The sequence below is a fragment of the Croceibacterium xixiisoli genome, from assembly GCF_009827305.1.
Classification (GTDB): Bacteria; Pseudomonadota; Alphaproteobacteria; order Sphingomonadales; family Sphingomonadaceae; genus Croceibacterium_C; species Croceibacterium_C xixiisoli.
Window position 1 is genome coordinate 1,076,877 of sequence record NZ_WTYJ01000001.1, and the last position, 225,895, is coordinate 1,302,771.

The following is a 225,895-nucleotide window of genomic DNA, read 5'->3' on the forward strand; positions in this document are numbered from 1 at the left end:
CGGCCGCCAGCGGCCCGCCGGGATTGCGGAAGCCTGTCTTGTCGGTGATCGGCACGTCCCACACCTGGCGCCCGGTGCGCGCGTCCAGCGCGATCAGATGCAGATCCGACGTGGCGGCGAAAATCTTGTCGCCATAGAGCGCCAGCGTCTTCTTGGAGGTCAGCGAGGTGCCTTCCGGCACGGCGCGCTTGTAATTCCACAACATGGTGCCGCTGGCAGCATCGAAGGCGAACACCTGATCGCCATAGCCGAAGACATAGAGCACCCCGTCGCGCACCAGCGGTTCATTGGTGGTTTCGCCCATGGGCAGCGCTTGGGCCCAGGCCAGTCGCAGCTGGCCGACATTGCCGGTGTCGATCTGGGCCAGCGGCGAATAACCCTGACCATTATGGCCGCGCCGCCAGCTCATCCAGTTTTCCGGTGCCGGATCGCTGAGCATGGCCTGAGTCACGGGTTGGTAGTTGGCGAAACGGTCGGGCGGGGTGGGGCCGGCGGGCATGGGGTAGCGGGTGGAAATGCCGCCTATGCCCAGTTCGCTGACCCTGGCGCCTTCTTCTGGCTTGGCGGGCAGGGTAAACCCGGCCAGCTGTTCCGGCACATGGGCCAGCGCCGCGCTGGCCGTTCCGCCATTGCGATTTAGGATCAGCGCGGTCAGCGCGGCATAGGTTTCATCGGGCAGGGTGCCGGCATTGCCCGGCGGCATGGATGTGCGCAGATAGCGGAACAGATCGCCGGCCGGGGCCTCGCCCCATTTGGCCAGAAATGTCGGCCCCTTCAACGTAGTGGCGAACTGGCCGCCGGCCAGATCGGGCCCGTGGCAGGCGGCGCAATTGGTGGTGTAGGCCTGTTCACCCAGTTGGACCTGGGCTGAAAAACTGCCGCCGCCCGATTGGGCACCGGCGGTAGTGGCGCCGGCAAGGCTGAACCCGGCCCATGACAGACTGCCGAGCGCCAGCACGACGCCCATGGCGGAAAGGGGCGGCGAAGACCGCCCCCTGACGAAACTCCGCATGCCCCTCTCCTTGTTGTTATTTTTGTATTTTTATTGTCCCGGTTTGATCCCCAGCGGCTGCGCCACCCGTTCTTCATACATCGCGCGGAACAGCGCCGACTGGGCCGGGGTGATCCACTTGCCCTTGCCGGAACCATTGCCATTCAGCAGCATGGCTTCATCGGCACCCAGCTGACGCAGCGTCGGCCATTGCGGCAGGCCTTCGCCATTGGGATTGCCGGTGCGGGCGAAGTTCACCCAATATTGCGACAATTGATCGGCAAAGGCCAACTCGGCCGGATTGTTGGCCATCAGCGTGACGGAACTGCCCGCCGGGAAGGTGCGCGGTGCCGCCAGATTGTTGAAGGCATAGGGGATTTCCGCCGTGTGACCGGCGCCCAGATTGGGGCGGTCGGCATCATAGGGCGGGGTATGGGTGAACCAGTACAGCCACGCGTTCTTGCCGATCTTGGCCTGCGATTCCGCAAACAGCCGCATGTGCCAGGCCATGGTGTCGGAAAATGGCATGGTCGATGCCTTGATCGCTTCGGTCTCGGTGCTGACCGGGTAAGCCGCGCGGCCCAGCGCCACCTGATTGCCCCAGCGGCGCGCTTCGCCTTCGTTCCAGCTGGCGAGGGTCGCCGGCGGCCCGCCCATGGCTGCGGTGAACGAACCTTCATCCGAATTGGAGCCGACGAGGACGTCGACCGGGTTCTGACGGCCATTGGCGAAGGTGATCGACAGATCTTCCGGAATGATCCAGCCATCGACGACCATGCCCTGGCCGCGGAAGTTCTTGATCACCTCTTCCGCGGGCAATGCGCGCATGGCGGCGAGCGAGGTGGCGCCGATCTTCTCGGCAGCTTCCACCGTGCGGCGTTCGGAATCGGCCATGGTCGGCATCAGGGCGATGCCCAGGCCCATCCAGGCGCCGCTTTGCGAAATCGCCCGCTCGAACGTGCCGCGTGCCACCGGCGATCCGGTCAGCCCTGCGTCCAGCGCGGCGCCGGCGCTTTCGCCGAAGATGGTGATATTGTCTGGATCGCCACCAAAGGCTGCGACATTTTCCTTCAGCCATTTGAAGGCGGCGATGGCATCGCCCATCGCCTGATTGCCGGAGGCATTGTGGGGGCTTTCCGCCGTCAGTTCAGGGTGGGAAAGAAATCCGAGCGATCCGACGCGATAGTTGAAGGTGACCAGCACCACGCCCTTTTCGGCCAGCTTGTCGCCTTCGCTGAAGGGGGCATTGCCACCGCCTTCATTATACGCCCCGCCATAGAGCCACACCATTACCGGGCGCTTCTCGCCGGCGGCCTTGGCTCCGGTCCAGATGTTCAGGAACAGGCAGTCTTCGCTCATCGCCGGGGAATCCGGCATGTCGGTGGCAGAATTGACCGGGAAACGCTGCGGCGCGGGTGGCTGCACGCAGACATTGCCCCATTTGGTGGCATCGCGCACGCCGGTCCAGGCGACCGGTGCGGCGGGCTGGGCCCAGCGCAAATCGCCCACCGGCGGTGCGGCGAAAGGAATGCCCTTGAAGACGGTGATGCCTTCGCTTTTGCCCGGTGCGCCCTGTACCAGCCCCTGCTGGGTCTGAACGGGGCCGCTCAGGCCACCGGCAGCGGTGGAATTGACCGGCGCATTGGTCTGCGCACAGGCTGTCGTGGCGGACATCAGCATCACGCCTGCGACCACGCCCTGCAATCTGTTGTAGGGCAATTTCTTGTAAGCCATCAGATCCACTCCTGTTTCTTGTTTCCGCCACAGGCGCCACCGGGGTGCCGGGCGGGGGATAATGCGCTGCCCAATCTGCCTGCTGGTCCCTCTATTGAAGGTACGAGGTTGCGCCTGTTCCGCACAGAGCAGAACGACGGGGCATCGAAAGGCGGGTTTTCAGGAAAATCATGCCCGACCGCGAAGGCGCTGGTACGGGGTGCATGCTGTGGAAGCCGCTGCGCAGCGCGATCTCACACCATGTGATGCAGCGGAGCCACGCCCCGTGAACTTGGCCATATCGGCCGGTCCGAAGACCATTGCGTTCACAGGGCGCAGCCCGCCGTCATTCAGGCATCAATGCCCGCTGTTGGCTTCACCGGCGACATCTTCGGCGCTGGCTGCCTGCAGGCTGCCGGCGCGCGATGCGGTGATGTAGTTGCGAACCTGCACATTGCCTTCGTGGCAGGCGTATTCGAAGAATTCGTAATCGTCCTTGCGCGTCCATTCCAGACGGGCAGTCCAGGGCGCGGTGAAGACCTTGGGATCGTTATAGGTCAGTTCGTAGATGATGTGATCCTTGTTGGTCATCGTCAGCCGTTCGGTGGTTACCGCTTCTGCGCTGGTCGGAATGGTGTTGAACGGCGGCACGCCCATGGTCGCCATGTTCAGCGGCGAACCGTTGCGTGCGTATTGATCCGTCGTGGCGCTGTCGCCGGTCTTCACATGCTTGGTTTCGATGACCAGCGTGTTGCCTTCCCAGCGGCCACGGCTGCTGCCCAGCCATGCTTCAACACCCTGCGGCCATTCGGCGGCGGTGGTGGTGGGGATAACGCGGGTGCCCAGCATTTCCAGCGCGATCACGACATAGCCGGGCGACTGGAAGATGCGGATGCCGTTGTTGTACCGGAACGGCAGCATGGAGGCCGGGAAACCGCGCGAGATGCAGCGATCCCATCCGTCGAAATCGGTTACCCAGTTGAAGTCTGTGTTCGGGGTCCAGCTGGAACGGCCGGCCTTGTACAGCGCTTCGGCTTCGGGGGTGAAGGCGGGCAGTTTGCCATTGGTCGGCGACACCAGCAGGGATGTGCGGCGGCCCGATGCGTCGGATTCGACCCAGTGGCCCATGCCCATCTTGCCGGATTCTTCCTCGGCCTGATAGGCTTCGGTGGAACGGTTGGCCTGTTCCGCACGCTGATTGAATTCTTCCTCGCTCAGCCAGAAGCGGTCACCATACTGATCCGGGCGCGACAGCGGCAGGCTGGCGATGTTGTCGATCGGCCAGCCGCCACGGAAATCGGGCTCACCCCAGGGGGTCTTGGGCGGATCGAAATCGGTCGGCACAGGCGGCATGGTGGTCAGATCGGCCGGCACCTGCTGTGCGGCTACGGGCACCGCCAGCGAAGTCAGGCTTACGGCGGCAAGCAGCGCGCCTGCTGCCATGCTGCGGATAAAGTTCGACGTGTTCATTTTCTGGGCCCCTCCGGCTCTCATAACTCTGCAAGGTTCAGTGTATTCGATCTTCGCCGGGTCAGTCACCGGTCTTCTGCTCCTGCGCGCGCTCGGCACGGGACGCAGTGATATAGTTTCGGACCTGCACATTGCCTTCATGGCAGGCATACTCGAAAATACCGAAATCGTCATCGCGTTGCCAGTCCAGCCGCGCCGTCCATGGCGCGGTGAATACCACCGGATCGTTCAGCGTGACTTCGTAGACAATCGTGTCCTGGCTGGTCATGGTGAAGCGTTCGGTGATCTTGGCCTGCGCGCTGATCGGGGTGTCGTTTTCGCGCGGCGAACCCGTTGTGCCGATGTTCGTGGCAGATGGGCCCGGCTTCAGATTGGTGGTTTCCACTACCAGCGTGTTGCCGTTTTCCCAATGGCCCCGGCTTTCGCCCAGCCAGTTTTCGATCTGGGTCGGGATGCCCGCGCGGCCGTCGGTCGGGATCAGGCGGGTTTCATGCACCATTTCCATCTGCAGGGCGACCAGGCCCGGCGACTGGAAGATGCGCATGCCGTTATTGTACATGAACGGGAACATCGATGCCGGCAGGCCGCGCGTGATGCAGCGGTCCCAGCTATCGAAATCATCCGTCCATTCGAAGCTCTGCCCGGCGGCCCAGGTAGACCGCATTTCGTCGGACAGCTTTTGCCCTTCTGGGGTAAAAGCGGGCAGGCGGCCATTGGGTGGATCGATGATCCAGCTGGTGCGGCGATTGGCGTTGGCCACCTCGGCCCAGTGGCCGATGCCCATGGTGCCGGTCTTGTCTTCATTCTCGTAACGCTGGGCCAGCTGCTGCACGGCCTCGTCGCGCTGGGCGAACTCTTCCTCCGTCAGGAAGGCGCGATTGCCCTGCGCCGGATCGCGTTCCAGCGGGGTGCGACCATTGAGATGGTCGATCGGCCAGCCACCCCGCAGGTCGGGTTCGCCCCAGGGGGTGGTCTTGGCCTTAAAATCGGTCGGCACGGGCGGAACGACCGTCAGGTCGACCGCCTGCGCCAGCACGCCGGTCACCGGCGCCAGGGCGCAGGTGGCGGCGAGCAGAACGGCCAGGGCGCGCATCATTTAGCTCCGGCGGGCAGGGCGAAGGTCATGTACTGGCTCGGGCCCGGTTCAGGCAGGCCCAGGCCGCCGGCAAAGTGGCCGACACCGCCCACCGGAATGGTGATGTACTGGCGGCCATCCACTTCGAACACGGCGGGCACGCCCTCGGTCGCCGCCGGCAGCTCATATTCCCACAGCACGCGGCCGGTATCGGCATCGCGGGCGCGGAACTTGCGGTCCGTGGCCGTGCCGACGAACAGCAGGCCACCGGCGGTGGCGACCGGGCCGCCGCGCGGTGCCTGGGCGCCGACACCGGTAATGCCCTGACGTTCCAGCGTCATGACTTCACCATTGGGAATGGCGTAAAGCTTGTTCCCGGTGTTCATGTCATAGGCGGTCAGATAGGAGAACGGCGGCTTGATCGCGACCATCCCATTGCTCTGCAACAGGAAGTTCGTCGGCCAGCGATAGGGCATGATGTCATCGCCTTCGCCGTTCGGCATCGCGGCCTTCGCCTCTGCCCGGCGATCCGGGTTGAGGTTCAGCAGCAGCGGCAATTCACGCGAGACGACATAGATGCGCTGGCGCACCGGATCGGCTGCGACGCCGCCCCAGTTGGTGCCGCCATTGTGGCCCGGCATGGAGATCGACCCGCGCAGGCTGGGCGGGGTGAAGATGCCTTCGTTGCGGGACTTGGCCAGCAGTTCGCGCAGCTTGGCCTGGTCGGCTTCCGGAATATGCGGATTGATGTCTTCAGCCGTGAAGCGATCGCGGCCGAACCGTTCCGGCCAGCTCGGGATCGGCTGGGTCGGCGATGCCTTTTCACCCGGAACGTCCGATGCCGGCACCGGGGTTTCGTTGATCGGCCACACGGGCGTGCCATCGCGGCGATCGAACACGAACAGGAAGCCTTGCTTGCTGGGCTGGATCACCACGGGGATCTGCTGGCCATCCTTGGTGATGGTCATCAGTTTCGGCGCGGCGGGAAGATCGAAATCCCACAGATCGTGATGCACGGTCTGGAAATGCCAGACGCGTTCACCGGTTTCCGCATTCAGCGCGACCAGCGAATTGGCGAACAGGTTGTTGCCTTCGCGGTTGCCGCCGTAGAAATCATAACGGGCGGTACCGGTGGGGATGAACACCAGGCCCAGTTCGGTATCAATCGTCGATTCCGACCAGTTGTGAATTCCGCCGAACTTTTCGCGGTCCTTTTCCGGCCAGGTTTCCGAACCGAATTCGCCCACGCGCGGCACCACATGGAACGCCCACTTCAGTGCGCCGGTGCGTATGTCATAGGCCTGGATGTCGCCGGGGGAGGATGCATAATCATAATGCCCCGCCGGCAGGGAGATGATGATCGTGTCCTTGTAGATCCGGCCCGGATTGTCGCTCTGCAGCGGGCGGGCTTCGACACCGTCGCTGCGCAGCGCGCCGCGCAAATCAACCTTGCCGGCCTGGCCGAAGCCGTCGATGAAGCGGCCGGTGCGGGCGTCGATCGCGCGCAGCATGCCGTCGTTCACGACCATCAGCCGTTCTTCCGAACCGTCCGCGCTCTTCCAGTAATTGATCCCGCGCGCGCCGATGCGGCCTTCGATGCTGCTGCGCCAGATTTCCGTGCCGGTCGCCGGGTTCAGCGCCACCAGATTGCCGTCACCGGCCAGCACATACATGCGGCCACCGGCCACGACCGGGTTGAAACGCGGGGGCTGGCCTTCGCCTGTGGGATAGCTCCATGCCAGCTGCAGCTGCTGGACATTGCCGGTATTGACCTGGTTCAGCGCGGAATATTGCGAGCTTTCGCCGCCGCCCAGATAGCTGTCCCAGGTGGTATAATCGAAATTGCCTGCGGGAAGCGCGCTGGCCGATGCCGCGCGATTGCCGGTTGTTGCGCCAGGCGCGGTGCAGGCCGATGCCATCATGGCGAGCGCCACAGTCATCAGCGGCAAAGTAAGGCGACGGGCCTTTGCACCCCGGATCGAGCGCGCGCGCGGCGATGATGTCACTTCAGGCTCCCTGCTTTATCGTTGCCGCCTCCCCAGCGGCTTCGGCGCCTGCCTAGCCGAGATTGCGCAACAACAACAAGAGCCCGGGCGCGCCTATTTGACAAAATCCGAAAAAAGCGCGCCCCGGCCTATCCATTTATTGCGCCGGCGCGGCGGCTTCCGGCGTGGGTGACGGGGCACCGCCGGCTGCCGGGGCCGCCGTTTCTGCACCGATCGGGTTCAGATCCCGCGGGTGCTTGCCGGTCTTGTCGAAAGTGAAGGATGCGTTGATCGGACCTGCCACATCGACTGTCACAGTCACCGGATCGATGGTCCGATTCTGCCAGTACCAGCCATGAATCCCGGCAAACTGCGCGACATAGACCCCGCTCTGCTGCGCCGCATCGCCCACGGAATAGCCTTCGGTCATCTCCTCACCGCCGACATGGGGATGCGAATGCATGTCGTAATGGACCGGCACCGGCGCCTTCCAGCTGAAGATCAGCGGCGCCTTCTCGGCCAGGTCGTATTTCATCTCGATGGCCTCGAACGGCAGCAGTTCGATGGTGTAGCGGTCCGTCTTGATCGTGTCCGCCGCCGGCGCGGCAACGCCCGCTTCGGCCGCGACTCGGGTCAGCTCTGCTGCCAGTCCTTCTGGCGCGATGCCGGCCGCGATTGGCCAGATCACCTGTCCGCGCGCCTTGCCCCGGATCACTTCTTCGCTTTCCACCTCTTCGGAAAGCTTCAGCACGCCGGTGGCCTTGCCGATGCCGAGCGGATCCTTGCCATATTCGGCGGGCAGCACGAAGCCGAGCACGCCCACGGCGGCCACGACCACGGCGCCACCCAGGAGGAGCAGCTTCTTCGAGCCTGATTTCTGTTCGGTCATGCGATATATCCTGTGAAATGATGAAGGTTCAGGGGCGGGCGCGAAGGTGCGGGTGCCCCATCGGCAGTTCGGGCGCTGGCGGCACGATCAGCCATGCCGCGCCATCTTGTTGAGCAGGATCAGAATCCATGCCGGGGTCGGGCCGAACAGCGGAACGGCCGGTTGCGGATCAGGCGAAAGCGCCCTGATCGCGGCGGTGGGTGAAGCTTTCAGGCCGGCCCCCGCCGGCACTTCGCCCATCGGTGTCATGAATGGACCGACAGGGGGGACGCGCTGTGCCGCGCCGTTGTGTGGCGACTGGATCATCGGCCCCCCTGTGGCGGAGTTACTGGTGTTCTTCGACGGCGGCCTTCACCGCTTCGATGTCGTTGATGACCGGAACATCGGCTTCCTTGGGCGGATAGACCTGATGGCAGGCGGAGCAGACGGAATAGACGGTGCCGCCCACTTCGAAGGTCTTTTCCACGTCCTTGTCGATGGCGGCCTGTTCGGCGCGCTTGGACACTTCGGTCAGCGAGTTGGCGAACAGCACCCAGTCTTCACCACGCCCGGCGGCATAGGAAGGGCTGGCCAGCTGCTTGCCCAGTTCACCGATCTTGACGGCGGCCAGACGGGTTTTTTCCCAGTCTTCATCGGTCTCCGGCACAATGTCGTGGTTGCCGGTTTCGTCGCTGATGTACTGGACTGCGCCCCAATATATTTCTGCCGTCGGCTGCACGGTTTTTGCCATCAGCTGCTGCACGGTGACATCAGGCTGGGCGACAGCGCTGGAATTGTCGCCACATGCAGTCAGCAGGGACACAGCGGCCAGGACACCCAGATAACTTCTGACCATGTTCTGGTCTCTCCTTAACGTGTTTGACGGAACCCTAGATCATCGGTTTCGTTGCGTCACCTCCACTGTTGTCCCGTCATGCCGTCCGGATGCGGCGTTTGTATCACGAAATTGACAAAGTCCAGAAATCCGGCCGTGTAAATCTGCGGTAAAGCTTGACTCGGTTACGACAGTCCTCGACAGGGTCGCCAAACCGGGCAACCCGGCGAAAAAGATAGAGATACTGGGGAAAAAAATGGTTCGATTCGCAGCATTTGCAGATACGCGCGGCAAGATTGGCGCCGCTGCTCTCGCCCTGGCGATCGTAGCAGTTCCTGCCGCCAGCGCTTTCGCCGTGGCTCCTGAACTGGAAGGCGCTGAAGGCGGCGCAGCCGCTGCCACGCTGAGCGCCGAACAGGTCGAACAGGGCCGGCAGATCTTCAACGACTGGTCCTGCGGCGCCTGCCACGTGCTCGGCGATGCCGGCGGCACGGGCCACATCGGTCCGTCCTTCGACGGCAACAGCAAGCTGGACTATGCCTTCGTGCTCGGCCGGGTCACCGATGGGCAGGGCGCAATGCCCGGTTTCGGCGGTCAGTTGACCGACGAGGAAATTGATATTGTCTCGAAGTACATCATGCAGGCCAAGAAGTAATCTGGCCTGCTACCGGATATGAAAAAGGGGGCCATCCGGCCCCCTTTTTTGTGTCTGCAATGCCGGATCAGCGGCGCCCGGTGCCCCCATTCGACGCCGGCTGCGCGCTGGCATTGACCTGGGCGAAGTAATTGGTGACGCCGTCCGGATCGTTCAGCCACACCGTGATCAGTTCGAACCCGCGCAGCTTGTTCAGCGGCGTTTCCACGGCGATGTTGCGCGCCTTGGCCTTGGCATCGACCATCGGCGTGTCGCTGACGACATATTGGATGCCCGCGCTGCCATTGTCCGCCGGCTCATTGGTCCCGGTGTGATAAAGCGAAATGGTCGTTTCGCCATGGCGGAACGGGTAGCGTGTGATCCCCAGCAATTTGTCCTCGACCGGGGGCAATTCATCCAGGCCGACGAATTCGCGATAGAAGGCGCGGCTGCGTTCCAGGTCTGACGTGTTGATGTTCACTCCCACGCCGTCATTCGATCCCGGCTTGGCGCCGGCACGAATCACCAGTTCCAGCGGAAATCCCGAAGGATCGTTGACCATGGCCGCACGGGTGCCGTCGCCGCGATCGCCGAAGCTGGGGGCGGGGAAGCCGGCCGCGGTGAAGCTGGCAATGACGTCCTGCTCACTGGGATAGGTCAGCGTCAGGAAGCGGATGCCCGTTCCGGCCTTGTAACCACCGGACATATCGTATTTGCGATTGCCCTGCTGCCCGGCCGCCAGCTTGATCTGTGCCGATCCCACGCCGGTCAGCAGCATCTGCTGCGACGATGTCAGCTGGATCGGATTGAGCGAGCGCAGCTTCAGTGCCTCGGTATAGAACTTCACGATCTCTGCGGTGTTTTCACGCGGGAAGCGGCGGAACACATTCATCCCGTTCAGCACGAACAGGCTGCGCGTCGGGCTCATCAGCTGTTCCTGCGTCAGCGTGCCCGGCTTGTATGGCAGATCTTCATCGATCTGCATCAGCGCGCCTTCCGGCGTGGTGGTGGTCCGCGTTCCGCCGGCGGCGGGTGCGGCATTGTCCTGGGCATGGGCGGCGCAACCGGCAATCGCCAGTGCCGCGCAGCCCAGCGCCAGCAAAGTGTTCCTCTTCATTGACAGCTCTCCCATGATCTTCACCCCTTGTTTTGTCTGTTCCCGCATCATTCGGGCAGGGCGAAGGCAATCAGCGATTCATTGTTCATCGGCCGCCCGTCGGGTCCGCGCGGCGGCGGTCCGGCCAGGTTGGAACCCGATGCCAGGATGGCGACATATTGCTTGCCGTCCTTCCCGCGATAGGAAACCGGCACGGTCAGGGCGCCGTAATCGAGCTGCTTGCTCCACAGCATCTTGCCGTTTTCGGCATCGAAGGCGCGGAAATAGCGGTCAGACGTGGCGCCGATGAAAACCAGCCCGCCGGCGGTCACGATCGGCCCGCCGAAGGTGTTGTTGGATCCGGTTTCCTGCTTGCCTTCGGGCAGGACTTCGGTGGTGCCCAGCGGCGTTGCCCACAGCACTTCGCCGCTGTTGCCGTCCACTGCCAGCAACCGGCCCCAGGGCGGGCGGATGCAGGGCAGATTGGTCTTGGTGCCATCGGCCGCCGTGAAGGGCGCGATGAAGGATGAATAGGCGCCCGGGCCCGCCAGGCTGCCACGGTCGTAGATCTGGGTGGAGGCATCGGTGCCGCGCCCGTAATCCCCTTCGGGGTTGCGCTTCTCGATCCAGCCGATGCTGCCGCTTTCGGTGGTGTTGAGATAGATGATGCCGCGATGCGGATCCGAAGCGCTGCCGCCCCAGTTGGACCCGCCATTGTGCGGCATGTTGATAGATGCACGCGGCGCCATGCCTTCTTCATGCAGGAAGAAGGGCGTGAAGGGGCCGGAATTGAAGAAGGTGCCGCCATAGGAATCGAGCAGCGCGCGGCAGGCGGCGGCATGATCGGCAGAGGTATCCTCGGCCGTGACCACATCGTCGGGCGTCCAGTGCATGCGCGACAGCAGTTCCGGCTTCACCGGGATCGGCTGGGTCGGCGAATACCATTCGCCCGGCACATCGCCGCGCGCGACGATCATTTCATTGACGCCGTGGATCGGTTCGCCGGTTTCACGGTTGAGGATATACATCAGCCCCGGCTTGCCGGTCTCGGCCAGGGCAGGGATGGTCTTGCCATCAATGGTGACGTCGAACAGCACGGGCGGGGCGGGAAGATCCCAATCCCACAAATCATGGTGAATGGTCTGGAAATGCCAGCGATAGGCACCGGTCTGCGCATCGAGCGCCACCACCGAATTGCCGAACAGATTGGCGCCCGGGCGATCGCCGCCGTAATAATTGGGCGATGGGCTGCCCAGCGTCATGTAGATCAGCCCGGTCTTCGGGTCGCCGGTCGCATACCAGATCCACATATTGGTGCCGGACCGTTCTTTCCAGCCATCGTCCAGCCAGGTTTCATGGCCCACTTCGCCCGGTTGGGGGATGCTGTTGAATTCCCACAGCTTCTTGCCGGTGCGCGCGTCATAGGCGCGGCTGTTGCCGCTCGGGCCGCGCGGCATTTCGGCGGTGTTGGCGCCGATCAGCATCACATTGCCGAAGATCGATGGGGGATAGCCATAGGGCGTGCCTTCGATGGCGGCGACGCCGTTTTCGCCGAATCCCGGGTCCGGCTGCCCGGTCGCGGCGGACAGCGCGACCAGCGTGGGGCCAGTGGAAAAGATGATGCGCGGGCCGATATCGCCTTCGCCCGGCCAGTAGGACACGCCGCGGCGGACGAGGCCACCCGCGACATCATGCCGCCACAATTCGCGCCCGGTGTGCGCTTCCAGCGCGACGACGGCATTGCCGACCGGCAGATACATGATGCCGTCGATCACGATCGGCACGGTGCCGCCCAGCAAGGCCGCGCCGCCGGTGGGGCGCAGGCGGAAACGCCAGGCTTCGTCGAGCTTCTCGACATTGTCCTTGTTGATTTCGTTCAGCGGGGAAAAGCGGGTGCCGCCCATGTCGCGGGCCCAGCTGACCCAGTCCCCTTCGGCCACTTCCGATCCCGGATAGGTGCCCTGCGGCTGCTGTTGTGCCTGCAGCGCCGGCGCCGACAGCGCGATCATCGCCGCACCCAATGCCAGGACCATGGATTTGCGCATTCGTCTCTCCCCAATCAACGACGGGCGCGCTGGTGTTCCATTCTGCGCGCCCGTCGCTGGTTAGCGAGGTATCATCCGTTATGCAAATAGTTCATCAACAGAACTATTGTCCGGCCGGAGGCCCATTGTCGGTTGCCTGCTGGCCCGATGCCTCGACCGCACGCATGCGCTTGGCTTCGGTCAGCACATGGCCGCGAATGGCCTCTGCCTGTTCGGGCGTGATCCACTTGGAAAAGCTGATCATGCCATTGTCGGCCAGCGCCCCGTCGATCACCACGCTGCGCCATGCATCGCGGTTGGTGGCGATGGCAGACCGCATCAGATTGGGGTTCACCGGGCCACGGTGGCAGATGGTGCAGAAGGTGAAGTACCATTTTTCACCCTCGGCCAGCTGCGCCGGGGTGAAGGTCTCAGTGCTTTCGACATAGGGTTCGGGGGTGAAGGGCGGCAGCTGTTCCAGCTTGGCTGTCCCGCCAACCTTGAAGGCCAGCAGCATGCCATTGGGGGCCGGGCGACGCATCCATGGCGATTCCGTCGCCATGCCCATCGATCCACCGTAACCGGCCAGGACTACGATATATTGTTCGCCATTGGCGCGATAGCTGATCGGCCCGGCCACCATTCCGCGCTGGGCATCGAACTTCCATAATTCCTTGCCGGTTTCGGCGTTATAGGCATGGAAGAAGCCATAAGGATCGCCCTGGAACACCAGATTGCCCGCCGTCGCCAGCGTGCCGCCGTTCCACGGGAAGGGCTGTTCCACCTTCCAGCGGGCTTCCTGCTTGACCGGATCCCACGCCAGCAGCGTGCCCCGGTTCATCGCGGCGAGCGCTGCCCGCCGTTCAGCGGGCGTGGCGCCCTCGATCGCGCCTTCCGGCGGCGCCTGGAAGGCAACCCCGGTGTTCCAGCGGCCGATGTGGCGTTCGTAATTCACGTCGTCCCCATAGGCGAGCGGCACATGCATGCTGGGGATGTAGACCAGCCCGGTGATCGGCGAATAGCTCATCGGATGCCAGGCATGGGCGCCGATCCCGGCCGGGAACAGCAGTGCCGGCTTGTCGGCAAAGCGGGCTTCCGGCTTTTCGACCGGACGGCCGGTGGCCAGATCGATCCGTTCGGCCCAGTTCTGCGGTGCATAGGGTTCGGCGCTGATCAGCTTCCCGTTGCTGCGATCCAGCACATAGAAGAACCCGTTCTTGGGCGCCTGCATCAACACCTTGCGCGGTTCGCCGTCGATGTTGAGATCGGCCAGGGTGATCTGCTGGGTGGCGGTGAAATCCCAGGTTTCGCCCGGGTTCACCTGATAATGCCATTTGTAGGCGCCGGTATCGGGATCGAGCGCCAGAATGGAACTGAGGAACAGATTGTCCCCCTTGCCATTGCTGCGCGCGCGATGGTTCCAGGGCGATCCATTGCCCACGCCCACGATCAGCTGATCGAAATCGGCATCATAGACGAAGGAATCCCACACGGTTCCGCCGCCGCCCATTTCCCAATATTTGCCATCCCAGGTCTTGCCCGCGAATTTGGCGAAGGCTTCGTCCGATGCGGCATTGTCCGGGCCGTCGGCAGGGTTGCCGGGCACGGTGTAGAACCGCCACACCAAGTCGCCGTCATTGGCGTCATAGGCGCTCAGGTAACCGCGCACGCCCAGCTCGGCGCCGCTGTTGCCGATGATCACCTTGCCCCGGATCACGCGCGGTGCCCCGGTGATGGTGTAGGGCTTGCTCTGGTCGACCGTGACCTTGTCCCACAGCGGCTTGCCCGTGGCGGCATCGATGGCGATCAGCCGGCCATCGATCGTCCCGACGAACACCTTGCCTTCCCAAACGGCGACGCCGCGATTGACGACATCGCAGCAGGCATCGGCACCCTTGGCGCCAATTACTTCGGGGTCATACTGCCACAGCGTCTTGCCGGTGGCGGCATCGACGGCCATCACCTTGGACCAGGCGGTGGAGATATACATGACCCCGTCCACGACGATCGGGGTCGCTTCCTGCCCGCGATTGGTATCCAGTTCGACGGCCCAGGCGAGCTTCAGATCGCCGATGTTCTCGGCATTGATGTCGGTCAGCGGGCTGAAGCGCTGTTCGGCATAGGTGCGCCCATGCGTCATCCAGTTGTCGGGATCATCCTCGGCAGCCAGCAGGCGCTTTTCATCCACATCGGCCGGGCCGTCGGGCCCCGATCCACAGGCGCTGATGATCAGGCACAACGGCAGGGCCGCCGCACGCAGGACACGGGCCAGTGTCATCTCGAAATTCCTCCCCAAACTCTTCTGTTCTGTAGATCGATGGCGTTCATCGGTTGATGAAATCGGTCAGCACCGGCGGCAGGCCGATGGGCCGTTGGTCATCGCCCAGCCGCAGCACCACATCGGCACGCGCGGGCATTTCCTGCGCGATATGCCGGGTCAGCCGCTCGTAATGCATGATGAAGCGTTCCACCGCCGCCTCATCCATCAACCCGGCGGCATCGGGACGGGCGGCGGCCAGCTTGCGTTCCTGCAGCAGGCGGTTGGCCTTCACCGATTCGAACCCCGGCACGGCCAGCATCACCAGGATGTCCATGCGCGCGAACAGCGCGGCATAATCGGTCTGCAGATACCGATTGACGGTTCCGCGCCAGATTCCCAGCGGATCTTCCTCCCGCTCCAGGCTGTTCACCGGTTCGGCCAGAGCCACTTCATCCTGCGGCCGGGCGCCCACGCACCAGCCTTCGAACAGCACGATATCCACCGGCGGGGTGGAAGAATGCGCGTCCGGGCTGCGATCATCCACCGCCTTGTCGAACCGGGGTACATCGGCCGGCTGCCCGCCCAGCAGATCGTCGAACACCTTGTGCGCCAGCGCCGTATCATGCGTCCCGGGCACGCCGCGCGTGGCGAACAGCGGGTGGACCGCATCGGCCAGTTCCGCCCGTTCCGCCTTTCGGAGATAGAGGTCGTCCAGCGACACGGTGATCGCCTGCAGGCCACGCTGATGCAGCAGCAGTTCCAGAAAATGGCACAGCGTCGATTTGCCCGAACCCTGCGCGCCATTGATGCCCACCAGCAGCGGCTGATCGGGCAGCTTGCAGGCCGCCACGAAATTGGCCAGCGGCGCCCAATAATCGGTAACGACGGTGGCGTAATCCCGCGGGAGCTTTTCCCGCGTGATCAGCGCATCGACGGCGGCGCGCAGGTCAGCCTGGCTCATGCGATCCGGTCGGGCAGTTCATCGCCATTGGCCCAAGCTTGCGCATTGGCCAGCGCCCGCATGCCCATGGCAACGCGGGTTTCGCGGTTGGCGCTGCCCAGATGCGGCAGCAGCACGGCGCTTTCCAGCTCCAGCAGCGCCGCCGGCACCGCCGGCTCCTGCGGATAGACGTCCAGCCCGGCACCGGCCAGATGCCCGCTGCGCAATGCATCGGCCAGCGCATCATGATCGACCACGCCGCCGCGCGCAGTGTTGATCAGGTAAGATCCGGCCTTCATCTTCGCCAGCGACTGGGCATTGATCAGATTGGCGGTGTCCCCGCCGCCCGGCACATGCAGCGAGACGAAATCGGACAGGCCGAGCAGATCGTCGAGCACCGGGTGGAATTCCGCCTGCAGTTCCGCCGCAATATCCGCTTCGGCCGGACGCCGGGCGTAATAGGCGATCTTCATGCCGAATCCATGATGCGCGCGGCGGGCGGTGGCGATGCCGATCCGGCCGAAACCGACCAGCCCCAGCACCTTGCCGCGCAGTTCCGAACCGATCAGATGGGTCGGGCGCCAGCCGCTCCACCGGCCATCGCGCAGTTCCCGTTCCCCTTCGCCCGCGCGTCGTGCGGCCATCAGCAGCAGGGTCAGCGCAATATCGGCGGTGGCATCGGTCAACACGCCGGGCGTGTTGGTCACGGCAATGCCCTTGGCCTTGGCGGCGTCCAGCGCAATATGGTCGAAACCGACGCCGTAATTGGCGATCAGCTTCACCCGATCGCCCCCGGCGATCACATCGGCGTCGATCCGGTCTGACACGGTGGGGCAGAGCACATCATAGGCGCCCATCGCATCGGCCAGCGCCTGCTGGCTCATCGGTTCGTCACTCTCGTTCAGCGTCACATCGAATTGCGCGCGCAGCGCCTCTTCGACGGTGTCGGGCCAGCGGCGGGTTACAAGCAGTTTGGGACGTGTCACGTGATCAAGCCTTTGCCATGCCGTCGGTAATCCGCTGGGTTTCGGCGCGGGTCGATTCCAGGCCGGTGTTGCGCTTGTGGATCCCGCCCTGGCCGGCAGCAGCAAACAGCGGGGCGTCGCCTTCACGCTGTTCCAGGCCATAGAGCGGAAACAGGCCGGGGTGACGGCCCAGTCCGCCGAACAGATCGCGACACCTTTCGATCCAGTCGCGCAGCGGATCGTCTTCGGCCAGCGCCGGGATCTTGCATACCGATGCGGTGAACAGGATGGATCCCAGAATGCGGTAATCGGCATAGTTCGGCGTCTCGCCGCCCAGCCATTTTTCCTCCCGCAGCACGATACGCAGCGGTTCCAGATCGGCGGAGATCAGCGGCAGGCGATCCTCGCGCCCGGCCTGGCGATCTTCCAGTTTCATGCCGATCATGATTTCGCGCGAATGGGTGATGTATTCATGATCTTCGGGGTTCGAAAGATCGCGGTAATCCGCGCAGTAGCAGCGCATCCATGGCCCGGTCGCCACGCGCCAGAACCACGCATCCAGTGCCCGCACCATCGGCGCCACGCTCGGGTGGGGGATCAGAGCCGGGCGATCGGGATAGGTCGTGTCGAGATATTCGACGATGCCCCAGCTATCGAGCACCCATTTGCCATCGTCCACGATCGCCGGCAGCCGTTCGGTCTTGCCGCCTGTCCGTTCTGAAATGCCGGTAAAACCACCCGGCACCAGATCGATATCGAAGCCCTTGTGCGCCAGCGCATATTTGGTCGACCAGACGAAGGGGCTGATCGTGGCGCCGGTGGAAATCGCAATATCGTAACAGGTGATCGTGTTGTTTTGCGCCATGCGGCCTCTCCGTTGATCTTGTCCTTTCCCGCAGTGCTATTGGGTCGGGGGACAAAAGGGAAGGGCGCTTGCGGCGCAATTAGGTAGAAATCTTCGCATCCTGCAGCCGCAGCATGCGGTAAAGCGTTTCCGTGACGGGTACGGACAGGCCCGCCGCATGCGCCGCGTCCAGGATCGCGCCATTGATCGCATCGATTTCGGTGCGCCGGCCGGCCTTCACATCCTGCAGCATCGATGCTTCGTGATTGGCGTGGTCGGTCATCGACACATGGGTCAGATCATGGATCGGCTGGGCCTCGATCATCACCCCGCTCGCGCGGGCGACGCCCACGCCTTCATCCACAACCGTGCGGATCATGTCGCGGCTTTCGTCATGCAGGAACAGGAAACCCGGCGTGCGCAGCGTCAGCGCGCAGAGCGGGTTCATCGCCGCGTTGAAGATCGCCTTGGACCAGATCACCTGATGAATGGCCGGATCGGCCGTGGTCGGGATGCCGCCGGCCGTCAGCAGATCGGCCACGCGCACGGCGAAATCGGCCTCGCCCTCGAACGCCGGGAACAGCCTGGAACCGCCTTCGCCATGGCTGCGCACCTTGCCCAGCCCGATCAGGTCGGACGGCATGGTGCTCGCCCCCACCATCACCCGCTCGGGCGCGGCGTGTTCGGCCAGCCGGCGATCATTGCCCAATCCGTTCTGCAGGCTCAGCAATTGCGTATCCGGCCCGATGGCTGCGGCGATGCCACCCAGCGCGCGGTCGGTCTGGAACGTCTTGGTGAACACCACCACCAGATCGACCGGCGCATCCAGCTGATCGGGCCGCAGCGCCGGGATCGGCAGCATTTCGGTGCCGGCGCGGGTTTCCAGTTCCAGCCCGCCAGCATTGATCGCATCGATATGCGCCTGGTCGACATCGATCAGCAGCACCTCGGCACCGGCCCGATGGAACGCCGCGCCATAGAGGCAGCCCATGGCGCCAGCGCCGAGAATGGCGATTTTCATTTGCTCTCTCCCACGATGCCGGCGCCGAGCAGCAGCAACAGCTTGACGTCGATCGCCACGCCGCGAGCCCGGAAATCGCCGATCACTTCGGCAATGTCGGCCAGCGCCACCTCATGCACGGTGATGTTCTCGCCCTCCACCCCGCCGCCGGGGCCCACCCGGGTCAGCCCGCTGGCCTTCAGCAAGGTGAAGCTTTCGGTGACCATTCCGGGGGAGGAGAAGAATTCGCCCAGGTCTTCCCAATGCTCTGCGCGGAAGCCAGTTTCTTCCTCCAGCTCGCGCGCGGCGGCGCTGTCCGCGCCTTCGCCCTCTGCGCCCACTTCATCGCCGATCAGCCCGGCGGGCAGTTCCAGGCAATTGCGCCCCAGCGGCACGCGAAACTGTTCGACCAGGATAACGCGCCCCTGATCCACCGGCAGGATCACGGCGGCGCGAATGCCCCGCGCGCGGCTGACATATTCCCAACGCCCACGGCGTTTGGCGGTGATGAACTTGCCCGACCATTCGATCTGTTCGGGCTGTTGGGCGTCAGGGGGCAGGGTGTTTTCAGTCACCCCGCAAGCTATAGTTCGATCAGCCGATCAGGCAACTCGTTCACATCGCCCTCTTCACGCGGCAGATATTCGGCCAGGATCACGCCGATCTGTTCCACCGCCGCAATCATGCCCGCGGCCGGCCCGCGCTCTTTCAGCCCGGCCAGCAGCGCCACCATCGCATCGCCCCAGGCCTCTGGCGGCACCAGCCGGGTGATCTCCTTGTCGGCGACGATCTCGGCGCGGTGTTCGTGCATCGAAAGATAGATCATGATGCCCGTGCGGCTGCGCGTGCGCCGTTCGGCGCCGACCTTGAACAGATCGATCGCCCGGGCATGCACCCGCCGCGTGCGGATCGTGCCCGGCACCAGGAAGATCCGCACCGCCGGGATCAGCGCCAGCAATACCACGCCGATGAATGTCGTGATCCCGATCGCCGCCGCAATCGCGAAGATCAGCGTCGGCGAATGGTCGGCATTCCAATGGCCGAAGATCCGGTCATAGATGCCCAGGAAGAAATCGGGAAAGAACGCCAGCGCGGTCATGGCGGTAAAGGCGATCACCGCCGCCCAGGCCAGCGCCACATCGGTATAGCCGTCGGACTGATCGGCAATCACGGTCACGATCTCGCCCGCCGTGCCCGCCTCTGCCGCTGCGACGGCATCGCTCACCTGCTGGTGATCGGCGGGGGTCATATAGATGCCCATTTACCAGCTTCCCCCTGAACCGCCGCCGTTGAAGCCGCCACCGCCGCCGCCAAAGCCCCCGAAACCGCCGCCGCCGCTGCTTCCGCCGCCGCCGCCCCAGCCGTCTCCATCGCTGTTGCTCAGCGCGTTGAGGGCGCCCCACAGGATGACATCGCCCACCACACCGCCGGCACCATGGCGCCGCCCGCGCGCCCCGCCACGCCCGAACAGGAAGACCAGGAACACGATCAGCACGATCCAGAAGATGACGCCGCCAATGCTGACGTCATCGGAGCGCCCGTTTTTCGCCGCTGCGGCCTCCGCCTCGGCAAGGGCTTGCGCCTCTGCCGGGTCCATGTTCAGCCGTTCGAGAACGGCATCGACGCCGGCGATCACGCCGCCGGCCATATCGTCATTCTTGAAGGCCGGGATAATCACGTTCCGAACGATCCGTGCGGTCGAAATATCGGTCAGCGTGGTCTGAACCCCGCGTGCTGTACTGATGAAAACTTTGCGATCATTGGGTGCGACCATCATCAGCACGCCCTGCCGCGATTCTTCCCCGCCGATGCCCCAGGCTCTGGCCAGATTTCGGGTGTAGAACTGCGGATCTTCGCCGTTCAGGCTGTTGACCGTTGCAACGACGACGGAGCGGCCGGTCTGCTGATTGTAGGCGCGCAGCTTCGCATCGAGCGCGGCTTCCTCTGCCGGGGGCAGGATATCTGCCTGATCCAGCACCGGCCCGTCCGGGCGCGGGGGAAAGTTCTGCGCTGCCGCCGGCAGGCTCGCCAGCGCGGCCAGCAGCGCAAGTATCAGGGCAAGAAAGCGCGTCACCGGCGTGGGCTGGCCGGTCAGTTGCCGAAATCAACCGTGGGCGCGACATTGGAGCCGGGCTGGGCCTTGAAGCTTTCCATTGGCTTGGCGCCATGGATGATTTTCGCGCCGATGATGTCGGGGAAGGTCCGGATCGTCGTATTATACTCCTGCACAGCGGCGTTATAATCACTGCGCGCAGAATCGATGCGGTTTTCCGTGGCTTCCAGAGAGCTGGTCAGGTCGTCATACCCGTCCGAGCTTTTTATATTCGGGTAATTCTCAACCACGGTGCGCAACTGGCCCATGGCCTGGGTCAACTGGTTCTGCGCATCCTGGAATTTCTGGAATTCTTCCGGATTAGACAGATCATCGGTGGTGATGTTGATCGATGTGGCGCGCGCACGGGCGTTGACCACCTTTTCGAGAATCTGCGATTCCGCCTGGGTCGCGGCCTTCACGGTCGCCACTAGGTTCGGAATGAGATCTGCCCGCCGCTGATAGGCGCTTTCCACATCGCCCCATTTTGCCTTGGCGTTTTCTTCGGCTGTGGGCACGGAATTGATCCCGCAGGCGCTGAGCGAGACGGCGGCTGCAATGATCACGGCGCCGCGAAGCGGTGAAAAGGCGGACATGAAACTCCCCTCGAAAATCGACTGTGTTAGGTAGATAGCACGGCCGATCGCGCTTTCAAGCAATGCCGGCAAGCAACGGTGGAGCCCGTCTGCCCCGGGGCTTGTGACGCAATGGCACCAATGGCAAAGACACGCGAAGGAGAATTGCAAATCACGGCAAGTGGAGGAACGGGGTCATGCTGCAGGATTTCAAGGCCTTTATCGCAAGGGGCAATGTACTGGATCTCGCCGTCGCGGTGATCATTGGCGGCGCTTTCGGCACAATTGTAACATCTTTGACGACAGATGTTATCATGCCGGTCGTCGGGGTGATTTTTGGCGGGATGGATTTTTCCAGCTACTTCCTGCTGCTCAAGGTTCCCGAAGGATATACCGGATCGGTCACCGATTATGCCGCCCTGAAGGAAGCCGGCGCGGCGATGTTCGGCTATGGCGCCTTCATCACGGCAGTGATCAATTTCCTGATCCTGGCCTTCATCATTTTCCTGCTCGTGCGTTCGGTGAACAAGCTGATGCCGAAGCCCGAAGTGGTCGAAGCGCCCAAGGGCCCGACCGAGGTGGAACTGCTGGCGGAAATCCGCGACGAATTGAAAAAGCGTCCCTGATCCACGGTCTTGTGGGCCGCCGCCTCTTCACATTTGCAAGCGGCGGCCTATATGGAGATTGCCGGTTTCGGCCGGCTATGGCGATAAATTGCGGTGTGCAATAGGCACAGCGGACCCGGGGGCAGTACCCGGCGGCTCCACCAAAATCCCCGGGCAACCGGGGGCTCTGACGGGGCCGAACCAGGATCGACGTGTGTTGAAAAGCACTGTTTTCGCCCGGGCTGAGTAACCCGTACTAAGGCTCAAAACTCACAAGTGCCAACGATAACGAAGCACTCGCAATCGCTGCGTAATGTGACGGCCTAACGGCCTGAATTTACAAAGCTAAAGCGCGGTTGGACCCACCGGGCAACAGAAGGGATTCCAGGGGCCCGGGGCGTGCCTTGCAACAGAAACGCCCCACCTCCTTATTTGCAGACAGGGACAAGGTTTCCCCAGGATGCGACGGTCCTCGCCCCGTTAGGGCTGACAGGCGCGTGCCTTACAACAGAAACGCCCCACTCATACAGCGGTGGACGGGAACGAGATTTCCTTCAGTGCAAAGGTCCTCACCCTGCGAAGACTGGCAGGCGCGTGCTTTGCAACAGAAACGCCCCGCCTTCCATAAATAGACGAGAACGAAGTTTCCAAGATGCGTGGACAAATTAGCTGCCAATACAAAATGGCAGATAAGGGTGGAAAGCGGTCGTTGGCGCTTGGATCATTCGTAGTATGATTCGAATGTCCGAACTTCGCCCGATGCACCATTCACAATCAGAATTTGAGGGCCATCAACCAGTCCCCCTTCTGGCGAAGAACGGTCTACGATAACCGTCCAATTGTCGGGGTCGCTCCCCGCGCGATGTGCTTCGACAATCTCAAAGCGCCAGCCCCTCAGATCCTGTGCAGCAATATATTCGTCCGCCAGCAGCTTAGCCTGCTCAAGCGAAACTTTTGGCTTCCGGCGCTTTATCATCCGATCATTTTAAACACCTACGCCAATGCCCGCAATTGGGCGATAGCCGCCGGTCCGAATCTGTCCACGCGGCCTTGTCAAAATGGTCCTCGCCGCGTTGGGCGTATACCTTGAGTTAGAGGCGCTGACTTTTTCTTTTCAGATCAGCCCTGATCCGATCCCGCCTGCTCCGCCGCTTCCCGTTCCGCCTGCTCATACTTCAGGCAGTCCAGGATCTTCGCCCCGGCCATGAACACCGCGCCGGTGCAGGCTAGGAACAGCAGCTTGCCGCCGAAACCGGGGTAATCCTGCAGATAATGCGTGCCGCGTGCCGTTGCGCCCAGGGCCAGGGCATAGATGATCAGCAAGGCCTCGAACCGGGTCTTGATCACGAACAGCCTGAATATCTTGCGCAGCATGCTGGACCCTTCACCCTTTCCGCAGTGTCAGTGCTTGCTGAACAATGGTTGGCCGCCCCGGAGTTGTAAAGCGGGCCAGCGGGGGATCAATCCAACTGTCCCAAACCGAGAATGTCCAGCAATTCAGCCCGCGCCGCCAATACGTTGCTGGCCAGCGACGAATTGCCCAGATCGGTCGGATCGATCTGTTCGGGCCAGTGCTGGCTGATCACGCGCTCGATCGCTTCGGCCCTGGATTGGCTCAAAAAGAATTGCGGATTGATGGCGGATGGATCGGCCACCACGCGCAGCCGCAGGCAGGCGGGGCCGCCGCCATTGGCCATGGATTGCCGCACATCGACGGGCAGGACGGCGCGGATCGGGCCATTGCCGGCCACCAGCGCGTTCAGCCACCCGCGCACCGGGGCGCTGTCCCACGCTTCATCCGGAATGATCAGCGCCATGGTGCCATCGGGCTGTGTCACCAGTTGCCCGTTGAACAGATAGCTGCGGATCGCCTCGGCCAGGCTCACCACATTGTCGGGCACCACGATGATCTCCGCTTCGGGCAGGCGCTTGCGGATCGCGGCATAGGTCGCCTCGGGCTCGGCAAAGGCCTTTTCATGGGTGAACAACACCCTTTCATTGGCCACGGCCACCACATCATTGTGGAACGCGCCCGCCGCAATGGCTTCCGCCGATTGTTCGATGAACAGGGTGCGGGCTGGGTCCAGCCCGTGGCGCCGGGCGATCAGCCGCCCGGCCTGCTCATGCTGCCGCGCCGGGAAACGCCCGCCGGGCCGGCCATAGACGAATATTTCCAGTCCCGGCTGATTGTGGCTGCGCGCCATCCGCATGTGATTGGCCGCGCCCTCATCGCCGAAACAGGGTGGCACCGGGCCATGCACGGCAAAATGCGCGCCCGAAAACGCCAGCCGCAACTGCCCCAGCGTGTCGGGCCATTCATGCGCACGATGCGGCATGGTGACGAGATTGGCCACGGTCAGATGGCAACGGCCATCGGCGGTGTCGGGCGCGGGGGAAACCGTCGCCGCATTGGCGGTCCACATGGCGGAGGCTGACCAAGCCCCGGCGATCAGCGCCGGATCGGTGTCCCCATCGGCAGACAGGGCATCCAGCCACACCGGATTGGGGCGGGGCGGGGGAACGAAGAACCCCTGCGCCAGCCCCAGCGCCAGATTGGCCCGCATCTTGGCCAGCCCCTGCAGCGCGGCCGCGCGGGGGTATGATGGCTGCCCGGCATTGTTCGTCGCGGCCAGATTGCCCAGGCTCAGCCCGGCATAATTGTGGCTCGGGCCGACAATGCCGTCGAAATTGATCTCGATCAGCCGCTTCATCGCGCCACCCACCAGATGTCGTCACCCGGCTCTGCACACAACAGTGCGGCGGTTTCCTCGGTCACCTGCACACCGTTCTCGCCGGGGGTGACTTCCCCGAAACAGCAGCGGAACCGGCTGAGCCGGCCGGTCGCGGCCAGCACCGGCTCACCGCTGGTGCACAGGCCCATCAGCGGCGCATGGCGGGCTTGGCGGATGCTCACCACCTGATCGGTCTGGGCCGTCATCGTCGGCCCGCCGTCGAAAATGTCGATATAGCCCTGCGCGGCATAGCCTTCGTTCTCCAGCATCCGCATCGCGGCACGGCCACTGGGGTGGGGCAGGCCGATCACGCGGCGGGCGCTGTCATCCAGCATGGCGATATAGACGGGGTGCTTGGGCATCAGATCGGCGATGAACTGATTGCCATGAATGGCGTTGAAATAATCGGCCTCCTGAAATGTCATGCCGAAGAATTTGCCGCCGATCGCATCCCAGAACGGTGATCCGCCACGCTCGTCGATAATCCCGCGCAGCTCCGCCAGAATACGGTCGCCGAACCGCGCGCGATGCATGGCGATGAACAGATAACGGCTGCGCGCCAGCAGCAGCCCCAGCCCGCCCGCCCGTTCGGAAGGGTGGAGGAACAACCCGCCGACCTCGCTCGATCCTTCCAGATCGGTCGTCAGGCTCAGCAGTTCGGCACGCACGCTGCGCTGCAATTCCTGGCTGTGCTGGGTCAGCGTGGTCAGACGATAGGAATAGAACGGCCAGCTCTGCCCCACCTGGGTGAACATCTGTGCGGTGCCCCGCACATCGCCGGTTGCGGCATTTTCCAGCACGATCACGAACAATTCGTCGGCAAGGCTGTCCTCGTCCCGCGCCAGCGCCGTGGCGGATCGTTCCAGCTTGGACTTCAGCGCCGGGCGATCGGGCGGCAGATTGGTAAAACCGCCACCGGTCAGCTTGGCCATTTCATACAGCGGCTGCAAATCCTTGCGCGCGGCAGACCGGATGACGAAGCTCATAGAATATCCCCCGTGGCCAACCGATGGAGCAACAGCGCAGACAGGGCAGCCCGTTCAGCCAGAGATGAAGGGATCAGATATTCCTCCGCCGAATGGATCCTGCCGCCACGCACGCCCAGCGTGTCCACCACAGGAACGCCGCAGGCGGCAATATTGTTTCCGTCGCACACCCCGCCACTCGGCTGCCAGGCGATGGCCTGCCCCAGATCGGCCCCGGTGCGCTGCACCAGATCGAACAGGGCCTGCGCGCGCGCATCCACCGGCTTGGGCGGGCGGGTGATCCCCCCATGCACCTGCGTGGTCACCTCATGCCCGCGCTCGACATCCTCCAGCATCGCGGCAAAGGCGGCGCGGAACTCCGCCGCCGCCTCCAGCGTGCGCGGGCGGATGTTGAACCGCAGCACGGCCAGATCGGGCACGACATTGTTGCCCGATCCGCCATCGATCCGCGCCGGATTGATGCTCAGGTTCTCGTTCCGCCATCCGGCCAGCATCATCGTCAGCGCGGCGGCCGCGACAATGGCATTGCGCCCATCCTGCGGATTGCGCCCGGCATGGGCAGACCGGCCGGTGATCGCCACGCTGAAATTGCCGCTGCCGCCCCGCGCATGGGCCAGCGTGCCATCGGGCAGCGCGGCGGGCTCATAGGTCAGCGCGGCATATTTGTGCTGCGCCAGTTCCGCGATCAGCGCGGATGATGACAGCGATCCGGTTTCTTCATCCGAATTGATCAGCACGTCGTAACCCACCGATGCTGCCGCCGGGCTGTGCTCGAATGCCTGCAGCGCCGCCAGCATCACGGCGATGCCGCCCTTCATATCGGCCGCGCCGGGCGCGTTGTAGTGATCGGAATCGATCCAGCGCCCCTGCTGAAACGGATGATCGGCGGGATAGACGGTGTCCATATGCCCGGTCAGCAGCAGGCGGCGCGGGGCATCCGGGCGCACGCGGACCAGCAGATGCTGGCCATGCACGCGCGGGATTTCCCGCCCGGCGGCATTCATCACCGTCACCGGCGCCGGATCGCGCAGGGCGATTGTGCCCGGCAGTACGGCAAACGCATCGGCAAGGTCTGCGGCCTGCGCGGCCAGACCGGGCAGATTGTCGGTCCCGCTGTTGATCGCCACCCAGCGTTCGGTCTGCGCCAGCATCACCGATTGCGCGATCGTGTCGATCAATCTGTTTTCATTGGCCGCGAGATGCTTCATTCCCCAATGGTGTAGCGGCTCATGGGCCGCTTTCAAGGATAGCGCATCCGGTGAAGAGGCCGGTCGAGGAGAGGTGATTTGAACAATCGGGTCGAACGTGCGGGTTTGCAGATTGATGCGGCGCTGACGGATTTCATCGAAACGCAGGTACTGGCGCCCCGCGAACGCGACATTGCGGCGTTCTGGGATGGCTTCGCGAAGCTTTGCGGCACCTTCGCGCCACGCAACCGTGAACTGCTGGCGCGGCGCGATGCGCTGCAGGTGCAGATCGATGGCTGGCATCGTGAACGGCGCGGCCAGCCCCATGATTCGGCCGCCTATCGTGCATTCCTCGAATCCATTGGCTATCTGGTCCCCGAACCGGCCGCGTTCAGCATCGCCACCACCAATGTGGATGCGGAAATCGCCCGGCTGGCCGGGCCGCAACTGGTGGTGCCGGTGCTCAACGCCCGCTTCCTGCTCAATGCCGCCAATGCCCGCTGGGGCAGCCTCTATGATGCCTGGTACGGCACCGATGCGCTCGGCTCGCTGCCGGCGGGCGGCGGCTATGATGCCGCGCGCGGGGCGCAGGTCATCGCGGCCGGTCGGGCCTTCCTGGATCAGGCGCTGCCATTGGCGGAAGGCAGCTGGACGGATCTCGCCGATCTCGGGGCTGATGTGCCGTTGCAGGATGGCGCACAATATGCCGGCCGTACGGCGCAGGGTTATCTGTTCCGCAACAATGGCCTGCACATCAAACTGGTGGTCGATCCCGCCCATCCGATCGGCCAGACCGACCGGGCCGGCATCGCCGATATCCGGCTCGAAGCCGCACTGACCGCTATCGTCGATCTGGAAGATTCCACCGCCGCGGTCGATGCGCAGGACAAGCTGGCCGCCTATGCCAATTGGCTCGGCGTCATTCGCGGCGATCTGGAGGCGCGGTTTGACAAGGGCGGGCGCGAACTGGTCCGCCAGCTCGATCCCGATGTCACCTATACCGCGCATGACGGGGTGGAAATCACGCTGCCCGGCCGCAGCCTGCTGTTCGTCCGCAATGTCGGCCATCTGATGACCAATCCGGCCATCCTGCTGGCCGATGGCCATGAAATTCCCGAAGGCATCATGGACGCGGTCGTTACCTCGGCCATCGGCGCGCTGGACGTGGAAGGGCGCACCCGTTTCGGCAACAGCCGCACCGGCAGCATCTATATCGTCAAGCCCAAGATGCACGGGCCGGATGAATGCCGCTTCACCAATGATCTGTTCGACGCGGTGGAAGATCTGGTCGGCCTGCCGCGCCATACGGTCAAGGTCGGGGTGATGGATGAAGAACGCCGCACCAGCGTCAATCTGGCCGCCTGCATCCATGCGGTGAAAAACCGCATCGTCTTTATCAACACCGGCTTCCTCGATCGCACGGGCGATGAAATCCACACGTCGATGCAGGCCGGGCCGATGGTTCGCAAGGGGGCGATGAAATCCTCCGCCTGGCTCGATGCCTATGAAAAGCGCAATGTCGCCATCGGCCTTGCCTGCGGCCTGTCGGGCCGGGCGCAGATCGGCAAGGGGATGTGGGCCGCGCCCGACCGGATGCAGGCCATGCTCGCAGAAAAGGGCGCCCATCTGGCCGCCGGCGCCAACACCGCCTGGGTGCCGTCCCCCACCGCCGCCGTGCTGCACGCGCTGCATTACCATGGCAGCGATGTCTTCGCCTTGCAGCCCACCTTGGGCGAAGCGCCGGGGCTGGACGCGCTGCTGACCATTCCGCTGGCCGACGGCGTGAACTGGAGCGAGGCCGAGGTGGCCGAAGAGTTGGACAACAATTGCCAGGGCCTGCTCGGCTATGTCGTGCGCTGGATCGATCAGGGCATCGGCTGTTCCAAGGTGCCCGATATCAACGATGTCGGCCTGATGGAAGATCGCGCCACGCTACGCATTTCCAGCCAGCATCTGGCCAACTGGCTGCTGCATGGCGTCTGCACCCATGAACAGGTGATGGACGCGCTGCATCGCATGGCAGCCAAGGTCGATGCCCAGAATGCCGGCGATCCGCTCTACCGCCCGATGGCCGGCAATTGGGACAGCCACCCCGCCTTCCTCGCCGCCTGCGATCTGGTGTTCAAGGGCGTGGAACAGCCCAGCGGCTACACCGAACCCCTGCTGCATGCTTGGCGGTTGAAGGTAAAGGCAGGCGTTGCCGGCTGACGGCTAGCCGCGAGTTGCCCCTGGATTCCCGCCTGCGCGGGAATGACGATGTTATGCAATTGTTCAAATTCGTCATTCCCGCGAAGGCGGGAATCCAGTCGCGACCTGACAGACAGGCACGACTTCGTATCTCACGGCAAAATGCTGGCGTCGGGAACCCCGGCGCTGGCCTCAGCTTCGGCTCAGGCCCCGGGCAATATCCGTAAACTCCGCCACGCTCAGCGTTTCCGCCCGCCGCGTCGGATCGATCCCCAACTGGACCAGCACCTCCAGCGCACCCGGCACGCCTTTCAGGCTCTGCCGCAGCATCTTGCGCCGCTGGCCGAATGCCGCCTCGGTCACGCGGGACAGCATCTTGGCCGAAACACCCTCGGGCGTGGTCGTCGGTTCCAGCTGGATGATCGCGCTCATCACCTTGGGCGGCGGGGTGAAGGCGCTGCGGTGGACCTTCATCGCCAGCTTCGGCTGCGCGCGCCACTGCGCCAGAACAGCCAGCCGGCCATAGGCGCTGGTGTCGGGCTCGGCGACCACGCGCTGGGCCACTTCCTGCTGGAACATCAGCGTCAGACTGGTCCACAGCGGCGGCCAGGCTTCGCCACCCAGCCAGCCGACGAACAGCGCGGTGCCGACATTATAGGGCAGATTGCTGGCGATGGCATAGGGTTCGTCCATCAGCTCATCATGATTGATCGCCATGGCATCGCCCTCGATCACGCGCAGCCTGCCGGGGAAGGCTTCGCCCAATTCTGCCAGTGCGGGCAGGCAGCGGCGGTCCATTTCGATCGCGGTCACGCGGGCGCCGGCGCGCAGCAGGGCGCGGGTCAGCCCGCCCGGGCCGGGGCCAATCTCCAGCACCGCGCGATCCTCCAACGATCCGGGAATGGCGGCAATCCGGTCGAGCAATTGTTCGTCGAGCAGGAAATTCTGCCCCAGTGACTTGGACGCGCTGAGCCCGAATTTGGCGATCACGTCGCGCAAGGGGGGCAGCGGAGAAAGCGGGGCCGTCGTCATGCGGCGGCCTTTGCACGCCAGACGGCGGTTTCGCCAGCCATGCGGATGGCGGCAAGGGTTGCACCGGCATGGGCCAGCCGCTGCCCGGCGATGGCGAAGGCCGTGCCGTGATCAGGCGATGTGCGGATGATCGGCAGGCCCAGAGTCATATTGACCCCGGAATCGAAATCCAGCGCCTTGATCGGGACCAGCGCCTGATCATGATACATGGCAATCGCCACATCATAGCCATCGCGCGCATGCGGCGCGAACAGCGAATCCGCCGGATGCGGCCCGGTCGCGCCGATTCCTTCGGACTGCAGCCGCGCGATGGCCGGGGCGATGGTCTCGATCTCTTCACGCCCCATACGTCCGCTTTCCCCGGCATGCGGGTTCAGCCCGCAGATCGCGATGCGCGGCGTCGCCAGCCCAAAATCGCGTTGCATGGCGGCATGGACGATCCGCGCCCGGCGGCAGATCAAATCGATGGTGATCCGCCCCGGCACTTCGGCCAGCGCGCAATGCACGGTTAGCGGCACGGTGCGCAATTGCGGCCCGGCCAGCATCATCACCGCGTCTTCGGCCGCAATGCCGCAGGCATCGGCCACGAATTCGGTCTGGCCGGGAAAAATGAAGCCCACCTTGGCCAGCTCGGATTTGGCAATCGGCCCGGTCACCAGTGCGCTGCACTGTCCCTCAACCGTCAGCCGGGTGGCAATCTGCAGCGATGCCATCGCCAGCCGGGCGCCCGCCTCGGTCGGGGTGCCAGGCGCATAGTCGGCCTCTTCATCTCCATGCAGAACAGGCAGGGCATCACCAAATGCGCTGGCGGCATCGCCCGGATTGTCGATTGCGACCACCTGCACGGCCAGCCCGCGCGCCTCTGCCGCCTGGCGCAGTAGCCGCGCACTGCCCACCGCCAGAAACGGCGGCAGCGCCTCGGTATTGCGGCGGGCCCAGGCCTCGACAATCAGTTCGGGGCCGATGCCCGCCGGATCGCCGAGCGACAGCGCCAGCGGGGCCGATTGTGCAGCGCTCACGCGATCAATTGTATTCGATGACCGCGTCACGACGCAGATCGCGCAGATAGCGCTGCGCACGCTTGTTCACGCGGTCTTCTTCCAGATTGTTCATCAGCTGGTCGCGGCTGGGGCCCGAAACGGATTCGGGATCATCGCGGCCGCACAGCATCAGCACGCGCACGCCATCCTGTAGCGATCCGAAGGGCGGCGTGGACTGGCCGATGTTGAGTTCCAGCAGCGCGGATTGCAGCGCTTCGGGCAGCGCCCGCACCTGCACCTGGTCGTTTGTCACCACTTCGGCGCCCAGCTTGGTGGCCACGGCATCGGCTTCGCCGCAACCACGGATGGTCTGGATCCCTTGCGCGAAGGCATCGGCCTTCGTGCGGGCCTGCGCTTCGGTCGTGCCGGCGGGGAATTCCAGCGAAATCTGTTTCAGGCTCAGCAGCGCGTCACGCGGATCGGCCATGCCGATCTGACGCTTGTCGATCAGATAGAGGATCGAAAAACCGCCGGGGATTTCGATCGGCCCGGCCAGCTGGCCGGGCTGCAGATCGGCGGTCACGGCTTCCAGCTGCGGGTTCTGCAACTGCGCCAGCTGGATCCAGCCCAGATCTCCGCCAACCACGCCGGTGGTCGCCTGCGAATATTGCCTTGCATAGGCCACGAAGCTGCCGCCCTGCTGCAATTGCTGCACGATCTGGCGCATGTTCTGTTCCACCTGCGCGCGATTGGCAGGGGTGGCCGCCATGTAGATTTCGCCGATCCGGTATTCGGTCGTTCCGCGCGATGCCTGCAGCCGTTCATACAGCTCGTTCACTTCGCCCGCCGACACGCTGACGAAGGGCTGGATGTTCCGGCGCAGCAGCCGATCCCACGACAATTCGCCCTCGATCTGGCGCTTGAGCGAACCGGCCGATGATCCGATCTGGCGCAGATAGGCATCCTGCGCCTCGGGCGAACGGTTGAAACGCTCGCCGGCCAGTCGCTGATAGGTCTGATCCACCTCTTCGGCCGAAACGGCCATTTCCAGCGCCTTGGCTTCCTGGATCTGCAGCGTTTCGTCGATCAGATTGCGCAGCACCTGCAGCTTCAGCCGCTTGAGCTCTTCCGCATCCGGCTTGGCGTCATTGTTGGCATTCAGCAGCAGGGCCACGCGCTGTTCGACATCGGTGCCGGTGATGATCTGGCCGTTGACGATCGCCGTCGCCTTGCGCGCGTTCGGGTTGGCCGGCCCCAGGATGGTGATATCGTCCGGGATGTTGAACAGGTCTTCACCCGTCTGCTGACCGACCGCCGCAGAGCCGATACCCACGGCGAACGCAGCGGCACTCAGAAAACCAAACGTCTTTGCCAATCGCTTCACAAATATCGTCCTGTAAGGGGCAGGTCCGACCGCCCATCAACGCCGGGCCATGGCCCCGGCCAGCTTAACCAATGCTGATGCGTTTCGCCGATAGCCTGTTTGCACCGCACTGCCAACGCGGCGATGCACCGTCTCAGCGGAAGCCCAGATTGCGCAGGTTGAAATAGACCCGGAAACTGTTGCCGCTCCGCGAATCTGCCAGTTCGATATAATCGCGCCGCCAGACCACGCCGAATTCCAGGCAATCGTCGGCATAGGCAAAGCCTAGCCGCGTGCGCAGCGGATCGAACCCGTCGGCGATCAGATTGGGATCTTCCTGCCGGTCGGTAAGATTGACCACCGCCGATCCGAACACGGACCAGTTGCCGGCAAAGGCCACCCGCCCGGCCACCCGCAGCTCCTCACGATCCTGCAGATCCTCGAAATTCAGGTCCACATCACGGTTGAGCCGCAGATAGCCGAGCTCGAAATAGGTCGCATCGCTGCCGATCGACGCATCCAGCTCGTTGCGGCGGACGGCCAGATTGTCCTTGTCCAGCCGATAGCGGTGGGTGAACTTCACGAAATCGCGGAACCGCACTTCGGTGCGGCCGACGAAATCGGAAAGCCTGCGGCTCAGCCCCGTGCCATCGGGGAACAGCGGCGCCTGATCGGTCAGGCGATAGGATTGGCCGAACACGGTCTTGATTCGCAGGCCCGGCAGATCGGCCTGCCAGTCGAAGCCATAGGTCACCCGCGAACCATCCTCGACCCGGTCGTATCCGGGGAAGCGGTTGAGCGCGAACAGATTGCTGTCTTCCAGATCGATCGCGCGCGAATCCTCATTCGGGATCGCCAGGTTGCGGATCGTCGGGCTGACCACCACCTGCACGCGCGGCGTCAGGATCTGCGTGCCGCCCAGGAAGCTGCCGACGAAGGGCCATTTTACATCAACCGCGGCCAGCGCCACGCCGCGCCCCTGCCAGCCTTCTTCCCCGCGATAAAGATCGGTCACCGACGCGCTGTTGCCGTCGGAATGATAGACATCGCCGCGCACCAGCCCGGTCAGCGATATTTCCTGGCCCAGCGGGGTATAGCGGCGCATGTTCCACTGCGCGCTGGTGAAGGCGCGCTGGGTGTCCTGCCCTTCCCAGCGGGTGATCGCCATGGTGTTGGCCTGCAGCTCGATCGTGCCGCCCAGCAGCGGATCGGCCACGCGGCGGCGGTAATCGATCACGGGCAGGGCGATGGGTACCAGCCCCTGATCATCCTGCACCAGCAGCAGTTGCGTCGCCCAGCCGGCAATCGACAGATAGCTGTCGTCATCGATCCGTTCGACATTGATGGTCGAACGAATCCGATCGTCGCGGCTGATGTCGTACCGGCGCAGGAACGTGCGGTCGGACGCATAGCGCAGCGATCCCGAAACGCTCCAGTTCCTGTCGATCTGCCACCGGCCGTTGGCCGCGAAATAGCCACGGATATCCCGGCTGCTCGGATTGTTCGGATCGTCCGAATTCAGCTGCAGCCGCGATCCTTGCGTCAGATAGCCGGTGATCTGGTAGGCGCCCTTGTCCCCCAGATTGCGGAACGTCCCCGAAATCATCGGCACGGCGTCGGTATAGATATAGCTGTCGACCACCAGATCGCGGTTGGGCGCCAGCCGCCAGTAATAACTTCCGCGAACCTCGACCCCGTTGGATTGGGTCAGCCCCACGTCGGGCATCAGGAAACCGGAATCGGCCCCGCCGTCGGCGCGGATCGAAAGGCCCGGCAGCGGGATGATCCGCCGCCCGAACAGTTCGAAATAGCCGCCCTCGAAACGGATCCGCTTTTCCGTGTCGTCATATTTCACTCGCCGGGCGGTGATCCGCCAGCTGGGCGTCCTGTCGCAATTCTGTTCCGCCGCAACGGCGCAGCCGGAATAGACGGCGCGCTCCAGCACGACATCGCCATTCTCTTCCCGCCGTCCTTCGACAGCGGCCAGCCGGCCCCCTTCGCGGAAGGCGAGCAGCAGATTGCTCATCGCCCCGGCCTTCAGCTCGTCGGTCAGCTCCAGCCGGTCAGTATAGAGCTGGTTGCCGTCATCATCGACGAAGCGGATCGATCCGGTGGCCACGATCTGCCCGGTCGTGCGGTCCCAGGTGACATTGTCGGCCCGCACCGACTGATCGCCTGACCGCATCAGCACATCACCCGATGCGGTGACGGTCTGAACGTTGTCGTCATAGGTCAGCGCATTGGCTTCGAATTCGACCTGCCGATTCTCTCCGGCCGCCGGCGCAACCTGCACGGGCACCGGTGTGGGGGCGGGCGCAGGTGTGGGCGCGGTGTCCCCGGGCGGGGGCAGGGCGTCGCTGCGCGCAGGCTGGGCGTCGGAATGGGCAACCTGCGCCCACAGGGGGGCAGGCGAAACGAGCGACAGCACAAGACATGCCGCTGCGCCCGGTTGAAGGGGCTGCAAGCGGCGCGAAAAGGCTTGCAACATGAACTGCGGGCCGGGGCGCATGGGTTGCCTATCGCACCGGTGCGCCTTAACTGCAACGCCAGCAATTTCGATGCGTCGCATAACCCGCCGTGCATCCGAAACAATCCATCGGAGAGATCATGCAGTTCAGCTTCCACTCTGGCCCCGTCCCCTCCTCGCAGCTTGTCGCCCATGTCGTCGGGCAGGACGCGTTACCGGCGGGATTGGAACAGGCGGTTGTGGCAGGTGCGCGTGCGGCCCGGTTCTCGGGCAAGGCGGGCCAGCTGTTCGAAGCTTTCGTGGAACGCGACGGCCGCGTCATCCGGCTCGCGCTTGCGGGCTCGGGGAAGGGGGAGGGCGCCAATCCGCTGGCCGGATTCGAAAGCGCCGGCGCCGCGCTCGCCGCGAAATATCTGACCAGCGGCGAAACCGCGCTCACGCTCGATCTGTCGGGCACCGGCTGGAATGCGGACCAGGCTTCGGCCGTGCTGCTGGGCCTGCGGTTGCGGTCCTGGCGGCATGACGCCTATCGCACCCGGCTGAAGGACGAACAGAAGATCTCCCTCAAGACGGTGGATGTCGTCGGCGCCCCCGAAGGGACGGAAGCGGCCTGGCAGGCGGGCAGCGCGCTCGCCGCCGGGGTGGAATTCACCCGTGAACTCGTCGCCGAACCGGCCAACATCATCTATCCCGCCAGCTTCGTCGAACGCTGCCAGGAACGCTTCGCCGGCACCGGCGTGGAACTCTCCTATCTCGATGACGCTGAAATGCAGGCGCTCGGCATGGGCGCGCTGCTGGGCGTGGGCCTGGGTTCGGAACGCGAATCGCGCCTGCTGGTCATCAAATGGCTCGGCGGCCCGGAAGGCGGCAAGCCGACCGTCTTTGTCGGCAAGGGTGTCACCTTCGACACCGGCGGGATCTCGATCAAGCCGGCCGCCGGCATGGAAGACATGAAGTGGGACATGGGCGGCGCGGGTGCCGTTGCCGGCGCCATGCTCGCACTGGCCGGTCGCAAGGCGAAGGCCAATGTCATCGGTGTCTGCGGGCTGGTGGAAAACATGCCCGACGGCAAGGCGCAGCGCCCCGGCGATGTCGTCACCACCATGTCCGGCCAGACGGTGGAGGTGATCAACACCGACGCCGAAGGGCGGCTGGTGCTGTGCGACGCGCTGACCTGGGCGCAGCGCGAATTCGCCCCCGAGGCGATCGTCGATCTGGCAACGCTCACCGGCGCGATCCTGATCTCGCTGGGTCAGGAATATGCCGGTATCTTCAGCAATAATGATGATCTGGCCAACCGCCTGACCGAAGCGGGCCAGGCCTCGGGTGACCGGCTGTGGCGTTTCCCGCTGCTGCCCGCCTATGACAAGCTGATCGATTCCCCGATCGCGGACATGAAGAATGTCGGCCCGCGTTACGGCGGCTCGATCACGGCGGCGCAGTTCCTGCAGCGCTTCATCGAAAACGGCACGCCCTGGGCGCATCTCGACATCGCCGGCATGGTCTGGGCCGACAAGCCCGGCGCCACCTGGGACAAGGGCGCAACCGGTTACGGCGTGCGCCTGATCGACCGCTACGTGCGCGACACGCTGGGCGGCTGATCTGCGGCTCGGCTTCTATCTTTCCGGCAGCCACCCGATCGAACGGGTGCTGCCGCTGATTGCGCGCGCGGCGCGGCGGCAGGATCAGCGCATGCTGGTCGTGGCGGATGATGATGCCCTGCTGGCCCGGATCGATCGGACCTTGTGGGAGATGTTTCCCGAAGATTTCCTCGCCCATGGTCGCGCCGGCCAGCCGCATGAGGAACGCCAGCCGATCCTGCTGTCGGCCGATTGCCGCGCCGCCAATGGCGCGGAGCTGCTGGCGCTGGCCGATGGCCGCTGGCGGGAAGAGGCAGAGGGCTTCGCCCGCGTGCTGGTGTTCTTCGACGATGTGGGCAAGGCGGAAGCGCGCCGCATCTGGCGCCAGTTCGACGGGCGCGAGGATGTCGAGCGGGAATTTTTCGAGCTGACGGACGGGAAGTGGCTCAAGCGGGCGTAAGCCAGGGACCGTAGCCCATCCAAGGAAGGAACCGGATCATGTTGCGCATCACCACCCTGTCGCTGGCCATGTCATGCCTGCTGTTGGCGGGGTGCGGGTCCGAAAACACGCAGACCATTCGCACCGAAGACGGCGACGTGACCCAGACGGTCAGCCAGAATGGCGGAACCACCACCATCAAGACCACCGGTCCGGATGGGGAGGTGATGGAACTGCAGACGAACACCGGATCAGCGGTGAAGCTGCCGAACGGCTATACGCTTTATCCCGGTGCCAGCGTGATCAGCAATTCCACCATGGATCACGGCGTGGAAGAAGGCACGATGGTGGTGATGCAAAGCCGCGATACGCCGGAAAAGATCAGCGCCTTCTATCGCAAGCAGGCTGAAGCCATCGGCATTCGCATCGTCAGTGAAGCCCGGGCGAACGAAACCGTGATGCTGGCGGGGGAGGGGAATGACGGGGCGATATTCTCCGTCAACGCCACCCCCGATGCGCAGGGCGGCACGGTGGCCTATCTGATGGTCGGCAAGCAGGGCTGATCGCGCACCTCGGCCCCGGTTCCCGACTTGGGTTGCGGCTCGGGTCCAGCCTTGGCCTGCGGCTCGGGCCATAGCGCTTGCTCACCGGGCGTCGCAGCGCTAGTGGCGCGCGCAATCAAACCGATAATCTAGCCCAAAGGAAATTCCCATGGCGGTTACCCGCACCTTCTCGATCATCAAGCCCGATGCGACCCGCCGCAACCTGACCGGCGCCGTCACCAAGATGCTGGAAGAAGCCGGCCTGCGCGTCGTCGCTTCGAAGCGTCTGCAGCTGTCGCAGGAGCAGGCCGAAGGCTTCTACGCGGTCCACAAGGAACGCCCCTTCTTCGGTGAACTCGTCTCCTTCATGACCAGCGGCCCGGTCGTGGTGCAGGTGCTCGAAGGCGAAGACGCCGTGAAGCGCAACCGCGACATCATGGGCGCCACCAATCCGAAGGATGCCGCTGAAGGCACCATCCGCAAGGAACTGGCCGAAAGCATCGAAGCCAACACTGTGCATGGTTCGGACAGCGAAGAAAACGCAGCGATCGAAATCGACTTCTTCTTCAAGGCTGACGAAATCGTCGGCTGAACCCAGCCAGATTGATCAGGCAGAGGCCGCCGGAGCGATCCGGCGGCCTTTTTTGTTGGCCCCGACGCGCTGTTGCGCCACGCCGATGGCAGCGGACCAGCCCGCGCGCCCGGTTTGCAGGGCAGGCAGTGGGTCGGTGAAGAGATTTTCCAACCATTTGATATAAGTCAATTTTATACCCGTTATAACGGTTGCATAACGTTACTCCGGGCCTGAATTACAGTAATTAACCTGCACAGACCGCATCATGCAGCTCTAGCTCAGGTCCAGCCCGCTACGCAGAGTCCACGGGCAAAAGCCCACCAGGGTATGGCCATGGGCAAAGCCCACCAGGGTATGGAGAGAGTTCGGCATGCTTACACTCTACAGTTTCGGTCCCGGCGCAAATTCGCTCAAGCCTCTGCTGACGCTGTATGAGAAGCAGCTGGATTTCACCCCGCGCTTCCTCGATCCGCGCCAGTTCGAACAGCATGCGGACTGGTACAAGGCGATCAATCCGCGCGGCCAGGTGCCGGCGCTCGATCACGATAGCAACATCGTCACCGAATCCACCGTGATCTGCGAATATCTGGAAGATGTGTTCCCGGATGCGCTGACTTCCGATGGCGCCCCGCTGCGCCCGGCCGATCCCTATCAGGTGGCGCAGATGCGGGTGTGGACCAAATGGGTCGATGAATATTTCTGCTGGTGCGTCTCCACAATCGGCTGGGCCTTCGGCATTCGCGATATCGCCCGGCAGATGAGCGATCAGGAATTCGAAGACCATCTCAAGAATGTCCCGATCCCCGAACAGCAGGTCAAATGGCGCCGCGCCCGCGACGGTTTCCCGCAGGACATTCTGGACGAGGAATTCCGCAAGGTGCGCGTCTCGGTCGAACGGCTGGAACAAACGCTCAGCCGGCAGGATTACCTGCTCGAAGGCGGCTACAGCCTGGCCGACATCTGCAATTTCGCCATCGCCAATGGCATGAACCGCGAAGGCGGATATTTCGCCGATTTCGTCAACCCCACCGATACGCCGGGCCTGATCGCCTGGCTGCAACGGATCAACGAGCGACCCGCCGTCCAACGCATGTTTGCGCAAAGCCGGTCGGAGTTCAGCCGTCCGCAGGCCGCAACCCAGTCGGCCTGACGGGCGCACGACCCCGGGCGGGCGACAGTGCTCCGTTTGTCCGCCCGGGATCGTCAATTCGGCTGACCCCTCCAGCAGAGAGGGATGCAGCCAAGGGATTAGGATGACCCACCACCCGCGACCGGCGCAGTATGGCGCCGGCGCAGAGGAAAGGCATTGCCATGGCCCCGTCGCCTCCAGCCACTGCTGACCAGCCGCAGTTCGAATCGGATTTCTCCTTCCGCAAGATCCGGCTGGCCACGATCATTTCGATCACCAATCTGTTCGCCAGCAGCCTGCTCGCCTTTGGCGCGATCACGCTGGTGAACATCCCGATGACAAGCGAATTCGGCTGGAGCCAGGCGCAATTCAGCTGGGCGACCAGCGCCATGCTCTGGTCCGGGGCGGTCTTCATGCCGCTGTTCGGCTTTCTCATAGACCGGATCGGGGTGCGGCCCATTGTGATCCTGGGCACGGCGGCGGTCGGGCTGACCACGCTGGCCATGGGTTTCCAGACCGGGGAGTTGTGGCAATTCTATCTGCTGTTCGGCGTGCTCGGTCTCTTCGGCAGCACGGCGATGGGCTATACCAAGGTGCTGGGCGCGCTGTTCACCCAGCATCGCGACAAGGCGCTGGCGCTGCTAGGGGTGGAATCGACGCTGGCCATGGCCACGCTGCCGCCGCTGCTCAACTGGCTGATCAGCGATTATGGCTGGCGCACCATGTTCATCACCTGCGGCTGCCTGGTGCTGTTGTTGCTGCCGCTGATCTGGTTCACGCTGGATGAACCCGGCGAAATCGGCAGCGAACGCCGCCTGTTCCGCCGCCGTGACCGATCCGCTTCGCCCGATCAACCGCCCGCCGCTGCTGCCGCTTCCGCCGCCTTGCCCGGCCTGACCGTGCCGGAGGTGCTGCGCTGTCGCATCTATTGGGTGGTGGTCGCCGCCACCGTGCTGGGTGTGGCCCCGCGCAACGGGCTGATGCCCTTCCTTGTGCCCATGCTGCAGGAAAAGGGCTTCACCCAGTCCGATGCTGCCACTTACATGAGCCTTTCGGCGCTGATCGCCCCGCTTGGCACGCTGGCGGTGGGCTGGGCGCTGGATCGGTCGCGGCGCGGTCGGGTGGCGGCCCCTTTCACGATGATATCCTTCGCCGGCACGCTGGCCTTTCTGTTCGCGTCGATGAGTGTGGGCGCCTGGCCGCTGCTGATGGTGGCGGTTGCCTGCAGCGGCTTTGCCTTCGGCACGGTCCGCCCGATCGGCAGCTATCTGCACATCCGTTATTTCGGGCTCAAATCCTTCGGCTTCTACACTGGGCTGGAAAACTGCCTGCTGGCGCTGGGCATGGGTGCGGCTCCGCCGATCGTTGCCGCCATGCGCGACAGCAGCGGCGATTACACCAGCGGTTATGTCATGATGCTGGTGGCGCTGGCGATGGCCACTGGATTGTACTGGCTGCTCGGCAGCTATCGCTATCCGGCCGATATCGGCGCGGTTCCGATCGTTCCGGTGGAAAGCGCGGCAGAAAGCCAGCCGCCGCATGGTGCGCGGCTGCCGGCCTGAGGAAGGGACATCGCTGCCCGCACAGGGCAGGCGGCGATGTCCGGCCAGCGATCAGGAACGGTTCTTCCGGCTGCGGCGAAGCAGGGCAACGCTTACCAGGCCGGCGCCGAACAGGGCCAGCATGCCGGGCTCTGGCACGCGGACGGGCAGCGGCGGCTTCGTATTGGCGACTTGCGCCTGCGCCGGGCCCGAAACGGCCACAGTGGCGGCAGTGGCAAGAGACAGAGCGATCAAACAATTGCGGATCATGATATGTTACACCTCCTGTTGATGTAATCTCCGTTATTCAAAACCTGTGCCAATTGCGAATTTTGGCGATTTTAATTGGATACAATTGTAAATCATCTCTGTGTTTGTAAGTTGTTCCGACATGGCTGGCCGGAAATGCCGAAGGTGTTTTTTACAAATTGATCGCCAAAGCTTCATGGGTACCGGCTGGCTGCAGCTGGAAGCATGTCGCGATTCAATCTTCCGCCGTTGCGGCCATGCCCGGCATCCGTTCGTCATGTGCCTCCACGCTGCAACAAAACTGGCGCAGCTTGGCTGCTCATCAGGAACGAAATGCCTGTAAAAGCTTTGTTAACCGCAGCTGCATCGGTCGCAGCGCACGAGGAAATTCATGAGTTTGCATCACCACGGTGCCAGTATGCGCCACAAGATCTCGCCACAGTCGGACACGCGAATCTCTGACGCATCGACTGCGCAAGACAGTCATACCCACCTTTCGGGGCAGGAATTGCGCCGCCTGGTCGCGGCGATGGTGGATTGAAACAATTCCTCTGGCAATCAGCGCCAGACAGACATGAAAAAGCCCGCCGGAATCTCCAGCGGGCCAACCCATTCAACTGATATGGCGATCAGACGGCGGGCGTCAGCAGGGCGATCGGCCGTTGCTGTTCCGCTTGTCGTGCGCGAAATTCCTGCAGATCGCGCACCCGCAATCCGCGCAGACCGGATCGCTCGACATGGCGCTGCCAACTGTTGAATTCTTCCCGCGTCAGGCTGTAGCGCATCATCGCTTCCTCGACGGTGAGCAGGCCGCCGGTCACGGCGTAGACCACCTCCGCCTTCCGGCGCACGACCCAACGTATGGTGTCGGCCGGCGGCAAATCGTCCAGTCCCATCGCCTCTCCGCAAGGGCCCATCACTTGCAGCGGCTGGGTCTCCTCAATCTGTGACATATTGTAAAACTTCCCTCAGCGACCCGGGTATTTTGTGCGACCTTTATGCCATCTGGCTGACGCGTAATGGTTAGTTTTCGGTAAAGTTCCACCGTTAACGCGGCAAAACGCGTTACAAATACGGTTAACGTGTAAAAACCTACGCATTGCGCCTTGTCATATGCTGCTCCGATGGGGGGCAGCGCCGGCCAGGGGAAAACCGGCGCTGCCCGCGGTCATGCCATTACCAGGTTGACCGCAGTCGGTACGGCGACCGGCAGACCATTGGCCTTGGCCTCCGCCATCAGTTCCTGCTTGCGGGCCAGCATCTGGTCCCCCAGCTGTTTCAGATCGACATCGGCCTTGCGGCATTGGGCAAACATGCCTTCGCCGCGGGCTTCTTCTTCATGAACATGGTGCTTGATCTCTTCGGACAGCACCTTGACCTTGGCGTCATAGAAATCGTCGGCGGGCGATCCGGCTTCGATATCGTTGATCAGCACCTTGGCGCCATCATGTTCGACATAGGCTTCGTCCAGCAGATCATCTTCGATCTTGCCACGAAACGCCGGATAGAAAATCTCTTCCTCGATCGCGGTATGAATTTTCAGTTCGGTGCAGATCTGCTGGGCCAGGCGCTGCTTGGCCGTGTCGGATTTGCTGTTTTCGAACTTCTCGAACAGGTCTTCCACTGTCCGATGATCAGCCTTCAGCAGGGCGATCGCATCGGAATAGGTTTCCTTCGTCATGATCCTGATCCTCAATTCATGGGGTTTGAAATCGGGAGTGTTGGATGGGCAGTCGCTTCATGGCGGCATGGCAGCCTCCGAAGAACGCTGGCGCTGGCGGCTGGCGGCCCATTCCGCCAATGTCAGGGCGGGGGTCGCCCGGGTTTCGGCGCTCATGCCGCGGCGGACAATGCCGAGTGCGGATCTTTCCCGGGCGGGGTTGATCGCTGCGGTCGCGTCCTGCGGCACCCACAGTCCATAATCGCGCATATAGGCGTCGGCCGCGGTGAAGAGGATGCACATGTCCGTCGCGATGCCGGTCAACACCAGATCGCGCACGCCCAGCTTGGGCAGCAGCACGGGCAGATTGGTGGCGTAGAAGCCGGAATACTGCGGTTTGATGACGAAATAATCGCCATCGCGCGGGGCGATGCGGTCCACCACAGGGTTGCCCGTCTTGCGCGCGCGCTTCACCAGTTGCGAGGCTTCGGAATGCCATTCGCCGAAATTGTCGTTCACATAGATCACGGGGTGGCCGGCGGCATCGGCCTGATCGCGCAGATGCAGTATGGGGCCGCATGCATCTTCAGCCCGTGCCTTCAACTTCTCGCCTTCGTCGAAATCGAAACAGTTGATCATGTCGATGATGATCAGCGCCGCCCCATCGGCCGGGGCATCGCGGCTGGGGGCGGTGGGCGCATCATGGTCGTTTGCTGCGGGCATGATAAATCCGACAAAGGCCTGCCGGGGGAATGGTTCCACTGCGTGTGATTGCCAAATGTTAACCCGTATTGCCCGGGGCGTGCTGCCGCCCTCCATCGGCTCTGCTGGCCCTCTCATCCGGCTGCGGTCGGCCGGGCGGCAGCTCTGCCTGCACCGGCACCAGCACCACCAGCTTGTAGTCGCGCCGCTCGGCCGGGTTCAGCGTGTGCTGGCGATAGGTCAGCCGACCATCGGCCGGGTGATCGAACAGCCGCTCCCCGCCTTCACGCGCCAGCACGCTTTGTGCCTCCCACTCTTCGTCGAACAAGGGAGATTGCGTGCGCAGATCATCCACCAGCGCGGTGAAGCGCGGATCGTCCCTCAGCCGGGCGGCATCGGCACGGAATTCGGCCAGCAGGCGGCGGGCGCGATTGTCCCAGTCGGGTATCAGGGCTCGTGCCGATGCTGCGGTGAAGGTGTAGCGCAGCAGATTGGCCTGCGGGCAGCCCTCTCCTCCCAGCCAGTCGCCGAACAGATGCGCCGCCGCCGCGTTCCAGCAGCAGGCGTTCCACAGGGGATCCAGCCCATAGGCCGGGTGGGGCAGGGCCTGCACTAACGCGCTGATCGCTTCCGGTGCCTGGTGGGCAAGGGGGCTGGGCGGGGCCTGCGGATCGCGGCGTCCGGCCAGTTCGAACAGATAGGCCCGCTCGGCCGCCGTCAGCACCAGCGCATCGGCCAGCCTGCCCAGCGTGGCCGGCGCGATGGCGATCGGCCGGCCCTGTTCGATCCAGGCGCACCAGGTGACCCCGATCCCGGCGCGCTGCGCCAGCTCTTCCCGCCGCAGGCCGGGCGTGCGGCGACGGCGCAACGGGCCCTCGGGCGCAATGCGTTCGCGGTGGGATCGGATGAACCGGCCCAGCAGGCGGCGCTGATCGTCTGTTTCCATGGTGGCATTTATAACAGGATAAGATAGTCCATTGTAACAGGTTATGGACTGCGCTCTGTCCTTGGCGAAAGGAACAGTCTGATGAACCAAACGCCATCCCGCCCCCCGTCCCATGATCAGAAGGTCGACAGCCAGTTCGGTGCGCAGGCGCAGGCCTATATCGACAGCGCCGTCCACGCCGGTGGCGATGATCTCGACGCGGTGGAGGCACTGGCTGCGGATCGGCAGCCCGCCCATGCGGTGGATCTGGGCACCGGCGGCGGCCATGTCGCCTGGCGGCTGGCGCGCCATGCCCGGCGGGTCAGTGCGATCGATCTGTCCCCGGCGATGGTGGCGGCGGTGGAGTCAGCGGCGGCGCAGCGCGGGCTGGGCAATATCACCGGCGTGGTGGCCCCGGCCGAGCGCATTCCGCTGGATGATGGCAGCACCGATCTGCTGGCCTGCCGCTTCTCAACCCATCACTGGCGCGATGTCGATGCCGGCTTGCGGGAAGCGCGGCGCATCCTGCAGCCCGGTGCCACGGCGATCTTCATCGATGTAGTCTCCCCCGGCTACGCGCCGTTCGACACCCATCTGCAGGCACTGGAACTGCTGCGCGATCCTTCCCACGTGCGCAATTACACACCAGCCGAATGGGCCTCGGCCCTGGCGCGCGCCGGTTTCCGCCTGCGCGCCACGCAGACGCGGCGGTTGCGGATGGATTATGCCAGCTGGGTGGACCGCATGCGCACGCCGGAGGTTCATCGTGCGGCGATCCTGTCGCTGCAACAACATGCCGCTGCCGAAACCGCCCGCTATTTTGCGATCGAGGCCAATGGATCCTTCACGCTGGACACGCTGCAACTGGAAGTGACCGCCTGTCGCGCGCGGTCGGCATGAAGGGGAAAACGCAGTTTGCGGCGGACAAGCATTGAAAAACGTCAGGCACTCGATTATATCGCGCGTGCCTGACGTCGCTAGCGACGGAATTTGATACGGGTCCCCTGACGGGCCTTCCCGATTTCGCCTTCCAATCCATGATGCCTGGCTCCGCTGCGCGCGAGAATGCGCTGCTGCTTTTCCGGTCGTGTGAGAAAGGACCAAACTTGGCGAAAGAAGAACTGCTGACCATGGAAGGCCACATCGACGAAATCTACCCTGACGGGCGATTTGGTGTGATGCTGGACAATGACCATCGGATCATCGCCTATACTGCCGGCAAGATGCGCAAATTCCGCATTCGTTCGGTGGTTGGTGACCGGGTGCATGTCGAAATGACACCCTATGATCTGAGCAAGGGACGCATCATCTTCCGCGAACGGACCCCGGGCACAGGCCCCGCACCCAGGAAGGGTGGCAGCGGCTTCAGGCGCTGATCAATCGATAAACTCGGCCGCGCACAGGGCGCGGCCGCCAAAGGAATACATGAACTTTCACAATACCGGTGCCATCGCGCACCCTTCAGTACCGCATATCATTCATCATATCGGCATGGCGCTGCGCAACAGCACGCCCATGGCGCCCCGGGCCGCAAAGACCGCCCCCTGCGCCGTTCTGTCCAGACAGGAACTGCAGCGTCTCGTCGCTGCCATGATCGACTAACATCGATTGTCCCGGGTTGCGGACCCGGGAACTTCCCCCCAAAACATTCCTGCCGAAAATCCGGGAACATCGTTCCAGGAATTCAGGCAAAAAAATACCGGGGGCGGCAAGCCACCCCCGGCATCGGAATCATCGGATCACAGTGCGACCAGATTGACAGCCGATTCCTTGCCATTGCGGCCGGTTTCGACTTCATAGGAAAGGCGCTGTTCCTTCTGCAGGGTGCGCAGGCCGGCGGCCTGGACTGCAGTGATGTGAACGAAGCTGTCCGCGCCGCCATCTTCGGGCGCGATAAAGCCATAACCTTTGTCTTCATTGAAAAATTTAACGGTACCTACGGGCATGACTGGCTTCCTTTCAGGAAACGGAGACTCCCGGTCGCGACATTGCGATCCGGGCTGCGTCGTGTCTTGAATGGGAAGGAAGTCGTCGCGATCGGGTTGTGGAAACCAGTGTTCCAGCCGTCTCGCACTGGCGAAGTCCGTAGCAAATTCAACGTGCGCGGGATCGTGTCTATCACGCTTGGGCCGGACTGCCTAAGCAATCCGGCGATCCATAGTGGGTTACACCCAGTTCTTCCCGCAACAGGCGAATGCGATCGGCATAATGATGCGCGCGATCCATGCTGGCGGCCCTGCCGATGGCGCAGGGATCGTGCTGGGCATCGATCAGGGCCAACTGATGATGGGCAAGAAGCTGATTCAGATCCATCGGCGTCCTCCATCGGCGCTGGATTGGCTGTTCTTCCGCATCCACCATACCGCGATGGCGAGGCGCGCATCCTTGGCAGCAAAGATGCGATCATATCCGCGCAGCCCCAGCTTGCACGATAAAATTCACAAACAAATGATCTGATTGTGAACGATTATCATACATGGTTAAACCGGGTGCAAAAACGCCGTCCCGAAACTGCAACACTTTGCGCCTAGCGGGCGGGGCACAGTCTGCCGGCAACTTTCGACGCGCGGCCCGGAATGCTTCCCTGCCCATAGCTGGCGGTGGCGGGCAAAGCGGCGCGAACCAGGGCTCAGAGGCTGCCATCCAACACACTGCGGTTCTGCCGCACAGCCGCTCTGACGCTCGCGTCGGGGTCAGGGGGAAAATCATGCCGGCGTCTTCCAACACTGTTTTTCGTTTCACCGTCCGTCTCATGCTCGGTGTGGCGCTGCCCGTGATCGGGGTGGCTGCTGCGCCTGCTGCCGTGATGGCGCAAACCGGTTCAGCCGTACTGACCGGGCAGGTCGCGCTGGCCGATGGCGGCGCGCTGCTGACCGGCGCCACGGTCACCATCATCGAAACCGGCGACACCGCCGTCACCAATGATCAGGGCCTCTATCGTTTCGGCAATGTCGTGCCGGGCGAATACACGCTGCGGATCGATTACATTGGTCTGCCGGTCAACACGGTGCCCGTCACCCTGACGGCCGGTGCCGAACTGCGCCGCGACATCGCCATGAACCCGCAGACTGCCCAGGCATCGGGCGGGAATGTCATCCTCGTCAGCGGTCAGCGCGGCGCGCAGGCCAAGGCGCTGAATGAACAGCGTGCAGCCGACAACACCCGCAATGTCGTCTCCGCCGATCAGGCCGGTCGCTTCCCCGATTTCAACGCGGCAGAGGCGCTGCGCCGCGTGCCGGGCGTTTCCGTCCAGCGTGAAGTGGATGCGGGCGAAGGGCGCTACATCTCGATCCGTGGTCTCGATAGCGGGCTCAACAGCACGCAGATCAACGGCATGAACGCCGCGCAGCCGGAAAAGGAAAACCGCCGCGTTCCGCTCGACATGATCCAGACGAGCGCGCTGTCCTCCATCACCGTGCACAAGACCCTCTCGCCCGAACAGGATGCAGACGGGATCGGCGGCGCGGTGGTGCTCGAAACCGCAACCGCCTTCGATTACCGCAAGCCGGTGATGGATTTCACTGCCGCCGGTTTCTACCACGATCTGGCCGGTGAAGTGGCGCCGCAGGTGCAGGGCACGCTGGCCACGCGCTTCGGCCCGGATCAGCAGTTCGGTGTGCTGGTGTCGGGCGCCTGGTCGAAACGCAAGACGCGCGGCTTCGTCTTCTATCAGGATGAAGACTATCTGCGCCTGGATGAAGAGGATGCAAGCGCGGGCGTGACCCCGCTGCAGTATCACCTGACCCGCTATGACAATGAACGCGAAAACATCTCCGCCAATCTGGCGCTCAACTGGGCGGTCAGCGGCAGCACCGAACTCACCTTCAAGGGCAGCTTCAACCGTCTGTTCGATCAGGAACTGTCCAACGCGCTCTATTTCGAAGGCGGCACGGAAGATTACGACGATGCCGGCCAACTGATCCTGACCGAACCGGGCAGCGCCAACATCTTCAACCAGTATGAAGAAACCATCCTGACGCAGCAGAGCTATGTGCTGAGCGGCGTCACCCGCAGCGGCGCGGTCACGCTGGATTACGGCCTCGGCTATTCGACCGGCAAGCGCGAAGAACCCTTCGACAATGAAGTGGCCTTCACCAAATCGCTCGACAGCAATCTGTTCGACTATGATTTCTCCGGCGCCTTCCCGGTGCCCAATCTCAGCGCGGCGGATCTCGCGGCGATCGCCGATCCCGATGGCTATGTGCTGGGTTACAACGACATCGATATCGACGATTCCAAGAACACCCGTTACGCCGGCCACCTCAACATCGCCTATGAACCGGCCGGTTCCTGGCTGCGGATGGTCAAGGGCGGCATCAAGGTTGAGCGGTCACGCCGCGTGCTGTTCGAAGGCAATGTAATGGAACTCACCGGCCCGCTGACGCTGGGCCAGTTCGGCACCGGGCCGCTGGTGGATACCAGCGTGGTCGGCGCACCCTATGCTCCTTATCTGTCGCTCAACATCGCCAATCTGATGAATTGGCGCAATTATTCGCAGGGGCTGATCGACGCCAATCCCGAAGATTATGTGAACGAATATCTCGACGGCGGCTCGATCCCGCTCGATGAAGACAGCTACACCAGCGATGAGGATATCTACGCTGGCTACATCATGGCCAAGGGCGTGTGGGGCGGCCTGGAAGTGATCGGCGGCCTGCGTGTGGATCACACCCGCGTCTCGTCCGACAATTACGAGCTGCTTGAATTGGAAGGCGAAGATCCGGTCTACAACAAGGTCAAGGGCACGGCCAATTACACCAATGTCCTGCCGCGCCTGCAGCTGAACTATCGCGCAACCCCGGACTTCGTGGTGCGCGGCGCCTTCTACACCTCGATCGCCCGGCCCGAACCGCTCTACATCTCGGGCGCGACCGAGATTTCCGAAGACAATGGCATGGTCGATATCACCGTCGGCAATCCGGGGCTCAAGCCCGCCTTCGCCTACAATTTCGATCTCAGCGTCGAACGCTATTTCGGTTCGGTCGGGCTGATCTCGGGCGGGCTGTTCTTCAAGAAGATCGACAAGTTCATCTTCTCCGGCATCTCCCCGGAAACCGAGGGCGATCGCGAACGCTTCGAAAACGATCCGCGCCTCGCCGGCCGCGAAATCGATGATGTCATCACCTACACCAATGGCAAGAGCGCGGAAATCTACGGCCTGGAACTCAATGTCGTGCGCCAGTTCCCCGAACTGCCGGGCGCCTTGGGCGGGCTGGGCGTCTATGCCAATGCCACCTTCCAGCGCAGCAATGCCGACGCCGGTATCGAAGGATTGGAAGACGGCGATTTCTTCAACGCCCCGGAAACCATCGTCACCGCCGCGCTGACCTATCAGAAATACGGCATCGAAGGCACGCTGGCCTATGGTTGGCGGGACAGTCAGGCGGTCCGCTATTCCAGCTATGACGTGCGCATCGTCGAAGAACCCTATGGCTCGCTCGACGCGCAGCTGCGCTATGCCATCACGCCCCAGCTGAAGCTGTTTGTCAATGCGGTGGACCTGCTCAACAATGGCCGCGATCCCATCGTCGATGAACGCTATGGCGCCCGCAGCCAATATCTGGAAGGCGCGACCTACACCGGCCGCACCGTCACCTTCGGGATCAATGCGTCGCTCTGATGTCGGACAAGGACGACAGCATCGGTTACTGGCCCGCCTTTGTCGGCAATGACAAGGGCGGGCAAACCCCCGCTCGCCCGCGCGGAAACAGCCCGCCGATGTCGGCGCTGCTGTCCCGCCGCGCGCTGCTGATGCGCACTGCATGCGCAGGTGGCGCGTTGCTGTGCGCGGGCAGCGCGTACTCCGGCGTGGCCCACGCGGCCTCCGAAACCGCCGGCCAGCCGTTCGAATTCGACGAAATTGCCTTGGAACCCCGCGCCGGCGATCGCCTCCCCATCGGCTACACCAGGCAGGTCGTCATCCGCTGGGGCGACCCGCTGTTTGCCGATGCCCCGGCCTTCGATGTCGCCCGACTAAGCCCGGCCACTGCCCGGCGGCAGTTCGGCATCAACAATGATTACACCGCCTTCCTTCCGCTGCCGCTGGGTTCGGGCAGCAGCGACCATGGCCTGCTGGTGGTCAACCACGAATATCCCAATCCGCAGCTGATGTTCCCCGGCCTTGATGTGGCCGGTCTGGCGGAAAATATCACGCGCGATCAGGTGGATATCTGCATCGCCGCCTGCGGTGTCTCCGTGGTGGAGGTGCAGCGCGACGCCGCCGGGCAATGGGGCGTGGTGCAGGGCGGGGCCTACAACCGTCGCATCACCGCCGACACCCCGATCCGCATTTCCGGCCCCGCCGCCGGCCATCCCAGGCTGCGCACCGCTGCCGATCCCGCCGGGCTTTGGGCGCTGGGCACGCATGACAATTGCAACGGCGGCCGCACCCCCTGGGGCACGGTGCTCACCTGTGAGGAAGGATCGGCCGATTTCTTCGCCGGCCACGTCGACCGCCATCCCGACCGCGCGCTGATGGAACGCAGCCATTACGAAGACTCGGCCCATGGCCGCTATGGCTGGGCGCGGTTCCACGAACACTTTGATTTTGATCGACATCCCAATGAACCCAACCGGTTCGAATGGGTGGTGGAAATCGATCCGTTCGATCCGGAGGCACCCCCGGTCAAGCGCACCGCGCTGGGCCGTTTTGCCCACGAGGGCGCCCATTGCGCCTTGGCCGCCGATGGCCGGGTGGTCGTCTATCTGGGCGATGATTACGAATTCGAATATTGCTACCGCTTCACCAGCCAACGCCCGGTCGACATGCAGAACCGGGCGGCCAATCGCGATTTGCTGGACGATGGCGTGCTGGCCGTGGCGCGCTTCGATGGCGATGGCACGGTCCACTGGCTGCCGCTGATCTGGGGGCAGGGCCCGCTGACCCCGGAAAATGGCTTTGCAAATCAGGGTGATGTGCTGATCGAAACCCGCCGCGCGGCCGATCTACTCGGCGCCACGCCGATGGATTCGCCCGAAGGCTTCGAACCCAATCCCGTCACCGGCCATGTCTATATCGCACTGACCGGCAATGGCGACCGCACCGAACCCAATCCCGCCAATCCGCGTGCCGCCAACAATCACGGGCACATCCTGGAAATGATCCCGCCCAACGGCGCCAATGGTCAGCCCGATCATGGCGCGGACAGCTTCGCCTGGGATGTGTTCATCCTCTGCGGCGATCCGAAAAATCCGCAGGATCAGGCGCAATTTCATGCCGATACCAGCCGCCAGGGCTGGTTTGTGGAGCCCGACAATATCGGCTTCGATCCCGCCGGGCGGCTGTGGGTCTGCAGCGACGGGCCCGGCATTCGCGGGCATGACGGGCTGTGGGTGATGGACACCACTGGGCCGAAACGCGGCCTGCCCCGGCTGTTCTACAACCCGCCGATCCAGTCCGAATGCTGCAGCCCGGCCTTCACCCCCGATGGACAGACGCTGTTCCTGTCGATCCAGCACCCTTCCGAACGCGCCGCCAATCTGGCCGAAGTTCTGACCGGCTGGCCCGATTTCGCCCCCGGCCAGCCGCCGAGGCCGGCGGTGATTGCGATCGTGCGCGGATAGGCGCGCCTGCGATCAAACCTTGCGTCCGGTACAATCTCCCGCATGGAGCAAGGCATGAGTGAAAAGAACGATGCCACCAGCGCGTGGAACGGCGAACAGGTTCGCCAGTGGCTGCAGAGCCGGTTCGAAGCCGCGCGGCTGGATCAGGCGGCGGCGGATCGGCGCGGCTATACGGCGCAGGATGATTACGACCTTGCGGCGGCCGAGGAATGGGTGTGCCGCACGTTGAAGTCTGCCCCATGCACCAATGATCAGGCCGCCCTTGCGGCGCGGATCAAGGAACTGATTTCGCAGGACGATTACCGCCTGTCCGGCGTCAATGATGATCGCCGCTGCGAACGATACATCCGCGCCAATCTGCGCAAACTGGCCAAGATGACCAAGGCGAATGAAGGCTTCGGAAACCTGCTGCGCTATCAATAAAAAGCCAGGGTTCAGCGCAGCTTGGCGATCGACAGCCCGTCCGCCTTGGCCCGATCCTTCACCGATTCTTCGCTGCGCGTCAGCGCCTTTGCGATGGCTTTCAGCGCCATGCCCTTCTTCGCCAGAGTGTGCAGCTTCTGCACTTCATCCTGGCGCCAGGGCTGGCGATGCCGTTCGAATTTTTCAGCCATCGTCGTACCTTAAGCAGAGGTCCCGATCAGCGGAACCTTGATGGGGGCGGGCTCGACAGTCTGTGTCAGCCGCCCCCGCCCATTTCAATCGATCAGTTCCAGCCCCAGCCAGTCGGCCAGCGTGTCTTCTTCCTCGGGCGTGACCGGGCTGCCCAGGGCTGCCGTCCGGTCCAGCAGGGCATTGAAGAAAGCGATGCTGAGCTGGTCTGCGGTCGGCGCAGTCTTGCCATCCAGGCGCACCCCGCCAAACTGGCAGCCGCGCACGACATAGCTGACCGTTCCGCGCGGCACGTCGATGCCATGGTCCTGCGCCAGCTTCTCGCTGACCCAGCGCGTTACCTCTTCATCGTCGGCATGGTCCTGTTCGGCATAGAGCGCCAGCGTGTCGAACAGCGGCGACCAGTCATCCTTCGCCAGCCGCGGAAAATCGAGCGCCCGCATTAGCAGGGCGATGGTCTCGGGCACATCGGCGGCCGGCGGGCTGGCGGTCGGGGCGGGGGGCTGATGCTTTGCATCGTTCCACAGATGGTGCTGCGACAGCTTGATATCGGGCAATTCCAGCACCGCCACGGCAGCGGAAAAGCTCTTGTGCCCAAACCATTCGGAACGCTTGGCATTGGGGCACACCCGCGCCGCTTCGAAGGCGAGGGAGGCGAGGTTGAGCGGCCCGGTCGCTTCGTCATAACGCTGCCGGATCAATTCGGCGAAACGCTGCTGTTCTTCCTCCGAGACCGTGGCCGCCGAACCGTTCGCGCCGTCGAAATCATCGACCGCATCGGTGCCCGCATCGCTGTGCAGGATCGCAGTCATGGCATCGAAATCGACGATCTGATCGGCAATGGCTGTATAGGCGGAGGCAAGATAGCTGGGCGAAACCACCGCGATCCGCCGGTCGGCCGCGCGTATCCGCTGCAGCAGCGGGGTGAAGTCCGCGTCCCCCGATCCCAGCACGAATTCATCGAACTGGGTCTTGTGGTTCAGCAGATCCATCACATCCAGCACGATGCGGATATCGGCCGCATTCTTGCCCTGCCGCGTCACCACCGGGCAATCGATCACCTCAAACCCCGCGCGCACCAGCCCGGGCCGGAAGCGGGAGAAATAGAGCCGCTCGGTACGATCGGCGGTGGCATGCACATAGCCGGCGGGATTGAGATAGCAGCGGGTCACCAGCCAGCGGCGCGGTTCGCCGGTCAGATGGCTGTTCGCCAGCGCCTGCAACCATTCACCCGGTTCGGAGGCGAAGCGCATCGCCGCCTCCCGATCAACCTCCCACAAGGCGATGAAGAGATTGTCGAAATCGATCAGCAGGGCGGTTCTGGTGGGCAAATGCAGGCTCCGGCAAAAGGCCAAAGGCCTGTTTTAAGGGGTGATTGGCCGGTGTCATAGCGAAAGCTGGCGACGCTGGGAATGCAGGCTGGACGGCCGTGATTTCTGGCGGCCAATTTGTTTGCCTAGACCCCCGGCGTTTGTTCGATGGCGCCGTTTTCCGCGATCCAGCGGCGGGTCTCGCTCAGCAATTCCTGGGACAGCGCCGGATCATCGACCGAACGGGCCAGGATCAGCGCGCCAACCATGGCGGACCAGCTGCCAATGGCGGCGCGACGGCGTTCCGCTGCATCGCCGCCAAGGGTGACCGCCGCCAGCCGTTCGATCTGGGCGGAGAGTTGCTGGGCCATGGCTGCGCGCGCTTCAGGCGATTGGTCGCGCATCAACCCGGCCAGGGCGGCGGTGGCGCAGCCGAGTTCGGGATGGTCGCGATGGGTCTCGCACAGATAGGTGTCGATCCAGGAACCAAGGCATTCGGCGGCCGATTTCTCCTTGTCCGCATGGCAAATCGCCTGCGCGATCAGATCGTCCTTGGACCGGAAATAGCCGTAGAAGCCACCATGGGTCAGGCCGGCGGCCTTCATCACCTCGGCCACGCTGACCGCGCCAAAGCCCTTTTCGCGGAACAGCCGCCCGGCTTCCGAAAGGATGCGGTCGCGGTTCTGGGCCACCTGTTCGCGGCTCACTTTCATGGCAATTTTTCCCTGCCGGTACACATTGACTTATTCATGATGGCCATCATATTCCGGCCATTGATGATGGTTGTCATGAATATAGTGACCCCCAGGGAAAGAGCAATCCATGAGCGAAAACACCAATTTGTCCGCCACTCCGGCCGTTCTTGTCACAGGCGCTTCCACTGGCATCGGTGCCGTCTATGCCCAGCGTTTTGCCCGTCGCGGGCATGATCTGGTGCTGGTCGCCCGCAATGTGGAACGCATGGAGGCGCTGGCCGCCACGCTGCGCGCCGAACATGGCGTCGCGGTCGATATCCTGCCGGCCGATCTCTCCAATCCGGTGCAGCGGGCGGCGGTGGAAACGCGGCTGCGTGAAGATACGCAGATCGGCATTCTGGTGAACAATGCCGGTGCCAGCCTGCCGGGTACCTTCCTCGATCAGCCGGCGGATGACATCGAGCGGCTGATCGCGCTCAATGTCACCGCACCCACCCGGCTGGCGCATGCGATCGCCCCGCGCCTGGCCGCGCAGGGCAGCGGCGCGATCATCAATGTCGGTTCGGTCGTCGGCCTCGCCCCCGAATTCGGCATGGCCGCCTATGGCGCGACGAAATCCTTCATCCTCCATCTCTCGCAGGCGCTGAACCTCCAACTGGGCGCGCAAGGCGTGCATGTGCAGGCCGTGCTGCCAGCGGCAACCCGCACCGAAATCTGGGGCCATTCGGGAATCGATGTCGAAACCGTGCAGGGCGTGATGGAGGTGGAAGACCTCGTCGATGCGGCGCTGGCCGGGTTCGATCAGGGCGAGCCTGTGACCATTCCGCCGCTGCATGATGGCGCCCAGTGGGATGGTTTCGAAGCGGCACGCCAGACGATGGCGCCCGGTTTCGCCCAGTCCCAGCCGGCCCCGCGTTATCGCCAAACGGCCTGATCCATTCCCCCATTTTGAAGGACGATTCTCATGACCGACAACACCATTCTCTTTTCCGCTTACGAACTCGGCGCCACGCCGCTGGCCAATCGCGTGGTGATGGCCCCGCTGACCCGCAACCGCGCCGGCCCCGGCCTGGTGCCCAGCGAACATGCTGCCGAATATTACGCCCAGCGTGCCGGCGCCGGGCTGATCATCGCCGAGGCAACGCAGGTGTCCAAGCAGGGGCAGGGCTATCAGGACACGCCCGGTCTCTACACCGATGAACAGGTGGCCGGCTGGCGCAAGGTGACCGATGCCGTGCATGCGAAGGGCGGGCGGATCTTCGTGCAGCTGTGGCATGTCGGCCGGATCAGCCATGTCGATCTGCTCGACGGGCAGGCACCGGTGGCCCCCTCGGCCATCCGGGCCGAAACCAAGACCTTCGTGAACAATGGTTTCCACGATGTTTCCGAACCCCGCGCGCTGGAACTGGACGAGATCCCCGGCATCATCGAGGATTTCCGCCGCGCCGCCGCCAATGCCATCGCCGCCGGTTTTGACGGGGTGGAGGTGCATGGCGCCAATGGCTATCTGCTCGACCAGTTTGCCAAGGATGGCGCCAACCACCGCACCGATGCCTATGGCGGATCGGTCGAAAACCGCGCGCGGCTGATGATCGAGGTGACCGCCGCCGTGGCGCAGGAAATCGGCGCCAACCGCACCGGCGTGCGCCTGTCCCCCGCATCCCCGGCCAATGCCATTTCCACCAGCGATCCGCAGGCGCAGTTCGATTACATCGTGGCGCAGCTCGATGCGCTGGACATCGCCTATATCCATGTGATCGAGGGCGCGACCGGCGGCCCGCGCGATGTGGAATTCGATTTCGACGCCCTGCGCCGGGCATTTCGCAACAGCTACATCGCCAACAATGGCTATGATCGCGGGCTGGCCGATGCCCGGCTAGCGGATGGCAAGGCCGATCTGATCGCCTTCGGCCGCCCCTTCATCGCCAACCCCGATCTGGTCGAGCGGCTGAAGACCGGCGCCCCGCTGGCAGAGATCGATCAGGCCACCCTCTATGGCGGCGGCGCGGCAGGCTACACCGATTACCCCACCGTCGGGTGATTATAGGCGAACGGCCGGCTCAGCGATCTATCCGCTCGCTTGCCGTTCATCGCTCCGCTCGCATGGCTTTATCCCGCGCAATGGCATCGATCAGGAAATCCAGCACCGCCCGCACGCGCGGCGCCATATTGCGGCGGGAGGGGTAGACGGCGACGATCGGCAGGCGCGCGGGCGGATATCCAGGCATCAGCGGGACCAACTGCCCGGCGGCGATCGCGGGTTCTGCCAGAATGTGCGACAGCAGCGTCACGCCTGCCCCCGCCAGCGCCGCGCGATAGACGGCCACGGCATTGTCCGACCGCAGCCGGGGGCGCAATTCCACCACGTGATCACGCGAGCCATCGGAAAATGTCCAGCGGCTGCCGCGCCCGCCGCGATCATAACAGATACAGTCATGATTGCTGAGCGCGGCCGGGGTGTCGGGGCCAGGGCGCCGGGCCAGATAGGCGGGTGAAGCCACCAAATAGGCGGTAGTCCAGCCGATCCGGCGGCTGACCAGGCTGCTGTCCACCGCCGGGCCCAGCCGTATTTCCAGATCGATGCCATCCTCGATCAGATCGGATGGGTGATCCCGCAGCAGCAGTTCGATATCCAGCAGGGGGTTTTGGTCCAGCAGTGCGCTGATCCTATCGCTGAGATAGAGGCCCAGCGGTGTCGGCACACTCAACCGCACGCGCCCGCGTACCGGTGATCCGGGGTTGCCGACTGTTTCCCCCAGGCTTTCAACCGCTTCCAGCACCTGCAGCGCCACGGGCAAAGTGCGTTCGCCGTCCGCCGTCAACGACAGGCCGCTGGTCGTGCGGTGGAACAGTCGGATGGCGTAGTGATCTTCCAATCCGGCGATCTGCCGGGACACGCTGGACTGGGTCAGCCCCAGATCAAGCGCGGCGGCAGAGAAGGATCCCGTTTCCGCCACCCGCAGGAAGCTCCTGATCGCCACCACCAGATCCATGCCGCCCTCCATTCCCGTTTTGCATAGGCCTTATGCGCGCTGCGCAGGCTGATCGCCCTGTTCAATTAAAACGCGGACATTTAATATCCGGGTTATCGAACAAAGGAAAGGACCAAGCCATGAGCCAGCGCATCAATTTCGCGTCTCAATCCCCGGAACTGTTCAAGAAGCTGATCGACCTGGGCGGAGCGGCCAAGGCCGGCACGGTGGAGCAGCGGACGCTGACGCTGATCGATATCCGTGTTTCGCAGCTGAATGGCTGCGCCTTCTGCCTGGACATGCATGTGAAGGAGGCGAAGATCCAAGGGGAACGCGATCTGCGGGTCCACCATGTGGCGATCTGGCGGGAATCGCCCTTGTTCGAACCGCGCGAACGGGCGGCGCTGGCCTGGGCCGAGGCGCTGACGCAGATCGGGCCTGACGGCGTTTCGGACGAAACCTACGCCCATGTGCGCGGCCAGTTTTCGGAAAAGGAGATCACCGATCTCACCTATGCGGTGATGACCATCAACGCCTGGAACCGGCTGAATATCGCCTTCCGCGCGGTGCCGGGATCGGCCGACCGGATGTTCGGCCTGGACAAGGCGCAGTTGGCCTGAGCGCCGGAGAAGGAGAGACGACATGGCATCCATATTGCTGATCAGCGCCAGCCCTTATGGCGCGGATTCGCGCGGTCATCGGCTGGCGGATCAGGCGGTCGCCAATCTGATCGCCGCTGATCCGTCCATGCAGTTGAAGCGGCGTGACCTGACCGTCTTGCCCGAACCGGTGCTGGCGCGCGGCTATGCCGACGCGGTGGTGGGTGGTCACGCCCATGATGTGCCGGCCTTCACGCTGTCGGAAGAACTGATTGCGGAGATCGAACAGGCGGACCGGATGATCATCGCCACGCCGATGCACAATTTCACCGTGCCGGCCGCGCTGAAGCTGTGGATCGATCAGGTGTTGCGGATCGGGCGCAGTTTCGTGCCGCAGGATGGGTGGAAAGTCGGTATTCTTGCCGACCGGCCCACGCTGATCGTGATCACCAGCGGCGGGCGGATCACCGGGGCCGACGCGCGGCAGCCCGATCATCTGACTGGCTATCTGGTCGATGTGCTGGCCACTATCGGCATCCGCGACATCCGCTTCATCTATCTGGAAGGACTGGTGCACGCCGATCGGGCTGAAGCGATCGTTGCCGCGGCGCAGGACACACTGGCAGCCGATCCGGTTTTCGGCAGCCCAGTTCCTGCCTGATGCGAATGGCTGGACCGGTCACGCTTGCTCAGCGCGCCCGGTCCAGCACCCATTTCTCGGACGCTGCCAGCAGTTCGCGGGATAGATCGTCATTCAGCGTTGCTGCCAGCCCTGCCAGATTGACCCCGGCCAGTGATGCACGCCAGGCGGCATCGGCATCCCACATCACCCGCGCCACGGCGCAGGGCTTGTCATCGCACTGGTCCGCCGGGCGGCAGGGGTTGTTGGCGCGGATATTCGCGCATTGGAACGTTGATCGCCGCCCTTCGACCGCCTCCACCACATCCAGGAACGACAATTCGCCGGCTGGGCGGGCCAGGCGATAGCCGCCGGCAACCCCGGCTGTGGTATGAACCACCCCGGCCTGCGACAGGCTTTGCAACGCCTTGGACAGGTATTCCTTGGGCACCCCGTGGAATTCGGCCAGCGCCTTGGCCGACAGATGCCGGTCGGGTGGCAACATGCCCAGGATCGCACAGCAATGCAGTGCCCATTCAACCTGCGATTTCAGCTGCATGATCGGTTCCTGCGGTGAAATGCGGATAATAACTATCCGCTTTGTATTTCGCAAGCTGCGCAGCTTAGGGGCAGGATCAGCGCTTCTTGCTGACCATGGCGGCGTTGAAATCCGGGTCCTTCTTCGCGACCCAGTCCACGAAGCTGCGGACCTTGGGATTGTCCAGCAGGCCTTCCACATTCATCCCGTGGCGCTGCAGTTCGGAATTGGTGAAATTGGCCATCACCGTCGCCTGACACACCGGATGCATCGCCACCACATCGCGCCCGCCTCGGCTCTTGGGTACAGGGTGATGCCAGACCACATTCTTGCCCATCGGCCGCCCGCACAGCCAGCAGGGCGGGATTTCCTGCGGGGCTTCGTCCTCTTCGGGCAGATCCTCATAGCGATCATGTTTGGATTTCTTGCGTGCCATGGGTCTGCCTGTGAGATGAAAATTGCTGCGCCCGCTTAGAGAGTGAGGGGGCGGAAGGCCACAGGGCTGTGCGGGGAGGGGGCCGCCAACTCCCAAGTCATTCGCCCGTCATCTCATTCGGGCAATCGCGCGATCATTCGGGGTGAATATCGGGGGTCTTATGCACATGCATTGTGTGGCGGCGCTGGTGGCGCCGCTTTCTTTCGTGGCGGCGGTTGCGGGGGCGCAGGATGCCCAGCCGCGTGGCAGCTGGTTTCTTGAACAGGCGAACAGAGGGATCGTGGTTGCCGGAGTGCTGGGGGCCAATGCCCAGGGCAAGGAATATGCGCTGCGGCTGACCTGCGCTTCCGGCGACACCGGGGAAATAACTTCCAGCTTTTCGGCGCAGGAAGGGAATGCAGACGCGCTGGCCAACAAGAACACCGTGGTCGAAGCCATGCGCGGCGATGCCGTGCTGAACAGCTTTCGCGTCAATGGCTTGTCGCAGGATGAATTCTACCTGCATGGCAAGCCGACGGCGGTGGTGCTGGAAAGCTGGCGCCGGGCCGATCGGCTGGTGGTGCGATCCGGCAATCACAGCATTGTGCTGTCCGCACGCGGTTCCGCCCAGGTGCTGGACGGCCTGACCAATGGCTGGGGCTGCGGCTTCTGATTGATAGTCTGCTGATGTTGGAAAGGGATAGCTGATGAAACAGATCACAAGTACGGCCATCGCCTGCCTGATGCTGGCGGCGTGCGGGCAAGGTAGCCAGGCTGATAACCAGCCCGATGGCGAAGCTGTCGCAACCACAGCGCCTGCAAGCAGCGCGGCGTCTGCCAGCCCGGTGGCCGCTGCGTCCGATGCGGTTGATCCGGCTTGGCTGGCGGGTGCCTGGGTGGCCAAGGATTATTACTGCGGCAGCGGCGCGCCGATCCGCTTCGATGCGGATGGGGCCTATGGCACGGAAGGATCATCCGGCCGCTGGACGCTGGACCAAGGCAAGATCACGCTCACGTACCGCGAACAGGAAGCCGCCAGCGATGAACCGCCGGGGCCGGAGCAGCGCGTCGATCTGGCAGTCGTGCGGCTTGGGGCCAATGAAGCGCGGCTGGACGACGTCCTCTATCGCCGTTGCCCGACCAGCACTGCTGATGAACCCTGGCATCCGGGCGAGACATTCTACACTGAGTGAGGTTGGGTCGAAACTCCCACCACACCCGCTCAGACTGAGCTCGTCGAAGGCTGCTCGCCGTCGGTTGCGCCCTGGGGCAGGGTAGTGCCTGCCCTTCGACGGGCTCAGGTCGGACGGGGGTCTGAGTGGCGGGGATGAGTTGGTGGCTCATTCCCGGGCGTTGCGATCACCCTCAGCGCGGGATCGTGCGGCAGGATGATCCGCTGCCGAAATCGGCGGTATCGGAATCGCAGGTCCAGCCTTTGTACCAGTCATCGGCGCTGTTGCGCACGGCCCCGATGTAACTGGTGGTTACCATGAAGCTGCCCAGCGTGGCCGCATCGAAGGCCGGTACCGCCGCTTCATTCGATCCGTTCACCACCAGGCTGGTGAGGGTCGAGGTGAAATTGGGGCGGTTGTTGGATGCGCTGAAATCGAAGATCTGCGCCCAGCTGGCCTCGGTAATCTGGCTCGAACGGGGGAAATTCCCCTCTCCGCAGGAAATGGCGACCGATCGGAAAACCGGCGGGCCCTGATCCTGCAGCGCGCTGTCGGCGGCGCGGAAGGTGGTGCCGCCGGTGCCGGCGATATCGAGGCAGGCGCCCGGCGCCACGACCACGCCATTGACGGCGGTGAAATCGGCCCCGCCACGGATCAGCATGGCGGCGGCGGGATTGGTCGATCGGGCGATGAAGGTAAAATTGGCCAGCCGGGTCCATTGCCGGGGCAATGAATCCTCATTGCCGGGCGAATCCGCCTCCACAATGTAGTCGCCCGATCCGCCACCGGCGCGCTGCACCGTGATCACGAACTGCAGAAAACCCTGATATCCCTGATCGGTATCCAGGCTGTCATCATCATTGCCGGTCAGCACCAGATGGCGGGCATTGGCGCGGCCGCCGAACCATTCGATGGCATCGTCGGACGAATTGTGCACCTGGATATGGTTCAGCGTGGTGGCTGATCCGACCCCGGCCAGCGTCAGCCCGTTGATTTCCTGATCGGGCGCGATTTCGAACCCGGCATAACGGATCTGGACATATTGCAGCGTGCCGCTGTTGTCCGTCGCCTGACCCCCGCCATAGATCAGATCGCGCAGCCCTTCATAAGCCTGTTCGCAATTGTCGGTGCCGGGGGTGACATTGCGCAGGCAGTCGGACACCGGCGCGCGGCCGAGCATGATGATGCCGCCCCACTGGCCCTGGCTGTCGTCTGTGGCCAATCCTTCGACATTGCTGCGGCTGGTGAAGACGATCGGCGCATCGCGCGTACCAACCGCTTCCAGCCGTGATCCCCGGTTTACCACCAGATAATCGAGCCCACCCGATCCGAACACCACCACGCCGGGTTCGACGCTCAGCGTGACCGGAACCCCGCCCGGATCGCGCCCGTCACCGCCGACATCGCGGCCGATTTCCACCCGCCCGGATATGGAATAGATCGTGCCGTCGCGACGCGGCAGGGTCAGGTTCTGCAGGATCCGATCGGGCAGCACACAGCTGCGAAGATTGCCGATCACGCCATCATTGATGAACTGATCGGGGCAATTGGCCGCCGGGCCGGTTGGCGTGGGATCGGTCGGGCCGGGGGTGGGGCCCGGTGTCGGCCCGCCGGAAGAATCATCGCTGCCGCCGCAGGATCCCAGCAGGGCCGCCGCGAACATCAACGGCAGGCTGATCAGGCATTTGGACAGGCTGGTGCGCATGGAATCCGATCATCCATTCAGGCCGGGTGCGGGCAGGCAGGCCAGCTAAAGCACGCAAGCGCTACATTTTTTTGACGCCATTGGTTTGATGCAGGCTGGTGCCCCGTCACGCGCCTGTCATGGCAAGGCGACAGACGTGCACGCCTGTTAACCAGAACGGGATGTACCCATGACGATTTCGGGCCTGTCTTCCTTCGAAATGGATCGCGTCAAGCAAGAGATTGCCGACAGCTTTGATGAAGAACTGGAAATGGAGATCGACGAAAGTCGGCTCGAATCCATGTTTCAGGACATGTCCGACCATCCAGAGCAGGAACAGATCGACCGCCGCGTCTATTTCCGCGAATTGTTCCGCCTGCAGCATGAACTGGTGCGGTTGCAGGATTGGGTGCAGCACAGCCGGCAGAAGGTGCTGGTCATCTTCGAAGGGCGCGATTCCGCCGGCAAGGGCGGGGCGATCAAGCGCATCACCCAGCGGCTCAACCCGCGCGTCTGCCGCGTTGTCGCCCTTCCGGCCCCGACCGAGCGTGAACGCACGCAGTGGTATTTCCAGCGCTATGCCGCCCATCTGCCGGCCGCCGGCGAAATCGTGCTGTTCGATCGCAGCTGGTACAACCGGGCTGGCGTGGAACGGGTGATGGGCTTCTGCACCGAGAATGAGGTGGAAGAATTCTTCCGCTCGGTCCCCGAATTTGAACGCATGCTGGTCCGTTCGGGCATCACAGTGCTGAAATACTGGTTCTCGATCACCGATGATGAGCAGCAGTTCCGGTTCCAGATGCGCATCCACGATCCGCTCAAGCAGTGGAAATTGTCCCCGATGGATGTCGAATCGCGCCGCCGGTGGGAAGATTACACCCGCGCAAAGGAAGCGATGCTGGAACGCACGCATATTCCCGAAGCGCCCTGGTGGGTGGTGGAGGCCGTGGACAAGAAGCGCGCCCGGCTGAACTGCATTTCCCACCTGCTGGAACAGTTTCCCTATGCTGATGTGCCCAAGGATCCGGTCGTGCTGCCGGATCGCGTCCGGTATGAGGATTACACCCGCCATCCGGTGCCGCGTGAGATGTACGTCCCGGAAAAATTCTGAGCGATCCCATGAATTGACCGATCGAAATTGACCCCGGCGACCCTTGGTTGCCGGGGCCAATGTATCGGCAGGATCGAAGTTGTAAATTGTTGCTCGATCTTTGCTGAAGGACATCAAAACGTAAAAATCCGCTGTCACCCGCTGGATTGTCTTCCCGAAGGATAGTCTTTCAGTCGGAGCGGTAATGCCTGCTACCCGTTTGACATTGCTTGCGCTTTTTACCGCATCCTGGCCCAGCATGGCCATGGCGCAGGTGGCGGATGCCTCTGCTGCCGCTGAGGGGGAAGAAAGCCCGGCCCAGCTGCGCGAAGAGGTGATCCGCCTGCGCGCCGAGGTGGCGGCGATGCGCGCGGAAATGCGCAGCCTGCGCGAGGAATTCACCGCTGCGAGCCCGGCACCGACCGGGCCGGCGCTTGCCGCAACCGGCGTTGCGCCAGCGGCCAATGTTCCGGCCAGCGCATCGGCGCCTGTCAGCGTTGCCGCCGCAATCCCGGCGGCGGCCGATCCCAATGCCATCCACATGAGCTGGAAGGGCACGCCGGAATTCAAGGCCGATGAGGACTGGAGCTTCAAGCTGCGCGGCCGCATCCAGATCGATGGCGGATATCTGAGCGCGCCGGCATCGCGCTTCAGCGGTCAGGCGGATGGGCGCGGTTTCACCACGCGCGTGAGGCGTGCCTACATCGGCACGCAGGGCACCATGCCTGGCGGGTTCACCTATCGCGGGGAAGCCGAATTTGCCGGCAACACCGTGTCCTGGACCGACCTCTATCTCGCCTATGACAAGGGGCCCTTCACCATCACCGTGGGGCAGCATCATCCCTTCACCTCGATGGAACAGATTCAATCCGATCTGTTCCTGTCGTTCAACGAACGTGCCGCCTTCATCGGGGCATTCAATCTGGAACGGCGCGTGGGTCTTTCGGCCGGGTTCAAGACCGGCAACATCCAGCTGAATGCCGGGGTTTTCACCGATGACATCGGCAGCCTCGTGAATGACGGCAACAAGAGTGTCAGCTTCGACGGGCGGGCGGTGTGGATGCCGAAGATTGGCCCGACCCAGCTGCATTTCGGCGCGTCCGCGCATTATCGCGAACTGGGTCGCTTCCAATCTTTGCTCGGCAGTCGCTATCGCCAGCGGCCCTATATTGCCACGACCGATATCCGCTACATCGATACCGGCATCCTGACGGTCGACAATGAAACCCATTACGGGGCGGAATTCGCGCTGAACCGCAAGCGGTTCCACCTTGCGGCCGAAGCGGCATGGATGATTGTGGATCGCCCAGTCGATGCCGATCCGACCTTCTTCGGCGGCTATGCAGAGGCGGGGCTGTTCCTGACCAATGATACGCGCAGCTATCGCGGCACGGTGTTCGATCGGATCACGCCGACCAGCCCGCTGGGCGATGGCGGTTTCGGCGCGCTGGAGCTCAATCTGCGCTTCGATCATCTCGATCTGACCGATGGCGGGATCGGCGGGGGCACGCAGGATGGCTTTGGCGCAGGGCTGATCTGGACGCCGGTCGCCTATGTCCGTTTCATGCTCAACTACATGCACCTGATCTACGATATTCCCAGTGCCCAGCCGAAATTCACCACGGATTCTGTGGGGATGCGGGCACAGGTGGATTTCTGATCCTGTAACGAATTGCATGAAATGTAAAATTTTCTGAAAATCGATCTTGGACAAAGAGTTACGCAAAAGTGCCATAGAAGAATAATAGTTAATGAGAATTAATTTCTGATTCCAGAACTGTTAGGGGCGGCAAACGGATCATGTTGACGAGTTCATCCGATGGCATTCCTGTTCTGGAAAGCCGCAGTGTAGTTCGTCGACGTTTCATCATGTCGCTGGGCGTGGTGGCCATTATCGGCGCGATTGCGCTGTTGCTGGCCGGGCGGGGCGGCAATGACCGGGTGGAAGGCAGCGGCTCGACCGCGCTGCAGCCGCTGATCCAGCGGCTTTCGGTCGATTTCCAGAATGCCCGTTCCGGTGACGAAGACTGGGTGTCAGGCAGCAGCGGTATCGATTACGAAGCGGTGGGATCGTTGGGCGGGGTGATGCGGCTGGCCGATCCGGAGATGGATTTCGCCATCACCGATTATCCGCTGTCCACCAGCCATCTGGCGCAATTGGGTGCGGTGCAGTTTCCGCTGATGATCGGCGGCGTGTCGCCAGTCTACAATCTGGGGCCCGCTGGCGCGAACACGCCGCCCTTGCGTTTCAGCGCGGCCACGCTGGCCCGGCTGTTCAGCGGAGCGATCACCCATTGGTCTGATCCGGCGATTGCGGCCGACAATCCCGGTGTGACGCTGCCCGATCTGCCCGTGAAACGCGTCTATCGCACCGATGGATCGGGCACGACATTCAACTTCACCCGCTTCCTGGCGGAACGTGATGCCGGTTGGAAAGGTCGCTTCGGCGCGGGAACCACGGTGGACTGGAGCAAGGCGACAGGCACGGGCACGGGTGTGAAGGGCAGCCGGGAAATGGCCGACAGCGTTGCCGCCACGGCTGGCGCGATCGGCTATCTCGAAACCGGGCAGGCGCGCCGCGCCGGGCTTTCCATCCCGCTGCTGCGCAATGATGCCGGCCAGTTCGTGGTGCCGACCGATGCCAATCTGCGCCCCGATGCCTATCCACTGACCGCGACTTTCTACGCCGTGATTAAGCGCGACAATGCCTCGCCCGCGGACAATGCCCGGGTGCTGCGCTTCTTCGCATTCCTGCTGGATCAGGGCGGCGGAGCGGCCAGATCGCTCGGCTACGTTGCCCTGCCGGCCAGCGAAATCTCTGACGTGCACGCCATCTGGGCGCGCGATCTCGGCGCGGATCACATCCGTCCGGGCCAGACCGGAAACTGACAGACCACGGGTCGAAAGGGCAGTTATGGAAGTCGATATCTTCAAGGAAATCATCGTGCCCGTGATTGGCGGGCTGGGCATATTCATGCTCGGCCTGGAATTCATGGCCAACGGTATTCAGGCCCTTTCGGTCACCAAGATGCGCGAATGGCTGGCGAAGACGGCCGGAACCCCGGCGAAGGGCGTGCTTGCGGGCACGCTGATCACCGGCGTGATCCAGTCTTCCACCGCCATGACGGTCATGACGGTCGGTCTGGTCAATGCCGGCGTCATCGCGCTGCGCCCGGCGATCAGCGTGATCATGGGCGCCAATATCGGCACCACGCTGGGCAATGGCCTGATCGCTCTGCCGCTTGGGCCGCTGGGCCTGCTGTTCGGCGGGATCTTCGGTCTGGTCTATTGCTTCGGCAAGGGGGACCGGGTGCGCAATATCGCGCTCGCCTGTCTCGGCTTCGCGCTGATCTTCTATGGCCTTAACCTGATGACCAGCGGGTTGAAGCCGCTGAAGGACATGCCGGAAATCATGGCCGTCATCTCCGGCCTGGATGCTTCGACCTTCGCCGGTGTGGTATCCTGCGCGCTGATCGCGGCGCTGATTACCGCGATGATCCACTCGTCATCCGCCACCATCGGCATCGTGATGGGGCTGGGCGCATCGGGCGTGCTGCCGTGGGAAACCGCCATCGCCTTCGCCATCGGTGCGGATCTGGGCACCACCATCACCTCTTGGATGGCTTCGCTCAACCTCACCCGCAATGCCAAGCGGGCGGCCTATGCCCACATCGCCTTCAACTTCATCGGCGTGGCTGTGGTCCTGCTGCTGTTCTTCCCCGCACTCGAACTGCTCAAATACGCCATGACCTTTTTCGGCGGCGATCCCGGCGTGCCGGTGATGGTGGATGGCAAGCAGACCTTCCCGCTGGTGCCGCTGGCGGTGGGGCTGTTCTCGATCGCATTCAACATCTTCAACGTGATCATCCTCTATCCCTTCATCGGCACCTTCGAACGCGTGCTGTCGCGCATCGGCCATACCGATGCCGACGATATCGAGGATTTCTCGATCCCGCGTTATCTGGACCGCAAGCTGATCGATGATTTCGTTGCCGCCGTCCCCGCCGTGGAACAGGAAACCCGCCGTCAGGTGCAGGCCGCGGCGATGTTCCTGGATATCGCGCGCGACAAGCCGGGCATGCCCAAGGATCCGGGCGAACATTATGCCGCGACCGATCTGCTCGGCCGGGACATTCGCACCTATTCCGCCGCGCTCTTCCGCGAAGACATGCCGCGTGACCACCTCGATCTGGTCGCCAGCCTGATCGAAGAGGTGGATTTCACCGGCAGCCTGTCCGAAACGCTGCACCAGATCGCCCGCCGCGTGAAGCGGGAGGAATTTGGCGAGGCCAGCCGGGGCTTCATCACCGAAGCGCTCGACCGGCTGGATCAGTCGCTGACACCGCTGCTGTTCCCCGCCGATATGCCTGAGGCGCGCATGCCCGCTGGCCACAGCCGGGTCGAGCCGATCGAGAAACTGCGCTGGCGCATTCTGGAACGCGATCGCCATGTTCCCGCCGGGGAAAAGGGCGCGCTGCTGGCGTTGCTGGGCAGCATCGAACGCGCCGAGGTGATCATCACCCGCATTGCCGATGAACGTGCCTCGGTCGATCGCGCCGGCATCCTCGCCCGCGCGCGCCGCGGCGAATCCCGCGCGCCGCAAAGTGAAAGGCGGACCGACGATCATGGAGAACTGGTTCCGGCTCTCTGATCGACCAATGCTGTGAAACAGGGGAAGGGGCTGGCGCGTCGCCGGCCCCTTTTTTGTGAAGAAGTGACCGCTCCACACAATCTCCACACTTCCTAAACACGCCCCCGACGATGCTGCCCCACATGTCACCTGCGGAGAATGAAATCCGCGTTTCAATTCAGGTGACACAGTGAAAAGATATCTTCCGTTTGCAGCCCTTGCCCTGATGGTTCCGGCCATGGCTTCCGCCCAGACATCCGGCGAAACTTTCTCTGGCCCCTATATCGGCGTGCAGGGTGGCTGGAATCAGGGCCAGGATGAGGACGTGCTGACCGGCCCGGGCCGCACCGGCGCGAAGAAGAGCGGCGTCGTGGTGCGTGGCGTGGCCGGTTATGGCCATGCGATCGGCGAACATGTGGTCATCGGCGCAGAGGCGGGCATCGCCACCGGCGGGCGGGACATTTCCACCGTGAACGGCACCTCGCAATATATCACCAACCCCGGCATCACGCTGGATGCGGTGGCCCGGCTGGGCGTGAAGCCGATCGACAATGTCATGCTGTTCGGCAAGGCGGGTTGGGCCTTCCAGCGGATCGAGACCACGCTGATCACGCCGAGCCAGCGCCTGACCGACAAATCTTCCGAACATGGTTTCCTGTTCGGCGGCGGCGTTGAAGTGGGGGTGACCCCCAATGTCGCGCTGCGGGCTGAATTCGACCGCGTGTCCTTCAACGACAATTATGCTCGCAACCGCGCGCTGGCGGGTGTCAGCCTGCGGTTCTGATCGCTTGCCCAACTTCCCGCCCTTGCCTGATCCCTCGACCCTGACCCCCAGGCAAGGGCGGTTTTTCTAGATTTCGCGCCATTCCCCCGGAGCAATTCCGTCCAGCGTCCAGTCGGCAATCTGCCAGCGGATCAGCCGCAGCGTGGGCAGGCCCACGGCAGCGGTCATGCGGCGGACCTGCCGGTTGCGGCCTTCGCGGATGGTCAGCTGCAGCCAGCAATCGGGCACGCTCTTGCGAAAACGAACCGGCGGATCGCGCGGCCACAAATCGGCTGGCGGATCGATGCGCTTCACCTCCGCCGGCAGTGTCATCCCATCCTTCAGTTTCACGCCCCGGCGCAGGCTTTCCAACGCACCGGGCTGTGGATCTCCTTCCACCTGCGTAAGATAAGTCTTGGGCGTCTTGTAGCGCGGATTGGCAATGCGTGCCTGCAACTGACCATCGTCAGTCAGCAGCAACAGCCCCTCGCTGTCCAGATCCAGCCGTCCGGCGGGATAGACGCCGGGGCGCTTGATATAATCGGCCAGCGTCGGCCGCTTGGGCCCGGTGCTTTCATCGGTGAACTGGCAGAGCACGCCATAGGGCTTGTTGAACAGGATCAGCGCCATGGGGTAATGATCCTGTGCGTGTTTTCGGGGGTGAACATGGTCGGTTTCATGCGCTCGCTCTCGCAGACTGTCAAAGCGGCGACCTTCCTAAGGGGAAACACGTGCATCCCCATCAGCGGTTGAGCATGGTTAACGCGGCGGCGTAGAGCGCCCGGTGGAGGGCGGGGGGATTTTCAATGCAGGCAGATCGGCTCATCACATGCGCGCGTGCCGCACTGACGGCAGGCCTGTGTGCGGGGATGGGCGTATCTGCCGTTGCGCAGCAGGCCACTCCGGTTGCAACCACGGCGCAGCGGGTGGTGGCCGCACCTGGTGCTAGCCAACGGATCGGGGCGTGGTCGATCAGCCCGCTCGATCAAGCGCGTTGCGCGATGCGCGCCAGGGGCGGACCTGGCCTGGCCTCGGCGATTCGCCTGAGAGAAATGCGCTATGATTACGACGGCATGGCGCTGTTCCTGCAATTCCATCTCGATGGTGAGACGCCGCCGGCTGGCAGCTATCTGGTCACGCTGGGTGGCCAACCGGTGGCCCAGGCGCGGCTGGCGGCGGATGGGGCCGGGGCCTTGTTGCGCGTGCCGGTGGACAGTGCCCGGCTGCCCTTGGTGCGGGCGGGTGGTGCGCTGTCGTTCGTGCATGATGGCGTGGCCGTGCTGTCCGGCACTCTGCCGGTGGTGCCCGCAGGGAATTCCGCGGCGGATGGCTTTGCCGCGCTGGCGCAATGTCAGCAGCAATTGTCGGTCGATCCCTTCCGCCTGTCACCCAATCGCGCTGCCGCGCCGCGTTTCAGTGATGACATGCTGTTCACCGATTTCCCGCTCAGCGATGTACCGGGTGTCAGCCGTGCGACGCGTTTCATGGCGCAATTGCGCTATGGCGCATCGGGCCGGGTCGAAAGCTGTGCCGTCACCCGGTCGAGCGGTGTGGCGGCGGTGGATGATACGCTCTGCGATCTGTTGCAGAGGCGAGCCCGCTTTTCCCCTGCCACCAATGCCCAGGCGCAGCCGCAACCGGGCAGCTATCGGGTCCAGATCAATCCCCGCCGGCTGGCGCGCGATCAGCTGGAATGCCAGCTGGTGGATGGCTGCTGATCACGGCTGCGCGTTGCGCTGACGGTCAGAAACTGTCGGCGATATCCAGCATGCGCGTCAGCCGCTTGGGCGCGACGGCGCGCCAGCTGCGTTGCAGCCATTCGCTGACATGGGCCCAATCGACGCCCGGCCGATCCAGCCGCAGCGCGATCCAGCCGCTCGCTCCGTAATAGGCGGGGCGATAATAGAGATCGGGCTCCGCCTCGATCAGGGCGTTCATTTCATCCAGCCCGCCGGTCTTGACCAGCAGGGACACGGCATCTTCGCCGTGATGATTGACCGAAACATAGGCGAAGAACTTGCCCGATTTTTCCCCGCCGACACGCCAGCCAGCGGCGCCGTGCGATTCGCGCGGCTGCGTCTCGGGCAGGGCCAGCGCCAGTTCGCCGACCTTGGCGATGATCCAGTCCGGATCCATTTCGCGCCCGACATAGCGCGCCAGCACGCTGGGGTAGAGCTGATATTCGGCAAACAGCACGCGGCGTGCCAGCGTATCGCCCGTGTCGCCGGGCAGGATAGCGACGGCGATCTGGCCCAGCACCGGCCCGTCATCCAGCTCCGGCGTGACCAGATGCACCGAACAGCCGCCATGGCTGTCCCCCGCAGCGATCGCGCGGTTGTGCGTATCCAGCCCCTTGTATTTGGGCAGCAGCGCGGGGTGGGTGTTAAGCATGCGCCCATCCCAGCGGGCGACGAATTGCGCGGACAGCACGCGCATATAACCGCACAGGGCGACATAATCGGCACCGGCGGCGGCGATTTGTTCATGCATGATCGCATCATGATCTTCGCGCGCCAGCCCCTTGTGGCTGTGCGCAAAGGTGGCGATTCCTTCGGCGGCGGCGATGGCGAGGCCGGGGGCGTCCGGCTTGTTGGACAGCACCAGCACGATTTCGAACGGACAGTCAGGCAGGCGCGATGCATAGAGCAGCGACGCCATGGTCGTGCCCGAACCGGACAGCATCACTGCAACCCTGGCCTTGCTCATCGCAATCCCTCTTTCTTCAACCGGCCGATAGATCGCGCCAATGATCAAGCCCAAATGATCAGGCGTTATGCGTAGCGCTCCATGCCTCGGTCGCACGCCAGTTGCCGGCGCTGCCGCGCACGGTGCAGCCCTTTGGTCCCTCGACGATTTCACCGATCCGCGCGACTTCTTCGCCCGCTGCTTCGAGTTCGGCGACCACTTCGGCGGCGAGGTCCGGCGTCACGGCCAGCACCATGCCGATCCCGCAATTGAAGGTGCGGGCCATTTCGCCGGGCTCGATATTGCCCTGGCCTTGGATGAAATTCATCAGCGCCGGCTGTTCCCAGCTGTCGGCATCGATCACCGCATGGGCGCCTTCGGGCAGGACACGGGGGATGTTTTCCAGCAGGCCGCCGCCGGTGATATGCGCCAGCGCATCGATCTTGCCCGCGCGGATCACCGGCAGCAGGGTCTGCACATAGATGCGGGTCGGGGCGATCAGCGCGTCGATCAGATCGATGGCGGAATCGAACGGCGCGCGTTCCTTCAGGCGCCAGCCCATGTCTTCGGCCAGCCGGCGGACCAGCGAATAGCCGTTGGAATGCACGCCCGAACTGGCCAGGCCCAGCAGCACATGGCCGGGCGCCACGCGATCGCCGGTCAGTTGTTCGCCGCGTTCCACCGCGCCGACGCAGAAGCCGGCCAGATCGTAATCACCGGCCTGATACATGCCCGGCATTTCAGCGGTTTCGCCTCCGATCAGCGCGCAGCCGGCGATCTTGCAGCCTTCGGCAATGCCCGCGATCACGCGTTCGGCAACGCCATTGTCCAGCTTCCCGGTGGCGAAATAATCGAGGAAGAACAGCGGTTCGGCGCCCTGAACGATCAGATCGTTCACGCACATCGCCACCAGGTCCACGCCCACGCTGTCATGCTGGTCGAAATCGATCGCCAGCTTCAGCTTGGTGCCGACGCCATCATTGGCGGCGACGAGCAGCGGATCGGCATAGCCGGCAGCCTTCGGATCGAAGAAACCGCCGAAACCGCCGATTTCGCCATCTGCACCGGGCCGGCGGGTGGATTTCACCAGCGGGCCGATGGCCTTGACCAGCGCATTGCCGGCATCGATGGAAACGCCCGCCTGGGCATAGGTATAGCGATCGGAAGGGGGATTGTTGGAAGCCATGGAACGCGCTTTATCCATTCGCGCTTGGATTTCCACTCGCCATTCGGCAAAAGGCCCCCGAAATTTCATGGCTTCTCTTGCACCCACCCTCCCTTCGCCCCGGCGCCAGCTGCCCGCCCTGATTGCCGGCGGGGCAATCGCGCTTGCCCTGATCGCCGGTGGAGCGGCCCTGGTGGCGCAGGTTTCGGGCGATCGCGGCATCGCCCCAGTGGCGAGCACGACCGATATCGAAGTCACCGGGATCGAGGTGAATGTTTCGGGCGACAATCCCGAAGATGCGCGTCGCAAGGGCTGGATCGAGGCGCAGCGGCAGGCCTGGGCCAAGATCGGCGGGGCGTCCATGCCCGATTCGCGAATCGCATCGCTGGTTTCGGCCATTGTGGTCGAACATGAGGAAATCGGCCCGCGGCGCTATGTCGCCCGGCTGGGGGTGATCTTCGACCGCGCGCGTGCTGGTGGCATCATCGGCGCCAACAATGCCCGCGCCCGTTCGGCGCCTATGCTGACCTTGCCGATGCTGATTTCCGGCGGCAGCGAAACCATGTTCGAAACCCGCAACCCGTGGCAGCGGGCCTGGGCGGAAAAGCAGCTGGGCGCCAGCCCGATCGACTATGTCCGCCCGTCCGGCATGGGTTGGGAATCGCTGTTGCTGACGGCGGGGCAGACCGGCCGGCGCAGCCGCGTGTGGTGGAACGATGTGCTGGGCCAGTTCGGCGCGGCCGATGTGCTGATTCCTATTGCGAAGCTGAGCTGGCAGTATCCGGGCGGCCCGATCGAAGGCCATTTCACCGCGCGCTACGGCCCGGACAATCGCTTTCTGGGCGAATTCACACTGCGCGCGGCCAATTCGGAAAAGCTGCCGGAAATGCTGAACCAGGCGGTGGACCGGTTCGACCGGATGTTCGCTGGTGCGCTGGCCAATGGCACCCTGCGCCCCGATCCGACGCTGGCGCTCGATTCCGTGCAACTCAGCCCGCAGGTGCTCGCCCTGATCGAGGCAAGCCGTCGCGCCGAAGCGGCCGAGCGGGCCCCGCTGCCGACCCCGACTGCCAGCGCCAGCGCATCGGCGACGCCGATCACCCCATCGACACCTGCGACCGAAGAGACGGTTCAGTCGACCTTCGTCGTGCAGGTCGCCACCGCAGACGCGGCCGCTTTCGATGCGGCCATCGCTTCCATTCGCAGCGCAGCGGGTGTGCGTGGGGTCGCGATCGGCAGCACGGCCATCGGCGGCACCTCGGTGATGCGCGTCACCTACGCCGGGGACATTGCCAGCCTTGCCACCGCCTTGCGCGGGCGTGGCTGGACGGTCAATCAGGGCAGCAACGCGCTCGCCATCAGCCGCTGAGGCGATGTCCCAGTTCGCCCTTCCGCTGGCGGTGCGGGCATCGGGCCCCTCTCGCGTCATTGTCGGGTCGGCCAATGCCCATGTGGTGGAGGCTTTGTCTGCGTCTGAACATTGGCCGTTCCATACCGCCGTCCTGACCGGGCCGCCGCGATCGGGCAAATCGTTGCTGGCGCGTTGGTTCACCGGGCGCGGGCTGGGCGATGTGGTCGATGATGCCTTCTCGATGGATGAAACCGCCCTGTTCCATCACTGGAACCGGACCCAGGAAACCGGTGTGCCGCTACTGCTCATCGGCGGGGTGCCGCCCTGGCGGATCAGCCTGCCTGATCTGCAATCGCGGCTGGGTGCGGCATTGCAACTGGAAATCGGCCTGCCCGATGATGCCATGGCTGGCGATCTGCTGCTGTCGCTGGCTGAGGAACGCGGGTTGCCCTTGGGGGAAGATGCGGTCGGTTATCTGATCCCCCGAACGGGGCGGTCTCAGGCCGATCTGGAACGACTGGTCGCCATGATCGACCGGCTGAGCCTTGAACGCAAGCAACCGGCCACCCAATCTATCTGGCGAGCAGCGCTTGAGGCCGTCCACGGTCCGCAAGAGCCTCGCTTGCTTTGAGACCGGTATTGAGAGAGAATTCCCCACCATGTTCGAGCGGCTGATCGCCTATCTGGATTCTGTCCGCGCACGCGACCCCGCGCCGCGGTCACGCTGGGAAATCCTGCTCTACCCGGGCGTCTGGGCGCTGGGGCTGCACCGGGTGGCCCACTGGCTGTTCAACGGAAAACTGTATTTCCTGGCGCGACTGGTGAACCATTTTTCGCGGATAATCACCGCGATCGATATCCATCCCGGCGCGCAGATCGGCCGAAATCTGTTCATCGATCATGGCTTCACCGTGATCGGGGAAACCGCCGAAATCGGCAACAATGTCACCATCTATCAATGCGTCACCCTGGGCGGGACCAATCCCACCAACGGCAAGGCGGGCAAACGCCACCCGACCCTGCGTGACAATGTGATCATCGGTTCGGGCGCACAGGTGATCGGCCCGATCGTGGTGGGCGAACGCGCGCGCGTGGGCGCCAATGCGGTGGTGACCGATGATGTGCCCGATGGTGCAACCATGATCGGGCTGAAGGCACGCAGCACGCTGGTGCCGGCGGAAACCTGGCTGCGCGAATTCATCCCCTATGGCACGCCGTGCGACGAACCCTGCGAACCGTCCGCCACCGGCGACCGGGTGCAGCAGCTGGAAGGCGAAGTGGCTGTGTTGCGGGCAGAGATAGAGGCGCTCAAAGCGCTGGCCGCGCAGCCCTTGCTGAAAAACGGTACGGACAGCTGATGCGGCAACCGCCCCCTGGTGCGGATATCATCGCCTTCCCCGGAAGGCAGGCGCCCCGGCAGGTGGGGTTTGAGCGCCTTGAACTGATGCGCATCCTGGACCTGTACGGCCGCATGGTCGCGGCCGGGCAGTGGCGCGATTACGCCATCGATTTCACCCGCGATTGCGCCATTTTTGCGGCCTTCCGCCGATCATCCGAACGGCCGCAGTTCCGGATCGAGAAACGCCCGGCGCTGCGCCAGAAACAGGGCCTGTGGGTGCTGTTCGGCGAACAGGGACAGGTGCTCAAGCGCGGCGATGAATTGGCCGGCGTGCTGGCCCCGGTGGAACGACGCCTGCTGAAGCTGGTGGATGACTGATCCGCCGTATGCCGAGGCCCTGATCAGGCGAAGACTTCGCTCAGCCCCTCGGTTCGGGATTGCCCTTCGGTGATGCGGTCGATCAATTGGATCAGGAACCAGCCGGCGACCAGATCGGAAGCGGATACCAGCAGCACCATCACGGTTGCGCCGGTGCCCAGGCTGTCGGGATCGGCCATGAATACGAAGATTCCCAAGATGCCGACAATCGCGCCGGCAACCCATCCGCTCCACCACAGGATGATGGTATTGTTGGCCGAACTGGCGTCCTGATCAATCTGCGGCACGCTGTTGCGATAGAGTTCCCGCATGGCCTGATAGGGTTTGAACAGGCAGGCGATGGGGATCAGATACCAGCCTATCACCCAGTTCGGGGTAAATTCCAGATCCGGTAGATCGGCCAGATGCAGATTGGCGTGGGCCCGGTGGATCCAGCCGGCCACGATCAGCATCGTTATCAGCATCGCAACCGAGGATACCATGCTGACCAGATCATAGGCGCTGGTGCCGATCCGCGATGCCAGATCGGTCATGAAGGCGAGATCCATGGCCATGGTCAGCACCACCACCACCAGATAGACACGCAGGGCCATCGTTGCCGATCGGGCGCGACCCACCAGTGCGTTTACGCCTTCCTGCAGTGTCATATCCGGCCCCCGTCAGTATCCGGTCACTGGATTACAGCCTTTCCAGCACCGTCACCAGTTCGTCGAAATGATCGATCAACGCATTGCCGCCCATGTCGGCGGGCGCCATGTCGTTGAAGCCGAAGCTCAGCACCACCGAAGGAACGCCGGCTGCGCGGGCGGCGCCGGTGTCGAAGCTGGAATCGCCGATCATCGCAAACCGCCCGCCGCCGCATTGGCGGATCGCTTCCTCGATCATGTCCGGCTGCGGTTTGCCGCGCCCCGGGCCCATGCTGTCACCGCCCAGGATGCAGGCGAAGCGGTCGGTCATTCCGAGTTCGTCCAGCAGCTTGCGCGCCAGCACCTCCACCTTGTTGGTGCAGACGGCCAGCTTCACTCCGCGTGCGGAAAGCGCGTCCAGAGAGGAAAGGCAGCCGTCATAGGGGCGGGTGAAATCGGCGATGTGATCGGCATAGAAGGTCAGCAGGCTGGCGAACAGCGGATCGAAATCCTCAGCGGCAATCGGGCCACCCGTACGGTCCAGCGCCCGTTCCAGCATCTTGCGCGCGCCACCGCCGATCAGATGGCGGACATCTTCGGCCGGGACGGGTGGGCGGCCCGCCAGCGACAGGGCATGATTGACCGCAACCCCGAGGTCGAGGCTGGAATCCACCAGCGTTCCATCAAGATCGAAGCCGACAATGGCGAAGGGAAAATCTGACATGGGCCGGACCTCTGCCGCAGCTGTATGGAAACAGCAATCAAATGGTGGCATGGCCCGCATCCATGAACACAACCGTCGCATCTGCCCGCCCGATCGCAGCTATCGTTCTTGCCGCCGGCAAGGGAACGCGGATGAAAAGCGACCGGCACAAGGTGTTGCACCCGGTCGCGGGGCGCCCGATGATCGAACATCTGCTGGCATCGCTGGCGGAATTGCAGCCCGCCCGCACCGTCGTGGTTGTGGGGCAGGGGCGCGATCAGCTGGAACAGCAGCTGGGGGATCGGGCGGAACTGGCGGTGCAGGATCCGCAGCTGGGCACCGGTCATGCCGTACAGCAGGCAGAAACGGCCCTGGCCGGTTTCGATGGCGACGTGCTGATTCTCTATGGCGATGTGCCCTTCGTCCGCCCGGCCACCATGCGGGCGATGCTCGATCGGCTGCATGCCGAAGATCAGCCAGCGGCCGTGGTGCTGGGCTTCGAACCGGACGATCCGCTGCAATATGGCCGCGTCGTCGCCCTGCGCGACAAGATCAGCCGCATGGTCGAATACAAGGATGCGACCGAGGATCAACGGACTTGCCGGCTGTGCAATTCCGGCCTGCTGGCGGTACCGGCAGCGCGCCTGTTCGAACTGCTCTCACGGGTCGGCAATGCCAATGCCCAGGGCGAATATTACCTGCCCGATATCGTCAACATCGCCATTGCCGATGGCGATATCTGCGCGGTCGTGACGACGGATGATGCCGATGAAGTGGCCGGCATCAATTCGCGCAGCGAACTGGCCGACGCCGAAGCCCGGTGGCAGGCTGTGCGGCGGCGTCAGGCGATGGAGGACGGGGTCACGCTCGTGGCGCCTGATACCGTGTTCTTCAGCTGGGATACCCAATTGGGCCGCGATGTGATGGTGGAACCCAATGTGGTGTTCGGCCCCGGCGTGCAGGTGGCGGACAATGTGGTGATCCATGCCTTCAGCCATGTCGAAGGGGCGCGGCTGGAAAGCGGGGTTTCCATCGGCCCCTTCGCCCGGCTGCGACCGGGTGCGGTGCTGCAGGAAGGTGCGCGGATCGGCAATTTCGTCGAAATGAAAAACGCCGTGCTCGGCCCGGGTGCCAAGGCCAACCATCTCACCTATCTGGGCGATGCGCGGGTGGGGGCAGGGGCCAATATCGGCGCGGGCACCATTACCTGCAATTACGATGGCTATTTCAAGCACGAAACCGTGATCGGTGAGCGCGCCTTCATCGGGTCCAATTCGGCGCTGATTGCGCCGGTGCGGATCGGCGCGGATGCAATCGTCGCCGCCGGCAGCGCCGTGTCGCGCGATGTGGCCGATGGCGAACTGCGCATGGTGCGGGCCGAACAGCTGGTGAAGCCGGGCTGGGCGGACAGTTTCCACGACGCGATGAAGAAAAAGAAAGCCGACCGCAAAGGCTGAATCCTTGACGCGATATCATGATATGATATCGCGATATCATCATGGCCCGAATACTTGCTGACCTGCCCGATGAGGACATCGAGAAGCTGGATGCGCTGGCGGCGCGGTCCGGCCGGTCCCGGGCGGCGGAAATCCGGGAGGCGGTGCGGCTACATCTGTTGCGCCGTTCAGGCACGGACTGGATTGCCAATGGCTGCGGATATTGGCGCGATCGGGCCGATATCGGTGATGGGGTGGCGTTTCAGAGAGCCCTGCGCAGCGGCCGGAACGGTGATTGATCGCCCATGTCCGATCCGATCTTCGACACCAATATCCTGATCGACTGGCTGATGGATATGCCCCAGGCTGAGGCGGAACTGATGCGCTATCCCCGGCATCGGATCAGCCGGGTGACCTGGGCCGAATTGCTCGCGGCCGAACCGCTGGAAACGCGCGACCGGATCGAACAATTGCTCGCCCCGTTCGAAATTCTCGAAGTCGATGGTCGGGTGGCATCGGCCGCCGCCGATATCCGCCACCGCATGGGTATCGCCATGCTCGATGCGCTGATCCTGGCGACGGCACAGGTGAATGGCGCCATTCTGGTTACACGAAATACCAAGGATTTTCCGGCACGCATGCCGGGCATCCGAATCCCCTATTTGCTCTGACAGGAACAACTTCATGTGCGGAATTATCGGTATTGTCGGCAAGGAAGAGGTTGCTGATCGCCTGGTCGATGGCCTGCGCCGAATGGAATATCGCGGCTATGACAGTGCCGGCGTCTGTACCCTGTCTGACAATCAGCTGATCCGTCGCCGCGCGCCGGGCAAGCTGGTCAATCTGGTGAAGGAACTGGCCAGCAATCCGGCACCGGGCCTGGTCGGTATCGCACACACCCGCTGGGCCACCCATGGCGCGCCCACGGCGAACAATGCCCACCCGCATGCGACCGATCAGGTGGCGCTGGTCCATAATGGCATCATTGAAAACTTTCGCCCCTTGCGCGAAACGCTGGAGGCGCGCGGCCGCCATTTTGAAAGCGAAACCGACAGCGAAGTCGTGGCCCATCTGGTGTCCGAACAGATCGAGGCTGGACTGAGCCCGCAGGACGCTGTTCGGGCGGTGTTGCCGCAATTGCGCGGTGCCTTTGCCCTGGCGATCAGCTTCCGCGAACATCCTGACATGCTGATCGGCGCTCGGTTGGGGTCGCCGCTGGTGATCGGCTATGGCGATGGGGAAACCTATCTCGGCTCCGACGCCCTGGCGCTGGCACCGCTGACGCAGCAGATCACCTATCTGGAAGAAGGCGACTGGGTGGTCATCACCCGCGAAGGCGCGCAGATCTTCGATGTGGACGGCAACCCGGCAGAGCGCGCGATCACCACATCGGGCGCTTCGGCGGCGGAAATCGAGAAGGGCAATTATCGCCACTTCATGCAGAAGGAAATTTTCGAACAGCCGACCGTGGTGGCGCAGACCCTGCGGTCTTACCTGCGCCCGGTCGAACAACAGGTGGCCCTGCCGCAGATCGATTTCGACATTTCCGCGATCGACCGCGTCACCATCGTTGCCTGCGGCACCAGCTATTACGCCGGGCTGGTGGCGAAATACTGGTTCGAACGCTTCGCCCGCGTGCCGGTGGACATCGATTATGCCAGCGAATTCCGCTATCGCGATCCCGTGTTGCAGCCGGGCGGGCTGGCGCTGTTCATTTCCCAGAGCGGTGAAACCGCCGATACGCTGGCCGCGCTGCGCCATTGCAAGGCCAATGGCCAGACCATCGCCGTGGTCGTGAACGTGCCGACCAGTTCCATGGCGCGCGAAGCCGATCTGCTGCTGCCGACCCATGCCGGGCCGGAAATCGGCGTCGCTTCCACCAAGGCCTTCACCTGCCAGCTGGCCGTGCTGGCGGCGCTTGCCGCGCATTTCGCGGTGAAGAAGGGGCAGATGTCGCGGGAAGAAGAGGCGGCCATCGTCCACCATCTGATGGAAGTGCCGGCCAGCCTTAACGAAGCGCTGTCGCATGACGCGGAAATCGCTGCCATGGCCCATCTGATCGCCCCGGCGCGCGATGTGCTGTATCTGGGGCGTGGACCGGATTATCCGCTGGCGCTGGAAGGCGCGCTGAAGCTGAAGGAAATCAGCTATATCCACGCCGAAGGCTACGCCTCGGGTGAAATGAAGCACGGCCCGATTGCCCTGATCGACGAGGCCGTGCCGGTGATTGTGCTTGCGCCGTCTGGCCCGCTGTTTGAAAAGACTGTCTCCAATATGGAGGAAGTGCGCGCGCGCGGTGGCAAGATCGTCCTGATTTCCGACGCGGAGGGGCTGGCAGAGGCGGGCGAGGGCTGCATGGCCACGATCGAAATGCCCAAGGTCCACCCGCTCATCGCGCCGCTAGTCTACGCGGTGCCGGTGCAATTGCTGGCCTATCACACAGCCTGTGTGAAGGGCACCGACGTGGATCAGCCGCGTAATCTGGCCAAGTCCGTTACGGTAGAATGATGCCGAGAATCAGACTCTGATCGTGCAGGAACAGGGCCTGCCAGTCCATGAAACAGAATATCAACTGGCCCGTTACCGGACTTTTGTGGGCAAATAGGGGGACAAAATGACTCATCCCTAGCGAGGATGGTTATTTTTTATTAAGCATAAATACCTAGTAAGCGGCGAAGGGCTATATGTGTGCCTCCGAAGGGGGCAAGCTATTCCTGGGTATATAACAGGGCTGGCAAGGGCATGGCTTCAGGGGCGCAGATTCATATTATTGACGAAGATTTCCGCCGCCGTGCCGAAATCGCCAACAGGGCGAAGTCGCAGGCCTTTCATGCGGAAATCTATGAAAGCTGCGCCGAATTCGTTCGCTATGCGCCGAAGACCGGTGTCGTGCTTGCGCATGACGATCCGGAGGTGCTCGACGGAGCCGATCTTGTTTCTGCCATCATGGGCGACGGGCGGCATTTGCCGGTGGCCCTCTATTCGGTCGATCCCACGCCGGACATGATCGTGAAGGCCATGCTTGCCGGGGCACTCAGCTATCTGCGCTGGCCGTTTACCGACGATGCCTTTGCCAAGACCTTCGCCCGCTTCACCACCGAAGGCGTGGCGCGGATGAAGCGCGAAAGTCGCTATGCCGAGGCTCGCAAGCTGGTCGAACGGCTGACCGATCGCGAACGTGCGGTGCTGATGGAAATCCTGCACAGCAATTCGAACAAGGAAGCGGGGCAAAAACTGGGCATCAGCTATCGCACGGTGGAAATCCATCGCGCCAATCTGATGCGCAAGCTGAATGCCCGATCCACCCCTGAAGCGGTCAGAATCGCGATTTACGGCGGGCTGGACGAAGATTTCTGAGGCTGGGTCGGGCTGAAATGTTGAGCCCGTCCGGTTCAGCGAACCGGATGCAGTGCGCCCGACACATCGACCAGATCCTGGCGCACGCTAGCCAGCCGTTCGGCATCGAACTGGATCACGCTGGACAGCAGGGCCTCGCGTGTGGCGCCATAGAAATGCAGCAGCACCGTTCCCATCGGGGCGTCGCGGTCAACCCCCATTTCCAGGGCGGTGATGGCGGTCAGCGCGCGCACAATGCTCTTGCTGCGGGCGGTCGGCTCCTGGCGGCTGTCGGCCATGATGGCGGATCCGAGCGACTGGATCGCCTGTTCCAGGCAGAACCGGACCAGCTCGGTCGTATCGCCCCCCTGAACGCGCGCATCCAGATGGGTGCGGCGGTAGGCTTCATAAGGGTCCGACCAGGCCAGCACCTTTAGTCGTCCGACTTGTTCCAGACGGCGATCTGCGACTGCAGGAACGACAGGGTGGACTGGGATTGGCTGATGCGGGTGTCGGCCTTGGCAAAGCGGGCCACCATCTGGGCGCGCAGGGTTTCCTGCTGTTCTGCCAGCTTGGTGGTGGCCTTCGCCAGTTCGGTCGAAAGCTTCTGATAGCGGGTGATCGATCCGCCGATGGTGCCCGGATCGCCGGTCTTGGCGGCATTGCGGGAAATCTTGTCGACCGTGGCGTAGACGCCATACAGGCCGGTGGTGAACATGGCCGAAACCGCGTCGGGGTCGCGGGACATGGTTGCCTGCAGCCGAGCCGAATCCAGCGTGAATGTGCCGTCACGCTGAACCGAAAGTCCCAGATCCGACAGGGTGCGCGGGGCGCCCGCGGCGGCATTGGGCATGATTACTTCAGTGCCGAGGCTGGCGAGCGAGCGCTTGAGCGCCCGGGCGCCGGAATCCCCGGCCAGATCGCCGGTGCTCGGATCCGTGGCGGTGTTGAGCCCGCCGATGATTTCATTCAGGGCCGTTACCAGATCCTGCATCGCATCGGCGATGGTGGCCGTGGGGCTGCTGAAAGCGACCGTGGTCGGCGATCCGGCGTTGGTGCCCTTCAGCGACAGCACCAGCCCGGGTGCGACCTGGCCGGTCACATTGGTCTTGCTGGTCATCGCCAGCCCATCCAGCATGAAGGATGCGTCGGCCGATTGTGCCAGCAGCCGGGACGCGTCGCCACCGGCAGACGGGTTCCAAGCAAAGGCGGCCAGGCCTTCCTGTCCGGCTGTCTCGGTCGCCTCGACGATGAAGCCGCTTTGCGCCCCCTCGGCGCCCTTGAACACCAGCGTTGCCCCGTCGACGGTCTGCGCGACATAGGCGGTGACGCCCGAACGCTTGGCATTGATGGCAGCGGCGACATCGGTCAGCGTGGCGCCAGCGGCAATATCGATGGTGACGGCCGCCTGGGAGGAATCTTCGGTGAAGCCGCTGCCGCTGGTCTGACCGAACCGCAGCGTCAGCGATCCGGCGCCGACGGTGGTGGTGGCATTGGCAACGGCGGGGCTGGAAAGGGTCTGCCCGCGGGCCAGGGACAGCACTTCCAGGCTGTAGCTGCCCGAACCGGTCGCACCCGCTGGGGTGCTGGCGGTGGCCACGCTCGAATTGGCGACGCTTGCCTGGCTCGACAGGTCGCCCACACGGACCCGGTCGCCCAGCGAATTGGCCAGGATCGACAGCGCGTTCTTGATTTCCGAAGCGACGGATATCTGTCGCTGGACCTTTTCGCTCTGCAGCGTCAGCCGCTCGTTTCGGAGCTGGAACTGGGCATTGGCCAGATTGGTGGCCAATGCGGTCATATCCACACCGCTGCCCGCGCCCAGCGCGGAAACGATCGACGAGGTTGCGGAGGTCGTGGTCATGCCGGTGAGAACGGCGACAGTGAGGTTTTGTTAAGGGCGTCCGGCCGCTCGCAACACCGGGTGCGGCGACCGGAGCGGATCATGAGTTGAGCTGCCCGTCGGCGTCGAAACGCAGTTCCGCCGGCACTTCTATCAGCGGAATGGCACGCCGTTCGCCGCGCTTCAGTGCCATGACGAAAGCCAGGACGGAGGCGATGGCGGAATAGAGTTCTTCGCGGATCGTCTGGTTCTCACGCGTGGTGAAATAGACCGAACGGGCGAGCTGCGGGAACTCGAGCATCGGCACATTGTATTCGCGGGCCAGTTCCTTCATCGCCTGCGCCTTGTCCCCGCGCCCCTTGGCCAGCACGATCGGTGCGCCGGCCTTGTCCGGATCATAGACCATGGCGACGGCGAAATGGGTCGGGTTGGTCAGCACGAACTGCGCCTCGCGCATGGCGTGGGCCACACCGCCGGCGGCGATTTCGCGCTGACGTTGGCGGCGGGCGGATTTCGCTTCGGGCGAACCTTCGGCTTCCTTGTTTTCGTCGCGCATTTCCTGATGGCTCATCATCAGGCGCTGGTTGCGGCGGAACCATTGCACAGGGAAATCGAGCAGGGCGATCAGGATCAGGCCACCGGCCAGCGCGAACAGCAGCGATGTGATTGCGCCCCAGCCGGCGGTCAACTGCTGCGACAGATTGCCCCGGCCCAGGCCGGCAATGGTCGACAGCCAGCTGCGGCCCCACCACAGCGCGATCGCGCCAAGGAACAGGATCTTGAGCAGGCCCTTGCCCATCTCGATCCAGCCGGTCGGGCCGAACATGCGCTTGAGCCCGGACAGCGGATTGATGCGCGATCCCTTGAACGCCAGATTGGTGCCGACCCAGCGCCCGTCGCCAGACATCAGCTGGGTCACCAGCGCGGCGATGATCACCGGCACGGCGATGGTGGCGATCGGGGGCAGGGCGACCAGCAGGCCGGTTGTCATCAGCGCACCGGGTTCGAAATCCGCCACATCGCCGCGATCAAAGATGAAGGCTTCGCGCAGCAGCGCCGAAAGCTGGCCCAGCAGCCAGGGACCGGCAATGCTCAGCCAGGCAGCACCCAGCAGGATGACCGCTGCGGTCGACAATTCGCGCGAACGCAAGACGTCGCCCTTCTTGGCGGCATCCTGTTTGCGCTTGGTGGTTGGGGCGAAGGATTTTTCGCCGGCGGACTCGCTCATCGGGCAATCACACTTTCCACCTGTTCCAGCGACAGGGCGACGACATCGCTCAGCTGATCATAGATCAGCGGCGCGGCAATGATCAGCGCGGCAAGCCCGGCCAGCACCCCGGCCGGCAGACCCAGGGCGAAGAGATTGAGCGACGGGGCCGAACGGCTGAGCACGCCCGTCACGATCTGCACCAGCAGCAGCACCAGCGTGATCGGCAGGGCGATCCGCACGGCGGTTTCGAACATCAGTCCGACAAAGGATACGACCAGCTCGAACCGTTCTGCCCCCAGCCAGGTGTCTCCCGGCGGGAAGGTCTGGTAGCTTTGCGTCAGCAGCGCGATCCAGTGGAGATGCGCGCCGATGGTCAGGAAGATCAGTGTCAGCACGATGGTGAAATACTGCCCGAAGGCGGTGGTTTGCCCGCCGCTGCCGGGATCGGATGCCATGGCCATGCTCATGCCCATGCCGCCACCAATCAGTTCAGCCGCCATCACCGGCGCAGCAAAGGCGATTTGCAGCACGAAACCCAGCGTCAGCCCGATCAGCACTTCGCCGGCCACAGCCAGCATGCCCTGGGCGGAAAACAGCACTGCCGGCGCAGTTACCGTGGGAAACCACGCGGCGACAAAGATCGCCAACGCCCCGGTAACCGAAACGCGCACGATCGGCGGCACCGACATCGCACCGAAGACCGGGGCCGCCATCAGGGCAGCACCGATACGAGTCATCAGGAAAACGACCCGCCAGAATTCCGCTTCGATGGCACCAAGACCGAAATCGAGCCCGATCACCGGCGGATGCCTCCATCGTGGATCATTGGCCGATCCTTGCGATTTCGGTGAAGATATCCTGCATGAAGTCGCCGACAAGCGCCATCATCGACGCGCCCATCAGCACCAGCACCAGCGCGATGGCGGCCAGCTTCGGCACGAAGGTAAGCGTCTGTTCGTTGACGGAGGTGGCAGCCTGGATCAGGCCGACCACTAGTCCGACGGCAAGGCCAGCCAGCAGGATCGGTGCGGCGATCAGCGCGGTGACCCACAACATCCGGTCCGCCAGGGCGAGAAGGGGGGAAAGCTCGTCCATGACCCTATCCGAAGCTCGCCACGAGGGAACCCATCAGCAAGGCCCAGCCATCGACCAGCACGAACAACAGCAGCTTGAACGGCAGCGACACCAGCATCGGTGACATCATCATCATCCCCAGCGACATCAGTACGCTGGACACCACCAGATCTATCACCAGAAACGGCAGGAACAGCATGAAGCCGATTTGAAAGGCGGTCTTCAGCTCGCTGGTCACGAAGGCCGGCAGCAGGATGGAGAAGGGAACGTCTGCCGAAGAGGCATAGCGCGGCGCATCGGCAATGTCGGTGAACATTTCCAGATCGCTCTGGCGCGTTTGCCGAATCATGAAGGCGTGAAACTGGGTCCCCGCGACGGAGATCGCGTCTTCCGCGTTCATCTGTCCGGCGGCATAGGGGGCAATCGCGGTGTCGTTCACCTGTTCCAGCGTCGGGGCCATGACGAACAGCGACAGGAACAGGGACAGGCCGATCAGCACCTGATTGGGCGGAGACTGCTGCAGACCCAGCGCCTGTCGCAGGATCGCCAGCACCACGATGATGCGGGTGAAGCTCGTCATCATCAGCACCAGCGCCGGCAGGATGGTCAGCAGACCCATGACCAGCAGCAGCTGCAGCGACATGCTCAGCGGTTCACCGCCAGCGCCGCCAAGCTGGCCGAAGGCGCGGTCGAGCGCGCCCGGGACCGCGCCGGGTGCTGCGGCCTGAAGCGCTGTTGCGGCGCTGTTTGCCGCATCCTGGGCGTAGCCAAGCGCAGGCAGGGCGCTGACCCAGAGGCCGGCAGCGATCGAAACCAGCCGCTTCATTCCTCGATGCTCCCGCTCGAACGGGCGGGGGCTTCGGCCAGACGGGTCAGACCGTTGCGCGACGTGGAAACCAGGATTTCACGGCCGTGAAATTCGATGACCGCCAGCCGCAGCGTGGGCGACAGCATGGTGCTTTCGATGATGCGCACAGATTTGGTGCCGTTCTGCGGTGCCCCCAGCTTGCCCTGCATGCGCTGGGCCAGCTTCAGGGTGCCCCAGATCATCAGGCCGATCATCGGCAGAAGAATCAGCAGTTTGACGATGTACCAGAACATCAGCCGGCAACCTCGACAGAAGATCCGCCCGCCGCAGCCCCGCTGGGCGTGGCAGTCTGGTTGGAACCGACCAGTTCCAGAATACGCAGCGCGAAGCGGCTGCCCTGGGCGATAACCTCGCCGCGGCCGATCAGCTTGCCGTTGATCAGCACGTCGAGCGGTTCATCGGTCAGCCGATCGAGCATGACCACGCTGTCCTCGCCAAGGCTCAGGACATCGCGCAACCGCATTTTGGTGCGGCCGAGTTCGACCGTCAGATGGACATCGATGTCCTGGATCAGGCCGAAGCTCTCAGCAGGGTTCATGATCAATCTTCCTTTCCGGAGAAATGTGTCTGGGTGATCTGCAGGGCGACCTGGTCGTCGACTTCGCCGACGGTGCCATGCGCAATGGTGACGTCGCCGATGCGCAGCGGGACGCTGCGGGCGAGGGCGATCGGGATGGTCATCCCCGGGGCCAGCCCCTTCAGCCGGCCGAGCGGGATATGCATGTCCACCAGCCGGGCATCGGCAAACAGTGGCAGATCGGCGAAGCGCGGATCGTCCAGCGCGGCCGCGACGCGGGGCGTGGCAACGGTGGTGCTGGGACCGCTGCGCCGCACGAGCAGGCCGTGCAGGCCGGGCTTGGTGGTGACGATGTCGATCGTCCAGGGACGGCCGGTGCGCTGGGATACTTCGAAGCTGAGCACCAGCACTTCCGCGCCATAGGCGAAGGGGGCAAGGCGGCCATAATTGGACCCGCGATCAATGGCTTCGAGCTGCAATCCACCGAGTTCTTCCGTGACCGCACCGATTACCTGCTGTTCCACTCGCTTTGCCAGCAGATCGGCCGAGGTCGGCATGGTTTCAGGCAGATCGGCGTCGCTCAGTTCGCCATTGCCGCCAAAGGCCCGATCCAGCTGCTCCAGCAGTGCGCGGGCTTCAAGCGACAGCATCAGGACATGTTCGGTCTGGCCGATGTTGTAGACGCTCAGCGCCGACAACTGGCCCAGCAGCTTGCCCAGATCGGCAGAGTCGACCGTGCGGCTGCCGGTGGAGCGGACCTCTACCCCGATCGAGCCGGTTGCGGCGACCAGGGCGGAGCTCATGCGCGTGGACAGGCGGTCGCCGAAGCGATCGAAATCCGGCGCAAGTTCGGCCGGCGCGGCAGCATGGCTGCGCATCAGCACATCGCTGTGAATGGCGGCCCGCGAAGCGACCTTGTCGAAGGTCTGGTTCATCATTGGACGATGAAAGAACGGAAGTAGACGTTGTCGACCCCGCCAAAGCCTTCCTGTTCGGTCAGCACTTCATTGATGGCAGCGGTCAGGCGCTTCTGCAGCGCCTGCTTGCCTTCGGGGGAATAGGCTTCTTCTTCAGGCGTATCGGCCAGTTCGACCAGAATGCGCGAACGGATCGCCAGTTCATGTTCGTTCATCCACATCAGCACGCGGCCATCGCGGCGGGTGGAGGCAGCCAGGCTGAGTTGCACGAGCCCGCCGGAGTTCTTGAGGTTGGACGTGAAGTCTTCGCCGAAGGTGTAATAGGCAGTGCGGAATTCATTGCCGCCGTCGCCATGGACCATCGCGACGCCTTCTTCCTTGCCCTTTCCGGCGGGGGGCGCGTAGGGGTCTTCTTCGCCCTTGCGGATCAGCTGCGGGCCGGTTTCACGTGCTTCTGCCTTGCCGCCACCGATGATGCCGGCTGCCATCAGGCCATAGGCCGTACCGCCCCCGGCACCGACCAGCACCAGGCCAACGACCAGCTTGATGACCAGCCCGTTGCCCTTCTTTGCCGGTTTGTCCTTGGTATCGCTCATTGTTCGTAAGTCCTGTCGAATATCTGGATGGGTTCGGTTCAGGCGAGAATTTCACCGGATTGCGCCGAGGGGCGTCCGGTGGTGGATGTGTGTGCGGCGGCGTTGCGGCGCGGGGCGCCATTGCGATCGTCACGGCCGGCAGTGCCCTGGCCTTCGCGGCCGGAGCCATCGGTGCGATCACCAGCCTGCGAATTGCCGCTGTGCTGGCCGGCCATGGAGGGCTGGCCCGATTGAGAGCCGGTGGCGTTGCTGCGTTCTGCGGCGACGGCCGCGACAATGGCGCGATGCGCTTCGGGATCGGTCGCGGCCAGTTGGACAGCCAGTTGCCCGTCGCGGCGCTGTTCGAAGCGGAGCGACAATTCGCCGAACTCGGCGTGGTCAATCGCGATAGCGGCTGCGGCCGGGGCGAAGGCTTCACGGGCTGCAGCCAGCCGTTCGACCACCTGCGCCAGATCATGCGGCGTCAGCGTCGCAGCCGGCTGGAACCGCACCACAGACGAAAGCTGCGTTGCAGAAGGGGTTGTCGAAGTGGCGAGGGTAGGGCTGGCAGGGGCGGCACTGGTCCGGCCCGTGGTGAAATCAACCGCGTGGTCGACCGGATCGACGGAGGCTGTTGCTTCGGCAGGGGCCACTTCCAGCATGACCGCCGGTGCTTCTGCCGGCTGCTGGCGCCCTTGCGACGCGGCCTGACCGCCGGTGCCGGTGTCTGCCTGCGGGGCATTGCCTTCGGCTTGGTTGCCCTTGGCGGCAGGGCCGGCAATCGTCGCCGCGGCGAGCGTGGCGGGGCTGGTGCTGGCAGCGGCCGCAGTATCCGTGGTCGGCTGCGCGGTACCGATGATCAACGGTGCGGCAGCGGGAACCACAGCGGGCAGCTCACCGCCGACCAGACCGGGGATAATCATGGCCAGCGCGATTTCTTCGGCCGCGTCCGGGGCGGCGGCCGGCAATTCCGCGTCCTTGCCGCCTTCCGGCAGAGCAACCGGCAAATCCTTGCCGCCTGCGGCAACCGGCAACGGCAAACCGGCGATTGCCTGTCCGGTGGTGGCCGGAATGGCAATGGTGACGACGGGGATGGCCGGGCTCGCCGGAGTTGTGGCGAGGGCAACCAGATCCGTCATCGGCAGCTCGACACTGGTTTCGTCGCCGTTAACCGTATTTGCGACGGCGTCGGCAGGCAGAAGCGATGCGAAATTGATGCTCGCGACGGCAGGATTCAGCCCTTCGGCCGCACGGTTGCGCGTGCTGTCGATAAAGGATGGAGCATTCGAGACCGATAGGGTTTGCATCATCACGCCGTTTTGCCAGGTTACCAGCAAGGCTATTCAAGATGCGTGCCAAACTTCCATTTTGCAGCGGCAGATTGTCCCGGAATGGGAAGATCGGCGCTGGCGGCGCGATCGCGCACCTCCCGGTGAACGCCGCGCCGTTCGTCTTCGGCACGCTGCCTGCGCCGTTCGGCAGAGGCGAGTTCGCTCATTTTGCCATCGGCTGTCTGGCGGGCTTCTTCCGCCTGCATTTCCGCCACCCGGCCCAGTTCACGCAGATGCGCGCCCAGCAGGCTGGCTCCGCGCAGTGCGGCGCCATCCTGCGCGCCGTCGCGAATTTCATAGAGCTGTGCCAGCGACCGCGTGCGTTCGGACAGTTTTTCCAGCTTGTGCCGCACCGCCATGGCATCGAAGGCCGCGACCGCAGCCTTGCGCTGTTCGGCGGCGCGAACCCGCTCGATCATGCGGACCCGGCGCAATCGGGCCTTATCACCGGTCATGGGATTTACCCGTCATGGCCGATCAACCTGCCCAGCATGTCGCGCGCTGCCTCCAGCGAAACGAATTCGCCCGCTTCCTGCGTCAGGAACTGCACCAGTTGCGGGTGCAGATTGATCCCGCGATCCAGCAGATGATCGACGCCGGGGCGATAGGCGCCCATCAGCACCAGATCACGATTGCTTTCGTAGCTGGAGAGCAGGGCGCGGAATTGCCGTGCGCACAGCGCCTGATCGCGCGGCACGATATCGTTCATCACGCGGCTGAGCGAGGCGCCGATATCGATGGCCGGATACTGGCCGCGCTGGGCCAGTTCGCGCGAGAGCACGATATGCCCGTCCAGAATGGATCGCGCCGTATCGACGACCGGATCGTTCTGATCGTCGCCATCGGCGAGCACGGTATAAAGCCCGGTGATCGATCCGCCGCTCTCGGCCGAATTGCCGGCCCGTTCGACCAGCTTGGTAATGGTGGACAGCGCCGAGGGCGGGTAGCCGCGCGCCGCCCCCGGTTCCCCCAGCAAAATGCCGATTTCGCGGGCGGCGTGGGCGATGCGGGTGAGGCTGTCCTGGATCAGCAGCACTTTCTGCCCGGCAGCGCGGAAATGTTCGGCCAGCGATGTCGCCAGCAGCGCGCCGCGCAAACGCAGATTGGCGGCATGATCGGCCGGCACGGCGACGACGGCGGTGCGTTTGGCCGCTTCGCCGTGCATGTAACGTTCGACGAAATCGGACACTTCGCGCGCGCGCTCACCGATCAGGCCGACGATCACGATATCAGCATCGGCCCCGCGCGCGATCATGTCGATCAGCACGGATTTGCCCACGCCCGATCCGGCCATGATCCCCACGCGCTGCCCCACCCCGAAGGTGGTGAGCGCATTGATCGCCCGAATTCCGGTATCGAAAGGTTCCTTCACGCTGGCACGATCAAGCGCGCCGGTGCGCACACCGCCTGATGGCCATTCGGCCACGGCGTGAATAGGAGGACCACCGTCGATCGGCTTGCCTTCGCCATCCACCGCGCGGCCAAGATAGGCCGGCCCCACGGGCAGCATGCCGGGCCGCCCTTCCGGGCGCACGACGGCGCCCGGGCGCAGCAGCACCATATCACCCAGCAGCATCATCATGGTGCGACCGTTGCGAAAACCGATGACCTCTGCGGTCAGTGTGTGGCCCTTGCCATCATCGATCCGGGCGAGCCCGCCGATCGGCACAGTCAGGCCGCTGACCTCGATCAGCCCGCCATCACAGGCGGTCACTCGCCCGAAGCGTCGTGGATCAAGATCCAGCGGCGAAAGGGCCATATCATCCAGCAGGTCGGAAAAATGTCTCAGCATTCGCGAAATGCTTCTGCCAGAATGCGGCGCCATTGCGATGGGCCGTCTTCTATCCCGCCATCGGGCGTTTCGATCCGCAGTCCACCGCGTTCGATACTGCTGTCGGCCACGAGTTGCAGCCCCTGGGGCAAGCGATCGCGAACCAGTGCCAGATCATCCGGGTGCAAAAGCACGCGTTTTTCATCTTGCGCACGCTGCAGCATGCCAGCGGCTTTCTCGATCCGGGCGGTCAGTCCATCCTGATCGATCGCGGCGGGCAGCAGCGTTGCTTCGCACAGGGCGATGACTGTCTGGCGCAGCATGGATTTGAGATCGGTCAGCGCCGCCTCATCCATTCTGGCAAAGGCCAGCTCGATCCGGCCGGCGGCTTCCGATCGGGCCAGGGCGGCCGCATCGGCATGCGCCTGGGTGATCGCCGCGCCTTCGGCATAGCCGCGCTCATAGGCGGCAATCGCCGGGTCGATCGGCGGTGGGACTTCGACGACAACCGGCGCCGGGCCGGGGTCCGGCTTGACGAACAGCGGAGAAAAGCGCGCTCTCCCACCAGCAGAACGGGCGAACAATTCGGGTGGGAGACTAGACATAGTCGTCGTCGCCCTTGCCCAGAACGATCGTGCCATCTTCGGCCAGGCGGCGTGCGGTGATCAGTATCTGCTTCTGCGCGGCATCGACATCCGTGCGCTTCACGCGACCACGGGCTTCGATTTCGTCGCGCAGGCCATCGGCTGCCCGGCTGGACATGGCGCGGAAGAAATATTCGCGTTCGTTTTCTTCGATGCCCTTCAGCGCATCGATCAGCAGTTCACTTTCCACTTCGCGCAGCAGCTGGCCCATCATCTGCTGATCCAGTTCAAACAGATGGTCGAACTTGAACATCTCGTTTTCCAGCTCTCTTGCGAGCAGCTTGTCGATCTTGCCGATGGCCGGCATCACGCGCCGTTCCACGGTGCGGGCCGCATTGTTGATGATGCTGGCCGCTTCGCGCACGCCGCCCATCTTCAGCGGGGCGGCACCATGGGCGCGGGAAATCTTGGCGGTCAGCGATTCTTCCAGAATGGTCAGCGCCTGCGGGGAAATAGGGCCAAGCCGGGCCACGCGGTGGACCACCGGGGCATGCAGATGATCGGGCAGGCCGGCCAGCACGGCGGCGGCCTTGACCGGATCCAACTGCACCAGCAGCACCGCGATGGCCTGCGGATGTTCGTCTTCCACCAGCGGGATCAGCACATCGGCCTCCAGCCAATGGGCCAGATCCAGCGCGCTGGTCTTGGCCGGTTCTTCCGGCGCGACGCGGCGCATCAGATTGTCGGCCTTCACCTGCCCCACGGCGCTGGTCATGATCCGGCGCACGCTGTCGACCCGGCCGTGGCTGGTAATGCCGCCCTGGGCTGCCGAACGGGCGAAAGTGGTGACCGCGCCGGTAATGGCGTCGGGGCTGACATCGCCGATCGTGCACATCCGCTCGCCCAGGATGCTCAGTTCGGCCTGGGTCAGCTGGCCCAGCAGGCCGGCAGCCTCTTCCTCACCCAGCAGCATGACCAGCACGGCGGCATGGTCGGCGCCGCTGGCGGGCATGTCGGTGAAGACGGTTGGGTCTAATGCAATGACTTCGCTCATGCCGGGGCTCCGCCTGTCTTGTTGTCTTCACCCAGCATGCGGCGCAGCGCCTGCAGGGCATCAGCCGGCTGTTCGCGCGCAATGCGCTGAGCCAGTTCGATTTGTGATGCCAGCCGATCGTTTTCGTCCCGCTCTTCGCGGGAAACCAGCGTGGATGCCGGTGACGGGCGCGGTTCGGCATGCAGATCGGTCGGGCCGTCGCGACGTTCGTCTTCGAAACGCCTTTCGCCGGCTTCGATCACCACGCCGTCTTCATCCAGCACGGCGAGTTCGGGATTGGTGGCCGCCTGGGCCTGTTGTTTGCGGGTAAAGGCCTTGATCGCCGGGCGTACCGCCAGCAACAGGACCAGCAGGACCGACAGCAGGGCCACGCCATTGCGCACCAGCATCGGGAACCAGGACGCTTCCCAGAATGGTGGTTCCGGCATTTCGGCAGGCTGGAACGCGCGCACGATCACGGCCACATTGTCGCCGCGTTGGGTATTGGCGCCGACAGCAGCCGAAATCAGCTGTTCGAATTTGCGGATATCGGCGGCACTGGCGCCCTTCAGGGCATCCTGGTTCAGCGCGACCGCAACCGACAGCCGCTTGAGCCCACCGGGGGCGGTGTTCGACACAGCCACTTCGCGGCCCAGTTCATAGGTGCGGCTGGCGCTGCTTTCACCCATTTGTGCGGGCGGCGCAGTGGCGGGGGTATTGCCCGGTGCACCCGGTACGGCCTCTGCCGACGGGGGCGGGGTGTTGGAAAGGACGCCGGGCACGCCGATCGCCGAATTGGAGGCGCTCTGCGATTCCTGCGTGGTTTCGCGGCGGACGGCCCCTTCCTTGTCATAGCTTTCCCTTGCCGAGGTCACCTCGTTCATGTCGAGCTCGACCTGGATTTCGCTGGAAAAGTTTTCCGTGCCGACCATCGGGGCCAGCAGCTGCTCCACCTGGGAACGCAGTTTGTCTTCCATCCGCGCCTGCATATCCAGACGATCGGATTCGGCACCCTTGGGCTGGGATACCAGCCGGCCGTGCTGATCGACGATGCGGACGGAATCGGCGGACAGACCCGGAACCGAGCCTGCGACGAGATTGGCGATGGCGGAAACCTGCGAATCCGACAGCTCGCGGCCCCGCGCCATGCGGACCATGACCGAGGCGGAGGGGGGCAGGTTGTCGCGCACGAAGACCGATCGTTCGGCCTTGGCCAGATGCACGCGGACTGCTTCGACGCCGTCGATTTCCATGATCGTCAGCGTCAGATCGCGTTCCTGCGCAGCGCGCAGCCGATCACCTTCCAGCGTGCGGCTGGCGCCCATGGGCAGGGAATCGAGCAGATCCTTGCCGCTCTCGGGCGCCGCCAGCGCGCCGTCCGACGCCACCAGCATGCGGGCGCGGTACAGATCGCCCTCATCCACTGTCAAAGTGCCGGTGGCATTGTCTATGGTGTAGCCGATCGATGCCTTGTCCAGCGCGGAAACGACATCGGCGCGTTCCGTATCGCTGAGCGAGGAATAGAGCACGCGCTGCGGCGCGGGGGACATCGCGGCCCAGGTCAATGCCAGCACCCCGATGCCGGCCATGCCGGCAAACCAGGGCAGGGCCTTGCGCACGGCAGGCTGGGCCGTGAATGCCTTCAGGCGATCTGACATGCTGCCGCCCGATGCCCCGCTCAAAGGATCAAGCAGAGAGGCGCGATTGGCCGATACGGGAACGAGATCGCTCATCTATCAAATCCCCATCCGCATGATGTCCTGATAGGCGGACAACAGCTTGTTCCTCACTTGCAGTGTGGCTTCGAAGGCGACGCCGGCTTCCTGCCGGGCCATCATCACCTTGGCGATGTCGGTCACTTCGCCGCGTTCATATCCTGCGCTCAGATCCGCAGCATTGGTCTGGACCGAATTGACCCCTTCCAGCGCCGTCTTGAGCGTATCGGCGAAACCGCCGCCGGCCAAAGGCTGAACCTGGGTGGCAGAGACTTCGCGCGGCTGATGCAGTTCCTGCAGCAGTTGCGACCGATCGATGATCTGTTGGCGCAGGGCGATGATCTGCTGCACAGATCCCGCGCCGCCGATGGCGCCGATGCCGCTCATCGACGGCCTCCGATTGCCAGGCCCGCTTCACGGAAGGAGGCCAGCCGATAGCGCAGGGTCCGTTCGCTGATGCCCAGCTGCCGCGCGGCTTCCGAACGCTTGCCGCCGCAGGCGTCGAGCGTTTCCATGATGGCGCGGGCTTCGGACAGTTGCACGATGGTCGCCAGCTTTTCATTGCTGGTGATCTCTTCGCCGGCGATCGGCGATGATGCCGGCGCAGTCTGGGCCGGAACAGTCGGGGCGGCGACAGTCGGAGCGGGTCCGGTTGTCGCTTCCACCAGTCGGGCCGGGCGGTCGAACACGATATGCTGCGGCTCGATCACGCGGCCGTTGTTCACCAGCACAGTGGCGCGGCGGATGACATTTTCCAGTTCGCGGATATTGCCGGGCCAGCCGTGGGTCTTCAGCATCGCCAGGGCGGCGTCGCTGATCCAGGGCTGGGGCTGGTTGCGCGGCGTGTGGCGCAGCAGCATGGCAAAGGCCAGCGGGGCAATGTCGGCCGGGCGTTCGCGCAGCGCGGACAGCGTCATGGGAAATACATTGAGACGATAGAAAAGGTCGGCACGGAACCGGCCTTCTTCCACTTCGCGCGGCAGATCGCGGTTGGCGCAGGCGATGATGCGGACATCCACCTTGATCGGAATGGTCGCGCCGACCGGTACCACTTCGCCTTCCTGCAGCGCGCGCAGCAGCTTGGCCTGCAGCGTGATCGGCATTTCGGCAATTTCGTCGAGCAGCAGCGTGCCGCCGTCGGCCGCGCGGAAGAAACCCTCGCTGGCGGCATTGGCGCCGGTGAAGGCACCCTTCTGATGGCCGAACAGCAGCGCTTCGAGCATGGCTTCGGGAATGGCCGCGCAATTGACGCCGATGAACGGCTTGTCGCGACGCGGGCTGTGATCGTGAATGAAGCGCGACAGCACTTCCTTGCCGGTTCCGGTGGGACCGTTGATCAGTACGGGGATGTCTGTGCTGGCGAGGCGTTCGGCCAGGGCAAGGACCGACAGCGATTCAGGGTCTGCAGCAACGGGACCGGATCCGGCATTCATCAGCGCAAGCAGGGCAGCAAAGGTCGCTTCTGAAATCGGATCGGTGTAACGCAGCGTGGCGCTGGAACCCACCCGCCGCATTTCGGGGGTCTGCCCGCGTTCAAGCGTCACCGAATTGGGCATGCAGCCATTGGCGGCTTCGCTGGCATCAGCCAGCGTAACCTGCCTGTTGAGGAACAGGGATGATTCAATTCCGGTCAATTTGCCAGCCAGCGGTGCATGAAACTGCTCGAACCGGCGGCTTCTTACGATCGATCCCATGGGTGCCCCAACTTTGTTAACCCCGTTTGTTGACGCTCCTCTGCAGGGGGGACGTGAAAGACGTCGCTAATTTTAGGCTACGTATTGCGACTTAGGTGTTATTACCTATCGATCGGTTTCTGGCTGCGGACCCCTTTAAAATCCGCCGCTTGGGTCGGTCTGGGTTCCAGCTGCCAGTGACACGGGGATTTCGGCAGCGTTCGATGACACCAAGGAGCCGAAGATGTCCGTAATCAACACCAACACCAGCGCAATCCGTGCTTCCAACGCTTCGACGAGCGCCAGCAAGGCCCTCAGCAGCGCGATGGAACGCCTTTCGACCGGCAAGCGCATCAACAGCGCCAAAGACGACGCAGCTGGTCTTGCCATTGCAACCAGCATGACCTCGCAGGTTCGCGGCATGACCCAGGGTATCCGCAACGCCAATGACGGTATCGCTCTGGCGCAGACGGCAGAAGGTTCGCTGAACGAAGTGACCAACATGCTGCAGCGCGTTCGTGAACTGGCCACCCAGTCCGCTTCGGGCACCTACCAGGACACCACCGACCGCGCCTATATGCAGGCTGAAGTGGACGAGCTGACCGCACAGATCGATCAGGTCATTGTTAACAGCGAATTCAACGGCGTGAAGCTGTTCGACGGTACGGTTACCTCGGTGACCATCCAGACCGGTGCCAACGGCACGGACACTGTGGACCTGGCGATGGCTGACCTGACCACGCTGGCCGCAAGCGGTGGCGCAGCCGGTTCCTACGACGTTTCGACGGCAACCGCAGCCAACGGCCTGCTGGCCACGCTCACGACCGAACTCGACTCGATCTCCAGCGCCCGTGCAACGCTCGGTGCCGGCCAGAGCCGCCTTGACTCTGTGGTCAACAACCTGACCAACACCGTCACCAACCTGTCGGACGCCCGTTCGCGCATCGAAGACACCGATTATTCGGCTGAAACGACCGCACTCGCCAAGGCCCAGATCCTGAGCCAGGCTTCGACGGCCATGCTCGCTCAGGCGAACCAGAGCCAGCAGAACGTGCTGTCGCTGCTGCGTTAATCGCCTCAGCATCAGAAGATGCAAAGAAGGGTCCGGCGCTTTGCGCCGGGCCTTTTTTGCGTGCAGATAGTAAGGTGCCGATGTCCATGCCAGGCCGGCCGAATTGGTAAACATCGCCTTTACGTTTGCCCGCGTGACGCAGCCTGAAATGACCATAGGCGATTCCGATTCCGGAACTTATTAAGGTTTTTTGCCAGCCTGAATGGTCGGTCCGGCAGATTCATGCCCATCAGGCCAGAGCTGGTCAGGCCGCGAATCGCGCAGGGTTTGTCGCGATGAAACGGCGATCGGACCGCTGTTCGCTGTAAGGCATCGTTGGTCGAACGCGGTGCTCCGTGCTCGACGTCGGAATTTGCTGGTGCCCAACTGGTGGAAATCCAGGGTCAGGCTCTATCGCCAGCGCGGCCGGTTCTGCCAGAAATACCGCCGGCGTTCAGGCCATCAGCCAGAACACCGTCGCCGCCAGAGCTGCAAAGATGGCAAGGGCCAATGCTTTTGCTGGTGCCAGTGCCTTCGCAGCAGCAATGTGTCGCGGTCGATCCGATCCGGCGCGACGCCGGTTTCGGCGCAGATCGCCTCCGCGAACCGATGCCAGTCGCTGCCATCGTCGCCGGGTGCGGGGGGCATGCAGGGTTGCTGGGCTGATTGGCACGCCGACTGCAGGGCGGTGAACACATCCCCTACGGTTCGCCAGTTCGGCGCCATGTCGTAGTCCAGCTGCACGCCGAAGCAATGCTCGACATTCTCGATGGCCACGACTTCGTCACCATCTCCGCCGAGCCCGAGGCTTGCCAGTCGTTGTGGAGGAGGCAGGGCCATCGCCGGAGCTTAGCTCCGGCCCGAGAAATGGCAAATCCTTCACTGGCGCAGCTTCTCGGCAGGCGTAAGCAGCTACCACCTGACTATGTGCGCCGGGGTCGTCATCAAATTGTGGGGTTCAGCGCTTGGCGGTCCGGCCAGCCGATCGGCTTGCAGCGCGGTCTGGCGCATATTGCGCCAAATACGGAATGCCGGGCACAAGGCCCGGCATCGTCAATTTGTGATCAGGATGGAGATCCGCCGGTTGCGCGGATCCTGCGGGTTGTCTTTGACCAGCAGTTCGCGATCCGCCACGCCTTCTATGCGGAAGAAACGGTCGTCCGCAATGCCGCCCCGCAGCAAAGCCTGGCGGGTGGCCTCGGCGCGGCCCGCCGACAGCGACCAGTTGTTGGCCTTCACGCCCGGCTTCCAGGGCAGGGCATCGGTATGGCCGCGAATGGTCAGCTTGCCGCTTTCCGGCGCAACCGCACCGGCAATCGCCGAAACCAGGCTGGCAGCTTCATTGGTCAGCACGGTCGTACCCAGCACGAACATGGAGAAATCGGCGTCATCGACCAGATCGACGCGGACCCCTTCATTGGTGTCAACCATGCGGACCTGGCGCATCAGCTGCTTGAGCTTTTCATTGCTTTCCAGCTTTTCCTCGACGCGTTCCTTCATCCGCTGAATGGTCGCGGCGCCGCCTTCGCGCGGGCCACCGGTCGCATCGCGCGGAATGGTCAGCGATTTGGTGCCTGTCTGGCCGGCACGGTTCGGATAATTGTCGGCGTCGGTAATCGATGCGCCGCCCAGCAGGCCATTGGACCCGGCGCTCTGTTCGCGGGTCTTGACCAGCGTGGGGGTGAAGTAATCGGCCAAACCCTTGCGCTGGTCCTCGGTCGTCGCGCCCAGCAGCCACAGCAGCAGGAAGAATGCCATCATTGCCGTCACGAAGTCGGCATAGGCGACCTTCCACGCCCCGCCATGATGGCCACCGGCAACGATGGTGACCTTCTTGACGATGATGGGCGGGGGCGGCTCGTTCCGGGCGCTGCGCGATGCCATGTCAGCGGCCCCGCAGGCTGTCGAGCAGTTCGGAAAGTCCAGGGCGGACGGCGTGGCCCAGGCCCGACCGCGCGCTTTCGACCACCAGCGGCTGAGGATATCCGTTCAGCGAGGCGATGATGACCTGCTTCACCGCGTGGAAGATCTGTTCGTCCTGTTCCAGAACCTGCTTCAACCGGGTCGCGATCGGGCCGACGATGCCATAGGCCAGCAACACGCCCAGGAAAGTGCCGACCAGGGCGGAACCAATCATGCCACCCAGCACGGACGGCGGTTCGTCAATCGAACCCATGGTCTTCACCACGCCCAGAACGGCGGCGACGATGCCCAGGGCGGGCAGGGCGTCTGCCAGACCCTGCAGCGCATGCTGGGGTTCGTGCTGTTCATGGAAATGCGTCTTCATCGCATTGTCCATCACCTCTTCCACGGCGTGGGTTTCCAGCGTGCCGGAAGACACCACGATCAGGGTCAGCGTGTCGCAGATCAGCGCGGTGAGCGGCTTATTGGTCAGGAGATTGGGATATTCGGCGAAAATCGGCGAATTGGCGGGTTCCTGCACATGCGATTCCAGCGCCACCGGACCTTCGGCGCGCAACAGCTTCATCAGCCGCGAACACAGCGCGATGGCATCGATGTGATCCTGCTTGTTGTGCTTGGGGCCTTTGAAAGCCTTGGTCAGACCACCGCCGATGCCCTTGAGCTCGTGCATGGAATTGCCGGTGACCAGCGCGCCCAGCGCGGCGCCGCCGATGATCAGCATTTCGTGCGGAATCGCTTCCAGCACGGGGCCCAGAGAGCCGCCCGTTATGGCGAAGCCGCCAAACACCATCAGCAGCAGGACAACAATGCCGATAATCACAAACATTACGGAATTCCCAGCGTTTCAGCGTCAGCGGATGATGTTGAAGAGCGACAGGCCGGACAGCTTCACGAAGCTGGCCTGGCTTGCTTCCAACACGGTCATGATGTCCTGCAGGCGCATCATCGACGTCGCCAGATCGGCGCCGCCCACATTCTTTTGTTCTTCGGCGGTCAGCTCGCCCATGGTTTCGCGCCGCTGATCCATCAGATCGACCCAGTTCAGCCGCGCACCGACCACTGTCTGCGAAGTGGTGACCTTTTCCAGACCGAGATCGAGCGATGCCAGCGCATCCTTGCTGGCGGCGACCGGGTCATTGCCCGATTGCAACGCCAGGGCGAGCGAGCCAAGCACGGCAAACAGATCGGTGTCCACGCCGTCCTGCTTGAAAGAGAGTGCATCGGGCCCGGTCAGTGTGGGCAGCACACTCTGACCTTCGCCCAGGCTGACCGGATCGATCGTGCTGTTCCCGACATAGGTGATCGTGCCACCGACATTCTGATAAGCGTCCCCGGTAATGGTGCCGCCGAACAAAGCATGGCCGGATGCGTCGCGGCTGTTGGCCAGCGACAGCAGGCTGTCCTTCAGCGTGGCGATTTCCGCACCGGCGGCGGCGCGCTGTTCGTCATTGTAGGTGCCGGATGCGGCCAGTGTGGCCAGCTCCTTCACTCGAATGATGATGTCGGCCACGGAATCAAGCGCGGTGTCGGTCATCTTCAGATTGGTCTGCGCGCTGTCGGAATTGCGCTGATCCATCTCCGACAGGGCGGTGGTGCGCGACAGGGTGCGCAACCGTGCCGCCGCGACGGGATCGTCGGATGAACGGCCGAGCCGCTGTTCGGTGCTGATCTGGCGATCCAGATCTTCGGCCTGCGTGCGAAGCGAGCTGATCTGCTTGGTCGCGCGGTCGAAATAGGAACCTGTGCTGAGGTTGATCATGGTGTCACCTGATGTTCAACAGAGTGTCGAAAATGTCGTTCGCCACCTGCATGGCACGGCCGGAAGCCTGGAACGCCAGCTGGAAGCGGAGCAGATTGGCAGCCTCATCGTCCAGATCGACGCCGGCCTGCTGCTTCAGCGATTCGCTGGCGGCGGTGGCGATCGATGCCAGCGCTTCCTGCGTGGTCTGGCGGCTGGAAACGCGGCTTGAAATATCGAACAGCAGCGCATTCGCGCCGGAGGCAGCGCCACCGGTTTCCAGTGCGGAGCGCAGATCGGTCAGATTTGAGGCATCGCGGCTGGACGGATCCGAACCGGCCGGCGCAGTGGCCAGCAGAGATCCATTGGTAAAGGCCAGCGACATGCCAGCGGCCCCCATGCCGGTGAAGAGGGGTTGGCCATCCGATCCATCAAGCGCCGCACCCTGGGACTGCGCATCATTGACGGTGGCGGCAATGCCATCGGCGAGTGCATCCAGCCGGGTGCGGGTTTCGGCCACATAGGACAATGCCTGCGCGCTGCCGGCCAGCGAACCGCCGGTGGGGGTGACGGCCTGGCCATTGACGGCAAAGTTGATCGTGCCATCAGCTGCTTCGGCGACCGAGAGGGAGGCGCTGGCGCTGCCTTCGACGAACACGGCGCCGGTGCTGCCGCCCAGGCGCACGGTAACGGTACCGTTGGAGGCGAACTGCGTGGATACATCGGCAATATCACTGAGCTTGGTCAGCAGCAGATCGCGCTGATCGAGCAAGGTGGCGCGATCGCTGGAATTTTCGCCCGTACGAGCCAGCTGCAGGTTGATCCGGCCCAGATCGCTGCCGATCGTGTTGGCTTCTTCCACCTTGGCAGCGGCATCGAAGCGCAGGCCATCGCCCACCGCTTCCAGGCTGTCGGCCGCGATGTTGAACTTGTCTGCCATGGTTTGGGCCCCGGCCACGGCCGCGGCCCGCAGGGACGGATCGGTGGGGTTGTTGCTGAGTTGCAGCAGGCTGGCTTCGAAACCGACGATCGCTTCATAAACGCCGGCTTTTTCGATGGCGTTTTCCGTGCTCTTCAGCGCGGCCAGATCGGTATTGGCACGGGCCAGATCGCTGCCGGTCCGGCGGACTTCAGCCTGGCGAACGGCATCGGCATTGCGCGTGATCCCCGAAACGCGGACCCCGGACAGGGATACGTCGCCCGGCCGCAGCACGCCGCTGCTGGCCGATACCTCAGACAATTGCACACTGCGGCGGACATAGCCTTCGGTCGAAGCGTTGGCGATGTTCTGCGCGGTGATGTCCAGCGCGCTGCGTGCGGCACGCGTGCCGCTGGCGGCAATGCTGAGGAGATCGGATGCCATGCTTATTTCTCCGGACCTGTCAGGCGTGTCAGCTGGGCTTCGATGGCGTCGGCCATGCCGAATGCGCCGGTTTCGGATGCGAGATCAGCGAAGTGCGCGTCGCGCATTTCGGTAAAGGCTTCTTCGCTGGAACTGCCGAACAAATCGTTTCCGCCGAAGTCCGTACTGCGCGCGGCGGCCAGCATCTGGCGCAGGAAGATCGCTTCAAACTGCTTGGCCGCATGGGCCAGCTGCTGCCGCTGATCGGTTGCAGACGAAGCTGCAACCGAAGGGGACAGGGAGATCGCGCCGCTCATATGATCACCATTTCCGCCTTGAGCGATCCGGCCTGCTTCAGCGCTTCGAGGATCGCGACCAGATCGGCAGGGGTGGTGCCCAGCATGTTCAGCGCGTCGACCACTTCGGCTAGCGAGGCACCCGGTTCGAACAGGGCCACGTGTGCGTCGCGCTGCTCGATGCCGATGGAACTGCTTTCTTCTACCTGGGTCCGTCCATTGCTGAACGGCGCGGGCTGGACCACCATGGGGTTTTCATCGATCCGCACCACCATGCTGCCATGGCTGATCGCGGCCGGGGAAAGGCGCACGGCGCTGGAAATCACCACCGTGCCGGTACGGCTGTTGATGACGACCTTGGCCGATGCTTCGGCTGGAGTGATGTCGATCATTTCGATCTGCGCCATGATGCCGGCCCGCTGATCTGCACCATAGGGCAGGCGCATGGCCAGGGTGACGCCGTCTTCGATTTCCGCTATGCCGGGATAGCGATCATTGATGGCGTCGCGCACGCGGGCGGCGGTCAGGAAATCGGCCTGGAATAGGTTCCAGCGCAACATTTCGCTGGTTTCGAAACCGGTTGAGACAGAGCGTTCGACGCTCGCACCTTCGGCCACGCGGCCGACAGTGGGGACATTGACGGTCAGGCGCGATCCGTCACGGCCGGAAACGCCCAGACCACCCACGGCCAGATTGCCTTGCGCCATGGCATAGATTTCGCCATCCGCCCCATAGAGCGGGGACATGATAAGCGCGCCACCGCGCAGCGATTTGGCCTTGCCGATGGCCGATACCGTGATGTCGATCCGCTGACCTGGCTTGGCAAAGGCGGGCAGTTCGGCGGTGATCATCACGGCGGCGGCATTCTTCAGCGCCGGATTGACATTGGGTGGCAGCTGCAGGCCGAACCGACCGGATACGCCGCGCATGGCTTCGGTGGTATAGGCGAAATTGTCATCGCCCGTGCCATCAAGCCCGACGACGATGCCATAGCCGGTCAGCTGGTTGGAACGCACCGACTGGAAGCTGCCCAGATCGCGCACGCGTTCTGCCGCTGCCGGCGTTGCGCCGAGTGTCAGGGCCGCAAGGGCGAGGATCAGCTTGCGCAGCATGATGCAGTCCCCCTCAGAACGGTGCGATGAGGTTGAAGAAGCGCGACAGCCAACCTTCGCGGCTGGCGCGCTGCACGGCGCCCTTGCCGCCATAGGTAATGCTGGCATCGGCCAGACGCGGCGAAGCGATGCGGTTGTCGTGATCGATATCAGCCAGGCGGATGATGCCGGACAGCTGGATCCATTCTTCGCCCTGGCTGAACTGCATGAGCTTTTCACCTCTGACGAGTGCGGTTCCATTCGGGCGGACTTCGGCAATGGTCACGCTGATGTCGCCCCTCAGACTGCTGGTTTGCGACGCATCGCCCTGTCCATTGAACGACGAATTCGATCCGGAATTAAGGTTACCAGGATCAAAAGACAGCGGCCCGACGCTCGGCGGGGTGAGCGAGAAGCTGCCCGAACGGTCGGTGCTGGAACTGGCCGATTTGGTGGTGGTGGTCCGTTCCGTCAGCACCACGGTGACCAGATCGCCAACCCGGTGCGCGCGCTGACCGAAGTGCAGCGGGGCATAGCCGGATGCGGCCTGGAAGATGGCACCATTGGCCTGCACCGGCGCGGCGGGCGGCGGCGGGGGCAGGGTGGCAGCAAAGCCGGTTGGGCGTTCGCTGGAACAGGCCGACACCGCCAGCAGGGCGAAGACGGGCAGGGCGATGCGGAGCATGGTGTTTTTCCGGTTCATGATGATCACAGCGTCTGGTTTGCGTTGCGGAGCATTTCGTCGACCGAAGAGACCATCTTGGAATTGATCTCATAAGCGCGCTGGCATTCGATCATGTCGACCAGCTCTTCGACGATGTTGACGTTGGATGCCTCGAGCATCCCCTGCCGAACATTACCGCGGCCTTCTTCGCCACCGGGGGCAAGCTGCACGGCGCCGCTGGCGGCGGTTTCAGTCAGGAAGTTGTCGCCGATGGCGCGCAAGCCGGCGGGATTGGTGAAACGGGCGACTTCGATCCGGCCCAGTTCGGAAGGCTCCGCCTCGCCCATCAGGGTCGCCGTAACCGTGCCATCGGGGGCAACGGAAATCGCGGTGGCGCCTTCGGGAATGGTGATCGCCGGCTGCACGGTAAAGCCCTGCTGGGTCACGACCAGCCCTTCGGCCGAACGGGTGAAATTGCCCGCGCGGGTATAGCCGAGGCGACCGCCGGGCAGTTCAACCTGGAAGTAACCATCGCCGTCCAGCGCCAGATCCAGCGCATTGGCGGTGTTGTTCAGCGTGCCCTGGGTCACGATCTGGCTGGTCGACTGGATCTGCACGCCCGTGCCCAGGTTGATGCCCGTGGCAAAGGCGGTTTCGCTCGAGGAACGCTGACCGGCCACGCGGGCATCCTGATAGGCCAGGGTGGCGAAATTGGCGCGGTCGCGCTTGAAACCGGTGGTGCTGACGTTGGCGAGATTGTTGGCGATGACGCGCATCCGTGCGTCCTGCGCCTCAAGCCCGGTGCGGGCGACCTGGAGTGCCGAGACTGGCATGTTTGCAATCCTTTCTTAGCTGATGCGCATCAGTTGCGCGCCGCTCTCGTCGACTTCGCGCGCTGCGGCGATGGTTTTGGTGCGCATGGCAAACATGCGCTGGGCGTCGATCATTTCGATCAGCACCTCACTGGCATTCACATTTGATTGTTCGAGCGAGCGAATGATCACCGTGGCTTCTTCATCGGCAGGAAGAACGCCATCGCCCTTGACCCGGAACAGGCCATCGAGACCCTTGGCGATCTCGCTACCCTGCCAGGATACCAGCTTGATCCGGCCCGCTTCCTGCGCCGGTTCGTCCGGCACGGTGGGGTCGGTGACCAGGATGGTGCCATCCGGCGTGATGGTGACCTGCCCGCCCACGGGAACGGTGATCGGCCCCCGGTATCCAATCACCGGGCGCCCATCACCATTGGTGAGCAGCCCGGAGGGGGAAACCTGCAGATCGCCGCGCCGGGTATAGGCCTCCGAACCGTCCATGCCCTGCACCGCCATCATGGCCTGGCCATTCATCGCAACGTCGAGCTCGTTTCCGGTCTGGTAGATTTCGGCGACGTTCATCAGCGCGCCGCGCACTTCACCCTGTTGCATGACGCGGGTGTCGAGCGTGGTGCCGTGAATGGTGACGGGCCGCTGATCCAGCACCTCTGCCCGAAAACCCGTGGTCTGGGCGTTCGCCATATTGCTGGCGACGACCCGCTGCCGGTTCATCGACGACTGCATGCCGGAAAGGGCGGTGTAGATCAGCCGGTCCATGGTCTATCAGGTCCGCAGATTGATCACGGTCTGCGTGATCTGCGTGGCGGTATCGATTGCCTTGGCGTTGGCCTGGAAATAACGCTGCGCGGTGATCAGGCTGACCAGCTCTTCGGCAATGTCGACATTGGAACGTTCGACCGATCCGGCCTGCAGCTTGCCGAAGCCATTGCTGCCCGGTGCGCCATAACGCGCTTCACCCGAAATGCCGGTGACTTCCCAGTTTGACGATCCGACCTGACGCAGCCCGGTGGGCGATGTGAAGGTGGCCAGTGCCACTGCGCCGACAACCTGTACCGAACCATCGGCATAGGATGCAGAGACGGTGCCATTGGCGGCAATGGTCACACCGGCGAATTCGGCACCGGCGGCATTGGTCGGCGGGATGCGGCCGTCGGTCGGGCTTGTGCCGGTGACATTGCCATTCGCATCCACGGCGAACAGCTGCAGGCGGTTGTTCGAACCGTCATGGATATAGCCGTCGTCGTCCATCGTGAACACGCCATTGCGGGAATAGAGCGTGTCACCGCTTTCCGACGAACGCGTGGTGAAGAAGCCGTCCCCCAGGATCGCCACGTCGAGCGAGGATCCGGTCTGTTCGATCGGGCCGATGCCGAAGTTCTGCGTCACGCTTTCCACCGTCGAGCCGATGCCGCGCGCCATGCGCGGATCGCTGAGCGAGGTGCTGGCGACGACGTCTGCGAAATTGGTCGTGCTCTTCTTGAAACCATTGGTTTCGGCGTTGGCGATGTTGTGGGCAATCACGCCCAGATCGGTCTGGGCATTCTTCAGCCCGCTCAGGGAAGTATAGAAGGACATAGGGTGTCTCCGTTTCGTCAGGCTTGTGTTTCGGTGGTGCCGGCCTTGGCATTGGCGGCGGAATTGGCAGCGCTCAGGGCGTCCAGCTTGTCGGAAATGCCCTGCAGCGTGGTGTTCACGTCGGTGATCCCGGCGAGGGAGGAAAACTGCGCCATCTGCGCCAGCATTTCCTTGTTATCGACCGGATCGAACGGATCCTGCTGCTGCACCTGCACGGTCAGCAGACGCAGGAAATCGGCCTGGCCGAGCGAGGCGTAACCGGTGGACGATTTTGCCGCAGTGGCGGTGTTGGCCGCCGTGGATGATGTGGTGGAGGTTACGGTCATTTCATCCTCATGGTTTCGAGCATCAGCTGCTTGGCGGTGGACAGGGCTTCGACGATGTTCTGGTACTGCCGCGATGCTTCCATCATCTCGACGGACTCGGCATTCTCATCCACGCCGGAGGTCCACACATCGCCATTCTCATCGGCCAGCGGATGGCCTGGTTCGTGGCGGCGGACGGCCGGGGTGTCGCCACGGAACACGCCATTGACGTGCACCGTGCTCATGCCGGTGGCGGCATCCAGCTGTTCGGAAAACACCGCCCGCAGCGGGCGATAGGTTTCGGCTTCGGTCGCGGCGATGCTGCCGGCGTTGGCCAGGTTGGAAGCCGCCGCGTTCATCCGCACCATCTGGGCGGACATGGCGCGCTGGCCCAGTTCGAACATGGTCATGGGGCGCGACATGATCATTCGCCCCTGATTGCGCGGGTGACGGTTTCAATCCGTCCGCGCAGGAAATTCAGCGTTGCAGTATAGGCCACGGCGTTTTCGGCGAAGGCCGTCTGTTCGACGCCCATTTCCACCGTATTGCCATCGAGGCTCGACATCACCGGAATCCGGTAACGTGTGGCCGTGGTGGCGGCATCATCGCTATCGGCGCCCCGAACGCGTGCCTGCAGCGCCGCGCCGAAGTCGATATCCCGGGCCTTGTATCCGGGGGTAGCCGCATTGGCGATGTTTGATCCGAGCAAGCCCATGCGTTGCGACCGGATCTCCAGCGCCGCGCCATGAATGCCGAAAAGACCTTCGCTCATAAGAGTCTCCGCTATTTCCGGGGAGGGCTAAGCAAAGGGCGTGCCAAACTCTGCAACGGGGGAGGAACGCCATCATGAGGGCGGCTGGGCGGCAGCAGGCGGCAAGGGCTTGCCGGGAGGCGGCAAAGTGACGCCGGACCCTAAATGCCGGGCTGGTTTGCGCCGTTCTTGTTGCGAGGAGATTTCCATGGACTGGTTGCAATGGTTCAATCCCGTGTCTGTCGCGATCGTCGCGGGCGGCACGCTGTGCGCGACATTTCTGCGCAGTGGGCTGCACGACACCGGCCTGGCGTTGAAGGCGATCAGGGCACTGTTTTCCGCAGGCTTCGACAGTTCCCGGACGAAGGCGGAACTGGCCATCCAGATCCAGGATATCGGAACCGAAGGCATCCTGCGGGCCGAGCCGCATCATTTCGGCGATGGGGAGTTCGATCACATCGCCGATGCGCTGATCGGCAAGCGGTCGGTTCGCGCGCTCTATGATGAACACGAACGCTATCGCGCGGCACGGCAGATCGATTCCGATGCCGCCGTCGGTGTGCTCAACAGCGCGACCGAATTGGCCCCGGTGCTGGGGCTCGGCGGAACGCTGCTGTCGCTGGGCAATCTGTCCACCGTCGCGGCGCAGGGCAATTATGCGGCCGCCATCGGCATGGCCGTCACCACCACGCTTTATGGTCTGCTGCTCGGGAACTTCCTGTTCGCGCCGCTGGCCTTTGCGATCGCCCGCCGGGCGGCAAAGGAAGAACGGGAACGCCAGGAACTGCTCGATTGGCTGGCCGCAGCGGTCGAACCGGCCTGCCATCCGCAAACCATGCCGGCCGCCATCCGGCCACCCAGGAAAAGCGCGGCATGATCGGACGCCCCGGTACGGGCTGGCAGACGATCATTGCCGATCTCTCGCTGATCCTGTTCATGATCACCGTTGCCGCCAATGATGGTGCCTTCCAGGCGGCCAGGGCGGCGGATGCCCGCGCCGAGACGGCGGCGGGCGCGTTGCAGGGCGAACCTGTGGCGGTCTACCGCGCGACAGCCCAAGGCGTATCGCTGGCCGATTGGCTGGGTGGCCAGGGGCAGGATCCGCGCCAGCAGCTGACCATCGTGGCGCGTTATGCCGACGGCGGTGAGGCTGCGGTTGCCACGACGGCGGTGGAACTGGCCGACCAGGCGCGCGTGCTTGGCTTGAACCCACGCATCATGCTCGAATTCGGCCCTGCGGAAGAGGTGCTGGCCATTCTCGCCTATGATGCTGATCCGGCCAACTGGCATGGGGATTGCATGAAATCGTCGGAATCAGGCACCGCAGGTGCTGCTGACGAGGACGAGAAATGCGGATGATCAGGTCCTTCATTACCGGTCGCGCACCGGTACCAATGGCTTTGGCGACCATGGGCCTGGCGACAGCGGCCCCGCTTGCGGCGGCCGCCTTTGCCGATCCGGTTGCGATCGATCAGGCGGTAGCCCAGTTCACCGGCATGCCGATCGGTGCGCCGGGCGGCGCCCGCACGCCGGTGGATCGCCGGCTGCGGCTGGCGGCCTGTCCGCAGCCCTTCGCCCTGGAATGGTATGGCAGCCGGCGTGACAATGTGCTGGTGCAATGCCCGGTGCCTAATGGCTGGCGGATATTCGTGCCGGTGCAGGCGGAACCGCGTGCGGCAGCGGCCCAGAAGGCGCCCGATGCCGTGGCGCGGGGCGAATCCGTAAATATCACCGTCAGCGGTCGGGGCTTTACCCTGTCCCGCCAGGGCGAAGCGCTGGAAAGCGGCGCCGTGGGTGATTGGATTCGGGTCCGCCAGGGCAACAATCGCAATGATTCCGTCCGTGCCCGCATCATCCGTCCGGGCGTGGTCGGCATGGATTTGCCGTAAGCGGCAAAATTTGTTGAGGGCCCCTTAATACATTCGAGGGGGTGCCGTTCTGACTGGTGAGAACCTAACGGAGCGGTGCGATGAACCCGATCGACGCGCATAGAATTACCGGAACATCTGCCCGGCTTGCGACGAGCCAGGGGACAGTTGCGCGCACCGTGGAAAGCGGTGCGGCAACCACCCCGGCCAGCGCCACGGCCGGGACTGTATCTGCCAATCCCGTCAACGCCGGTACCACACCGACGGTCGATGTCGACCGCGTCAGCGAGATCCGCAAAGCCGTGGAAGAAGGCAGCTATCCCATTGTTCCGGCAAAGATTGCCGACGCCATGATTGCGGCCGGCTACCTGCTGAGGGTTGGTAAATGAGCAGCACCAAGAAACTGCGCGAAAGCCTGCGGCAAATGCTTGCCCTTCTGGAAGGGGAGCGGCAGGCTCTTGCCTCACTCGATCTCGAACGCATCCTCACCTGCGCCGATGGCAAGGTGGAACTGTGCGCCGCGATCGACCGCCACAAGATCGGCGATGTGGATGAAGAATGCCGGGGTCTGCTTGATGGCGTCAGCCGCCTGAACGAGATCAACCGCAAGCTGCGCAACCTGATTGCCGCCAATGTGCAGTCGCGCCTCAGCGTATTGAGCGGTTCTGCCAGCCTCTATGGCAGCACGGTCAAATCCTCATCTCCCCGGCGGGAAATGCCCCGTCTGGTCTGATCGGCAGCCTGCCCCATTCCTTCCTGTCACCTCGTCTTCTTTCCTGAGCTGAAGAACTGGCACGATTATTGCTGATACCCAGGGGATATTAGTCTCCATCGGGGGGTATCGTGCCCGAAGTCAGTGCAATCCAGCTCAATGAAGTCCACACCGCGATCTCGCGGGCGGCCGCCGCAACGGGCGTCGACTTCAACTATCTGCTGGCGCAGGCCAAGCTGGAATCCGGCCTGGATCCCAATGCCCGTGCGGGTACCTCCAGCGCGGCGGGTCTCTTTCAGTTCATTTCGGGCACCTGGCTCGAAACGCTCGACCGGCATGGCGCCAAACACGGGCTGGACTGGGCCGATACGGCCATTTCCAGCCGCGGTGGCCGCGCTTCGGTCAATGATGCCGGCACCCGGTCGCAGATCATGGCCATGCGGTATGATCCCGGCACGGCATCGCTGATGGCGGCAGAGCTCGCCCGCGACAATGGCAATGAACTGCGTGGTTTCCTGGGCCGGGAACCGGAACCCACCGAACTCTATCTCGCTCATTTTCTCGGCGTCGGCGGCGCCCGCAGCTTTCTCGGCGCGCTGCACAACAGCCCCGGCCAGTCGGCTGCAGATCTTTTCCCTGGTCCGGCAAATGCCAACCGCTCGATCTTTTATGACGATGGCCGTGCGCGGTCGGTCGGTGAAGTGATGGATCTGATGCGGGCCAAGGTTTCCGGCGCGATGAACGGCACCGGCGGAATTCTGCCGACCGGGCAGGGCGGAACAGGCGGCTTCGGCAATCTGGGCGGCTACATGGCGATGTCGCCGGCAATGCCGCAGCGGAACGGTTTTGCCGCCCCGGCAGAAGCGGCGCAGCGCTCGTCGATGGCGGATACCCTGCGCAGCACCTTCGGCGGATCCGGCAGCCTGCCGGGATCGGCGGCCGGACGGGTTGATGCGGCCTATGCCAAATTCCGGGCGTTCGGCCTGTGAACATGCGCAGCTTCCTCAACCCGGCGCTGGCGCTGCCCTTCGGCATTCTGACCATCATCGTGCTGATGGTGGTGCCGATCCCGACCGTCATGCTCGACGTGTTCTTCGTGCTCAATATTGCCCTGTCCGTGGCGGTGCTGATGGCGGCGATGAACGCGGCCAAGCCGCTCGACTTTTCTTCTTTCCCCTCTGTCCTGCTGTTCGCCACCCTCCTGCGGCTGGCGCTGAATGTCGCTTCCACCCGCGTCGTGCTGATGAACGGCCATGAAGGCGAAGAAGCGGCGGGGATGGTGATCGAGGCTTTCGGCGCCTTCCTGATCGGCGGTGACTTCGCCGTCGGCATCTTCGTCTTCCTGATCCTGATGATCATCAACCTGATGGTGGTGACCAAGGGGGCAGGGCGCGTGTCGGAAGTTTCCGCCCGCTTCACCCTGGACGCCCTGCCGGGCAAGCAGATGGCGATCGATGCCGATCTGGCCGCCGGGCTGATGACCGCTGACGAGGCCAAGGCCCGTCGGCGCGAAATTGCCACAGAGGCGGATTTTTACGGCTCCATGGATGGCGCCAGCAAATTCGTGAAGGGCGATGCGGTTGCCGCGCTGCTGATCCTGATGGTCAACATCATCGGCGGTCTCGTGCTCGGCATCGTCAGCCACGGGCTTTCCGTCGCCGAGGCTGGCCATCTCTATGTCACGCTGGCGGTGGGCGATGCGCTGGTCGCTTCCGTTCCCGCGCTGCTCCTTTCCATTGCTGCGGCCATCATCGTTACCCGCGTTTCGGACACCCGCGACCTTACCGGGCAGATCGGCGGACAGTTTGCCGATCCGCGCATCTGGCTCCCGGTTGGTTGCATCATGGGCGCCATGGGTATGATCCCGGCCATGCCGCAGACGATCTTCCTTCCGCTGGCTGCCGGCGCGCTGTTCCTGTGGCGCACGCTCCGCAAGCGGCAGCAGGCTGTGCTCGACACGCCGGAGCCCGAAATCCGGCCCGATCCCTCGATCATCGACATCCGCGATGTGTCGGAACAGTCGCTGGTCACGATCGAGCTGGGCTATGGCCTGGTCCATCTGGCCGATGAACGGCGCGGGGCGCCGCTCGTGGTCCGCCTCACCGGCCTGCGTCGTCAGCTCAGCCAGACGCTTGGCTTCGTGGTGCCGCAGTTCCGTCTGCGCGACAGTTTCGATCTGCCGCCGGATCGTTATCGCATCCTGCTGGGTGGCGCCCCGCTGGCGATCGGGCAATTGCGCCCGGATCGGTTGCTGGCCATCGACGCCGGCGAGGTGCGCAATACGGCCGTGTTGCCGGGTGAAGCCACGGTGGACCCCAGCTTTGGTTGTCCGGCGCTCTGGATCGATCAGGGAACCCGCGATCTCGCCGTGGCCGAAGGCTATCTGGTGGTCGACGCCGAAAGCGTGGTCGCAACCCATATCAACCAGTTGCTGGCAGCCCGGGCGCATGAACTGCTTGGTCCCGATCAGGTCCGCGATCTGCTCGATACGCTGCGTGATCGTCATGCGCAGCTGATCGAAACCATCACCCCGGCGCCCCTGTCGCTGGCTACCATTACCCGCCTGTTCCGGGCCCTGCTGGCCGATGGCGTGTCGCTGGCCCATCCGCTGCCGGTGTTGTCCAGCCTGTCGCTGGCGGCGCAGCAGACCACCGATCACGAACGGATGGTCGATCTCATGCGTGCCGACCTGGGCGCCATGATCGTCGGCAGCATCTGTCCGCCGGACGAACGCCTGCCCGTGATCACGCTGGCGGCCGAACTGGAAGAAATGGTCGTTAACGGCATGATGGATCCGACCACCGGCCAGATCATCATCGAACCCGATCTGGCCCGCTCGATCGGGGAACGGATCGCGGCCATCTTCGGCATGCGCGAACCGGGATCGATCCCGCCTGTATTGATCGTCCAGCCGCGTGCGCGGCGGCCGCTGGCAGCGCTGCTGCGCCTGCGCGCGCCGCTCTGCGCGGTCATTTCCATCAACGAACTGCCGGCGTCGCAACCGGTGGAAGTTATCGCCGTGGTCGGCGGAGAAAGCGAACCGGCCGAAGCGCCCGCGTTCGATGCTCCCGACTATGCGCATGAAAGAGAGGCCATGGCCGCATGATGCACGACCATTCCCGTTTTTCCGCCGCAAGAGCCTATGGCGGCGACGTCCATGATCGCGTCACGCGCTTCCTGCCGATGGTTCGCAAGCTGGCCTGGCATCTGTCCGGCAGCACCGGCCCGTCGATCGATGTGGAAGATCTGATGCAAGCCGGGCTGGTCGCCCTGACCGAATGTGCCCAACGGCATGATGGGCCGAGCGAGGACGGCTTTGCCGCCTATGCGAAACTGCGTGTGCGCGGGGCCATGGTCGATCTGCTGCGGCGATCGTCCAGTGACGCCCGCGGCACCCGCGAAAAACGACGCCGGATCGAAAAGGCTGAACAGGAACTGCGCACCGCCCTGGGGCGCGAACCCACATCGCAAGAGGTAGCCGAAGCCATGGGTTTGACCGTAGAAGAGTTCCAGCGCCTGCGTTCCGACGCTGTGGCCATCCAGCTGTCGTCGATCGACGAATGCTACTCCGACAGCAATGTCGCCTTCGCCGACGTTGACGATGATGCCGAAAACCGGCTGCTGCGGGCAGAAGACAGCGCCATGCTGATCCAGGCAATCACGTCATTGCCCGAACGCTTGCAGTTGATTGTGCAACTTTATTTCGTCGAAGAGTTGAACCTTACAGAAATTGCATCGGTTCTTAATGTCAGCGTTCCGCGCGTGCACCAACTCAAGGCATCGGCTTTGGAAAAACTTAGGCTTGCCTGTATCATCAGTGATGATGCGTAATATGCATCTAGCGCAATTTTACCGGCTTCTAACGAATCAGATATATCGTTCGACCGGTGAAGGATGCAGCAAAAGCCATGGCGGCGAGAACGTCGGCCATCACTGCCAGGCAGATCATCGGGCTATGGTGCCCCGATGACGCCGAATGGCGCCTGCTGCGCACGCTCCAATATGGCGGTTTGGTAAGGCACAATCTGCTGCGCCCTGTCGTACTGGGCTTTGCCTGTCTGGCCATGATGGGCGTGATGTACGGCACCGTGCCGATCATGGTCCTCCTTTGCTGGGCCGCTACACTGATGCTGGCCTGGATGCACAAGGCGCGGCTCGAACGTTTGCTGTTGCGTCAGGGGTTGCGCAAGATCAGCCGGGGCCAGTTTCGCCACCATGCGATGATCATCGGCTTGTGCGCCGTGATCTGGGTGGCGCCGCTCTTCATTTTCAGATCTTATCTGGATCGCAGTACAGCATTGGCGGTCTGGACCCTGCTGGCCATGCTGATCGCGGGGGCCACGGCGTCGCGCACTTCCATTCCCATGGCCACGGTGCTGTTCATCACGATTACTGGTGGCGGGGCCGGGCTTTCATTCCTGCTGGCCGGGGATCTGATCGTGGGGTTGGCCAGCCTTGGCTTCTCCATCATCACGACCGTGGCCACTCTGGAATCCGCCCGTTTGTTCCTGGCCGCTCGCACAGCAGAGGCAGGCGTGGCGGAAAGCCAGGAGGTGGTTTCACTGCTCTTGCGCGAATATGAACAGGACGAGGCTGACTGGCTTTGGCGTGTCGACGTGCACCGCCGTGTCTGCGAACCAAGTGATCGCTTTGCCTATGCGCTCGGCTGTCAGCCGGCCGACATAGACCAGTTGCCACTGATGCAGGTGATCGGTCGGCGCAGTTGGGAAACCGGCAAGCTTTCGCCCAGCCTGCAGGAACTTGCCGCGCATATCGGTCAGGAACAGGCCTTTTCGAACCTGCTGGTCCAGGCCGAACTTGGCAGTGGCGATCGGTGGTGGAAGCTCTCCGGAACCCCGATGCATGACAGCAAGGGCAGTTTCACCGGTTATCGCGGAGTTGGTTCCGACGTGACCGAACAGCGTGAAACGGAAGAACGGATCGCCTATCAGGCGCAGTTCGACGCACTGACGGGGCTGCCTAACCGGCGAATGGTCATCGAAGCGCTGTCCGCCGCGCTGGCAGAGGCTGGGCGTTGGCATGGCAATTGTGCGTTTTTGATGATCGACCTCGATCGGTTCAAGGCTGTCAATGACACACTCGGCCATCCGATAGGGGATCGGTTGCTGATCGATGTGGCCGAACGGCTGCGCGCTGCGGTTGCCGGCAGTGGGCAATGCGGCCGGCTGGGCGGCGACGAATTTGCTGCCGTGGTTTATGATGTTCAAGAGCCGCGCCAGGTTTCCGTGATTGCGAACAGGATCATCAAGGAACTGTGCCGGCCGTTTCTTGTCGAAGGGCATATGGTGATGATCGGCGCCAGCATCGGTTCTGCGATCGGCCCTGCGGATGGGGAAACGGTCGACGCATTGATGCGAAATGCCGATATGGCGCTGTATGGAATGAAGCGCGCCGGGCGGGGCGGCCATCGCATTTTCGAAATGGCGCTGCAGCAGGATCGCAACGATCGGCAGGAGATGGAGATCGCTCTGCGCGATGCCTTGCCCCACAATCAGTTGGATTTGCGATACCAGCCGATGGTGGCAGCCGCTGGCGATGTGGTGATCGGCTTCGAAGCCTTGCTGCGCTGGAGGCACCCGGAACGTGGTTCGATCAGCCCTGACGTATTTGTCGCCCTGGCTGAAGAAACGCGTCTGATTTTGCAGATCGGCGAATGGGCAATGATCCGCGCCTGTCGCGAGGCGGTTGGCTGGGCTTCGGACATGAAGATATGCGTGAACGTTTCCGGCGTGCAACTGCGGGATCCAGGTTTCGGGAATATGGTGGCACGGGTTTTGGCGGAAACCGGCCTGCCGCCACAACGGCTGGAGATCGAGATCAAAGAGCAGGTGTTCCAGACCGATCCCAGGATGGTGCGTCAGGCGCTGGATGATGCCTTGCTGTTGGGATGCTCGCTGGCCCTCGATGACTTCGGGACGGGCCATTCGTCGCTCGGAAATCTGCGCACCGGGAATTTCTCAACGGTCAAGATTGATCGGAGATTTGTGCAGGGTGCCGTGCGTGGCAGCGCGGAAAGCCTTGCGGTAATTCGCGCCGTGGTCGCCATGTCGCAAAGCCTTGGTATCCGGACCGTGGCCGAGGGGGTGGAAACAGCCGATGAGATGCGGCTGATGCGCAGCCTTGGCCTCGATGCGATTCAGGGGTTCTATTTTGGCAGACCGATCGACGCTGCCGAAACGCTTGCCCTGATTGACAGCAGGCGCGACGGTTTCCCTGGACAAGGGAGCGTCAGGGCTAAAGTCGCCTGACGTCCCTCGGTTGCCAGTCCGTTTCACAGAAACGGATGGCTTAGGCGCCCACCAATCCCTTGATCGCACTGGCGAACAGCGCGCGGCCATCGCTGCCACCCTGGGCCGTTTCAATGGCGCGTTCGGGGTGCGGCATCATGCCCAGTACATTGCCGGCATCGTTCAGAATACCCGCAATATTGCGCAGCGATCCGTTGCATGGTTCCGCATAGCGGAACGCCACGCGCCCTTCGCCTTCCAGCCGGTCCAGCGTGGCATCATCGGCGAAGAAATTGCCGTCGTGATGCGCCACCGGAATGGAAATCTTCTGACCGGCGGAATAGCCGGCGGTGAACAGCGACTGCGTGTTTTCGACTGTCAGTGCAACGCTGCGGCAGATGAAGGTCTGGCCGGCATTGCGCATCAGCGCCCCCGGCAGCAGGCCGCTCTCGGTCAGCACCTGGAAGCCATTGCAAACGCCCAGCACCGGCACGCCGCGCCCGGCAGCAGCGATCACCGACTGCATGATCGGGCTCTTGGCCGCCATCGCGCCGGAGCGCAGATAATCGCCATAGGAAAAACCGCCGGGCAGGGCGATGAAGTCCAGTCCGTCCGGCAGATCGGCATCGCCGTGCCAAACGCGGATCGGCGCGGTGCCAGAGACTTGCTCCAGCGCCACCGCCATATCCCGGTCGCAATTCGATCCGGGGAAGGTGATGACCGCTGAACGGAAGCTCACGCTGCCAGCTCCGGCTTTTCGATGCGGTAGTTTTCGATGACCATATTGGCCAGCAGCTTGCGGCACATCTCGTCGATGGCTTCGTCGCTGGTGCCATCGGCCAGGTCGAGTTCGATCAGGCGGCCGATGCGGACATCCTGCACGCCCGAAAAGCCGAGGCTTTCGAGAGCATGATGCACTGCGCGACCCTGCGGATCGAGTACACCGGGCTTGAGGCTGACGTGGATGCGGACCTTCATCGGGCGGGGCCTTTCGAGGGGATGGGATTCGGGCCGAGCCTATGGCCCCTGCACCGACCGGCTGCAAGGGGCGGATGTATACAGCCGTGAATGCCTCATCGAAAAGAGGGGGCATGGTACTGACCATGCCCCCCAAATCTTCCGACCGTGCCCTACGGCCGGGTACTGCCTCCACAACCCTCTTCAGGGCGCTTCGCGCAGATTCTGGTAACTATGTTGCGTTGTTCGCGCCGTAACCTCAAGCTTTTGTTCAAAAAATTTGTCAACCCAAGGCCGGGCCAGGCAGCCTTGAACGTCTTCATCCCGCCTGCGACCGCACCGGCGGCAACGGAAAAATACAAGGGAATGGCGCGAGAACCACGCTTTTCCGCTGATCGTGAAACCCCCTGAAGCATACCGGCTGGAGCGACCCTGCCAGAGTTCAGCGGGCCTCTAATTGGGTTGCGTTACAATTTGGCAGCGATTAAATGTCCAATTTGTGACATGTGTGGGTGTCATTCCGCCGCTGAAGACGCCATTCCGCGCGGCAGGACATCGACTTCCAACTGGTTCTGAGTGTCGAGGAAGCGCGCGGCGACCGTCTTCACATCCTCCAGCGTCAGCCCAGCCAGGATATCGCGGGCCTGGGTGAAGCGATCGACGATTTCCGGCCGGCTCTGTGCCCGACGGGTCAGGTTCATCCAGCCGCCATTTGATTTCAAGGCGCTGTCATACCGTTCAAGCAGTGGGGCGCGTGCACGCAGCAGCAGATCGTCATCCAGCGGTCCGGCAAGCGTGGCACCGATGGTTTCCAGCATCGCTTCGCGCGCTGCGGCGACCTGGCTGACATCCACGGCGGCGGCAATGGTGAACAGACCATAGCCGCGATAGGTGGATGATTGGCTGGAACTGACCGAAGGGGAATAGGTCTGCCCCAGTTCTTCGCGCAGCTTTGCGGTCAGTTCCAGCCGGACGATCCGTTCCAGCAGGTTCAGCGTGACCATGGTGCGCAGGTCGGTGTCGTCGGTCGTCGGCCAGCTCATGCGCAGCAGTGCCTGCTGCGCCGTCCCGTCATGATACAGCGTTCGCACTGAACGATCGGCGGTGAAGCTGCGTTCACGGTTTTCGCTATAGGGCCGGAAGCTTGCCTCGCGGGTGGGCAGTGCCCCCAGCGTGCTGGCAACGGCCGCAATCGCAGCCTCTTCATCCAGATCACCGACCAGCGCCAGTTCCAGCGCGCCATGATCCAGGCGGTCGCTGATCGTGTCGCGCAGTTGCTCGAAATCGAGCGCCAGATAGGCCTCCGCTTCCGGGCGCGTAAAACGGGGATCCCCGTCGGACACGATTTCGCCGAGCGAAGCAGACAGGGCATTGTCCGGTGTGGCCGTGCGGCGGGCGAACACATTGCGGATATTGCGGCGATATTGCGCTTCGCCTTGCGGGCGATATCCGGGGTCGGTCAGCCCGGCGGTCAGCAATTGCAACTGCAGCAGCAGATCGCGTGGCGTGGTCTGCGCAGCCAGGCGGAAGCTCCGCTCATCGGTTTCGAAATTGAACCCGACGGTGCGCCCGGCCAGCACCGATTGCAACTCGTCATTCGAATGGCGGCCCAACCCACCCATCGGCAGGACACCGGCCATGGCGGTCGCCAGTGGCTTTTCCCGCGTGTTGAGCATCTGCCCGCCGTCGACGTTCAGCTCCACGCCCACGCGGCCACGCTGCAGATTGGTCCGCTTGATGTTGAGCATCAGCCCATTTGCGAACACCAGTTTGCGGATGCCATATCGCGGATCCACCTGATCGCTGACGACGGTGCCCGCAGGGCCGAAATCGCTATAGGCGAATTCAGCGGTCTCAGCCCTGTCGCCACGGGTGGGCTGGATGTCCATCCCCGCATTCCACGCCGCGCGCAGGGCATCGGCACCGCCTTCGGGCGCGGTGCGGCCTTCGAAGCGGATCAGTGGGTTATCCAGCGGGATCAGCTCTTCCTGCAAGGATTCGAGCACGCTCTGGGGCGTGATCAGCGGGACATGATCTTCGAACCGGGCCAGTCCGCTGGCGGGCGTGGTCGGGATCTGGCCATCTTCCAGCAGGGTCAGCGCACCGGTGATGAAGCTGGCGTTCCCGCGCGTGTCCGCCCCGGCGACATTGTTTTCCAGCGCGCTGCGCAGATTGGCCAGCTGTTCGGCCACCTCCGCCTCGGTGAAGCCAAACGCCAGCGCGCGACGATATTCGGCCTGGGCCGCGGCCAGGCCGCGCTTCCATTCCCCTTCACCGGCATCGATCACCAGATTGGTCGACCGGCCGATCTGGAAGGCCTCCGACGATCCGAGTCCGGCCCCGCGAAACGGCGGATCCTCTTCGCGGGCCATGCTCTGGAACCGGCGATTGATGATGCCATAGCCTATCTGGCGGCGAACATTGCGCTGGCGATAGGCGACCGTGTCGGGTTCACCGATCCACTCGCCATGGCGGGTGATCGTGATCCGTTCGGACAGGGCCGGATGCAGGAAGATATCGGTCTTGCCGGCCAGATCGACGTCGATCGGACCTTCCGAAACCGGGGGCAGGGCGGGCGGGGCCTGCCAGCTGGAAAAATGCGCGCGGATCGCCGCTTCGACCACATCGGGATCATAATCGCCGACCACGATCAGCGCGCTGTTGCCCGGGCGATAGAGCCGTTGCCACAGCGCCCGCAGGCTCTCGGCGGTCGCTGCCTGCAGCGTTTCAGCCTTGCCGATCGGCAGGCGATCGGGGAACAGGGCGGTCGGGAACAGGAATTTCATCCGTTCCACCGTATTGTCCATGGCGTAGCTGTCGCGCACCCGCATTTCGGACAGCACGACGCCCTTTTCGCGTTCCACGGCGGCAGGATCGAACAGCAGCTCGCTTGCCACCTCACGCATCAACATCAGCGCGGTATCGAGCAGGGCGGGATCGTTGCGGGGCAGGTCCAGCTTGTAAAGCGTGGTGTCGAAGCTGGTGGAAGCATTGGTGTCCGCGCCGAAGGCCAGCCCCTGGCGTTCGAGCAGATGGATCATCTCACCTTCGGGAACCCGGGTCGATCCGTTGAAGGCCATATGTTCGACGAAATGGGCATAGCCGCGCTCGGCCTCTGTCTCGTCGATCGACCCGCCCTCGATCCAGAACTGCACCATACCCTGCGCGGCAGGGGTGCCATTGGGGCGGATGATATAGCGCAGACCATTGTCGAGCACGCCGAAGCGATATGCGGGATCGACCGGCAGATCGCTGCCGTCCATTGGCCAGACCGGCGGCTGCACGGGGGCAGCAGTCTGCGCTGCAGCCTGGCTCTGCACCGGCGGCATGGGGTCTGCCTGCCCGGCATCGCGGGCAAGCGCAGGGTTGGTCAGGAAAATCAGCGGAACAGCAGTAAGAAGACGCAGCATCCCCGGTGTTTGGCCGAGGAATGCTGAACCCGCAACAACGAGCCTGGGCCCGTTGCTGCCAAATCGCTTACTTCTTGGGCTTGGCCGGGCTCTGGCGCAGCTTGCTGCGGTGCGCGGACAGATCGAACACTTCGCCCGGGCCGCCGTCATCACCCTGCAGCAGGCCAAGACGGCGTGCCACTTCCTGATAGGCTTCCTGCTCGCCGCCCATGTCCCGGCGGAACCGGTCCTTATCCAGCTTTTCGCCCGTGTTCATGTCCCACAGGCGGCAGTTGTCGGGGCTGATTTCGTCGGCCAGGATCACGCGGCTGTAATCGCCATCCCAGATGCGGCCGAATTCCAGCTTGAAATCGACCAGCCGGATATCGATTGCGGCAAACATGCCCGACATGAAGTCGTTCACGCGGATCGCCATGGCAGAGATGTCCTGCATCTCTTCATTGGTGGCCCAGCCGAAGCAGGCGATATGCTCTTCGGCGACCATCGGATCCTGCAGTTCGTCGGACTTCAGGTAATATTCGATCAGCGTGTGGGGCAGGGGTTCACCCTCGTCGATGCCCAGGCGCTTGGAGATCGAACCGGCCGCGACATTGCGGATCACCACTTCCAGCGGAATGATTTCCACCTGGCGGACCAGCTGTTCACGCATGTTCAGCCGGCGGATGAAGTGGGTCGGGATGCCGATATGCGCCAACCGCACGAAGACATGCTCCGAAATGCGGTTGTTGATCACGCCCTTGCCGTTGATCGTGCCTTTTTTGGCGGCGTTGAAAGCGGTTGCGTCATCCTTGAAGTACTGGATGATCGTGCCCGGCTCAGGACCCTCATAAAGGATCTTGGCCTTGCCTTCGTAGATCTGACGGCGGCGTGACATGGCAATGCGTCCTGCTGAAAAAACATCGCCCCGACGGTGTGAAGCAACAGGCTTCGCACGATGCCGGGGCGTTCCCAGCCGCATTTAGGGCAAAAGCGCGGCAAAGGCAATTGCGCAGGCGCCCGTCTATGCCTAGCCCTTGGCCGGAAAAGGAGCAGGATATGAACCAGCAAGGCGCAATTGCACTGATCACCGGATATTACGATGCCTTCAACGCCGGGGATAACGCCGCGATGCTGGCCTGCCTGGCCGATGATGTCGCGCATGACATCAACCAAGGCACGCGCCAGTCCGGCAAGGATGTGTTCCGCGCCTTCCTCGCCCATATGGATCGCTGCTATTCCGAACAGCTGGCCGATATCGTGATCATGGCGAATGCGGACGGTACCCGCGGGGCGGCCGAATTTGTCGTTCACGGCACCTACAAGGCAACCGACGATGGGCTGCCCGAAGCCAATGGGCAGACCTATGTGCTGCCGGCCGGCGCGTTCTTCGATCTGCGCGATGGGCAGATCGCCCGCGTGTCGGTCTATTACAATCTTGCCGAATGGCTGCGCCAGGTCGGCGCCTGATGCCGCCCGCCCGGCCGCTCAGTTTTCGCACCCTGTCGGGGGAGGAGATCGGCGCGCATCTGGCCGATCTGGCGGACCTGCGGATCACGGTCTTTGCCGCCTTTCCCTACCTCTATGACGGCAGCGCGGAATATGAGGCGGACTATGTGCGCGAATTCGCCGCCGAACCCGGCAGCGTGATGATCGCGGCCTTTGATCAAGACCGGATCGTCGGCGCCGCGACCGCCAGCCCGATGGCCGGTCAGAAGCCGGATATTCGCGGCCCGTTCGAACAACGCGGCTATGATGTGGGCGCGATGTTCTATTTTGGCGAAAGCGTGCTGCTGCCCGAATATCGCGGCCAAGGCGCAGGCCACGCGTTCTTCGGCGGGAGAGAGGCGTGCGCACGCGCAGCTGGGGCGCGCCATGCGTGCTTCGCTTCGGTGATTCGCCCGCCCGATCATCCAGCCCGGCCAGCGGATTACACCCCGCTCGACGGTTTCTGGGGCCGCCGCGGCTACGCCCCGATCCCGGGCCTCACCACGCAGATGCACTGGCAGGATCACGCAGAAGCTGAGGAAACCGCCAAAACCATGCAGTACTGGCTCCGCGCGCTCGACTGACGTTACCGGGCAGCGGATTGACCTCGCCCCCGCGCCGCTGCAAGGGCGCTCACCAAAGAGGGAGAGGTCATGGGTTTGCGCGGCTTTTGCAGCGCCGTTTCGACGGCGGCGATCATGGCAGGCTGGGCAGCACAGCCCGCAATGGCGCAGGACAGCAGGGATCAATCAGCGGGCAGCGCCCCGATCGTGGTCACCGGAACGCTGATCCGTGGGGTGACCGAAGACGCCTTTGCCCCCGTCGATGTGATCATGGCCGATGATCTGCTGCAGCAGGGCGCGCCGAGCTTGCTGGATTTGATCCGGAAAATGCCGGTTTCCAGCGGAATTCTGGGCGATTCCAGCCAGTTCGATCCCCGCACCCAGTTCAATGAGGGCGCCGCGTCGGTCAATCTACGCGGTCTTGGCCCGCAACGCACGCTGGCGCTGCTGAATGGCAAACGCATGGTCAGCAGCGGAGCGGGCAATGTGCCGCTGGTGGATATCAATCTGATGCCATCAGGCGCGATCGGGCGGATCGACATGTTGAAGGATGGCGCGGCCGCAACCTATGGGTCCGATGCCATTGCCGGGGTGGTCAATTTCATCACCCGCACCGATCAGGATGGCTTCCTGGCATCGGGCGATTACCGCCATATCGACGGATCCAATGGCGATTGGACCGGCGCCCTTTCCTGGGGTGGCAATCTGGGGCCGGTGCGGCTGTTCCTGTCCGGCGGCTATCAGCGGCGCAGCGAGCTGACCGTGGCGGATCGTGATTATGCCCTGCGCCCCTATGCGGAAAATCCGCAGGGCGGCTGGTCGGGCGGCGGCAATCCGGGCAATTTCGATTTCAACGGCGCCCAGGGCGGGCTGGCCTTCACCGCTGACGAAGGCTGCAAGGGTCTCGGCGCGTTCCGGTCTGTGACCGGATCGGCGAACGATCTGTGCTTCGGCAATTATGTTGGCCTGACCAATCTGATCGAACCCGAAGAACGCTACCAGCTGTTCGCCGATCTGGCCGTACCGCTGGGCGATAGGGTCGAATTGCGCGTGACCGGTCTCTATGGTCGGACCATGACGGAGCTGAACACATCGCCCAGCTTCCTGCCAACCATTTCCCCCTCCGCCGAATCCGCATTTGGCGGCCGCGGCCTGTTCGTGATCCCCAGCTATGCCCCGGCGCTGATCGATTATTGCGCCCGCTTCGGCGATGCGGCCGGCTGCGCGCTGGACGGCTCCGGCAATCCGACAGAATCGGCACTGGCCTATCCGGTGCGGTTCCGGCCCATGCTGCTGTCGGGCAATATGCTGTTCGACAATGAACGGCGCACCGCCCGGCTGAAGCGGGATTCCGATGCCTATCAGTTCACCGCTGAACTGCGCGGCGATCTGGGGCGCGGGCTGGAGCTGACCGGCGGGGTGACTTACAGCGAGTACGACCGCTATTTCCAGGTGGGCGACAGCTCGGTCGATCTGCTGCAGAATGCGCTGGCGGGCTTCGGCGGGGCGGATTGCGCCTATGCCAGCCCGGCCTCGCGCGCTGGATTGAGCCAGGCACAACTGGCCGCGCTGGCGGGCACCAATGGCTGCAGCTGGTTCAACCCGTTCTCCACCGCGCTGGACGTCAACACGGTCACCGGCATCGCCAACCCGAATTACGCCGGCAATGGCGCGGCGGTGGATGGGCTGAGCACGCAACCGGGCGCAGGGCTGGTCAACGATGTCGCTACCATCGGCGATTTCTACAACATCTGGGGCCGCACCGCGAACACGCGGCAGATGGTCGGCGATCTGGTGCTGTCGGGCCGCAGCGGCATCCAGCTGCCCGGTGGGGAGGTAAGCTTCGCCCTTGGCGGGCAATTCCGCCATGATCGCTATGCCCGCACTTACGAGGGCGGCAACAATCTCGATCTTTTTCCTTGTCCGGGATCGGTGCTGAACCCCGATGCCAGCTGCAACCCGGAAACCGGCGCGCTGGGTTTCATCGGATCGAACCGCAATGTCGCGGTGGCACAGGATGTCTGGGCCGCCTTCGCTGAATTGCAGCTGCCGGTGACCGAACGGCTGCAGGTGCAGCTGGCCGCCCGGGTGGAAAATTATGGCGGCGCGATCGGCAGCACGTTCGATCCGCAGGCACGGCTGCGGTATGAACTGGCCGATGGTGTCATTCTGCGCGGCGGGGTGGGCACCACTTTCCGCGGCCCGCCGCCCCAGAACACCGCCGCCGATCTGGTGGTGCTGACCTTCATCGGCGGGGCCTTCCGTGCGGTGGATATCCTGGCCAATCCTGACCTCCGCCCCGAACGCGCGACCACCTGGAATGCCGGGCTGGTGGTGGATCGTGGCGGGTTCCGCGCCAACATCGATTACTGGCGCTATGATTTTTCCGGCGCGATCGAAAGCGAGCCGGTGGCGGGGATCGTTGCGGCCATGTTCGGCAGCACGGGCAATGCCAATTGCGGCAATCCCGATTATGCCGCCTTGCAGGCGCGCTTCATCTTTTCGGGCGGGGTCTGTTCTTCCGCCAATATCCAGCGCCTGATGACCTATTCCTTCAACGCGGCGGATGTTTCGACCAGCGGGGTGGATTTTTCCGCCAGCTATGACGCGCGTTTGGGCGACGTGGCGCTGCAGGCCGGGATCGGCGGCAGCCATGTGATCGATTATCGCGTGGGTCAGGTCATGGTCGAAGGGGTGGTGGTGCAGCAGCCCTTCGATGCAGCGGGCAAGCTCAACTACCAGACCACGGCCTATCCCATCCCGCAGTGGAAAGGGCAGGCATGGCTTCAGGCCCTGCGCGGCGGGCATGCCCTGCGGCTGCAGCTCAACTATGTCGATGGCTACACCGATGATCGCGGTGCGGCGGTGTTCGGCCCTGACGCCAATCTGGGCGGGGCATCGGTCACGGCGGGCAAGCATGTCGACAGCTACACCACGCTGGATCTCAGCTGGCGCTGGACGCTGGAAACGGGCACCACGCTGTCGCTGGTGCTGGCCAATCTGCTGGATCAGGAACCGCCGTTTGCCCGGCTCGATCACAGTTTCGATCCGCTCACGGCCGATGCGCTGGGTTTCACGGTCAAGGCAGGTTTCAGCCAGCGGTTCTGAGAAAGGCATTCGGCATATGAGGGCATTGCGGGCCAGTGTTGCAGCAAGGGCAGGGGCGTTGGCCCCTGTCCTGCTGGGCCTGCTCCTCGGTGCCTGTGGGCGTGAGGATGTGGGAACGGAGGTCGCAATACCGGCCAAACCGATGCGGATCATGTCCACCAACATGTGCACCGATCTGCTGCTGCTGATGCTGGTGCCGCGCGATCGGATCGCCTCCGTCACTTTCCTGGCGCATGATGCGGTCGAAGTGATCATGCCGGGGGCGGATCGCGGCGTGGCGATCAACCATGGCACGGCGGAAGAGGTTGTGGCGCAGCAGCCCGACCTGATCCTCGCCAGTCCCTGGAGCACGCCGGTGATGCGGCAACTGGCCGCCAGCACCGGTGCGCCGCTGGTGGAAATCGACAGCGCGGCCAGTTTTGCCGACATCCGCCGGGTGACCCGTCAGATGGGCGATCTGGTGGGGGAGCCGGCGCGCGCCGAGGCGCTGGTCGCGGAAATGGACCGCAAGCTGGCCGATCTGGCTGCCAATCCTCCGGCGCAGATACGGCGGGTGGTCGTATGGGAAGGCGATGGCAATCTGACCGGATCGGGCACGCTGACCGATGAGATTATCCGGGCGGCCGGGGCCAACAATATCGCCGGCAATTTCCCGGCGGCGCGCCACGCCACCTATTCGATGGAAGAACTGCTGCAGGCCCGCCCCGATGCGATCCTGCAGGGCGAAAGCCGCTTCAACCCGCCGTCGCTGCGCGAATCCGCCGGCGATCACCGGCTGATCCGCACGGCCTTCAAGGGGCGCCGCATCACATATCCGGCGGCGCTTCATGCCTGCGGCCTGCCGCAGGCGGCGGATGCGGCGCGGCAATTGCGGGCAGAGATCGCGCGGGTTCCATCAGGCCCAGCGCCATGGTGAAGCGGCTGATCCTGCCGGTTGTGGCTGTGCTGGTACTGCTGGCCTGTTGCCTGCTGTCACTGCTGGTCGGTCGGGTATGGATCGATCCTGCGGTTCTGGCCGACGGCCTGACAACACCCCGGACAGATCTGGCCTGGCTGATCCTGTTCGAACTGCGCGTGCCACGCACGGTACTCGCTCTGTTGGTGGGCGGCAGTCTGGGCCTGTCAGGCGCAGTGTTGCAGGGGCTGCTGCGCAATCCGCTGGCCGATCCGGGCCTGTTGGGGGTCACCGCCGGTGCATCGCTAGGGGCAGTGATCGCGATCTATTTCGGCCTTTCGGCCAGCGTGGCGCTGGTCACGCCGGTGCTGGGCATCATCGGCGCGGTGCTGGCTGCGGCTTTGACCCTGGCGATCGGGCGCAATGGCACGCTGACCATGATCCTGGCCGGAGCCGCAGTGAGTGGGCTGATGGGCGCGGGGCTGAGCCTGGCGCTGAATTTCGCGCCCAGCCCCTATGCCGCCTATGAGATCACATCCTGGCTGCTGGGATCGCTGGCCGATCGCGGTTGGGATCAGGTGCTGCTGGCGCTGCCCTTCATGCTGGCGGGCTGGGCCTGTCTGATCGCGACGATGCGCGATCTCGATGCGCTGACTCTGGGCGAAGTGCAGGCCGAAAGCCTGGGGGTGAATCTGGGGCGCACGCGGCTGCTGGCGCTGGCTGGCACGGCGCTGGCGGTTGGATCGGCGACGGCGGTGTGCGGCTCGATCGGCTTCATCGGCCTGATGGCGCCGCATCTGGTGCGGCCTTTTGTGGGGCATGAACCACGGCGGGTGTTGCTGCCGGCGGCCTTCGTGGGGGCGCTGCTGCTGCTGGTCGCCGATATTGCCGCGCGGCTGATTCCCAGTTCGCTGGAACTCAAGCTGGGCGTGCTGACCAGCCTGGCGGGCACGCCGTTCTTCTTTTGGCTGGTGCTGCGGTTGCGCCGGATGGCGCCGTCATGAGCAGGCTGGAAGCCAACGGCCTGACGCTGCGGCGGGGTGGGCGGGCGATCGTGCAGGATGTGTCGCTGCGGATGCAGAGCGGGATGTTCCTGGGACTGATCGGCGCCAACGGAGCCGGCAAATCCAGCCTGCTGGCCATGCTGGCCGGATTGCTGCGACCCGATGCCGGGCAGGTGGCCATCGACGGGCAGGATGTGGCTGGCCTGTCTCTTCGCCAACGGGCATTGGCGCGTGGCTATCTGCCGCAGAACCCGCGCGCCGAATGGCCGGTGTCGGTGGAACGGCTGGTGGTGCTGGGGCTGACGCCGCAATTGCCGGCCTTTGGTGGCTTGCCGGCAGGTTTGCAGCAGCAGGTGGCCCGGGTGCTGGATCAGTTCGACATGGCCGGGCGGGCGCAGCAGTCGGTCACCACGCTGTCAGGTGGCGAACTGGCGCGGACCATGCTGGCACGGGCGCTGGTGGGGGATCCGCCGATCCTGCTGGCTGATGAGCCATTGGCTGGCCTGGATCCCCATCATGCGATCGACGGCATCGGACGACTGCGGGCTTTTGCCGATCAGGGCCGGCTGGTGATCGCCGCATTGCACGAACTGACCATGGTGGCGCGCCATGCCACGCATGTTGCCGTGCTCGATCAGGGCAGGCTGATCGCCTTCGGGACGACGCAGGATGTGATGAAGGCCGACATACTGCGTCAGGCATTTCAGGTCGATGCCTGCGTAACGGGGGCGGGCACGCCGACGGCAATGGTCGACTTTGTCGCGCTGGCGCGCCGGACGGATGGCTGATTCGCCCTTTCGGCAGACAAATGGCGATCAAAACCGATGCGAAAAGGTCATTCGGGCAATAAAACGCCTGTAATGGAGCATTTGCTGTCGATGGTGTGCCGGTGAATGGTTGATACCGTCGATGACAAGCGGCATTGACACAGGGGTGCTGTCCCAGAAAACCCGATATGCCATCCGCGCCATGCAACATCTTGCTGATCGTTACGGTCAGGGGCCGGTGCATTTGCAGGAAATCTCCGACAAGCAGAATATTCCCGCCAAGTTCCTGACGGTGATCCTGTCGGAACTGAGCCGCCTTGGCATTGTGGAATCGCAGCGGGGCAAGGACGGCGGTTATTGGCTGGCCCTGTCGCCGATCGATATTTCCTACGGTGACCTGATCCGCGTGATGCGGGGTTCGCTGGCACTGGTGCCCTGTGCCAGCCGATTCGCGCATGAAAAGTGCAAGAATTGCCTGGAAGAGGGCGATTGCCGCACCCGCGCGCTGATGCTGGAAGTCCGCGACAGGACCGCAGAACTGCTGGACGGCTTTCGCCTGTCCGATCCCATCAGCCCCGTTCCGGCCTTCGCTGCCGACGAACAGGACTGATTTAAAACCAAAAATTTCCTGCTGAAGCAAAACCATTGCCACAGATAGGCAAATTGTATCTCCAGCCTTATTGTCAACAAAATGAGTTGAGAATATTGAAGTGCGAGAGCGAACACGCATCGCCACATGGAGACACGAATGACGAGGGCCGAAAATCAGCAAGTGAATCCGGGCCGCAGTCCTTTGTCCGATCCGCTGGGCGTGGTGGCTGAGGCTTTGGGCCGGGTTCGCTATGGCGCCATTCAACTGACCGTGCACGATGGCAAGGTCATGCAGGTGGACGTTACCGAACGCCGCCGTTTCTGATTACCCGACCGGGAGGGGGTTTCCCGGTCCACCAAACCAACAACAACAATTGAGGGATGTTCCTGCTCGGGTTTCCGGGCACGAACCTGCATGGGAAAACGAGATCATGAGAACAGTTTCCTATCGTCGACTGCTTGCTGCATCGGCATCCATTTCCGCACTGGCATTTTCGGTTTCGCCGGCAACCGCCTGGGCTGCAGAAGTGACCAGCACCGATACCGCCACCACTGAAATCGCCAATGCGGACGATCAGCAGGAACAGACCCGCGCCGCACCGGCCGGCCAGGGTGACGCGATCGTCGTGACCGCCCGTCGCCGTGAAGAAAGCTCGCAGGATGTGCCGCTCGCGATTTCCGTCGTCGGCGCTGCGCAGCTCGACAACACCGGCAGTTTCAACGTGGGCCGGCTGCAGCAGCTGACCCCAACCCTCCAATATTACAGCTCCAACCCGCGCAATACCTCGCTCAGCATTCGCGGGATCGGTGCGCCGTTCGGACTGACCAATGACGGTTTCGAACAAGGCGTCGGCATCTATGTCGACGACGTCTATTATTCGCGCGTCGCCTCCGCCACCTTCGACTTCCTGGATGTGCAGCAGATCGAAGTGCTGCGCGGCCCGCAGGGCACGCTCTATGGCAAAAACACCACCGCCGGCGCGATCAACATCACCAGCAACCAGCCCAGCTTCGATTTCGAAGGCCGGGCAGAGGTGAGCATCGGCAATCTGGGCTTCAAGCAGGCCAAGGCCGCCATTTCGGGACCGCTGTCCGACACGGTCGCCGCCCGTCTGGCCGTTTCGGCGACCAGCCGCCGAGGCACACTCTACAATGTCGCCAGCGGCAATTACGTCAATGAACAGGAAAACATCGGTTTCCGTGGCCAGTTGCTTTGGCGCCCGACCGACAATCTCGATATCATCCTGTCCGGTGATTACAGCACGCAGGATCCGGAATGCTGCGGTACGGTGTTCGTGCGCACCGGCGCGACCCAGCGTCCGCTCAACCGCCAGTATGAAGCCCTCGCCGCTGCGCAGGGTTATGAAGTCGTCAGTCGCAATCCGTTCGATCGTCTGACCGATATCGATGCGGATCTGAGCGCGGGCAACACCATCGGCGGCGCGGCCGTGCGGGTGAAATGGGATGTGGGCCCCGGCACGCTGACCTCGGTTTCGGCATGGCGCTTCTGGGACTGGATCCCGGCGAATGATCGCGATTTCACCGGCCTGCCGATCACCACCCAGTCGCAGAACCCGTCGCAGCAGAACCAGTTCACGCAGGAACTGCGCTACAATTACACCGGCGATCAGTTCGATTTCGTGGTTGGCGCCTTCGGCTATCACCAGACCGTCCGCACCCAGGGCACCGAAGCGCTTGGCTCTGCCGCCAGCCGCTGGTTGCTCAACCCGGGTGCCAGCGTGGTGCCCGGCGCATCGGGCTGCGCCACGCCGACCACGCTGGCCTGCGATCCGACCGTGCTTGACGGTGTGGTCGCCTATAACGATATCCGTCTGGACAACACCAGTGCGGCGCTGTTCGGACAGGTCAGCTGGCATGTCACCGATGCCCTGACCATCCAGCCGGGTGTCCGCCTGAACTACGACAAGAAGGACGGCCTCTACGAACGTCTGGTGTTCGACGGTGACGGCAATCCCGTGCTGTTCCGCGATCCGGAAACCGGTGCGCTGATCACCGATCCGCGCGTGGTGGCGCAGCGTGACTCGCTGACCCCGCAGCGGATCGAACCGAGCTTCAGCGCCTGGAACTTCAGCTATGATGTGACCGCCAGCTATGAATTTGCCCCGTCGATCCTGGGCTATGCGACCTATGCCAAGAGCTTCAAGTCGGGCGGCATCAACCTGAACGGCGTACCGAACGATTCCCAGGGCAATCCGCAGGTTCAGGTGGGCACGATCCGGCCGGAATCGGTCGACCACTTCGAAGTGGGCCTCAAGACCCAGTTCTGGAACCGCCTGGTCACGCTGAACGTCGCGGCCTTCCGCACGGACATCAAGGATTTCCAGGCGCTGGTGAATGCCGGCCAGGTCAGCACCACGCGCGGCTATCTCGCCAATGCGGAAAAGGTGCGCACCCAGGGTGTCGAAGTCGATTTCAACATCCGGCCGAGCGATCGTTTCCGCCTGTATGTGAACGGCAATTACACCGACGCGCATTACGTCACCTTTACCGGCGCGCCTTGCCCGCCGGAACTGTCGGGTGGCGGCAATGGCACGCCGGTTGCGGCACCGGGCACCCCCGGCAACAGCCCGGCAAGCTGCGACATTTCGGGTGATCCGCTGGCCGGCGTTTCGAAATGGAGCTTCTCCTTCGGCGGGGAATACAATCTGCCGGCCAATCTGCTGGGCAAGGAAGGCCAGGTCTATCTGGGCTATGACGGCAGTGCGCGCTCGCGCTTCTCGTCCAACCCCTCGCCATCGGATTACACCTGGATCGAGGGCTATTCGCTGTCGAACTTCCGCCTCGGCTTCCGGTCGGACGACGGGCTGAATATCTTTGGCTGGGTGCGCAATGCGTTTGACCAGAACTACTTCGAAATGCTCTCTGTTGCGCCGGGCAGCACCGGTCTTATTGCTGGCCAGCCGGGCGATCCGCGGACCTATGGTCTGACGATTACCCACAACTTCTGATCAGCCTCGCAACAGGGAGGACAACCTCATGTTCGGCTTCGATGAAATGACGCTCTATGCGGTGCTGCCGTTCATTCTGGTCGGCTTCACCGCGCAGATCGTCGATGGGGCGCTGGGCATGGCTTTCGGGGTGGTGTCGCAGACCATGCTTGTCAGCGTGCTCGGCGTGCCCCCGGCGGCAGCTTCGGCCAGTGTCCATCTGGTCGAAGTCTTCACCACTGCGACATCCGGGGCCAGCCATATCTGGCAGAAGAACATAGATTGGGGCCTGTTCCGCCGCCTGGTGCCCTTCGGCATTCTGGGCGGGGTGGCAGGCGCCTATCTGCTGTCATCGATCGATGCCTCGGTCGCACGGCCGTTCGTGATGATCTATCTGACCGGGATCGGCGTCTATCTGCTGATCAAGGCCATTCGCATGAGCAGGCCGAGCTTCGAAGATCCCAAGACCACGCGCCCGCTGGCGCTGGTCGGGGGATTCCTGGATGCGGCGGGCGGGGGCGGCTGGGGGCCGGTGGTTACCTCCAACCTGCTGATTCAGGGTGGTGATCCGCGCAAGGTGGTCGGAACGGTCAACACATCCGAATTCCTCATTACCCTGTCGATTTCGATCACTTTCATCGCCCATCTGGGCCTGGCGGCATTTACCTTGGCCACGGTCGGCCTGATCATCGGCGGGGTGGCGGCGGCGCCCTTCGGCGCGATCCTGGCGCGGCGCATTTCGGCCAAGACCCTGCTGTTTGCGGTTGCCATCGTGCTGATCGCCACCAGCCTGTTCAGCATCGGCAAGAGCTTCGCCATCTTCTGATATAGCGCCGGCGCCTGATCCGATCAGGCGCCGGCCGCATTTGCGACGGCTGTCCCGCATTCCCCGAACAGCATCAGCGGCACGCCATGGGCCGCGAACCATTGCCCCAGCGCATCGGCGTGATACGTATCGGACCATGCACCGGGCGTGACGGGGTGGACCCGTTCCTGCATCATCAGCAATTGCAGCATCTGCAGCAGGGCGCCGAGATTGCCCGCGAACGCCGGCAGATGCACCAGCTGGCTGACCTTTTGCGGTCCATCTGCCAGGCTGTGAAGCAGGGCGTCGATCTGATCTTGGGGCGCCTCCACATCACCGATCGGGGTGGCAAACACCGCCGGTCCGCCGCCATGGCCACGGGGCAGCAGGGTGATGACCATGTCCAGCAATGCCTGGATCCATTCCTCGCGCTGCAGGGGGTGGGGATCGCGCTGGAACAGATCCATCCGCTGATGGGTGTTGCGGGCCATATCTTTCAGCGTTTCGGCCAGCACCGGCACGCCGGTCTGGCGGATCAGGCCCTGCAGATTGCCAGGGATGGAAAGGGCGGGATCGATATTGTTGAATACGTCGGCGCTGCCCAGGAAGCTGAGCCCGGTCGTGCCGATCTGCTGATGCAGGTCCACCGCATGCTGCGGCTGCCAGTGATCGGTCAGGAATTCATGCGCCAGATGGGCCGGATCGCGGCTTTCCAGATTTGCCAGATGGCGCAGCAGTTCGGGCTGATCGACAAACAACCCCTGGTCGGCCAATTGGCGCACGAGTTTCAGCGCCATGGCCATCTGCCGGTCAGACGGGGCGGGGATCTGCTGGGCGAAGACATTCAGCAGATTCTGCAGCGGGATCATGCTGCTTGATCCGGGATGCGACATGTAATGCAAATAGAACAGCCCACCGGGCTTCAGTCCGGCGGTGACGCAGGCGAGCAGCCCGGCGCGGTGCTGTGGGGCGATCCAGGACCACACACCGTGGCTGGTGATGACATCATATTGCCGGCCATCGCTGGCGGAAAATTCGGCGAAGGCGGAATGCACGAAACGGATGTTGGTCAGCCCGGCGGCATCGGCGGCTGCGCGCGCGGCCTGCAGATGGGCTTCGTTGAAATCCACCCCGGTGAAGTCTGCCTGCGGATGGCAGGCGGCGGCCACCAGCAGATTGGTGCCCGTGCCGCAGCCCAGTTCGCACAGGCTGAAGGGGCGCGTCACATCCAGAGGGGTAAAGCCGAGCAGCAGCCCCACGCTGGACAGCCAGAGCGGCTGCATTTCCTTGTAGAAGAACGCCGGATAGGTGACGTCCGTGGTGTAGCCGTCAGTCCTGTTCATCGTCGTTCCCCTGTTGTGTGCCGATCGGCCCGGCCGGCATTACGCCGCCAAGGCCGAAAGCGTAACAGCAATCAGAAGCTGAGGCTGATGGAGGCGCTGATCCGACGACCATCGAGGATATAGGCAAAGCCTTCTTCCGGCGTGACCGTCTTGTTGAGCAGGTTGTAGATGCCCAGGTTGAAGCGCATGTCCTTCTTGAATTCGAAGACCCCGCCGATGTTGAAGAAGGCATAGGGCGGGTAGGTCAGATCATTGGTGCCCGAACCGCTGGAGTTGGTGGTGCGGCCCGAGGTGCGCCCGCGATAATTCGCCTGAGTCCACAGGTTCAGTTCTTCAGTGGCCTGCCAGGCCAGCGATGCGTTGAACATGTGTTCGGGAATATCGTTGAGAGGCCGACCGGCATTGTTGCCCGATGTCTGCTCGGTTTCCGAGAAGGTGTAGCTGTGGCGATAGTTGAGCCCATCCACGATCCTCCATTCGAGCGTCCATTCCACGCCCTGCAGCCGGGCGGAATCGACGTTTTCATAGGTGGTGTAGCCGAATTGATGCGCCGGATAGGTGACCCCGCCATAAACGCATTCGACATTCTGCAGGCAGATGCGGGCCGTGCGCAGCAGCTTGTCTTCGAACTCGCTGCGATAGACGGTGACACCGGTGGAGATGCCGGCATCGCGGTTGCTGTACTGAATGCCGGCTTCGTAATTGAGCGTCTTTTCCGGCTTCAGATCAGGATTGCCGATGATCACGCCGCCCATGGAGGTGCTGCCGAAATCGGTGGCCGCACTGCGCAATGAAGGGACCTTGTAGCCAGATGTCAGACCGCCCTTGATGCTGAGATTGTTGGTGATGCGGTAATTGGCATAGACCTTGGGGCTGAAGCGGCCGCCGAATTTTTCATTGTAGTCATAGCGACCGCTCAAAACGAGAGAGAGATCGTCCAGCACGCGCCAATTGTCTTCCAGGAAGGCCGCATATTGATGGCGTTCCATGGTGACGATGTCGGTCGGGACGACAATGCCCGGCAGGTTCAGGCCGTTGGTGGCGCCGTCCTTCAGCGTTTCCATGCGGTAGTTGATGCCGCCGACGATGTCGTGGCGCGACAACTGCAAGCGGGCCTGCGAATTGGCGACCAGCGTCTTGAAAGAGATGCCAGCACCCGTGGTCGCATTGATGCGGGTCGGGTTTTCCGAGGTGTCGTAATTGACATAGCTGTCCCACTGCAGGCTGCCATAACGCCCTTCATGGGTGACGAAGAAGTTGTCGCGCAAGGTTTCGCTGTAACTGGCATCGTCATCTGCGGCCAGGCTGCGGCCCGGATTGTGCCAGCGCTGCTGCGTCGTATGGCCACCACCCAGGGTGAAGGTGTTGGCATCATCCAGCCGGAAACCGAGCTTGGCACCATAGTTGCGCCGCCGGAAACGCGGATCGGCCGCGGCACTGTCACTGCCGCCGACGAGATCGGATTCATTCTGCATGCGGATCGCGCCGTTCAACTGCAGCGACAGCCGATCGTTGACGACCGGAACGTTGAGTGAGGCGCTGGTCTGGAAGCCGTCATTCGTCACATCATTGCCGGGGCCGGCCATAATGTATTCGGACGTTACGGTACCGCCGAAATCATTCATCACCCGCTTGGTGATGATGTTCACCACGCCGCCAATGGCATCGGAGCCATAGAGCGAAGATGCGGGGCCGCGAATGACTTCGATCCGGTCGATGGTGTCGAGTGGGGGGAGGAAGTTGATCGGTGTGCCGGCCTGCTGGCCGTTCAGGCCAAACGCCTGGTTATCCTGCTGTGGGCGGCCATCGACCAGGAACAGCGTATAATCGGCCCCCATGCCGCGGATCATGATCGATTGCTCGACGCCGCCGCCCTGAATGTGCACGCCCGGCACATTGATCAGCACGTCGGTGATGTCGGTATAGGAACGCTGCTTGATTTCCTCTGCGGTGATCACGGTGATGCTGGCGGGGGCATCCTTGACGTTCTGGGCATAGCCGGCAGCGGTCACCACGATCTGGTCTGCGCCGGGTTCGGGCTGGTCAGCGGCGGCGGAATTGCTGGCGGTTTCGGCCAGCGCCTGATGCGGCATGAGTGCCATCAGGACGAGCGAAGAGCTCGACAGAAGCGTCGATTTGCGCAGGAACATCGATGTGACCTTTCAAAATCTGGGTCATGGCTGCCGGCGTGCGACCCCCTCGCCGCCCTCATCGGCCATGTGATTTCGCGCCCCTACCCACGCTTCACTGTGAGTCAACGATACTGCGATCTATTAGCATTATGGCCATCAGCGCGATGGCTGATCGTGTCCACCATTTCCAAATAAATATCATTTTATAACAATGATATAGACTGTTTTAACGTCAGGCATATGTCAACCATGCAGGGGCTGGATTTCGACTATCCAGCCACCGGAAGAGTGTATCACGCGGTTACAATCTGATGTGCGCCATCGTTCAGAAGTGCTTGGGTGGGGGCAATGCATGGCTGGAGTTCCATATGCATCGAACAGCATATATGCGCCGGCATTGTCCGATCGTGTGAGCAATGTGGATTTCAGCTGTTGATTGCGGAATAGCCAAAACATGCTATCCCATTCAGTGCGAATTGTTCGCAACAATGTGATTTGCAACTATCAAACATATGTTGCTTTATTCATATATGATGGGCGTTGAATGATCAGGATCGAGATTGCCCCGCAGTGGCGTTTCCGCAGGGATGGTGATCCGTCATCGACCCTGGTGCTGCTCGATCTGCTGAACGAGATCCGAGCCAGCGGAAAGATCACCACCGCTGCCGAAAATGCCAAGCTCTCCTATCGCCATGCCTGGAACCTGATCGAGGCCTGGGGCGTGTTTTTCGAAACGCCGCTGGTGGAACGGCAACGGGGCAAGGGCACCAGCCTGACGCCGCTGGGGGAAAAGCTGGTCTGGGCCGGGCAGCGGCTGCAGGCCCGGCTTGGCCCACAGCTGCAAAATCTGTCGCAGGAGCTGGAAACGGAGATCAACCAGTTCCTGCCCCAGGCGACCAACACGCTGCGCATTCATGCCAGCCACGGCTTTGCCATTTCCACGCTGCGCGACATGCTCGACCGGGAAACGGACGTTTCCTTCGATCTGCGTTATGTCAGCAACCCCGCTTCGCTGGTATCGCTGACCAAGGGCGCCTGCGACATCGCCGGCATGCACCTGCCGCAAGGGCCGCTGCGCAAGGCCAGCATCGCGGCGACGCGTGAACTGATCGAACGTGCCGATCACCGCGTGATCGGCTTCGTGACGCGGGAAATGGGGCTGATCGTCAAGCCGGGCAATCCGTTGCGGATTTCCAATCTGGAACGCCTGACCGATCCGGCCGTGCGCTTCGTCAATCGCGATGCCAATTCCGGATCGCGCCTGTTGTTCGATCAGCTGCTGGGCCAGCATGGCATCGATGTGCGGCGGATCAGCGGCTATGGCCTGACCGAATTCACTCATGCTGCCGTCGCCGCCTATGTCGCCAGCGGCATGGCCGATGCCGCGTTTGGCGTGGAGGCGGCCGCACGCCAGTTCGATCTCGATTTCGTGCGGCTGGTGACGGAGGATTATTTCTTCGTCTGCCGCGCCGAAACGCTGGAACTGGAATCGGTGAAGCAGCTGCTGGACCTGATGCGCAGCCGGCCGTTCCACGATGCGATCATGCAATTGCCCGGCTATATTCCCAAGGACATGGGCGTGGTGCGCAGCATTCCGGAGATGTTCCGCAGCGCCGATTGAGCGCTGCCGGCAATCCCATCAGGCAGGGTCGTTGGCAGCATCCAGCACAGGCATGCCAAGCGCGTAGAATGTCCGCTGGGTGCGCTCATCGCGCCGGGTCACGGCCAATTGGCCGGTGAGGGAAAGCTGTTCCACTTCGCGCAGCACCAGCGCATGTTCTACGCCCAGCAGCCGGGCGAAGCTGCGACTGTCCTGCGCGACATTCAGCATCGCCCCGGCCAGGATCCCCGCCGCCAGCGGCGACAGCAGCGGATCGGCGGCGCATTGCCGTTCCACTTCCGCCATATAGACGGCTGCCGGATCGCTGGGGTGGAGATCGGGTTGCGAGGCCATGGCGGTCAGGCGGCTGCCAGCTCTTTCTGGTGGCGGAAGGATACGATCACCGATTTGGATGCCGGGGTGTAGCTTTCCGATCCGAAGGTCGACAGCGGCACCAGGCAGTTGAGTTCGGGATAATATCCGGCCACGCAGCCGCGCGGAATGTCATAGGCCACCAGGCTGAAGCCCTTGGCCACGCGGCTCACGCCGTCATCATGTTCGCCCACGACATCCATGATATCGCCGGCCTTCGCTCCGATCGACGCGATGTCGTCCGGGTGCATGAAGACGATGGTCCGCTTGCCATAGATCCCGCGATAGCGATCATCCATGCCATAGATGGTGGTGTTGTACTGATCGTGCGAGCGGAAGGTCTGCAGCACGAACTGGCCATCGGCCTTGCGGGTCTGCTGATGCTCGGTCGCTTCCGGCAAAGAGGCGGTGGAGAAATTGGCCTTGCCGCTCGGCGTGTTCCATTCGCGGTTGGCGGCCGAATTGCGCAGATGGAAACCGCGCGGCTTGCGCACGCGTGTGTTGTAATCGTGGAAGCCCGGCAGCACGCGCGAAATCATGTCGCGGATCAGATCATTGTCGTCGGACAGCGTGGCCCAGTCGACCACCGATGATCCGACGGTGGCAGCGGCAATGCCGGCGACGATCTTCACTTCGGACCGCAGCCAGGGCGATGCCGGGCGGTTGATGCCGCCCGAACCATGCACCATGCTCATCGAATCCTCGACCGTGACGATCTGGCTGACGCCCTTGCTGTTGCGGTCGATTTCCGTGCGGCCAAGGCAGGGCAGGATGAAGCTCGTTTCGCCCGGGACCAGATGGCAGTGGTTCAGCTTGGTCGCGACATGCACGGTCAGCTTCAGGCTGGACAGCGCATCGGCGATCAGCGCGCTGTCCGGCGTGGCGCGGGCGAAATTGCCGCCCAGGCCAATGAAAGCCTGCGCCGAACCATCCATCATGGCGCCGATCGCGCCCAGCACATTGTGGCCCGGTTGGCGCGGAATGGGCACGCCCAGTTCGCGTTCCAGCGCATCGATCAGCGCGGGCGGCGCCTTCTCGTTGATGCCGACGGTGCGATCACCCTGAACATTGGAATGGCCGCGCACCGGGCACAGGCCTGCGCCCGGCTTGCCCAGATTGCCGCGCAGCAGCATCAGGCTGGTGATTTCGCGAATGGTCGCCACGCTGTGCCGATGCTGGGTCACGCCCATGGCCCAGGTGCAGATCACCTTGTCGGCGGCCAGATAGACATCGGCCATCTGCTCGATCTCGTCGCGGGTCAGCCCGGACTGATCGAGGATGTGATCCCAGTCGGTGGCATCGACCGCAGCGCGATAGGCGTCGAGATCGGCCGTGTGCGTGGTGATGAAATCATGGTCCAGCAGCGAGGGCTGACCGGCGGCCACGGCTGCGTCGTCACGGGCAAACACCAGCTTGGCGATGCCGCGCACTGCGGCCATGTCGCCGCCCAGTCGGGGCTGGAAATAATGGGTGGCGATGGCGCCGCTGCCGCCATGCAGCATCTCCACCTTGCGCTGTGGATCGGAAAACCGTTCCAGCCCGCGTTCCTTGACCGGGTTCAGCACCACGATCTGCGCGCCGCGTTCCGATGCGCGGCGCAGATCGCCCAGCATGCGCGGGTGGTTGGTGCCCGGGTTCTGGCCGATCACGAAAATCGCGTCGGCCTTTTCGAAATCTTCCAGCAGCACGGTGCCCTTGCCGACGCCGACCGCCTGGGTCAGGCCGACGCCGCTCGCCTCGTGGCACATGTTCGAACAATCAGGGAAATTGTTGGTGCCATAGAGGCGGACGAACATCTGATAGAGGAACGCCGCTTCATTGCTGGCCCGGCCGGAGGTGTAGAATTCCGCCCGGTTGGGATTGTCGAGCGACCGGAGCACGGCGCCGATTTCGGCGAAGGCGTCTTCCCATTCGACCGGGTAATAGCGATCGCTGGCCGCATCATAGCGCATCGGCTGCGTCAGCCGGCCCTCATGCTCCAGCGCGTAATCGGTCCAGTTGCGCAGTTCGGACACGGTGTAGCGGCCGAAGAAATCGGGCTCCGTACGCTTGGCGGTCGCTTCCCAGGCCACGGCTTTCACGCCGTTTTCGCAGAATTCGAAGGATGATCCATGCTCCGGATCGCCCCAAGCGCAGCCCGGGCAGTCGAAGCCATCGGGCTGGTTGGCCTTCAGCAGGGTCTTGGCCCCCGAAAGCGCCGCACCACTGCCCAGCAACTGCTTGCCGCAGCTCTTCAGCGCACCCCAGCCGCCTGCCGCTGCAGAACGCTTGCCGACGAATTTCGTCTCAGCCATCAGACCATACCCCCCATGCGACCCGAAAGGGCAGGGTTGAAATGGTTTTCATATGAACTGTTGATCATATTCGTCACGTCTGACGTACTGGGATTTTTGGTCATGCTCCCAGATACACCCGCGAGATTTGGCGGAGAATATGACTATTTCTGCCGAACGGAGCCGCAATCATATGTTGTCAAAAACATATGGACTGGGGCTTAATAGGTAATCCTTGCATATATGCGCACATCTTCCATTCAACCGGGCAGTTCGACGCGTGCGATGGTGCCTCCTCCCGGTGCATGGAACAGGGTGACCCTGCCATTGTGGCGTTCGACGACCTGCCGGACCAGATTGAGACCAAGCCCGGTTCCGCTTGACCGTGGCTTCAGTCGATAGAATTCCTCGAACACCCGCTCCCGTTCGCTTTCGGGGATACCGGGCCCATCGTCTCCGACTTCAAATGATCGCTCGTGAACCCGAATGATGACTCGGTTTCCGCCATGTTCGACAGCATTCTGAACCAGATTGGTCAGCACGCGTTCGATCGCGCCCCTGTCCACACGTACCGGGAGATCCTGATCGGCCAGCACCTCGATCGATTTGCCCGCTGCGATCAGAAGCGGGGCGAGATCCGCCGCCGTCTGCCGAACGAGATCTGCCAGATTGACCACTTCCTTCGGCCCGTCATGCTGCATGCGCTGAAGGTCCAGCAATTGTTCGGCCAGATTGGCCAGTCGCGCCACGGTGGCGGACAGTTGCTGCCGCGTGGCAGAATCGCTGGCTTCGATCTTGACCTGCAGCAGCGCGATCGGGGTCCGCAGTTCATGGGCTGCCGAAGCGATGAAGCGGCGCTGGCGTTCGTAATCTTCATCCAGCCGCGTGAGCGCGTCATTCACGGCGCGGACCAGCGGTTCGATTTCGCGCGGAACCTCCGCCTCCGACAGGCGCACACCCCGACGGTTGGCGTCGATGTTTTTCGCCTCCTGCGCGATGCGTTTGAGGCCGGCCAGCGATCGGTTGACGATTACGGGCGTGGCCACAATCGTGACCAGCGCCAGGACCAGGAAGATCGGCACCACGATCATGTTGGAGAACAGCGCCACCGTCCAGGTGATGGTGGTAATCGGTCCATGTCCGATTACTGTCAGCGGGCCAACGGGCCCGGTTTCCTGACGAACAACCGCCGTCAATTCACGGGGGCCGCCCCGCAAATGCGCATAGCGCACCTCGTCCAGCGCCGCCACGAGAGAGGCATATTGCGATGGCACCTGGCCAAAGGATACGGTGCGTCCGGCGTCATCTTTCGCCACGAACCACAGCCCGGGCGCATCCCGTTGCATCCGCTGCAGTTCGGGGGTCATGCGAACCGCCAGATCGCCCTGCGGGTTTCGCACGATGGCCTGGGCGGCAATCCTCGTCAGCGCCTCATCCGCATAGCTGCCACCACTATCCAGCCGCAGCAGCACAGCCGCAATGGTCGCAAAGGTGATCAGCGAAATCACCAGCTGAAAGATCAGCGGTTTGACGATCAGCCGCCGTTTCAGGGATGGTTGCCGGGCCGTCATGCGCTGTCTCTCAACAGATAGCCCACGCCCCGGATGGCGTGGATTTCCACCCCCGCGCCGGCGTCCGCCAGTTTGCGCCGCAAGCGGGAAATGTGTGAATCCAGCGTGTTGGACTGAACTTCATCGTCAAAGCCATAGACCGCACGTTCCAGCGTTTCGCGCAGCACAGTGCGGCCACGACGGCGGACCAGCGTTGCCAACACGCAGGTCTCCCGCCGCGGCAGTTCAAGCCGCAGCTCTCCCACGCGGGCTTCTTCGAACGTCATGTCGAAAACCAGTTCGCCAATCCGCACCTCATCCAGATGAAGCTCCCCCGGCCGGCGCCGCACGGCGCGAATGCGCGCCAGCAATTCCTGAAAGGCGAAGGGTTTGGCCAGATAGTCGTCGGCGCCTTCATCGAGCCCGGCGATCCGGTCCGTCAGTTCATTTCTGGCGCTCAGGATGATGATGGGAACACCGGAATTGGTTGCGCGCAGCGCGGGTATCAGGGTCAGACCATCGCCATCAGGCAGGGTGCGGTCCAGAATCACGAGGTCATGCGCGCCACCACGAGCCGCTTCTGCCGCGAATGACAGGCAGTCCGCCCAATCGACGATATATTGCTCCCGCTCCAGCAGGGTGCGGATGGTGGCTGCCAGTTCGGCTTCGTCCTCAATCAGCAGAATCCGCATCAGGGTTGCCCAGTCTTCAGGTGCCAGTCTTCAGGTGATGGAATAATGGAACAAGTGCAGCCCGTTATAGACGATATGCGTGATGGCTGGGGGCCAGATTGAACCTGTCTTGCGGAACAGCACGCCCGTCAGCAGCCCCACCAGCAGCGCGTCGAAGAAGATCACGCTCGGGCCATGCATCGCAGCGAAGATCAGGGCACTGCCAATGACGCTCACCCAGGCGCCGTATCGGTTGAAGGCGTTGGCGATGACGCCGCGAAACACGAACTCTTCGCCCAAAGGCGTCAATATGGCGCCTGTGAGCACGAGGATGGACAGCATCAGCGGACCGCTTTTGGCCACGACTTGGAAATCGGCTTGGGTGTTGGGTTCGGTGATGAACAGGAAATAGACATATTCGACGATGAAACTCGCGCCGAATGCGAACAGGCCAACGGCGGCACCAATGATCAGCCATGAACTGCTGATCGTCCGGAAGCCAAACACCCGCAGGCGGCGAATACGCAGCGCGAAGGCGGCAAACAGGGCCGCCATGCCGGCGATGCCGTTGACGGCCGTACCGGCAAGCCCGCGCAACACAGCCTGTTCAGGCGGCAATTGGACCATCCACAACAGCAGTGGGACCAGCAGCGCGACATAGGTGACCAGTGCGATCGTGACCTCAGGCCAGCCAGGGCTTTGCCAGGTCAGGTTGGGGGCAGCATTTGATTGCATCGGCGCATCTCCGGTGATGCCGCAGGATATCGGCACAGGATATCGGCAAGGGTCAGCCGCCCTGCGGCCAACCCGGGATTGTCATCCGTCTCGAACTAGATGTTCAAAATTGCCTAAACATTGCGCCCGGACGGGCTGATCCGAAAAGGGGGTGACAGGCAACAGCATCGCATCATTCGCAGCGATACCAGCGCCCGTCGCGCGCGCGGTAGCTGTCTGAACGCTCGTCATAATTGCCGTAGCGTTCCATACAGTAGTTGCGGCGATCGCGTTTCTCCCGGTCATTGCGGTTGCCGCTGGTGGCAGCGGCGATGACGCCGGCCAGCACCGCAGCCCCGACCACGCCAATGACGATGCCATCGGTCTTGGCGTCATTGCGGCGGTCCCGCTCCCGGTTTCTGTCGCGATCGCGGCTGCGGTTGCGCTCCGCCTCCTCGCGGTTGCGGCGTTGCTGATCGCGTTCGCAGCGTTCGCGGTCACGCCCCTCGCGCGACCAGCAGGATGATGCATTGCCCCAGCTCTGCGCGTGGGCGGGGGCCGCAATGGGGGCGACCGGAAAAGCGAGGGTTACAGCGGCGGTGATCGAAAGCCATCGGCCAGTGCGCGAAGTCATGGGCAATACTCCTGGAAGCGCACCCATGCTCCGGGTGCCTGCTCCAGAAATCATCCGGACATTGTCTCAACATGGCGTCAGGCTGACGCAATGCTCGCCACCGATCCCCATCAGACCCGAACTGAAAAGGATCTCCGATGAAAATGCCCGTTCTTGTGGCTCTTGCCCTGATTGCCCCATTCGCGGCCCACGCCCAGCCTGCGGGGGCTGGCGCGACCTTTGACGCCATGGATGGCAATGGAGACGGGCAGATCAGCAGAGCAGAATATGCCAGCTATCTCAGCCAGCGCTTTTCCGAGCAGGCCGAGGCCATGGATGCTGCTTTCGAACAGATCGACGCCGACCGGAATGGCTTGATCAGCAAGGAAGAGGCTGCGGCAGTGCCGGCCATCGCAAGTGCCTTCGACGCGCTGGACGCCAACAAGGATGGCGGCCTTTCCAAGGCGGAAATGCAAGATGCCCTTTCAAAGGCGCAGGCATTGCAGGGCGCGAACTGACAAATCTTTGCGGTCGGCCGGCGCGGTATCGCTTTGGCTGACCGCATAACACAGCGAACCGCGTTGCGGCCGGGTCAGATCAAATGCTGCAAAAGGAAAGTGGTGCCCGGGGACGGATTCGAACCGCCGACACTGCGATTTTCAGTCGCATGCTCTACCAACTGAGCTACCCGGGCGTTGCTGTCATGGCTGGCTGTTGCCGCCTGTCAGCGTTTGGAGGCCGGCCCTATGACGAAGGGCGCGACGCTTGGCAAGAGGGTTTTGGTGCTTTTCTTGCGATGTGCTGATCAATTGTCGCGCGACTGGTCTTCGGGCAGGGCCGGCGGGCCGGGCACGGCGTAGCTTTCATCGAACCAGCTGGCGAGGTCGAGGTCGCGGCAGCGGGCCGAACAGAAGGGGGTGAACTGTTCGCTGCGGGGCTTCTTGCACATGGGGCAGGGGCGCTTGGTCATTGTGCCACCAACTGGGCCTGCGGCGCCTCCAGCGCAAGGGTAGGGGATGATTGCCAGCGAATGGGCCGTCCGGTCCGCCGCTGCAATTGTTCCAGCCATTCGGGGCGCAGCTCTGCTTCCAGGGCCGGATGTCCAGTCAACAGGATGGTGCCGGCGCCCGTCACACGCTCTGCCCGGCGCAGCAGCAGCCGTGCGGCCATGCCGACGCGGTGGAAGCTGGCGCGGTGAAGCAACGATACCCTTTCAAGCCGGGCGATGATCTGCACGAAGCCGAAGCCGTTCATCGCCGTGCGTTCATGCGGCCAATCGGCCAGCTGTTCCGCCAGCACCTGATCCAGCGTGCGCCGGTCATCCTTGGTGGCCAGGGTGGGGAAATCCACCCCGATCGATCCGCCCAGATCAAAACGACGCAATGCATCGGCGACAGCTCTGGCAGCGGCCTGCGCCAGCGCGGTGGCCGGGCCCGATCCATCGACATCGATCAGGCTCATCGCCGGGGTGGCGCTGAACAGCAGTTGCCCGCCGGGGAACGATGTTTCACGGGCAAAGGCTTCGCCCACCAGATCGTCCCAGTCGCAGGCGGGGAAGCACGGCACGATTCGCACGCTGGCGCCTTCGGCCTGCAGGCGATTTGCCAGCGATGGTGCCGGCTGCACATCGGCATTGGTTGGTCGCGCACGGGCGCGCTTGTGCCGGCCACGTTCGGCCATGGCGGGGCGGGTGATGGTCAGGCGGATCGGGGCGCCTTCGGCCGCGTCGCGCGGCAGGCGTTCCACCAGGGCATCCTCCCCGCTGGCGAAGCGGGCCAGACCCTGGCTGCTGCCCGATGCGCGGGATATCAGCTTGGCATCTTCTATCTGGCCGGGGGTCAGTGCGCCGGACCATTCCATGCGCGCCGCCCGAATGCTGTCACCCTGCAGCAGGATCGCGCGGGTTTCGCCGATCCCGTCTTCGACCAGCCATTCAGCCAAGGGCGAAGCCTGCGGATTTGAGCAGGGCGCGGGTTTCGAACAACGGCAGGCCGACGACGCCCGAATGGCTGCCGGAAATGCCCGCGATCAGCCCTTCGGCGCTGCCCTGGATGGCATAGCCGCCGGCCTTGCCTTCCCATTCGCCGCCGGCGAGATAATCGCGGATTTCTTCATCCGACAGCCGCTTGAAGCGGACCTCGGTAACGCTCAGCCGTTCGCGCAGCTTGCCGTCAGGCGCGCGCAGGGCGATGGCGGAGAGCACCTGGTGACGCCGGCCTGACAGCAGTTCCAGGCATTTGCGGGCCGTGTCGCCATCTTCCGCCTTTGGCAGAATGCGGCGGCCGCAGGCGACCACCGTGTCGCCGGCCAGCACATGTTCTGCACCCTGCGGCAGAGCCAGCGCCTTTTCCCGCGCCATGCGTGTGGCATAATCGCGCGGCAGTTCGGCCTTGAGCGGGGTTTCGTCGATATCGGCGGGCTCGATGCGCAACGCAATCGTCCCCAGCCGCGCAATCAGTTCGCGGCGTCTCGGGCTGGCAGATGCGAGGATCAGTTGCGGGGCGTTCACGCCCACGGGGTGATGTCCGACAGGATCGCCACGATGGAAATCAGGACGGGCCGGGGCCGCCGCGACCCGGCATGAAGCGATAGGTGATGCGGGCCTTGGTCAGATCATAGGGGGTGAGTTCACACAGCACTTCGTCGCCCACAAGCACGCGGATGCGATTCTTGCGCATCCTGCCGGCAGTGTGACCCAGCACTTCATGGCCATTTTCAAGCTCTACCCGGAACATCGCATTGGGCAGAAGTTCCACCACCCTGCCGCGCATTTCGAGGAGTTCTTCTTTGGCCATGCAGGGTCAGTTTCCGTAAGTGTGAATCAACATGGGCGGGGCCCATAGCCTTGCAAACCGCCAAAGGGAAGCCTTTACGCGGGCATGCCTGCCGGCAGGACAGTCTTTGCCGTCAACGCCCTGCCTTACAGTCGCGATACATCTGCGACACTTTATTACCCACCGCGACTTGCGAATTTGGCCTGTGACGGCGAGTTGCAGGATCAAGGGGAACGGTGTTTTTCTTCTGGTTCAGGGATTACGATTTTGCGCATTGCTTCATCAGTCAGTCTGGTCAGCCTTTCGGTCTCGCTCGCCCTGGCGGCGGTGCCGGTGGCAGCACAGCAGGCCATCACGCAGGATCCCGGAGATGCCGGGGGCAGTGCCGAAGAACCCACCGCGACCGATGGGGAAATCCTGGTCGTTGCGCAGCGTTTGCGCGGCACGGTCGACAGCGCGCAGCCGCCGCTGCTGGAACTGACGACTGAGGATATCGCCGCCTACGGTGCCGGCTCGATCGCCGAATTGCTCGAGGCGCTGGGGCCGCAGGTCAGCAGCGCACGCGGACGTGGCGGCGGCGGCGGGCCGGTGATTCTGGTCAATGGCACGCGCATTTCCAGCTTCCGCGAAATGCGCAGCTATCCGCCCGAAGCGATCGAAAAGGTTGAGGTATTTCCGGAGGAAGTGGCCCAGCAATATGGCTATTCCGCCGATCAGCGGGTGGTCAATTTCGTCCTCAAGGCGAATTATTCCAGCCGGGAGGTTGAGCTGGAATATGGCCAGCCCTGGGATGGCGGCTATTCCACGCAGCAGGCAGAGGCGACCTATGTCCATATCGCCGGCCAGTCGCGCCTCAATTTCAACGCCGAATGGAACAATTCCAGCCTGTTGACCGAAGCCGACCGCAATGTCGTGCAGGCCGAAGGCACGGTGCCGCTGGCGACCGATCCCGATCCGGCGAATTATCGCAGCCTGGTGGGGGATAGTGCCTCTCTGGAACTGACCGGCAACATGACCACGCGGCTGGCCTCCAACGGCACCTCGCTCAGCCTGAACGGTACCTATGAGCGGGAAGACAGCCTGCGGCTGCAGGGTCTGGACAGCGTGCTGCTGGTGGGGCCGGGCGCCGATCCGGAATCGCAGCTGCGCAGTTTCAACCCGGATACGCCGCTGACGGTGAACTCGCGCACCGAAACCTATTCGCTGGGCACCACGCTGAACATGCCGTTGGGCAAATGGCAGATGACCGCCACGATCGATGGCAGCCGTAGTGATGCGCGCAGCCTGATCCGGCAGCGGGCCGATACCAGCGGGCTGCTCGCCTCAGCCCTGTCTGGCGATCTGGCGCTGAACGGCGATCTAGGCTTGATCACGCCGGGCGGTTTTGACGAAGCATGGACCCAGTCCGACAGTGCCAGCGCCAAGATCACCGCCATGGGGCGGCCGTTCTATCTGCCGGCGGGCGATGTGAATGTGACCTTCGATGCCGGCTATGATTACGCCAGCATCCGCAGCACTGACACCCGCACCACCGGGCCCGACACCTCGCTCAAGCGCGGCAATCTGTCCGCCGGCGTCAATGTCGGCGTGCCGATCACCAGCGTTCGGGACGATTTCGGCGCGGCGCTGGGCGATATTTCGCTCAATCTGAGCGGCGGGGTTGATCATCTTTCGGATTTCGGCACGCTCACCGACTGGTCGGTGGGCCTGACCTGGTCTCCGTTCGATCTGCTGTCGCTGAATGCCAGCTACATCGGCCGGGAAGCGGCACCTTCGCTCAGCCAGCTGGGCAGCCCGACCATCGAAACGCCCAATGTAGCGGTTTATGACCTTTCGACCGGCCAAACCGTGCTGGCCACGCTGATCACCGGTGGCAATGCGGCGCTGCCGGCCCAGACCCAGCGTGACTGGAAGTTCGGCGCCCAACTGGAACTGCCGTTCCTGCAGCGGTCCAATTTCTCGGTCGATTATTTCCGCAACAGTTCCAGCAATGTGGCCAGCGGTTTCCCGGTGCTGACCCCGGCGATCGAGGCAGCCTTCCCCGGGCGGGTAACGCGCGATGCGGCCACTGGGCAGATTCTGTCGATCGATCAGCGCCCGGTGACCTTCGCGGAACAGAAATCCGACCGGATCCAGTTCGGGCTCAATCTGTCGGGCTCGTTCGGCAAGGCTACGCCCCAGGCGGGCGGCGGCGGCTTTGGCGGGGCTGGCGGTGGCACCCCGCCGCAGGGCGGTTTCGGGCGTCCGCGCGGCATCAATGCCGATGGCACGCCGCCCCCGGGTGGGCAGCAGGTGCGCCAGGGCGGACAGTTCGATCCGCAGCGTTTTGCCGAACTGCAGCAGAAAATCTGCGGCGAGGGCGCACCGCCCACGCTGACGCCTGAACTGCTCGCGGAACTGCCGCCGGGCATGCAGGAACGGCTGAAGGGCACCGACGGGCAATATGACCCTGAAAAGGTCGCGGCGATGCGCGAACGCATCTGCAGCCAGGACGGGCCAGGCTCCGGTCGCGGGCCAGGCCAGGGTGGTGAAAGCAATGCTGCCGGCGGAGCCTCAGGTGGTCCAGGTGCCGGCATGGCGGGTGGACCGCGCGGTCCCGGTGGGCCGGGTAGTGGTCGCGGCCGGGGCATGGGCGGCATGGGCCCAGGCGGTGGTGGCGACGGCAAGGGACGCTGGATGGCCAATTTCCAGTTCACCCATGAGTTTTCCAACAATGTGCTGATCGCACCGGGCGTGCCGATGCTGGATCTGCTGGATGGGGACGCGATTTCGGGCGGGGGGCAGCCGCGCGATGCCTTCACCATTCGCGGCGGTGCCTTCTATCGCGGCTTCGGCACGATGCTGAACGCCACCTACACCGGATCGAGCCGGATCGCGGGGACGAGCAATCTGTTCTTCGACGATTTCATCAAGGTGAACGCGCGGGTGTTCGTGGATTTCAACCAGCAGGCCAGCGTGCTGGAAGCGGTGCCGGTGCTGAAGAATGCCCGGATCGGCTTCTCCATCGACAATATCTTCAATGCCCGTCAGCGGGTGACCGATGACAATGGCGTGGTGCCCATCCGCTATCAGCCGGCGCTGGTCGATCCGGTCGGGCGCTCGTTCGAAATCGAATTCCGCAAGCTGTTTTGATGATGGGGCGGGGGTCGGTCATGCCGGCCTCCGCTGCCCGTTCAGGCCGCCAGTCCGGCCGCCACGCCGCTGGCCCAGGCCCAGTGGAAATTGTAACCACCCAGCCAGCCGGTGACATCCACCGCCTCGCCAATGGCGAACAGGCCCGGCAGCTTGCGGGCCTCCATGGTTTTCGACGACAGTTCGGCAGTGGAAATGCCGCCGATCGTGACCTCTGCCTTGGCATAGCCTTCGCTGCCATTGGGGCAGAAAGGCCAGTCGCCCAGCCGCTGTTCCGCCGCGCGCAGGGTTTTGTCGGACAGATTGCCGAGTTCACCGCCCAGCGCGATCCGCTCTGCCAGCGCATCGGCCAGCCGATGGGGCAGGGCCGCGCGAAGCTGTGCGGATAGCGTGCTGCGCGGCTGGTCGCGTTTCGCCGCCAGCAGCCAGTCGCCTTGGTGATCGGGCAGGAAATCGATCCCGATCGTGTCGCCCTTCCGCCAGTAGGAGGAGATTTGCAGGATCGCCGGGCCGGACAGGCCGCGATGGGTGAACAGCGCCGCTTCGCGAAAACGGGTCTTGCCCGCGCGGGCGCTGACGTCTGCCGATATGCCGGTCAGTTCACGGAACAGCGCCTCTTCCCCGCCCAGCGTCAGCGGGACCAGCGCCGGGCGCGGTTCGACCACTTTCAGCCCGAATTGCCGTGCCAGATCATAGGCATAGCCGGTGGCTCCCATCTTCGGGATCGAGGGGCCGCCGGTGGCGATCACCAGCGAGGGGGCGCAGACAGTGTCGCTGCCTGCATTCAGGGAGAACAGGCCATCGGCGTGGGCGATGTTGCCGATTTCGGCCTCGCAGCGCAGGTCCACCGCGCCCTGGCCGCATTCATCCAGCAGCATGTCCACGATCTGCCGCGCAGACCCGTCGCAGAACAGTTGCCCCAGCGTCTTTTCATGCCAGGCAATGCCGTGGCGTTCGACCAGATCGAGGAAATCGCGCGGGGTGTAACGGGCCAGGGCGGAGCGCGCGAAATGGGCATTGGCGGACAGATAGCATTCGGGGCGCACATGCAGATTGGTGAAATTGCAGCGGCCACCGCCGGAAATCAGGATTTTCTTGCCCGGGCGGTCGGCACGTTCGAGCAGCAGCACGCGCCGCCCGCGCTTGCCCGCGGTGGCGGCGCACATCAGGCCTGCGGCGCCGGCGCCGATAATGATGATGTCATGGGTGGCTGTCATCGGCGCCGCATAGGCCGATTTGCCCGGCGGAGGAAATGAATCGCCATTTCGTCCTGCCGATGGGGATGGACATGGCTTTGCGCGTTTTCTTTTTCCGGGCAAATCCTATGTAGGGGTCATGTCGCGGACCCCAGCCGGAACTCCTCATAGCCCCGCCGGGGCAGACCGATTCAACGAAGATCACGCCACCTATACGGTGCGCGGTGCAGGCCAGCCCGATATCGACGCCGGGGTGGCGGCAATCCGCGATGTCGTGCGGACGCTGAAGCCGAAGCCGGGGGTCTATCGCATGCTCGATGCGCGGGGGGATGTGCTGTATGTGGGCAAGGCGCGGGCGCTGAAAAACCGCGTGGCGAACTACACCCAGATCGCCAATCTGAGCGGTCGGTTGCAGCGCATGGTCAGCCAGACCCGCGCGATGGAAATCATCACCACCAATTCGGAAGCCGAGGCGCTGCTGCTGGAAGCGCAGCTGATCAAGAGATTTCGTCCAGCTTACAATGTTTTGCTGCGCGATGACAAAAGCTTCCCCTTCATTTTGCTGCGCGAAGGGCATGATTTTCCGCGCATCATGAAACACCGTGGCGCGCGCAAGGCGAAGGGCAATTATTACGGCCCCTTCGCCAGTGCCGGTTCGGTCAACACCACCATCAATGCGCTGCAGAAGCTGTTCCTGCTGCGCAGCTGCACCGACAGCTTCTTCAGCCGGCGCGACCGGCCCTGCCTGCTCTATCAGATCAAGCGGTGTTCGGCGCCCTGCGTCGGGCGGATCGACAAGGCCGGCTACGATGAGCTGATCAGGGAATCACGCGATTTCCTCGGCGGCCGGTCGGGCGCGGTCCAGAAGAAGATCGAGGCGCAGATGGCCGAAGCGGCCGAGGCGCTTGATTTCGAACGCGCGGCCATGCTGCGCGACCGCCTGCGCGCTGCGACTTTCATCCAGGGCACGCAAGCCATCAATGCAGAGGGCGTGGGCGATGCCGATGTCTTCGCGCTGGCGGCCAAGGGCGGCCAGGTGGTGGTGCAGGGCTTCTTCATCCGGGGCGGGCAGAACTGGGGCCATCGCGCCTTCTTCCCCACTCACACGGCGGGTGTAGATGATGATGAGGTGCTGAGCCGGGTGCTGGCGCAATTCTATGAGGAAGTGCCGCCGCCGCGCACCCTTTTGGTCGATCGCGATCTGCCCGATCGGGAATTGCTGGAACAGGCGCTGGGCGAACTGGCCGGGCGCAAGGTGGAAATCAGCGTGCCCCAGCGCGGCGATCGGCGCCGGTTGATGGAACAGGCGCAACGCAATGCGGTCGAGGCGCTGGATCGCCGGCTGGCGGAAAGCGGCACGCAGGCCAAGATCCTGCGCGAACTGACCGATTTCCTCGAACTGGCGGACCTGCCGCGCCGGATCGAAATCTATGACAACAGCCATATTCAGGGCGCCAAGGCCGTCGGCGGCATGGTGGTGGCCGGGCCGGAAGGCTTCCTGAAAAACCAGTATCGCAAGTTCAACATTCGCGAAGCGCAGACCAATGACGATTTCGGCATGATGCGCGAAGTCATGGGCCGGCGGTTCGGCCGCGCGCTGGAGGAAGACCCTGATCGCGATGGCGGCATGTGGCCCGATCTGGTGCTGATCGATGGTGGCAAGGGGCAGATATCATCGGTCAAGGATGCGCTGGAGGAACTCGGGATCGAGGATGTGCCGCTGATCGGCGTGTCCAAGGGGCCGGACCGCAATGCCGGGCGCGAGATTTTCCATTTCCCCGATGGGCGGGAGAAGACGCTGCCGATCAATGATCCGGTGCTGTTCTATTTGCAGCGGCTGCGGGATGAGGCGCATCGGTTCGCCATTGGCGCCCACCGGCAGAAGCGCAGCCGCGCGATCAGCGCATCCCCGCTGGATGAGATTCCTGGCATCGGCCCGGCCCGCAAACGCGCGCTGCTGCTGCATTTCGGCACCGCCGGGCGGGTCCGCGCCGCCGCGCTGGAGGATCTGCAGCGCGCCCCGGGCGTCAGCGCGGCGGTGGCGCAGACGATCTATGATTTCTATCATCAGCGGGGTTAGCCTTCGGTTGACCGCCGCGCAGTGAAGGCAGACAACTCCCGCCTATAAGATCGGGAGGGAATCATGCGGTATCGCGCTGTGGCAGCCATGCTGGCTGTGTCGTCATCCATCATGGCTGTGGCCTCCGCGCCGGCCCACGCGCAAACCTCCGGCGCGGCAACCCTGTGGGGCACGCAGGGGGCAGGTTGCGAAGCCCCGGCAGGCGAGGCACAGCCCTGGCGCAATCCTGCCCACAGCCCCGAATGCCGGGCACGTTTTGTGCTGCAGCAGTTCCGCAATCTGGAAGAAAAGCTGCTGTTCCTCAGCCCGCCGCCGGCTGGCCTGACCGATGAGGAGATAGCGCAGCGCACAGTGGTGCGCGATGTGGCGGCGGAGCTCGGCCTGCCCAAGATCGGCGGGTCCGACGGGCCGGCGGGCCTCGCGCGCGGCGCCACCGCCACGGCGCTGCCGTCCCCGATCGCGATTGCCGCCAGCTTCGATACCGGCATTGCCCGGCAATATGGCGGCGTGCTGGCGCGCGAATTCCGCGCCGCCGGGCTCGGCAATATCCTGGGGCCGGCCTTCGATATCGCTCGCAGCTGGAAATTCGGCCGCCTGTCCGAAAGCTTCGGCGAAGATCCGTTCCTGACCGCCGCAATGTCGGGAGCGGAAGTGCGGGCGCTGAGCGATGGCGGCGTGATCACCACCATGAAACATTATGCGGTCTATACGCAGGAGGCGGGCCGGGTGGGCGATCAGCCCAGCGGTTCGGCACCAACCGGCAACAACATCGTCAGCGAGCGGGCGATGCGGGAAATCTATCTGCCCGGGTTCCAGGCCGCCGTGCAGCAGGGCGGGGCCGGCGGGGTGATGTGTTCCTTCCCGCGCATCAACGGCACCTATGCCTGCGAAAATCCGCATCTGTTCGATATCTTGAAGCGCGAATGGGGTTTCGATGGCACGGTGAGCCCGGATTTCCCCTCCGCCCAGCGCAGTATCACCCGCGCGGTGATGGCCGGGCTGGACAGCGGGTTCTTCACCCCGGTGCCGTTCAACGCGGCGCTGGCGAAGGAAAAGCCGCTGGCGGAGGCGGCACGTGCGGGGGATATTCCGGAGGCACGGATCGATGACATGATCCTGCGCCGGCTGATCCCTCAGTTCCGCATCGGCCTGATCGACAATCCGCCCGCCACCCCGGGTGGAAAGGCACTGGCGAATGTTTCGACCCCGGCCAACCGCGCCATCGCGGCCGATATTGTCGCGGCGGGCACGGTATTGCTGAAGAATGATGAGGGAATTCTGCCCTTTGGCCGCGATGTGCGATCCGTGGCGGTGATCGGATTGCAGGCCACCGACAAGGCCACGGTGGTGGAGCAGGGATCGCCCTATGTTCGGCCGGCCCATCTGCAACCGGCGCTGCCGGCGATCCGCGAACGGGCCGGGCGGGGAGTGCGGGTGACCCATGCGCAGGGGACGCTGGGGCTGGCGCCGCTGCCGCCGGTGGATGCGAAACAGTTCGCCGCGCCCGGCGGGGGTGCGGGTTTCCGGGCGGAATACGCCGCCAATCGCCTGCTCAATTTCAGCGCTGCGCCGCTGGCGACGGCGGTGGTGGCGGACCCGTCGCTGGCGACATCGCCGGATATTGCCGGATTGCCGGGGGGCAATGGCTGGTCGGTGCGCTACACCAGCCGGTTTACGCCTGCGGAGAGCGGGGTGCATCGGTTTACCCTGCATGGATCGGGCACGGCGCGGCTGTTGATCGATGGGCAGGAACGGGGCGGGTTCGAACTGGCCGATTTCGGCAATGCCGCCTTTGCCAATGTCGCGCTGCAAGCCGGGCAAGCGGTTGATATCCAGATCGAATATACCCCGCGCAGCGCGCTGCGGACCGAGCGGCAGGAAATGTTCGGCATGGAAATGGGGCTGACGCTGCGTTTCGGCCATGCCGGGCCCGACCAGCTGATCGCCGAAGCGGCCGAGGCAGCCAGAAAGGCTGATGTTGCCGTTGTTTTTGCAGGGGAATTGGTCGGCGAAGGGATGGATCGGCACAACCTGGCGCTGCAGGGCGATCAGGATCGGCTGATCGAGGCGGTGGCCGCGGCCAACCCGCGCACGGTGGTGGTTCTGAGCACCGGTGGACCGGTGGCGATGCCGTGGCTGGGGCGGGTGCAGGGGGTGATGGAGACCTGGTTGCCGGGCGATGCATTCGGGCCGGCGATTGCGGGGATGCTGTTTGGGGATCGGGAGCCGGGCGGGCGCCTTCCGGTGACTTTCCCGGCCGATGAGACCCAGGGGCCGGCGACAGAAAGGCGCCAATATCCAGGGCTTTACGAGCCATCGGGCACGCTGGGTGATGCCTATTTCGAGGAAGGGATCTTTGTCGGTTATCGCTATTGGGATCAGCATGGGCAGGTGCCGCTGTTCCCGTTCGGATATGGGCTGGGTTACGGATCGGCGGAGCTGGCGGTGGCAGATGTCAGCCTGACAGCTGATGGCGGAATTTCCGGGACAATTCAGGCGCATAACGCCGGATCGCGGGCCACAAATGCGGTGGTGCAGGTCTATCTGGGTCTGCCGGCGGTGGCCGGTTCGCCGCCGAAGGAGCTGAAGGCGGTGGTGAAGCTGGAACTGGAGCCGGGCGCCCGCTCCAGCGCGCCCTTCACCGTCCCGGCTGACGGGTTAAAATACTGGGACGAAAAGGAAAATACCTGGAGAACCGCGCCCGGAACCTATCGCGTGATGGTCGGGCGATCATCCCGCGATATCATCTGGGAAGGGACGGTGGAAGTGCCGGCAGAGTGACGCGCAGCCTGCGCAGGAGCGCGCCCTGCCTGCGCACGGGCACCCCCTGCCTGCGCTTTTACTCCGCCGCCACCGGCCGGATCATGCCTTCCTGCGCGACGCTGGCGACCAGCCGGCCATCGCGGGAGAAAATCTGACCACGCCCGAAACCACGGGCGAGACCCGACCAGGGACTGTCCGTTACATAAAGCAACCAGTCGTCGGCACGGAAGGGGCCATGGAACCAGATCGCATGGTCGAGGCTGGCCGCCTTGAGCTGCCCCAGATGGAAGCTGAGCCCGTGCGGCTGGATCGCGGTGGAGAGCAATTGGAAGTCGCTGGCATAGGCCAGCACCGCGCGGTGGACGGGGGGATCGTCGGGCAGTGGGGCGACGGTGCGGAACCAGCAATGGGCCTTGGGCTCGCGCTTGCCGGGGGACTGCCAGTTGCGCGGCTCGACGGAGCGGAAATCGATCGGGCGGGCGCGCATCATCAGATCGCGCATGGGGCCGCTGGGCAGCTGTTCGGCAAAGCCCCGGCGGATGGTGCTGTCGGGCACCAGCTCTTCGGGCGGGGGCACGTCGGGCATGTCGGCATATTGATGCGACAAGCCTTCCTGCGGGGTCTGGAAGGAGGCGATCAGATTGAGGATCGGTTCGCCGTTCTGGCTGGCGACGACGCGGCGGTTGCTGAAGCTGCGCCCGTCGAGATCACGCTTCACGCGAAATTCAATCGGCAGATCATCGGTGCCGCTGCGCAGGAAATAGGCATGCAGCGAATGGGTGTGCCGGTCTGGCGCCACGGTACGCCGCGCAGCGCCGAGCGCCTGGGCGATGGCCTGCCCGCCGAAGACCCGGCCGGAGCCGCCCTTCTGCCGGTGGCCGATAAATCGATCCCCGCCACGCGGTTCCAGATCGAGAAGCAAGGTGAGCTCCGCGACGAGTTGTTCGGGAGTCGGGGCGGGGTGAACCAGTGTCGCCATTAGCGGGTCATGCGCCGCTGCCCGGTGCCAGTCAAGCAAGCGGCCAAATTCAGGCAGTGCCCATCATTCAGGCCAGACCGGGAATGCGCCGCGCCAGGCGCCAGCCCAGCGCTTTGGCTTGATTGCGGGCGGGCCAGCGCCGGGGCGGCTGGGGGTTGAGGCCGATCCGGCGCAGCAGCTTGTTGAAGGCGCGCGCGTCCGCCTCTGCAAAGCTCCATTCGGATCGCCAGGTGATCGAGAGCGAGATGGCCCGCGCGGGCCCGTTGCGGACATAGTGCGGCGCCATCACCGGCACATAGATCGCCTGCCCGGGCGAGAGATCGAACGGGGTGCCGCCGGCATCCAGATCATCCTGCCAGGTCAATTCGCGCCCGCCGCCGGTGTGATAGGCCTCATGCACGGCATCGGGCGCGAAGCGGGGGTTGCCGGCGGGGAAGACGGTCATCCGCTTTCTGCCGACCAGTTGCAGCAGGATGTTGTGTTCCGGATCGAAATGATAGGGGGTGACGGCATTGGGGCTGGAAATGAAGATGAAGGACTGGGTCTTCATCATGGCGCCGGTCTTGCCGGTGATTTCGCGTTCCAGTTCCGCCAGCAATTCGGCCAGCAGCGCGGCATAGGCCGGTTCCTGCTCGATATTCTTGAGCACGGCCCAGCTGTTGCTGGTATCGATATTGCGGATGGTTTCGCCGATGGAAAGGCCATTGCTGCCCGGCTTGCCATCCACGCCGATGGGCAGATTGCCACGGTTGTATTCGACCGACCGCGCGGGCAGCGCTTCCCCCAGGCTGGCCAGCGCATCGAGCTCGAGCAGCGGGTGGCCGCGCAGCTGATGGTGCAGCAGATGCGGCTGTTCGGGATAGGAGGCGGCGAAGATATCGCGCGCGTCGGGCGGGAAGATCGGCTGGCCCGCAGGCGCGGTGTCGCCGGGTGTGGCGGCGTTGAACTGGTTGTCGTGCAGGCTCATGACAATCCCCTTGCCGGTGCCCCGGTCTCCCTTGCGGCGAGCATGGCGAACAGGCGGCGGCGAAATGCCCCGCCGATGCCGATATTGTGCCGCGCCATGCTGCGCCTTTCGCGCCAGAAATGATCGATCATCGGATGATCGGCCGCCGCGCAGCTGTCGCAATAGGCGATGTCGTCACGGGTCAGCAGTTCCAGATTTTCCCGCTGCAGCAGCACGCCGGGGGAAAAGCGGGCGTAATCTTCGTCAAAGGCGGTCTTGAAGGAAAAGGCCGCCGGGGGGGTGATGAAGCTGGCGAGCATGGCCAGCGGCCGGCCATCCAGCCGGATCGCCAGCCGGTCCAGCCGGCCATGGGCGGCCGCACCGAGCAGGGCGGCGCGGAAGATATCGGCCGTGCGCGGATCGCTGGCGAGGGCGGAACCGGCCTGCCCCTTCCACCCCCGCTGTTCCAGATCGAGGAATTCGTCGATCCAGGCCGCGACGCTGGCCGGATCATTTGCAGCATTGTCGGCGCGTTCGACGCTCAGCACGCCCTCTTCGCCCAGGCGGCGGTGCTGGCGGCGCAGTTCCTTGCGTTTCTTGCCGGTCAGCGATTGTTCGAGATAATCGTCGGGTGAGAGGGTGGAGGCGAGCACGGCGCGTTCTTCGCGCATGACGGTGGCGGCCGGGCGGCGCGTGCCGGCCAGCGCCTGCACCAGCGCATCATGCAAGGGGCCGTCTGCCGGCATGTGCGAGAGGTGAAGAAACAGCGCGGTGCCGGCATGGCCATCGCACCAGGCCAGCAGAGCCTGCCAGAATGCGGTTTCCATGCCGCGCGCGACCAGCGGGGTGCCGAGGAAGCAATTGGCATGCACCCAATTGTGCAGATGGGGCAGCGGATGGCCGTAATAGCGCGCCGCCCGCGTGACCGGCAGCAGGGCAAGCAATTCGCCGCCCGCTTCCATGCACAGCAATTGCACCTTGCCCGCCGGATCGAAGGCGCGGAGGGAGGGGAGGAGAAACCAGCTTTCGAAAAAGGGGTTGGGTTCCAGCGCCTTGCCCGCCAGCGCATCCCATTGCGCGCAGTGATCCGGATCGGCGAAATGGGCGGTGCCGAGCAGGCGAATCTGCGGCGCAACGACCCCATCGCCCGGCACGGGGGCCGATGCATCGGAACGGGGCAAAGCGGCGCTGGCGGCCAAGCGGCGTTAACCTTTGAAGCTGCGGGCAGATGCGCCCATGGCGGCGGCCTTAGCCCATCCGAGCGAAAGAAGGCTTAATTGGTGTGGTAAGCAAATTCCTATCGCGAGGGTGGGTGAGCCCGGGCGCGGGTGTTGGCGCGTGGCCTTCGACGGGCTCAGGCTGAGCGGGGGTGGGTGGGGGTTGCGGGGTTTTTTGGGCCAATGTGCTCGCGTTATGTGCTCCCTCGAGTTCCCGCCGTTTTCCAGTCCATCACCACATCCGCTCATGCTGAGCTCGTCGAAGCAGAGGCACAGCAGCTGACCCGGGCGCGTGGCCTATTTCCAACAGCGAACGGCCCGGGGTGAGCCGGACCGTTCGTGATATACTCCGCAGCCAGCCGAGGCGAAAAGGAAGCCCGCAGATTACCCGCCGGCGAGCGCCGCCAGCATCAGCAGGGCGACGATGTTGGTGATCTTGATCATCGGATTGACCGCCGGGCCGGCGGTATCCTTGTAGGGGTCGCCCACCGTGTCGCCGGTCACGGCGGCCTTGTGGGCGTCGCTCCCCTTGCCGCCGTGGTTGCCGTCTTCGATGTATTTCTTGGCATTGTCCCACGCGCCGCCGCCGCTGGTCATCGACAGGGCGACGAACAGCCCGCCCACGATCACGCCCAGCAGCAGAGCACCCAGCGCGGCAAAGCCATTGGCCTGCCCCGCCACCAGGGTGATCACGAAATAGACCGCGACCGGGGCCAGCACGGGCAGCAGGCTGGGCAGGATCATTTCCTTGATCGCCGCCCGCGTGACCAGATCGACGGTGCGGGCGTAATCGGGGCGCGATGTGCCGGCCATGATGCCGGGGTTGCCGGCAAACTGATCGCGCACATCCTTCACCACATCGCCCGCCGCGCGGCCCACGGCGGTCATGCCCATCGCCCCGAACAGATAGGGCAGCAGCGCGCCGAGCAGCAGCCCGACGATGACATAGGGATTTTCGAGCGAGAAATTGACGCCCAGCCCGGGGAAGAAATGCTTGAGATCGGTGGTGTAGGCGGCGAACAGCACCAGCGCGGCGAGGCCGGCCGAACCGATGGCATAACCCTTCGTCACGGCCTTGGTGGTGTTGCCCACGGCATCGAGCGCGTCGGTCTTTTCCCGCACACTGTCATCCAGCCCCGCCATTTCGGCGATGCCGCCGGCATTGTCCGTCACCGGGCCATAGGCATCGAGTGCGACGACCATGCCCGCCAGCGCCAGCATGGCCGTGGCGGCATAGGCGATGCCGATCAGCCCGGCGAGCTGATAGGCGATGATGATGCCGGCCACGATCACCACGGTGGGCAGGGCGGTCGCCTCCAGACTGATGGCCAGCCCCTGGATCACATTGGTGCCGTGACCGGTTTCGGAGGATTTGGCGATGGATCGCACCGGGCGGTAATTGGTGCCGGTGTAATATTCGGTGATCCAGATGATCAGGCCGGTGATGACCAGCCCCAGCATGGCGCACCAGAACAGATCCTGCCCGGTGAAGCCGACTGCGCCGGCTGCACCATTGGTTGCGTCGCCTCCCAGCACCACCGTCATATCGCCCAGCGCCAGCTGCATCACGAACCAGATCAGCGGCACGGACAGGACGGCGGTGACAAGGAAACCCTTGTACATCGCGCCCATGATGTTGGTGCCGCCGCCCAGCCGGACGAAATAGGTGCCGATGATCGAGGTGACGATGCAGGCCCCGCCGATCAGCAGCGGCAGGGACATCATCGGCATCAGCAGCGTGCCCAGATTGCCCAGCAGCAGCGCCGTCAGCACCATGGTGGCGCCGACGGTGACCACATATGTTTCGAACAGATCGGCGGCCATGCCGGCGCAATCGCCGACATTGTCCCCCACATTGTCTGCAATCACGGCCGGGTTGCGCGGGTCATCTTCGGGAATGCCCGCCTCCACCTTGCCCACCAGATCGGCGCCGACATCGGCCGCCTTGGTGAAGATGCCGCCACCCAGCCGGGCGAAGATGGAAATCAGCGAGGCGCCGAAGGCCAGGGCCACCAGCCCATCCACCACGGTGCGGCTGTTGGGCGCAAATGCCATCACGCCGACCAGCACATAGAAGAACACCGCAATCGCCAGCAGCGCCAGCCCGGCCACCAGCATGCCGGTGATCGCCCCGGCGCGGAAGGCCAGGGTCAGCCCCTGCTGCAGCCCGCGCTGCGCCGCCGATGCGGTGCGGACGTTGGAACGGACGGAGATGTTCATGCCGATGAAGCCGGCCACCCCCGACAGGATCGCGCCGATGACGAAGCCGACGCCCGAGATCGGGCCGAGAAACACGGTGACGAGCACCGCCACGACCAGCCCGACGAAGGCGATGGTGGTGTATTGCCGGCGCAGATAGGCCTGCGCCCCTTCCTGAATGGCGCCGGCGATTTCCTGCATGCGGGTATTGCCCGGATCAGCGCTGAGCACCTGCTTGCTGGTGACGAAACCGTACACGATCGCCAGCAGCCCCAAACCAATGGAAATAATAACGAGGTCCATGACGCAAAGCCTCCCCCCATCCTCCTGGGCGGAGCCGATCTTCGCGCCGGTTCCGCGCAATGGAGCAGGGCTAAGTACAGATGCCCGCCCATGCAAGCGGAAACCGTTTGCTAGTGAACGAATGTGGCGCGTGCGGAGGTGCCTGGGGCGCTTTGCTGCGGCCATGTTCCGGTTTGATACTGGTCCCTTTTGTTGCTGGGACGGCCGCAATATTGCCGTAGAACATGGTTTATGAGATTTTAACCATAACCGGCGGGATGGTCCGCCGCAGCAAACAGGGTCGCAACGGGCATGGACAATCCGGGCAGAGGCAACGGATCGATCTTCGCATCGCGGTCAGACGCCGAAGAGGCGGACCGCCAGGATATTGATGTCACGGCACTTCCTGCCGATCCGCAGGATGCGCTGATCCTTGATCCTGCGCAGCAGGATGCGGCCAGCGATGTGCTGGCGCGCGGCCCGGCCGATTCGCCAGCCATCGGGCTGGCGGCGCCGGATGAGCTGGATCGGTATGTCCGGCGCGATCTGCGCAAGGAAGAAATGGCCATCGCGCGCCAGTATCAGGGCGGGCGGATGTGGCCCTATGTGGTGATTGCCTGGGGCGGGTTTGCGCTGTGGCTCAGCCTGTTTCCGCTGACGATGATGGGCATCATGCCGCTGTGGATCGCGTTCGTGATTTCCTGCGTGCTGGCGACGGGCGGCTATGTCACCAGCCATGAGGCGATGCATTCCAATATCGCCCGGCCGGGCACGCGCCATCGCTGGGTGAACGAATGGGTGGGCAAGGTTTCGACCATTCCGATCGTGTTCCCCTTTTCCATGGCGCGGCTGATGCATCTTGAGCATCACTATCATTGCAACCATCCGGAAAAGGACCCGGATTACACCGATGAGGCGCCCAACAGCCTGATGGCGTGGTACAAGACCTGGTACAACCGCCAGCCGGGCGTGGATGGATCGATCCATCATTACAAGCGAATCCTGGCCGAAATGGGCACGCCCGAGGCGGCCAAGGCGCTGAAGGACACGCTGAAGCTGCAGCTGCTGTTCATGGCGGTGCTCTTCACCATGGCGTGGAACGGCTATGCGATCGAGGCGGCGCTGGTGTGGTGGCTGCCGCGCCATATTGGCCTCAGCTACATTCGTTTCTATCTCAGCTGGGCGCCGCACCACCCGCGCGAAGGCAACACCGGCCGTTACGAGCAGGCGGTGATTTTCAAGAGCCGGCTGGGCCATGTGATGTCCATGGGCATGGAAACCCATTTGATCCATCACCTCTATCCCAACATCCCCAACCACCGCACCCGCGCCGCATACTTCGCGCTCAAGCCGATCCTTGAGCAGCGCGGGGTCGATATCAGCAAGATGTGAAGCCAAAGCATCGTGCAGAAAAGTGGGCACCGGTTTTCTGCGACAACGATGCGATGACAAGAGGCGAGCGTGACGATGGAAGTGGCGGTCAAGAAACTGTTTTACTGGATGCCGTTCCTGTTCGGCATCGGCTTCATCGCGCCGCTGATCGCGCAGAGCATGGCCTATTGGGACATCGCCGCGCCGCTCGGCATGAGCCGGATCGTGTTCGGGCTGCTCATCGGCGCGCCGTGGGGGCTGGTGACGGTGATCAGGGGGCGCTGGGTTTAGGTTTGGGTGGAAGTAGAAACATGCGGTGGAAACGCCCTCAGCTGACTTGACCTCCCGACACCTATGTTGCTAGTCTGTTCTTGTTGGCTCTAGTGGGTTTCGCGGCAGGCGGTCATACCGTCGGGACCGAGGGACGCATCTACGGCGAGGCGGAGGCGAAAGTCGAAACCTCGATTGCGCGGCAAGGACCGAAAGGCTCCGTCGCGGAGTTCAGCACTCCCGTCGGGCGGGTTGGGCGCACTGACAGAACGCCAAAGACGTGAAGCAAAGCTTGTTACAGAAGGTGCGAACGGCGAAAAACTTGGAGAGTGCTTGGCGCACAATCCAAGAAAATAGACGATCCTCCAAATCAGAAGATGTACGTTCAGATATTTCGAAGTATCAGGAAGATGCAGCGGGGAATCTTCGATCACTTCAATCACGTCTATGTTGCAGAAAATTTAAGTTTCCGCCTGCAAAGGGTGTTCCGATACCCAAGCTCGATATGAAAGGCCGGAAAACAGGGAGAATACGGCCTATCGTTCTTGCCTCCGTCGAAAGCCGGATCGTTCAGCGAGCCGTCTTGAATGTTCTTGTGGAGCTTCCGTCACTTAAGCCATTCGTGAAAACTGCATACAGCTTTGGCGGTATTCGGTCAGAAAAGTCCAAGACGACCCAGACAGGCGACAAAATTCCTCGATCCGAACGCATGTCTGCAGTGCCTGCTGCTGTTAAAGCCGTTCTGGATACCATCGAAGGAGGCGCGCGGTTCGTCGCCTGCGGCGATATACAATCATTCTTCACTAAAATACCGAAACCAGCGGTGATAAAAATCATCGCGGATGCGACAGATGACGCGGAATTCACTGCTTTCTTTTCTGAAGCGATCCGTGTCGAGCTGAGTAATCTAGACGATCTTCGTAAGCATGGCGCAGATTGGCCAATCGAAGAAATTGGGGTGGCGCAGGGAAATTCGTTATCCCCTCTTCTCGGCAATATCGTGCTCGCCCATTTTGATGCTGAAATGAATACAGGGGATTGCCATTGCATCCGATACATTGATGACATCATTATTCTTGCGCCAAATGCAAGAGCGGCAAATGCGCGTTTAAAGAAGGCTGCAGCGCTGCTCGGTGAGCTTGGGATGACCCTATCGCCTGAAAAGACATCTTCCGGAGCGGTTTCGATTGGCGACGGGTTCGACTTCCTTGGCATCAATTTTTCACCAGGCGCTGTGCGTCCGGCCAAAAAGGCGCAGAATAATTTTTTGGCTTCAGTCGATGCTCTTTTTGATGAAGGTCAGAAGTCACTCAATCTAATGAGAGACGGAAATCATGAAAAGCGACCGCATACTCTTCTTGGCACACTCAAGAAGTTGGACGGCATGATTGACGGCTGGGGGAAGCACTATTGGTTCTGTAACGACGATCAGATTTGGAAGAATATTGACTTCAGAGTCAACGAAAAAATTTCCCATTTCCTAGGTTATTACAGAGAAGTCCGTAAAAGTGCAATTCAAGAACGAAAGATGGGTTTATTAGGCGTATCTGAGTTAATTCGAATTGACCGTGAGCCATTTAGATATCCAAAAATTGGTTAACGCAGCGACTTATAGCTGCCGCCAATCTAATTGTGTTGGCTTCACCGCGCCGCTGATCGCGCAGAGCACGCCTATTGGGACACCGCGGCACCGTTCGGCATGAGCCGGATTGTGTTCGGGCTGTTGATCGCTGCGCCGTGGGGCTGGTTACGGCTGGTTACGTTGATCAGGCGCGGTGGGTTTAAAGTTGGTTAGCAGCCAATAAGGGTCCGGTCAGTGCCGTTGACGGACGAAGCTGGTGATCGCTCAGGTTGTTGCAGCCGTTTGCATTTTAGGACAGTTTGCATTCGGACTTAAGTTTTTGGGAAGGGATAAGAATGAGCGCCAACCGCCTGCGAGGGGCGCACTTATTTACAGCTGGTCTGTTGTTAGCGGGCTGCGGCGAACAGCAGCTTTCGTATAGCTCGGCGCCGGGCTTCATTGATTTGAAGCCAGATAATCTTTGGGGTCCTCAGTACCCATACTCTCCGCCAGAAAGCGACGGCCGACCATTCGATCCGACCGGCGGCATCGGCGTTCAGAAGTTCGCCGACCAGTTGATCGGCAAGCGCATAGCCACGTTCGTGGGGCATGGCTGGGACTCCCTGCGGTCAGGTGTGAATGTGAATGATTTTTTCACCCCGCCAGAACCGGGACCTGGCACAGGCATCTGTATGGCTCGCCGCTTCCAGATCGGCAGCACCTCCGAAGGAGGTGGCGAAGTGAAAGCGGCAGACGGTGAGTGGCGCGATAATGTTTACGCCATTGCAGGCAGCGTTGCTCCAGTGCCCGGCCCACCTTCGAGCGACTATAAATCTCGCCTGCTTCAGGCATGTCGAAAACGCTCAGATATGGATATGTGGTACTCAGCAAAATCTGGACAAGCGTATTTGGCGGCACGTCTGGCTGACGCCGTAATTGCGACCGCAAGACAGCCTCTCGGTTTACCCTTCGAACTTCGCTGTACGCCTTACCCTAGTTCCGAAAGAGAGAAGCCGCTGTGTCAGGCTGACGTCCGCAAGAGCGTCGCGTCTATCAATCCACGGGCAATCATTGAGGTGGGCGATTGTTTTGACGCGAAATTCCCGAACTGCCTGTCTATCCAATTTCCAAAAATGCCGGAGCGATCGACACAGATCGAGGATCGATGGACGCTCAACGTACACTTCAAGGACAATGGCATAATCGAGAGCGTAGCCGTGGAAGATACCCGGCTGATTATCGACTGAATATGTGCGTCTCGTCGAAATCGGGTGCTTATGTCTGCCAGTTCCACGGGAGCAGTTCGTCGATCCGATTGATGGGATGGCCGTTACCGATCCGGTCGAGCACATCGGCGAGCCAAACCTGCGGGTTCAAATCGTTAAGCTTGGCCGTCTCCAGCAAGGAGTAGATGGCAGCAGCTCTCTCCCCGCCACAGTCGGCACCCGCGAAAAGCCAGTTCTTTCGGCCTACCGCGATACCGCGCAGGGCATTCTCGGCGAGGTTGTTGTCGACCTCAAGCCGCCTATCCTCGGTATAGGCAAGCAACTGAGGCTTGAGCTTCACGGCATAGCGCAGCGCCTCGGCCAGCGGTGATCGCGCGGAAATCTGCGCCAGCACGCCATCGGCCCATGCGAAAAAATCCAGCGCCCGCAATCTGGACAGCTTGCGTGCCTTGCGCCGGTCATCGGCAGGATCGCAGGCGATGCTACGCTCGACATCGTATAGCGCGCGGATGAGCTTCAGCCCTTCGGCGGCGACGGAATGCGGGTCGGCCTTGTAGACGTCGTGCAGCTTGCGCCGCGCATGCGCCCAGCAGGCGACAGGCGTTATCAGCCCCGGTTGACGATCAGGCGCGTAGAGCCGTTCGAACCCGGCATAGGCATCCGCCTGCAGGAAGCCCGCAAATGTCTTGAGGTGCTCGCGCGGATGCTCGCCCTTGCGATCCGGGCTGTAGCGAAATAGCGCCGCCGGTCTGTCGCTGGGTCGCCATCGTCGGTTGTCGCGCAAATAAATCCATGGTCGCCCCGTCGCGGTCTTGCCCGTCCCCGGCGCCAGAACTGGTACGGGCGTATCGTCGGCATGAAGCTTGGGGCTGGCGATGATATGATCGGCGATACGATCGACCAGCGGCTGCAACAGCCAGCTGACCTGTCCCATCCAGTCAGCCAGAGTCGAGCGACTGAGATCAACGCCTTCACGCGCATAGATACGCGACTGCCGGTAGAGCGGCAGATGGTCGGCGAACTTCGACACGACGACATGGGCGAGCAGGTTGGGACCGGCGCGACCACGCGGGATCGGCAAGGATGGAGCCGGTGCCTGTTCCGAGGCCGCGATACGCGCCTGCATATCGGCGAAAAGCGCGCGCAATGCATCGGGATCGGCAGGAAGGTTTAACTCGTCGGCAGACACGGTTCCCCATAGCAAAATGGCCCATGCAGACCAAGGAAAATGCCCGGTTTTACGTCACTTTGTCCCTTACATCTGCACGGGCAGACGCGGCGCTTCCGGGGCGATGGTCCGCCGCCAGTCCATCGCCTCGATCAGCAGTGCAAATTGTGCCGGGGTCAGCACCACGCCGCCCTCGACAAGCGGCGGCCATACGAAACGATGCCGCTCCAGACGCTTGGCGAACAGGCATATGCCCGAGCCGTCCCAGTGGAGGGCCTTGAGATAAGTGCCGCTCTTGCTGCGGAACAGGAAGACATGACCGCAATAGGGTTCGACCGAAAACAGCGGTCGCACCAACGCCGCCAATCCGTCGAACCCAAGGCGCATGCTGACCGGCTTGCTCGCGAGATATACCTTCGTACCCGGGGCCAGTGAGATCATGAAATATCCCGCAAGGCTCGTAGCACGCGGGCCAGCGCCTTCTCGTTCACATAACTGTCCACCCACAGGCGCACGCCGCTGGGCAAGTCGATGCCGATCTCGCCGGGCCGTGCGCCGGGATGCGGACGGGTTAGCTCTTCCATCACTGGCATCGTGGGGACGGGCTGGGGCTGGAAAGGCGGCGGTGCCGGTGCGACGGCAACAAGATTGCCTTCCGGCACGGCCCCGTATGTATGAAGGCCAATGGCTCACTGGCGATCTTCTCCGCCTGCCGTCGCGCTGTCCGCCAGCTGTAGATCAGGCTCTCCGCTATATCGTGCCGCTTCGCCACCTCTCGCACAGTGACATCCGGCGCGTCCGCTTCCCGCATGATCGCGGCCCGTTCGGCAGGGGAATATTTACGGCGGCGCTCCGTGCGGGTGATGACCTCGATCCGGCCCATCTCCTGATCTCCTTATGGAGTCCAGAAGGAGACTCTTATCGGCTCTCCCTCGCCAACGGAGCAGGAACGCGCAACACGCCGAAGGCCGGACGCTTACAGCAGCCAGAGAGGAACCTTCTTCTCCTGAGGTATTTCCATGGGCATGCTGCACCATGTCTCCCTCGGAACCGCTGACCTGAACCGGGCGCGCGCCTTTTACGATCTGGTCATGCGCGAACTCGGTTTGCGCCGCACGCTCGATGTCGAGGACGCGGTTGGCTATGGCGCGGGCATTACCGTGTTCAGCCTGAATATTCCGGCTGATGGAAAGCCGGCGTCCGCTGGCAATGGCGTGCATCTGGCCTTCGAGGTGGAGGCGCGCAGCGCGGTTGATGCGTTTCATGCCGCAGCGCTGGCGCAAGGCGGGGTTTGCGAGGGACCGCCGGGCTTGCGGCCGGAGTATGACGCGAACTATTACGCGGCTTTTGTGCGGGATCCGGATGGGAACAAGATTGAGGCTGTGACTTTTGTGGCGTCGTGATGTTAATCCAACGGAACGCAGGAAGTGCTTTGCGAAATTGGCGCCAGCTTGCGGTGATGAATTAGACGCCCTGCGTTGCCGATAAAGGCTCGACTTTCGAGAGCTTGTTGCTGGATTCCCGCCTGCGCGGGAATGGCGAACTAGAACAATTGCCCACTCGCCATTCCCGCGAAGGCGGGAATCCAGTCGGCGCAGCGGTCCGAAAGCCAGATCACTCGCGAGGTCGGGCCTATGCGGGCCGTGTTCCTCGATTGGCCCTGGCGTCCTTGTGCGGTTCGCTTTCTTTGTGCGCTTCTTCTCGGGAAGCGCGAAGTCCGGGCTAAGCCCGTCACGCCAAACGATCCGCCTCAGCCTCTCCGCCAAGCAGGCAGGATGATACAAAAGGCGGGTGAACCGAGCCGGCCTGCGGTGACAGGCTCTTCTCGCGTGATAGTCTCCTTACGACCCGGATCGACGTAGAGGAGAAGATCGCATGCGGAAAATGGCGCTCGCTTTGGCGGCTGTAGTGGCTTTTCCCTCTGCTGCGCAGGCGGAATATGTGAATATCGGCATCTGGGGGAATGGCATTCTGGGCCAGCTGGCGCTGCGCAATGCCGAGGCGGCGTCGCGGAGCAGCGATTCCGAGCGGCGGTCTACGCCGGAACGGAGCCGCCGGCAGGATCAGTCGGGCGAACTGACCTTCGTGCGGTCTGCCGCAGTGACGGACCAGATCGAAGAGGCACTGGCGCCGCGGCTGGCGGAGATGGTGTCGCTGCCCTTCACGATGGAGGATCCCTCTGCTCTCGTCCGGTCGGCCGGCACGCGGTCGATCTATCGGCAGGAACTGGCCCGGCGCGGTTTTTCCGAGCATTCGGTCGATGGCGCGACGGCACTGTTCCTGGCGGTGGGGTGGGAACTGGCGAATGGGGCGCGGCTGACGCCCGAACAGAATGCCGCCATTTACCGGCATGTGAACCGCACCCTGCCATCCACCCCGCTGGCGCGGCAGAGCGATGTGCGGCGGCAGCAGGAGGCCGAGATGCGGCTGATCGTATCGGCGCTGTGGCTGCAGGAAGCGAGCGCACGATCGCGATCGCCCGCCGCGATGCGGGAGATGTCTGACGCGGTGTGGGATGATGTCAGGCTGATCACCGGCAATGACATGCGCGATTTTGTCGTGACGGCGGACGGATTTTCCCGCCGATAAAGCTGGCCCTGGCGGCAGAACCTGCCGACCCGTCGCAAAAGTGGCATCACCTGTTGATGTTCGGGCGCGCTTGGATGATCAGGTGTTCAGCCAGAGCCCGGGCCGCATGGAGGCGCCGGGCGGCAGTTTGCCTATTGCGAGAGGATGACCATGAGCGACCGCCGTATCCTGACCATTGCCCCTACGGGCGGCATGTCGATGAAAAGCGCCAATCCGGCGCTGCCGACGCAGCCGCAGGAGATTGCCGATGTGGTGGTGGCCTGCGCCAGGGCCGGGGCGGCGGTGGTGGCCGTGCATGCGCGGCGGCCGGATGACCAGGCGACCTGCAATCCCGATATCTACAGCGATATCAACGCCCGCATTCGCGAACATAGCGATATCATCATCAACAATTCCACCGGCGGCGGCAATTCGGGCGATATGCTGATCGAACGGCCCGATGGCCTGTTCGAAAGCGATTTCGAGGAACGGCTGCGCGGATGCGACGGGGTGGGCGCGGAAATGTGCACCTTCGACGGGGTGACCGTGGTCGATACCGTGAACCCGGAACGCGAAGTGGTGGTGATCACCAGCCCGACCCGCTGCGAAACGCTGGTCAAGCGGATGACCGACAAGGGGATCAAGCCGGAATGGGAAGTGTTCAGCCCCGAACACATCCTGCAGGATGCCACGCGCCTGATCCAGAAGGGCTATGACAAGCCGCCCTATTATTTCAACCTGGTGCTGGGCGGGGACAAGGGTTTCCAGGGGGCGATGCCCTATTCGCATGATGTGCTGGATTTCATGGTGAAATGCCTGCCGCCGCAATCGATCTGGTGCATTTCCGGGATCGGCCCGGCGCAATTGCCGGCAACCACCCAGGCGCTGCTGCTGGGCGGGCATGTGCGCGTGGGGCTGGAAGACAATCACTATTACGCCAAGGGCGTGAAGGCGGACAATCTGATGCTGGTGGAACGCCAGGTGCGGATCATGACCGAGCTGGGGATTGAGCCGATGTCGGCGGCGGAATCGCGGGAGCTGCTGGGGTTGAAGGCGCTCTGACATATTGCCTACCGCGTGATGCCGGCCGCTGAGCCGGCGTCACGCAGTTTGGCATCCTTGGGGCCGACACGGTCCAACCCTGCGGGAACCTGAGCTTGTGGCCCGATGGATGCCGGATCAAGTCCGGCATGACGGTGAGGCGGTGTTTGTGAGGGGGCGCTTGCTCTCTACAAAGGTGCCTGCCTCAGCCTTGCGGAAGGAATTTGGCGCGGATGCTGTCTGGCACGCGTTCCGCGCGCAGGCCGCCGGGGCGGGTGGGATCGGCCACGGTCCAGACCCGCTTTTCCGTGGCCGCGACGCAGAGCTGGCCATCCTTCAGCAGCCGGTGAGCGACCGTGAAGCTGCTGTTGCCGAAGTGCGGGGCGGCGACCTCCAGCGTGACCATGTCGCCATAGGCGGCGGGGCGGGCGAATTGCGCGGTCAGATCGACCATCGGGAAGCCGACCACGCCGGCCTGCTGCAGCATGTCCCGCTTGCGCATGCCCAGCGCCTGTTCGAACAGGATGATCGTGCTTTCGCCGAACATTTCGAGGAAGCGCGGGGCATAGACGATGCCCGCCGGATCGCAGTGACCCCATTCGATGCGATAGGATCGGGTGAGGAAGGCGGTGAAAGTCTCATCCATGGGCATGCGGCCTGCTGATCGTGATCGGTGGGGCCGGGATTGCCGATGGTGGGCGGGTGGTCAAGTTGAGTGGGGTTCAGGGGGCGCCACGACCGCATGTTGCCACCCCAGGCCAGCGTCGCTCAGCACCGGATTGCCGTCCAGAAACAGCGGTGCGAAGCCGCGCTGTTCGATCGCGCCGATGCAGCTTGCGGGCACGGGCGGTTCGGTGTCGGCGGGCAGGGTGAAGAGCAGTTCGTAATCATCGCCCCAGCGCAGCGCGTCGAACCGGCGGTGTTCGGGCGTGGCGATGGGCACGGCGGGGCCGTCGATGGCCAAGGTGACGCCGCTCGCCTCCGCCAGGCGCCAGGCATCAAGCAGCAGGCCATCGGACACATCCATCATCGCGGTAACCAGCGGGGCGAGCGCGAGCCCTTCGGGCAGGCGGGCGAGTGGGCGGCGGTAGGCGGTGCTGTCTGCGGCTGTCCCATCGCGCAGCGCTTCGAAGCCGAGCATGGCGGCGCCCATTTCGCCGGTGAGCCACAGCCGATCCCCCGGCTGCGCCCCGTTGCGCGCGGGGACGGGGGTGTGGGTGGCGCGGCCGATGGCGGTCAGCCCATAGCTGCGCGGCGGACCGCCGGAGACGGTATCCCCACCCAGCAGCGGCACGCCGTAATGATCGAGCACCTGCAGCAGCCCATCGGCAAAGCGGGCATCGTTATCCCCCAGCATATAGCCGAGCAGCACGCCGACCGGTTCGGCACCCTTGGCCGCGAGGTCCGAGATATTGGTGGCGACAAGTTTCCAGGCGACATCGGCCGGATCGGCGCCGGGCAGCACATGCACGCCATCGACCAGCATGTCATGCGTCAGCACCAGTGTGGTATCGCCCAGCGGCAGCACGGCGGCATCATCCGCCAGCCCGCGCGCGGCCGGATCATGCGCGATCGCGCGCAGCATCCCGATGAATCCGGCTTCGTCCGGCATCGTCCCATCCCCCTGTTGTCCGCCCCGCAGCGCAATGGCTGCAAGGATTGTTCCGCCGGCACCACCCCCTGATGGCGCCGATGGACTTATGCTTATTTACGGACGGCCTTGGCCACGGCGTCAAGCACGCCGTTCACGAATTTGGCTTCCCGTTCGTCGAAGAAGGCATGCGCCACGTCGACATATTCGCTGATCGCGGTGCCGACGGGCACGTCAGGCCGGGCGATCAGCTCATAGGCGCCGGCGCGCAGGATCTGCAGCATGGTCTTGTCCAGCCGGGCCAGCGTCCAGCCTTCGGCGAGCTTGCTCTGCAGCACGGCGTCGATTTCATCCGCGCGCGCATCATAGCCGGCGACGATGTCGTCGAAGAAATCGACCTCTGCCGCGGCATAGCGCGCCTCGTCGATCTCGCGGCCCAGGCGGTGCATGTGGAATTCATCCAGCAGGCGCGCGAGCGGGGTGGATTCCATGTGCCGCTGATAGAGCGCCTGCACGGCGGCGAGGCGGGCGGCCGAGCGGGCCTGCGAACGGTTGGTATTGGTCATGACAGGCGCAGTTCCACGGATTTGGCATGGGCGGGCAGGCCTTCGGCCTGCGCCAGGGCAATGGCGGCAGGGCCGATTGTTGCCAGCGATTGCGGGTCCATCTGGATGAAGCTGGTGCGCTTCATGAAATCGAGCACAGACAGGCCGCTGGAAAAACGGGCACGGCGGCCGGTGGGCAGCACGTGGTTGGGCCCGGCGACGTAATCGCCGATGGCCTCAGGCGTGTGGCGGCCCAGGAACACGCTGCCGGCATGGCGCAGCTGGTTGAACAGCGGCTCCGGATCATCGACCGCGAGTTCGACATGTTCGGCGGCCAGACGATTGGCGAGCGCGGGCGCTTCGGCCAGATCCTTCACCACGATGATCACGCCATGCTTGTCCCAGCTGGCGCGGGCGGATTTTTCTGTGCTGAGCATCGAGCATTGCACATCGACCCGGTCTTCGACCTGTTCGCCGAAGCGGGCATCATCGGTGATCAGGATCGATTGCGCGGCGGGATCATGTTCGGCCTGGCTCAGCAGATCGGCGGCGATCCAGTCGGGATCGTTCTGGCCATCGGCGATGACCAGGATTTCGCTGGGGCCGGCGACCATGTCGATGCCGACCACGCCGAACAGCTGGCGCTTGGCCTCTGCCACATAGTCATTGCCCGGACCGGTGATGACATCGACCGGGGCAATCTGCTTCGTGCCATAGGCGAGCGCGGCGATGGCCTGCGCGCCGCCGATGCGCCAGATCTCGTCCACCCCGGCGACATGCGCGGCAGCGAGCACCAGCGGATTGCTTTCACCCTTGGGCGTGGGGGTGGTCACGACCAGCCGGCGGACCCCGGCGACCTTGGCCGGAATCGCGTTCATCAGCAGCGATGATGGGTATGACGCGCGACCGCCCGGGACGTAGAGCCCGGCGGCATCGACCGCGCCCCAGCGCGCGCCGAGGCGCACGCCGGCTGCGTCGGTAAAGTCGCGATCCTTGGGCAGCTGATCTTCGTGATAGGCGCGGATGCGCGCGGCGGCGAGTTCCAGCGCATCGCGCAGGGCCGGTTCCAGCGCGTCATAGGCATCGCGGCATTGCGTGGCCGTGATGCGCCAGTCGCCATCGTCGGCGAGCGTGTATTTGTCGAACCGGGCAGTGTATTCGGCCACCGCCTCATCCCCCCGGGCGCGCACGCGGGCGAGGATATCAGCCACGGTGCTGGCGACGTCGGACACGCTTTCGCGGCGATCATTGACCAGCCGGGCGAACTTCGCCTCAAAATCGGGCTTGTCGGTCGAAAGGCGCAGCATCAGGCGGTGTCCTTCCCGCTTTGCGCGCGGAACCGTTCGACCAGCGCGCCCACGCGGGGATCGGTCTTGAGCGCGGCACGGTTGACGATCAGCCGGGCGGAGATCGGCATGATCTGGTCGGTTTCGACCAGGCCATTATCCTTCAGCGTGCGCCCGGTGGAGACCAGATCGACGATCCGCAGGCTGAGCCCGAGCGAGGGGGCCAGTTCCATCGCGCCGTTCAGCTTCACGCATTCGGCCTGAATGCCCTGTTTTTCGAACCAGCGCTTGGTGATGTTGGGATATTTGGTGGCCACGCGCATGTGGCTGCTGCTGCCGCCCTGGATCGGCTGCACCGGTTCGGCCACCGACAGGCGGCAATGCCCGATATCCAGATCCACCGGGGCGTAGAGTTCGGAATAGTCGAATTCCTCGATCACATCCGAACCCACGATACCGGCCTGCGCCGCGCCGAAGGCCACGAAGGTGGCCACATCGAAAGCGCGCACGCGGATGATGCGGGTGGCGCCGTCTTCACTGTCGAAGCTGAGCGCGCGGTTGCCCTTGTCGTGGAAGCCGGCTTCGGGCACCACCCCGGCGCGCGCCATCACGGGCAGCGCTTCATCGAGAATGCGACCCTTGGGCACGGCAAAGGTCAGGGGGGCTGTAAGCAGGGCAGTCATGCCGCGGGCATTACGCAGCGCAGACAAAAAGGGCAACGGCGATGGTTGAGGGAAATGGGCAGGCAACAACCGGCATCGGCACCGGATCGGGCGCGGTGATGGAAATCGCCGATCTGGCCGAAGCGATTGCCTGGCAGGCCGCCCATTCCGAACGCGCCGGGGCGCCGCGCACGGGCCGGGTGATCCGCGCCGAATTGGCGGTGCTGGATACCGATACGAAGCTGGCCGAACGGCTGCGGAACTGGCCAGGGCTGAGCCTGGAAGACGCGCTGCCGCTGCGGCTTGCGGGTGGGCTGCACTGGCTGCATCTGTCGGGCACGGATGATGCGCTGGCGCCGGTCTATGCCGGGACCATTACTGATCAGGCGCAGGTTGATGCGATCGTGGCCGGGCTGGCGCGGCGGCATGACGATCTGCTGCTCGGCTGGCTCGATGGTCCGCCGCAGACCAATGAGGCCGGGCGATCGGCCGGGGTGATGGCGGCGCTGCTGTGGCTATCGGGCAGGCTGGGCCCGCAGTTCGATATGCTGGAGATCGGCGCGAGCGCGGGGATCAACACCATGATGGATCGCTATCGCTACGATCTGGGCGGGCTCACCGCCGGCCCGGCGGATTCGCCGATGCGGATAGCGCCGGAATGGCGCGGCCCGCCGCCGCCGGCGGCGCAGGTGGCGATAACGGGCCTGCGCGGTTGCGATGTGGCGCCGATCGACATCACCGATCCGGTGCAGGCCCTGCGGCTCAAGGCCTATATCTGGGCCGACGCGACCGACCGGATGCAGCGAATGGAGGCGGCCATCGCCCTGGCCGCCAAACGCCGGCCCGATGTGGTGGCGATGGATGCCGGCGCCTTCGTGGCGGAACAGCTGGCCCGGCCGCAGGCGGACGGCGTCACCCGCGTACTGTTCCACACCGTGATGTGGCAATATCTGCCGCAGGCGACCCGCGCGGGCATCATGGCGGCGATGGAACGGGCCGGGGCGCAGGCCACGCCCGAACGCCCGCTAGCCTGGATCAGCGTGGAAACCAACCGCCAGACATTCCGCCACGAAATCGGCGTGCGGTACTGGCCGGGCGGGGCGGAGCAGCGCCAGCTGGGCGAAGCGCATCCGCATGGCGCCTGGGTGGAATGGGCCGGGGTGGAGTAAGAGGTGGCGTAATCCCGATCAGGGCGCGACCGTAATCACCACCCGCGCATAATGCGTCAGCGGCGGCGTGCCGTCGTCGCGCGCTTCGGCCACCAGATGGATCGTATCGCCGGGCTGCGCATCGCGCGGAATGCTCAGCGTCACCCTGTTGTCGCGGGGCGTCAGCGGCACATCGCCGGCAAAACTGTCCGCCGCATCGTGCCGCCACCAGCGCAACTGCGTGGCATCGCCATCGGGATCGCTGACCGTAGCCGCCAGCACCAGTGTTTCGCCCGGGCGAGCGCTGCGCAGCGGGGTGCCGGTCAGTTCCACGCGCGGATTGTGGTTGGCGCCAGCATAATCGGGCGTGGTCGCCCAGCGGAAGCGCCCGGCCAGATCGTTCTGCGCGGCGGCCAGGAAGGGATGGGTCGGCGCCCGGCTGCGCGCGCCGCGCGCCTGCGGATCGGCGGCGACGGCATCGGGCGATCCTTCCCCGCTGCTGGCGAAGCCGGGCACGTAGCGGGCGCTTTCCACGCCGCCCCAGCCGCCGAAACTGTCCGTGCGGTAACCGGCCAGCCCATTGTCGATCAGGTTCAGGAAGGTCGGCGTATCCCCTTCGCCCAGGAATTCCCCCGTGCCGCGCGGCGGGGTCCAGACGATATAGCCTTCCGCGCGCAGCTGCTCGGCCGTTTTGCCAGCCTCCCCGAAATAGTCGAAGATATCGCCCGCCACCATGTGCCGGCCATCGCCCCACACGCGATAGAATGCGCCCAGCGGCCCGCGTGAAGAGACATTGTCGCGCGTCCAGTCGGCGGTGAAGAAGGCGGCATCCGCTTCGCTGACCACCCCTTGCGCATTGTAGGACAACGGCACGCCGCCGGTGACCTGGCGATAGCGGATTTCGGGCCAGTTGGGGCGGATGTAGCGGCCATAGGTATCATCCTGATCGGCGGAAGGGTGGATGATGGCCTTGCGGATCACCTTGGCCCGGATGGCGGCCCATTGTGGCGTGCCGGCAAACTCTTCCTCGATCGATTTCAGCGCCCGGGCAATGGTGCTGTGCCCGCCCCAGGCATGCAGATAGATCGGCGCTTCCTCTTCATCCAGCAGCAGCGCGCGGATCAGATCGGATCCGGGCGTGTCGCGCTCCATTTCGCCGTCGAACTGCACATTGCCCCAGCGGATGACCGATTTCAGCGCCACCGGGCTGGGATAATCGGCATCATGCGCGATCAGATTGGGCCAGGCCTGGGCATAGGCGGCCACGGCATCATCGATGAAGCGTTCCCCCTGATCCCAGCGCCAGCTGGTGCAGGGGCACAGATCCAGCCCGAACCGCGTATATTCGCGCCCCGGCACAGACAGCGTGGTGCCGCGCCCGTCGCCGGTCCAGTGGAACTGGCTGCTGGCATAGATCAACCCCTCCGTCCGCACATCATTGCTGTAGAGCAGATAGCGCACCAGCGAATTGGAATCGTCGAGTTCCGGATCGGCGGTGATGACCACGCGCGGCTTCTGCCCGGCCGGTGTTTCGAGATAGAGCGGCGGCGCATCCTCCGCCGCCTGCACGGCCAGCGGCAGCGCCATGGCGGTGGCGGCAAGCAGGCGGGCGATGTGCTGCAGGCGGTGTGTCATGTGCTGGCCTCCCTCGATCCCCAGGCATTGTTGTCACGATCCATGAACGACTGCCCTCCAAATGGCGAGCAATCCCGGTTGCGCTCTGCCAGGCAGGCTGCAAGCATGCGGCGGGAGGATTTCGGGCGATGGAAAATGGCATAACGATCTGGGGACGTGGCAATTCGACCAATGTTCGCAAGGTCCTCTGGTGCGCCGAAGAAGTCGGCATCCGCTATGCGCATATCCCTGCGGGCGGTGCGTTCGGGATTGTCGAGGATGCCGATTATCTGGCGATGAACCCCAATGGGTTGGTCCCCTGCCTGCAGGATGGCGAGCTGGTGTTGTGGGAATCCAATGCGATCGTGCGTTATCTGGCCCGGCGCTATGGGGCCGAACCCTTCGCGCCGGCCGATGCTGCCAGGTGGGCGAGCGCCGACAAGTGGATGGACTGGGCCTCGCTCGCCTTCGCCGCACCCTTCCGCGACCTGTTCTGGAATATGGTCCGCTGCGCCCCGGATCAGCGCAATGACGCCGAGATGCGGCGCGGGCAGGACCAATGCGAGGGTTTGATGGGGATCGCGGATCAGGCGCTGTCCGACGCGCTCTATCTGTCAGGCGACGATCTGGGCATTGGCGATGTGCCGCTGGGGGCTATCGCCTATGCATGGTTCTCCCTGCCGATCGAGCGGCCTGACCTGCCGCATCTGGCGGCATGGTATGACCGGCTGTGCGCTCGTCCGGCCTTTCGCAAGGCGGTGATGACCCCGGTGACTTAGCGTCAACGGAGGAGGCGGGCCCTTTCCAGCGGCATCAACAACGGGTTGTGCCGTGAAAGACCCGCGCGACAGCTTTGCGCGCTTGCCTGATCAATCGCCCCCCTTGGTGCAATAGGCCACCCCATTGCGGATTGTGTCGGGAATGGAAATCAGCTCAATCCGGATCGCGTTTTCAGTGCCGTCCGCCAGGGTCGCTTCCTGACGATAAATGCGCGTGATCGCCTCATATTCGGTGGCGCCGCAACCCTCCACGATCAGCCGGTTGTTGCTTTCCCAATGCGGCACCAACTGAGCATTCGTCACTTCCACGACGATCCCCGGATCTTCACGCAATGTGCCTTTGGATGTTTCCGAGAGGCGGAGGCGGCTGTGATCGCTGCAGCACGCGGCGGCGTCCTTGTATTCGACGGCAGCCTTCAGCGTGTGATCCGGCGAGGGAACGACGGCCTGCTGTTCCCACTTGTTCGCCCCGCAACCGGACAGCAAAAACAGGGTGAGGCAGGTGAGGCGATGTTGCATTCGTCTGATTTCGGCGATCCCGCGCATGTCCGCAATCAGGCTTTTGGCTTGTCACAAGCCCCCGCTCAGCTTGCCATTGTTTCGTCACGATCGCGGCGATCAGCGGGGCCGCTGTAGGGGCATGGATCGTCAGCTGCGGAGGACCTCAATCGCCCTTTGTTCCCAAGTATGTTTGAGACAGCGCTGCGCGGTCACGGGCGGACAGAGAGGTCAGGCAGGTCGAGTTTCCTTTGGGCTATTTCGAAATCGGTTTTGGGTATCGGCCCGACAATGCTCTCGGGCTTGCCATCCCAGCCTGTCACACGATGCTGTACACGGGGGAGGTAATAATAGCCTTCGGGATTTTGAACGGTAACGTAAGTGTCGTTCGCACCAGCGGCGTAAATCGGGGGCAGTGGTAAGCCATCCACGGCACAACTGGTGCCCTTTTCCAGGCAAGTAACCAGTTGCCACACACCATCCTCCCGATAGTTGAGATAGAATGGGTGAGAAACCTCTCTTTCCTGGCAAGCGCTGATAAAAGGCGTAATGGCCATGGCAATCAAGGAGATGAATGGTTTTCTCATTTTGATCCGCATGGCATATATCCATCAATGGTTTAGCGTTGTCTGAGGTTGTTTGGATCAGCATGCCCGGCGACGGCAGATCGATATTTGATGAAAACTGCATTGAGATGAGGGCGCCACATTTTCCCATGTCGCCAGCTTTTGGCAAGTCTTGGTCACATTGCCTTGCAATCAGTAATTCGATCGATCCCATATAAACTGAGCATCGAAGCATTGGATCGTTCCGTCAAAAAGCACGTTGTCTCTGACCGTGCCAATATCGTTTTTTAATCGATATATGGACCTGTATAATGCCAAATGTGTGCATCGCTTGCTTCCAGGAATATGTGTGCACTCGGCCGGGTCTGCAGTCAGTATGTCCGACGATTAATCGTACAAGCCGTGCCTGCATGATACGGTTATTTCTAGTGTAAGAACCAGGAATGCGATGACAAAAATAATGCCGTAGGCAAATTTTCTTTTCGGGTTTTCCGTCATTCGCTATCCATGTAACCGCGGACAAGGTTGATTATCTCGTTTCTCAATGGATTGGCAGGCCTCGATCGGAGATAAGGGTACATCAGACTTTGCAAAAATGCGCTGTGAGGCAGGCTCAGCCAGTCGTTATCGAAAAAAACTCAGAACGTATCCATCTACAAAAACTCTTCGCGGGGGGGATTTGGACAAATCGATCTGATATTGCTCGGTACCCTCTTGGGCAGTGACCACAATCTTGAACCCGCTTAACGAGATTGGATTGGCCGGCGGTGGGGATAAGGCGTAGTTGCCGAGATATCTACGTCCGGAAAATATTAGAATTCTTTGCCCGCCATGCATGACATTCCCATGAAGCGGAAGGTAACGGTACCGGAAATCGTAGACGGAATATCGATTGTCTGGAGTCTTGCCGACCAGTCGAAAAGATGCGTCTGTAGATGAGCAGACCAAAGGGCCGCTGAAGTCACCTGCGATCAACTCATTTCGCAAACCCCCCAGACATTCCTCTGAAGGAGCCGGAGAAGCCGAGATCAATGGCCAGGACGCAAATGCCAGAAATACAGCACGAATGTTCATTGTCTGCTTCCTGCATATCGCTCCTGACGAATAGAAGTCAGGGCCGCTCGAATCTTTTCAAGGTACCTCGGATTGCCTCCACCGTTATAGCGGTCTGCCGCTTCGAGCCAGCCACGAAATTCCACTGGCCTGCCCAGATCATCATGGCGGTATGCTTTGTAGACCAGCCATCTTATGCCAGCCCGAATGCTCAGTTGTTGACCTGGGGGGACACCTCTTGTTAGTCCAAGTGCTTCTTTTTCATCGACCCAATCCGTGCTGTCATTAGAGAAATTATTGTTAACTTGCATTGGATCTTTCTGGTAAGCTTTCTTGTTATATCCGGCCTCGACGGCAACCATTGCAAGAATTAGATCGAAGGGAACCGCTCTCTCGTCTGTTATTTCGAGCCCATTTTCCCGGTTGTAATTTTGTACTTCGCGGAAAATGAGATTATCAAGGGATGACCAGCGTGGCGGTGCGGAGGCAGTATTTCTGGGCGGACGGTTTTCTGACGGTGTTGATGGCCTCGCATTTGGCGGTGCAGCTGTTCTGTTCGCGACCGCCGGCGGAGTAGGTTGTGACCGACGAACAGGCGTTCGACGTCCGGATGTCCTCCCGCGGGAGCCCAAATTGGCAGACATCTCATCTGAAATGCCGAAAGACGCCGCTTCTGGTTGGTAATGCCCATTTGTTGGCATATGATCTTTAAATGAGAGAGTGAACGGCCTTCCCGGGGCCAAGTTTTGGAATTCTCTTTCCCAGCCGGTCTGATTGGTCTGATCTGCCAATTTGTGCTGCTGTTCGAAAAATTCTTCCTTTGCGTAAATCTCTTCATCATCGCTTAGCCGTGCCAGGTTTGTGGTGCGAAGCATTTCCAGATTGGCCTGTTCTATTGGCGATAATTGCCAGAGAATGCTCGCCGGCACCTCGCCATCCTGAACATAGAGATCGCGGTCGAAATCGGCCTGTTCGGCCCAGCGGTCGAAGGCCTTGCGTCCGGCTTCATGCTTTTCGCTCAGCGCAGCCTGTTCCAAGCTGTGGCGCTTGCGGGCCTGGGCCAGGGCGTTCTGCCGCTGGGCTTCGCTCAGATCGGTGCGGGCCTTGATGTGGCGGATCGTGCCGGTCAGATCGAAAGGGGCGTCGGTATCGCCGGGCTCGATGGTGCTGGCCGCAATCGCCTCATCCACCACGCGGGCGGTGTCGGCCAGTTCGCGCGGGCCGCGCAGCGCCGCTTCGGTCAGGGTGATGTCGCGTGGGGCCATCTCGTCGCGGTTTGCCTCGAAATAGGCGCCGGCCAGATCGAGATCGCCGCCATCGTCCAGCACCGCACGCACCATGCGCGTGTGCATATCCGACAGGGTTCGGGCATTCTCCTCGCCAAAGCGGGCCTCGTCCCATTCCTCGGCTTCGGCCAGCCGGGCATTGGCCTCGATCACCTGGCGCCGGGCCCGCGCCATGGCGGCCGGATCGGCCTGGGCGGCGAGGGCGCCCTCAATTGCCAGATCGCGTTCGCCCCGGGCGGCTTCCCCGCCCATCTGCCGCAGGCCCCGCCGCGAATGACTGGCCACCAGATCCAGCGCCTGCGCCAGCGGGCCGGCGCTGAGTTCTTCGAGCATGGTTCGCATGCGCGGGCTGCTGGCCTGATCGAGCGCGGCGCTTTCCAGCGCCAGAATGCGGGCCTTGGCCTCCGCCCCCGCATCGGCGGCGGCCTTGCCGCTCAGCCCGGCGAAGTCGCGCGCCAGGCTGCCGATGTCGCGCTGCAGTCCCAGCGCCAGATCGCGGGCATAGGCATCGTCGCGGCGCAGTTCCTCCTCCTCACGGGTGCCATGGTCCTGCAGCGCCTGGGCCAGCCGGGGCAGGCCGGCGGCGATCCCGCCAGCGATACCGAAACTGTTGTCCGTCGTGCGCAGGCGGGCGGGGGTGGTTTCGACCGGGCTGGCCTGATGCGGTTGATATTGCGGAACGCGCGGCATGGAGGGGCATCCTCTTCCAGAGAAGGGCGGCCCGATGCGCGTGCCGCCATGCGGCTGTGGTGGAGGGTTTTGCGGCGGGTTGAATCGCGGGGGTTTGCCGTCAGGGTTCTATCCGGATTGTTCTGTCAGGCGTTTAGCTGGGTTGTACCAGGCCAGGCCCACCCCCGGCCCCTCCCGCAAGCGGGAGGAGAGCTGTGTTGCGCGTGGTTTGGTCGTAGCGCGTGGCCTTCGACGTGCTTTTTCAGGAGGTTAAGGTAGGGGGCGAAGGCCTTTCCCGATTAAACCAGCACCTCTCACCCGTTCGCCCTGAGCCCGTCGAAGGGCAGCCACAACGCCTGCATCACCCACTACCCGGCAACATCCGATCAGCCGCACCACCACCCCCCCATCACACACCAGTTTCGCAACCCAGCGTCATCGGCTAGGGAGATCGTTCGACGGTGCTTTTTGCGCCGCGCTTTCAGGATGATGCAAAGATGTTCGACGGGCGCCCGCATGATGGTCAGGGCGAAGCAGCCAGGCCGGGTTTTCTGGCGGGTGGCGGCCATTGTGCAGATCTGATCGCGGCGAAGGACTGGTCGCAGACGCCGCTTGGCCCGCTAGCGCAATGGCCTGCCTGCCTGCGCTGTGCCACCGCCCTGCTGCTGCGTTCCCAGGTGCCGATCGTCATGCTCTGGGGTGAAGCGGGCGTCATGCTCTACAATGATGCCTATTCCGGCTTTTCGGGCGGGCGGCATCCCGATCTGCTCGGGTCGAATGTCCGCGAAGGCTGGCCTGAAGTGGCCGATTTCAATGATCATGTGATGCAGGTGGGGCTGGCTGGCGGCACGCTGCATTACCGCGATCAGGAATTGACGCTCCACCGTCACGGCCAGCCCGAACAGGTATGGATGGATCTCGATTATTCGCCCGTGCTCGATGATCAGGGGCAGCCGGCCGGGGTCATCTGTTTCCTGGCGGACACCACCGATCGGGTTCAGGCGGAACGCCGGGCCACGTTTCTGTTCGATCTGGCCGAAGACCTGCGCCCGCTCAGCACGCCTGCCGAAATCATGGCGCTTACCGCCGTGCGCCTGGGGGAAAAGCTGGATGCCAGCCGGGTGTTCTATGCCGAAATCGCCAATGGCCGGATGACGGTCGAACGCGATCACGTCCAGGGTGTCGACTCGATCGTGGGCGAACATTCGCTCGAAGCGTTCGGGCCCGATTTGCTCAATGCCTATCGCGTCGGCACGCCGGTGGTGGTGTACGATGTGCAGGGCGACGAACGGCTCAGTGCAGAGGCGCGGGCAGGGCTCGGTTCGCGGGATGTCGGCGCCTTCGTCGATGTCGTGCTGTTCGAAGACACCCAATGGGTCGGGCTGCTGGCCGTGCAGAACGCCACCCCGCGCATCTGGACCCCGGCGGAAGAGGCGCTGGTGCAGGATGTCGGCGAACGCGTCCGCATCGCGATCGAACGCGCCCGGGAAGAGCGGGACCGGCTGTGGAACCTGTCGCAGGATATGCTCGCGCGGGCCGATTTCACCGGCATGATGTCCGCCGTCAGCCCGGCCTGGACCCAGGTGCTCGGCTGGACGGAGGGGGAACTGCTCACCCGTGGGTATGCCACCTTCATGCATCCCGAAGATATGGCGCCCACGCTGGCGGCGATTGCGGGCATGTCGGACAGCGGAGAACCAGCGCGGTTCGAAAACCGCATCGCCACGCGGGACGGGCAGTGGAAGCATATTGAATGGACGGTCGCGCCGGAGCCGGACGGGAAGAATTTCGTCGCCGTCGGACGCGATCTGAGCGAAGCCAGGGCGCGGGCTGCGGAACTGGAAGTGGCGCAGGAAGCGCTGCGGCAGAGCCAGAAGATGGAAGCGATCGGTCAGCTGACCGGTGGTGTCGCGCATGATTTCAACAATCTGCTGATGGCGATCACCAGCAGCCTGGCCCTGCTCGGCAAGCGCCTGCCAGCCGATCCCGCGATGCATCGCCTGCTCGACAATGCGCAGCAGGGTGCCGACCGCGGCGCGGCACTGACCCAACGTATGCTCGCCTTCGCCCGGCGGCAGGATCTTACCGCCGAACGGGTCGAAATCTCTGCCCTGCTGGCCGGGCTGAAGGAACTGGCCCAGCGCACGATCGGGCCGGCCTGGCCGCTCGATTTCCATTATCCGGCAGATGTCCCTTTCATTCTTGCTGATCCCAACCAGATCGAAATGGCGCTGATCAACCTGCTGGTGAATGCGCGCGATGCATCGCCCGATGGCGGCAGCATCCGGGTGGAGGCGGACAGCCAGATGATCGGCCTTGATGAATGCGCCGATCTGGCGCCGGGGCGCTATGTGCGGATTGCCGTGATCGATCAGGGAACGGGCATGGATGCCGAAACCCTGGCCCGCGCGACCGAACCCTTCTTCACCACCAAGGGCGTGGGCAAGGGCACCGGGCTGGGCCTGTCGATGATCCACGGCCTGGCCCGCCAGCTGGAGGGGAATTTCACGCTGGAAAGCACCGCCGGCACGGGCACCACCGCCACGCTGTGGCTGCCCGCATCCGCAGGCGAAACCGATGCGGCGGTATCGGTCGAACCGACTGCGGCGCTGGCCACTACCCCGGCCGCGCAAATCGATCGCCCGCTCAAGATCCTCGCGGTGGATGATGATCCGCTGATCCTGATGAACATGGCCGCCTTCCTGGAAGACATGGGGCATCAGGTGTGGGAAGCCTCTTCCGGCGCGGAGGCGCTCGGCATCTGCCGCGCCCATCCGGGGCTGGATCTGCTTGTCACCGATCAGGCCATGCCCAATATGACCGGGGTGCAGCTTGCCATGCAGCTGAAGGCCGAACAGCGCGACCTGCCGATCATCCTGGCCACCGGTTATGGGGAGGTGCCGACCGACAGCGGGATCGAGGTGATCAAGCTGAGCAAACCCTATTCACAGCAGGATCTGGAAGGCGCGATCACCCGCGCGCTTTGCGAGGCCTGATCGGCTGACCAGTCACCTGGCCGGGCGGTGCATATACAGCACGTCCGGCCCATAGGCGGCGGTCAGGCGTGCAGCCAGCGGCGCATCCGCCACGGCGGCAAATCCGCGCGAAGCCCAGAATACATCGGCACCGCCCACCGCCAGCAGAAAGACATCGCCAAGCCCCGCCTGCTTCGCCAGTTCCAGCACCATGCGCGTCGCCGTGCCGCCCGCCCCGGTGCCGCGCGCGACCCGCAAAAGCGCCAGATCGTGCAGATAGAAACAGTCCGCATCCGCCGGAATGGCCTCGATCATCCCGCCCAGCGGCGGCGGCGCCTCATGCCGCCAGGGATGCGCGATCAGATAACCGGCGATATCCGCGCCATCCGCCAGCACGAAACACCCCGCCGGATACAGCGCGCGCCGTTCCGCATAGACCGCACGCGGCTCTGTATATTGCCCATGCACCGCATCGGACAGCGTGCTGACCGCATCCATGTCGGCTGGTTCCATCGCTCTCCACTGCATGAGAATGCCCCCTTCTAAAAAACTAATTAAATACAACAACATAATCGTCATGCCAGCGAAGGCTGGCATCTGCCGCACCCCGCTCAACGTGCTGATTGCAGGGGCCATAGAAGGTCTAGCTTTGCTCAGCGATGCAGGAACGCCGCGCCGCAAAATCAGCCTCTACCGCATCATGATAGCGGCCCTGTCCCTTTAATACCGACACGCGGGCTGCATCGACCTTTTGTTGCAAAAAGATGGAATGCTCGCGGGGCTGCGGCAAGAGCCTGGGACTGTCTTGTGGATCAGACGGCATGATCAACTCCAACTCAAACGCCTATCCAGAGTGTGGAGAAATTGTGGAGACGGAGATGCCGCTCCTCAGACTCAAAACGCCATGTCGAACCCGATCCGTACACTGCGCGGGCGCAACGGGGTGATCTGTTCGCGGTCGTACAGCATGAAGGGGGAACCCAGCGCGAAGCGGTTGCCGCGTGAATTCAGCAGATTGGTCAGCGACAGGCTCAGCCCGCGCCGGTCATTGCCGACGCGCAAATCCAGTCCGGTATCCAGATAATCGCCCTGCAGCTTTTCCAGCACGGGGCCGATGCCCAGTGTCGATTGTCCGACATAGCGGGCATGGCCGGCCAACGTGAGATCGTAGTCCTGCGTCAGGAACATGTCATAGCGGAAGCCCACCCGGGCTGTGGCATCGGCCACATTGGGGAGCCGGTCGTCGCGGATCGCCACGGCGGTGGTGGGCAGGACACTGCCACCCTCGACCTGGCGGATGTCCTGGTAATAGGCCATGATCGACACATCGGTCCGCGTCACCTTGCTGTCGTTCAGATAGACGGCGGCGTCCAGTTCCAGCCCGCGCACGGGCCGCCAGTGGCCGGACAGGCCGGCCGACAGCACCTCTCCATCGCCGATATTGGCGGTGGTCGGGAATCCGAAGCCGTCGATCAGATCGGCCTGGATATTGCGCCACCTTGTCCAGGATCCCGTCACCGCCAGATCGAAACTGTCGCTGGTGAAGCGGCCGCCGGCCTCGCTTGTGGTGACCCGGTCGCCCTTGAACCGCTGGATGTAATCCTGCCGCACGGCGATGCCGCCGGGGCGGAAGCCCTGCTGGTACCGGGCGAACAGCGTCAGCCGGTCGGTGGCGCGATAGGCCAGCGCGGCAGACGGCAGGAACAGCGTTTCATTGCGCTGGGCGCGGGCTTCCGGATCATTGCGGAATGCCAGCGCTTCCAGCACATCGGCAGACTGGCCGGACAGGCTGGCATGGGTCAGCCGCCCGCCCAGCGTCAGATTGACCCGGCGGATCGGTTCCAGCGTGGCTTCGCCATAGAGTGTCGCTTCCTCGATCTTGTTGGTTACGCCGGTCAGGGCGGATGAACCCATGCTGCGGCGCGAATCCGCCTCATTCTTCAGCAGGCTCGCCGCGATCAGCCAGCCCGTGCCATCGGGCCCGCGCCGGGCCAGCCGGCTCTCGAAGGTCAGCATCGCGATATCGACCGTCTGCGAATAGGCGGTGGCCGGCGCGTTCCGCTCCGGCGGGAGGGCCGGCATCGCCGCGTCGGCCAGCGCCACGCCTTCGAAGGTTTCGAAGACATTCTGCCGCGCATAGCCAAGCGAGGACAGCCATTCGATATCGCCGAATTGCCGCCGCACGACCAGATCGGTCAGCCAGTAATCGCTGCGATAGGGCTGGGCCATGGTGCCGTTGCGCGCCAGATCGCCGGCCTCGCGTTCGGCATATTGGCTGTCATCGCCCTTGATGCGCTGGCCCACCACGCTCAGATCGATGGTGAAATCATCATTCGGCTGGAACCTCAGCGCAGCCCGGCCGCCGGCCGTGGTGACGCTGTTGATGTCGTTCACCCCGCGCCCGATATCGTCGATATAACCGCCCTCGACCGATCCGAAGGCCAGCGCGCGGAAGGCCAGTTTTCCTTCCACGACGGGCAGGTTCACGATTGCCCCGCCATCCACCGCCGGCTGCCCGTCCCACACGGCGGCGGCACCGCCCCAGGCGGAACCGGAGGTGCGGTTCAGTTCGGGGGAATGCGGCACTACCCGCACCACGCCGCCGAGCGATCCGGCGCCATAGAGCGTGCCCTGTGGGCCTTCCAGCACCTCCACCGCGCTGACATCGAACAGGCGCAGATTGGGATCGGGCGCGCTGTAGGTGATGCGGCTGTTGCCCCAATACTGGCCGACCGTGGCCTGGGTCGGCCCAACAAAGCTGGAATCGGCGATCCCGCGCACGAACAGCTTGTTGCGGCCCGGGCCCAGATGAGTGGAAACAACGCTGGCGATGCGACTTTCGATCGCGCCGGTGCCGCGCGTGCTGTCGGCAATGCTCAGCTGATCGCCGTGAATGATCTGCACCCCGCCGGGATAGGCGTTGAGCGGCGTGTCCCGCTTGGATGCGGTGACGATGATTTCATGCGGGATCTGCACCGGCGGCGGCAGCGCGGGTTCCGGGGGCGGCGGCGGCGCCGGGCGGGGGCGGGGCGCGCCTGTGCGGCGGCTGGGCGAGGCGGCGCGTTCGATCAGATAGGTGCCGCGCGCAACCCGCCGGGCCTGCGCCCCGGTCCCGCGCAGCAGCAGTTCCAGCGCCTCGCCGGCCATCATCCGCCCCTTGAGCGGCCGCACGCGCAGTTCCGTCAGGGCCGGGTCGCGAAATCCGATGCTGGCGCCGGTCTGGCTGGCCAGCATGCGGATCGCCGCATCCAGTTGCCCGGCCGACAGGTCGACCGCCACCGCCCGCTCCTGCGCAAGGGCAGGAGACGCCATGAAAACAAGGGCCAGAGGCGCCAGGCTAGCGGGGCGGACCATCGGGTGGTGACATGATCCATCCTTCGCCGCTGGGTGTGAAGGTCACGCCCAACAGCGGGCCAATCCGGGCAAACACCTGATCCGGTTCACCTTCCAAAGCCAGTGTTCCGGTAAAGCGGGCGCTGGCCGATGTTCCGCGCAGGGTAACCGGCCGGCCGATATTGCGGGCCAGATCGCGGGCGACCTGGTCCAGCGTGGCCCCATCGTAATGCAACTGCCCGCTCTGCCAGGTGCCGATCCCTTCCGGGCTCGTCTTGCGCAGCACCGGCGCGGCGTCAGCGTTCGCGCGCGACAATCCGTCGCCCGGGTTCAGCCGCACGGCATCCTGACCTGGGCGATAGATCACCGCGCCTTCGGCAACCGCCACATCCAGGCTGCCCTGATCGGCCACGACATTGAACACGGTGCCGGCATCGAGCAGGCGCGTGCCATCGGCCACCACCACAAACGGATTGGCCTCGTCATGGCGCACTTCGAACAGCGCTTCGCCATGGGCCAGTTCGACATGGCGGGGCCTGTCGCTGTCGATCGTCAGGCTGGTCGCGCCGTTCATGATGATCCGCGATCCATCGGCCAGTTCCACCACCCGCTGTTCGCCGGCGGCGGTGGCGATCAGTTCCGGGCCGCTGCTGCGATCGAACACGCCGATCCCGACCACAGCCGCAACCGAGGCCGCGATGGCGGCGGCTGCCGGCCACCAGCGGCGGCGCGGGGCGGGCAGTTCGACGATATTGTCTGTCGTCCATTCACGGGATGGGGCATCGGCCACGGGCGCAGAAGCAAGAACCTCGGCGGCACCGTCCACCCGGGCGAGCACCGCATCATAGGCGGGCAAATGTTCAGGGCTGGCGTCGAGCCAGTCCATGAAGCCATCCCAATCCGTAAAATCGGCGCCGCTGGTGCGCACAGCCCATGCGCTTGCGACCTCCATGATTTCCGGGGAGATATCCGGTTGAGGGCGGTCAGTGTTCATAACATTCCCGAGACGGAGACGGGGCCATCAATCCGCATCGAACTCTGTCTTTAAATTTGCCAGCGCCCGATACGCCTTTTGCAGATCTTTTTCCACCGAGCTCAGGCTGATGCCCAATTCGCGCGCGATCGCTGATTGGCCGATTCCTTCCAGTCGATACCGGCGGAACACCATATCGGCGCGCGGGCCCAGTTCCGCCAAGGTCCGTTCGACCGCGCGCAGCTGTTCCCGCGCGATCAGGCCACGTTCCCCGACCGGGCTGTCATGGTCCGAAACGCTGACATCGTGCCAGTCCTTCTGCCGACGCATGCGGCTGAGCGATGACCGGCGTCGATCGCGGATCAGGTTTTCGGCGGCGCGAAACAGGTAGGATGTGGCATCGGCGATTGGCGCTGATGGCGCATCGGCCAGCCGCTGCCACAGATCATGCAGCACATCCTCCGCATTGTCGCCCTCACCGCGCGCGGCGATGAAGCGCAACAGGCGCGGCCGCTCGTTCAGCAGCACGCGCTGGAGTCCGCTGATTCCCTCCTCCTCGCTCATGCCGCAAGGCTACCCTTGACATCGTCAAGCCGCCAGCCTGCCAAGTGCAGGGAGATGGGGAGTTGCGGCGCATGGCACGCATGGGGGGGAACCGGCACTGGCATGGCGGGTCAGAAGGCACGCGCCGTATCGAGGCCTGCCGCCTCTGCCTCACCATTGCGGGCGCGGGCAAAAGCGGAAACATGCGTGGCGGCGGGCGAGGCCAGCGGGCGATCGTCGGGCTGTGTCGGGAGGGTAGCCCCGGCGGCAAAGCCCGTCTGCGCGCCGGTCAGAAAGGGCAGCGGATCGACCGAGCGGCCGTCCCGGCGGATCTCGAAATGCAGATGATTGCCGGTCGCGCGGCCCGTCGCGCCCATCAGGCCAATGGTTTCGCCCTGTGACACCACCATGCCGGGCTGCACAAGAATGCGGTCGAGATGGCCATAGCGGGTGGTCACGCCGTCACCATGTTCGATGTCCACCATCCGGCCATAGCCGCCGGCCGTGCCGGCAAAGCGCACCCGCCCGGCGGCGGAGGCGTTGACCTGCGTGCCGCGCGCGCCGGGGATATCGATCCCGTGATGCATGCGGTGCTGTCCGTGCAAGGGATCGCGCCGCAACCCATAGCGGGATGACAGGCGGATATTCGCACGGGCAGCGGGGGGTGTTTGGGTTCTCGTCGTCAGGGCCGGGCGCTGCTCCGCGCGGGAAGCGTGCGGGCGCACGGGCTCCGCCAGCATCGCATCCCGGCTCGCGGTCATGTCCACCGCCAGGCTCCGCCCGCGTGGCAATTCCGCCGGCGCCGGGTTCGGCTCCGCCGCTGTGTGCACGGGCAGTTCAGCACCGGGCACGTCAACCGGCGCATTGGCGGCAAGCCAGCTCAGCAGCACGGGAACAATCGCGATAGCACCTGACATCCCTGCTTTGACGGAGGCCTCGGTCCGATCCCGTAACACCCGCCGAAAAAATTTTGCGCGCCATCGTTTTTACGGAAACGATCTGCCCGCTCCGTCTCGGCTCACATCAGCAACAGCTTTGCCATTTGGAGGAGAGGCTCAATGAATTCAGCGGAACGTCGCATGCTGGACATGCTCAGGAAGGGCCGGGACCAATATGGCGTGGTGGCTGTAAAGGCAGAGTTCGAGGCGGAAGGCACGCGCCCTGACGAACTGCTCCGCCTGCTGGAACTCACCCATCGCGCCGATCTGGCCGTGGCGCTGAAGATCGGTGGCTGCGAAGCGGTGTCCGATCTGCTCGCTTCGCGGCTCTATGGTGTGGATCATGTGATCGCCCCCATGGTCGAAACCCCCTATGCGCTGTCGAAATATATCGAGGCGAAGGACAAGACCCATCCCGGCAATCCGGATGGCACCAAGTTCCTGTTCAACCTGGAAACCCAGGCAACGCTGGAAAATCTCGACGCGATGATCCCGCTTGCTGCAAAGGGCGTGAATGGCGTCGTCTTCGGCCGGGTTGATTTCACCCTGTCGCGGGGCCTGCCGCGCGGCGCGGTAAATGCCCGCGAAATCACCGATGCCGTGCTCACAGTGGCGCGGGCCTGTCGCGCGCATGATCTGGAACTGGTCGTCGGCGGCTCGGTCTCGCCCGATGCGGTGGAAGCATTGCGCGAAATGCGCGCCATCCGCCTCGACCGGTTCGAAACCCGCAAGGTGGTGTTCGATGGCGCCGCTGTCGAACGGCGCGATATCGATGCCGGCATTGCCAATGCCGTCGCGTTCGAACTCGCCTGGCTGGAAAACAAGCGCGATTATTACCGCGCTGCTGCAGAGGAAGATGCACCGCGCATCGCCATGATGCAGGAACGCGCGCGCAAGGCCGTCGGCGTCAAGCTGGCGAGCGTGGCGGCCTGATCCATGGCGCTGCATGATGTCGTGTCGGCCCTGATGCGACGCGTTGCCGCAGAAACGGTGATGCCTCGTTTTCAGGCCCTGGCCGCCGAAGAAATCGCCGAGAAAAGCCCGGGGGAGGTGGTCACCATCGCCGATCGGGAATCGGAAGAACGGCTGACCGAAGGTCTCGCCGCGCTGGGCCTTGGCGCGCGCATCGTCGGGGAAGAGGCTGCCTCGCGCGATCCTTCGCTGCTCGATCGGGTGGGTGAAGGGCTCGTCTGGCTGATCGATCCGCTCGATGGCACGGCCAATTTCGCCGGCGGGCACGGTCCCTTCGGCATGATGGTAGCGCTGGTCGATGATGGCGAACCGGTGATGGGCTGGATGCTCGATCCGCAGAGCGGGCGCATGTGCCATGCCGAACGGGGCAAGGGCGCCAGCTGTGACGGCGCTTCTGTCCGCATCCGGGGCGAACCGCGCAGCCGCACGCTTGATCGGCCGATTGCGGCGCTGGCGACCCAGTTCATGACGCCCGCCCGGCGGGACATGGTGCACAATGCAGCGCGGAGCCATTTCGCCCAGGTTCCGATCCCGCGCTGCGCGGCCGAAAGCTATCCCCGGCTGGTCTTCGGCAGCAATCAGCTGGCGCTGTTCCAGCGGATTCTGCCCTGGGATCATGCCCCCGGCGTGCTTTTCCTGACCGAAGCCGGCGGCCACGCCACCCATTGGGATCGCAGCGCCTATCGCGTCGGCGGGCCTGGTGCCGGCCTGCTGGTCGCGGCCAGCGTGGAACATTGGGGCGCAGGCGCAGACCTGCTGCTGGAGCCGCAGGGCGGCCTTATCGATATGGAAACGCGTGTAGCATGAAGAGCCTGGGCCATCGGATCGCCGCGAGCCTTGTCGTGGTGGCATTGCTGACCACCCCCGCCACCGCCCAGTTCGCCTCCCCGGTCGGATCCTCCACCGGGGCTGCCGGGCAGCGGTCCGATGCGCCAACCAGCGGCGCGACCCAGGTGTCGGTGCCGCAGGCGCCGATCAATTCCTATCGCCCCGATGCGATCGATGCCCCGCCGCCCGATGTGATCACCCCCCCGGATGATGGCGCTGCGCCACCGCAGGGCCAGGGCCAGCGCGCGGGCCCGCCGCCCGCCAATGAATATGAACGCTTCGTCTCCACCGTGGCGGGCAAGCCGATGCGACGCTTCGGCACCGAATTGCTGCTGCCCGAAGCGCGCGGCTTCGCCGTGCCGTCAGTTGCCGCCGTGCCGCAAGATTACCGCCTGAACCCGGGTGACGAACTGCTGCTCGGCCTGACCGGTTCGGTCCAGGCCTCCAACCTGCGTCTTACCATCGATCCCGAAGGGCGGATATTCATCCCCCGCGTCGGCGCAGTCCGCGTCGGCGGAGTGCGTTATGGCGATGTCCATGGCGTGATCGAACAGCAGGTCGCCCGGCAATATCGCGGCTTCGGGCTGGATGTGTCGGTCGGCCGGCTGCGCGGTCTGACGGTCTATGTCACCGGCTTTGCCGCAAAGCCCGGCGCCTACAATGTCGGCAGCCTGTCGACGCTGGTCAACGCCGTGCTGGCGGCCGGCGGCCCGGCTTCGGGCGGCAGCTTCCGCTCGATCCAGCTGCGCCGCGATGGGAAGCTGGTGTCCGATTTCGATCTTTATGATCTGCTCCTGCGCGGGGATCGCAGCGGCGATGCCGTGCTGCAGAATGGCGATGTGCTCTATATCGCCCCTGCCGGGGACCAGGTTGCCGTCACCGGTAGCGTCAACCGCGAAGCGATCTTCGAAATCGCGCCCGAAGAAACCCTGGCCGATGTGCTGCTCTATGCCGGTGGCATCAGCACCGTGGCCGACGGCACGCGGCTGATGATGCTGGACAGCCTGGGCCGCCAGAACAATGGCTGGACGGAAGTCAGCGCCGCCGATGCCGCCGTGCGCAACGCGCAGCGCGGTGACGTGATCCGCGTCCTGTCCAATATCGATCTGGCCCGCCCGATGGGGCAGCAATCGGTACTGGTCACGATCAGCGGCGAAGTGGGCCAGCCCGGCCGTTATTATTTCAAGCCTGGCACGCGGCTGGAAGATGTTGTGGCCATGGCCGGCGGGCTGACCCCGCAGGCCTTCCCCTATGCCAGCATCATCACGCGCGAAAGCGTCAAGCATCAGCAACGGCAGAGCTTCGACCGCGCGATCGAAGATGTGGAACTGCTGCTGACCGCCCAGCCGGCCACGTCGATCAACCGGGCGCAAATGGCGCAGCCGGGCAGCCTGCAGCTGGTGGATTCCATTGTCGATCAGCTGCGCCGTCGCGAACCGACCGGCCGGCTGGTGTTCGATCTGCCCTATGATTCCGCCACGCTGCCAGCCGATCTGATCATGGAAAACAACGACACCATCCATATCCCGCCGCAGCCGGTGACGGTCGGCGTGTTCGGTGCCGTGCCGACCCCGGCCTCCTTCGCCTATCGCCAGGGCGCCACGATCGGGGATTACATCACCCTGGCCGGCGGCGTGCAGAAGCTGGGTGACAAGGGGGAAATCTTCATCATCCGCGCCAATGGCACGGTGCTGGCCGATGGCTGGGGCGTGCGCCGGGCGCCGGCCCTGCCGGGCGATCTGGTCTATGTTCCGATAGAGGGCAATCGAGGGGAGTTCTGGGCGCGGCTGCGTGACATCACCAGCACACTGTTCGGTGGCCTGGTGGGTGTGGCCTCGATCCAGGCGATCGCGGAATGAGCGTGGTGATTAGGGCCGGAAACAGGGCGAGCGACTGGATCGCCAACCCCCGCCATCGCTGGCTGATCTACGGCCTGCTCGCCGTTGCGCTGGCGGTGCTGTGCATCGTGCCGCGGCCCTATGTGGCGCGGGCCAAGGTGGTGCCGCAGGACAGCGGCACGATCGGGCTCAGTTCCATCAGCAGCGCCGCCGGTGGGCAGGCGCAGGGGCTCACCGCGCTGCTCGGCGGGGTCAAGACCCCGGTCGATTTCTACCTCGCCGTCGGGCGCGGCACCGATGTGACCGATGCGGTGATCGATCAGCTCAAGCTGGTCGGCCCGCAGGGCTATCCCTCGCTGGAAAAGGCGCGGCTGGCGCTGGCCAAGCGGGTGGATATCCATTCGCTGACCGGCGGCATCGTCGAAGTGGAGGTGCGCACGCATGATCCGGCCTTCGCCAAATCCGTGACCCAGGCCTATGTCCGCGCGATCAGTGCGCGGCTGACGGCGCTGGGGGAAGACCGGGTGCAGCGCAAACAGGCCGTGGTCCAGCGCCGTTTCAAGGAAGCGGCCGACCGCGTCGTCACGGCAGAGGCGGCGCTGGGCGCCTTCCGCCGCCGCAACCGTCTGGCCGAACCGGAGGCAGAACTGGGTTCGGCCCTGTCGCTGCGCGCGGGCCTCGAAGCGCAATTGCAGGCGCGGCTGGTGGAACTGAGCACGCTTGAACAGTTTCAGGGTCCGGAAAATCCGCAACTGGTGGCCGTGCGGTCCGAAGTGGCCGAACTGCGCGCCCAGATCGCCCGCAGCACGCGGCCCGATGCCGGCATGTCCGGCGGCCCCAATGTGGCCGGATTGACGGAGGTTTCGGGCGAATATCTGAACCTTTTCCGCGACTATCGCTTCGCCCAGGCGCTGTATGAAGTCTACGCCCGCTCTTCGGAGGAAGTCGCGGTCGAAACGCTCGCCGCCGAAACCGCCACCGATGTGCAGGTGATCGAAGCGCCGCGCGTCGATGACGATCGCAAGTTCAACGTGCCCGCCGTCGCACTGCTCGCGCTGGTGCTGGCGCTGGCCGCCTTCACCGAAATCTATGCGCCAGCCACCGGTATCCGGCTGTTCCGCGAACGGGCCGCCTCGTGACGCCTGAGCTCTCAATTGTCATCCCCTGTTACAATGAGGCGGAAAATGTCCGGCAGATCTGCGCCGCCGTCACGGTGGAGGCGGAACGGCACGTGGCCAGCCATGAAATCATCCTGATCGACAATTTCTCGACCGATGGCACGCGGGACATCATGCGCGACATCTGCGCCGCCGATCCGCGCATCCGCGCGATCCTGAACAACCGCAATTACGGCCAGATGCGATCGCCCACCCATGGCATCTATCAGGCCAGCGGCGCGGCGGTGATCGGCATGTGTGCCGATTTTCAGGATCCGCCGGCCATGATCGGGGCCTTCCTGGAACAATGGCGCGCCGGCGCGCAGGTGGTGCTGGCGCAGCGCCGTTCCGAACGCACATCCTGGCTGCTGGGTGCCGCCCGCCGGGCCGGCTATCGCTTCCTGGGCCGGCATGGTGACTATCCGGTGATTCCCGGCGCCACCGGTTTTGGCCTGTTCGATCGGGTGGTGGTCGATACGCTGGCCGGCTGGAACGAGCCCGAACCCTTCTTCCGCGGCATGGTGGTGGAAAGCGGCTATCGCATCGCGGTGCTCCCGTTCGATCGGCCCGAACGCGCCGCCGGCGAAAGCAAGAACGACTTTGCCGCGCTGTTTTCCTTCGCCCTGTCCGGCTTGGCCGGATCGGCCAAATCGCTGCTGCGCCTGCCGGTGATGCTGTCCTTCTGGGCCGGGGGTGCCGCGCTGCTGCTGGCGCTGGCCGCGCTGATCGCGCTGGTGTTGGGCGGGCCGTTCTGGCCGCTGCTGGGGCTGACGGCGATGACCGGCATGTTCGCACTGCTGCTGCTGTTCCTCGGCCTGATCGGGGAACAGGTGCGGCTGATTTCCGAACGCACCCGCGGCGTGCCTTTGGTGATAGAGGCTGAACGCATCAATTTCGGGCCGGACACGCTGCCGTGAAGGAGCGGGCACGGTTGCGGCCGGGAATGCTGCCCGAAATGCTGTTGGCCGCCGCCGTGCTGGCCAGCCTGGCCTGGACCGTGTCGTTCTTCATCACGAAGGGCTATCTGCCGTCGCCCTTCGTGTTCGACACCAATGACACTTTCATGGATTGGTTCAACACCGCCTATTGGGCCAACAATCCCGGCGCCTATGATGTCTGGCGCACGATCTACCCGCCGCTTTCCTTCGTCTTCCTCGACATGTTCAGCCTGCAGGGCTGCTATCTCGATTCCCCCTTCCATGCGCGCGATTGCGACTGGCTGGGGCGGGCGACGATCTACAGCTTCTATGTGATCGATGTGGTGCTGATCTGGCTCACCCTGCGCCGGGTCGATCGCGCCACCGCTCCCATGCGCACGATCGCCCTGGGACTGGGCCTGCCGCTGCTGTTCACGCTGGAACGCGGCAATCTGATCGTGGTCGGTTTCGCCTGTTTCGTGCTGGCGCATGGGCCGCTGCTGCAATCGCGCTGGCTGCGCGCGCTGGCGGGCGCGGCGACGATCAATTTCAAACCCTATCTGGTGCTGCCGATGCTGGCCGATGCGGTGAAGCGCGACTGGCGCCCGCTCGAAATCGCCGGCATCGCCACGATCCTGCTCTACCTCCTCACGCTGGCGCTGGTGGGCGCAGGCACGCCGGGGGAAATCGTGTCCAACACCGCCAATTGGGTGGTGTTCCAGAGCGGGCAGGTCTGGAACGAGATCAACTATTCCACCAGCTACGCTCCGCTGATGCTGGTGGAAAAGGCGCCGATCCCGCTGCTCCAGTTCGTGTCTTCGGAAACGGTCGACACCATCATCCTGCTGGCATCCAGCGTCATCCGCTCGACCCAGGTGATCGCGCTGATCGCGCTGCTGGCCGCCTGGGTTCAGCCTGGCGCGGTTACCCGCGAACGGGTCGCGGCGCTGCTGCTGGGCGCCTATCTCGTCACCCAGTCGCCCGGGGGCTATACCCAGACCTTCCTGCTGTTCCTGGTGTTTCTGGAACCCTGGCGCCGGCTCGGCCCGATCCTGGCGATCATTTGTGCCTATCTGCTGTGCCTGGTCGGCGATTGGTCGATCTCGACCGTGCTGGAACTGTCCACCCCGTCATGGCTCAGCGGCCGCCCGGTGGAACCGGCTTTCGGCCTGACCATGGGCCATTTCCTGCGCCCCGGCATCATCGCTTTGCTGGTCTGGGGCCTGTCGGTCGACACCATCTTCCAGAGCCTGCGCGCCCATCGCGGCCATCGCCCGGTTCTGGGCCTCAAGGGAGCACAAGCATGATCCTGCAACAGGATCTCGACGCGGTTCACACCAGCCTCGCGCCGCTCTGGCCCCGGCTGGATGGCGCGCGCATTTTCATGACCGGCGGCACCGGCTTCATCGGTCGCTGGATGCTGGAAGCGCTGGCCCGCGCCGATGCCGATGTGGATGTCGTGGTGCTCAGCCGCGATCCGGACGCCTTTGCCGCGCGCGCGCCGCATCTGGCGGCTCGTTTCACCCTGTTGCACGGCGATGTGCTGGGCTTCGATCCCCCGCCGGGGCGCTTCACCCATGTGATCCATGCCGCCACCGATGCCAGCGCCGCGCTGAATGCGCAGGATCCGCGCCGCATGTTCGACACCATCGTCACCGGCACGCGCCGCGCGCTGGATCTGGCGCAGGACCGTGGGGCAGGGCGCTTCCTGTTCCTGAGTTCGGGTGCGGTCTATGGCATTCAGCCGCCGGAGATCAGCCATGTCGGGGAAGACTGGCATGGCGGGCCCGATCCGCTCGATCCGCGTTCTGCTTATGGGGAGGGGAAGCGCGCCGCCGAAATGCTCTGCGCCATCTATGGCAAGCAGTTCGGCCTTGATGTGGTCGGCGCGCGCATCTTCGCTCTGCTCGGGCCGCTGCTGTCGCTCGACATCCATTTCGCCGCCGGCAATTTCATCCGCGATGCCATGGCCGGCCGCACGATCCGCATCGAAAGCGCGGGCCAGGCGCAGCGATCCTATCTCTATATCGCCGATCTCACCGTCTGGCTGTGGACGCTGCTGATCGCCGGCGCGCCGGGCACAACCTACAATATGGGCTCGGAAGAGGCGGTCTCGATCGCCGATCTCGCCCGCCGCACCGCCGCGCTGCTCGGCGCGCCCGATGTCGAAGTGCTCGGGCGGCCCGATCCGGGCTGGAACCCGGGCCGCTATGTCCCCTCTACCGCGCGTATCCGGCAGGATCTGGGCCTCTCGCTCACTGTCGATCTGGATCAGGCGATCCGCCGCACCGCGCTTCACAACGGATGGAATCCATGAATCTCGTCAAGCTTTCGGATTGGGTCGCCAACACGCTGGTGCAGCACGGCATCGAAGATGTCTTCATGCTCACCGGCGGCGGGGCCATGCACCTCAACCATTCGCTGGGCACCCATGCGGCGCTGACGACCACCTTCACCCATCATGAGCAGGCGCTGGCCATGGCGGCGGAGGCTTATTACCGCCTCACCAACCGTCTGGCGGTGGTCAATGTCACCTCCGGTCCGGGCGGCACCAATGCCATCACCGGCGTTTATGGCGCCTATGTCGATTCCATCGGCATGCTGGTGATTTCCGGCCAGGTGAAGATCGAAACCACGGTCCGCGCCACCGGCCTGCCGCTGCGCCAGATGGGTGATCAGGAACTCGATATCGAAGAACTGGTCCGCCCGGTCACCAAATATGCGGTGATGGTCACCGATCCCCGATCGATCCGCTACCATCTGGAAAAGGCGATCTATCTGGCGACCAGCGGCCGGCCCGGCCCGGTGTGGCTCGATATTCCGCTCGATGTGCAGGCGGCCAAGATCGATCCCGATGATCTGCTGCCCGGTTTCGACCCGGCGGAGCTGGATGAACCCTGGGCCGCGACCGATCTTGCCACTGCGGCCGAAGATATCCTGGCTCGCATCGCTGCGGCCGAACGGCCGGTCATCCTGGCCGGGGGCGGGGTGCGCCTGTCCGGCGCGCATGCGCAATTCCTGCAGCTGATCGAAAAGCTTGGCGTGCCGGTCGTCACCGGCTGGAACGCGCATGATGTGCTTTGGAACGATCACCCGCTCTATTGCGGGCGCCCGGGCACGGTCGGCGATCGCGGCGGCAATATGGTCACGCAAAGCGCGGATCTGCTGGTCATCCTGGGCAGCCGGCTCAACATCCGCCAGGTCAGCTACAATTGGAAAAGCTTCGCCCGTGAAGCCTACAAGATCTGGGTCGATGTCGATCCGGTCGAACTGGCCAAGCCCACCGTCACGCCGGATATGCCGGTGGTGGCCGATCTGGCCGATCTGATCCCGCAATTGCTGGCCAGCCCCTATGCCGGGCCCACGCAAACCCATGCCGAATGGCTGGGCTGGTCGCGCGAACGGGTGGCCAATTTCCCCACCGTCCTGCCCGAATACCGCGGACACGGGCCCAATATTCACCCCTATGTCGCGATGGACGAATTGTTCGGCCAGCTCGATGGCGATGACGTGGTCGTCACCGGCAATGGCAGCGCCTGCGTGGTCAGCTTCCAGACCGCCCATCTGCATGATGGGCAGCGGCTGTGGACCAATTCCGGCTGTGCCACCATGGGTTATGATCTGCCCGCCGCAATCGGCGTCTGGGCCGCCACCAAGGGGCAGAAGCGGATCATCGCCATTGCGGGCGACGGCAGTATCATGATGAACTTGCAGGAAATGCAGACCATCGCCGGTTATGGCATGCCGGTGAAGGTGTTCCTGATCAACAACAGCGGTTATGTCTCGATCTTCCAGACCCATCGCAATTTCTTCAACGGGGTGGAAGTCGGCGGCGGGCCGAAGAGCAATGTCACCTTCCCGCAGTTCGGCCGTTTGGCGGAGGCGTTCGGGTTCCGCTATTTTCGCGCGGAATCGCACAATGATCTGCCCGGCACGATTGCCCAGGCGCTGGCCGCCGATGGCCCTGTGCTGTGCGAACTGATGATCGATGAACATGTCGGCTTCGCACCCAAACTGGGGGCGAAGGCGCATCCCGATGGGCGCATCACCTCGCCCGCGCTCGAAGATCTGTCCCCCTTCCTGCCGCGCGATGTGCTGGCGGCGAACATGCGTATTCCCCTGATGGAGGAATCATGATCGCCCGGTCGATCGTTCAGAAGATCAACCGGACGATCGGGGGCGATCGGCGCCCGCTGCGCTTCATCGCGGCGGGGGCGGCCAACACCGTGTTCGGCCTCGGCATCTATCCATTGCTGCTGTGGTCCGTGCCGCTGTTGCACACGCATTATCTGGTCGCGCTCGGCATCGCCCAGGCGGTCAGCCTGTGCTTCGCCTTCGCCACCTACAAGCTTGGGGTGTTCCGGACGCGCGGCAATATCCTGCGCGAATTCGGCACTTTCGCCAGTTTCTATCTCGTCAATTACGCCGCCAATTGGGTGGCCCTGCCGTTGCTGGTGGAGGTGGGCGGGGCCCAGCCGGTCATCGCGCAGCTGGGCTTCGCCTTCGTGCTGATCGTCACCAGCTGGTTCTGGCACAGCAAGGTGACCTTTCGCAGCGCCGGCGCCACCGCTGGGAGTGAACCATGAATGCCTTTCTCCACCGTTCCTGCCCGGCCTGCGGCGAACAGGGCGCCCCGCCGGAAATGCGCGCGGGCAAGATGGCCGAAGCCATGGAACTGGGCGCGCTGCGGTCCTTCTGGGCCGGGCTGTTCAAGGAAAAATGCTTCTTCACCTATCACCGCTGCCAGACCTGCGAACTGCTCTACAATCCGGTGTTCTTCACCCAGGATCAGCTGGTCGAACTCTATTCGCAGATGGCCCCGAACATGGACATGGTCAGTGACGAGGCGATCATCGCCACCCAGCGCGGCTATTACCAGCGTGTCCTGCGCCAGCATGGCGGCCAGTCGGGCGGCTATCTCGAAATCGGGCCCGATGTCGGCCACATCGTCTATGAAGCGGCGGCACGCGGCACCTTCGATCATTTCTATCTGTTCGAACCCAATCGCGCGATCCACGGTCGGCTGCGCGCGGCGGCCAGCGGCTGGCCGGTCACGCTGTCTGCCGGGATGAAGGATCTGTCCATGGTGCCCGATGGCTCGGTCGGCATGGCGGTGATGGTCCATGTGCTCGATCATCTGCTCGATCCGCTGGCCATGCTTATCCAGATCCGCGCGAAGCTGCGCCCGGGCGGCTCGCTGATGATCGTCACCCACAACGAAGGATCGCTGCTGCGCCGGGTGATGGGCGAACGCTGGCCGCCCTTCTGCCTCCAGCATCCCGAACTCTACCGCCCGCAAACCATCGCCTCATTGCTGACGCGGGCCGGTTTTCACAATGTGGTGGTCGAACGCAGCCGCAATGTCTTCCCGCTCGATTTCCTCGCCAAACAGGCGGTCTGGGCGGCGGGGCTGCAGGTGAAGAACGTGCCGCTGCCATCGATCCCGATCGGGCTCAAGCTGGGCAATATCCTCACCCTGGCGCGCGGCTGACGCAATCCGGATAGTGGCAGAATGGCAACATTTCTGCTAGAAACATTCATTCATGTTTCTGTCTTTTTCCAGCAACGAAAGCGTCATCAGCGCATGAAATAGGCGCGCCCCTGACGAAAGTCGGTGCCGCGAACACGACGTTCGCGGCGTTTTGCTGCCAGGGGGCTTATGTTTCAGAAATCCGTATCCGTTTCCCTTTTCGCATTGGCCGTCGCCACGGGCTTTGCCAGCCCGGCGCTCGCGCAAGACGCTGCAGCGGGAATTGCGGATAATACCGACGCCAATCAGATCGTCGTGATCGGCAGCGGGCAGACCCGCTCGGTCTCGACGCTGTTGCCGTCCAACCTCGATGTGTTGCCGCCGGGCACCAGCGCGCAGAAGGCGCTGAACTTCCTGCCGGGCGTCAGCGCGCAATCGATCGACGCGCTGGGCGTGAACGAAAAATCGATGTCGCTGCAGGTGCGCGGCTTCAACACCACCCATCTGGGCTACACGCTGGACGGCGTGCCGCTGGGTGACGGGGCCTATAACAATTATAACGGCCTTTCGATCAGCCGCGCGCTGATTTCCGAAAACCTCGGCCGCGCCGAACTGGCAACGGGCATCGCCGGTCTGGCCATTCCTTCCACCAGCAATCTGGGCGGGGCGGTCACCTATTTCTCCAGCGATCCGCGCCGTGACATGGGCCTGTCGGTCAATGGCACGCTGGGCAGCGAAAATGCCAAGCGCGTCTATGCCCGCTTCGACACCGGCAACCACGGCGGCTTCTCGGCCTATCTGTCGGGCCAGTACCATCGTTATGATCTGTTCGTGGATCAGGATGCCTATAATGAATCCACCGGCAAGCAGCTCAATGCCAAGCTGATGTATGAATTCACCGGCGGCACGATCACCGCCTTTGCCGATATCTCGCGCACCAATCAGGCGAGCGACGCCTATATCTCCAAGGATATGCTCGATCGCCTTGGCTGGGATCAGGGTGGTTATGCGCCCGACTGGCAGGGCTATGTCGATCGCGCCTATTGCTCGGTCACCGGCCCGACCGCGCCGACCAAATGCGTGCAGCCCGTCTCGCCCGAAACGCTGTCGGACGTTACCTTCACCAATGGCCAGATCCTGCGCAGCGACAATCTCTATTACCTGGCTGGCGATTTCGACATCACCCGTTCGATCGGCCTGCGCGTGCAGGGCTATCACCACAAGAACAAGGGCGCCGGCAACAACTGGATCATGGGCTGGTCGAAACAGGATACGGCCGACACCTCCGACGATGTGCCCGTCCGCATCCGTGACACCCGCTACACCATCGATCGCAGCGGCATCCTGGCCAGTGTCGATTGGGAAGCCGGCTTCAACCATCTGCAGGCCGGTGCCTGGTTCGAAGACAACACCAGCAGCGCGGCGCGTTATATCTGGACCAACGTGAAGGGCCCCTTCAGCCTGGCCCAATATCTCGAAGGGCAGCCGGATCTGGCCCAATGGGTGCAGGAAACCCATTGGAAGACCTGGCAGTTCTATATCCAGGACACGGTGAAGCTGTTCGATGATGCGCTGACCATCGATTTCGGGTTCAAGAGCACCTATTCCCGCTCCGATGCCCGCGCGATCGACGGCATCGCCAAGGCCGCCCCGCCAGCCTCCAGCCAGTTCGCCAGCGGCACCTTGGTGGCGAAGGACAATTTCCTTCCCGAACTGGGCATCCATTGGGATGTTGCACCGGGCCACGAACTCTATGCCAGCTATGCCGAAAACATGGCCATGTTCCAGGGCGGCTTCAAGCTCGGGCCGCAGTCCGTGTCACAGGCGGTGTGGGATCTTCAGGGCCACCATCTGAAGCCGGAAACCTCGCGCAGCTTCGAAGGCGGCTATCGCTATGTCAGCGGCCCGCTGCAGATCTCGCTGGCGGCCTACAACACCAATTTCGATGATCGCCTGCTGCAGTACAATCCGTGCCCGACCAATCAGCAGCAGAATCCGGGCTGCGGCAATTCCTTCCACAATGCCGGTGGCATCACCAGCCGCGGCGTGGAACTGGGCGTGCTGTGGAAACCGGCACCCTGGGTCAGCTGGTACAACTCCGCATCCTACAATGATTCCACCTATGACGAGAATCTGAACTGGTGCACCGGCGCCACCTGCGTGATCAAGCAGACCGCCGGCAAGCAGCAGGTCGATACCCCGCGTGAAATGTTCGCCAGCATGCTGACGCTGACCGAAGGCGGCTTCTCCGGATCCTTGATGGGGAAATATACCGGCAAGCGGTATTACACCTACACCAATGACCAGAGCTTCGGCGGCTATGTCACGCTCGATCTGGGGCTGGGCTACAGCTTCGGTGACATGGGTCCGATGAAGGGCGCCAAGCTGTCGCTCAACGTCACCAATCTGACCAACCATCGCTATGCGACCAATTTCGACAGCAGCGTGTTCGCGCCCGATGATGCCAATGGCACCATCGCCGTGTTCCACGCATCGGCCCCGCGCCAGGTGTTCGGATCGCTGAGCTTCGGTTTCTAAGCTCTTGCAAAACAAATGGGCGGCTCCTTGCGGAGCCGCCCACCCGTGCGACCGTCAGCCGGATCAGTGGGGGTCAGAATTTGTAGCTGACGGATGCACGAACCGAATGGAAATCGAACCGCTTGTCCTGCGGGCGCATATTCGTGCCGTCGGATACCAGGCGGAACGGATTGGTCGGCGGGGCGGTGCCCGGGCCGACCGCTACGAAATATTTGTGATCATTGTAGCGGTTGTAGAGATATTCGACGCCGAGCGAAATCTTGTCGGTCAGCATCATCTCGCCGCCGCCGCCGGCCTGCCAGCCCCAGACGCGTTCGCCATCATTCATCTGGGTGAAGCTGTTGGCGGAATTGTTGATCGTCCAGAAATCATGGTTGATCCGCGCGATGCTGGCGCCACCGGTGGCGTAGAACAGCGAACGGCCATCCGGGGTGTAACCGGCGCGCAGACGGCCGGAGAACGCATGATCGAGCTGGCGATCGAAATTGTAGGCCGCCGGGGTGGTGGAATAACCGGCCGATCCATCGCGTGAACGGTTGGCGCTGGCTTCCAGCACGGCACCGACCACGAAGCTTTCGCTCACCCGGGCGTCCCAGCCGACCCGCGCACCGAATTCCACGCCGTTCTTGTCGTCGCGGCAACCGCCGGCCGGGGTGTTGGTCAGCGCGATGCCGCCGCAGAAGCCGGGGTTGAAGGCGTTGGTGTTGGGTGCCGCCGGGGGGGAGGAGAGGAAGACGGTATCGTCATACCGCCCGGTGCGGTCGGTGTCGAATTCCAGCCGACCATCGCCGCTGCCGGCCTTGATGCCGTAACCGACGAATACGGACGCATAGGGTCCATCGAAATTGGTGCTGCTGTCCTGCGCCATCACCGGCGAGGAAACGGCGACGGCAGTACCGACCAGGGCGGCCGATAGGAAATTGCGCTTGGACATCAACACTCCTGCATTTCGGGTCACGGCGAAGCAGCCGTCGCAGGGGGTAACCCTGACGGGAGGATAGGTTTCCGTAACGAACTGTTTCTGACAAATTGGTGTGATTTTATTGTCACATTTGCAGAGGGGCCGCCCGTTTTATTGCGCACCAAAGAAAAAGGGCGGCGCAAGCTTCCGCCCGCGTCGCCCTTTTTTATCCGCGCTGCCACCCATCAGGCGGCAGGCAGATCCGTCAGAAATGCACCGAGCGGGCACCGACCGTCTGCGGCGGGGCGAACTTGGTCAGTTCCACGCCAGCCACGGCATTCTTGTATTCTTCGCTGCTCGGCGTGCGGCCCAGAATGGCGGACAGCACCACCACCGGCGTCGATGCCAGCAGCGATTCACCCTTCTTGTCGGTGGCATCTTCCACCACGCGGCCCTGGAACAGGCGGGTCGAGGTGGCGAGCACGGTGTCGCCCTTCTCGGCCTTTTCCTGATTGCCCATGCAGAGGTTGCAGCCCGGGCGTTCCAGATAGAGAATGTTCTCATATTCGGTGCGGTTGGTCGTCTTGGGCAGTAGATCGTCGAACTCGAAGCCCGAATATTTCTGCAGGATTTCCCAATCGCCTTCGGCCTTCAACTCATCGATGATGTTGTAGGTCGGGGCGGCCACCACCAGCGGCGCCTTGAATTCCACCGTGCCCTGGGCCTTTTCGATGTTCTTCAGCATCTGCGCCACGATCTTCATGTCGCCCTTGTGCACCATGCACGATCCGACGAAGCCGAGATCGACCTTCTTGGTGCCGCCGTAATAGGAAACCGGGCGGATGGTGTCGTGGGTGTAGCGCTTGGACACATCGGGGTTGTTGACGTCCGGATCGGCGATCATCGGTTCGTCGATCAGGTCCAGGTCCACCACCACTTCGGCGAAATACTTGGCATTGGCATCGGGGGCCAGCGCCGGCTTTTCGCCCGAACGGATCTCGGCGATGCGGGCATCGGCCTTGGCGATCAGTCCGCGCAGCGTGCCGGCGTTATTTTCCATGCCCTTTTCGATCATGATCTGGATGCGCGACTTGGCGATTTCCAGCGATTCAATCAGGGTTTCGTCCTGCGAAATGCAGATCGAAGCCTTGGCCTTCATTTCGGCCGTCCAGTCGGTGAAGGTGAAGGCCTGGTCCGCCAGCAGCGTCCCGATATGCACTTCGATGATGCGGCCCTGGAACACGTTGTCGCCGCACTGCTGCAGCATCTGTGCCTGGGTGGCATGCACCACGTCGCGGAAATCCATATGCGGCTGCATCGCGCCCTTGAAGGTCACCTTCACGGACTGCGGGATCGGCATGGTCGCCTCGCCGGTGGCCAGCGCCAGCGCCACGGTGCCCGAATCCGCGCCGAAGGCCACGCCCTTGGACATGCGGGTGTGGCTGTCGCCGCCGATGATGATCGCCCAGTCATCCACGGTGATGTCGTTCAACACCTTGTGGATCACGTCGGTCATCGAATGATACACGCCCTGCGGGTCGCGCGCGGTGATCAGGCCGAAATTGTGCATGAAGGACATCAGCTTGGGAATGTTTTCCTGCGCCTTCTTGTCCCACACCGATGCCGTGTGGCAGCCGGACTGATAGGCGCCATCGACCAGCGGCGAAATGACGGTGGCCGCCATCGCTTCCAGTTCCTGCGCGGTCATCAGGCCGGTGGTGTCCTGCGAACCGACGATGTTCACCTTCACGCGCACGTCCGATCCGGCGTGCAGCACCTTGCCCGGCGTCACGCCCACGGCATTGCGGTTGAAGATCTTTTCCACCGCGGTCAGGCCCTGGCCTTCCACGCTGATTTCCTTGTTCGGCGCATAGACCGGGGTCGGCTCGACCCCCAGCGTCTGTGCGGCGAAGGTCTGCAGCTTCTTGCCGAAGACGATGGCATAGGAACTGCCCGCCTTCATGAATTCCATCTTCTGCGGGCTGAAGGCGCTGGCGATATCGACCAGTTCCTTGCCCGCGTCATCGCGCAGCTTCTTGCCCTTGACGTCGATCTTCAGCACCGTGCCGGTCTCGACCGAAAACAGCTGTTCCAGCACCGGATTGCCGTCATTGTTGATGATCGGCTTGCCGTCTTCACCGATCTTCTTGGCCCAGTTGTTCAGATTGATGCCGATGCCGCCGGTCACGTCCACGGTCGTGCCGAAAATCGGCGAAATGCCATTGGTGCCAGCCACGACCGGGGCATAATTGACGAAGGGAACATAGGGGCTGGACTGCTTGCCGGTCCACAGCGCCACATTGTTCACGCCGGACATGCGCGAAGAACCCACGCCCATCGTGCCCTTTTCGGCGATCATCATCACCCGCTTGCCCGGGTGTTGCGCTTTCAGCGCCACGATCTGCTGCTGACCCTGCGGCGAAATCATGCACTGGCCGTGCAGTTCGCGGTCGGATCGGGAATGCGCCTGATTGCCGGGGGAAAGCAGATCGGTGGAAATATCGCCTTCGCCGGCGATGAAGGTCACGACCTCGATCTCGTCCTCGACATCGGGCAGCTTGGTGAAAAATTCCGCCTTGGCATAGCTTTCCAGCACATCCTTGGCGATGCCATTGCCGGCCTCATAGGCTTCGCGCAGGCGGAACATGTCCGCATCATACAGGAACACCTGGGTCTTGAGCACGTCGGCCGCCTGCGCGGCGGTGACGGAATCGTCACCCAGGGCGATGTCCAGCAGCACCCGGATCGACGGGCCGCCCTTCATGTGCATCAGCAGTTCCAGCGCGAAGGCCGGGGTGATTTCCTCGACCGTGGTTTCGCCCAGCACGATGCGCTTGAGATAGGCTGCCTTCACCGCCGCCGCACTGGTCGTGCCGGGCAGGGTGTTGTAAATGAAGAACTTCAGGGCATCGGCGCGATAGGGGCTGCCGGTGTCTTCGATCAAGGCCAGAATTTCTTCGATCAGCCGGCCGTCATCGATCGGCTTGGGGGCGAGCCCCTGGGTTTTTCTGATATCGATTTCGGCCAGATAATCCTGATAGACGCTCATCGGAATCCCAAAGTCTGAAGTGCACGGAGTTGCCACCAACCGGCGTTATCAACCGACCTCGGGCCTGATGGCGCCCCGGTACGCCAAGCGCGCGCGACTGGCAAGATGCCGCATTGCGGCGATATAGCATTCACGGGCCCTGTGGCTGCGCGGCCACGGCGCGAATGAATATTTGATAATTGAAAATATGAAAAAGTTCATCGCAAAATTAAGTGGCATTTGGCAAAGATAACAGGGGTAAGAACTGTCCGCTTAACCATGCTCAATATTGCGCGAATTTCATTATAATGCACTGAATTTGCAAATAATTATCGCATCAATTTTTCATGATCGCGGATGTCGGCACGCTCTTCGCTTGCAGCATGCCGCAAAAACCCCCGCTATTCCGGCATCCCGCCCGTCTGGCGCAGCGCTTCGCCCAGCGCCAGCGCGGCCGATGTGGCCAGATTCATCGATCGCACCTGCGGCCGCATCGGAATCCGCAGCCGCGCATCGCAGCTCTCGGCGATTGCGGCGGGAATTCCCGCACTCTCCTTGCCGAACAGCAGCACATCGTCGGGCCGGAAGGCAAAGCCATAGGGCGATTGCTGGGTCTTGGTGGTGAACAGCACCAGCCGGCTGGTGCCAATGGTGGCGCGGAAGGCGGCGAAATCGGCGTGGCGGGTCACGCTGACATGATCGATATAATCCATCGCCGTACGGCGCACGCGGCGATCATCCCATGCAAACCCCATCGGCTCGATCAGATCCACCGCCGCGCCCAGGCACGCGCCCAACCGCATCACCGCGCCGACATTGCCGGCAATCTCGGGCTCGAACAGCGCGATCCGCATCGGCTCAGTTCGCGCCAGAGGGGAGGGGGGTGTGGACGGGGGCGGGGGCGGGCGAGTTGCCCATCATCTCGCCCAGCCGCACGCCACGCTCGGGCGCCCATGCGGAGTTGAAGCGGATGGTGTCCTGCTGGAACAGCATCACCACTGTCGATCCGAGCAGGAACCGCCCCATCTCCTCGCCCTTTTTCAGCACCAGATCCTGATCATGATAGCGCCATTCGGAAATCCGCCCGGTGCGGCGCGCATTGATCACGCCATGCCATGGCGTCGCCATGCTGCCCACGATCGTCGCGCCCACCAGCACCATCACGAAGGGGCCGTGCTCGGCATTGTCGAACACGCAGACCACGCGTTCATTGCGGGCGAACAGGCCCGGCACCCCGCGCGCCGTCACCGGGTTCACGGAAAACAGCGCGCCCGGCACATGGATCATCCGCGTCAGCCGCCCGTCGCAGGGCATGTGCAGCCGGTGGTAATCCTTGGGGGACAGATACAGATTGGCAAAGCTGCCATGGCGGAACTGCGCCGCCAGCGCCGCATCGCCGCCCACCAGCTGGGTGGTGGTAAACCGGTGCCCCTTGGCCTGCAGGATGTGATGATCGTCGATTGCGCCGAACTGGCTGATCGCGCCATCCACCGGGCACACGAAATCGGCATCGGCCAGCGGCCGCACGCCGGGCTTCAGCGGGCGGGTGAAGAATTCGTTGAAGGTGGGGTAGCTGGCGATATCAGGATCGGCCGCCTCGGCCATGTTCACCCCGTATCGGCCCACGAACCAGCGGATAAGCCGCGTCGTCATCGCCCCGCCGCGTGCGCCGGCCACCCGCCCGGCCAGCCGGGTCAGCCCCTGTTTGGGCAGGGCATATTGCAGCAGAACCTTGGCGCGATCGGACATGGAAACCCTCGATTGGGGGCCGAAGCGAAACGGCCCGGCCATGATACTTCTCCATGATGGCTGCGGTCGCATCAGGCAAGTTGTGCCGGCCCCGATTTTCGGAACCCATCGCGGACCAGCTGGTTCGCCCTTTGCAAAAGGGAGCCTTATCGATGCCGAACGACCCAGCCGGGGCCACACCAAAATCAGCACCAAAATCCGTACCAGGTGCTACGGCAATCAACCCGCTGGCCATCCCGCTGGCCGGCTGGAGACAGATCCTGATCCGCGCCTGGACGGAATCGGGGAAGGACAACATCAGCCTCATCGCCTCGGGCGTCGCCTTCTGCGCCATTCTGGCCATGGTGCCCACGCTCGGCGCGATCGTGCTGACCTACGGCATCGTCGCCACGCCCGAAACCGTCTCCGCCAACATCGCCTCGCTCACCGCGATGATGCCCGATGATGCCGCCCGGCTGATCGGGGAACAGCTGGCCAATGTGGTCACCTCGTCCGACGGCAAGAAGGGTCTGGGCCTGATCGTCGCGCTCGGCATTGCGCTCTATGGCGTGATGAAGGGCGCCTCGGCCATCATCACCGCCATGAACATCGCCTATGATGAAGATGAAACGCGCGGCTTCGTCCGTCTCAACCTGCTGGCGCTGGCGATCGCGGCGGGCAGCGTGGTCCTCGCCATTCTGGTCATGCTGGCCATCACCACCATGGCCAGCCTGGAAAGCCTGCTCCCGGCCGCACCGGCCTTCGTCACCTTTCTGGGCAAGCTGATTTCCTACGCGCTGGTCGGCACCGTCGGCGCGGCCATGGCCGCCACCGTCTATCGCTACGGCCCGGACCGGGCCCATGCGAAATGGAAATGGCTCAGCCCCGGCTCGGTCTTCACCTCGCTTGCCTGGCTGATCATCACCTTCGGCTTCGGCATCTATGTCGCCAATTTCGGCAACTACGATGCCACCTATGGCTCGCTGGGTGCCGCGATGGTGATGCTGACCTGGCTCTATCTGTCTGCCTATGCGCTGCTGCTGGGGGCGGAAATCAACTGCGAACTCGAACGCCAGACCGCGCGCGACACCACCACCGGCGCCGAGCAACCGATGGGCCAGCGCGGTGCCTACGCCGCCGACACCCTGGCCGCCCCGGCGGAGGCGCAGGCATGATCCGCAAGCTTTCCCTGTTCGCCCCGCTCCTGCTTGCCGCCTGCAACAGCCAGCCGGCCGAACAGTCTGAAGCGCCGCTGCCCACGGCATTGCCCACGCCCACACCCACGCCCACCCCTGCCGCCGCTGCACCCGAAACCCCCGACACCGCCGGATCGACCCGGCGCAATTGTCATCTGGCGGTCGATGGCACAGTCCATGTCGATGGCCCCTGCCTGGTCTTCCCGATGGGGCCGGACCAGTACACGCTCAACACCTGGGATCAGGGCAAACCGGCCCGTTCCCACTTCGCCATGGTCACCACCGACGCCAGCGGCACCACAACCGCCAGCTGGAACGCCGACCCCAACGACACCCGCGCCGGTGATCCGCTCGGCACGGTGACGAAGGATGGCGACTGCTGGGTCAACACCCGCGCCAGGATCTGCGCAAGGTAGCTGTTCCACATCTCACACCCTCACCGTCATGCCGGACTTGATCCGGCATCCATGTGGCCTCCGCCTCAGCTCTGGCAAAGGCTTGGTCTGGTAGCGTTCAGGGGGCAGCGTTGTGCCTTGGCTGCATCATCCGTGCAGGACGAGGAATGGATGCCGGATCAAGTCCGGCATGACGAAAGGGGAATGTCTCAACCAAAACACGATCAGGCGGGGAACCTGCTTCCCCAACCAAACCCTTCCCGCTTGCGAGAGGGGCAGCAAGACTTGGCCTGCGCAGCAGGCATAGTCGCAGCGGGGTGGGCAAAAAGCGCCAACCCCAAACCTCACTCCCGGACCCGCAGGGTCCGCAAGGCCGACCGGCCGCCCGCAGCGCCGCAGGCGCGAGGATAGCCAAGCGGCCCGGATGGGCCGCGCCGGCGCCTGAGGTTAAACTAAAAAAGCCCGCAAGGCCGACCGGCCGCCCGCAGCGCCGCAGGCGCGAGGATAGCCAAGCGGCCTGGATAGGTCGCGCCGGCGCCTGAGGCCAAAAAACCTAAGCCGCCTTCCGCACCGGCGCGCCAGCCGCCGCCACATAAGCCTCGATCTGCCCCAACGTCACCGCACGCGCATCCTCACCTGCAGCCACCGCCTTGTGCCAGGCCACGATCCATTCCAGCGCGCGGTCCAGCGTCAGGGCGGGTTGCCAGCCCAGCGCGGCGCGGGCCTTGGAGCTGTCCAGCCGCAGCAGCCCGGCCTCATGCGGGCGGGGGCCGGTGTCGAGCCGGGTTTCCGGCAGATCGCTGCCGCCACCGCTCCAGGCGGCGCGCATCCGTTCCACCATCCAGCCCACGGGGCGAGCGTCCTCGTCGGACGGGCCGAAATTCCACGCATCGGCAAAGCTGCGGTCCCCGGCCAGCAGCCGTTCGGCAATCGCCAGATAACCGCCCAGCGCCTCCAGCACATGCTGCCACGGGCGCACCGCCTCGGGGGATCGGATCAGCGGCGGCGTGCCCGCTTCGAAGGCGCGGACCAGATCGGGGATCAGCCGATCCTGCGACCAGTCGCCTCCGCCGATCACATTGCCCGCCCGCACCGTGGCGAGCGCCGGGCCGTCAGCCTCGAAATAGGAACTGCGCCATGCTGCGGCGGCCAGTTCGGCGCAGCCCTTGCTGCTGCTGTAGGGGTCGTGCCCGCCCATCGGGTCGTTTTCGCGATAGGGCCAGATCCATTCGCGATTGGCATAGCATTTGTCGCTGGTAACGCACACGATCCCGGCCACCTGGCCGTTCTGCCGCGCGGCTTCCAGCACATGCACCGTGCCCATCACATTGGTGGCATAGGTTTCCACCGGCTCGGCATAGGACAACCGCACCAGGGGCTGGGCCGCCAGGTGGAATATCAGTTCGGGCCGGGCCCGTTCCACCACCGCACGCACCGCCGCATAATCGCGCACATCGCCTTCGACATGGTCGATCAACCCGCCGATCCGCGCCGCATCGAACAGGCTCGGTGTGGTGGAGGGGGGCAGGGCAAAACCGGTTACTTCGGCGCCCAGCTGTTGCAGCCACAGGCTCAGCCAGCTGCCCTTGAAACCCGTCTGCCCGGTCACGAGCACGCGACGGCCCCGGAACGCGGTCTGCATGGCGGCGCTCATCGCAGCCTGGCTCACCAGCGCTTCCACGGGGCGTTGCCGCTCTTCCACAGATCTTCCAGATACAGCTTGTCGCGCAGCGTATCCATCGGCTGCCAGAACCCGTCATGCCGATATCCGGCCAGCTCGCCGCCATGGGCCAGGCTTTCCAGCGGCCCCTGTTCCCAGGTCGTTTCCGGCCCGTCGATCAGGTCCAGCACCGATGGCGATGCCACGAAGAACCCGCCATTGATCTGCCCGCCGTCGCCATTGGGTTTCTCGCGGAAATCGGTCACCTTTTGCCCATCGAATTCCAGCGCCCCGAACCGGCCTGGCGGGGTTACCGAGGTGATCGTCGCGCGCAGGCCATGGTCCTTGTGGAACCGCACCAGATCGCCAATGTCGATATCCGCCACCCCGTCGCCATAGGTGAAGCAGAACGGTTCATCGGGGTCGAGATAGGGGCGGATCGCCGCCAGCCGCCCGCCGGTCATGGTGTTGGGGCCGGTTTCCACCAGCGAGATCCGCCAGGGCTCGCTGCGGGCATGGTGGACTTCCATGCCATTGCCATTGCGCAAATCGATCGTGACGTCGGATGTGTGGAGGAAGTAGTTGGCGAAGAACTCCTTGATCATATAGCCCTTGTAACCAAGGCAGATCACGAAATCGTGGAATCCGGCCGCCGAATAGATCTTCATGATGTGCCACAGGATCGGCATCCCGCCGATTTCCACCATGGGCTTGGGCCGGACGGATGTTTCTTCGCCCAGTCGCGTACCGAGACCGCCAGCCAGGATTACGGTTTTCATGATCACTCCACGTCATGCATTCGACGACATGACGGACCCGATCTCCCCAGCCCGTAACACCCGCCGCTCCATTTGGGGCGCAAGGGTCGCTTTGCTGCTCATTCTGGCGGGGGCGGCGGCCATTCGCGTGCATGGCGCCGCCTTCGGCCTGCCCGATCTGAACGACGCGGATGAGCCGCTGTTCATGATGACCGCCTTCGACATGCTGCGCGGCCCGACGCTCAATCCCGGCTGGTTCGGCCATCCGGCCACCATCACCTTCTACTGCATCGGGCTGGTTTCGCTGCTGGTCGGCGGGCTGGGCATCGCCACCGGCCGCTTTGCCGATGTCGATGGCTTCGCCAGCGCGGTCTATGCCGATCCGGCGATCCTGTTCCTGCCCGCGCGGCTGTTTTTCGTCGCCTGCGGGGTCATCTGCGTGTGGCAGGTCTATCGCCTGGGGCGCAAGATCGGCGGCCCGGATGATGTGCGCGGGCGCATGCTGGGCCTGCTGGCGGCGGCGCTGCTGGCGGTGAACGCGGTCCATATCGAATACTCGCAGCTGATCCGCACCGATGTGCAGGCCAGCGTCTTCATGCTCGCGGTGACGCTGTGTTCGTGGAACATCTTCCGCCACGGCCGGCTGCGCGATTGCCTGTTTGCCGGCATTTTCCTGGGGCTGGGCATCGCCACCAAATGGCCCACCGCGATCATGGCGCTCAGCCCGCTGGCGGCCATCGCCTGGCTCGGCTGGTGCGCGCGGGATCGCGCCTGGGCGCTGCGATCGGCCGTCGCCTTCGCCACGGCGGCGATCGTCAGCCTGCTGATAGCCTCGCCCTTCCTGCTGCTCGATTATGCCACCGTCATGGAAAATCTGGCGGGGGAGGCGCGCAAGGCGCATCCCGGCGCCACCGGCAGCGGGTTCTTCGGCAATATCGCCTGGTATGTCTCCGGGCCATTGCTCCGTTCCTTCGGCCTGGTCGGGCTGGCGCTGGCCGGGCTGGGCGTGGCGGGCCTGCTGCTGCGCCGTCGCGATGTCGCCATCGCCGTCGCCCCGGGCTTCATCGCGATGTTCATCGTGCTCTGCGCCGGGGCGCTGGTGTGGGAACGCTGGACCGTCCCGATCCTGCCCTTTCTGGCGCTCGCCGCCGCCTGGGCAATCTGCACCGCGCTGGACTGGCTGCGCGCGCGTTTCCGCCGCCGCCTGCCCGGGCTCGAACTCGCCGTGCTGGCCCTGGTCGCGATTCCCATGGGCCAGTCCGCCATGGCCGGCCAGGCCGAACGGCTGAACGACACGCGCCAGGCCGCCGCCCAATGGATCCGCGACAAGGCCCCGCCGGGCAGCGTCGTGCTGGTCGAACATGCCGCGCTCGGCCTCATTGGCGAAGGCTGGGACATCCGCTTCCCGCTCGGCACCGCCGGCTGCATCAATGCCGGTGACGCACTGACCGGCCGGATCAAATACAATGAGGTGGAAGACAAACGCGCCGGCCGCCCGGTGGTAGATATCGGCAATCTCCCGCCCGAGGTTCTGCCCGGATGCCGCGTCGATTACGCCATCTTCACCCATTATGACGGGTACACTGGCCAGGCCGTCTTCGCCAAGGAAGCGGGCATCTACCGCTCGCTGGCAGCCGGCGGTCGCGAAGTCGCCGTGTTCCGCCCCCAACCCGGCGTGCGCGGCGGCCCGGTCACGCGGATCGTGCAGCTGGCCCGCTGATCCGGCGGCCCATCACGGCGGTTTCCCTCTGGTCGGCGTCATGGCAGAATGCCCGCATGCCACGCCGCCCAGCCGGCGGGCAGGGGGATGCACACATGATCAAATGGCTGTTATCCGCTGCCGCTGTCCTGCTCGCCCAGCCGGCTCTGCTTGCGGCGCAGGACTGTACGGTCGAACGCGCGCGCTATGTGCTGCGCGTGCCGGATGAAGAGGACCAGTGGCAGCTGGCCTTCATTCCCGCGCGGCATATGGCCAGCCCGGCATCCGATCTCTATCTGCGGCTGACCACGCCGCAGCGGCGATACTGGTTCACCCTCAGCGTGTCGCAGGGGTATGGCGGCATCGCCGTGCTGCCGGTCGGTGAACCGGTCGCGGGCAGTGATCCGCGCGATCTGGCCGGATCCGATGGGCCGGGGCAGGGCATCGATCCCGAAATCCTGGCCACCCTGCGCCTTCTCGCCTTTGATCGCGAACTCCATGTCGCCAATGATCCGCCGCGTGCCGGCGATCCGGCGCCGCATGCGATCATGCTCCCCGAACTCGGGCAGACGCTCTGGTACAGCCCCGGCGCCCTGACCGAAGATCCCGCAGCAGAACGCGATCCGATGCCGCGCGGGCTGTTCCGCCTCGCCGGTTGCGGCGCAGCAGAGGCGGCGGTGGGCGAATAGTGGCGGTGCGCCCCTCTATTCACGCATAGGCATATTCGCCCCCGGCCTGCAGCGCCCGCTGATAGGCCAGGCGGGCGTGGATCTTTGCCAGCCACGCCATGGTGAGCGGCCGGCTGTGATCCAGCCCGCCGCGATGGGTGGCGGCTTCCAGCGGGAAGCTCATCATGATGTCGGCGGCGGTCATCTCCTCCCCGGCAAACCAGGGCCGCCGCGCCAGTTCGCTTTCGACATAATCGAGATGCACATCGATCATGGGCTGGATGCGCTTGATCGCCAGCCGCCCCATGATCGGCACCCGGCTCAGCACCAGCTTCAGCAGCAACGGCGGCATCAGCGATGCTTCGGCATAATGCAGGAACTGGCGATAAAGCAGCTGCGCCGACCCATCGGCCGGGGCGCCCAGCCGGCCGCCTGTCTTGGCCACCAGATATTCCACGATCGCGCCGCTTTCGATCAGGATCAGCCCGTCATCCTCCAGCACCGGCGATTTGCCCAGCGGGTGCAATTGCCGCAGCGTCGGCGGCGCCAGCATGGTCTGCGGATCGCGCTCATAGCGGCGGACTTCATAGGGCAGACCCAGTTCCTCCAGCAGCCACAGGATGCGCTGCGATCGGGAATTGTTGAGGTGATGAACGCGAATCATGTAACGCCTCCGTGATGTGCATTGGACGCGGCCAAGGCCGGATCAGGCTGCCTCCGGGCGGGCGCAGGCCTTGTAACGCCCGGTGTAACAGCGATGAAACCGTTATTAACTTAAACGATTTGCAATCCTCCTGTCTGGCGGCGGCGCCTGCTTCGTCGGGCATGCCCGGGGCAGGGCGCGGATGGATCAGCGGGAAACCCATGGCCGGAATCGGTAGGGCAATAATCCTCGCACCCGACGCGCCGCCCCTCGGGCAGCTGTTCTTTTGAGGGTTTCGGGGAAATCATGTTCCATCACGCCAAAGTTCTTTCCAGCACATCCTTGTTCGTTCTCGCTCTGGCTCAGGGCTCGGTCGCCTTCGCGCAGGACACGGATGAAGACAGCATCATCGTCATCGGTCAGGGCGCCTCCCCCTTGCTGGAAGAAAGCGCCACCGGCAGCCGGCTGGGCATCAGCCCGATGGAAACCCCGGCGGCGATCAACGTGCTCGATGGCGAAGCGATCCGCGCGCGCGGCGATTTCGGTTTCATCGACGCGGTCACCCGCGCGCCCGGTGTCAGCTCCTCGGCCACGCCCGGCAATGGCGGCACCGCGCTGGTCGTGCGCGGCTTTTCGGGTCAGGGCTCGGTCACCCAACTGTATAATGGCGTGCGGCTGATCCCGAACAATTCCTCGATCACTTTCCCATTCGACACCTGGAACATCGATCGGATTGAAGTGCTGAATGGCCCGGCCTCGGTGCTGTATGGTCAGGGTTCGCTGGGTGGTGTGGTCAATGTGGTGCCCAAATCGGCCAATTTCGAACGGCTCGAATTCCAGGGGCAGGCCGGTTACGGCAGCTTCGATACGCTGCATCTGGCCGGCGGCGTCAGCGGCCCGGTGGCCGAAGGGCTGGCCGTGCGCGCCGATGCCAGCTTCCGCCAGTCGGATGGCTATGTCGAACGCGGCAATTCGGAAAGCCTCGCCCTCTCGGCGGCGATCGAATACCGCCCGTCGGACCGTTTCTCCGCCAGCCTGCGCCATGATTTCGGCCATGATCAGCCGATGCGTTACAACGGCACGCCGCTGGCCGATGGCACCCGGCTGGACACTTCGATCCGCCACAAGAATTACGACGTTGCCGACAGCGTTATGGACTACAAGGATCACCGCACCCAGCTGAGCATCGAATGGACTCCGCTGGATGATGTGAAATTTGCCAGCTCATCTTTCCTGTTTGATTCTCTGCGCCGCTGGGAAACGCTGGAATCCTATTCCTGGAACACCACCACCGATCTGGTCAGCCGCACAGCCAACACCGGCATCGTGCATGACGTGCTGCAATGGGGCAATCAGACCAGCCTGTCCTACAAGCATCAGTTTGGCGGCGGGGTGAACAACCAGCTGCTGGTCGGCGTGGATTACAACGAACTGAAGCTGAAATATTCACACAATTTCGATGATGTCGTGAACGACACGGTCGATCCCTATGATTTCGATCCGGGCAGCTTCCTCAACACCGTGGGCATCGAACCGCGTAACCGCACCCACACCGCGATCTATGCCGCCTTCCTCGAAAACCGCCTCGAACTGGGTGAAAAGCTCTCGATCATCGCTGGGCTGCGCTATGAAAGCGATCGGGTCGGCCGCTGGAACTATGTCTATGATGCAGCCGGTGAAACCATCATCGGTGAAGCGCCGGCGCTCAATGGCGGCACGGCCTCGCACAAGACCTTCCGCGATCTGACCTGGCGCGTCGGCACGGTCTATCAGCCGACGCCCAATCTCTCCTTCTACGCGCAATATGCCACCGGGGTCGATCCGGTCGGCAATCTGACCAGCTTCAGCGGCAGCAGCGCCCAATATGGCTTCTCCAACGCCTCCGGCCATCAGGTCGAAGCCGGGGTGAAGTCGGTGTTCCTGGAAGGGCGCGGATCGGCCACGCTGGCGGTCTATCGCCTGGCCAAGAACGATCTCACCATCCAGCGCAGCCCGCTCCTCCCGCTCGAACAGATCGGCAAGCAGTCATCGCAGGGGATAGAGGCCAGTGTGTCGCTGCAACTGCCCGCCGGCTTTGCGATCGAGGCCAATGGCACGGTGCTGGACGCCAATTATGATGATTTCTCGAACGAGAATCCCTTGCTGGATTACACCGGCAACACCCCGATCGACGTGCCCGAAGTCACCGGCAATGCCACGCTCACCTGGTCCCCGATTGCTCGCCTGGCCGTGAACACCAGCCTGCGCTACGTCGGTCGCCGCTACATGGATCAGGCCAACGCCAAGGAAATTCCCGACTATCTGGTGCTCGATGCCGGGGCCAGCTTCGCCATCACCGAAAATCTCGCTGTGCGGCTGCGGCTCTACAATCTCTTCGACAAGGATTACGCGCTTGCCTCCAATTACGGCCGGCAATGGATCCTGGGCCGCCCGCGCAGCGTGGACGTAGCCATCCGCGCCAGTTTCTGAATTATAGCGATTTCTAGGCAGGTGGAATCACCTGCTGACTCGGAAATCGCGGAAAACAAAAATACTTCGATCAGCGCAGCAACCGGCGCAGCGTTTCATCCAGCGCCGAAAGAAACCGGGAACGGTCCGTCTTGCTGAAAGGCGGCGGACCACCCACCACATCGCCGCCCGCCCGCAGATCGGCCATGATCGCTCGCGTGGCGATCGCGCTGCCGATCGCTGATGTGGTGAACGGCTTGCCATTGGGCGCGATCACCGCTGCGCCCAGTTTCAGGCACCGGTCGGCCAGCAATATGTCGGCCGTGATCACCACCGATCCCGGCCCGGCCTGTTCCACGATCCAGTCATCGGCCGCGTCGAAGGCATCGCTGACGATCCGGCGGGATATCAGCGCGCTGTCGGGAATGCGGATCGGGCTGTTGCTGACCACCACCACCGGCACCTTGCAGCGGGTCGCCACTTTGTAGGTTTCATCTTTAACCGGGCAGGCATCGGCATCTATCAGGATCTGGACCATGCCGCTGCCTTAGAGCGATTTCCAAGCAGGTGGAATCACCTGCTGACTCGGAAATCGCGGCAAACAAAAGAAGATAGAGCGGAGATGCGATGCAATCGGATCGCCGCTCTAGCGTCAGAACCGGGGGGCGTCGCGGTTTAGATGGGGTCGCAGTCTGGCGCATAGGCGCAGACCCCGTTGCAGGAATGGTGGTGCCTGTGCAATCGGCAGCCAGCTGTATGAACTGGTTGCATCATCCTGCAATGGCGTTGTTGATCGCTGGCGCTCCGTCGGGGGTGGCCGCGCAGCAGGTCGCGACCGGTAACGGCGCTGGCGCAGAGGCGGCGGCGCCCGCCGATGGCCTGGCGTTCAGCGGCGCCATGCGGCTGCGATATGAGGCGATCGACGGGCAGGCCCGCGCCGGGTTCAACAGCAGCGACGAACTGGTGAACCTGCGCACCAATGTGCTGGCTGAATATCGGCAGGGCAATCTGCGGGCGGGCGTTGAAATCTATGACAGCCGCGTCTGGGGCGGCAATCCGGGATCGCCAGTTTCCAGCAATGAGGTGAACGCGTTCGAACCCGTGCAGGCCTATCTGGCGGCGGATCTGCCGGGCGCACTGGGCCGGGGCACGCGGCTGCGGCTGACAGCTGGCCGGATGATGCTGAACCTCGGATCCCGCCGACTGGTGGCATCCGATGATTATCGCAACACCACCAATGGCTACACCGGTCTGCGGGCGGATATTGCCGCATCGCAGGGCTGGACGGCGGAACTGATCTACACCCTGCCGCAGTCGCGGCTGCCGGATGACGCCGCGGGCGTGGCGCAGGCGCGGGTCAGGCTGGATCGTGAAAGCTGGGACCTGGTGCTGTGGGGCGGGCGGGTGAGCAAGGGCAATGCCTGGGGCCGGGCGAGCGCGGAACTGACCTATTTCCATCTGGGCGAAAGGGACGGGGTCGGGCGGCCGACGCGCGACCGGTCGCTCGACACCTTTGGTGGGCGGATCCTGGCCGAACCGCTTGCCGGGGCATGGGATTACGAGATCGAGGCCCTGTACCAGACAGGCCAGATCAGCACCTCTCTGGCGCCGGGTGCCGCGCGGCAGGCGGTGAGCGCCGGCTTTGCGCATGTTGATGTGGGTTACAGCTTCGCCGGCGGCTGGTCGCCGCGGCTGGCCGTGGAATTCGACTATGCCAGTGGCGATGGTCCAGGTGGACGCTTCGGCCGGTTCGACACTTTGCTGGGAACCCGGCGCGTGGATCTGGCGCCTTCAGGATTGTACAATGCCATTGCTCGCACCAATCTGATGATTGCAGGCCTGCGGCTGGAGGCGGCGCCTAGCGCGCGGCTGGATGGGTTTGCCGGCTATCGGCAGATGTGGCTGGCGGCGCGGGAAGATGCCTTTTCTTCCACCAATGTGCGCGATCCATCCGGGCAATCGGGCCGTTTCGCCGGGCACCAGATGGAAGCACGGGTGCGGTACTGGGTCATTCCGGCGCGGCTGCGCTTCGAATTCGATGCTGTGCTGCTGGCCAAGGGGCGGTTCCTGCGGGACGCGCCCAATGCGCCGGCTGGCAATTGGACCCGCTATGTATCCTTCAATCTGACGGCGATGCTGTGAATTTTGGGCCCCGGATCAGCCTGCCCCCGGGGTCAGTCCAGTTGTAAAGTCGCCGCCAGCTTGTCCAGAATGCGGGCCAGCTCTGCACGTTCTGCAGCATCGAGCACGCCGAAGGTCTGTTCGATCAGTTCCCGGCGCAACGGTTCGGTCTTGTCCACCGCGTCCGCCCCTTCGGGCGTGATTCGGACCAGCTTGGCCCGGCGATCGGTCGGGTCGGCCTCTCTCTGCACCAGTCCCGATTTTTCCAGCCCGTCCACCGCCTCGGTAATCGTGCGGGGGGACTGATTGAGCAGGTCGGCAATGTCTGTGCCGCGCAAGGGACCGCGTTTGTTAAGACATAACAGCAGCTTGGTCCGGGCGAGGGAGGCCCCCTGTTCGGCCATGCGTCGGTCTGCCGTGCGCATCAGCAAGGCATAGACCTCGGCAAAGCGGGACACGAGATTTTCCAGATGGACCATTTAATGAGGGACCTCAATATACGGCGTTGCCATATGCTGCGATTGCGAGCATCTGGCAAGCAATTCCGGGTCGCCCGCGAGTCGTACAGAGGGATTCATTGTGACGAGTGAACACACCGCCGAAGCCGGTGCAGTCGATGATGCCGTGGAAACGGGCACCCCCCCGGCCAAGCGCAAAAAGATGCGGCTGATATTGCTGGCCGTTCTGCTGCTCGCGATCGTCCTGGGCGGGATCTGGTTCTACGGCTACTGGACCACCGGCCGCTTCGTCGAAAGCACCAATGATGCCACGATCCAGGCCGATGCGGTGATCGTCTCGCCCAAGGTCGGCGGCTATGTCGAGGAAGTGTTCGTCTCCGACAATCAGACGGTCAAGCAGGGCGATCCGCTGTTCCGCATCGATGCGCGCGATTACACCGCCCGCGTGGCGCAGGCGCAGGCGCAGATCGACGCCGCCCAGGCCACGGCCACCGGCGTCCGCGCGCAGATCGCCGAACAGCAGGCCGCCGTCGCCGCCGCCCGGGCGCAGCTTGCCTCTTCCGAAAGCGATCTGAAATTCGCCCGCGCCACCGCCGAACGCTATCGCGCGCTCGCCGCGACCGGCGCGGAATCGCGGGAAACCCTGGCCGAAAAGCAGAGCCAGTTCGAACGCGCCCAGGCCGCCGTCACCGCCCGCCGCGCCGATCTCGCCAGTGCCCAGCGCCGGGTGACCACGCTGCAGGCGCAGGTCGGTCAGGCGCTGGCCCAGGCCGAGGGTGGGGAGGCGCAGCGCGCCGCCGCCGATGTCGATCTCAATTCCGCGATCATCACCGCCGCCATCGGCGGGCGGATCGGCAACAAGACCGTGCAGCAGGGCCAGTTCATCCAGCCGGGCACCCGCACCATGTCGATCGTGCCGGTCGAACAGCTCTATATTCAGGCCAATTTCAAGGAAACCCAGCTCGGCCTGCTCCGCCCGGGGCAGCCGGTGACGATCGAAATCGATGCGCTGCCGGGCGTGGAACTGCAGGGCAAGGTCGAAAGCCTGGCCCCGGGCACGGGCGCGCAGTTCTCCCTGTTGCCGCCCGAAAACGCTACGGGCAATTTCACCAAGATCGTGCAGCGCGTGCCGGTCCGCATCTCGCTGATCGCCAATGCCCAGACCCGCGCATTGCTGGTGCCCGGCATGTCGGTCACCGCCTCGGTCGATACCCGCGCCGCCCGTGGCGCGCTGGATGAACTGCGTCAGCAGCAGCAGGCCCAACCGCAGGTTCAGGCGGCCAACTGATGGCCGGCGCGGCTGCTCTGGACGCCGACGCAGCGGGCGCCCCGGCGCCTGCGGCCGGCGGGCGGCAGAATGCCGATCTGGCTGCCTGGCTGGCGGTCATCGCCGGCACGCTGGGCGCCATGATGGCGACGCTGGATATCTCCATCGTCAATTCCGCTTTGCCGACCATCCAGGGCGAAATCGGTGCCACCATGACGGAAGGCACCTGGATCGCCACCAGCTATCTGGTGGCCGAAATCATCATCATTCCGCTCGGCGCCTGGCTCACCAGCCTGCTCGGGCTGCGCCGTTTCCTGCTGATTGCGGCGGTGCTGTTCACCGGCTTTTCCGTGCTGTGCGGGATTGCCGAAAATCTCACGACCATGATCATCGGCCGGGCGGGGCAGGGCTTCACCGGCGGGGCCATGATCCCCACCGCGATGACGATCATCGCCACCCGTCTGCCCCCGCATCAGCAACCGATCGGCACCGCCCTGTTCGGGGTTACCGCCGTGCTCGGCCCGGTGTTCGGGCCGCTGCTCGGCGGCTGGCTGACGGAGGCTTTCAGCTGGCATTACGCCTTCCTGATCAATGTGCCGATCTGCGCCCTGCTGGTCGTGATGCTTTACGTTGGCCTGCCCAATGAAAAGGCGCGGCTCGATCGGCTGGGTGAAGCGGACTGGCTCGGCGTGTTCGGTCTCGCCTTCGGTCTGGGCGCGATGACGGTCGTGCTGGAAGAGGGCAATCGCGAACAATG

At 63.6% G+C, this 225,895-nt stretch carries 217 protein-coding genes, 1 tRNA gene, 1 other RNA gene and 1 pseudogene (2 of these 220 only partly in view); 93 read left to right on the forward strand and 127 right to left on the reverse strand.

Annotated elements, in window-relative coordinates:
• The 8 genes from GRI97_RS05115 to GRI97_RS05150 form a co-directional block, all read right to left on the reverse strand.
• A protein-coding gene (locus GRI97_RS05115) for an outer membrane protein assembly factor BamB family protein (protein ID WP_161390014.1) crosses the window boundary here: on the reverse strand, window positions 1-1,012 show its 5' end (the start). It extends 1,154 nt beyond the left edge of the window; the window shows 1,012 of its 2,166 coding nt (coding positions 1-1,012); the start codon lies at window positions 1,010-1,012; its stop codon lies beyond the left edge, outside the window.
• A 30-nt stretch (window positions 1,013-1,042) separates the two neighbouring features.
• Window positions 1,043-2,725: a carboxylesterase/lipase family protein gene (locus GRI97_RS05120; RefSeq protein ID WP_161390015.1), complete on the reverse strand. Its 1,683-nt coding sequence runs from the start codon at window positions 2,723-2,725 to the stop codon at window positions 1,043-1,045.
• A gap of 336 nt (window positions 2,726-3,061) precedes the next feature.
• A complete protein-coding gene (locus tag GRI97_RS05125; RefSeq protein WP_161390016.1) occupies window positions 3,062-4,174 on the reverse strand; it encodes a hypothetical protein in 1,113 nt (370 codons plus the stop codon).
• A 61-nt stretch (window positions 4,175-4,235) separates the two neighbouring features.
• Window positions 4,236-5,270: a hypothetical protein gene (locus GRI97_RS05130; RefSeq protein ID WP_161390017.1), complete on the reverse strand. Its 1,035-nt coding sequence runs from the start codon at window positions 5,268-5,270 to the stop codon at window positions 4,236-4,238.
• Window positions 5,267-7,189: an outer membrane protein assembly factor BamB family protein gene (locus tag GRI97_RS05135; RefSeq protein ID WP_161390018.1), complete on the reverse strand. Its 1,923-nt coding sequence runs from the start codon at window positions 7,187-7,189 to the stop codon at window positions 5,267-5,269. Before GRI97_RS05135 ends, GRI97_RS05130 begins: the two co-directional genes overlap by 4 nt.
• A gap of 202 nt (window positions 7,190-7,391) precedes the next feature.
• Window positions 7,392-8,123, reverse strand: a complete 732-nt coding sequence (locus GRI97_RS05140; RefSeq protein WP_161390019.1) for a hypothetical protein — start codon at window positions 8,121-8,123, stop codon at window positions 7,392-7,394.
• Window positions 8,124-8,210: 87 nt separating this feature from the next.
• Window positions 8,211-8,429, reverse strand: coding sequence for a hypothetical protein (locus GRI97_RS05145; protein ID WP_161390020.1), 219 nt, complete (start codon window positions 8,427-8,429; stop codon window positions 8,211-8,213).
• A gap of 19 nt (window positions 8,430-8,448) precedes the next feature.
• Window positions 8,449-8,958, reverse strand: a complete 510-nt coding sequence (locus tag GRI97_RS05150) for a hypothetical protein (protein WP_161390021.1) — start codon at window positions 8,956-8,958, stop codon at window positions 8,449-8,451.
• Between the two features lie 235 nt (window positions 8,959-9,193).
• Between GRI97_RS05150 and GRI97_RS05155 the strand changes: the two genes are divergently transcribed.
• Window positions 9,194-9,592: a c-type cytochrome gene (locus tag GRI97_RS05155; RefSeq protein WP_161390022.1), complete on the forward strand. Its 399-nt coding sequence runs from the start codon at window positions 9,194-9,196 to the stop codon at window positions 9,590-9,592.
• Between the two features lie 67 nt (window positions 9,593-9,659).
• Here the strand turns inward: GRI97_RS05155 and GRI97_RS05160 are convergent, their stop codons facing one another.
• From GRI97_RS05160 to GRI97_RS05210, 11 genes are all read right to left on the reverse strand, one after another.
• On the reverse strand, window positions 9,660-10,688 hold the full coding sequence (locus tag GRI97_RS05160) for a VOC family protein (protein WP_161390023.1): 1,029 nt from the start codon (window positions 10,686-10,688) through the stop codon (window positions 9,660-9,662).
• Between the two features lie 47 nt (window positions 10,689-10,735).
• Window positions 10,736-12,712: an outer membrane protein assembly factor BamB family protein gene (locus GRI97_RS05165; RefSeq protein ID WP_161390024.1), complete on the reverse strand. Its 1,977-nt coding sequence runs from the start codon at window positions 12,710-12,712 to the stop codon at window positions 10,736-10,738.
• A 103-nt stretch (window positions 12,713-12,815) separates the two neighbouring features.
• Window positions 12,816-14,969 (reverse strand): PQQ-dependent dehydrogenase, methanol/ethanol family, encoded by a 2,154-nt coding sequence (locus GRI97_RS05170; protein ID WP_161390025.1) that lies wholly within the window; start codon window positions 14,967-14,969, stop codon window positions 12,816-12,818.
• Between the two features lie 46 nt (window positions 14,970-15,015).
• On the reverse strand, window positions 15,016-15,912 hold the full coding sequence (locus tag GRI97_RS05175) for a kinase (protein WP_161390026.1): 897 nt from the start codon (window positions 15,910-15,912) through the stop codon (window positions 15,016-15,018).
• Window positions 15,909-16,877 carry a 2-hydroxyacid dehydrogenase gene (locus tag GRI97_RS05180; protein ID WP_161390027.1) on the reverse strand — a complete coding sequence of 323 codons (969 nt, stop codon included), beginning with the start codon at window positions 16,875-16,877 and terminating at the stop codon, window positions 15,909-15,911. Before GRI97_RS05180 ends, GRI97_RS05175 begins: the two co-directional genes overlap by 4 nt.
• A gap of 4 nt (window positions 16,878-16,881) precedes the next feature.
• Entirely contained in the window at window positions 16,882-17,721 is an 840-nt protein-coding gene (locus tag GRI97_RS05185; protein ID WP_161390028.1) for a beta-etherase, read from the reverse strand.
• 79 nt (window positions 17,722-17,800) lie between these two features.
• Window positions 17,801-18,721, reverse strand: a complete 921-nt coding sequence (locus GRI97_RS05190; protein ID WP_161390029.1) for a ketopantoate reductase family protein — start codon at window positions 18,719-18,721, stop codon at window positions 17,801-17,803.
• Window positions 18,718-19,275 (reverse strand): NUDIX hydrolase, encoded by a 558-nt coding sequence (locus GRI97_RS05195; RefSeq protein WP_328598498.1) that lies wholly within the window; start codon window positions 19,273-19,275, stop codon window positions 18,718-18,720. Before GRI97_RS05195 ends, GRI97_RS05190 begins: the two co-directional genes overlap by 4 nt.
• 8 nt (window positions 19,276-19,283) lie before the next feature.
• Complete coding sequence (locus GRI97_RS05200; protein ID WP_161390030.1) at window positions 19,284-19,961, reverse strand: TPM domain-containing protein; 678 nt, start codon at window positions 19,959-19,961, stop codon at window positions 19,284-19,286.
• Window positions 19,962-20,774, reverse strand: a complete 813-nt coding sequence (locus GRI97_RS18780) for a TPM domain-containing protein (protein WP_161390031.1) — start codon at window positions 20,772-20,774, stop codon at window positions 19,962-19,964.
• Window positions 20,775-20,791: 17 nt separating this feature from the next.
• Window positions 20,792-21,388 carry a LemA family protein gene (locus tag GRI97_RS05210; protein WP_161390032.1) on the reverse strand — a complete coding sequence of 199 codons (597 nt, stop codon included), beginning with the start codon at window positions 21,386-21,388 and terminating at the stop codon, window positions 20,792-20,794.
• A gap of 176 nt (window positions 21,389-21,564) precedes the next feature.
• On the opposite strand from GRI97_RS05210, the gene mscL reads away from it, so the two are divergent.
• Together mscL and ssrA are read left to right on the forward strand one after the other, a co-directional pair.
• Complete coding sequence (mscL, locus tag GRI97_RS05215) at window positions 21,565-21,993, forward strand: large conductance mechanosensitive channel protein MscL (protein ID WP_161390033.1); 429 nt, start codon at window positions 21,565-21,567, stop codon at window positions 21,991-21,993.
• A gap of 22 nt (window positions 21,994-22,015) precedes the next feature.
• Window positions 22,016-22,359: a transfer-messenger RNA gene (ssrA, locus tag GRI97_RS05220) on the forward strand.
• Window positions 22,360-22,693: 334 nt separating this feature from the next.
• Here ssrA and GRI97_RS05225 read toward each other — a convergent pair.
• The 5 genes from GRI97_RS05225 to GRI97_RS05245 form a co-directional block, all read right to left on the reverse strand.
• Window positions 22,694-22,948 (reverse strand): hypothetical protein, encoded by a 255-nt coding sequence (locus GRI97_RS05225; protein WP_161390034.1) that lies wholly within the window; start codon window positions 22,946-22,948, stop codon window positions 22,694-22,696.
• A gap of 143 nt (window positions 22,949-23,091) precedes the next feature.
• On the reverse strand, window positions 23,092-23,346 hold the full coding sequence (locus GRI97_RS05230) for a hypothetical protein (RefSeq protein ID WP_161390035.1): 255 nt from the start codon (window positions 23,344-23,346) through the stop codon (window positions 23,092-23,094).
• 86 nt (window positions 23,347-23,432) lie between these two features.
• On the reverse strand, window positions 23,433-24,683 hold the full coding sequence (locus GRI97_RS05235) for an N-succinylarginine dihydrolase (RefSeq protein ID WP_161390036.1): 1,251 nt from the start codon (window positions 24,681-24,683) through the stop codon (window positions 23,433-23,435).
• Window positions 24,680-25,690 carry an arginine N-succinyltransferase gene (locus GRI97_RS05240; protein WP_161390037.1) on the reverse strand — a complete coding sequence of 337 codons (1,011 nt, stop codon included), beginning with the start codon at window positions 25,688-25,690 and terminating at the stop codon, window positions 24,680-24,682. The genes GRI97_RS05235 and GRI97_RS05240 overlap by 4 nt, the downstream gene beginning before the upstream one ends.
• On the reverse strand, window positions 25,687-26,898 hold the full coding sequence (locus GRI97_RS05245; RefSeq protein WP_161390038.1) for a hydrolase: 1,212 nt from the start codon (window positions 26,896-26,898) through the stop codon (window positions 25,687-25,689). Before GRI97_RS05245 ends, GRI97_RS05240 begins: the two co-directional genes overlap by 4 nt.
• A 78-nt stretch (window positions 26,899-26,976) precedes the next feature.
• On the opposite strand from GRI97_RS05245, the gene GRI97_RS05250 reads away from it, so the two are divergent.
• On the forward strand, window positions 26,977-29,085 hold the full coding sequence (locus GRI97_RS05250) for a malate synthase G (protein WP_161390039.1): 2,109 nt from the start codon (window positions 26,977-26,979) through the stop codon (window positions 29,083-29,085).
• A gap of 171 nt (window positions 29,086-29,256) precedes the next feature.
• On the opposite strand, the gene rsmA is transcribed toward GRI97_RS05250, so the two are convergent.
• From rsmA to GRI97_RS05270, 4 genes are all read right to left on the reverse strand, one after another.
• On the reverse strand, window positions 29,257-30,096 hold the full coding sequence (gene rsmA / locus GRI97_RS05255; RefSeq protein WP_161390040.1) for a 16S rRNA (adenine(1518)-N(6)/adenine(1519)-N(6))-dimethyltransferase RsmA: 840 nt from the start codon (window positions 30,094-30,096) through the stop codon (window positions 29,257-29,259).
• Window positions 30,093-31,115, reverse strand: coding sequence for a 4-hydroxythreonine-4-phosphate dehydrogenase PdxA (gene pdxA / locus GRI97_RS05260; RefSeq protein WP_161390041.1), 1,023 nt, complete (start codon window positions 31,113-31,115; stop codon window positions 30,093-30,095). Before pdxA ends, rsmA begins: the two co-directional genes overlap by 4 nt.
• Before the next feature lie 4 nt (window positions 31,116-31,119).
• Entirely contained in the window at window positions 31,120-32,460 is a 1,341-nt protein-coding gene (locus tag GRI97_RS05265) for a peptidylprolyl isomerase (RefSeq protein ID WP_377018877.1), read from the reverse strand.
• Between the two features lie 133 nt (window positions 32,461-32,593).
• A complete protein-coding gene (locus tag GRI97_RS05270) occupies window positions 32,594-34,948 on the reverse strand; it encodes an LPS-assembly protein LptD (protein WP_161390042.1) in 2,355 nt (784 codons plus the stop codon).
• A 98-nt stretch (window positions 34,949-35,046) separates the two neighbouring features.
• Between GRI97_RS05270 and GRI97_RS05275 the strand changes: the two genes are divergently transcribed.
• From GRI97_RS05275 to GRI97_RS05300, 6 genes are all read left to right on the forward strand, one after another.
• Window positions 35,047-36,507 (forward strand): leucyl aminopeptidase, encoded by a 1,461-nt coding sequence (locus GRI97_RS05275; protein WP_161390043.1) that lies wholly within the window; start codon window positions 35,047-35,049, stop codon window positions 36,505-36,507.
• 1 nt (window position 36,508) lies between these two features.
• Window positions 36,509-36,946 carry a DNA polymerase III subunit chi gene (locus tag GRI97_RS05280; RefSeq protein ID WP_161390823.1) on the forward strand — a complete coding sequence of 146 codons (438 nt, stop codon included), beginning with the start codon at window positions 36,509-36,511 and terminating at the stop codon, window positions 36,944-36,946.
• Window positions 36,947-36,984: 38 nt separating this feature from the next.
• Window positions 36,985-37,488 carry a hypothetical protein gene (locus GRI97_RS05285; protein ID WP_161390044.1) on the forward strand — a complete coding sequence of 168 codons (504 nt, stop codon included), beginning with the start codon at window positions 36,985-36,987 and terminating at the stop codon, window positions 37,486-37,488.
• Window positions 37,489-37,636: 148 nt separating this feature from the next.
• A complete protein-coding gene (gene ndk, locus GRI97_RS05290; RefSeq protein ID WP_161390045.1) occupies window positions 37,637-38,059 on the forward strand; it encodes a nucleoside-diphosphate kinase in 423 nt (140 codons plus the stop codon).
• Between the two features lie 352 nt (window positions 38,060-38,411).
• Window positions 38,412-39,191 (forward strand): glutathione S-transferase family protein, encoded by a 780-nt coding sequence (locus GRI97_RS05295; protein ID WP_161390046.1) that lies wholly within the window; start codon window positions 38,412-38,414, stop codon window positions 39,189-39,191.
• A 161-nt stretch (window positions 39,192-39,352) separates the two neighbouring features.
• A complete protein-coding gene (locus tag GRI97_RS05300; RefSeq protein ID WP_161390047.1) occupies window positions 39,353-40,732 on the forward strand; it encodes an MFS transporter in 1,380 nt (459 codons plus the stop codon).
• A 51-nt stretch (window positions 40,733-40,783) separates the two neighbouring features.
• On the opposite strand, the gene GRI97_RS05305 is transcribed toward GRI97_RS05300, so the two are convergent.
• The 5 genes from GRI97_RS05305 to GRI97_RS05325 form a co-directional block, all read right to left on the reverse strand.
• Window positions 40,784-40,981, reverse strand: a complete 198-nt coding sequence (locus tag GRI97_RS05305; RefSeq protein ID WP_161390048.1) for a PEP-CTERM sorting domain-containing protein — start codon at window positions 40,979-40,981, stop codon at window positions 40,784-40,786.
• 608 nt (window positions 40,982-41,589) lie between these two features.
• Complete coding sequence (gene sciP / locus GRI97_RS05310; protein ID WP_161390049.1) at window positions 41,590-41,913, reverse strand: CtrA inhibitor SciP; 324 nt, start codon at window positions 41,911-41,913, stop codon at window positions 41,590-41,592.
• Window positions 41,914-42,128: 215 nt separating this feature from the next.
• Window positions 42,129-42,641: a hemerythrin domain-containing protein gene (locus tag GRI97_RS05315; RefSeq protein ID WP_161390050.1), complete on the reverse strand. Its 513-nt coding sequence runs from the start codon at window positions 42,639-42,641 to the stop codon at window positions 42,129-42,131.
• A gap of 57 nt (window positions 42,642-42,698) precedes the next feature.
• A complete protein-coding gene (locus GRI97_RS05320) occupies window positions 42,699-43,343 on the reverse strand; it encodes a cysteine hydrolase family protein (RefSeq protein WP_161390051.1) in 645 nt (214 codons plus the stop codon).
• Between the two features lie 58 nt (window positions 43,344-43,401).
• Window positions 43,402-44,268 (reverse strand): helix-turn-helix transcriptional regulator, encoded by an 867-nt coding sequence (locus GRI97_RS05325; protein WP_161390052.1) that lies wholly within the window; start codon window positions 44,266-44,268, stop codon window positions 43,402-43,404.
• Window positions 44,269-44,349: 81 nt separating this feature from the next.
• Here GRI97_RS05325 and GRI97_RS05330 point away from each other — a divergent pair, with 81 nt between their 5' ends.
• The 3 genes from GRI97_RS05330 (at window position 44,350) to GRI97_RS05340 (ending at window position 45,849) form a co-directional block, all read left to right on the forward strand.
• Window positions 44,350-45,147: a class I SAM-dependent methyltransferase gene (locus GRI97_RS05330; protein ID WP_161390053.1), complete on the forward strand. Its 798-nt coding sequence runs from the start codon at window positions 44,350-44,352 to the stop codon at window positions 45,145-45,147.
• A 206-nt stretch (window positions 45,148-45,353) separates the two neighbouring features.
• Window positions 45,354-45,623, forward strand: coding sequence for a translation initiation factor IF-1 (gene infA, locus GRI97_RS05335; protein WP_161390054.1), 270 nt, complete (start codon window positions 45,354-45,356; stop codon window positions 45,621-45,623).
• Between the two features lie 49 nt (window positions 45,624-45,672).
• Window positions 45,673-45,849 (forward strand): hypothetical protein, encoded by a 177-nt coding sequence (locus GRI97_RS05340; protein ID WP_161390055.1) that lies wholly within the window; start codon window positions 45,673-45,675, stop codon window positions 45,847-45,849.
• Between the two features lie 137 nt (window positions 45,850-45,986).
• Here GRI97_RS05340 and GRI97_RS05345 read toward each other — a convergent pair whose 3' ends face one another.
• Entirely contained in the window at window positions 45,987-46,193 is a 207-nt protein-coding gene (locus GRI97_RS05345) for a cold-shock protein (RefSeq protein ID WP_161390056.1), read from the reverse strand.
• Window positions 46,194-46,407: 214 nt separating this feature from the next.
• On the opposite strand from GRI97_RS05345, the gene GRI97_RS05350 reads away from it, so the two are divergent.
• The 4 genes from GRI97_RS05350 (at window position 46,408) to GRI97_RS05365 (ending at window position 52,233) form a co-directional block, all read left to right on the forward strand.
• Window positions 46,408-46,704: a hypothetical protein gene (locus tag GRI97_RS05350; RefSeq protein ID WP_161390057.1), complete on the forward strand. Its 297-nt coding sequence runs from the start codon at window positions 46,408-46,410 to the stop codon at window positions 46,702-46,704.
• Between the two features lie 250 nt (window positions 46,705-46,954).
• Window positions 46,955-49,867 (forward strand): TonB-dependent receptor, encoded by a 2,913-nt coding sequence (locus GRI97_RS05355; RefSeq protein ID WP_161390058.1) that lies wholly within the window; start codon window positions 46,955-46,957, stop codon window positions 49,865-49,867.
• Complete coding sequence (locus tag GRI97_RS05360) at window positions 49,867-51,810, forward strand: PhoX family protein (RefSeq protein WP_202392583.1); 1,944 nt, start codon at window positions 49,867-49,869, stop codon at window positions 51,808-51,810. The genes GRI97_RS05355 and GRI97_RS05360 overlap by 1 nt, the downstream gene beginning before the upstream one ends.
• Window positions 51,811-51,864: 54 nt before the next feature.
• Window positions 51,865-52,233, forward strand: a complete 369-nt coding sequence (locus GRI97_RS05365; RefSeq protein ID WP_161390059.1) for a hypothetical protein — start codon at window positions 51,865-51,867, stop codon at window positions 52,231-52,233.
• Window positions 52,234-52,244: 11 nt separating this feature from the next.
• Here GRI97_RS05365 and GRI97_RS05370 read toward each other — a convergent pair whose 3' ends face one another.
• From GRI97_RS05370 to GRI97_RS05380, 3 genes are all read right to left on the reverse strand, one after another.
• Window positions 52,245-52,424 (reverse strand): hypothetical protein, encoded by a 180-nt coding sequence (locus GRI97_RS05370; RefSeq protein WP_161390060.1) that lies wholly within the window; start codon window positions 52,422-52,424, stop codon window positions 52,245-52,247.
• 84 nt (window positions 52,425-52,508) lie between these two features.
• Window positions 52,509-53,753 (reverse strand): NYN domain-containing protein, encoded by a 1,245-nt coding sequence (locus tag GRI97_RS05375; RefSeq protein ID WP_161390061.1) that lies wholly within the window; start codon window positions 53,751-53,753, stop codon window positions 52,509-52,511.
• A gap of 125 nt (window positions 53,754-53,878) precedes the next feature.
• Window positions 53,879-54,445, reverse strand: a complete 567-nt coding sequence (locus tag GRI97_RS05380; protein ID WP_161390062.1) for a TetR/AcrR family transcriptional regulator — start codon at window positions 54,443-54,445, stop codon at window positions 53,879-53,881.
• 109 nt (window positions 54,446-54,554) lie between these two features.
• Between GRI97_RS05380 and GRI97_RS05385 the strand changes: the two genes are divergently transcribed.
• A complete protein-coding gene (locus GRI97_RS05385; RefSeq protein WP_202392584.1) occupies window positions 54,555-55,361 on the forward strand; it encodes an SDR family NAD(P)-dependent oxidoreductase in 807 nt (268 codons plus the stop codon).
• A gap of 30 nt (window positions 55,362-55,391) precedes the next feature.
• Window positions 55,392-56,468 carry an alkene reductase gene (locus GRI97_RS05390; protein WP_161390063.1) on the forward strand — a complete coding sequence of 359 codons (1,077 nt, stop codon included), beginning with the start codon at window positions 55,392-55,394 and terminating at the stop codon, window positions 56,466-56,468.
• Between the two features lie 46 nt (window positions 56,469-56,514).
• Here the strand turns inward: GRI97_RS05390 and GRI97_RS05395 are convergent, their stop codons facing one another.
• Window positions 56,515-57,432, reverse strand: a complete 918-nt coding sequence (locus GRI97_RS05395; RefSeq protein WP_202392585.1) for a LysR family transcriptional regulator — start codon at window positions 57,430-57,432, stop codon at window positions 56,515-56,517.
• Between the two features lie 107 nt (window positions 57,433-57,539).
• Between GRI97_RS05395 and GRI97_RS05400 the strand changes: the two genes are divergently transcribed.
• Both GRI97_RS05400 and GRI97_RS05405 read left to right on the forward strand, forming a co-directional pair.
• Window positions 57,540-58,019 carry a carboxymuconolactone decarboxylase family protein gene (locus GRI97_RS05400; protein ID WP_161390064.1) on the forward strand — a complete coding sequence of 160 codons (480 nt, stop codon included), beginning with the start codon at window positions 57,540-57,542 and terminating at the stop codon, window positions 58,017-58,019.
• Between the two features lie 22 nt (window positions 58,020-58,041).
• Complete coding sequence (locus tag GRI97_RS05405) at window positions 58,042-58,659, forward strand: FMN-dependent NADH-azoreductase (RefSeq protein WP_161390065.1); 618 nt, start codon at window positions 58,042-58,044, stop codon at window positions 58,657-58,659.
• A 28-nt stretch (window positions 58,660-58,687) separates the two neighbouring features.
• On the opposite strand, the gene GRI97_RS05410 is transcribed toward GRI97_RS05405, so the two are convergent.
• On the reverse strand, window positions 58,688-59,176 hold the full coding sequence (locus tag GRI97_RS05410) for an Rrf2 family transcriptional regulator (protein ID WP_161390066.1): 489 nt from the start codon (window positions 59,174-59,176) through the stop codon (window positions 58,688-58,690).
• A gap of 76 nt (window positions 59,177-59,252) precedes the next feature.
• Complete coding sequence (locus GRI97_RS05415; RefSeq protein WP_161390067.1) at window positions 59,253-59,591, reverse strand: hypothetical protein; 339 nt, start codon at window positions 59,589-59,591, stop codon at window positions 59,253-59,255.
• Between the two features lie 187 nt (window positions 59,592-59,778).
• On the opposite strand from GRI97_RS05415, the gene GRI97_RS05420 reads away from it, so the two are divergent.
• Together GRI97_RS05420 and GRI97_RS05425 are read left to right on the forward strand one after the other, a co-directional pair.
• Window positions 59,779-60,243 carry a hypothetical protein gene (locus GRI97_RS05420; RefSeq protein WP_161390068.1) on the forward strand — a complete coding sequence of 155 codons (465 nt, stop codon included), beginning with the start codon at window positions 59,779-59,781 and terminating at the stop codon, window positions 60,241-60,243.
• 34 nt (window positions 60,244-60,277) lie between these two features.
• Window positions 60,278-60,763, forward strand: a complete 486-nt coding sequence (locus GRI97_RS05425; protein WP_161390069.1) for a hypothetical protein — start codon at window positions 60,278-60,280, stop codon at window positions 60,761-60,763.
• Between the two features lie 172 nt (window positions 60,764-60,935).
• On the opposite strand, the gene GRI97_RS05430 is transcribed toward GRI97_RS05425, so the two are convergent.
• Window positions 60,936-62,447, reverse strand: a complete 1,512-nt coding sequence (locus GRI97_RS05430; RefSeq protein WP_202392586.1) for a hypothetical protein — start codon at window positions 62,445-62,447, stop codon at window positions 60,936-60,938.
• Window positions 62,448-62,616: 169 nt separating this feature from the next.
• Between GRI97_RS05430 and ppk2 the strand changes: the two genes are divergently transcribed.
• The 5 genes from ppk2 (at window position 62,617) to GRI97_RS05455 (ending at window position 68,930) form a co-directional block, all read left to right on the forward strand.
• Entirely contained in the window at window positions 62,617-63,537 is a 921-nt protein-coding gene (ppk2, locus tag GRI97_RS05435; protein WP_161390070.1) for a polyphosphate kinase 2, read from the forward strand.
• Window positions 63,538-63,736: 199 nt separating this feature from the next.
• Window positions 63,737-65,176, forward strand: a complete 1,440-nt coding sequence (locus GRI97_RS05440) for an OprO/OprP family phosphate-selective porin (protein ID WP_235917609.1) — start codon at window positions 63,737-63,739, stop codon at window positions 65,174-65,176.
• A 140-nt stretch (window positions 65,177-65,316) separates the two neighbouring features.
• Window positions 65,317-66,405 carry a phosphate ABC transporter substrate-binding protein PstS gene (locus tag GRI97_RS05445; RefSeq protein WP_161390072.1) on the forward strand — a complete coding sequence of 363 codons (1,089 nt, stop codon included), beginning with the start codon at window positions 65,317-65,319 and terminating at the stop codon, window positions 66,403-66,405.
• Window positions 66,406-66,430: 25 nt separating this feature from the next.
• Window positions 66,431-68,167, forward strand: coding sequence for a Na/Pi cotransporter family protein (locus GRI97_RS05450; RefSeq protein WP_161390073.1), 1,737 nt, complete (start codon window positions 66,431-66,433; stop codon window positions 68,165-68,167).
• A gap of 205 nt (window positions 68,168-68,372) precedes the next feature.
• Window positions 68,373-68,930, forward strand: coding sequence for an outer membrane protein (locus tag GRI97_RS05455; RefSeq protein ID WP_268891175.1), 558 nt, complete (start codon window positions 68,373-68,375; stop codon window positions 68,928-68,930).
• A gap of 66 nt (window positions 68,931-68,996) precedes the next feature.
• On the opposite strand, the gene GRI97_RS05460 is transcribed toward GRI97_RS05455, so the two are convergent.
• Window positions 68,997-69,539, reverse strand: a complete 543-nt coding sequence (locus GRI97_RS05460; RefSeq protein WP_161390075.1) for a pseudouridine synthase — start codon at window positions 69,537-69,539, stop codon at window positions 68,997-68,999.
• A 239-nt stretch (window positions 69,540-69,778) separates the two neighbouring features.
• Between GRI97_RS05460 and GRI97_RS05465 the strand changes: the two genes are divergently transcribed.
• Window positions 69,779-70,627 carry an energy transducer TonB family protein gene (locus GRI97_RS05465; RefSeq protein WP_161390076.1) on the forward strand — a complete coding sequence of 283 codons (849 nt, stop codon included), beginning with the start codon at window positions 69,779-69,781 and terminating at the stop codon, window positions 70,625-70,627.
• Window positions 70,628-70,652: 25 nt separating this feature from the next.
• Here GRI97_RS05465 and purN read toward each other — a convergent pair whose 3' ends face one another.
• Entirely contained in the window at window positions 70,653-71,615 is a 963-nt protein-coding gene (purN, locus tag GRI97_RS05470) for a phosphoribosylglycinamide formyltransferase (protein ID WP_161390077.1), read from the reverse strand.
• A 58-nt stretch (window positions 71,616-71,673) separates the two neighbouring features.
• Window positions 71,674-72,780, reverse strand: a complete 1,107-nt coding sequence (gene purM, locus GRI97_RS05475) for a phosphoribosylformylglycinamidine cyclo-ligase (RefSeq protein WP_161390828.1) — start codon at window positions 72,778-72,780, stop codon at window positions 71,674-71,676.
• Window positions 72,781-72,847: 67 nt separating this feature from the next.
• Here purM and GRI97_RS05480 point away from each other — a divergent pair, with 67 nt between their 5' ends.
• From GRI97_RS05480 to GRI97_RS05495, 4 genes are read left to right on the forward strand one after another with little or no spacing between them, the layout of a single operon-like run.
• Entirely contained in the window at window positions 72,848-74,128 is a 1,281-nt protein-coding gene (locus GRI97_RS05480; protein WP_202392587.1) for a heavy-metal-associated domain-containing protein, read from the forward strand.
• A gap of 4 nt (window positions 74,129-74,132) precedes the next feature.
• On the forward strand, window positions 74,133-74,741 hold the full coding sequence (locus tag GRI97_RS05485) for a P-loop NTPase family protein (RefSeq protein ID WP_161390078.1): 609 nt from the start codon (window positions 74,133-74,135) through the stop codon (window positions 74,739-74,741).
• A 28-nt stretch (window positions 74,742-74,769) separates the two neighbouring features.
• Window positions 74,770-75,468, forward strand: coding sequence for a serine O-acetyltransferase EpsC (gene epsC / locus GRI97_RS05490; RefSeq protein WP_161390079.1), 699 nt, complete (start codon window positions 74,770-74,772; stop codon window positions 75,466-75,468).
• Entirely contained in the window at window positions 75,468-75,827 is a 360-nt protein-coding gene (locus GRI97_RS05495; protein WP_161390080.1) for a DUF2794 domain-containing protein, read from the forward strand. The genes epsC and GRI97_RS05495 overlap by 1 nt, the downstream gene beginning before the upstream one ends.
• Window positions 75,828-75,850: 23 nt before the next feature.
• Here GRI97_RS05495 and GRI97_RS05500 read toward each other — a convergent pair whose 3' ends face one another.
• Window positions 75,851-76,474: a DUF4328 domain-containing protein gene (locus tag GRI97_RS05500; RefSeq protein ID WP_161390081.1), complete on the reverse strand. Its 624-nt coding sequence runs from the start codon at window positions 76,472-76,474 to the stop codon at window positions 75,851-75,853.
• A gap of 31 nt (window positions 76,475-76,505) precedes the next feature.
• The gene (locus GRI97_RS05505) at window positions 76,506-77,177 is read right to left on the reverse strand and encodes an HAD hydrolase-like protein (RefSeq protein ID WP_161390082.1); all 672 of its coding nucleotides are present in this window, start codon (window positions 77,175-77,177) and stop codon (window positions 76,506-76,508) included.
• Window positions 77,178-77,239: 62 nt separating this feature from the next.
• Between GRI97_RS05505 and glmU the strand changes: the two genes are divergently transcribed.
• From glmU to GRI97_RS05530, 5 genes are all read left to right on the forward strand, one after another.
• Window positions 77,240-78,613, forward strand: coding sequence for a bifunctional UDP-N-acetylglucosamine diphosphorylase/glucosamine-1-phosphate N-acetyltransferase GlmU (gene glmU, locus GRI97_RS05510; RefSeq protein ID WP_161390083.1), 1,374 nt, complete (start codon window positions 77,240-77,242; stop codon window positions 78,611-78,613).
• Window positions 78,614-78,654: 41 nt separating this feature from the next.
• On the forward strand, window positions 78,655-78,891 hold the full coding sequence (locus tag GRI97_RS05515) for a ribbon-helix-helix domain-containing protein (protein WP_161390084.1): 237 nt from the start codon (window positions 78,655-78,657) through the stop codon (window positions 78,889-78,891).
• A gap of 6 nt (window positions 78,892-78,897) precedes the next feature.
• Window positions 78,898-79,263 (forward strand): type II toxin-antitoxin system VapC family toxin, encoded by a 366-nt coding sequence (locus tag GRI97_RS05520; RefSeq protein WP_161390085.1) that lies wholly within the window; start codon window positions 78,898-78,900, stop codon window positions 79,261-79,263.
• A gap of 13 nt (window positions 79,264-79,276) precedes the next feature.
• Window positions 79,277-81,100 carry a glutamine--fructose-6-phosphate transaminase (isomerizing) gene (gene glmS / locus GRI97_RS05525; RefSeq protein WP_161390086.1) on the forward strand — a complete coding sequence of 608 codons (1,824 nt, stop codon included), beginning with the start codon at window positions 79,277-79,279 and terminating at the stop codon, window positions 81,098-81,100.
• Window positions 81,101-81,334: 234 nt separating this feature from the next.
• Complete coding sequence (locus GRI97_RS05530) at window positions 81,335-81,949, forward strand: response regulator transcription factor (RefSeq protein ID WP_161390087.1); 615 nt, start codon at window positions 81,335-81,337, stop codon at window positions 81,947-81,949.
• Window positions 81,950-81,984: 35 nt separating this feature from the next.
• Here GRI97_RS05530 and GRI97_RS05535 read toward each other — a convergent pair whose 3' ends face one another.
• From GRI97_RS05535 to GRI97_RS05620, 18 genes are all read right to left on the reverse strand, one after another.
• Window positions 81,985-82,359, reverse strand: a complete 375-nt coding sequence (locus tag GRI97_RS05535) for a flagellar protein FliS (RefSeq protein WP_161390088.1) — start codon at window positions 82,357-82,359, stop codon at window positions 81,985-81,987.
• 2 nt (window positions 82,360-82,361) lie between these two features.
• A complete protein-coding gene (gene fliD, locus GRI97_RS05540; protein WP_161390089.1) occupies window positions 82,362-83,792 on the reverse strand; it encodes a flagellar filament capping protein FliD in 1,431 nt (476 codons plus the stop codon).
• Between the two features lie 79 nt (window positions 83,793-83,871).
• A complete protein-coding gene (locus GRI97_RS05545; protein ID WP_161390090.1) occupies window positions 83,872-84,999 on the reverse strand; it encodes an EscU/YscU/HrcU family type III secretion system export apparatus switch protein in 1,128 nt (375 codons plus the stop codon).
• Entirely contained in the window at window positions 84,996-85,781 is a 786-nt protein-coding gene (gene fliR, locus GRI97_RS05550) for a flagellar biosynthetic protein FliR (protein ID WP_161390091.1), read from the reverse strand. Before fliR ends, GRI97_RS05545 begins: the two co-directional genes overlap by 4 nt.
• A 22-nt stretch (window positions 85,782-85,803) precedes the next feature.
• Window positions 85,804-86,076 (reverse strand): flagellar biosynthetic protein FliQ, encoded by a 273-nt coding sequence (locus tag GRI97_RS05555; protein ID WP_161390092.1) that lies wholly within the window; start codon window positions 86,074-86,076, stop codon window positions 85,804-85,806.
• A gap of 4 nt (window positions 86,077-86,080) precedes the next feature.
• Window positions 86,081-86,881 carry a flagellar type III secretion system pore protein FliP gene (gene fliP, locus GRI97_RS05560; protein WP_161390093.1) on the reverse strand — a complete coding sequence of 267 codons (801 nt, stop codon included), beginning with the start codon at window positions 86,879-86,881 and terminating at the stop codon, window positions 86,081-86,083.
• Window positions 86,878-87,156 carry a flagellar biosynthetic protein FliO gene (locus GRI97_RS05565; RefSeq protein ID WP_161390094.1) on the reverse strand — a complete coding sequence of 93 codons (279 nt, stop codon included), beginning with the start codon at window positions 87,154-87,156 and terminating at the stop codon, window positions 86,878-86,880. Before GRI97_RS05565 ends, fliP begins: the two co-directional genes overlap by 4 nt.
• Entirely contained in the window at window positions 87,156-87,461 is a 306-nt protein-coding gene (gene fliN, locus GRI97_RS05570; protein ID WP_161390095.1) for a flagellar motor switch protein FliN, read from the reverse strand. The genes GRI97_RS05565 and fliN overlap by 1 nt, the downstream gene beginning before the upstream one ends.
• A gap of 2 nt (window positions 87,462-87,463) precedes the next feature.
• A complete protein-coding gene (locus GRI97_RS05575; RefSeq protein ID WP_161390096.1) occupies window positions 87,464-88,378 on the reverse strand; it encodes a FliM/FliN family flagellar motor switch protein in 915 nt (304 codons plus the stop codon).
• Window positions 88,375-88,953 (reverse strand): flagellar basal body-associated FliL family protein, encoded by a 579-nt coding sequence (locus tag GRI97_RS05580; RefSeq protein ID WP_161390097.1) that lies wholly within the window; start codon window positions 88,951-88,953, stop codon window positions 88,375-88,377. The genes GRI97_RS05575 and GRI97_RS05580 overlap by 4 nt, the downstream gene beginning before the upstream one ends.
• Window positions 88,954-88,991: 38 nt before the next feature.
• A complete protein-coding gene (locus tag GRI97_RS05585; RefSeq protein ID WP_161390098.1) occupies window positions 88,992-90,245 on the reverse strand; it encodes a hypothetical protein in 1,254 nt (417 codons plus the stop codon).
• A gap of 26 nt (window positions 90,246-90,271) precedes the next feature.
• On the reverse strand, window positions 90,272-90,718 hold the full coding sequence (locus GRI97_RS05590) for a hypothetical protein (protein WP_161390099.1): 447 nt from the start codon (window positions 90,716-90,718) through the stop codon (window positions 90,272-90,274).
• Window positions 90,719-90,723: 5 nt separating this feature from the next.
• Window positions 90,724-92,055, reverse strand: coding sequence for a FliI/YscN family ATPase (locus tag GRI97_RS05595; protein ID WP_161390100.1), 1,332 nt, complete (start codon window positions 92,053-92,055; stop codon window positions 90,724-90,726).
• On the reverse strand, window positions 92,049-92,639 hold the full coding sequence (locus tag GRI97_RS05600; RefSeq protein WP_161390101.1) for a FliH/SctL family protein: 591 nt from the start codon (window positions 92,637-92,639) through the stop codon (window positions 92,049-92,051). Before GRI97_RS05600 ends, GRI97_RS05595 begins: the two co-directional genes overlap by 7 nt.
• The gene (fliG, locus tag GRI97_RS05605; protein WP_235917610.1) at window positions 92,632-93,672 is read right to left on the reverse strand and encodes a flagellar motor switch protein FliG; all 1,041 of its coding nucleotides are present in this window, start codon (window positions 93,670-93,672) and stop codon (window positions 92,632-92,634) included. The genes GRI97_RS05600 and fliG overlap by 8 nt, the downstream gene beginning before the upstream one ends.
• Complete coding sequence (gene fliF / locus GRI97_RS05610; RefSeq protein WP_161390102.1) at window positions 93,669-95,384, reverse strand: flagellar basal-body MS-ring/collar protein FliF; 1,716 nt, start codon at window positions 95,382-95,384, stop codon at window positions 93,669-93,671. The genes fliG and fliF overlap by 4 nt, the downstream gene beginning before the upstream one ends.
• Before the next feature lie 3 nt (window positions 95,385-95,387).
• Complete coding sequence (gene fliE, locus GRI97_RS05615) at window positions 95,388-95,753, reverse strand: flagellar hook-basal body complex protein FliE (protein ID WP_161390103.1); 366 nt, start codon at window positions 95,751-95,753, stop codon at window positions 95,388-95,390.
• Window positions 95,750-97,060 carry a sigma-54 interaction domain-containing protein gene (locus GRI97_RS05620; protein ID WP_161390104.1) on the reverse strand — a complete coding sequence of 437 codons (1,311 nt, stop codon included), beginning with the start codon at window positions 97,058-97,060 and terminating at the stop codon, window positions 95,750-95,752. Before GRI97_RS05620 ends, fliE begins: the two co-directional genes overlap by 4 nt.
• 223 nt (window positions 97,061-97,283) lie before the next feature.
• Between GRI97_RS05620 and GRI97_RS05625 the strand changes: the two genes are divergently transcribed.
• Window positions 97,284-98,111 (forward strand): flagellin N-terminal helical domain-containing protein, encoded by an 828-nt coding sequence (locus GRI97_RS05625; protein WP_161390105.1) that lies wholly within the window; start codon window positions 97,284-97,286, stop codon window positions 98,109-98,111.
• 441 nt (window positions 98,112-98,552) lie between these two features.
• On the opposite strand, the gene GRI97_RS05630 is transcribed toward GRI97_RS05625, so the two are convergent.
• From GRI97_RS05630 to flgB, 14 genes are all read right to left on the reverse strand, one after another.
• Window positions 98,553-98,930 carry a hypothetical protein gene (locus tag GRI97_RS05630; protein WP_235917612.1) on the reverse strand — a complete coding sequence of 126 codons (378 nt, stop codon included), beginning with the start codon at window positions 98,928-98,930 and terminating at the stop codon, window positions 98,553-98,555.
• A 213-nt stretch (window positions 98,931-99,143) separates the two neighbouring features.
• A complete protein-coding gene (locus GRI97_RS05635; RefSeq protein WP_161390107.1) occupies window positions 99,144-99,974 on the reverse strand; it encodes a flagellar motor protein MotB in 831 nt (276 codons plus the stop codon).
• A 1-nt stretch (window position 99,975) separates the two neighbouring features.
• Complete coding sequence (gene motA, locus GRI97_RS05640; protein WP_161390108.1) at window positions 99,976-100,839, reverse strand: flagellar motor stator protein MotA; 864 nt, start codon at window positions 100,837-100,839, stop codon at window positions 99,976-99,978.
• A 24-nt stretch (window positions 100,840-100,863) separates the two neighbouring features.
• Window positions 100,864-101,772 carry a flagellin N-terminal helical domain-containing protein gene (locus GRI97_RS05645; protein ID WP_161390109.1) on the reverse strand — a complete coding sequence of 303 codons (909 nt, stop codon included), beginning with the start codon at window positions 101,770-101,772 and terminating at the stop codon, window positions 100,864-100,866.
• 4 nt (window positions 101,773-101,776) lie between these two features.
• Window positions 101,777-103,114, reverse strand: a complete 1,338-nt coding sequence (gene flgK, locus GRI97_RS05650) for a flagellar hook-associated protein FlgK (protein ID WP_161390110.1) — start codon at window positions 103,112-103,114, stop codon at window positions 101,777-101,779.
• A 2-nt stretch (window positions 103,115-103,116) separates the two neighbouring features.
• Entirely contained in the window at window positions 103,117-103,410 is a 294-nt protein-coding gene (locus GRI97_RS05655; protein WP_161390111.1) for a rod-binding protein, read from the reverse strand.
• Window positions 103,407-104,501 carry a flagellar basal body P-ring protein FlgI gene (locus GRI97_RS05660; RefSeq protein ID WP_161390112.1) on the reverse strand — a complete coding sequence of 365 codons (1,095 nt, stop codon included), beginning with the start codon at window positions 104,499-104,501 and terminating at the stop codon, window positions 103,407-103,409. The genes GRI97_RS05655 and GRI97_RS05660 overlap by 4 nt, the downstream gene beginning before the upstream one ends.
• A gap of 13 nt (window positions 104,502-104,514) precedes the next feature.
• Window positions 104,515-105,183 (reverse strand): flagellar basal body L-ring protein FlgH, encoded by a 669-nt coding sequence (locus GRI97_RS05665; RefSeq protein ID WP_161390113.1) that lies wholly within the window; start codon window positions 105,181-105,183, stop codon window positions 104,515-104,517.
• 5 nt (window positions 105,184-105,188) lie between these two features.
• Window positions 105,189-105,977, reverse strand: coding sequence for a flagellar basal-body rod protein FlgG (flgG, locus tag GRI97_RS05670; protein ID WP_161390114.1), 789 nt, complete (start codon window positions 105,975-105,977; stop codon window positions 105,189-105,191).
• A gap of 15 nt (window positions 105,978-105,992) precedes the next feature.
• Window positions 105,993-106,733, reverse strand: a complete 741-nt coding sequence (locus GRI97_RS05675; RefSeq protein WP_161390115.1) for a flagellar basal body rod protein FlgF — start codon at window positions 106,731-106,733, stop codon at window positions 105,993-105,995.
• 6 nt (window positions 106,734-106,739) lie between these two features.
• Window positions 106,740-107,552: a flagellar hook-basal body complex protein gene (locus tag GRI97_RS05680; RefSeq protein WP_161390116.1), complete on the reverse strand. Its 813-nt coding sequence runs from the start codon at window positions 107,550-107,552 to the stop codon at window positions 106,740-106,742.
• A 17-nt stretch (window positions 107,553-107,569) separates the two neighbouring features.
• Window positions 107,570-107,878 carry a flagellar hook assembly protein FlgD gene (locus tag GRI97_RS05685; RefSeq protein ID WP_161390117.1) on the reverse strand — a complete coding sequence of 103 codons (309 nt, stop codon included), beginning with the start codon at window positions 107,876-107,878 and terminating at the stop codon, window positions 107,570-107,572.
• Window positions 107,875-108,279 carry a flagellar basal body rod protein FlgC gene (flgC, locus tag GRI97_RS05690; protein WP_377018911.1) on the reverse strand — a complete coding sequence of 135 codons (405 nt, stop codon included), beginning with the start codon at window positions 108,277-108,279 and terminating at the stop codon, window positions 107,875-107,877. The genes GRI97_RS05685 and flgC overlap by 4 nt, the downstream gene beginning before the upstream one ends.
• A gap of 2 nt (window positions 108,280-108,281) precedes the next feature.
• A complete protein-coding gene (flgB, locus tag GRI97_RS05695; RefSeq protein WP_161390118.1) occupies window positions 108,282-108,629 on the reverse strand; it encodes a flagellar basal body rod protein FlgB in 348 nt (115 codons plus the stop codon).
• A gap of 187 nt (window positions 108,630-108,816) precedes the next feature.
• Here flgB and GRI97_RS05700 point away from each other — a divergent pair, with 187 nt between their 5' ends.
• The 9 genes from GRI97_RS05700 to GRI97_RS05740 all read left to right on the forward strand — a co-directional run bounded on the left by GRI97_RS05700 (window position 108,817) and on the right by GRI97_RS05740 (window position 117,457).
• A complete protein-coding gene (locus tag GRI97_RS05700) occupies window positions 108,817-109,485 on the forward strand; it encodes a MotA/TolQ/ExbB proton channel family protein (RefSeq protein ID WP_161390119.1) in 669 nt (222 codons plus the stop codon).
• The gene (locus GRI97_RS05705) at window positions 109,482-109,967 is read left to right on the forward strand and encodes a hypothetical protein (RefSeq protein WP_161390120.1); all 486 of its coding nucleotides are present in this window, start codon (window positions 109,482-109,484) and stop codon (window positions 109,965-109,967) included. The genes GRI97_RS05700 and GRI97_RS05705 overlap by 4 nt, the downstream gene beginning before the upstream one ends.
• Complete coding sequence (locus GRI97_RS05710; protein WP_235917613.1) at window positions 109,958-110,497, forward strand: flagella basal body P-ring formation protein FlgA; 540 nt, start codon at window positions 109,958-109,960, stop codon at window positions 110,495-110,497. Before GRI97_RS05705 ends, GRI97_RS05710 begins: the two co-directional genes overlap by 10 nt.
• 80 nt (window positions 110,498-110,577) lie before the next feature.
• Window positions 110,578-110,865 (forward strand): flagellar biosynthesis anti-sigma factor FlgM, encoded by a 288-nt coding sequence (locus GRI97_RS05715; RefSeq protein ID WP_161390121.1) that lies wholly within the window; start codon window positions 110,578-110,580, stop codon window positions 110,863-110,865.
• Window positions 110,862-111,209 carry a hypothetical protein gene (locus GRI97_RS05720; protein ID WP_235917614.1) on the forward strand — a complete coding sequence of 116 codons (348 nt, stop codon included), beginning with the start codon at window positions 110,862-110,864 and terminating at the stop codon, window positions 111,207-111,209. Before GRI97_RS05715 ends, GRI97_RS05720 begins: the two co-directional genes overlap by 4 nt.
• A gap of 110 nt (window positions 111,210-111,319) precedes the next feature.
• A complete protein-coding gene (locus GRI97_RS05725; RefSeq protein WP_328598500.1) occupies window positions 111,320-112,177 on the forward strand; it encodes a lytic transglycosylase domain-containing protein in 858 nt (285 codons plus the stop codon).
• A gap of 2 nt (window positions 112,178-112,179) precedes the next feature.
• Window positions 112,180-114,294, forward strand: coding sequence for a flagellar biosynthesis protein FlhA (locus tag GRI97_RS05730; protein ID WP_161390835.1), 2,115 nt, complete (start codon window positions 112,180-112,182; stop codon window positions 114,292-114,294).
• Window positions 114,291-115,019 carry a sigma-70 family RNA polymerase sigma factor gene (locus GRI97_RS05735; protein WP_161390122.1) on the forward strand — a complete coding sequence of 243 codons (729 nt, stop codon included), beginning with the start codon at window positions 114,291-114,293 and terminating at the stop codon, window positions 115,017-115,019. Before GRI97_RS05730 ends, GRI97_RS05735 begins: the two co-directional genes overlap by 4 nt.
• 77 nt (window positions 115,020-115,096) lie before the next feature.
• Window positions 115,097-117,457 carry a putative bifunctional diguanylate cyclase/phosphodiesterase gene (locus GRI97_RS05740; protein WP_161390123.1) on the forward strand — a complete coding sequence of 787 codons (2,361 nt, stop codon included), beginning with the start codon at window positions 115,097-115,099 and terminating at the stop codon, window positions 117,455-117,457.
• Between the two features lie 40 nt (window positions 117,458-117,497).
• On the opposite strand, the gene purQ is transcribed toward GRI97_RS05740, so the two are convergent.
• The 4 genes from purQ to purC form a co-directional block, all read right to left on the reverse strand.
• A complete protein-coding gene (gene purQ / locus GRI97_RS05745) occupies window positions 117,498-118,175 on the reverse strand; it encodes a phosphoribosylformylglycinamidine synthase subunit PurQ (RefSeq protein WP_161390124.1) in 678 nt (225 codons plus the stop codon).
• Complete coding sequence (gene purS / locus GRI97_RS05750) at window positions 118,172-118,414, reverse strand: phosphoribosylformylglycinamidine synthase subunit PurS (protein WP_161390125.1); 243 nt, start codon at window positions 118,412-118,414, stop codon at window positions 118,172-118,174. Before purS ends, purQ begins: the two co-directional genes overlap by 4 nt.
• A gap of 494 nt (window positions 118,415-118,908) precedes the next feature.
• On the reverse strand, window positions 118,909-121,803 hold the full coding sequence (locus GRI97_RS05755; protein ID WP_161390126.1) for a M16 family metallopeptidase: 2,895 nt from the start codon (window positions 121,801-121,803) through the stop codon (window positions 118,909-118,911).
• 67 nt (window positions 121,804-121,870) lie between these two features.
• Window positions 121,871-122,677 (reverse strand): phosphoribosylaminoimidazolesuccinocarboxamide synthase, encoded by an 807-nt coding sequence (purC, locus tag GRI97_RS05760; protein WP_161390127.1) that lies wholly within the window; start codon window positions 122,675-122,677, stop codon window positions 121,871-121,873.
• A gap of 161 nt (window positions 122,678-122,838) precedes the next feature.
• On the opposite strand from purC, the gene GRI97_RS05765 reads away from it, so the two are divergent.
• The 10 genes from GRI97_RS05765 to GRI97_RS05810 all read left to right on the forward strand — a co-directional run bounded on the left by GRI97_RS05765 (window position 122,839) and on the right by GRI97_RS05810 (window position 133,969).
• Window positions 122,839-123,249, forward strand: coding sequence for a ketosteroid isomerase-related protein (locus tag GRI97_RS05765; protein WP_161390128.1), 411 nt, complete (start codon window positions 122,839-122,841; stop codon window positions 123,247-123,249).
• Entirely contained in the window at window positions 123,249-123,851 is a 603-nt protein-coding gene (locus tag GRI97_RS05770) for a GNAT family N-acetyltransferase (RefSeq protein WP_161390129.1), read from the forward strand. The genes GRI97_RS05765 and GRI97_RS05770 overlap by 1 nt, the downstream gene beginning before the upstream one ends.
• A gap of 69 nt (window positions 123,852-123,920) precedes the next feature.
• On the forward strand, window positions 123,921-126,938 hold the full coding sequence (locus GRI97_RS05775; RefSeq protein WP_161390130.1) for a TonB-dependent receptor domain-containing protein: 3,018 nt from the start codon (window positions 123,921-123,923) through the stop codon (window positions 126,936-126,938).
• Window positions 126,939-127,089: 151 nt separating this feature from the next.
• The gene (locus GRI97_RS05780) at window positions 127,090-127,854 is read left to right on the forward strand and encodes an ABC transporter substrate-binding protein (protein ID WP_161390131.1); all 765 of its coding nucleotides are present in this window, start codon (window positions 127,090-127,092) and stop codon (window positions 127,852-127,854) included.
• On the forward strand, window positions 127,848-128,837 hold the full coding sequence (locus GRI97_RS05785) for a FecCD family ABC transporter permease (RefSeq protein WP_161390132.1): 990 nt from the start codon (window positions 127,848-127,850) through the stop codon (window positions 128,835-128,837). The genes GRI97_RS05780 and GRI97_RS05785 overlap by 7 nt, the downstream gene beginning before the upstream one ends.
• Window positions 128,834-129,625: an ABC transporter ATP-binding protein gene (locus tag GRI97_RS05790; RefSeq protein ID WP_161390133.1), complete on the forward strand. Its 792-nt coding sequence runs from the start codon at window positions 128,834-128,836 to the stop codon at window positions 129,623-129,625. The genes GRI97_RS05785 and GRI97_RS05790 overlap by 4 nt, the downstream gene beginning before the upstream one ends.
• A gap of 145 nt (window positions 129,626-129,770) precedes the next feature.
• Entirely contained in the window at window positions 129,771-130,214 is a 444-nt protein-coding gene (locus GRI97_RS05795) for an RrF2 family transcriptional regulator (RefSeq protein WP_161390836.1), read from the forward strand.
• Between the two features lie 138 nt (window positions 130,215-130,352).
• The gene (locus GRI97_RS05800) at window positions 130,353-130,520 is read left to right on the forward strand and encodes a YezD family protein (protein ID WP_161390134.1); all 168 of its coding nucleotides are present in this window, start codon (window positions 130,353-130,355) and stop codon (window positions 130,518-130,520) included.
• A gap of 106 nt (window positions 130,521-130,626) precedes the next feature.
• Complete coding sequence (locus GRI97_RS05805; protein WP_161390135.1) at window positions 130,627-133,164, forward strand: TonB-dependent receptor; 2,538 nt, start codon at window positions 130,627-130,629, stop codon at window positions 133,162-133,164.
• 28 nt (window positions 133,165-133,192) lie between these two features.
• Window positions 133,193-133,969 (forward strand): sulfite exporter TauE/SafE family protein, encoded by a 777-nt coding sequence (locus GRI97_RS05810; protein ID WP_161390136.1) that lies wholly within the window; start codon window positions 133,193-133,195, stop codon window positions 133,967-133,969.
• Between the two features lie 23 nt (window positions 133,970-133,992).
• Here GRI97_RS05810 and GRI97_RS05815 read toward each other — a convergent pair whose 3' ends face one another.
• Window positions 133,993-135,291 carry a class I SAM-dependent methyltransferase gene (locus GRI97_RS05815; protein WP_161390137.1) on the reverse strand — a complete coding sequence of 433 codons (1,299 nt, stop codon included), beginning with the start codon at window positions 135,289-135,291 and terminating at the stop codon, window positions 133,993-133,995.
• A gap of 71 nt (window positions 135,292-135,362) precedes the next feature.
• Window positions 135,363-137,441: a TonB-dependent receptor domain-containing protein gene (locus GRI97_RS05820; RefSeq protein ID WP_161390138.1), complete on the reverse strand. Its 2,079-nt coding sequence runs from the start codon at window positions 137,439-137,441 to the stop codon at window positions 135,363-135,365.
• Between the two features lie 526 nt (window positions 137,442-137,967).
• Between GRI97_RS05820 and GRI97_RS05825 the strand changes: the two genes are divergently transcribed.
• Complete coding sequence (locus GRI97_RS05825; protein WP_161390139.1) at window positions 137,968-139,044, forward strand: substrate-binding domain-containing protein; 1,077 nt, start codon at window positions 137,968-137,970, stop codon at window positions 139,042-139,044.
• Between the two features lie 18 nt (window positions 139,045-139,062).
• On the opposite strand, the gene GRI97_RS05830 is transcribed toward GRI97_RS05825, so the two are convergent.
• The 6 genes from GRI97_RS05830 to GRI97_RS05855 form a co-directional block, all read right to left on the reverse strand.
• Window positions 139,063-139,377 carry a hypothetical protein gene (locus tag GRI97_RS05830; RefSeq protein ID WP_161390140.1) on the reverse strand — a complete coding sequence of 105 codons (315 nt, stop codon included), beginning with the start codon at window positions 139,375-139,377 and terminating at the stop codon, window positions 139,063-139,065.
• Window positions 139,378-139,382: 5 nt separating this feature from the next.
• The gene (locus GRI97_RS05835; protein ID WP_161390141.1) at window positions 139,383-141,689 is read right to left on the reverse strand and encodes an FdhF/YdeP family oxidoreductase; all 2,307 of its coding nucleotides are present in this window, start codon (window positions 141,687-141,689) and stop codon (window positions 139,383-139,385) included.
• A gap of 239 nt (window positions 141,690-141,928) precedes the next feature.
• A complete protein-coding gene (locus tag GRI97_RS05840) occupies window positions 141,929-143,239 on the reverse strand; it encodes a sensor histidine kinase (protein WP_161390142.1) in 1,311 nt (436 codons plus the stop codon).
• A complete protein-coding gene (locus tag GRI97_RS05845) occupies window positions 143,236-143,910 on the reverse strand; it encodes a response regulator transcription factor (protein ID WP_161390143.1) in 675 nt (224 codons plus the stop codon). The genes GRI97_RS05840 and GRI97_RS05845 overlap by 4 nt, the downstream gene beginning before the upstream one ends.
• A gap of 30 nt (window positions 143,911-143,940) precedes the next feature.
• Entirely contained in the window at window positions 143,941-144,486 is a 546-nt protein-coding gene (locus GRI97_RS05850) for a CPBP family intramembrane glutamic endopeptidase (protein WP_202392590.1), read from the reverse strand.
• Window positions 144,487-144,796: 310 nt separating this feature from the next.
• Window positions 144,797-145,237, reverse strand: coding sequence for a hypothetical protein (locus tag GRI97_RS05855; RefSeq protein ID WP_161390145.1), 441 nt, complete (start codon window positions 145,235-145,237; stop codon window positions 144,797-144,799).
• 137 nt (window positions 145,238-145,374) lie between these two features.
• Between GRI97_RS05855 and GRI97_RS05860 the strand changes: the two genes are divergently transcribed.
• On the forward strand, window positions 145,375-145,734 hold the full coding sequence (locus GRI97_RS05860; RefSeq protein WP_161390146.1) for an EF-hand domain-containing protein: 360 nt from the start codon (window positions 145,375-145,377) through the stop codon (window positions 145,732-145,734).
• A gap of 100 nt (window positions 145,735-145,834) precedes the next feature.
• Here GRI97_RS05860 and GRI97_RS05865 read toward each other — a convergent pair.
• The 5 genes from GRI97_RS05865 to infA (GRI97_RS05885) form a co-directional block, all read right to left on the reverse strand.
• A tRNA-Phe gene (locus GRI97_RS05865) sits at window positions 145,835-145,910 on the reverse strand.
• Window positions 145,911-146,021: 111 nt separating this feature from the next.
• Window positions 146,022-146,165 (reverse strand): DNA gyrase inhibitor YacG, encoded by a 144-nt coding sequence (locus tag GRI97_RS05870; protein ID WP_235917616.1) that lies wholly within the window; start codon window positions 146,163-146,165, stop codon window positions 146,022-146,024.
• A 17-nt stretch (window positions 146,166-146,182) separates the two neighbouring features.
• Window positions 146,183-147,157 carry a ribonuclease E/G gene (locus GRI97_RS05875; protein ID WP_161390148.1) on the reverse strand — a complete coding sequence of 325 codons (975 nt, stop codon included), beginning with the start codon at window positions 147,155-147,157 and terminating at the stop codon, window positions 146,183-146,185.
• Complete coding sequence (locus GRI97_RS05880; protein WP_161390837.1) at window positions 147,150-147,725, reverse strand: Maf family protein; 576 nt, start codon at window positions 147,723-147,725, stop codon at window positions 147,150-147,152. Before GRI97_RS05880 ends, GRI97_RS05875 begins: the two co-directional genes overlap by 8 nt.
• 40 nt (window positions 147,726-147,765) lie before the next feature.
• Complete coding sequence (infA, locus tag GRI97_RS05885; protein WP_039095449.1) at window positions 147,766-148,011, reverse strand: translation initiation factor IF-1; 246 nt, start codon at window positions 148,009-148,011, stop codon at window positions 147,766-147,768.
• A 246-nt stretch (window positions 148,012-148,257) separates the two neighbouring features.
• Here infA (GRI97_RS05885) and GRI97_RS05890 point away from each other — a divergent pair, with 246 nt between their 5' ends.
• A complete protein-coding gene (locus GRI97_RS05890; protein ID WP_161390149.1) occupies window positions 148,258-151,122 on the forward strand; it encodes a TonB-dependent receptor in 2,865 nt (954 codons plus the stop codon).
• A 41-nt stretch (window positions 151,123-151,163) separates the two neighbouring features.
• Here GRI97_RS05890 and GRI97_RS05895 read toward each other — a convergent pair whose 3' ends face one another.
• Window positions 151,164-152,339 carry a BaiN/RdsA family NAD(P)/FAD-dependent oxidoreductase gene (locus GRI97_RS05895; protein ID WP_161390150.1) on the reverse strand — a complete coding sequence of 392 codons (1,176 nt, stop codon included), beginning with the start codon at window positions 152,337-152,339 and terminating at the stop codon, window positions 151,164-151,166.
• A gap of 118 nt (window positions 152,340-152,457) precedes the next feature.
• On the opposite strand from GRI97_RS05895, the gene uvrC reads away from it, so the two are divergent.
• Both uvrC and GRI97_RS05905 read left to right on the forward strand, forming a co-directional pair.
• The gene (uvrC, locus tag GRI97_RS05900; RefSeq protein WP_161390151.1) at window positions 152,458-154,398 is read left to right on the forward strand and encodes an excinuclease ABC subunit UvrC; all 1,941 of its coding nucleotides are present in this window, start codon (window positions 152,458-152,460) and stop codon (window positions 154,396-154,398) included.
• 63 nt (window positions 154,399-154,461) lie between these two features.
• Window positions 154,462-157,179 (forward strand): glycoside hydrolase family 3 protein, encoded by a 2,718-nt coding sequence (locus GRI97_RS05905; protein ID WP_161390152.1) that lies wholly within the window; start codon window positions 154,462-154,464, stop codon window positions 157,177-157,179.
• Window positions 157,180-157,237: 58 nt separating this feature from the next.
• Here the strand turns inward: GRI97_RS05905 and GRI97_RS05910 are convergent, their stop codons facing one another.
• From GRI97_RS05910 to GRI97_RS05925, 4 genes are all read right to left on the reverse strand, one after another.
• Window positions 157,238-158,140, reverse strand: a complete 903-nt coding sequence (locus GRI97_RS05910) for an acyl-CoA thioesterase (protein ID WP_161390153.1) — start codon at window positions 158,138-158,140, stop codon at window positions 157,238-157,240.
• 67 nt (window positions 158,141-158,207) lie between these two features.
• Window positions 158,208-159,107: a cupin-like domain-containing protein gene (locus GRI97_RS05915; RefSeq protein WP_161390154.1), complete on the reverse strand. Its 900-nt coding sequence runs from the start codon at window positions 159,105-159,107 to the stop codon at window positions 158,208-158,210.
• Window positions 159,104-160,285, reverse strand: coding sequence for a GNAT family N-acetyltransferase (locus tag GRI97_RS05920; RefSeq protein ID WP_161390155.1), 1,182 nt, complete (start codon window positions 160,283-160,285; stop codon window positions 159,104-159,106). The genes GRI97_RS05915 and GRI97_RS05920 overlap by 4 nt, the downstream gene beginning before the upstream one ends.
• A 402-nt stretch (window positions 160,286-160,687) precedes the next feature.
• A complete protein-coding gene (locus GRI97_RS05925) occupies window positions 160,688-162,805 on the reverse strand; it encodes a sodium-translocating pyrophosphatase (RefSeq protein WP_161390156.1) in 2,118 nt (705 codons plus the stop codon).
• 291 nt (window positions 162,806-163,096) lie between these two features.
• On the opposite strand from GRI97_RS05925, the gene GRI97_RS05930 reads away from it, so the two are divergent.
• The 4 genes from GRI97_RS05930 to GRI97_RS05945 all read left to right on the forward strand — a co-directional run bounded on the left by GRI97_RS05930 (window position 163,097) and on the right by GRI97_RS05945 (window position 167,233).
• Window positions 163,097-164,176, forward strand: coding sequence for a fatty acid desaturase (locus GRI97_RS05930; protein ID WP_161390157.1), 1,080 nt, complete (start codon window positions 163,097-163,099; stop codon window positions 164,174-164,176).
• A gap of 75 nt (window positions 164,177-164,251) precedes the next feature.
• Window positions 164,252-164,446, forward strand: coding sequence for a hypothetical protein (locus tag GRI97_RS05935; protein ID WP_161390838.1), 195 nt, complete (start codon window positions 164,252-164,254; stop codon window positions 164,444-164,446).
• A gap of 259 nt (window positions 164,447-164,705) precedes the next feature.
• On the forward strand, window positions 164,706-166,025 hold the full coding sequence (locus tag GRI97_RS05940; RefSeq protein WP_161390158.1) for a reverse transcriptase domain-containing protein: 1,320 nt from the start codon (window positions 164,706-164,708) through the stop codon (window positions 166,023-166,025).
• 317 nt (window positions 166,026-166,342) lie between these two features.
• On the forward strand, window positions 166,343-167,233 hold the full coding sequence (locus GRI97_RS05945; protein ID WP_161390159.1) for a hypothetical protein: 891 nt from the start codon (window positions 166,343-166,345) through the stop codon (window positions 167,231-167,233).
• 28 nt (window positions 167,234-167,261) lie between these two features.
• Here the strand turns inward: GRI97_RS05945 and tnpC are convergent.
• The 4 genes and pseudogenes from tnpC to GRI97_RS18560 form a co-directional block, all read right to left on the reverse strand.
• Window positions 167,262-168,311 (reverse strand): annotated as a pseudogene (gene tnpC, locus GRI97_RS05950) (IS66 family transposase); the annotation flags it as partial.
• A 156-nt stretch (window positions 168,312-168,467) separates the two neighbouring features.
• Window positions 168,468-168,821, reverse strand: coding sequence for an IS66 family insertion sequence element accessory protein TnpB (gene tnpB, locus GRI97_RS05955; protein ID WP_161390160.1), 354 nt, complete (start codon window positions 168,819-168,821; stop codon window positions 168,468-168,470).
• Complete coding sequence (locus GRI97_RS18555; protein ID WP_235917617.1) at window positions 168,818-168,964, reverse strand: hypothetical protein; 147 nt, start codon at window positions 168,962-168,964, stop codon at window positions 168,818-168,820. Before GRI97_RS18555 ends, tnpB begins: the two co-directional genes overlap by 4 nt.
• Window positions 168,964-169,263, reverse strand: coding sequence for a transposase (locus tag GRI97_RS18560; RefSeq protein WP_328598501.1), 300 nt, complete (start codon window positions 169,261-169,263; stop codon window positions 168,964-168,966). The genes GRI97_RS18555 and GRI97_RS18560 overlap by 1 nt, the downstream gene beginning before the upstream one ends.
• A 136-nt stretch (window positions 169,264-169,399) precedes the next feature.
• Between GRI97_RS18560 and GRI97_RS05965 the strand changes: the two genes are divergently transcribed.
• The 3 genes from GRI97_RS05965 (at window position 169,400) to GRI97_RS05975 (ending at window position 172,010) form a co-directional block, all read left to right on the forward strand.
• Window positions 169,400-169,783 carry a VOC family protein gene (locus GRI97_RS05965; RefSeq protein WP_235917618.1) on the forward strand — a complete coding sequence of 128 codons (384 nt, stop codon included), beginning with the start codon at window positions 169,400-169,402 and terminating at the stop codon, window positions 169,781-169,783.
• A 472-nt stretch (window positions 169,784-170,255) separates the two neighbouring features.
• Complete coding sequence (locus tag GRI97_RS05970) at window positions 170,256-170,969, forward strand: DUF6683 family protein (protein WP_161390161.1); 714 nt, start codon at window positions 170,256-170,258, stop codon at window positions 170,967-170,969.
• 150 nt (window positions 170,970-171,119) lie between these two features.
• Window positions 171,120-172,010, forward strand: coding sequence for a BKACE family enzyme (locus GRI97_RS05975; protein WP_161390162.1), 891 nt, complete (start codon window positions 171,120-171,122; stop codon window positions 172,008-172,010).
• Window positions 172,011-172,194: 184 nt separating this feature from the next.
• On the opposite strand, the gene GRI97_RS05980 is transcribed toward GRI97_RS05975, so the two are convergent.
• The 5 genes from GRI97_RS05980 to hisG all read right to left on the reverse strand — a co-directional run bounded on the left by GRI97_RS05980 (window position 172,195) and on the right by hisG (window position 176,094).
• On the reverse strand, window positions 172,195-172,635 hold the full coding sequence (locus GRI97_RS05980; protein ID WP_161390163.1) for an acyl-CoA thioesterase: 441 nt from the start codon (window positions 172,633-172,635) through the stop codon (window positions 172,195-172,197).
• A 60-nt stretch (window positions 172,636-172,695) separates the two neighbouring features.
• Window positions 172,696-173,601 carry a thiamine-phosphate kinase gene (thiL, locus tag GRI97_RS05985; protein ID WP_161390164.1) on the reverse strand — a complete coding sequence of 302 codons (906 nt, stop codon included), beginning with the start codon at window positions 173,599-173,601 and terminating at the stop codon, window positions 172,696-172,698.
• Window positions 173,602-173,693: 92 nt separating this feature from the next.
• On the reverse strand, window positions 173,694-174,146 hold the full coding sequence (nusB, locus tag GRI97_RS05990) for a transcription antitermination factor NusB (RefSeq protein WP_161390165.1): 453 nt from the start codon (window positions 174,144-174,146) through the stop codon (window positions 173,694-173,696).
• Entirely contained in the window at window positions 174,143-175,432 is a 1,290-nt protein-coding gene (gene hisD, locus GRI97_RS05995; protein ID WP_161390166.1) for a histidinol dehydrogenase, read from the reverse strand. The genes nusB and hisD overlap by 4 nt, the downstream gene beginning before the upstream one ends.
• Complete coding sequence (gene hisG / locus GRI97_RS06000; RefSeq protein WP_161390167.1) at window positions 175,432-176,094, reverse strand: ATP phosphoribosyltransferase; 663 nt, start codon at window positions 176,092-176,094, stop codon at window positions 175,432-175,434. Before hisG ends, hisD begins: the two co-directional genes overlap by 1 nt.
• A 41-nt stretch (window positions 176,095-176,135) precedes the next feature.
• Between hisG and GRI97_RS06005 the strand changes: the two genes are divergently transcribed.
• Window positions 176,136-177,242, forward strand: a complete 1,107-nt coding sequence (locus GRI97_RS06005) for a DUF2332 domain-containing protein (protein ID WP_235917619.1) — start codon at window positions 176,136-176,138, stop codon at window positions 177,240-177,242.
• Window positions 177,243-177,260: 18 nt separating this feature from the next.
• Here the strand turns inward: GRI97_RS06005 and GRI97_RS06010 are convergent, their stop codons facing one another.
• The gene (locus GRI97_RS06010; RefSeq protein ID WP_202392591.1) at window positions 177,261-178,856 is read right to left on the reverse strand and encodes a nucleoside hydrolase-like domain-containing protein; all 1,596 of its coding nucleotides are present in this window, start codon (window positions 178,854-178,856) and stop codon (window positions 177,261-177,263) included.
• Window positions 178,857-178,984: 128 nt separating this feature from the next.
• Here GRI97_RS06010 and GRI97_RS06015 point away from each other — a divergent pair, with 128 nt between their 5' ends.
• Window positions 178,985-179,614, forward strand: a complete 630-nt coding sequence (locus GRI97_RS06015; protein ID WP_161390168.1) for a glutathione S-transferase family protein — start codon at window positions 178,985-178,987, stop codon at window positions 179,612-179,614.
• Between the two features lie 90 nt (window positions 179,615-179,704).
• Here GRI97_RS06015 and GRI97_RS06020 read toward each other — a convergent pair whose 3' ends face one another.
• The 3 genes from GRI97_RS06020 to GRI97_RS06030 all read right to left on the reverse strand — a co-directional run bounded on the left by GRI97_RS06020 (window position 179,705) and on the right by GRI97_RS06030 (window position 183,707).
• Complete coding sequence (locus GRI97_RS06020; protein ID WP_161390169.1) at window positions 179,705-180,160, reverse strand: hypothetical protein; 456 nt, start codon at window positions 180,158-180,160, stop codon at window positions 179,705-179,707.
• Window positions 180,161-180,324: 164 nt separating this feature from the next.
• Window positions 180,325-180,711, reverse strand: a complete 387-nt coding sequence (locus GRI97_RS06025; RefSeq protein WP_161390170.1) for a hypothetical protein — start codon at window positions 180,709-180,711, stop codon at window positions 180,325-180,327.
• Between the two features lie 1,037 nt (window positions 180,712-181,748).
• On the reverse strand, window positions 181,749-183,707 hold the full coding sequence (locus GRI97_RS06030; protein WP_161390171.1) for a hypothetical protein: 1,959 nt from the start codon (window positions 183,705-183,707) through the stop codon (window positions 181,749-181,751).
• A gap of 476 nt (window positions 183,708-184,183) precedes the next feature.
• On the opposite strand from GRI97_RS06030, the gene GRI97_RS06035 reads away from it, so the two are divergent.
• Entirely contained in the window at window positions 184,184-186,682 is a 2,499-nt protein-coding gene (locus GRI97_RS06035; RefSeq protein WP_161390172.1) for a PAS domain S-box protein, read from the forward strand.
• A 12-nt stretch (window positions 186,683-186,694) separates the two neighbouring features.
• Here GRI97_RS06035 and GRI97_RS06040 read toward each other — a convergent pair whose 3' ends face one another.
• A complete protein-coding gene (locus tag GRI97_RS06040; RefSeq protein ID WP_235917620.1) occupies window positions 186,695-187,174 on the reverse strand; it encodes a GNAT family N-acetyltransferase in 480 nt (159 codons plus the stop codon).
• Between GRI97_RS06040 and GRI97_RS06045 the strand changes: the two genes are divergently transcribed.
• Window positions 187,158-187,385 (forward strand): hypothetical protein, encoded by a 228-nt coding sequence (locus GRI97_RS06045; protein WP_235917621.1) that lies wholly within the window; start codon window positions 187,158-187,160, stop codon window positions 187,383-187,385. The genes GRI97_RS06040 and GRI97_RS06045 overlap by 17 nt on opposite strands.
• A gap of 170 nt (window positions 187,386-187,555) precedes the next feature.
• Here GRI97_RS06045 and GRI97_RS06050 read toward each other — a convergent pair whose 3' ends face one another.
• From GRI97_RS06050 to GRI97_RS06065, 4 genes are all read right to left on the reverse strand, one after another.
• A complete protein-coding gene (locus GRI97_RS06050) occupies window positions 187,556-189,973 on the reverse strand; it encodes a TonB-dependent receptor domain-containing protein (RefSeq protein WP_161390175.1) in 2,418 nt (805 codons plus the stop codon).
• A 25-nt stretch (window positions 189,974-189,998) separates the two neighbouring features.
• Window positions 189,999-190,988, reverse strand: coding sequence for a FecR family protein (locus GRI97_RS06055; RefSeq protein ID WP_161390176.1), 990 nt, complete (start codon window positions 190,986-190,988; stop codon window positions 189,999-190,001).
• Between the two features lie 27 nt (window positions 190,989-191,015).
• Window positions 191,016-191,531, reverse strand: coding sequence for an RNA polymerase sigma factor (locus GRI97_RS06060; RefSeq protein WP_161390177.1), 516 nt, complete (start codon window positions 191,529-191,531; stop codon window positions 191,016-191,018).
• A gap of 110 nt (window positions 191,532-191,641) precedes the next feature.
• Window positions 191,642-192,427, reverse strand: a complete 786-nt coding sequence (locus GRI97_RS06065; protein WP_161390178.1) for a M23 family metallopeptidase — start codon at window positions 192,425-192,427, stop codon at window positions 191,642-191,644.
• A 141-nt stretch (window positions 192,428-192,568) separates the two neighbouring features.
• Between GRI97_RS06065 and GRI97_RS06070 the strand changes: the two genes are divergently transcribed.
• From GRI97_RS06070 to GRI97_RS06120, 11 genes are all read left to right on the forward strand, one after another.
• Window positions 192,569-193,381: an aldolase/citrate lyase family protein gene (locus GRI97_RS06070; RefSeq protein WP_235917622.1), complete on the forward strand. Its 813-nt coding sequence runs from the start codon at window positions 192,569-192,571 to the stop codon at window positions 193,379-193,381.
• Window positions 193,382-193,384: 3 nt separating this feature from the next.
• On the forward strand, window positions 193,385-194,227 hold the full coding sequence (locus GRI97_RS06075) for an inositol monophosphatase family protein (RefSeq protein WP_161390179.1): 843 nt from the start codon (window positions 193,385-193,387) through the stop codon (window positions 194,225-194,227).
• Window positions 194,224-196,107, forward strand: a complete 1,884-nt coding sequence (locus GRI97_RS06080; RefSeq protein WP_161390180.1) for an SLBB domain-containing protein — start codon at window positions 194,224-194,226, stop codon at window positions 196,105-196,107. Before GRI97_RS06075 ends, GRI97_RS06080 begins: the two co-directional genes overlap by 4 nt.
• Window positions 196,104-197,225 carry a capsule biosynthesis protein gene (locus GRI97_RS06085; protein WP_161390181.1) on the forward strand — a complete coding sequence of 374 codons (1,122 nt, stop codon included), beginning with the start codon at window positions 196,104-196,106 and terminating at the stop codon, window positions 197,223-197,225. The genes GRI97_RS06080 and GRI97_RS06085 overlap by 4 nt, the downstream gene beginning before the upstream one ends.
• Complete coding sequence (locus GRI97_RS06090; RefSeq protein WP_161390182.1) at window positions 197,222-198,160, forward strand: glycosyltransferase family 2 protein; 939 nt, start codon at window positions 197,222-197,224, stop codon at window positions 198,158-198,160. The genes GRI97_RS06085 and GRI97_RS06090 overlap by 4 nt, the downstream gene beginning before the upstream one ends.
• Before the next feature lie 26 nt (window positions 198,161-198,186).
• The gene (locus GRI97_RS06095; protein WP_161390183.1) at window positions 198,187-199,467 is read left to right on the forward strand and encodes a hypothetical protein; all 1,281 of its coding nucleotides are present in this window, start codon (window positions 198,187-198,189) and stop codon (window positions 199,465-199,467) included.
• Window positions 199,464-200,477, forward strand: a complete 1,014-nt coding sequence (locus GRI97_RS06100) for an NAD-dependent epimerase/dehydratase family protein (protein ID WP_161390184.1) — start codon at window positions 199,464-199,466, stop codon at window positions 200,475-200,477. Before GRI97_RS06095 ends, GRI97_RS06100 begins: the two co-directional genes overlap by 4 nt.
• Window positions 200,474-202,297, forward strand: a complete 1,824-nt coding sequence (locus GRI97_RS06105) for a thiamine pyrophosphate-binding protein (protein WP_161390185.1) — start codon at window positions 200,474-200,476, stop codon at window positions 202,295-202,297. The genes GRI97_RS06100 and GRI97_RS06105 overlap by 4 nt, the downstream gene beginning before the upstream one ends.
• A complete protein-coding gene (locus GRI97_RS06110) occupies window positions 202,294-202,746 on the forward strand; it encodes a GtrA family protein (RefSeq protein ID WP_161390186.1) in 453 nt (150 codons plus the stop codon). Before GRI97_RS06105 ends, GRI97_RS06110 begins: the two co-directional genes overlap by 4 nt.
• Complete coding sequence (locus GRI97_RS06115; RefSeq protein ID WP_161390187.1) at window positions 202,743-203,651, forward strand: class I SAM-dependent methyltransferase; 909 nt, start codon at window positions 202,743-202,745, stop codon at window positions 203,649-203,651. Before GRI97_RS06110 ends, GRI97_RS06115 begins: the two co-directional genes overlap by 4 nt.
• A 204-nt stretch (window positions 203,652-203,855) precedes the next feature.
• Window positions 203,856-206,168, forward strand: coding sequence for a TonB-dependent receptor (locus GRI97_RS06120; protein ID WP_235917623.1), 2,313 nt, complete (start codon window positions 203,856-203,858; stop codon window positions 206,166-206,168).
• Window positions 206,169-206,241: 73 nt separating this feature from the next.
• Here GRI97_RS06120 and GRI97_RS06125 read toward each other — a convergent pair whose 3' ends face one another.
• The 4 genes from GRI97_RS06125 to asd all read right to left on the reverse strand — a co-directional run bounded on the left by GRI97_RS06125 (window position 206,242) and on the right by asd (window position 211,888).
• On the reverse strand, window positions 206,242-207,102 hold the full coding sequence (locus tag GRI97_RS06125; RefSeq protein ID WP_161390189.1) for an outer membrane protein: 861 nt from the start codon (window positions 207,100-207,102) through the stop codon (window positions 206,242-206,244).
• A 232-nt stretch (window positions 207,103-207,334) separates the two neighbouring features.
• Complete coding sequence (locus GRI97_RS06130) at window positions 207,335-210,118, reverse strand: bifunctional aconitate hydratase 2/2-methylisocitrate dehydratase (protein ID WP_161390190.1); 2,784 nt, start codon at window positions 210,116-210,118, stop codon at window positions 207,335-207,337.
• 380 nt (window positions 210,119-210,498) lie between these two features.
• Complete coding sequence (locus GRI97_RS06135; RefSeq protein WP_161390191.1) at window positions 210,499-210,951, reverse strand: tRNA (cytidine(34)-2'-O)-methyltransferase; 453 nt, start codon at window positions 210,949-210,951, stop codon at window positions 210,499-210,501.
• Window positions 210,952-210,955: 4 nt separating this feature from the next.
• Window positions 210,956-211,888 carry an archaetidylserine decarboxylase gene (gene asd, locus GRI97_RS06140; RefSeq protein WP_235917624.1) on the reverse strand — a complete coding sequence of 311 codons (933 nt, stop codon included), beginning with the start codon at window positions 211,886-211,888 and terminating at the stop codon, window positions 210,956-210,958.
• 110 nt (window positions 211,889-211,998) lie between these two features.
• Between asd and GRI97_RS06145 the strand changes: the two genes are divergently transcribed.
• Together GRI97_RS06145 and GRI97_RS06150 are read left to right on the forward strand one after the other, a co-directional pair.
• On the forward strand, window positions 211,999-213,000 hold the full coding sequence (locus GRI97_RS06145) for a YihY/virulence factor BrkB family protein (RefSeq protein ID WP_161390192.1): 1,002 nt from the start codon (window positions 211,999-212,001) through the stop codon (window positions 212,998-213,000).
• The gene (locus tag GRI97_RS06150) at window positions 212,997-213,437 is read left to right on the forward strand and encodes a hypothetical protein (protein ID WP_161390193.1); all 441 of its coding nucleotides are present in this window, start codon (window positions 212,997-212,999) and stop codon (window positions 213,435-213,437) included. Before GRI97_RS06145 ends, GRI97_RS06150 begins: the two co-directional genes overlap by 4 nt.
• Window positions 213,438-213,969: 532 nt before the next feature.
• Here GRI97_RS06150 and rfbG read toward each other — a convergent pair.
• Window positions 213,970-215,118, reverse strand: coding sequence for a CDP-glucose 4,6-dehydratase (gene rfbG, locus GRI97_RS06155; RefSeq protein WP_328598502.1), 1,149 nt, complete (start codon window positions 215,116-215,118; stop codon window positions 213,970-213,972).
• Window positions 215,082-215,855, reverse strand: coding sequence for a glucose-1-phosphate cytidylyltransferase (gene rfbF, locus GRI97_RS06160; protein WP_161390194.1), 774 nt, complete (start codon window positions 215,853-215,855; stop codon window positions 215,082-215,084). The genes rfbG and rfbF overlap by 37 nt, the downstream gene beginning before the upstream one ends.
• On the opposite strand from rfbF, the gene GRI97_RS06165 reads away from it, so the two are divergent.
• The gene (locus GRI97_RS06165; RefSeq protein WP_161390195.1) at window positions 215,854-217,554 is read left to right on the forward strand and encodes an ArnT family glycosyltransferase; all 1,701 of its coding nucleotides are present in this window, start codon (window positions 215,854-215,856) and stop codon (window positions 217,552-217,554) included. The genes rfbF and GRI97_RS06165 overlap by 2 nt on opposite strands.
• A gap of 56 nt (window positions 217,555-217,610) precedes the next feature.
• Complete coding sequence (locus tag GRI97_RS06170; protein ID WP_161390196.1) at window positions 217,611-218,222, forward strand: hypothetical protein; 612 nt, start codon at window positions 217,611-217,613, stop codon at window positions 218,220-218,222.
• Between the two features lie 19 nt (window positions 218,223-218,241).
• On the opposite strand, the gene GRI97_RS06175 is transcribed toward GRI97_RS06170, so the two are convergent.
• Window positions 218,242-218,865, reverse strand: coding sequence for a glutathione S-transferase family protein (locus tag GRI97_RS06175; RefSeq protein WP_161390197.1), 624 nt, complete (start codon window positions 218,863-218,865; stop codon window positions 218,242-218,244).
• 285 nt (window positions 218,866-219,150) lie between these two features.
• Here GRI97_RS06175 and GRI97_RS06180 point away from each other — a divergent pair, with 285 nt between their 5' ends.
• On the forward strand, window positions 219,151-221,313 hold the full coding sequence (locus GRI97_RS06180) for a TonB-dependent receptor (RefSeq protein WP_202392592.1): 2,163 nt from the start codon (window positions 219,151-219,153) through the stop codon (window positions 221,311-221,313).
• A 70-nt stretch (window positions 221,314-221,383) separates the two neighbouring features.
• Here the strand turns inward: GRI97_RS06180 and GRI97_RS06185 are convergent, their stop codons facing one another.
• Window positions 221,384-221,830, reverse strand: a complete 447-nt coding sequence (locus GRI97_RS06185) for a YaiI/YqxD family protein (protein ID WP_161390198.1) — start codon at window positions 221,828-221,830, stop codon at window positions 221,384-221,386.
• Window positions 221,831-222,072: 242 nt separating this feature from the next.
• On the opposite strand from GRI97_RS06185, the gene GRI97_RS06190 reads away from it, so the two are divergent.
• Window positions 222,073-223,434 (forward strand): alginate export family protein, encoded by a 1,362-nt coding sequence (locus GRI97_RS06190; protein WP_161390199.1) that lies wholly within the window; start codon window positions 222,073-222,075, stop codon window positions 223,432-223,434.
• Between the two features lie 32 nt (window positions 223,435-223,466).
• Here the strand turns inward: GRI97_RS06190 and GRI97_RS06195 are convergent, their stop codons facing one another.
• A complete protein-coding gene (locus GRI97_RS06195; protein WP_161390200.1) occupies window positions 223,467-223,892 on the reverse strand; it encodes a MarR family winged helix-turn-helix transcriptional regulator in 426 nt (141 codons plus the stop codon).
• A 100-nt stretch (window positions 223,893-223,992) separates the two neighbouring features.
• Here GRI97_RS06195 and GRI97_RS06200 point away from each other — a divergent pair, with 100 nt between their 5' ends.
• Both GRI97_RS06200 and GRI97_RS06205 read left to right on the forward strand, forming a co-directional pair.
• Window positions 223,993-225,159 carry an HlyD family secretion protein gene (locus GRI97_RS06200; protein WP_328598503.1) on the forward strand — a complete coding sequence of 389 codons (1,167 nt, stop codon included), beginning with the start codon at window positions 223,993-223,995 and terminating at the stop codon, window positions 225,157-225,159.
• Window positions 225,159-225,895: the beginning of a DHA2 family efflux MFS transporter permease subunit gene (locus tag GRI97_RS06205; RefSeq protein WP_161390201.1), read on the forward strand. Its footprint extends 850 nt past the window's final position; the window shows 737 of its 1,587 coding nt (coding positions 1-737); its start codon is at window positions 225,159-225,161; its stop codon lies beyond the right edge, outside the window. Before GRI97_RS06200 ends, GRI97_RS06205 begins: the two co-directional genes overlap by 1 nt.

Excerpts from the sequence above, each read along its gene's own strand:
- GRI97_RS05120 (WP_161390015.1), bottom strand. The coding sequence starts at position 2,725 with ATGGCTTACAAGAAATTGCCCTACAACAGATTGCAGGGCGTGGTCGCA.
- GRI97_RS05125 (WP_161390016.1), bottom strand. The coding sequence starts at position 4,174 with ATGAACACGTCGAACTTTATCCGCAGCATGGCAGCAGGCGCGCTGCTT.
- GRI97_RS05130 (WP_161390017.1), bottom strand. The coding sequence starts at position 5,270 with ATGATGCGCGCCCTGGCCGTTCTGCTCGCCGCCACCTGCGCCCTGGCG.
- GRI97_RS05135 (WP_161390018.1), bottom strand. The coding sequence starts at position 7,189 with ATGACTGTGGCGCTCGCCATGATGGCATCGGCCTGCACCGCGCCTGGC.
- GRI97_RS05140 (WP_161390019.1), bottom strand. The coding sequence starts at position 8,123 with ATGACCGAACAGAAATCAGGCTCGAAGAAGCTGCTCCTCCTGGGTGGC.
- GRI97_RS05145 (WP_161390020.1), bottom strand. The coding sequence starts at position 8,429 with ATGATCCAGTCGCCACACAACGGCGCGGCACAGCGCGTCCCCCCTGTC.
- GRI97_RS05150 (WP_161390021.1), bottom strand. The coding sequence starts at position 8,958 with ATGGTCAGAAGTTATCTGGGTGTCCTGGCCGCTGTGTCCCTGCTGACT.
- GRI97_RS05155 (WP_161390022.1), top strand. The coding sequence starts at position 9,194 with ATGGTTCGATTCGCAGCATTTGCAGATACGCGCGGCAAGATTGGCGCC.
- GRI97_RS05160 (WP_161390023.1), bottom strand. The coding sequence starts at position 10,688 with ATGAAGAGGAACACTTTGCTGGCGCTGGGCTGCGCGGCACTGGCGATT.
- GRI97_RS05165 (WP_161390024.1), bottom strand. The coding sequence starts at position 12,712 with ATGCGCAAATCCATGGTCCTGGCATTGGGTGCGGCGATGATCGCGCTG.
- GRI97_RS05170 (WP_161390025.1), bottom strand. The coding sequence starts at position 14,969 with ATGACACTGGCCCGTGTCCTGCGTGCGGCGGCCCTGCCGTTGTGCCTG.
- GRI97_RS05175 (WP_161390026.1), bottom strand. The coding sequence starts at position 15,912 with ATGAGCCAGGCTGACCTGCGCGCCGCCGTCGATGCGCTGATCACGCGG.
- GRI97_RS05185 (WP_161390028.1), bottom strand. The coding sequence starts at position 17,721 with ATGGCGCAAAACAACACGATCACCTGTTACGATATTGCGATTTCCACC.
- GRI97_RS05190 (WP_161390029.1), bottom strand. The coding sequence starts at position 18,721 with ATGAAAATCGCCATTCTCGGCGCTGGCGCCATGGGCTGCCTCTATGGC.
- GRI97_RS05200 (WP_161390030.1), bottom strand. The coding sequence starts at position 19,961 with ATGGGCATCTATATGACCCCCGCCGATCACCAGCAGGTGAGCGATGCC.
- GRI97_RS05210 (WP_161390032.1), bottom strand. The coding sequence starts at position 21,388 with ATGTCCGCCTTTTCACCGCTTCGCGGCGCCGTGATCATTGCAGCCGCC.
- mscL (WP_161390033.1), top strand. The coding sequence starts at position 21,565 with ATGCTGCAGGATTTCAAGGCCTTTATCGCAAGGGGCAATGTACTGGAT.
- GRI97_RS05225 (WP_161390034.1), bottom strand. The coding sequence starts at position 22,948 with ATGATAAAGCGCCGGAAGCCAAAAGTTTCGCTTGAGCAGGCTAAGCTG.
- GRI97_RS05230 (WP_161390035.1), bottom strand. The coding sequence starts at position 23,346 with ATGCTGCGCAAGATATTCAGGCTGTTCGTGATCAAGACCCGGTTCGAG.
- GRI97_RS05235 (WP_161390036.1), bottom strand. The coding sequence starts at position 24,683 with ATGAAGCGGCTGATCGAGATCAATTTCGACGGCATTGTCGGCCCGAGC.
- GRI97_RS05240 (WP_161390037.1), bottom strand. The coding sequence starts at position 25,690 with ATGAGCTTCGTCATCCGGTCTGCCGCGCGCAAGGATTTGCAGCCGCTG.
- GRI97_RS05245 (WP_161390038.1), bottom strand. The coding sequence starts at position 26,898 with ATGAAGCATCTCGCGGCCAATGAAAACAGATTGATCGACACGATCGCG.
- rsmA (WP_161390040.1), bottom strand. The coding sequence starts at position 30,096 with ATGACGACGGCCCCGCTTTCTCCGCTGCCCCCCTTGCGCGACGTGATC.
- GRI97_RS05270 (WP_161390042.1), bottom strand. The coding sequence starts at position 34,948 with ATGCGCCCCGGCCCGCAGTTCATGTTGCAAGCCTTTTCGCGCCGCTTG.
- GRI97_RS05275 (WP_161390043.1), top strand. The coding sequence starts at position 35,047 with ATGCAGTTCAGCTTCCACTCTGGCCCCGTCCCCTCCTCGCAGCTTGTC.
- GRI97_RS05285 (WP_161390044.1), top strand. The coding sequence starts at position 36,985 with ATGTTGCGCATCACCACCCTGTCGCTGGCCATGTCATGCCTGCTGTTG.
- ndk (WP_161390045.1), top strand. The coding sequence starts at position 37,637 with ATGGCGGTTACCCGCACCTTCTCGATCATCAAGCCCGATGCGACCCGC.
- GRI97_RS05295 (WP_161390046.1), top strand. The coding sequence starts at position 38,412 with ATGCTTACACTCTACAGTTTCGGTCCCGGCGCAAATTCGCTCAAGCCT.
- GRI97_RS05300 (WP_161390047.1), top strand. The coding sequence starts at position 39,353 with ATGGCCCCGTCGCCTCCAGCCACTGCTGACCAGCCGCAGTTCGAATCG.
- GRI97_RS05305 (WP_161390048.1), bottom strand. The coding sequence starts at position 40,981 with ATGATCCGCAATTGTTTGATCGCTCTGTCTCTTGCCACTGCCGCCACT.
- sciP (WP_161390049.1), bottom strand. The coding sequence starts at position 41,913 with ATGTCACAGATTGAGGAGACCCAGCCGCTGCAAGTGATGGGCCCTTGC.
- GRI97_RS05315 (WP_161390050.1), bottom strand. The coding sequence starts at position 42,641 with ATGACGAAGGAAACCTATTCCGATGCGATCGCCCTGCTGAAGGCTGAT.
- GRI97_RS05320 (WP_161390051.1), bottom strand. The coding sequence starts at position 43,343 with ATGCCCGCAGCAAACGACCATGATGCGCCCACCGCCCCCAGCCGCGAT.
- GRI97_RS05325 (WP_161390052.1), bottom strand. The coding sequence starts at position 44,268 with ATGGAAACAGACGATCAGCGCCGCCTGCTGGGCCGGTTCATCCGATCC.
- GRI97_RS05330 (WP_161390053.1), top strand. The coding sequence starts at position 44,350 with ATGAACCAAACGCCATCCCGCCCCCCGTCCCATGATCAGAAGGTCGAC.
- GRI97_RS05340 (WP_161390055.1), top strand. The coding sequence starts at position 45,673 with ATGAACTTTCACAATACCGGTGCCATCGCGCACCCTTCAGTACCGCAT.
- GRI97_RS05345 (WP_161390056.1), bottom strand. The coding sequence starts at position 46,193 with ATGCCCGTAGGTACCGTTAAATTTTTCAATGAAGACAAAGGTTATGGC.
- GRI97_RS05355 (WP_161390058.1), top strand. The coding sequence starts at position 46,955 with ATGCCGGCGTCTTCCAACACTGTTTTTCGTTTCACCGTCCGTCTCATG.
- GRI97_RS05360 (WP_202392583.1), top strand. The coding sequence starts at position 49,867 with ATGTCGGACAAGGACGACAGCATCGGTTACTGGCCCGCCTTTGTCGGC.
- GRI97_RS05365 (WP_161390059.1), top strand. The coding sequence starts at position 51,865 with ATGAGTGAAAAGAACGATGCCACCAGCGCGTGGAACGGCGAACAGGTT.
- GRI97_RS05370 (WP_161390060.1), bottom strand. The coding sequence starts at position 52,424 with ATGGCTGAAAAATTCGAACGGCATCGCCAGCCCTGGCGCCAGGATGAA.
- GRI97_RS05380 (WP_161390062.1), bottom strand. The coding sequence starts at position 54,445 with ATGAAAGTGAGCCGCGAACAGGTGGCCCAGAACCGCGACCGCATCCTT.
- GRI97_RS05385 (WP_202392584.1), top strand. The coding sequence starts at position 54,555 with ATGAGCGAAAACACCAATTTGTCCGCCACTCCGGCCGTTCTTGTCACA.
- GRI97_RS05390 (WP_161390063.1), top strand. The coding sequence starts at position 55,392 with ATGACCGACAACACCATTCTCTTTTCCGCTTACGAACTCGGCGCCACG.
- GRI97_RS05395 (WP_202392585.1), bottom strand. The coding sequence starts at position 57,432 with ATGGAGGGCGGCATGGATCTGGTGGTGGCGATCAGGAGCTTCCTGCGG.
- GRI97_RS05400 (WP_161390064.1), top strand. The coding sequence starts at position 57,540 with ATGAGCCAGCGCATCAATTTCGCGTCTCAATCCCCGGAACTGTTCAAG.
- GRI97_RS05405 (WP_161390065.1), top strand. The coding sequence starts at position 58,042 with ATGGCATCCATATTGCTGATCAGCGCCAGCCCTTATGGCGCGGATTCG.
- GRI97_RS05410 (WP_161390066.1), bottom strand. The coding sequence starts at position 59,176 with ATGCAGCTGAAATCGCAGGTTGAATGGGCACTGCATTGCTGTGCGATC.
- GRI97_RS05415 (WP_161390067.1), bottom strand. The coding sequence starts at position 59,591 with ATGGCACGCAAGAAATCCAAACATGATCGCTATGAGGATCTGCCCGAA.
- GRI97_RS05425 (WP_161390069.1), top strand. The coding sequence starts at position 60,278 with ATGAAACAGATCACAAGTACGGCCATCGCCTGCCTGATGCTGGCGGCG.
- GRI97_RS05430 (WP_202392586.1), bottom strand. The coding sequence starts at position 62,447 with ATGCGCACCAGCCTGTCCAAATGCCTGATCAGCCTGCCGTTGATGTTC.
- ppk2 (WP_161390070.1), top strand. The coding sequence starts at position 62,617 with ATGACGATTTCGGGCCTGTCTTCCTTCGAAATGGATCGCGTCAAGCAA.
- GRI97_RS05445 (WP_161390072.1), top strand. The coding sequence starts at position 65,317 with ATGTTGACGAGTTCATCCGATGGCATTCCTGTTCTGGAAAGCCGCAGT.
- GRI97_RS05450 (WP_161390073.1), top strand. The coding sequence starts at position 66,431 with ATGGAAGTCGATATCTTCAAGGAAATCATCGTGCCCGTGATTGGCGGG.
- GRI97_RS05455 (WP_268891175.1), top strand. The coding sequence starts at position 68,373 with ATGGTTCCGGCCATGGCTTCCGCCCAGACATCCGGCGAAACTTTCTCT.
- GRI97_RS05460 (WP_161390075.1), bottom strand. The coding sequence starts at position 69,539 with ATGGCGCTGATCCTGTTCAACAAGCCCTATGGCGTGCTCTGCCAGTTC.
- GRI97_RS05465 (WP_161390076.1), top strand. The coding sequence starts at position 69,779 with ATGGGCGTATCTGCCGTTGCGCAGCAGGCCACTCCGGTTGCAACCACG.
- purN (WP_161390077.1), bottom strand. The coding sequence starts at position 71,615 with ATGAGCAAGGCCAGGGTTGCAGTGATGCTGTCCGGTTCGGGCACGACC.
- purM (WP_161390828.1), bottom strand. The coding sequence starts at position 72,780 with ATGGCTTCCAACAATCCCCCTTCCGATCGCTATACCTATGCCCAGGCG.
- GRI97_RS05480 (WP_202392587.1), top strand. The coding sequence starts at position 72,848 with ATGGCTTCTCTTGCACCCACCCTCCCTTCGCCCCGGCGCCAGCTGCCC.
- GRI97_RS05485 (WP_161390078.1), top strand. The coding sequence starts at position 74,133 with ATGTCCCAGTTCGCCCTTCCGCTGGCGGTGCGGGCATCGGGCCCCTCT.
- epsC (WP_161390079.1), top strand. The coding sequence starts at position 74,770 with ATGTTCGAGCGGCTGATCGCCTATCTGGATTCTGTCCGCGCACGCGAC.
- GRI97_RS05495 (WP_161390080.1), top strand. The coding sequence starts at position 75,468 with ATGCGGCAACCGCCCCCTGGTGCGGATATCATCGCCTTCCCCGGAAGG.
- GRI97_RS05500 (WP_161390081.1), bottom strand. The coding sequence starts at position 76,474 with ATGACACTGCAGGAAGGCGTAAACGCACTGGTGGGTCGCGCCCGATCG.
- GRI97_RS05505 (WP_161390082.1), bottom strand. The coding sequence starts at position 77,177 with ATGTCAGATTTTCCCTTCGCCATTGTCGGCTTCGATCTTGATGGAACG.
- glmU (WP_161390083.1), top strand. The coding sequence starts at position 77,240 with ATGAACACAACCGTCGCATCTGCCCGCCCGATCGCAGCTATCGTTCTT.
- GRI97_RS05515 (WP_161390084.1), top strand. The coding sequence starts at position 78,655 with ATGGCCCGAATACTTGCTGACCTGCCCGATGAGGACATCGAGAAGCTG.
- GRI97_RS05520 (WP_161390085.1), top strand. The coding sequence starts at position 78,898 with ATGTCCGATCCGATCTTCGACACCAATATCCTGATCGACTGGCTGATG.
- glmS (WP_161390086.1), top strand. The coding sequence starts at position 79,277 with ATGTGCGGAATTATCGGTATTGTCGGCAAGGAAGAGGTTGCTGATCGC.
- GRI97_RS05530 (WP_161390087.1), top strand. The coding sequence starts at position 81,335 with ATGGCTTCAGGGGCGCAGATTCATATTATTGACGAAGATTTCCGCCGC.
- fliD (WP_161390089.1), bottom strand. The coding sequence starts at position 83,792 with ATGACCACGACCTCCGCAACCTCGTCGATCGTTTCCGCGCTGGGCGCG.
- GRI97_RS05545 (WP_161390090.1), bottom strand. The coding sequence starts at position 84,999 with ATGAGCGAGTCCGCCGGCGAAAAATCCTTCGCCCCAACCACCAAGCGC.
- GRI97_RS05555 (WP_161390092.1), bottom strand. The coding sequence starts at position 86,076 with ATGGACGAGCTTTCCCCCCTTCTCGCCCTGGCGGACCGGATGTTGTGG.
- fliP (WP_161390093.1), bottom strand. The coding sequence starts at position 86,881 with ATGAAGCGGCTGGTTTCGATCGCTGCCGGCCTCTGGGTCAGCGCCCTG.
- GRI97_RS05565 (WP_161390094.1), bottom strand. The coding sequence starts at position 87,156 with ATGTTCTGGTACATCGTCAAACTGCTGATTCTTCTGCCGATGATCGGC.
- fliN (WP_161390095.1), bottom strand. The coding sequence starts at position 87,461 with ATGAACCCTGCTGAGAGCTTCGGCCTGATCCAGGACATCGATGTCCAT.
- GRI97_RS05575 (WP_161390096.1), bottom strand. The coding sequence starts at position 88,378 with ATGATGAACCAGACCTTCGACAAGGTCGCTTCGCGGGCCGCCATTCAC.
- GRI97_RS05580 (WP_161390097.1), bottom strand. The coding sequence starts at position 88,953 with ATGAGCGATACCAAGGACAAACCGGCAAAGAAGGGCAACGGGCTGGTC.
- GRI97_RS05590 (WP_161390099.1), bottom strand. The coding sequence starts at position 90,718 with ATGACCGGTGATAAGGCCCGATTGCGCCGGGTCCGCATGATCGAGCGG.
- GRI97_RS05595 (WP_161390100.1), bottom strand. The coding sequence starts at position 92,055 with ATGCTGAGACATTTTTCCGACCTGCTGGATGATATGGCCCTTTCGCCG.
- GRI97_RS05600 (WP_161390101.1), bottom strand. The coding sequence starts at position 92,639 with ATGTCTAGTCTCCCACCCGAATTGTTCGCCCGTTCTGCTGGTGGGAGA.
- fliG (WP_235917610.1), bottom strand. The coding sequence starts at position 93,672 with ATGAGCGAAGTCATTGCATTAGACCCAACCGTCTTCACCGACATGCCC.
- fliF (WP_161390102.1), bottom strand. The coding sequence starts at position 95,384 with ATGAGCGATCTCGTTCCCGTATCGGCCAATCGCGCCTCTCTGCTTGAT.
- fliE (WP_161390103.1), bottom strand. The coding sequence starts at position 95,753 with ATGAGCGGCATCGGCGCCATCGGCGGCGCGGGATCTGTGCAGCAGATC.
- GRI97_RS05620 (WP_161390104.1), bottom strand. The coding sequence starts at position 97,060 with ATGGGATCGATCGTAAGAAGCCGCCGGTTCGAGCAGTTTCATGCACCG.
- GRI97_RS05625 (WP_161390105.1), top strand. The coding sequence starts at position 97,284 with ATGTCCGTAATCAACACCAACACCAGCGCAATCCGTGCTTCCAACGCT.
- GRI97_RS05630 (WP_235917612.1), bottom strand. The coding sequence starts at position 98,930 with ATGGCCCTGCCTCCTCCACAACGACTGGCAAGCCTCGGGCTCGGCGGA.
- GRI97_RS05635 (WP_161390107.1), bottom strand. The coding sequence starts at position 99,974 with ATGGCATCGCGCAGCGCCCGGAACGAGCCGCCCCCGCCCATCATCGTC.
- motA (WP_161390108.1), bottom strand. The coding sequence starts at position 100,839 with ATGTTTGTGATTATCGGCATTGTTGTCCTGCTGCTGATGGTGTTTGGC.
- GRI97_RS05645 (WP_161390109.1), bottom strand. The coding sequence starts at position 101,772 with ATGATCAACCTCAGCACAGGTTCCTATTTCGACCGCGCGACCAAGCAG.
- flgK (WP_161390110.1), bottom strand. The coding sequence starts at position 103,114 with ATGGCATCCGATCTCCTCAGCATTGCCGCCAGCGGCACGCGTGCCGCA.
- GRI97_RS05655 (WP_161390111.1), bottom strand. The coding sequence starts at position 103,410 with ATGAGCGGCGCGATCTCCCTGTCCCCTTCGGTTGCAGCTTCGTCTGCA.
- GRI97_RS05660 (WP_161390112.1), bottom strand. The coding sequence starts at position 104,501 with ATGCTGCGCAAGCTGATCCTCGCCCTTGCGGCCCTGACACTCGGCGCA.
- GRI97_RS05665 (WP_161390113.1), bottom strand. The coding sequence starts at position 105,183 with ATGAACCGGAAAAACACCATGCTCCGCATCGCCCTGCCCGTCTTCGCC.
- flgG (WP_161390114.1), bottom strand. The coding sequence starts at position 105,977 with ATGCCAGTCTCGGCACTCCAGGTCGCCCGCACCGGGCTTGAGGCGCAG.
- GRI97_RS05675 (WP_161390115.1), bottom strand. The coding sequence starts at position 106,733 with ATGGACCGGCTGATCTACACCGCCCTTTCCGGCATGCAGTCGTCGATG.
- GRI97_RS05680 (WP_161390116.1), bottom strand. The coding sequence starts at position 107,552 with ATGTCCTTCTATACTTCCCTGAGCGGGCTGAAGAATGCCCAGACCGAT.
- GRI97_RS05685 (WP_161390117.1), bottom strand. The coding sequence starts at position 107,878 with ATGACCGTAACCTCCACCACATCATCCACGGCGGCCAACACCGCCACT.
- flgC (WP_377018911.1), bottom strand. The coding sequence starts at position 108,279 with ATGTCGCGCCCCATGACCATGTTCGAACTGGGCCAGCGCGCCATGTCC.
- flgB (WP_161390118.1), bottom strand. The coding sequence starts at position 108,629 with ATGAGCGAAGGTCTTTTCGGCATTCATGGCGCGGCGCTGGAGATCCGG.
- GRI97_RS05700 (WP_161390119.1), top strand. The coding sequence starts at position 108,817 with ATGGACTGGTTGCAATGGTTCAATCCCGTGTCTGTCGCGATCGTCGCG.
- GRI97_RS05705 (WP_161390120.1), top strand. The coding sequence starts at position 109,482 with ATGATCGGACGCCCCGGTACGGGCTGGCAGACGATCATTGCCGATCTC.
- GRI97_RS05710 (WP_235917613.1), top strand. The coding sequence starts at position 109,958 with ATGCGGATGATCAGGTCCTTCATTACCGGTCGCGCACCGGTACCAATG.
- GRI97_RS05715 (WP_161390121.1), top strand. The coding sequence starts at position 110,578 with ATGAACCCGATCGACGCGCATAGAATTACCGGAACATCTGCCCGGCTT.
- GRI97_RS05720 (WP_235917614.1), top strand. The coding sequence starts at position 110,862 with ATGAGCAGCACCAAGAAACTGCGCGAAAGCCTGCGGCAAATGCTTGCC.
- GRI97_RS05730 (WP_161390835.1), top strand. The coding sequence starts at position 112,180 with ATGCGCAGCTTCCTCAACCCGGCGCTGGCGCTGCCCTTCGGCATTCTG.
- GRI97_RS05735 (WP_161390122.1), top strand. The coding sequence starts at position 114,291 with ATGATGCACGACCATTCCCGTTTTTCCGCCGCAAGAGCCTATGGCGGC.
- GRI97_RS05740 (WP_161390123.1), top strand. The coding sequence starts at position 115,097 with ATGGCGGCGAGAACGTCGGCCATCACTGCCAGGCAGATCATCGGGCTA.
- purS (WP_161390125.1), bottom strand. The coding sequence starts at position 118,414 with ATGAAGGTCCGCATCCACGTCAGCCTCAAGCCCGGTGTACTCGATCCG.
- GRI97_RS05755 (WP_161390126.1), bottom strand. The coding sequence starts at position 121,803 with ATGCTGCGTCTTCTTACTGCTGTTCCGCTGATTTTCCTGACCAACCCT.
- purC (WP_161390127.1), bottom strand. The coding sequence starts at position 122,677 with ATGTCACGCCGCCGTCAGATCTACGAAGGCAAGGCCAAGATCCTTTAT.
- GRI97_RS05765 (WP_161390128.1), top strand. The coding sequence starts at position 122,839 with ATGAACCAGCAAGGCGCAATTGCACTGATCACCGGATATTACGATGCC.
- GRI97_RS05770 (WP_161390129.1), top strand. The coding sequence starts at position 123,249 with ATGCCGCCCGCCCGGCCGCTCAGTTTTCGCACCCTGTCGGGGGAGGAG.
- GRI97_RS05775 (WP_161390130.1), top strand. The coding sequence starts at position 123,921 with ATGGGTTTGCGCGGCTTTTGCAGCGCCGTTTCGACGGCGGCGATCATG.
- GRI97_RS05780 (WP_161390131.1), top strand. The coding sequence starts at position 127,090 with ATGTCCACCAACATGTGCACCGATCTGCTGCTGCTGATGCTGGTGCCG.
- GRI97_RS05785 (WP_161390132.1), top strand. The coding sequence starts at position 127,848 with ATGGTGAAGCGGCTGATCCTGCCGGTTGTGGCTGTGCTGGTACTGCTG.
- GRI97_RS05790 (WP_161390133.1), top strand. The coding sequence starts at position 128,834 with ATGAGCAGGCTGGAAGCCAACGGCCTGACGCTGCGGCGGGGTGGGCGG.
- GRI97_RS05800 (WP_161390134.1), top strand. The coding sequence starts at position 130,353 with ATGACGAGGGCCGAAAATCAGCAAGTGAATCCGGGCCGCAGTCCTTTG.
- GRI97_RS05805 (WP_161390135.1), top strand. The coding sequence starts at position 130,627 with ATGAGAACAGTTTCCTATCGTCGACTGCTTGCTGCATCGGCATCCATT.
- GRI97_RS05810 (WP_161390136.1), top strand. The coding sequence starts at position 133,193 with ATGTTCGGCTTCGATGAAATGACGCTCTATGCGGTGCTGCCGTTCATT.
- GRI97_RS05815 (WP_161390137.1), bottom strand. The coding sequence starts at position 135,291 with ATGAACAGGACTGACGGCTACACCACGGACGTCACCTATCCGGCGTTC.
- GRI97_RS05820 (WP_161390138.1), bottom strand. The coding sequence starts at position 137,441 with ATGTTCCTGCGCAAATCGACGCTTCTGTCGAGCTCTTCGCTCGTCCTG.
- GRI97_RS05825 (WP_161390139.1), top strand. The coding sequence starts at position 137,968 with ATGATCAGGATCGAGATTGCCCCGCAGTGGCGTTTCCGCAGGGATGGT.
- GRI97_RS05830 (WP_161390140.1), bottom strand. The coding sequence starts at position 139,377 with ATGGCCTCGCAACCCGATCTCCACCCCAGCGATCCGGCAGCCGTCTAT.
- GRI97_RS05835 (WP_161390141.1), bottom strand. The coding sequence starts at position 141,689 with ATGGCTGAGACGAAATTCGTCGGCAAGCGTTCTGCAGCGGCAGGCGGC.
- GRI97_RS05840 (WP_161390142.1), bottom strand. The coding sequence starts at position 143,239 with ATGACGGCCCGGCAACCATCCCTGAAACGGCGGCTGATCGTCAAACCG.
- GRI97_RS05845 (WP_161390143.1), bottom strand. The coding sequence starts at position 143,910 with ATGCGGATTCTGCTGATTGAGGACGAAGCCGAACTGGCAGCCACCATC.
- GRI97_RS05855 (WP_161390145.1), bottom strand. The coding sequence starts at position 145,237 with ATGACTTCGCGCACTGGCCGATGGCTTTCGATCACCGCCGCTGTAACC.
- GRI97_RS05860 (WP_161390146.1), top strand. The coding sequence starts at position 145,375 with ATGAAAATGCCCGTTCTTGTGGCTCTTGCCCTGATTGCCCCATTCGCG.
- GRI97_RS05870 (WP_235917616.1), bottom strand. The coding sequence starts at position 146,165 with ATGTGCAAGAAGCCCCGCAGCGAACAGTTCACCCCCTTCTGTTCGGCC.
- infA (WP_039095449.1), bottom strand. The coding sequence starts at position 148,011 with ATGGCCAAAGAAGAACTCCTCGAAATGCGCGGCAGGGTGGTGGAACTT.
- GRI97_RS05895 (WP_161390150.1), bottom strand. The coding sequence starts at position 152,339 with ATGACAGCCACCCATGACATCATCATTATCGGCGCCGGCGCCGCAGGC.
- uvrC (WP_161390151.1), top strand. The coding sequence starts at position 152,458 with ATGTCGCGGACCCCAGCCGGAACTCCTCATAGCCCCGCCGGGGCAGAC.
- GRI97_RS05905 (WP_161390152.1), top strand. The coding sequence starts at position 154,462 with ATGCGGTATCGCGCTGTGGCAGCCATGCTGGCTGTGTCGTCATCCATC.
- GRI97_RS05910 (WP_161390153.1), bottom strand. The coding sequence starts at position 158,140 with ATGGCGACACTGGTTCACCCCGCCCCGACTCCCGAACAACTCGTCGCG.
- GRI97_RS05915 (WP_161390154.1), bottom strand. The coding sequence starts at position 159,107 with ATGAGCCTGCACGACAACCAGTTCAACGCCGCCACACCCGGCGACACC.
- GRI97_RS05925 (WP_161390156.1), bottom strand. The coding sequence starts at position 162,805 with ATGGACCTCGTTATTATTTCCATTGGTTTGGGGCTGCTGGCGATCGTG.
- GRI97_RS05930 (WP_161390157.1), top strand. The coding sequence starts at position 163,097 with ATGGACAATCCGGGCAGAGGCAACGGATCGATCTTCGCATCGCGGTCA.
- GRI97_RS05935 (WP_161390838.1), top strand. The coding sequence starts at position 164,252 with ATGGAAGTGGCGGTCAAGAAACTGTTTTACTGGATGCCGTTCCTGTTC.
- GRI97_RS05945 (WP_161390159.1), top strand. The coding sequence starts at position 166,343 with ATGAGCGCCAACCGCCTGCGAGGGGCGCACTTATTTACAGCTGGTCTG.
- tnpB (WP_161390160.1), bottom strand. The coding sequence starts at position 168,821 with ATGATCTCACTGGCCCCGGGTACGAAGGTATATCTCGCGAGCAAGCCG.
- GRI97_RS18555 (WP_235917617.1), bottom strand. The coding sequence starts at position 168,964 with ATGGAAGAGCTAACCCGTCCGCATCCCGGCGCACGGCCCGGCGAGATC.
- GRI97_RS18560 (WP_328598501.1), bottom strand. The coding sequence starts at position 169,263 with ATGGGCCGGATCGAGGTCATCACCCGCACGGAGCGCCGCCGTAAATAT.
- GRI97_RS05965 (WP_235917618.1), top strand. The coding sequence starts at position 169,400 with ATGGGCATGCTGCACCATGTCTCCCTCGGAACCGCTGACCTGAACCGG.
- GRI97_RS05970 (WP_161390161.1), top strand. The coding sequence starts at position 170,256 with ATGCGGAAAATGGCGCTCGCTTTGGCGGCTGTAGTGGCTTTTCCCTCT.
- GRI97_RS05975 (WP_161390162.1), top strand. The coding sequence starts at position 171,120 with ATGAGCGACCGCCGTATCCTGACCATTGCCCCTACGGGCGGCATGTCG.
- GRI97_RS05980 (WP_161390163.1), bottom strand. The coding sequence starts at position 172,635 with ATGGATGAGACTTTCACCGCCTTCCTCACCCGATCCTATCGCATCGAA.
- thiL (WP_161390164.1), bottom strand. The coding sequence starts at position 173,601 with ATGCCGGACGAAGCCGGATTCATCGGGATGCTGCGCGCGATCGCGCAT.
- nusB (WP_161390165.1), bottom strand. The coding sequence starts at position 174,146 with ATGACCAATACCAACCGTTCGCAGGCCCGCTCGGCCGCCCGCCTCGCC.
- hisD (WP_161390166.1), bottom strand. The coding sequence starts at position 175,432 with ATGCTGCGCCTTTCGACCGACAAGCCCGATTTTGAGGCGAAGTTCGCC.
- hisG (WP_161390167.1), bottom strand. The coding sequence starts at position 176,094 with ATGACTGCCCTGCTTACAGCCCCCCTGACCTTTGCCGTGCCCAAGGGT.
- GRI97_RS06005 (WP_235917619.1), top strand. The coding sequence starts at position 176,136 with ATGGTTGAGGGAAATGGGCAGGCAACAACCGGCATCGGCACCGGATCG.
- GRI97_RS06010 (WP_202392591.1), bottom strand. The coding sequence starts at position 178,856 with ATGACACACCGCCTGCAGCACATCGCCCGCCTGCTTGCCGCCACCGCC.
- GRI97_RS06015 (WP_161390168.1), top strand. The coding sequence starts at position 178,985 with ATGGAAAATGGCATAACGATCTGGGGACGTGGCAATTCGACCAATGTT.
- GRI97_RS06020 (WP_161390169.1), bottom strand. The coding sequence starts at position 180,160 with ATGCGCGGGATCGCCGAAATCAGACGAATGCAACATCGCCTCACCTGC.
- GRI97_RS06025 (WP_161390170.1), bottom strand. The coding sequence starts at position 180,711 with ATGCGGATCAAAATGAGAAAACCATTCATCTCCTTGATTGCCATGGCC.
- GRI97_RS06030 (WP_161390171.1), bottom strand. The coding sequence starts at position 183,707 with ATGCCGCGCGTTCCGCAATATCAACCGCATCAGGCCAGCCCGGTCGAA.
- GRI97_RS06035 (WP_161390172.1), top strand. The coding sequence starts at position 184,184 with ATGTTCGACGGGCGCCCGCATGATGGTCAGGGCGAAGCAGCCAGGCCG.
- GRI97_RS06045 (WP_235917621.1), top strand. The coding sequence starts at position 187,158 with ATGTCGGCTGGTTCCATCGCTCTCCACTGCATGAGAATGCCCCCTTCT.
- GRI97_RS06040 (WP_235917620.1), bottom strand. The coding sequence starts at position 187,174 with ATGGAACCAGCCGACATGGATGCGGTCAGCACGCTGTCCGATGCGGTG.
- GRI97_RS06050 (WP_161390175.1), bottom strand. The coding sequence starts at position 189,973 with ATGGCGTCTCCTGCCCTTGCGCAGGAGCGGGCGGTGGCGGTCGACCTG.
- GRI97_RS06055 (WP_161390176.1), bottom strand. The coding sequence starts at position 190,988 with ATGAACACTGACCGCCCTCAACCGGATATCTCCCCGGAAATCATGGAG.
- GRI97_RS06060 (WP_161390177.1), bottom strand. The coding sequence starts at position 191,531 with ATGAGCGAGGAGGAGGGAATCAGCGGACTCCAGCGCGTGCTGCTGAAC.
- GRI97_RS06065 (WP_161390178.1), bottom strand. The coding sequence starts at position 192,427 with ATGTCAGGTGCTATCGCGATTGTTCCCGTGCTGCTGAGCTGGCTTGCC.
- GRI97_RS06070 (WP_235917622.1), top strand. The coding sequence starts at position 192,569 with ATGAATTCAGCGGAACGTCGCATGCTGGACATGCTCAGGAAGGGCCGG.
- GRI97_RS06075 (WP_161390179.1), top strand. The coding sequence starts at position 193,385 with ATGGCGCTGCATGATGTCGTGTCGGCCCTGATGCGACGCGTTGCCGCA.
- GRI97_RS06080 (WP_161390180.1), top strand. The coding sequence starts at position 194,224 with ATGAAGAGCCTGGGCCATCGGATCGCCGCGAGCCTTGTCGTGGTGGCA.
- GRI97_RS06085 (WP_161390181.1), top strand. The coding sequence starts at position 196,104 with ATGAGCGTGGTGATTAGGGCCGGAAACAGGGCGAGCGACTGGATCGCC.
- GRI97_RS06095 (WP_161390183.1), top strand. The coding sequence starts at position 198,187 with ATGCTGCCCGAAATGCTGTTGGCCGCCGCCGTGCTGGCCAGCCTGGCC.
- GRI97_RS06100 (WP_161390184.1), top strand. The coding sequence starts at position 199,464 with ATGATCCTGCAACAGGATCTCGACGCGGTTCACACCAGCCTCGCGCCG.
- GRI97_RS06105 (WP_161390185.1), top strand. The coding sequence starts at position 200,474 with ATGAATCTCGTCAAGCTTTCGGATTGGGTCGCCAACACGCTGGTGCAG.
- GRI97_RS06110 (WP_161390186.1), top strand. The coding sequence starts at position 202,294 with ATGATCGCCCGGTCGATCGTTCAGAAGATCAACCGGACGATCGGGGGC.
- GRI97_RS06115 (WP_161390187.1), top strand. The coding sequence starts at position 202,743 with ATGAATGCCTTTCTCCACCGTTCCTGCCCGGCCTGCGGCGAACAGGGC.
- GRI97_RS06125 (WP_161390189.1), bottom strand. The coding sequence starts at position 207,102 with ATGTCCAAGCGCAATTTCCTATCGGCCGCCCTGGTCGGTACTGCCGTC.
- GRI97_RS06130 (WP_161390190.1), bottom strand. The coding sequence starts at position 210,118 with ATGAGCGTCTATCAGGATTATCTGGCCGAAATCGATATCAGAAAAACC.
- GRI97_RS06135 (WP_161390191.1), bottom strand. The coding sequence starts at position 210,951 with ATGCGGATCGCGCTGTTCGAGCCCGAGATTGCCGGCAATGTCGGCGCG.
- asd (WP_235917624.1), bottom strand. The coding sequence starts at position 211,888 with ATGGCCGGGCCGTTTCGCTTCGGCCCCCAATCGAGGGTTTCCATGTCC.
- GRI97_RS06145 (WP_161390192.1), top strand. The coding sequence starts at position 211,999 with ATGCCGAACGACCCAGCCGGGGCCACACCAAAATCAGCACCAAAATCC.
- GRI97_RS06150 (WP_161390193.1), top strand. The coding sequence starts at position 212,997 with ATGATCCGCAAGCTTTCCCTGTTCGCCCCGCTCCTGCTTGCCGCCTGC.
- GRI97_RS06165 (WP_161390195.1), top strand. The coding sequence starts at position 215,854 with ATGATCACTCCACGTCATGCATTCGACGACATGACGGACCCGATCTCC.
- rfbF (WP_161390194.1), bottom strand. The coding sequence starts at position 215,855 with ATGAAAACCGTAATCCTGGCTGGCGGTCTCGGTACGCGACTGGGCGAA.
- GRI97_RS06170 (WP_161390196.1), top strand. The coding sequence starts at position 217,611 with ATGCCACGCCGCCCAGCCGGCGGGCAGGGGGATGCACACATGATCAAA.
- GRI97_RS06175 (WP_161390197.1), bottom strand. The coding sequence starts at position 218,865 with ATGATTCGCGTTCATCACCTCAACAATTCCCGATCGCAGCGCATCCTG.
- GRI97_RS06180 (WP_202392592.1), top strand. The coding sequence starts at position 219,151 with ATGTTCCATCACGCCAAAGTTCTTTCCAGCACATCCTTGTTCGTTCTC.
- GRI97_RS06185 (WP_161390198.1), bottom strand. The coding sequence starts at position 221,830 with ATGGTCCAGATCCTGATAGATGCCGATGCCTGCCCGGTTAAAGATGAA.
- GRI97_RS06190 (WP_161390199.1), top strand. The coding sequence starts at position 222,073 with ATGGCGTTGTTGATCGCTGGCGCTCCGTCGGGGGTGGCCGCGCAGCAG.
- GRI97_RS06195 (WP_161390200.1), bottom strand. The coding sequence starts at position 223,892 with ATGGTCCATCTGGAAAATCTCGTGTCCCGCTTTGCCGAGGTCTATGCC.